The organism is Enterobacter sp. Ap-867, assembly GCF_011752855.1.
In the GTDB taxonomy this organism is placed as follows: domain Bacteria; phylum Pseudomonadota; class Gammaproteobacteria; order Enterobacterales; family Enterobacteriaceae; genus Cedecea.
The window spans coordinates 1-190,912 of sequence record NZ_VWWS01000009.1; the positions used below are offsets into that span (position 1 = coordinate 1).

The window sequence follows — 190,912 nt, forward strand, 5'->3', positions numbered from 1 at the left end:
CAACTTCGTCCTTGCTGAGCGTAAATTCATCCCTGTTTTTCGGCACGACGGGAATATAACGCACGCGATAATAAGACTCTTTATTCCGGGCGCCGGTATAGACCAGTCTGTTGGTTTGCATTCCGCCTGCAGGGATAATTAGCCGCGGCGGGGACGAAATAACCCCTGCGCCCTGCCCGTTAACAATGGCCTCATTATCAAGCGGAATTTCCTTTGCCGGGCTATGCTCGTTATAAACTATTTCACTAACCTCAACGCGTACAAATGCCGTGGCATCCCCGGAGTTATAAATGCGTTTGGCGAGGGTATTTTTACCGGAATAGATATACTCATTTAACGGACCCACATTGATCACCGGGCCAGCAAAAGCGTGCATGGGCAGAGCGATGAAAACAGCTAAGAGCAAGTTATGAGTTAGGCCACGAGCAGGCATAAAAGCCACCACTGCAAAGTTTTGATTGGGAGCGTATTTAAGCATGGCTTACAGGCTGCTCAGTGTTTTTTTCTCTTAATTAATGTTTTTTCTCTCTTAATTAAACTGCGCATGCTGCAATGATGTTTTAAATATAGTGCGATCGTTTGTTTTAATGCTTCTGAATAAAGAGATGTGCGGCGAGGTGCTGCGAGCTTGTTTTTATTATGATAATGCATATTTGATAAATAGTTGTAAGCATTGTAAATGATTGGTTTAGTACGAAAGACAACAACTCTATGAGACTTGATGTTTCTTGGGGGCGGCAGATGATGATTTTATATTATTGAAATGGGGGTTCTATTAGGCCATTGCCATTAATGTGAATGAGATTATATAGAGTAATATGTAAAACTAGAGCGTTATTTATTTAAAAGCACGATATAAATCAGGGGGAGAGCTTAAAAAATATATTGCAGAAGCATTTTAGACGCGGTTTTAAATGGTTATCTTCATTGTAAATAATGAACGTGGAAGAGGAAAAAGAAGGGCGACCGCTGGCCGCCCTGGAAGGTTAACGCACTATTTCGTAGCAGGGAATGTAGGCGCTGCCGGGCAGCTTCATGCGGTGCTGGGCGACAAAGCCCTGCAGCAGAACATCCATGCGTTTCATCATGTCCGGGTCCCCGTGCAGTTTGTACGGGCCGTATTTTTCGATGGCATGAATACCTGGCTCCTTCACGTTGCCGGCAACGATGCCTGAGAAGGCGCGCCGCAGCGAGGCGGCCAGCTTTTCCGCAGGCTGATCAGGGTAGAGCTGCAGGTTAGCCATGTTTTCGTGGGTCGGTTCAAACGGCATCTGCAGATCCGGCGAGATGCGAATGGACCAGTTGAAGCCGTAGGCATCACCGGTTTCACGGCGGTTCTCTTTCACCTGTGGCATCGCTTTTTTCATCAGGCGGGCGACTTCAGTTGCGTCGTCGATGATGATTTTATAATGCTGTCGTGCTTTCTCGCCCAGGGTGCTAACGATGAATTCATCCAGCACACGGAAGTAATCCGCGCTCTCTTTCGGCCCGGTGAGGATCAGCGGCAGTACCTGATCGTGGTTGTGCGGATTCATCAGAATGCCAAGCAGGTAGAGCAGCTCTTCTGCGGTACCGACCCCGCCAGGGAAGATAATAATGCCGTGGGCAATACGCACGAACGCCTCAAGGCGTTTTTCAATATCCGGCATGATGATCAGTTCGTTGACCAGCGGGTTAGGCGGCTCGGCGGCGATAATCGAAGGTTCCGTCAGGCCGATAAAACGCCCTTCTTTATAGCGCTGCTGGGCGTGGCCGACGGCAGCACCTTTCATCGGTGCTTCCATCGCCCCCGGCCCGCAGCCGGTGCAGATATTCAGCTCGCGTAGGCCGAGCTGAGTGCCCACACGGCGGGCATACAGGTATTCGTTTTCGTTAATGGAGTGCCCGCCCCAGCAAACCACCAGGTTCGGGGCTTCACCCACGTGCAGCGCGCGGGCATTTCGTAAAATAGAAAACACCACGTTGGTGATATGAATAGAGTTTTCTTTGTTCAAATGCTGAAAACGGCCTGCGTTGGTAATCTGGCCGTTAACAAACAGAATATCGCGCAGGACGGCAAACAGGTTAGCCTGCAGCGCGCGGATGATTCGGCCGTCAACAAAGGCGTCTTCCGGGGGGTTAATCAGTTCGAGTTTTACGCCACGTTCACGGCGTAACACATTGATGTCAAAGTTCTGGTAGCGAGAAAGCAGCTCTTTGCTGCTGTCGGTTTGACTGCCGGAATTAAGGACCGCCAGTGAGCAGTTACGAAACAGTTGATAAAGGTCGCTGCTGGCGGTGCGTTTAAGCATATCGACTTCCAGCTGCGACAACATATCCATTGAGCCAAGCGGGCTAATATGTGTAATCAAGTGAACTCCTTACGGAACGAAAAGTGCCGTTCTCACAGATTACAATAGCCCTGGCTTGTTCACTTTAACAACCCGTAAACCACATTCACTTTTGGCGCTGGGAGCTATTTCGCACTTATTGGCGGGTCAGGCGGCCAAAAGCAGGATGGAAATCGGTATTCGTCCGCCACGGGTTAATGTCCAACCCGCCCCGACGCGTGTAGCGTGCGTAGACGCTGAGCGAGTGCGGCTGGCAGAAGCGCTGCAGGTCATTAAAGATGCGCTCTACGCACTGCTCATGAAACTCGTTGTGATGGCGGAAGGAGACCAGATAGCGCAGCAGCTTTTCGCGATCGATTTTTGGACCACGATAGCGAATCTGTACGGAGCCCCAGTCTGGCTGGTGGGTGATCAGGCAGTTGGACTTCAGCAGGTGGCTAACCAGCGTCTCTTCCACGATCTCATCCCCCGCGGCCTGTTGCAGATAATCTGCATTGAAGTCGTAGCTGTCGATGGTGATGTCCTGCTCATCGATGCATTCTCCGCTGAACGCTGCGATTTCCTGGCCTTCCAGCTCATGCAGGCGGAACAGCACCACGCTGACGTCGCCTTCGGCGCAGGCGCTTAAATCACGCTTCAGCGTTGCCTGGACGGTTTCCCAGTCGGCGAAGCGGGTCTGGTTAAAGCTGTTCAGGTAGAGCTTAAAGCTTTTGGACTCCACAAGGTTGACGCTATTGGCGTCTAACTGCACATGGCCCACGGCGACCTGAGGCAGGCCATTACTGTTCAGCCATGAGAGTTCGTAGAGCGTCCAGATGTCGCCGCCGCTGAATGGCAGGCTGTCGACGTGGAGGCCAAGCGGGTCGCGATTCAGGCTGCGCGGTACGGCCTGCAGTAGCGAAGGCTGGTATTGATCCTGATAAGCCGTGGGCTTACCCAGCGTCAGGCCACTTAGAGCCTGGTGATTTTCGTAGGACATGTTTCACCGAGATAAAGGTACAATTGGCTTTTATTGTACCCCAGCCTACGCGAGTGAGAAATTAATGAACGAAGTCGCCTTTGCCCTTAAAGAGTTTACCCGCCGTTTTTGCGACCAGTGGCAGGAGGAAACGGGAGGCTGGCCTGCCAGTGAAGCACTGTACGGCATTCCTTCGCCGTGCATTGTAACGACCACCGGGGGAGACGTGCGCTGGCAGCCCCAGCCGTTTATACCCGAAGCGGATTTAAGCGCCGTAGAGCGAGCATTGGATATTTCCCTCCAACCTGCCGTTGAAGCGTTTTACACCACGCAATTTGCCGGCGATATGCCCGCCGTACATGGGAATACTGCGCTGACGCTGCTGCAGGCGTGGAGCGAGGACGACTTTGTTCGCGTGCAGGAAAACTTGATTGGTCATCTGGTGACGCAGAAGCGTTTGAAGTTATCTCCGACGCTATTTTTAGCGACGACTGACGATGAAATGGAAGTTGTCTCACTCTGCAACTTGACAGGTGAAGTGGTGCTTGAAAGAATCGGCACCCCGCAGCGGACCGTGCTTTCCGCCTCTCTTCCTGACTTTCTGAATGCCTTAACGCCACAGGTGATCTAGCTTTTTTGCCCAAGGCCTTGTGAGAGATCTCTTACAAGCCATGTGAGAGATCGCTACATTTGACGGCAGATGAAAGCGACTCTCATTTGTCGATACCCTTATAAAACAATGAGTTATTTTTTTTTAGGAAAGTTCCGAATGAAAGTTTTTGCCCGCAGCACCGCTGCATCCCTTGTCACATGCGGGCAAATAGGGGATTCTATACCCATCGACAGGATGTCGACGTAATGAAGGAGACATTAGGATGATGTCGCTTCTTACAAAAGGAACCCGCCGGGATGGCGAACAAGGAAGGCTTCACAGATGAAGCATGGATAACTCAGGCAGAGTTAAAGGACACCTCCAGGACGGAGAATGAGAGCCGTAACAGGAGTGCGGTGGGTCAGGAAGACTTAAGGATTTCGCGTCAGGATGATGTTGGACACCCATCAGGATGATGGCAGCAGGAAGCCCTGGCGATGGATTGCTGGTCAGGAGACCAGAGGACAAAGTTGTCATGGATGAGCAGGGAGCATAAAAAGTAGCTGGATTAGCTGCGAAACGAACCGGGAGCACTGTGTAAACAGTGCTCCCTTTTTTTATGCCTTTTTCACGGGCAGCGAAGAAGTGTTATTCTGTACCGCTCTTTTCCACTGACGAATGAGGTTTTCATGGAGCGCCAGACGCTGGTTCGCCATCATTTACTCACCATTGAGCAGATCCTGCGCGATCATTCCCTCTGGCAGGGCCTGCCTCCCGATCCCACAGCATTCGAGAGCACGCAGCCTTTCTGCATGGATACGCTGCAGCCCCACGAATGGTTACAATGGGTCCTGATCCCTCGTATGCACGCGCTGCTGGACAGCCAGCATCCTCTGCCTGACGCCTTTGCTATCGCCCCTTATTATGAGATGGCGCTGGATGCGACGCATGCCGTGCGTGAACCTCTCCTTGCCGTGCTGCTTGAGCTGGATGCACTGTTTGACGCGGAACAGGGTTGATGCTGGAGATTATTTACCAGGATGAATGGCTGGTTGCCGTGAACAAACCGTCCGGCTGGCTGGTTCACCGCAGCTGGCTGGACAGACACGAAAAAGTCGTGGTGATGCAAACCGTCCGCGACCAGATTGGCCAGCACGTTTTTACCGTTCATCGCCTCGACAGACCAACCTCTGGCGTGCTGCTGATGGGGCTGTCCAGCGAAGTAGGTCGTCTGCTGTCACAGCAATTTGAGCAGCATCAAATGCAGAAACGCTACCATGCCGTGGTGCGCGGCTGGCTGCAGGACGAAGCCGTGCTGGATTATCCGCTGGTTGAAGAGCTGGATAAAATCGCCGATAAATTTAGCGACCAGGACAAAGGGCCACAGCCCGCAGTGACGCATTATCGCGGGCTGGCAACGGTCGAAATGCCGGTGGCGGTGGGGCGCTATCCAAGCGCGCGCTACAGCCTGGTGGAGCTTGAGCCAAAGACTGGCCGTAAACACCAGCTTCGGCGGCATCTGGCGCATCTTCGGCATCCCATTATTGGCGATTCCAAACACGGCGATTTGCGTCAGAATCGCGGGGCGGCGGAGCATTTCGGTTGCCAGCGCCTGATGCTGCATGCCAGCCAGCTCTCTTTAAAGCATCCTGTTACCGGGGAACCGCTGACGCTAAAAGCGGGGCTGGATGAGACCTGGATGCAAATGCTGACACAATTTGGCTGGCGCGGTCTGTTGCCGGATGTTGAAAATAGTGAGTGTGATCCGGCGAGCTGCCAGGATAAGCCTTGTCCCTAATTCTTAAGGAGTTACCGATGGCCGAAGTGGGTATTTTTGTAGGCACGATGTACGGCAATGCGCTGTTAGTGGCGGAAGAAGCCGAAACCATTCTGAAAAAACACGGCCATCAGGCAAAGGTGTTTGAAGATCCCGACCTGACCGAGTGGCAATATTACCGCAACCATTATGCGCTGGTGGTCACGTCCACGACGGGGCAGGGCGATCTGCCGGACAGCATTGTTCCGCTTTTTCAGGCCATCAAAGATCAGCTGGGTTACCAGCCTGAACTGCATTACGGCTTGATTGCGCTGGGTGACAGCAACTACGACCACTTCTGCGGCGGCGGCAAGCAGTTTGACGCTTTATTGCAGGAGCAGGGCGCAACCCGCATTGCTGAGGTTTTAACGATTGACGCCAACGACCATCCGGAGCCTGAAGTGGTTTCCGGCCCGTGGGTTGAGCAGTGGGCGACTTTACTGAAGTAAGTGAAAACAGGGTGGGTAAGCGGCGCATACCCACCCAGAAAAGGTCTTAATTAAGCGGGGGTTCGTGCTCGCGACGGTAGGCGCCGGGAGAGGTATTGAACCGTTTCCCGAACGTGCGGGTAAAAGATTGCTGCGAATCAAAACCGTAGCGCACTGAGATATCGAGGATTTTGTCCTCGGTATTTTTCAGATCTTCTGCCGCTAACTGCAATTTACGTTCACGAATGTAGGCGCCGAGGCTTTTCCCCGCCCAGTCTGAGAACATCCGCTGCAGGTACCACTTCGAGTAGCCGGACTGCCTGGCGACTTCTTCAATACGCAGCGGGCGCTGCATGTTGCCATCGACCCACTCAAGCAGAGATTCCATAAAATCTTTAGGCATGGACATATCACCTCCTTCTACATCTTGCTCGTTCGATAATTGATAACGCTATTCCCACCAGGCATCGAAGGCCTGGCGCGGTTGACTGACTTCCAGTATTTGTCCCATTTCCGGCGTGAGCAGCTGATAGCTGCGGCCTTTGCTGGCGGTGGCTATGCGGCGGAAAGGCTCGTCCCAGCTGTGGTTCGCCAATGCAAACCGGCCTGCGTGCCCTGGCACCATGGTTTTCGCCCCCAGGTCTTCCGTCGCCTGAGCGGCTTCTTCCGGCATCATGTGGATGTATTTCCAGCCTTCGTCATACTGGCCGTTTTCCATGATCGCGAGATCGATATCGCTAAATTGCTCACCGATCTGTTTGAAATGCGGGCCGTAGCCGGAATCGCCGCTGTAATAAACTCTTCGCTGCGGCGTGACGAACATAAAACTTGCCCACAGCGTTTTGTTGCCGGTTAACCCGCGGCCAGAGAAGTGACGTGCCGGCAGGGCGTGAATCGTTAATTCATCGTCAATGGCGACTTTTTCCTGCCAGTCCAGTTCGTGGATAAGCGCGGGATCGAAGCCCCAGGCTTCAAAATGTGCGCCAACGCCAAGCGGGGTGACTACCTGCTTAATCTTTGGCTTAAGCGCCCGCAGCGTGGGGTAGTCCAGGTGATCCCAGTGATCGTGAGAGATGATCAAAGTGTCTATGTCCGGCATATCTTCCGCTCGCCACGGATAATCGCCCGCAAACGCTTTGTTCAGAAAGGCGAACGGGGCGGCATAGTGGCTGAACACCGGATCGATAAGAATGCGTTTGCCGCCGAGCTGAATAAACCAGGAGGAATGGCCCAGCCACACCACCAGATTCTGCTGTTTATCAAGCTTCGCCAGATCGGTTTTGATCAGCGGCAGGGGACGATCGGGTTTTACCGTATCTGGCCGGGCGAAAAAGAAATCCCACAGCGCCGCAATGCGACCGCGTTTGTCGGTCATCATTGGCGTGTCCTGCTGATTGTGGAACTTGCCGTCGCGGTACTGGGGGGATTGCTGGATGCGTTCAAGGCGGCTGCCCTGCGGCAGTTTGCCAAATTCAGTCATCGGGAACAGCGCAGCACTAGTGGCAGTAAGGCCTAATAACATAATCACGACCATGAATTTTAGGGTTAACGAACGCTTGCCAGATTGCGCGGCAGCCATAAAGAATTCTCGTAGAAACTGTGTGGGTTATATTGCTATTGAGTGAGTAAACACTCATTATAGGCAGGCAAGGTCAACCGTCAACAAAATTTACGGTATGATAAAGAACATGACATTCAGCGATCGCGGCGATCCCGATGGTTGAAATCCTATCCACTCAGATAACTGGCTTGTGAGGAACCGTGGCTCGTCCAAAAAGTGAAGATAAACGATTAGCATTACTCGATGCGGCAACCGATGCGATAGCGGAACTGGGATTAGGGGCGGCGACCTCTTTAATTGCCAGAAAGGCGGGCGTTGCCGAAGGGACATTGTTCCGTTATTTCCCGACTAAAGACGAGTTGCTGAACGCCGTTTATCTTCATCATAAGCAAGATCTTGGCAACGAGCTGATGAAGACCTACGATCGACATGCCTCAAGCAAAGAGCGCACCAGGACGGTGTGGGGGAATTACATCGACTGGGGGCTGGTAAATATGAATGCGCGTAAAGCGATGCGCCAGCTGGCGGTTTCCGGCAAGATCACGTCCGAAACGTTGGAAATGGTTTACCTTGCTTACCCGGATCTGCGTGAGCTGTCGAAGGAATGTATCACCAACGAGGCGCTGACCGGCATTGAGTCGGCATTTGCCGACGCTATTTTCTTTGGCCTGGCCGAAACCACGATGGAATTTGCCGGACGCGATCCTTCACGCAGGGATGAATACAAATCTGCCGGCTTCGACGTGATGTGGCGCGGCATGACTAAAGGCTAACTTTTTTGTAAAAGCGAAGAGGGCGTGCGGGATCCCTCTTCGCATCCGATTTAAGCTCAAATCTGATACTTCTTCGCTTCCCGCGCGACATTATCCATTTCGTCCAGTAGCTCCAGAATTTCAGGCTCCATCTCCTCTGGTGCTACGCCGTGACGCAGCTCGTGCTCGAGCGTCTGACAGAGTTTTTTCATCCGAGGGACACCGCTGTAGCTGCAGCTTCCGTGCAGTTTATGCACGATATCAATTAATCCTTCGGGCTTGTCGCCCACCAGCTGTTCTTCGAGAACATTTCTCACTTCCGGTAAAAACGCCAGCAGCATGTCAAGCATCTCCCGGGCGAGATCGGCTTTGTTGGCGGCCTGCCGCAGCGCCAGGTTCCAGTCCAGCGTCTTATTGATATTAATCGCCGGCGGGACGGGGTCTTCCTGCTGAACGGGAAGCTGGCCGATATTGCCCGGATGGTAGCGCATCAGCAGGCGATGCAGCTTTTCTTCTTCAATCGGCTTGGCGAGATAGTCGTTCATGCCGGCGCTCATGAGTTTCTCTTTTTGCCCCGCCAGCGCGTGGGCGGTAACAGCAATCACCGGGGTTTGCTGGTGATGCGGCAACTGGCGAATCAGCTCGCAGGCGCGGATGCCGTCCATTTCCGGCATCTGAATGTCCATCAGAATAATGTCGATGTTCATTTGTCGGGCGCGCTCCAGCGCCTGCGTGCCGCTTTCACACAGCACAACTTGCTGAACCCTGTCTTCCAGTAACGCGCCAATCAGCTTCAGGTTGGCCGGGTTATCGTCCACCGCCATGACAGCCATCGGCAGCTTATCGCTATGTTCAACGAACGGCAGAGCCAGATTAGCTTTCGGGCAGCTTTCAAGCAGCATCGGGAACAGGCGCGTAGAGGTGATCGGTTTTAACAGGCAGCCCGCCACGCCCTGGCGCTTAAGCTCTTCTGCACCGACCTGGGTATGGCAGGGCAAGGCCAGAATCAGGCAATCTGCCATGGTGACCGCTTTGGCGAGCTTAGGGTTTGCAAGCGTGAGCGTTTCTGTAAAGGTGACGGGAATGCCACACAGCAGAATATCGTAGTGCTCATCGGGCAGTCCGGTGAGCGACGGGCTGTGCACGACGTCCAGCGGCGTATTTTGCAGCAAATTCAGGGTGCTCTGCGCGGCGGTTGCGTTTGGCTCGACGTAGCCGAGGCGTTTACCTGCCAGTTTGTCCAGCACTTGCCTGTCGTTTACGGCGTTCGGGTTCAGATCCAGGCTGATGTGGAACCAGAACGTTGAGCCCCGATTCGGTTTACTGTGGAAGGAGATATCACCGCCCATTTCATTCACCAGCTTCTGGGTGATCACCAGCCCCAGCCCGGTGCCGCCGTGGCGGCGGGAAATACTGGCATCCGCCTGGCGGAAGGCCTGGAAGAGACGCGATTGTTCCTGTTCAGGAATGCCGATGCCGGTGTCGTGGATCTGCATTTCAATCTGAACTTTGTTGTTACCTTCCGCCCTTTTTTCCACCAGCAGGTCGATGTTGCCGGTTTCGGTGAATTTAATCGCGTTACCCACCAGATTGGTGACCACCTGCTGCAGGCGCAGAGGGTCGCCAATCACATTATCCGGCACGTCATTTTTGATGTTTAGCGTCAGCTCAAGGCCTTTGTCGTGGGCGGAATGTGCCAGCAGAGTTACCACCTCATCCAGCGTGTTGCGCAGCGGGAAGGGAATGGATTCCAGCAGAAGCTTGCCCGCTTCGAGCTTGGAGAAGTCCAGCACGTCATTAATGATGGTGAGCAAGTTATTGGCCGAGCGTTCAATCGTGTAGAGGTGATCGCGCTGGGTTGGCGTGAGGTCAGTTTTTAAGGCCAGACGAGTGAAGCCAATAACGCCGTTGAGCGGCGTTCGCAGCTCGTGGGACATATTTGCCAGAAACTCAGATTTTATACGGGCGGCTTCCTGAGCCCGCTTTTTGGCGAGATCGAGCTCCACGTTCTGAATTTCCATCTGCTCAAGGGTTTCACGCAGATCGGATGTGGCCTGGTCGACGTTGTGCTGCATCTCTTCGTGATACGCCGTCAGCGACATTGCCATCGAGTTAATGCCGTTTTTCAGCATATCCAGCTCGCCCAGCATAAACCCTTCCACGCGGCTGTCGAGCTGCCCGCGGCGAATGCGGTCCACGGTATTTACCATATTGCGGATCGGCCCGGTCACGTCGCGCATCAGGCGATAGGCAAACAGCATCGCAATGCCGATACAGAACAGCATCATCAAAGTGGAGATAAAGATTTCGCGGTATTGCTGCAGGCGAACGGATTTGAGATCCAGCTCCATGGCGACGTAGCCGAGGGTGCTGTTGCTTTGTTTGACGTTGGTTTCAGCGGACTCATCCGGTGAGTATCTTTCGGAAATAATCGGCATTCGCAGGATCATAATGTCGCCCGCGCGGGTGACGGTGAGATCTTTCGGGGGCTTTTCCCCGTCGGGCAGCTTCAGGCGAGCGGCGTTATGCTGAAAATTAGAGGTGACGAACAGCTTGTTACTGTCATCGTAAATTGAAATGCCCCGCACGATATCCGAATGGCGGCGGTGCAGCACGCTGACTAACTGGCGAATCGACTCCCGGCTGTGGAAGTTCATGCCGTATTCGCTGGAGACCGCCAGGGGCTCAATAATACTGGCGCCGGCATCTTCCAACTGACGCTGTAAGTCATTGTAACGATGGACAACGAAAAAGATGCTGAGCAGCAAACCGACCAACAGCGTCGGGGCCAGAATCAGGATCATCATGCGTGCGCGCAGGCTGTAGTTGGTCATGGGGTTCCGATATGGGACAATAAAAGCAACAGTGACATTTGAGAACACATCTACTTACATCATGGCGCAATTCTACTCTGCAAAGCGACGCGATACGAATCGTGAATTACTTACCGTGACCGTCACCGACCTCGATCCATTTGGTCAGGGCGTCGCGCGCCACAAAGGCAAAGCGCTCTTTATTCGTGGGGCACTGCCCGGCGAACAGGTTGAGGTTCGCATTACCGAAGATAAGCGTAGCTACGCTCAGGCTGAGGTAAAGCGCCGTTTAAACGACAGCCCGGAAAGGGTGAAGCCGCGCTGTCCGCATTTTGGGGTTTGCGGCGGCTGCCAGCAGCAGCACGCGAGCGTGGCGCTGCAGCAGGAGGCAAAATCTAAGGCGCTTGGGCGGATGATGGGCGAGCGCGAACAGCCTCGTCAGGTGGATGAAATTATTTCTGCCGGGGCATGGGGATACCGGCGTCGCGCGCGGCTGGGGTTGAATTATCTGCCCCGCACGCAAACCTTACAGATGGGTTTTCGTAAGGCGAGCGATAAAGCGCTGGTGGATATTCATCATTGCCCCGTCCTGGCGCCCCGGCTTGAAGCATTACTGAATCCTTTACGCCAGTGCTTGTCTGAATTAAGTATCGTGAACCGGTTAGGGCACGTGGAACTGGTTCTGGCCGACGGTGGGCCGCTGATGGTGCTGCGCCATTTGGCCCCGCTCAGCAAAGACGATCGGGAAAAACTGGAACAGTTTTCGCATTTCCATGAGGTGGCGTTATTCCTCGCCCCGGACAGCGACAGTCTGGAATCCCTGGCCGAGGAAGAGCCCTGGTATCATTCAGACGGGCTACGCTTAACCTTTAGTCCACGAGATTTCATCCAGGTTAACGACGCGGTGAATCAGCAAATGGTGGCGCGGGCGATCGAGTGGTTGGAGGTGCAGCCTGAGGATCGGGTGCTAGATTTGTTCTGCGGAATGGGGAATTTCACCCTGCCGTTGGCAAAACGAGCCGCCGCGGTCGTGGGGGTCGAGGGCGTTGCTGCGCTGGTGGCGAAAGGTGAATATAATGCTCAGCGTAATGCGCTGAAAAACGTGACATTCTTCCATGAAAACCTGGAAGATGACGTGACGCGTCAGCCCTGGGCGCAACAAGGATTTACTAAAATATTGCTCGACCCGGCGCGTGCCGGTGCGGCGGGTGTTATGCAGCACGTCATCAAACTGGCGCCGAGCCGCGTGGTGTACGTTTCCTGCAACCCCACCACGCTTGCGCGCGACAGCGAAACGTTGCTGGCCGCCGGGTACCACATTAAACGACTGGCCATGCTCGATATGTTCCCCCACACCGGGCATCTGGAGTCTATGGCGCTCTTTGAGCGTAATTGAAAGGGTTAATCAGGCTTATTGGCCTGAGCGTTAGCCCGACAGGAGAGGATAATGGTTGCGGTAAGAAGTGCACATCTCAACAAAGCTGGCGAATTTGCGCCCGAAAAATGGATTGCAAGCCTCGGGATTTCCAACCAGCAATCGTGTGAACGCTTAGCCGAAACCTGGGCGTATTGTGAACGCCAGACCAAAGGTCATCCTGACGCTGAATTATTGCTGTGGCGCGGCGTGGAAATGGTCGAAATCCTCTCGATGCTGAGCATGGACAACGATACGCTGCGTGCCGCGCTGCTGTTCCCGCTGGCGGATGCTGGCGTAGTCAGCGAAGAAGTGATGCTGGAAAGCGTCGGCAAGCAGGTGGTGACGTTGATTCACGGCGTGCGCGACATGGACGCGATCCGCCACCTGAAAGCGACCCATAACGACTCTGTTTCTTCCGACCAGGTGGATAACGTTCGCCGCATGCTGCTGGCGATGGTGGATGATTTCCGCTGCGTGGTCATCAAGCTTGCGGAACGTATCGCCCATCTGCGTGAAGTGAAAGATGCGCCGGAAGATGAGCGCGTACTGGCGGCCAAAGAATGTACCAACATTTACGCCCCGCTGGCGAACCGCCTCGGTATTGGCCAGCTCAAATGGGAGCTGGAAGATTACTGTTTCCGCTACCTGCACCCGGAAGAATATAAGCGTATCGCGAAGCTGCTGCACGAGCGCCGGATCGATCGCGAGCAGTACATCGACGACTTTGTCGGCACATTACGTTCTTCGATGAAAGAAGAGGGCGTAAAGGCTGAAGTTTATGGCCGACCAAAACACATCTACAGCATCTGGCGCAAAATGCAGAAAAAGCACCTCGCGTTTGACGAGCTGTTTGACGTGCGTGCGGTGCGTATCGTCGCCGAGCGCCTGCAGGATTGCTACGCGGCGCTGGGGATAGTGCATACTCACTTCCGCCATTTGCCGGATGAGTTTGACGACTATGTCGCAAACCCTAAACCGAACGGCTACCAGTCTATTCATACCGTGGTGCTTGGTCCGAACGGCAAAACCATAGAGATTCAGATCCGCACCAAGCAGATGCATGAAGAGTCTGAGCTGGGCGTGGCCGCGCACTGGAAGTACAAAGAAGGCAATGCGCGCAGCGGCAGTTCCGGCCATGAAGACCGCATTGCGTGGCTGCGTAAGCTTATCGCCTGGCAGGAAGAGATGTCCGACTCGGGCGAAATGCTTGACGAAGTCCGCAGCCAGGTCTTTGACGACCGCGTGTATGTGTTTACGCCTAAAGGGGACGTGGTTGACCTGCCTGCTGGCTCGACGCCGCTGGACTTTGCCTACCATATTCACAGTGATGTCGGGCACCGCTGCATCGGGGCAAAAATTGGCGGGCGCATCGTGCCGTTTACCTATCAGCTGCAAATGGGTGACCAGATCGAGGTCATCACCCAGAAGCAGCCGAACCCGAGCCGCGACTGGCTGAACCCTAACCTCGGGTACATCACTACCAGCCGCGGGCGCGCGAAGATCCACAACTGGTTCCGCAAGCAGGACCGGGACAAGAACATTCTTGCCGGACGCCAGATCCTGGACGATGAGATTGAGCATCTGGGCATCAGCCTGAAGGAAGCAGAGAAAACGCTGCTGCCGCGCTACAACTTCAACGAAATTGAAGAGCTGCTGGCGGCTATCGGCGGGGGCGACATCCGCCTCAACCAGATGAGCAACTACCTGCAGGCGCAGTTTAATAAGCCAAGCGCCGAGGAGCAGGATGCCGCCGCGCTACGTCAACTGACGCAAAAAAGCTATTCGCCGCCGCAGTCGCGCAGTAAAGACAATGGTCGTGTGGTCGTTGAGGGCGTCGGAAATCTGATGCACCATATCGCCCGCTGCTGCCAGCCGATTCCGGGGGATGAAATCGTCGGCTTTATTACCCAGGGGCGCGGGATCTCGATTCACCGTGCCGACTGTGACCAGTTGGCCGAGCTGCAATCCCACGCGCCGGAACGTATCGTCGATGCCGTTTGGGGGGAAAGCTACTCCAGCGGTTATTCGCTGGTGGTGCGCGTCACGGCGAACGACCGCAGCGGCCTGCTTCGCGACATCACCACGATTCTGGCGAACGAAAAAGTCAACGTGCTTGGCGTGGCCAGCCGCAGTGACACGAAACAGCAGCTTGCCACCATCGATATGACTATCGAGATCTATAACCTGCAGGTGCTTGGCCGCGTGCTGGGCAAACTCAACCAGGTGCCGGACATTATCGATGCCCGCAGGCTGCACGGCTAATTGATTGCCCCTCGCCCCTAAGAACAATTCTACTCGATCCAGCCCCCTTTCCCTTTTAGGGAGAGGAGGCTAGTGAGGGTAAAAAAAACAAGGAATTACAATGACTCAAATCGACCGCCTGCTCGGGATCATGCAGCGTCTGCGTGACCCTGAAAACGGCTGCCCGTGGGATCGCGAGCAAACCTTTGCCACCATCGCCCCTTACACGCTCGAAGAAACCTATGAAGTGCTTGACGCCATTAATCGTGAAGATTTTGACGACCTGCGCGGCGAGCTGGGTGACCTGCTGTTCCAGGTGGTGTTTTACGCCCAGATGGGGCAGGAAGAAGGGCGCTTTAATTTTGAAGATATCTGCCAGGAGATTGGCGACAAGCTTGAACGCCGCCACCCGCATATCTTTGCTGACGGCGACGCCGCGACCAGCGGTGAAGTGCTGGCGAAGTGGGAGCAAATCAAAATTGAAGAGCGCGCGCAGAAGGCACAACACTCGGCGCTGGACGACATCCCAGAGGCGCTGCCCGCGTTGATGCGAGCGCAAAAAATCCAGAAACGCTGCTCAAACGTCGGCTTTGACTGGAAGACGCTTGGCCCGGTGCTGGATAAAGTGCACGAAGAGATCGACGAAGTCATGTTTGAAGCCCAGCAGGCCGTGGTGGACGAGGCAAAGCTGGAAGAAGAAGTGGGTGATTTATTGTTCGCCACCGTCAATCTGGCTCGCCATTTGGGCACCAAGGCTGAGGTGGCGTTACAAAAAGCTAACCGAAAATTCGAGGCCCGTTTCCGAAAAGTGGAGGCGATTGTCGCCGCTCAGGGGTTAACCATGGAGCAGGCCGGGCTGGAAATTATGGAAAAAGCCTGGCAAGAAGTGAAACGCCAGGAAACTGAAATCTAAAGCGTTTTTGCTATCAGCTGCACTTTTTAGCGCTTTTTATTTAACAAGCGATTGATTTGCGTCAAAAACATTTCTCACGGAAGGGCTATTTTCTTAGCCTGACTGTGGGGCCGGATTGATTTCCGGGGAACAGAATGAATGTTTGTGGCGCCCATGCTGTTCGGGTATACTACTTTCCCGTCCTGGTTATTCCATCGTCTTTAAACCTAACTTCTCAGGTTCAGCATGACAACGAACTATATTTTTGTGACCGGCGGGGTCGTTTCCTCTCTGGGTAAAGGCATTGCCGCAGCCTCCCTCGCAGCTATTCTTGAAGCCCGTGGCCTCAACGTATCCATCATGAAACTCGATCCGTACATCAACGTCGATCCGGGTACCATGAGCCCTATTCAACATGGGGAAGTGTTCGTTACCGAAGACGGCGCTGAAACCGACCTGGATCTGGGTCACTACGAGCGTTTCATCCGTAACAAGATGAGCCGCCGCAACAACTTCACCACTGGCCGTATCTACTCTGACGTTCTGCGTAAAGAACGCCGTGGTGACTATCTTGGCGCTACCGTGCAGGTTATCCCGCACATCACCAACGCCATTAAAGAACGTATTCTGGAAGGCGGCGAAGGCCACGACGTGGTGCTGGTTGAAATCGGCGGCACCGTCGGTGACATCGAATCCCTGCCGTTCCTTGAAGCGATTCGCCAGATGGCGGTAGAAGTGGGCCGTGAGCACACGCTCTACATGCATCTGACGCTGGTGCCTTACATGGCCGCAGCCGGTGAAGTGAAAACCAAGCCGACTCAGCACTCCGTAAAAGAACTGCTTTCCATTGGTATCCAGCCAGACGTGCTGATCTGCCGTTCTGACCGCGTTGTACCGGCCAACGAACGTGCGAAGATTGCATTGTTCTGTAACGTTCCAGAGAAAGCGGTAATCTCTCTGAAAGACGTCGATTCTATCTATAAAATTCCAGGCCTGTTGAAATCCCAGGGGCTGGACGATTATATTTGTAAACGATTCAGCTTGAACGCGCCGGAAGCCAATCTGGCAGAATGGGAACAGGTTATCTATGAAGAAGCCAACCCAACGGGCGAAATCACTATCGGTATGGTCGGCAAGTACATTGAACTGCCGGATGCCTATAAGTCGGTGATTGAAGCGCTGAAACACGGCGGGCTGAAAAACCGTCTGACCGTGAACATCAAGCTGATTGATTCACAGGATGTTGAAACCCGTGGCGTTGAGCTGCTGAAAGGTCTGGATGCGATTCTGATCCCTGGCGGCTTCGGCTACCGCGGCGTTGAAGGCAAGATTGCCACCGCGCGCTATGCCCGTGAAAACAACATCCCGTATCTCGGCATTTGCCTGGGTATGCAGGTTGCGCTTATCGAGTTCGCCCGTAACGTGGCGGGCATGGATAACGCCAACTCCACTGAATTTGTGCCAGACTGTAAGTACCCTGTGGTGGCGTTGATCACCGAGTGGCGCGATGAAGAAGGCAATGTTGAAGTGCGCAGCGAGAAGAGCGATCTGGGCGGCACCATGCGCCTCGGCGGCCAGCAGTGCCAGCTGACCGACGGTAGCCTGGTTCGCCAGATGTACGGTGAGCCAACTATTGTTGAACGCCATCGCCATCGCTACGAAGTCAACAACATGCTGCTGAAACCGATTGAAGCAGCTGGTTTACGTGTTGCAGGTCGTTCCGGTGATGACCAACTGGTGGAAATCATCGAGGTGCCAAATCATCCATGGTTTGTTGCCTGCCAGTTCCACCCGGAATTCACTTCGACTCCGCGTGACGGGCACCCACTGTTTGCAGGCTTCGTGAAAGCCGCCGGTGAGTACCAGAAACGCCAGGCGAAGTAAGCAGAGTTAGAACGGCAACGCGCGACATTTTCGCGCGTTGTTTGTCTGGAGTTTTAGTTTAACGTTGTGACTTGAGGAAAACCTACTATGTCCAAAATTGTGAAAGTGATCGGTCGTGAAATCATCGACTCCCGCGGTAACCCGACTGTTGAAGCCGAAGTTCACCTGGAAGGCGGTTTCGTTGGTCTGGCAGCTGCACCATCAGGTGCTTCTACCGGTTCCCGTGAAGCTCTGGAACTGCGCGATGGCGACAAATCTCGTTTCATGGGTAAAGGCGTACTGAAAGCTGTTGCTGCGGTTAACGGCCCGATCGCTGAAGCTGTGCTTGGCAAAGATGCTAAAGACCAGGCTAACATCGATAAGATCATGATCGATCTGGATGGCACCGAGAACAAATCCAAGTTTGGCGCAAATGCCATTCTGGCTGTTTCCCTGGCTGCTGCTAAAGCTGCTGCTGCCTCTAAAGGCCTGCCGCTTTACGCTCACATCGCTGAACTGAATGGCACCCCAGGCAAATTCTCTATGCCTCTGCCAATGATGAACATCATCAACGGCGGCGAGCACGCTGACAACAACGTTGATATCCAGGAATTCATGATTCAGCCTGTTGGCGCGAAAACCCTGAAAGAAGCGGTACGTATCGGTTCTGAAGTGTTCCACAACCTGGCAAAAGTGCTGAAGTCCAAAGGCATGAACACTGCTGTGGGTGACGAAGGTGGCTACGCGCCTAACCTGGGTTCCAACGCAGAAGCGCTGGCTGTTATCGCTGAAGCGGTTAAAGCAGCAGGCTACGAGCTGGGCAAAGATGTTACCCTGGCAATGGACTGTGCAGCGTCTGAGTTCTACAAAGACGGCAAATACGTTCTGGCTGGCGAAGGCAACAAAGCGTTCACCTCTGAAGAGTTCACTCACTTCCTGGAAAACCTGACCAAAGATTACCCAATCGTTTCTATCGAAGACGGTCTGGACGAATCTGACTGGGCTGGTTTCGCATACCAGACCAAAGTGCTGGGCGACAAAATCCAGCTGGTTGGTGACGATCTGTTCGTAACCAACACCAAGATCCTGAAAGAAGGTATCGAAAAAGGCATCGTTAACTCCATCCTGATCAAATTCAACCAGATCGGTTCCCTGACCGAAACTCTGGCTGCGATCAAAATGGCGAAAGACGCTGGCTACACTGCGGTTATCTCTCACCGTTCTGGCGAAACCGAAGATGCGACCATCGCTGACCTGGCTGTGGGCACCGCTGCTGGCCAGATCAAAACCGGTTCTATGAGCCGTTCTGACCGTGTTGCTAAGTACAACCAGCTGATTCGTATCGAAGAAGCTCTGGCTGCACAGGGCACCCCAGCACCGTTCAATGGTCTGAAAGAAGTTAAAGGCCAGTAAGTTCTTACTGCTGCTTTAGACTTTGAAAAACCCGCTTCGGCGGGTTTTTTTTCGTCTTGTGAATATTCTTAATGGACCTGGCTAACGCGTTAATCAGCCGGTTCAACCCCAGAGCTGAACCGACTCTGATTGACTATTCCGCGCCTGAAATGGCGTTGACAAAACGACGGGTGATTTGCTGCGGGCGAGTAATTGCGCCCCCCACCACGACCGCATACGCCCCCAGCGTCAGGCAATACGCCGCCATTTCCGGCGTGTCTACATTTCCTTCAGCGATAACTGGCACGTCAACGGCGCTCACGACCTCACGTAAGAAACGGCAGTTATCGGCTGCGAGAATTTGACCTTCGCTTTCCGGCGTATATCCGTGCAGCGTTGTCCCCACGCAGTCAAAACCGAGCTTCGCCGCCTGTCGGGCTTCTTCTACTGTGGCAATGTCCGCCATCAGGAGTAAGTCCGGGTAACGCTGGCGAATTGCTGCCACCAGCGCTGGCAATGTCAACTCGCCCGGCCGCTGATGGGCAGTGGCGTCGAGAGCAATCATCGCCGGCTTCGCGGCCATAAGCTCATCAACTTCTTTCAACGTTGGCGTGATGTAAACATCACTGCCTGGGTAATCTCGTTTGATGATGGCAATTACCGGTAAATCTACGGTTTCCATAATCGTTTGTACGTCGACGAGACTGTTAGCACGAATAGCCGCCGCGCCACCCTGAAGGGCGGCTAGCGCCATACGAGACATAATAAACGGGCTGTGAAGCGGTTCATTTTCCAACGCCTGACAGGAGACGATAAGCTTCCCCTGAATCTGCGACAACATGGAGGGTTTCATAATGCGAGTAGCTCCTCTACTTCATTTTTGATGATGGTGACGTGGGGCCCGTAAATCACCTGGACGCCGTTGCCGCGAACAATAACGGCGCGTGCTCCCGTCTGTTTCAGCAGGGTTTCATCGACCCTATCTCCGTTGTTCAGGGTCACTCGAAGTCGGGTCGCGCAGCAATCCAGTTCGGCAATGTTCTCTTTGCCCCCCAAGGCGGTAATAATCTGCTGTGACCGCTCGCTGGCGTTGATCTCCTGGGTTTCCGTCGAAACATCTTCCCGGCCCGGCGTTTTGAAATTGAAGCGGGTGATAACAAAGCGGAAGGTGAAGTAGTACAGGAAGAACCAGGGAATACCGACCAGGGGCACATACAGCCAGTGCGTTTTCGCCTCGCCCTGAAGCACGCCGAACAGGATGAAATCGATAAAGCCGCCTGAGAACGTTTGGCCGATCGTGATGTGTAGAATATGCGCCATCATGAAGGCCAGGCCGTCAAACACCGCATGGATGACATACAACACAGGCGCAATAAACAGGAATGAAAACTCAATCGGCTCGGTGATGCCGGTGAGGAAGGATGTTAGCGCCGCGGAGAGCAGTAACCCCGCGACCCGCTTGCGGTTTTCTGGTTTAGCGGTGTGATACATCGCCAGGCAGGCGCCCAGCAGGCCAAACATCATGGTAATAAATCGGCCAGACATAAAACGCGCGGTACCGATGTAAAACTGCTGGGTATTCGGGTCGGCCAACTGAGCAAAGAAGATACGCTGCGTGCCTTCCACCAGATGACCATTAATCATTTCACTCCCGCCCAGCGCTGTGGTCCAGAACGGCAGGTAAAAAATATGGTGTAGGCCGAATGGGCCAAGCATCCGCAGCACAAACCCGTAGATGAAAGTACCCAAATAGCCCGTAGCGTCTACCAGGCCACCCATACCAAAGATAAGCTTTTGGAAATGCGGCCAGACAATTGTCATCCCCGCCCCCGCCAGAATTGCCGCCAGCGAACTGATAATGGGGATAAATCGCGAGCCACCGAAGAAGCCGAGGAACTGAGGCAGTGCAATTTTGTTATAGCGATTGTGCAGCCATGAGGTAATTAGCCCGATAACCACGCCACCGAACACGCCGGTCTCAAGCGTCTGAATGCCGAGAGCCATTCCCTGCCCGACAGCGCCAGGATTCGATGAGGCAAGGGCGCCTGTCAGGGTTAGCAGTGCATTAATAGTGGCATTCATCACCAGATAGGCCAGCAGCGCGGCCAGCCCGGCAGTGCCTTTGTCTCCTTTTGCCAGTCCCACGGCTATCCCCACGGCGAAAAGCACCGCAAGGTTAGCAAACACGATCGATCCTGCGCTGGCCATGATGGTAAAAATGCCCTGTAGCCAGGCAACATCAAGAAACGGGTAGGCCTTGACCGTATTAGGGTTAGACAGTGCGCCGCCTATCCCCAATAGCAAACCCGCCGCGGGCAACACCGCAATGGGCAGCATGAACGATTTACCGAACCGCTGCGCTTTTTCAAACCAGCCCCCCGAGGAGGTCCCGCTTAACACTGACATAAATTTTCCTCACGAAAGATTATTGTGATGAAAATTTTTATCATAATGTTTTTTGTGATCTGAAAATTTTTACCATAATACCGATCGTCATCACAATTAATCGAATATGCTGGCGCTGTTAGACCGCTTTCCGCCACACTATGCAGAGTTGATTCAGTAAGGCGGGACGAGTGTTGATGACGGACAATGAGAATATTTTGCTGCACCTGCGACAGGGGCTACCGGGCTATAGCCCGACGCTGCAAAAACTGGGGGATTTCATTCTGACCCAGCCGCAAAAAGTGCTGTACCTGACCATCACGGAGCTGGCAAAAGAGAGCGATACCAGTGAGGCGAGCGTGACGCGCCTTTGCCGTCATCTGGGCTGTAAGGGCTATACCGAATTTAAAATGGCGGTTGCGCTTGATGTCCAGCAGGAGCAACCTCAGGCCGTCTCGCAGGGGGACAGCATTGATGAGCTGGTGCAAGAGTCCGTTCAGGCCCTCATTGATACCGGGAAATTGATAAATCGCGAGGCGCTCAGGCAGGCGGGGTTGGCATTACATGAAGCATCATCCGTACAGATTTACGGCGTTGCCGCCAGCGCTATTATGGGTGATTACCTGCATTACAAGCTTCTACGTTTGGGTAAGTCTGCCCAGCTCTTTAGCGATATGCACCGGGCTGCGATGAACGCGGCAACGTTGGGGGAGAAGGATTTAGCGATTGTTATTTCCAGCTCAGGTTCCACGAAAGACCTGCTTAATGCGGTGAAAATTGCCAAAAAGCGCCACGCCAGGGTCATTCTTCTGAGCAACACGCTGCGTAGCCCGCTGGCAGATTTGGCCGACCTTTTGCTCGTTGCTGCCAAGCCTGAAGGGCCTCTGAGCGCCGGTTCGCTGAACGCAAAAGTGGGGGCGATGCTGCTGGTCGAAGCCCTGGTTAATGAACTGGTCACCCACGGTAGCCATTACGCGTTGGCCAGTCAGCAGACCGCCAGCGCCACCCTGCCGCTGCTGATCTAGGCTCTCACTGCAGAATGCTTTTTTTTGCCGTATGGGCGTCCGGCGACAGAGGCTTACCAATAAGAGAGAAGGCCGGGAATTCCCCGGCCTTTTTTTATAGCGAGCGGATCACTTCGCGCAGCAGTCGAACCCGTGGTTCGATACTGTTGAGCTCCAGATATTCGGAAGGGGAATGGAATCCTGCGCCGACAGGGCCAAACCCGTCCAGGGAAGGTACGCCCAGGGCCGCCGTGTGGTTGGCGTCTGAGCCGCCTCCCACCGCCTGCCAGCGAACTTCCACGTCGACAGCCTGACCGGCTTTTTCCACCAGCTTCATCAGCTTTTCCGTTTCAGCGGAAGGTGACATCGCGGGCGTTTGTGCCTGCTGTTCGACGATGGTTAACACATCAGGCTCGAACTGGCGGTGGCGGAACGACTGAACGGCCTCGTTAACCCGCAGATATTCGTCGTTATCATTGAAGCGGAGATCGACAATCATCTCCGCGCGATCCGCCACGATATTCGCCCCAACGCCGCCGGAAATCACGCCGGTGTTCAACGTGGTACCCTTCGTCATATCGGCCAGATCGCTGATTGCCAGTACCGCGTGGGCGAGCGCTTTCACCGCAGAACGGCCTTTTTCCGGATCGTTGCCCGCATGGGCGGCTACGCCTTTAAAAGTCAGGCGGTAACGGGCCATGCCTTTTCTGGCTTTCACCAGAGAGCCGTCGGCTCTTGCCGCCTCGCACACCAGCACGCAGCGGCTGCGTTTTGCTATGCCGCCTATCCATTCGTGTGAATGGGCTGAACCCGTTTCTTCGTCCGGGTTCATGGCCACGGCGATAGCTAGCCGATCAAGATCGGCTTTGTCCAGGCCGCGTAGAGCCCAAAGAATAGATAACAACCCGCTTTTCATGTCTGACACGCCTGGCCCATAGGCGCGGTCGCCTTCAATGCTGAAAGGGCGCTCTGAGACGGTTCCCGGCGGGAAGACGGTATCCATATGCCCCACCAGCAAAACGTCGTACTGTGTGGCGTCAGGCTTATTCGTGGCGAACAAGCCCGGCCCCACTTTGTTCCCCAGGTCGGCGCTGTCGCAGTGCCAGTTTTCTGACAGATACCATTGCTGAAAGATACGGCTGACTTCTTCCACACCCGCAACGGTGGCGGTGCCGCAGTCGATATTCACGACGCTTTTTAACTCTTGAAGATACTGTTTCAGATCCATGGGTTACTCCAGAATAAGCACGCGCATGATCAGCATGGCGCAAAATGCGTTGAGTACGGAAAGGGCTATCATCAGAGGAATGCGTTTCGCCGGAATACCGACCACGCCGAGGATACGCCCGGCGTATTGCACCTGAGAGCCCATCAAATAGATGGCCGGTGCGAGAATCGCCAGGTGTTCGCCGCTGAGAATGCCTCCTTCAAACAGGCTGATAGCGACGCCTACGCCGCCGCCCATCGACATCCAGCCGCCGATGAGCACTGCAGCGGCTTCACCGGGCAGTCCAAAGAGTTTCATTACCGGGCCAAACAGCCACGCCATGCCCTGCAGCGCGCCCGTCAGCTCAAGCGCATAGATAATAATGAATGCCATCAACACGTTAGGTAGCGTACTGGTTGTGGCGATGGTCCAGCCTTTGCGCGCGCCGGCAACAAAGACATCGGTGATCATCGGTTTTGCTGCATCAGCCATGTTGCGCCTCCGTTTTTGTTTTCCGTTCTGTGACGTTCAGGATCAGGCGCATCATGTTTGCCCCTACGATTTTCATCATGAACATCACGGCGACGCACATGCCGATAGAGCTTGGCACGGCCTGGCTGCCGTCAACGGCGATCAGCGTGAAGAGCACGGCCCCGGAAGAGAAAAAGTTGGTGATCATGGCGCCAGCGGAAAACTGGAACATAGTGAACACGGTTTTTTCTTTTTCGGTAATCTGGCCTTCATCGGCAAGCACGCGGGTGAGTGACGCGCCAACGTCGGTACTCTGCAGGCTGCCGATTAGCGCAAGGCCCGTGGCACCGGGCACGCCCATCAGGGGACGAAGGAGAGGGGTCAGCAGTTTTCTTGCGGCCCGCAGCGCGCCGTAGTGTTCCAGCACGTTAATCATGCCCAGCGCAAACATCACGGCGGGAATCAGGCCGAAAGCGAAGAGAAAACCGTCCATTGCGCCATACCCGCCGTTGCCGCGGAAGGCGCTTTTGGCAACATCCAGCGATTCTCCGGCCGGGTTAACGCCGCTGACCACTTTGCCAAAGGCGCCGTTTAGCGTGGTGAAGTCAAACACCCCGTACCAGTTTTTTCCGCCTAACAGGCCAGAAAAAAAGACCATCGCAAACAGCAGGCTAAACCAGGCGGCGGGCCCAACTCTTTGTTGTCCGGGAACAGAAGAATCATCCATTTATCATTTCCTTATGTAATTTCAGGGGGAAAGCCAGAGGGATGCTAGAAGTTAGCAATACGTGCTGTTATGACGACGATCAACATGAGGAACGAACGTTTAATCACCATAAGAAAGTTGAGAACTGGCACACAGTAACCGTGAGAATAGAGAATGTTTGCGCGACATGGGCATCAGGTATCGCCGTGGTGCAGCCGCTTTCGCATGATCTCCATCGCCAGTTCTGCGATAATTACTTTTTGTGACTATGACTGAGATGATTATGCAGTACCCGATTAACGAGATGTTCCAGACCCTGCAAGGGGAAGGCTATTTTACCGGCGTGCCCGCCATTTTTATTCGCCTGCAGGGTTGCCCGGTAGGCTGCGCCTGGTGCGATACCAAACATACCTGGGATAAGCTCGCGGATCGTGAAGTGTCGCTGTTCAGTATCCTGGCCAAAACTAAAGAAAGCGATAAATGGGGCGCGGCAAGCGCCGAAGATCTACTTACCGTGATTGGCCGCCAGGGCTATACCGCGAGGCATGTGGTGATCACCGGCGGTGAGCCGTGCATTCACGACCTCACGCCGCTGACAGATTTGCTCGAGAAAAACGGGTTTAGCTGCCAGATAGAAACCAGCGGCACGCATGAAGTGCGCTGCACGGCAAATACCTGGGTGACGGTTTCCCCGAAGGTGAACATGCGCGGCGGGTACGACATTCTCTCCCAGGCGCTGGAACGCGCGGATGAAATTAAGCACCCGGTTGGGCGTATGCGTGACGTCGAAGCGCTGGACGAACTGCTGGCTACGTTGACGGATGAGAAAAGCCGCATCATCGCGTTGCAGCCAATCAGCCAAAAAGAGGACGCGACGCGTCTGTGCATCGAAACCTGCATCGCGCGCAACTGGCGCCTGTCGATGCAGACGCACAAGTATTTGAATATTGCCTGATGAGCAAAGCCGGGTGTAGCCATCACACCCGGCGTAAACCGCTAGTTAAGCGTTGGACCAGCTTTGAATCGAGTCCGTGTTATCTAACTCGCCGTGCATCACCTGATACGATTTTTTCAGAATAACGTCAGTGTGCTGCGTTAACTCCCTGAAAATGCCTTTGTTTAGCGCCTCATAGCGTTTAGCGTTGCTTTCAACGGGCATAAACACGTCTTTGACCCGCACCATTTTTTCGACGGCGGTTTCATAGCTGGTATACAGCCCCAGCCCGACGGCGGTGTTGATTGCCGCACCCAGACTTGCGCAGCCGTTGATCGCGTTACGCCTGACCGGCAGGTTAAACACGTCGGCAAAGATCTGCATAAACAGGTCGCTGTTGGAGCCGCCGCCAGTGATAATCACATGTTTGGCAAAGTGGTCCATCTCATGGCACATATTGTCGTAGTTGTTTTTCAGCGTCAGGGCGATGCTTTCGAGGATCGAGCGGTAAATCCACGCGTAGTCCATGCTGGAATCAAAACCTATCATGATCCCACGCTTAAACGGTTCCCAGGGATTGGTCAGCCAGTCCAGCACGGTCATTAAGCCGTTACAGCCCGGCGGCACCAGCGCTGCTTTCTTGTTCAATAACCCTTCCGGGGAAAGATTCTGCGCTTTGGCATCCTGAATCAATGACTCGCCCAGCATGTCCCGCAGCCAGCTTACCGTCCACATCCCTTTGCGGATGCCGTAGCCCTCATACAACAGCGTTTCAGGCACAGACGACATAATGGGCCAGTAGGCCACAGGGGCTTTTGGCAGCGCTTTGCCGTTCATCATCAGCGCGATATAGGTGCCGAGAGAAATCACCGCCGTTTCATCATCCAGCAGCCCGGCCCCAAGCGCTTCAACCGGCTTATCGCTGGTGGTACAAACGACCGGTAATCTGGCCGGGAAGCCCGTAGCCTTCGCTGCATTTTCTGTGAGATGGCCAATGACCGTGCCCGGCATCTGAACATCAAACAGCATGGTGCGCGGAATATTAAATTTCTTCAGCACTTCGCCGTCGTCGCTCCATGACCACGTTTTGTAGTCCACCGGCCACTGGCCAAAATAGTTGGCGATATTGTCTTTGAACTCGCCGGTTAAGCGATGGGACAGGTAACCCGAGAATGAAGTCACCCAGGCCACATCAGGATTTGTGTGCTCGTAGGGGCGGGTGACGCGGGCATCCTGCCAGCTGATCAGCGGCGCAGCTGGGGTGCCGTCGGCCTTTAATAAGGCGCGACAGCAGCGTATGGAGCCGAGGCCAATCCCAACTATCGCACTTATGTCTCCTGTGAAGTGGCTCATTAAATCCTGCCCGGCGCGGCACAGCGAGTCCCACAGATCGTCGTCAGGGTGTTCGGCGGTATCCGCGTCCGGCGTGTACATCGGCTGCAGCAGCCCCTTGCCTTCGCAGACGATATTACCTGCCAGATCGTACATCACGACTTTTGTACTCTGGCTCCCACCATCAATCCCAATGATGTATTGCTTCGACATTGCCTTTCTCCTTCAATTTTCCCTCATCACTCGCCCGTTGCGGCCAGCGATGCCAATTTTTCCTGTGCGATGTCGGCGGCGCGAATTTTGCGAATCAGCAAAAAGGCAAACACGATGACCATGCACAGTGCGGCTAATCCCATCAGCCACATGTTGCGGTAGGCTTCTTCTGCGGGCAGGGTGTCCTGCCAGTGGCCGACAAGCGGGTATACGAATACGTCCGGCAAGAAGCCGATGACCGAACAGATACCCACGGTGGTTCCCATAATATAGGGCGGCGTTCTCGCTTCGCCGGGGCAGGCCCAGTACAACCCGCGTGAGGCGTAACAGGTGAACCCCAGCAGCAAAATAAGCCCAATGCCCATCGCAACGGACTGAGGATTGGCGTTGGTCGCCAGCAGCGCTACCAGTGCGACTGCGCCAACAATAGAGAGCAACTGCACCACGCGAGTGGGCGATTTAATTCTGCTGTAGGTCGTAATAATGCCGCCCAGCGGGCCGCAAAAGGCGCGGAAGATTTTATTGATCACGATGCCCATGTAGCTGGCGGCCACCAGCGACATGCCGTACATCTCGGTCAGATAGTTGGTGGAATAGCTCAGGATGGCATAAATGGTGTAAACCCCGAAGATCACCATACTGCAGTACCAGGTGGTACTTATCCGTAAAACGGACAGAATATCTTTGAGCTGGAAGGCCGGTTTTTTGGCTGCCTGAGCACCTTCTGTGCGGCCGGTAAAGCCGTCGCTGACAAAGAACCAACACAGCACGCCAAGCGCAATATAAACGCCGCTGTAGATAAGAATAACGGCTTTAAGGCTGTTGGCATCTTCCGGCGCAAAGCGCGAAAACACCCACATGGTGAATACCGCCAGCGCCATCACGCCGACGCCGCGCAGGCCTTCCATCCAGCCCATGATTTTTCCCTGCTCGCTATGATCCCCCAGTAGGGAAGCCGCCTTAATGGAGACCGACCACAGCATCAGAATGGTGGTCACGGCGAAGGCGACCTGAATGACGATCATTACCCACAGCGGCGGATAGAAAGCCATCACAATCCCCAACAGGCCGGTGGCAATCATCGCCAGCGTCATCATTACGCGGTGAGAGAATTTATCAGCAATAATTCCACTCGGCGCATAAAGGATAATTGCGGTTATTCCGAAAGTACTCATAATTAAGCCTATTTCGGTATTGCTAAATCCCATGAATTTTGCCATGGGGATTTGGTAAATATACCTTAAATAAGCAAGGTCAAAACTTACACCACCACTGATACTTATTATTGCCAGCGTTAGCCAGCGACGAAAATTTGAATCACGCATGGTGTGCTCTCAGTAATCAGGATTGTTAAAGACAAAAAAAAGAGAAAAGTAACCAATCCCCTTTTAAGGGCTGATTACTTTTCTCATGGGCTCTAGTAATTGCGGAGATTATTAACATGCAGCGTGTTTTTTTAGTGTGAGAAATATCACGATATTGGTTTTCACGGCGAATAATTTAGCGATAGAACCCTCTTGTTAATGAGTTGTGATGTTGATCACACAACATGCCCCCACCGCTGTGATACTTATTTTAGCCAGTTACTAGAGACGATGAGAAAAGTAACTTCCCTTTCGGGGGGAGCTTGCTTTTCTCATTTTTTTTGCGTTTAAAAAATTTAAGGAGTTCATCATGTCGCTCAGCGCACTCAACGAATTCTCACTGGACTTCTTCTCGCTCAAGGGGAAGACGGCGATTGTCACCGGCGGTAACAGCGGGCTGGGGCAGGCCTTCGCCATGGCGCTGGCTAAGGCTGGCGCGAATGTGTTTATTCCAACGGTGGTGGAAGAGAAAGGCGAAACGCGTCAACTAATTGAACAACAAGGCGTAAAAGTGGCGTTTATGACCGTGGATATCACGGAGAAAGGTGCCCCGGCTCAGGTCATCGCCCAGTGCCTGGAAACCTTTGGTTCGGTGGATATTCTGGTCAACAACGCCGGGATCTGTAAGCTCAACAAGGTGCTGGATTTCGGCCGCGCCGACTGGGACCCGATGATCAACATCAACCTGACCGCGGCGTTCGAATTAAGTCACGAGGCGGCCAAAGTGATGATTCCGCAAAAGCACGGAAAAATTATTAATATCTGTTCGCTATTTTCTTATCTTGGCGGCCAATGGTCTCCGGCTTATTCCGCCACAAAACACGCGCTGGCCGGTTTAACGAAAGCGTATTGCGATGAATTAGGCCAATATAATATTCAGGTGAACGGTATTGCGCCTGGTTATTATGCCACCGATATTACTACCGAAACGCGTAAAAATCCGGAAACCAACAAGCGCGTACTGGATCATATTCCAGCCAACCGCTGGGGTGAAACGCAGGATCTTATGGGGGCAATGGTTTATTTATCCAGCCGTGCTTCAGATTATGTTAATGGCCATTTGTTAGTCGTTGATGGTGGTTATTTAGTCAGGTAGTTTTCGCAGGGTGGTTCCTGCTTTCTATTATTTATATCCGTATTCCCTTATTTGTCAAGAAGGAGTTGTCATGTCTTTATCTCGCGAAGCAATTGTGGATCAATTAAAAGAAATCGTTGGTCCGCAGCAGGTTATTACCGATGAAAAAGTATTACAGAAAAACAGTATCGACCGGTTCAGAAAATATGCGGATATTCATGGCGTGTACACTCAGCCGCTGCCGGCCGCGGTAGTGAAACTGCAGAACACTGAGCAAGTCTCCAGCGTACTGGCGTTTCTGAACAGCAACCACATCACCTGTATCCCGCGAACCGGCGCTTCCGCAACGGAAGGCGGCCTGGAAGCGGTGGTGAAAAACTCCGTGGTGCTGGATGGCTCCGGGCTGAACAAGATTGTCGATATCGACATTGAAAACATGCAGGCCACCGCCCAGTGCGGCGTGCCGCTGGAAGTGCTGGAAGATGCCCTGCGTGAAAAAGGCTACACCACCGGCCACTCGCCGCAGTCCAAACCGCTGGCACAAATGGGCGGCCTTGTGGCAACCCGCAGCATCGGCCAGTTCTCAACCCTGTACGGGGCGATTGAGGACATGGTGGTTGGTCTGGAAGCCGTGTTCCCGGACGGCAGCATCACTCGCATTAAAAACGTGCCGCGCCGTGCCGCTGGCCCGGACATTCGCCACGTGATCATCGGCAACGAAGGGGCGCTCTGCTACATCACCGAAGTAACGGTAAAAATCTTCAAGTACATGCCGGAAAACAACCTGTTCTACGGCTACATCCTCGACAACATGAAGACCGGGTTCAACATCCTGCGTGAAGTGATGGTGGAAGGCTACCGTCCGTCGATTGCCCGCCTGTATGACGCCGAAGATGGCACCCAGCACTTCACCCATTTTGCCGACGGCAAATGCGTGCTGATCTTTATGGCAGAAGGCTCTAAGCGCCTGGCTGAAGCGACCGGCGCGGGCATCGAAGAAATTGTTGCCCGCCACCCGGAATGCAAGAAAGTGGACAGCAAGCTCATCGAAACCTGGTTCAACAACCTGAACTGGGGGCCAGACAAAGTGGCCGCCGAACGTGTGCAGATCCTGAAAACCGGCAACATGGGCTTTACCACGGAAGTTTCTGGCAGCTGGAGCTGCATTAATGAGATTTACCACAATGTGATCGAGCGCATTCGCAACGAGTTCCCACATGCGGGTGATATCACTATGCTGGGCGGCCACTCTTCCCACAGCTACATCAACGGCACCAACATGTACTTCGTGTACGACTACAACGTGGTGGGTTGCAAGCCGGAAGAGGAGATCGACAAGTACCACAATCCGCTGAACAAAATCATCGTGGAAGAGACGATTCGCCTCGGCGGCTCGATGGTGCACCACCACGGGATCGGCAAGCACCGCGTGCACTGGTCCAGGCTGGAGCACGGTACCGCCTGGCCAATCATGCAGGGCCTGAAAGATCAGTACGATCCGAACGGCATCATGAACACCGGCACGATTTGGCCGATTGAAAAATAATCGTACATAACCGCACGGGTCGGCTCTCAGGAGCCGACCTCTTCATTTACGGATCGACAAAGGAATCAGTATGCACGCCGAACCGGTTCGTATGGATGACCTGCCGCTTAATCGCTTTCATTTACGCATTGCCGGGCTGACCTTCGGCGCTCACTTGACGGACGGCTACGTGCTCGGCGTAATTGGCTTTGCGCTGGTGATGATTGCGCCGCAAATGAGCCTGACGCCGCTTCAGGAAGGATTAGTGGGCGGCTCGGCGCTGTTTGGGCTGTTTCTGGGCAGCCTGGTGCTGGGCTGGATCTCCGATCATATTGGTCGTCAGAAAATCTTTAACTTCAGCTTCGTGCTCATCACGCTGGCCTCCTTTTTACAATTTTTCGTTAGTAACGTAGAGCAGCTGATTCTGCTGCGGGTGCTGATTGGCATCGGGCTGGGCGGCGACTACTCCGTGGGCCACACCATGTTGGCCGAATTTGCCCCGCGCAAACATCGTGGCGTGTTGCTCGGCGCTTTTAGCGTGGTCTGGACGCTGGGTTATGTGCTGGCGAGCCTCATTGGGCATCAGCTAGTGGAGAGCGGGCCGGAAGCCTGGCGCTGGCTGCTGGCGTCGGCCGCGTTACCTGCGTTGTTAATCACTGTCTTGCGCTGGGGCACCCCGGAATCTCCTCGTTGGTTGCTTCGCCAGGGGCGGGTGTCCGAAGCGCATCAGATTGTGCGCCGCTGCTTCGGCGAACATGTTGTTATTAGCGATGAGATTGCGGTGCCAACTTCCCGCCATCTCCGCACGTTGTTTTCCGGGCAATACTGGCGGCGTACCGCGTTTAATAGCCTGTTCTTTGTCTGCCTGGTGATCCCGTGGTTTGCGATTTATACCTGGCTGCCGTCCATTACCGGGCTGCTGGGTATGCAGGATGGCCTGACCGCCAGCCTGTTGCTGAATGTGGTGCTGGTGGTGGGCGCGATCGCGGGCCTGGTGCTGACCCACCGCTGCTCAAGACGCGGCTTCCTGATCGGCGGTTTTCTGGTGCTGTTCTTCAGCCTTACCGCACTGGCGCTGGTGCCGGAACAACACGGCACCCTCATCCTGCTGCTGTTCTTTGTTTTTACGCTGACCATTTCGGCGGTCAGCAACCTGGTCGGTGTGCTGCCGGCGGAAAGCTTCCCGACGGATATTCGCTCGCTGGGCGTAGGGTTTGCGACGTCGATGAGCCGCCTGGGTTCGGCAATTAGCACCGGACTGCTGCCGGTGGCGCTGGTCTCCTTCGGGGTGCAAAACACTATGCTGTTGCTGAGCGCGGTTCTGATGCTGGGCCTGTTGGTTTCCGTCTTCTGGGCGCCGGAAACGCGAAACATGAGCCTTGTGGCCGCGTCCGGGAATAAAGAGCAGCCGCCGGGGGTGAATCATGAACATTCTGTTAGCCTTTAAGGCCGAGCCAGACCTCGCCATGCTGGCGGAAAAAGACTGGCTGACCGCCGGACAGGGCAGCCTGGACACCTCGATAACGCGCCCTTGTCTGGGAGAAGATGAGGCTGCTGCCGCGGAGATACTGCTGCGTCAGGCTGAAGGCTTAAACCTTACCGCCTTAAGCATTGGTCACGAGCGTGCGGACAGCTTTCTTCGCCAGTTCAAAGCGCTGGGGTTCCTGCGAGCCGTTCGGCTGCAGCCGGATGACGAGCTGACTTTTTCTCCCGCCTCAGTGGCTGCCTTGCTGGCCGCATGGCAGCAGCAACATTCTCAATCTCTGGTGGTCATGGGCTCACGCAGCGCCGAAGGTAACAGCGGCCAGATGGGGTTTTACCTCGCCGAACAGCTGGGCTGGCCGTGTTTCACTCAGGTCTATGATTTCACGCTCGATGCTGAACGGCAGCAGCTTTGCCTGAAACAGCGGCACGGCGCAGGAAAACGCAGCCTGACCGTGCGGCTGCCTGCGGTGCTGATGATTGAAAGCCGTGGAGATTACTGCCTTAGAACGCCTGGCCTGCGACAAAAGCTGGCGGTGAAAGCTTCGGACGTTGAGGTCTTGCCTGTGAAAATCCCTGGTCATGAGGAGGCATTCTCTCCTCTGGTCGGGCTGGATCACCCTCAGCGGCAGCGCGGCGGCTTAATCATTCAGGGCAGCGATGTGCGCGAAAAGGTCCGCAGCCTCTACCGCGACTGGCTACGTAAAAGGATGAAATCATGAAAATTGCCCTGGTTCTGCCTGAAGCGAGGCAAGCGTCGGCGCTCAGTGAGATAGGGCATTTCATTGCGTGCAGTGAAATGGCACCAGAACATGTCGAAGCCTGGCTGCTGCCGGAGAGTGAACTCAGCGAGCCGCTGCTGGAGGGGTTGTATACCCATTTCGTGCCTGCCCCAGTAGACATGCTGTTATTCCCTTCTGGCTGGCAGGGCGCGGAGCTTGCCACCCGGCTGGCTCACCGGCTGCAAGGGGAGGCGTGGAGCGCGATTAACGACGCGGATTTTGCCCGGCAGGTGGTGCGCAAAAACGCCTATGGCGGCGCGCTGGTGGCTGAGCTTCAACTGCACAATAAGCCCTGGTGCCTGAGCGTAGTCGCCGCGCCGGGAGCCAAAACCTGGCAGCCGGAGATCGAGTATGTACCGATTCCCGTGGCAGCACAGAAGCCCGCCTGGCTGCTTGAATCCGGGGCAATTGCCGATGAAGCCGAATCCGGCCTGGCCGATGCCAGGCTTGTGCTGGCGGTGGGGCGGGGAGTTGGCAGCCCTCTAGCCATGGCGCAGGTAGAGAAGATTGCCTGCGGGCTGGGCATGGAAACCGGCGCCAGCCGCGAAGCGGTGATGCACGCCTGGTGCAGCATTGACAAACTGCTGGGGATGTCCGGTACCCAGGTTGCCGCAGACGTTTGTATTGCGGCAGGTGTCTCCGGCGCTCCGGCCTTTATCAGCGGTATTGCCCACAGCCGGTTCATTGTTGCCATCAACAACGATCCGCAGGCGGCGATTTTCCGCCACGCCGATGTGGGGATCGTCGATGACCTGCTGCCGGTACTAACCGAGCTGCAAACCTGTGTCAGGGAAGATATTTAGCCAACTGCCAGACGCCGGTATTGGTGGTGGAGATAGCCAACGCCCCGGCGCTGAGTGCGTTGTTGGCATCCTCCGCGTCGCACACCAGGCCACCGGCAATCACCGGCAGGTCGATTTTTTCTGTGACCCATTTCATCACTTTCGGCATACATCCCGGCAGGATCTCGATGCAGTCCGGGTTCGACTGGGCCACCTGTTTATCGATGTTGTGGTAAGAGATGGAATCGACGATAAACAGCCGGTGAATGGCAAAGAACCCCTGCGCCCTGGCCGCTTTCACCATTGGCGCTTTGGTGCTGATCACGCCATCGGCCTGGGTCACCAGTTTCAGAAAGTTAATCACAATCTCTTTATTCGATGTCCCTTCCAGTAAATCGACGTGCACCAGCGCGTATTTATTCGCCTTCTTAATTTGCTGCACGATGCCGGTAATGGTGCAGATATTGCCGTACAGCACGGAAATCACCTGGCAGTCGGATTCCAGCGCCAGCTGCAGGCTCTGGTTATCTTTTACCGCTGCAATCAGCGGGTGTTGCTTGAGTAGGGACATCAGGGACACAGCTTGGACTCCATTAACCAAAGCGTAATTGGATGCCGCAGCCTGCGGGCGGGTAGCGCCAGCGGCTGAGGGTTTGTTCGTCGCACAGCAGGCGGCAGGTGCCGCACTCCAGGCAGCCGGGGGTATCAATGTGCAGGCTGCCGTCTTCTTTCTGTCGGTATAGCCCGGCGGGGCAGGCTCGTACCAGCAGAGTAAGCTGTTCGATATCGGGATTATCTGCGGGGACAATGTGTGGTTTCTCCGCAGGTTGCCAGGCGTTTCTGGCCAGTTTCTCATGCAGGTTCACAGGCTGCGCCCTCCGCGAAAAATGTCTTTAACCAGTCTGGAAATACCCGTTTTGCGGGCATGTTTCCACAGCAGGCTGCTGAGTCGTGGTGGCGGTGAATACTGGGGATCAAAGATATCACGCTGCAGCTCAGCCAGCAGGTGCGGATAGTCCTGAAACAGCCCCGGCGTTTGTAAAAAATCAGGCATTTTGCGATAGCGCTCCAGCACCGCCCACAGCGAAGTGCACGCCAACTGGTGGCGGTACGCCTGATGAAGATCGACACTGATATTTTCTTGTAGCGCTTGAATCAGCGTTTGCGCCGCCGCTTTTGCCGAAAGCGCCGCCAAATCCATGCCGCGCACGGTGAAACCGGTATTGATACAGAAACGGGCGCTGTCGCCCACCAGCAAATAGCCGGGGCCGGCCAGGCGCTCGGGAAGCCCGTTCAGGCCACATTCAGGAATCAGATGTGCGCCGTATTCCACCAGCTGGGCACGTCGCAGAAGCGGGCGCAGCGTCGGGTGCTGCTTGAAGTTTTCCAGCAGATCGGGAAGCGAAGCAGAGGCAGCCCGAATTGAAGAGAGCGGGCAGACAATGCCGACAGACAGCGTATCGAGATTGGTATAGAGGAACCCGCCCGCAGGCTGTTCACCGCAGATGCCGCCGGTGAAGAGCCAGGCGGCACCGGCGTTACCTTCAAGCGAGAAGCGGTTCTCGAGATCTTCTTTCGGCAGCGCCAGCACTTCTTTCACGCCCACGGCAACGCTGTGCTCGGGTAACTTGTGCAACAGCTTGTGCTGTTCCGCCAGCAGAGTATTGGCCCCTTCGGCGATAACCACGGCTTTGGCGCTCAGCACTTCGCCTTCGATCACCACGCCGCTCACCGCGCCGCTTTCAACATGCAGGCTATCGACCTGAGTCGCCGTCAGGCACTGCGCGCCCGATTGTTCAGCCTGCTGGAACAGCCACGGATCCAGCCGGGCACGCAGCACGCTGTATGACGCTGCCGAAGGGTGCTGGAAACTCAACGTCGTGGACGTTTCTGCCGTCAGCGCGGAGAGTTTTTCATGGGTGATACAGCGTTCGAGTGGGGCGGCGCGAGAAAAATCAGGAAAGAGGGCATCAAACGCGGCGGTGTAAAGCCTGCCGCCCGACAGGTTTTTGCCTCCCGGCTGAGCTGCCTGCTCAACAAGCAGAACATTTAGCCCGGCGCGCGCGCACTCTACCGCGCAGCAGGAGCCTGCGATCCCCGCGCCAACGACGATAATATCGAAATCTGTAGTGGCCATCCCGTGCACCTTTTAGTTGCGACGTCGCAGCTTACCAAAGTGGGATGAAAATTAGCTTGATGGGGGACGCAGAGAGGAAAAGTCCGGAGTGATTTCCGGACTTTTTTTAGCTTATTCGCCGCGGTAGACGCAGCCTGCGGTGCAGGTTTCTTTGATCATCACCGCGCTTAGCAGTGGCACAACAGGTTTCATCTGATCCCAAATCCATTTCGCCAGCACTTCGCTGGTGGGGTTTTCAAGCCCTGGGATATCGTTCAGATAATAGTGATCGAGGCGATCGTAGGTTGGCTTAAACGCGGCTTTCAGCTCGGAGAAGTCCATGATCCAACCGGTATAAGGATCTACCTCGCCGGTGATTTCCAGGCGCACCATAAAGGAGTGGCCATGCAGGCGACCGCATTTGTGACCTTCCGGGACGTGCGGCAGGCGGTGGGCGGCTTCGAAGGTAAAATCTTTAAACAGGGTGGTGGACATCATTCGACTCTCTGGAATTCAAAAAACCGCCGCATGATAGCGGAATGGACTATTTTTCGCATTAACTAAACGGCGCATTGCCCTGCAGCATGGTGTAAATAGCGGTGAATGCGCTGAAATCTTATATTCATCAGATAGTTAGGTAATCACTTTTAACACTATGATTTACCTGAAAAAACGATTAGTCGTTTTAGTTATTTATTATTTCCATCCCTTCTTTAATTGTTGATAACCTGCTGGTTAACCTTGACTCATTACAGTCTGTAAGCCCTTTTTTGCCCTTTGCTACTGGAAGCTAAATACGTATGACTTCTCAGGTTCCACCGAGCGCTTTGCTGCCGTTAACGCCGGACCAGCTGGCACGCCTTCAGGCGGCGACCACTGATTTTTCAACCACTCAGCTGGCCTGGTTATCCGGTTATTTCTGGGGAATGATTAACCAGCAGCCTGGTGCTGTCGCGGCGGCTCTGGCCCCTGCGGCAGAAGTCCCAGTGATTACGCTAATTTCCGCGTCGCAGACCGGCAACGCACGCCGCGTGAGTGAGCAGCTGCGGGACGACCTGCTGGCGGCGAAGCTGAACGTCAATCTGGTGAACGCGGGCGACTACAAATTCAAACAAATTGCCCAGGAAAAACTGCTGATTGTCGTCAGTTCCACGCAAGGGGAAGGGGAGCCGCCTGAAGAGGCCGTGGCCCTGCACAAATTCCTGTTCTCGAAAAAAGCACCGAAGTTGAACGGCACCGCGTTTGCCGTCTTTGGCCTCGGTGACAGCTCGTATGAATTCTTCTGCCAGTCAGGCAAAGACTTCGACAGTAAACTGTCTGAATTAGGCGGCGAGCGCCTGTTGGATCGCGTTGATACCGACGTAGAGTACCAGCCTGCGGCCCAGGCATGGCGCAGCCAAATCGTTGAACTGCTGAAATCCCGCGTCCCGGCCGAAACACCGGCTCAGGCTGCCGCGACGGCCACGGGCGTGAGCAACGAAATCTTCACCAGCCCTTACAGCAAAGAATCACCGTTGACCGCCACGCTTGCGGTGAACCAGAAAATTACCGGCCGTGACTCCGATAAAGACGTGCGCCATATCGAAATCGATCTTGGCAACTCCGGCCTGCGCTATCAGCCGGGCGATGCGCTTGGTGTCTGGTATCAGAACGATCCGGCGCTGGTGAAAGAGCTGACGGATCTGCTATGGCTGAAAGGCGATGAAAGCGTCACCGTCGATGGCAAAACGCTGCCGTTAAGCGAAGCGCTGCAGTGGCACTTCGAGCTGACGGTCAACACCGGCAATATCGTTGAAAACTACGCCCAGCTGACCCGCAATACGGCGCTGCTGGAGCTGGTGGGCGATAAAGCCAAATTACAGCATTACGCACAGACCACGCCGATTGTGGACATGGCGCGCTACGCCCCGGCAGAACTGACGGCTGAACAGCTGACTGGCCTGCTGCGTCCGCTCACGCCGCGCCTTTATTCTATTGCCTCTTCGCAGGCGGAAGCTGAAACCGAAGTCCACATTACCGTGGGCGCGGTGCGCTATGACATCGAAGGCCGTGCCCGCAGCGGTGGCGCTTCAGGTTTCCTGGCCGACCGCCTTGAGGAAGATGGCGAAGTGCGCGTGTTCATTGAACATAACGATAACTTCCGCTTACCGGCCAACCCTGAAACTCCGGTCATTATGATTGGCCCTGGCACCGGCATCGCCCCGTTCCGTGCCTTTATTCAGCAGCGCGACAGCGACGGCGCTGGCGGCAAGAACTGGCTGTTCTTTGGCAACCCGCACTTTACCGAAGATTTCCTTTATCAGGTGGAATGGCAGCGCTACGTCAAAGACGGCCTGCTGACGAACATCGATTTAGCCTGGTCCCGTGACCAGCAGCATAAAATATACGTACAAGACAAACTGCGCGAGAAAGGCGCGGAACTGTGGCGCTGGATTCAGGAAGGTGCCCACATTTACGTCTGCGGCGACGCCAACCGTATGGCGAAGGACGTTGAGCAGGCGTTACTGGAAGTGGTTGCCGTCCACGGTGGCATGGACACCGAAGCGGCAGATGAATTTTTAAGTGAGCTGCGCGTTGAGCGCCGTTATCAGCGAGATGTCTACTAATGAGTGAAAAACACCCTGGCCCTCTGGTGGTCGAAGGCAAACTGGTCGACGCCGAACGCCTGAAGCGCGACAGCGATTTTCTGCGCGGCACCATTAAAGAAGATCTGCAGGATGGCCTGACCGGCGGTTTCAACGGCGACAACTTCTTGCTGATCCGCTTCCACGGCATGTATCAGCAGGATGACCGTGATATTCGAGCCGAACGCGCTGAGCAGAAGCTGGAGCCGCGTCACGCGATGATGCTCCGCTGTCGCCTGCCGGGGGGGGTTATCACCACCCAGCAGTGGCAGGCTATTGATAAGTTTGCCGAAGATAAGACTATCTACGGCAGCATTCGTCTGACCAACCGCCAGACGTTCCAGTTCCACGGCATTCTGAAGAAGAATGTCAAGCCCGCGCATGAAATGCTGCACGAGGTGGGCCTGGACGCGCTGGCGACGGCCAACGACGTGAACCGTAACGTGCTGTGTACCTCTAACCCGGTGGAGTCTGAGCTGCATCAGGAAGCCTACGAATGGGCGAAAAAGCTCTCTGAGCACCTGCTGCCGCGCACCCGCGCCTACGCCGAAATTTGGTGGGACAAAGAAAAAGTCGCCACCACCGACGAAGAGCCGATTCTGGGGCCGACCTATCTGCCGCGTAAGTTTAAAACTACGGTAGTAATCCCGCCGCAGAACGACGTGGATCTGCACGCCAACGACATGAACTTCATTGCGATTGCGGAAAACGGCAAGCTGGTTGGCTTCAACCTGCTGGTCGGCGGTGGCTTGTCCATCGAGCACGGGAATAAAAATACCTATGCCCGCACGGCAAGCGAATTCGGCTACATTCCGCTGGAGCATACTCTGGCGGTAGCGGAAGCGGTGGTGACAACCCAGCGCGACTGGGGAAACCGTACCGACCGTAAAAATGCTAAAACCAAATATACCCTTGAGCGCGTTGGCGTTGACGTGTTTAAGGCGGAGGTTGAGCGCCGCGCTGGCATCAAGTTTGAGCCAACCCGCGCATACGAATTTACCGGCCGCGGCGATCGTATTGGCTGGGTGAAGGGCATTGACGACAAATGGCACCTGACGCTGTTTATCGAAAATGGCCGCATCCTGGATTACCCTGGGCGACCGCTGAAAACCGGTCTGCTGGAGATAGCCAGGATCCACAAAGGTGATTTCCGCCTGACGGCAAACCAGAACCTGATCGTCGCCGGTGTGCCGGAAAGCGAAAAGGCTAAAATTGAGAAGCTGGCAACCGAGTCTGGCTTGATGAATGCGGTTACGCCGCAGCGTGAGAACTCAATGGCCTGCGTGGCGTTCCCGACCTGCCCGCTGGCGATGGCGGAAGCCGAACGCTTCCTGCCGGAGTTTGTCACCAAAGTTGAGCAGGTGATGGATAAACACAAAGTGCCGGATGAGCACATTGTGATGCGTGTTACCGGCTGCCCGAACGGCTGTGGCCGCGCGATGCTGGCCGAAATTGGCCTCGTGGGGAAAGCGCCAGGGCGCTACAACCTGCACATTGGCGGCAACCGTATCGGGACGCGTATTCCGCGCATGTACCGCGAAAACATCACCGAGCCGGAGATCCTCAGCTCGATTGATGAGCTGGTGGGCCGCTGGGCGAAAGAACGTGAGACCGACGAAGGCTTTGGTGATTTTACCGTACGCGCTGGGATTATTCGCCCGGTGCTCGATCCGGCCAGGGATTTGTGGGACTAGTTTTTTCCCCTCACCCTAACCCTCTCCCCAAAGGGGAGAGGGGATTAGCATAACGATTGCCTGGCTTCGCTTCCCCCTCTCCCTTCCAGGGAGAGGGCCGGGGTAAGGGTCATTGATTACTAAGTGAGGCACGTATGTCCGTACTTGATTTAAACGAACTGAACGCCCTTCCTAAAGTCGAACGCGTCATGGCGCTCGCCGAAGTCAACGCTCAGTTGGAAAAACTTAGCGCGCAGCAGCGCGTGACCTGGGCGCTGGAAAATTTGCCTGGGGAATTTGTGCTCTCGTCCAGCTTCGGCATTCAGGCCGCCGTGTGTCTGCATCTGGTCACGCAGCAGCGCCCCGATATCCCGGTGATCCTGACCGATACCGGCTATCTGTTCCCGGAAACCTACCAGTTTATCGACGAGCTTACCGACAAGCTGAAGCTGAATTTGCAGGTGTTCCGCGCGACCGAAAGCCCGGCCTGGCAGGAAGCGCGTTACGGCAAACTGTGGGAGCAGGGCGTGGAGGGCATTGAGCGCTACAACGACATCAACAAAGTTGAGCCGATGAACCGCGCGCTGAAAACGCTGGAGGCGCAAACCTGGTTTGCTGGCCTGCGTCGTGAACAGTCCGGCAGCCGCGCCAATTTGCCGGTGCTGGCCGTACAGCGTGAAGTCTTTAAAATTCTGCCGATCATCGACTGGGATAACCGCACGGTTTACCAGTACCTGACCGAGCACGGGCTGAAGTACCATCCGCTCTGGGATCAGGGCTATTTGTCCGTCGGCGATACCCACACCACCCGTAAATGGGAACCTGGCATGGCAGAAGAAGAGACGCGCTTCTTTGGCCTGAAACGCGAGTGCGGTTTGCACGAATAAATACCCCCTCGCCATTGCGGCGAGGGGAAAATCACTTCCCGGCCTTCGCCAACTCTTTCACCAGCGGGAGCAGAATACGCACCGTGTCATGGCTGCGGCGCTTAATTCTGCCCGGCAGCGCTTTATCCAGATACTCGAGGTTGTCGAGCGTGGCGTTATGCCAGCTGGTACCGTCTGGAAATGCCTTGTTTTTACTGCGCTGCTGATAACCGTCTTTCGCCCCAAGCGTCCAGTTGGTGGCTTCCACGGACAGCACCGGGATCCCGGCCTTGTCGAATGGTTCAGCATCGCCACAGCAGCCGGTGCCTTTCGGGTATTTCGTATTCAGTCCCGGATTGCTGGTGGCCTGAATCCCGGCGCGATGAGCCAGCGTCAGCGCGCGATCGCGGGTCAGTTTACGCACGGCCGCAGGCGTTGATGCCCCGCTATTGAAGTAGAGCTTATCGCCAACGATCAGGCTGTCCAGGTTGATCACCAGCAGCGTGTTGGCCTGCTCCGCTTTGCTCATGCGCTCCAGAATATTTTTCGCACCCAGGGAGCCAATTTCTTCTCCACTGGTGGCAATAAAGCGGATGCCGTAGCGGGTAGGAATATCTTTCAGGCGCTCGGCCAGCTCCAGCATGACGCCAAGGCCGGAAGCATTATCGTCCACGCCCTGCAGCGTGAGGCCGCCGAGATTATTGTCCACGTCTTTATCATTGAGCGGCGTATAGGTGTCCAGATGCGCCATGATAATAATTTGCTGCGGCAGTTTACCTTCACGGGCGGCAATCACGCTGCTGCTAGCGACGTTATGCCAGGTCTGATGTCCCGCTTTCGTGGTGTAGATATAGCGGGTATTAAACTGGCGAATATCGCTCTGGTATCCCCAGCTTTTAAACTGCTGCTGAATATAGTCTGCGGCCAGCATTTCGGCAGGGCTGCCGGTCATTCGGCCCGGAAAATAAGTCGCGATATGGCGGGTTTGCTGGTCGGCAAGGTCGCCTTGCTGCGTGACCTTCGCCACTGCGGGAAAGCTAAAGCACGCGCCCAGCGCCAGGCAAATCACCGAGCGGCGCAATGCGGAAAACATAGTACGTCCTTATTCATCTTTATTAGTCGGAAATTTTAAGCGCCGTTAGTATGAAACTGTGAGCCAGGTTAAACAATTTCATTTGCTCTTAAACCCGCGAAAAAACGACTGGTTAAGCACATTTTGTCGTTAGCTTTGCCGTGGCGTTATTCTTTTCGGGAACTAGTCATTCCAATTCGTAATTTCATAACAAATAAGCCCAAGACTTATAGTCCCCTTAGATTAAATCTCAAGCGGCTGCGATGAACGGCCGTGGCGCATCTGCTTAAGGGAAGGTTATGGACCAAAAACGACTCACTCACTTGCGGCAACTGGAAGCTGAAAGCATCCATATTATCCGTGAGGTCGCTGCCGAATTTTCTAATCCGGTGATGATGTATTCCATTGGGAAAGACTCTTCGGTCATGCTCCATTTGGCCCGTAAAGCTTTCTACCCAGGTACGCTGCCGTTCCCGCTGCTGCACGTTGATACCGGCTGGAAATTCCGCGAAATGTACGAATTCCGTGACCGCACGGCGAAAGCCTACGGCTGCGATCTTATCGTACACCGCAATCCTGAAGGTGTAGCGATGGGTATTAACCCGTTCGTTCACGGCAGCGCCAAGCATACCGATATCATGAAAACCGAAGGGCTTAAGCAGGCGCTGAATAAATACGGTTTTGATGCTGCCTTTGGCGGCGCGCGCCGCGATGAAGAGAAATCCCGTGCGAAAGAGCGTATTTACTCTTTCCGCGATCGCTTCCACCGCTGGGACCCAAAAAACCAGCGGCCTGAGCTGTGGCATAACTACAACGGCCAGATAAATAAAGGCGAAAGTATTCGCGTGTTCCCACTCTCTAACTGGACCGAACTGGATATCTGGCAGTACATCTACCTGGAAAATATCGACATCGTTCCGCTGTATCTGGCGGCACCGCGTCCCGTGCTGGAGCGCGACGGTATGCTGATGATGATTGACGACGATCGCATCGATTTGCAGCCGGGTGAAGTGATTGAACAACGTATGGTGCGCTTCCGTACCCTGGGCTGCTGGCCGCTGACCGGCGCGGTGGAGTCAACCGCGCAGACGCTGCCGGAGATCATCGAAGAGATGCTGGTTTCCACTACCAGTGAACGCCAGGGACGCATGATTGACCGCGACCAGGCCGGCTCGATGGAGCTGAAAAAACGCCAGGGTTATTTCTAAGGAGCCGCCAGATGAACACCACTATTGCACAACAAATCGCTGATGAAGGCGGCGTCGAAGCCTACCTGCACGCCCAGCAGCACAAAAGCCTGCTGCGCTTTTTGACCTGCGGCAGCGTCGATGACGGAAAAAGCACCCTGATTGGCCGCCTGCTGCACGACACACGCCAGATTTATGAAGATCAGCTCTCGTCGTTGCATACCGACAGCAAACGTCACGGCACGCAGGGCGAGAAGCTCGACTTAGCGTTGCTGGTGGATGGCCTGCAGGCCGAGCGCGAGCAGGGCATTACCATCGACGTGGCCTACCGCTATTTCTCCACCGAGAAACGCAAATTCATTATTGCCGACACGCCGGGGCACGAACAGTACACCCGCAATATGGCTACCGGGGCATCAACCTGCGACCTGGCGATCCTGCTGATCGACGCCCGCAAAGGTGTGCTGGATCAAACCCGTCGGCACAGCTTTATCTCCACGCTGCTGGGGATCAAGCATCTGGTGGTGGCGATCAACAAGATGGATCTGGTGGCGTTCAGCGAGCAGAGCTTCGAGCAGATCAAGCAGGATTACCTGACCTTTGCTCAACAGCTGCCGGCGGACCTGGATATCCGTTTTGTGCCGCTTTCCGCGCTGGAAGGGGATAACGTCGCCAGCGCCAGCGCTCAAATGCCGTGGTACAGCGGCCCGACGCTGCTCGAAGTGCTGGAAACGGTAGAGATTATTCGCGGCGTGGAGCAGCAGCCAATGCGCTTTCCGGTACAGTACGTGAACCGTCCTAATCTCGACTTCCGCGGCTATGCGGGGACGCTCGCTTCCGGCACCGTTAGCGTAGGCCAGCGCGTCAAAGTGCTGCCGTCTGGCGTCGAATCCAGCATCGCCCGAATCGTGACTTTTGATGGAGATTTGCAACAAGCCGGCGCGGGGGAAGCGATTACCCTGGTGCTGAAAGACGAAATCGACATCAGCCGGGGCGATCTGCTGGTGGAAGCGACGGAATCGCTGGCCGCGGTGCAGAGCGCGAAAGTGGATGTCGTCTGGATGGCGGAACAGCCGCTGGTACCGGGCCAGAGCTTTGATATCAAAATCGCCGGGAAGAAAACCCGTGCGCGCGTCGACAATATTCAGTACCAGGTTGAAATTAACTCGCTGACTCAGCGCGTGGTAGAAAGTTTGCCGCTGAACGGAATTGGGCTGGTGGATCTCACCTTCGATGAGCCGCTGGTGCTCGATAAATATCAGTCCAACCCGGTGACCGGCGGGCTGATTTTCATTGACCGACTGAGCAACGTGACCGTCGGCGCTGGCATGGTGCGCGAGCCGCAGACAGAGGTTTATCAGGAACCTTCGGCCTACAGCGCGTTTGAGCTTGAGCTTAATGCCCTGGTGCGTCGCCACTTCCCACACTGGGGCGCGCGCGATCTGCTGGGAGGCAAATAATGGCCGACCATGATGAAAACGTGGTCTGGCATGCTCATCCGGTGACGCGTGAGCAGCGTGAAGCCTTGCACAAGCACCGCGGCGCGGTGCTGTGGTTTACCGGCTTGTCCGGCTCCGGGAAATCGACCGTAGCCGGTGCCCTTGAGCAAGAGCTGCATAAACTTGGTGTAAGCACGTACTTGCTTGATGGCGACAACGTTCGCCACGGCTTGTGCAGCGACCTGGGCTTTAGCGATGAGGACCGCAAGGAGAACATCCGGCGGGTTGGCGAAGTGGCTGGCCTGATGGTGGATGCGGGCCTGGTCGTGCTTAGCGCGTTTATCTCGCCTCACCGGGCTGAAAGGCAAATGGTGCGCGAGCGGGCCGGGGAAGGGCGTTTCTACGAAGTGTTTGTGGACACGCCGTTAGCCATTTGCGAAACGCGCGATCCTAAAGGGCTTTACAAGAAGGCCAGGGCTGGGGAACTGAAGAATTTTACCGGGATTGATTCGGCGTATGAGGCGCCGTTGCGGGCCGAAATTCACTTAGACGGCGAACAATTAGTAACAAATTTAGTGGCCCAAATATTAGACCTGCTGCGTCGCGACGATATCATCAATTGCTGAAGACGCCCGGAAGCACAACGCTTCCGGCCATCAGGGTTATGAAATCAGTTATGCGCAACAGCACGAATATCGTTATCTCTCAGGCTGAACCCAGCCCGACGGTCGAGGAAACAACCTGGTCACTGCCCGGGGCGTTTATCGGCTTTTTGTCGTGGCTGCTGGCGCTAGGTATTCCCTTTTTGGTCTATGGCCCCAACACGCTCTTTTTCTTCCTCTACACCTGGCCATTCTTCCTGGCGCTGATGCCGGTCGCGGTGGTGGTGGGGATTGCCCTGCACTCCATCTTGCGTGGCAAGCTGCTGTTCAGCTGTGTGGCTACGCTGCTCTCCGTGGCGCTGATGTTCGGCGTGCTCTTCATGTGGCTTATGGGTTAGCCGTGCCGAACTGCGTCAAACCGTAACAGACTATTTATGGGCAACGTTAAGCTAAACTTGCTCCAATCGCGCATGAATTCGCGTTATGTGGTAAATTCTGGCGCGATTTGGCGCGCAGGGTGGCTTGCCGCAGTGGAGTCGACGAAAAAGTTGTGGGATGATTGTGCCGTTTTTCAGGGGGCAGGATGGGTAAACTAACGCTGCTGTTGCTGGCCTTGCTGGTCTGGCTTCAGTATTCGCTGTGGTTCGGAAAAAACGGCGTACACGATTACACGCGCGTCAGCGAAGATGTCGCTGCGCAGCAGGCAACCAATGCCAAACTAAAATCTCGCAACGATCAGCTTTTTGCCGAAATTGACGACCTCAACGGCGGCCAGGAAGCGATCGAAGAGCGCGCTCGCAACGAACTCAGCATGACCAAGCCGGGAGAGACTTTCTACCGCCTGGTACCGGATGCCTCCAAACGCGCAGCCAACGGTAATACCTCCAACGCCGGGCAAAATAATCGATAACTCAGCATAAGTGAAAGGCATGGCAGACTCCTCCCCGGACGTAATTGCCGTGGTACCGGCCGCCGGTATCGGCAGCCGTATGCAAACGGAATGTCCTAAGCAGTACCTACACATCGGCGACAAAACGATTCTCGAACACGCGGTGGCTAGCCTGATGGCGCATCCGCGCGTGGGCCAGGTGATCGTGGCTCTCAGCCCCAACGACACCTATTTTTCCTCTTTACCGCTGGCAACCCATCCTCGCGTCACCGTGGTGACTGGCGGCAAGCAACGTGCAGATTCCGTGCTGGCTGGCCTGCAGGCCGCAGGTAATGCTGAATGGGTGCTGGTGCACGATGCCGCACGCCCCTGCCTGCACCGGGACGACCTGAATAACCTGCTGGCGATTACCACCGGCGGCAAAGTCGGCGGTATTCTGGCGGCCCCGGTTCGCGACACCATGAAGCGGGGCGAGCCAGGCAAAGGGCTGATTGCCCATACGGTTGATCGTGAAGATCTTTGGCATGCCCTGACGCCGCAGCTTTTCCCTCTCGAACTTTTGCGCAGCTGCCTGCTGCGCGCGCTGGATGAAGGTGCCACTATTACCGATGAAGCGTCGGCCCTCGAATATTGCGGCTTTCATCCAGAACTGATTAGCGCCCGGGCGGATAATATCAAGGTGACTCGCCCTGAAGATCTCGCCCTGGCGGCTTTCTATCTTACGCGGTTAACCCAAACGGAGAATGTATAATGCGTATTGGACATGGTTTTGATGTTCATGCTTTTGGCGGCGAAGGCCCGATTATTATTGGCGGCGTTCGTGTCCCGTTCGAGAAAGGGCTGCTGGCTCATTCCGACGGCGACGTTGCTCTGCATGCCCTGACCGATGCGCTGCTGGGTGCCGCCGCACTGGGGGATATTGGCAAGCTGTTCCCGGACACCGATCCTGCTTTTAAAGGAGCGGACAGCCGTGAGCTGCTGCGTGAAGCCTGGCGCCGGATTCAGGCCAAAGGTTTTACCCTCGGGAACGTAGATGTGACGATTATCGCCCAGGCGCCGAAAATGGCCCCGCACATCCCGCAGATGCGCGTGTTTATTGCCGAAGACCTCGGCTGCCATATGGATGACGTCAACGTCAAAGCAACCACCACCGAGAAACTCGGCTTTACCGGCCGCGGCGAAGGTATTGCCTGCGAAGCCGTGGCGCTGCTGCACAAGGCCGGCAAGTAATGGACATGCAGAACCTGACGTGGCTGCACGGCAAGCCGCAGGGCAGCGGCGTCATCAAGGCCAGCCCAGAAGATTTCGTGGTGATCGAAGATTTGGGCTTTGGCCCGGACGGTGACGGTGAACATCTGCTGCTGCGCATTCTGAAAAGCGGCTGCAATACACGTTTCGTGGCCGATGCTCTGGCGAAATTCCTTAAAGTTCATGCGCGCGAAGTCAGCTTTGCCGGGCAAAAAGACAAACATGCGGTGACCGAACAGTGGTTCTGCGTACGCCTGCCGGGCAAAGAGATGCCGGACATGAGCGCTTTTACGCTCGAAGGCTGTCAGGTGCTGGAGTTTGCTCGCCACCGCCGCAAGCTGCGCTTAGGCGCTCTGAAGGGAAACCGCTTTACCCTCGTGCTGCGCGAGGTAAGCGATCGCCACGAGATGGAGCAGCGCCTGCAGGCCGTAGCGGAGCAGGGCGTGCCTAACTATTTCGGAAGCCAGCGTTTTGGCATCGGCGGCAATAACCTGCATCAGGCGAAACGCTGGGCAGAAAGCAATGCGCCGTTGCGCGACAGAAATAAACGCAGTTTTTGGTTGTCGGCAGCCCGCAGCGCGTTGTTTAATCAGATTGTTAGCCAGCGCCTGAAAAAAACAGACTTTAATCAAGTTGTTGATGGCGATGCGCTACAATTGGCAGGGCGCGGCAGCTGGTTTGTGGCGACCCCGGAAGAACTTCCTGGCCTGCAACAGCGAGTGAATGACGGCGAACTGCTGATCACCGCTTCGCTGCCGGGCGATGGCGAGTGGGGAACGCAAAATGCAGCGCTGGCTTTTGAGCAGCAATCCGTGGCGGATGAAGAGATTCTGCTGGGGCTGCTGAAGCGTGAGCGAGTGGAAGCGGCGCGCCGTGCGATGCTGGTTCAGCCGAAAGAGCTGAGCTGGAACTGGTGGGATGATGTCACCGTCGAGCTGAACTTCTGGTTACCGGCGGGAAGTTTTGCCACCAGCGTTGTCAGGGAACTCATGAACACAGCGGGTGATTATGCGAATATTGCTGAGTAACGATGACGGAGTCCATGCGCCTGGTATTCAGGTGCTGGCGAAGGCGTTGCGTGAATTTGCCGAGGTGCAGGTGGTGGCGCCGGACAGAAACCGCAGCGGCGCATCAAACTCGCTGACGCTGGAGTCATCGCTTAGAACCTTTACCCTCGCCAACGGGGATATCTCCGTTCAAATGGGAACGCCGACGGACTGTGTCTATCTCGGCGTCAATGCTTTGATGCATCCGCGCCCGGATATTGTGGTGTCGGGCATCAACGCCGGGCCAAATCTCGGCGACGACGTTATCTATTCCGGCACCGTTGCGGCGGCGACGGAAGGGCGTCATTTGGGGCTCCCGGCGCTGGCCGTCTCGCTGGATGGCCATCAGCATTATGAGACCGCTGCGGCGGTCACCTGCTCTATTCTCCGGGCGCTGGCTCGGGAGCCACTGCGCACCGGGCGCATTCTGAATATCAACGTTCCAGATTTACCGCTGGACCAAATCAAAGGCATTCGCGTCACGCGCTGCGGCAGCCGTCATCCGGCAGACCAGGTGATTCGCCAGGAAGATCCGCGTGGCAACACGGTGTACTGGATTGGTCCACCGGGGGAAAAACTGGATGTTGCACCGGACACCGACTTTGCCGCCGTCGACGAAGGCTATGTGTCTGTGACGCCGCTGCATGTCGATTTAACCGCACATAGCGCCCATGAAGTCGTTGGCCACTGGCTTGAAAAAGCCGGAGTTGAGGCGCAATGGTAAGCAAACGCGTACAGGCTCTTCTCGATCAATTACGTGCCCAGGGCATCAAGAATGAACAGGTTCTTGAGGCTATTGCACAGGTGCCGCGTGAGAAGTTTGTCGACGAAGCGTTTGAACACAAAGCCTGGGAAAATACCGCGTTACCTATTGGGTCTGGTCAGACTATCTCTCAGCCGTATATGGTAGCGAGGATGACGGAGCTGCTGGAGCTGACGCCGCAGTCAAAAGTGCTGGAAATTGGCACCGGGTCTGGCTACCAGACCGCGATTCTGGCGCATCTGGTAGGGCATGTTTGCTCCGTGGAGCGTATCAAAGGGCTGCAATGGCACGCCAGGCGTCGCCTGAAGCAGCTGGATTTACACAATATTTCGACCCGTCACGGCGATGGCTGGCAGGGCTGGCAGGCAAAAGCGCCGTTCGACGCTATCATTGTGACAGCGGCACCGCCGGAAATTCCCACTGCGCTGCTGTCGCAGCTGGATGACGGCGGCATTCTTGTTTTACCCGTGGGGGACGACCGGCAGTTTTTGAAGCGCGTGCGGCGCCACGGGGATGAATTTTTAATCGACACGGTAGAAGCTGTTCGCTTTGTGCCCTTAGTACGCGGCGAATTAGCATAACCCGGAAATATCCGGTTTTTTTGCTGCCAATTCGGCGTAACGTAGCCGAATTCAGCAAAAGCTGGCGTGGATTACGCCGCTTTTCTACAGTGTTTTATGCATATCTGGTTGTTATCATTTTGGGGGATAAATGAGCGCGGGAAGCCCAACTTTTACTTTACGCCGGGCGGCGATGTTGACGCTAACCAGCCTTTGGCTGGCAGGCTGTACAAGCAACAATAATACCCAGGCGCCGATCAGTTCCGTTGGCGGCAATGGCAGTTCTTCAGGCTCTTCAACCGGCAGCCTGCTGGTGACGAAGCCACCGACAATGTCCGCTCCGATCCAGCAACCTCAGATTCAACCCGTGCAGCAGCCACAAATTCAACCGGTTCGCCAGCCTCAGGCCCAGCCCGTAGCGTCAGAGCCTGTACAGACTGAAAATGGCCGCATTGTCTACAACCGTCAGTACGGCAACATCCCTAAAGGAAGCTACGCGGGCGGCAGCACCTACACCGTTAAACGCGGCGATACTCTGTTCTACATTGCGTGGATTACCGGGAACGACTTCCGTGACCTGGCGCAGCGCAACAACGTACCGGCGCCATACGGTCTGGAAGTAGGGCAAACCCTCCAGGTCGGCAACGCCTCCGGCACGCCAATCACCGGTGGGAACGCGGTGACCGCCGCCGATGCCCGTGCGCAGGGCGTCGCGACGCCGGTTGAACAAAACTCAACCAGGGTAGTTGCTTCTAAACCGACAATTACGTATTCTGAGGATTCAGGTGAACAGAGTGCTACTAAAATGTTACCGGGCAATAAGCCAGCTGAGACTGTTGTCACAGCACCGGTGACGGCACCTGTGGTTAGCTCTACCGAACCTACCGTCAGCAGTACGTCTAACAGCTCGCCAATTTCAACCTGGCGCTGGCCGACCGACGGTAAGATCATCGAAAACTTTGCGGCAACCGAAGGGGGCAACAAAGGGATCGATATCGCTGGCAGTAAAGGACAGGCCATTATCGCGACCGCCGCAGGGCGCGTGGTATATGCCGGTAACGCGCTGCGCGGTTACGGTAATCTAATCATCATCAAACACAACGATGATTATCTGAGTGCCTACGCCCATAACGATACAATGCTGGTCCGGGAACAAGAAGAAGTTAAGGCGGGGCAAAAAATAGCTACCATGGGTAGCACCGGAACCAGTTCTACACGATTGCATTTTGAAATTCGTTACAAGGGGAAATCCGTAAACCCGCTGCGTTATTTGCCGCAGCGATAAACCGGCAAAACATTCATTGAGTGTATTGCCCAGGGATCACGGGTAGGAGCCACCTTATGAGTCAGAATACGCTGAAAGTTAACGAGTTAAACGAAGACGCGGAATATGATGAGAACGGAGTTGAGGCTTTTGACGAAAAAGCCCTTGTAGAAGAGGAACCCAGTGATAACGACCTTGCAGAAGAAGAGCTGCTGTCACAGGGGGCAACACAGCGTGTACTAGATGCGACTCAGCTTTATCTTGGAGAGATCGGTTACTCTCCATTATTAACAGCCGAAGAAGAAGTTTACTTTGCTCGCCGCGCGTTGCGCGGTGATGTAGCCTCCCGCCGACGCATGATCGAAAGTAACCTGCGTCTGGTGGTAAAAATTGCCCGTCGCTACAGTAATCGTGGTCTGGCGCTGCTGGATCTGATTGAAGAGGGTAATCTGGGGCTGATTCGTGCGGTTGAGAAATTCGATCCGGAACGTGGGTTCCGTTTCTCAACGTACGCCACATGGTGGATTCGTCAGACCATCGAACGGGCAATCATGAACCAAACCCGTACGATTCGCCTGCCCATTCACATTGTGAAAGAGCTGAACGTTTACCTGCGTACCGCTCGTGAACTCTCCCACAAGCTCGACCATGAGCCGAGTGCCGAAGAGATTGCCGAGCAGCTGGATAAACCGGTTGATGACGTTAGCCGTATGCTGCGTCTGAACGAGCGCATTACCTCGGTAGACACCCCATTAGGTGGTGACTCTGAGAAAGCGCTGCTGGATATCCTCGCGGACGAGAAAGACAACGGCCCGGAAGACACCACGCAAGACGATGACATGAAACAAAGCATCGTGAAGTGGCTGTTCGAACTGAACGCTAAGCAGCGTGAAGTACTGGCCCGTCGTTTTGGTCTGCTGGGTTATGAAGCTGCAACGCTGGAAGATGTGGGTCGTGAAATCGGCCTGACTCGTGAACGCGTTCGTCAGATTCAGGTTGAAGGCCTTCGCCGTCTGCGTGAAATCCTGCAGGCTCAGGGGCTGAACCTCGAAGCGCTGTTCCGCGAATAATCGACTCTTCAAATAAAAAAGCGGTGATGCAAATCACCGCTTTTTTTATGCCTGCCGTTTGGTAACGGCTACACCAAACTCTTCAGCCGATAGATCCACTCCAGCGCCTGACGCGGAGAAAGAGAATCTGGATCCAGGTTCTCCAGCGCCTCGACGGCAGGGGATGTCTCTTCCGCCGTGGCCAGCAGCGACATTTGCGTCCCATCCACCTGGCTTGCGGCCGCATTGCCGGAAATGCTTTCCAGCTCGCGCAGCTTCTGGCGCGCACGTTTGATCACGTCTTTTGGCACACCCGCCAGCGCGGCTACGGCCAGGCCGTAACTCTTGCTCGCCGCGCCGTCCTGCACGCTGTGCATAAAGGCGATAGTATCCCCATGCTCCACGGCATCCAGATGGACGTTAGCCACGCCTTCCATTTTCTCCGGCAGCGTGGTCAGCTCGAAATAGTGGGTAGCGAACAGCGTCAGCGACTTAATACGGTTGGCCAGGCTTTCGGCGCAGGCCCAGGCCAGCGACAGGCCATCATAGGTCGATGTGCCGCGGCCAATCTCATCCATCAGGACCAGGCTGTGTTCGGTCGCATTGTGCAGAATGTTGGCGGTCTCTGTCATCTCCACCATGAAGGTTGAGCGACCGGAAGCCAGGTCATCGGCAGCGCCTACGCGGGTAAAGATGCGATCAACCGGGCCAATTTCTGCCTGCTGAGCTGGCACAAAACTGCCGATATAGGCCAGCAAAGCAATTAACGCGGTCTGGCGCATATAGGTACTTTTACCGCCCATGTTCGGGCCGGTAATGATCAGCATTCTACGCTGAGGGGAAAGGTTTAGCGGGTTAGCGATAAACGGTTCGCTGAGCACTTGTTCCACTACCGGATGGCGGCCCCCGACCAGCTTAATGCCGGGCTTGTCCGTCAGCGTCGGGCAGGTGTAGTTCAGGGTATAAGCGCGCTCGGCCAGGTTCACCAGCACGTCCAGCTCCGCCAGCGCGGTAGCGCTTTTTTGCAGCGCTTCCAGGTGCGGCAGCAGCAAATCAAACAGCTGATCGTAAAGTTGTTTCTCCAGCGCCAGCGCTTTGCCTTTGGAAGTCAGGACCTTGTCTTCGTACTCTTTCAGCTCAGGAATAATGTAGCGCTCGGCGTTTTTCAGCGTCTGGCGGCGAACATAGTTGATCGGCACCAGATGGCTTTGGCCGCGGCTGACCTGGATGTAGTAGCCGTGCACGGCGTTAAATCCCACTTTCAGCGTATCAAGGCCCAGGCGTTCGCGTTCGCGAATTTCCAGGCGATCCAGGTAGTCAGTTGCGCCATCGGCCAGGGCTCGCCATTCGTCCAGCTCTTCGTTATAGCCGGGAGCGATAACGCCGCCGTCGCGCACCAGCACCGGTGGCGATTCGATAACCGCCTGCTCAAGTAATTCGCGCAGCGCTACAAATTCACCCATCTGCTCGCGCAGGGTTTGCACGTAGTCGGTGCTTACGTCAGACAGGGTCCCGCGCAAGGCGGGCAGTTGCTGGAAGGCATAACGCATACGAGCCAGATCGCGTGGGCGAGCGGTGCGCAGCGCCAGACGGGCAAGGATACGTTCCAGGTCGCCGACCTGACGCAGCGTAGGCTGAATATCTGCGGTGCGCTCCTGCAGGGCCGCAATAGTTTGCTGCCGCCGGGTGAGCACATCGACGTTACGCACCGGCATATGCAGCCAGCGTTTGAGCATACGGCTGCCCATCGGCGTCACGGTGCAGTCCAGCACCGAGGCCAGCGTGTTCTCCACGCCGCCGGACAGATTCTGGGTGATCTCAAGGTTACGGCGGGTGGCTGCATCCATAATGATGCTGTCCTGCTGCCGGTCCATGGTCACGGAACGGATATGCGGCAGGGAAGTGCGCTGGGTATCTTTGACGTATTGCAGCAGACAGCCGGCGGCGCAAAGCCCATGGTGGGCGTTCTCGACGCCAAAGCCGGTCAGGTCCCGAGTGCCAAACTGCAGATTTAGCTGCTGGCGCGCGGTTTCAATCTCGAACTCCCAAAGCGGGCGGCGGCGCAGGCCACGGCGGCCATCAATCAGGCTCATCTCAGCGAAGTCTTCCGCATACAGCAGCTCCGCCGGATTGGTGCGCTGAAGTTCGGCGGCCATGGTTTCACGGTCTTCCGGTTCGGTCAGGCGGAAGCGCCCGGAACTGATGTCGAGCGTCGCATAGCCAAAACCTTTGCTGTCCTGCCAGATTGCCGCCAGCAGGTTATCCTGGCGCTCCTGCAGCAGCGCTTCGTCGCTGATGGTGCCCGGCGTGACGATGCGAACGACTTTACGCTCAACCGGCCCTTTGGTGGTTGCCGGATCGCCAACTTGTTCGCAGATGGCCACGGACTCACCAAGGTTCACCAGTTTAGCCAGGTAATTTTCCACCGCGTGATGAGGCACGCCCGCCATTGGAATAGGTTCGCCCGCAGAAGCCCCGCGCTTGGTCAGGGAGATATCCAGCAGTTGAGAAGCGCGTTTGGCATCGTCATAGAACAGCTCGTAGAAGTCACCCATACGGTAAAACAGCAGGATGTCACGGTGCTCGGATTTAAGACGCAGATACTGCTGCATCATCGGGGTATGGGCGTCGAAGGTTTCGCTAGTACTCATGGAGTGATGATATCCATTTCGTTGAATTTTAAGTGGTTAGTGATGTTTCTGGTTCTCATTATTGCTCACTAATACGGCGTAAACTGCACGCGGGAATCGCCCCGCAGATGGCCCATGATAACGGAGTATCAAAGGCAGGAAAACAGCGGTTAAACGACATTGCTGAAAGCCTCGCAACGCGTTGCTGTTCTGATATGTTCTAGCGGCGGCTGGTTGTAATACCGCAGCTTGGCGAACGTTTTCGCCTTCATTCTGTTTAAACGGTTAAATTCCAGGGTGTCTATGAGAAAGTGGGTACTGGCGGGCGTGCTGGCAGTGACGGGGTGCGTTTCTTTTCAACAGCTTGATGAGGGTTTGCGTGGCCTCGTGGGCCAGGATAAAACCGTCGCATTTAAAATATTAGGCTACCCCGATAATCAGCAAACGTTTGACGACACGAAAGTTTATACGTGGATAACGAACAGTACGGGAGCCGAGCCTTATATTTCGCCGCAAACGACCACCGGTACGGTCAACGGTAAACCGTTTGAGGCCACGACAACACAAACCACGTTTGTGCCGGTTAACTACAGCTGCAAAATTCAGATCTCTACCGACAGCAAAGGCATTATCAAAGACTATAAATACAACAGCACCGATCCCAGCGTGATGGGCTGCATGAACTACATTAAAAGCCTTAATAATTACTATAAAAGATAGATCCCGCCCGATCCGGCAACGTATTTGAGTTGCCGGATGTTGCGTTTAGACACATCTTTTTGACCCTGTTTTCAGGAACTCAATTTTCAGTGACCCACTTATCAGAAAACATCCCAACATCGGAGATAACCATGTTTTCTGCAGTCGGTCAGTCAAATCGCGTTCAGCCCGCCGCTCTTAACACCAGCGGAAGGATCCACCCTGATATTAAAATTAAGCCGCCGGTAAACGATCCCGTTCAGGCCCTGGCTAACCTGTTCCGGGATAACAAGCTTGCTTACCTGGGCGACGTGCATGGTCAGCTTGCGATCCCTGAATTTGTCGGCCATGCCATTCCCGAGTTGAAAAAGGCTGGTGTGGATCTGCTGGCGGTAGAGTTTGTGAAATACAGCGATAACGCCTTGTTTCACGAAGCGCTGGCTCATGGCAAAGAGGCGACAAAAAACTTCATCATGAACGCCTGGTCAAAACACGGCGAGGCCTGGGTAGATAAGGTTGCCGGGGCACTTTATGAAGCGCACAAAGCGGGTATTTCCGTCGCCGGCATTGACCGCCATATTCCCGGCGCTGCGCCGAAAACGCCGATGGAAGCCATCAAATACATGAACAAACGGCTGGCGCTCAATATTGCCTGGAACGCTGCGGCAGAAAAAGAAGAGCATGCCATTGGCGCACGTAAAACGCTGGTTTGGGGCGGCGGCGGTCATTTTCACCATAGCCGTGAACAAGGCCCTAAAGATATGCGTCCCGGCCCTGTGGTTTCTTTCGACTCGAGTGGTAAAGCCCCAGGCTGTTCGCTGAACGAGAAAGACGACAATAGTCACCTGGTGATTAATTTCCCGAAATAAAAAAACGGGGAATGGCGATTCCCCGTACTTTGTAGGCTCAGGAAGCAACCTGGAAAACGCTGACGGTTTCACGCAGAACGCGAGATTGCCTATCGAGAGAGGTTGCCGTGGAGGACGTCACCTCAACCAGCGCGACGTTCTGCTGCAGGTTTTTATCCATCTGCGCAACGGCCTGGGCAACCTCATTCACGCCGGTCGCCTGTTCTGCTGAGTTATGCGCAATTTCGTTCACAATGCTGTTCACCTGGCTGACGGTGGTTAAAATCTTGCTCATGGTTTCCGCCGCCTGATCGATCTCCTGGGCCCCGCTGTTTACCCGCTGCACTGAGCCGGTAATCAGGCCTTTTATTTCTTTCGCGGCGCTGGAAGAGCGTTGAGCAAGGGCTCGAACTTCAGTGGCGACAACGGCAAAACCCCGGCCTTGTTCACCCGCTCTGGCGGCTTCAACGGCGGCGTTCAGTGCCAGAATGTTGGTCTGGAAAGCGATCCCCTCGATCACGGAGGTAATGTCCGCAATACGTACGGATTCCTGAGTGATCTCCTCCATAGTACTGACGATCCCCTGCACCATTTCACTTCCCTGGGTGACTTCGCTTGCGGCAGAGCTGGCAAGTTTGCTGGCGTACTGCGCGCTTTCCGCATTGTTCCGCACCGTGCTCGCCACCTGATCCATCGCCGCTGATGTTTGCTGTAGCGCCGCAGCCTGGTTCTCCGTCCTTGCAGAAAGCGAGCTACTTCCTTTGGCAATTTCCGCGCTGGCGCTCGCCACACCCTCTGCGTTCTGGCGAACTTCCAGCACCAGCTGGCGCAGCGAATTCTGCATATGGCTGAGCGAGGCCAGAATACTGCTGGAGTCTTTTTTACGCAGCTCGGGCGTTTGCGTCAGATCTCCGGCGGCGATAGCGTTGGTCATACGCAGTAAATCAACCGGTTCACCGCCGAGGGAAAGCGTGATTTTGCGTGTGGTTGACCAGGTGATCAGCAGTCCAATCGCCACGGCAACCAGCGCCAGGGTAAGCATCAGAAGGTGAAATGTTCGCGCAATACCGCGCGCCGTATTAGCCAAAGCGTCGTTAAGCTGAGTCTCCATGTCGATAAAACCGTTAATGGTGGCCAACCAGTTAACAAAAGCAGGACGAGCCTGATTGAGGATGACCTGGCGCGCGCCCTCCACATCGCCTTTTTGCTGAAGAGCGATAATTTCATTCACCAGCGGGAGCGTTTGCTGCTCGGCCTCTTTTATCTTTTCGTACTGAGTACGCTCTTCGGGCGTTACGTCACTGCCCTGGGCAAAGATGCCTTCCATCGGCTGAACGGAGGCCTGGTAATCCTGCTCCAGCTTGCGGATGTGTTCCACAACGCCCTGCAGTTCGCCTGCCGGCACCAACGTCACGTCGCGGATGGCAATTGAACGGTCATGTACGCTGCCCCTGAAATTAACGGCGTAGCGCTGTTTAACGTTATTGACATCGTTGATGGCGATCAACGCGTTGTTTATTTTATTTACCTGCATAATCGCCACCAGCGTCAGCATAATCAGCGTTAATAAAATAATGATAAAGCTGCCGCTTATTCGCGAACCTACGGAAAGGTTTTTAAACATAATAACTCTCTTTTAATTAATATTGAGCGTGATGTTAATGGTGTTGTCGGAGTATTTTCCTGCAGTGGATACAGGAGGGTAAGTTGTCTTGCTGGCTTACAGGGTGGAAAGGAAATTAATCTGCAGGCAAAAAGTTGTCAATAGGGCGGATTTTTAACGATGCGCGCAGTGTTGGTAGCGATGAAATACTTTATTCCATAACTAACAATGGCTTTTATTTTTTCTCTCCCTAAGTTAAATGATGTTGTTTTTAGTTTGTGGTTTCACTTTATTTCTATGTTTTAAACTTGGCGTCGATGACTTGTAATCATTCACTCGGTACGTTCGTTACGTCTGCTAACAAAAGTTTATTGTTTTTTTAATATTTAACTTTTTTACCTATTGATGAAAAAGGCCGAACCGGTTTTTTTAATGTCCACACTCCCGAAATATATAAAAAGTAATAACAATCATTCCCCTGCTTTTGATAGTGGAATACGGACGATAAAAATTTTTAATTACCTGGGAATAAATGCTCATTTCGTTCGTCCTATGTGCTCCAAAACCCAATACCGTTTCATTATTGTGAGCCGATCCTATGCGAGAACCTCGTCCGCCTTTCTGCGCGATGTTTAAAAATTTACGCTACCCGCAGCAATTTTTACTGCGTGGCACCGTGATAATCGCCATTCCGTTAGCCCTCTGCCTGCTGTTTGCCTGGGCGTGGGGGGCCCTGACGCCGGGGCGTTTATCCCCCGACAAGCTGGTTAATGCGCTGGAAAAAACGGGAGGAGAGCACCCCGGCTACCGCCGCAATCATGCCAAAGGGGTCTGTGTAGTGGGATATTTTGACTCCAACGGTAGCGCCAGCGCGCTGTCGAAAGCAACGGTGTTCCTGCCGGGCAATACGCCGGTCATTGGCCGCCTGGCAATTGCTGGCGGTAACCCCAACGCGCCCGATGGTGCGGTGCCAGTGCGCAGTATGGCGCTGCAGTTTATCACCCGTGATGGCCAGGAGTGGCGTACCGGGATGAACGCGCTGCCGTTCTTTAGCGTCGCAACGCCGCAGGGCTTCTACGATCAGCAAATGGCGGGTATTCCCGATCCTAAAACGGGCAAACCCGATCCAGCCAAAATGAAAGCATTTATCAGCACTCACCCGGAGGCAAAGCCGTTTTTTGCCTGGGTGAAGGGCTATGTGCCGACGTCGAGCTGGGCTAGCGACAGCTACAACAGCCTGAACGCCTTCTTATTTACCAATAAAACTGGGGACGTTCATGGCGTGCGCTGGAGTATGCAGTCGCAAACCCCCGGCGTGCCGGTGACGGCGGAGGACAAAGCGAATCCTTTGTTCCTGCAGCAGGACATCAAGCAGCGCCTGCAGCAGGGGCCGCTGAAATGGGATTTGATTATCAGCGTGGCTGAAAAGGGCGATGTGATTAACGATGCGACAAAAGCCTGGCCCGATAGCCACCAAAAACTTAACGCAGGCACGCTGGTGCTCACTACCGAACAAGATCAAGCTGACGGCAACTGCCGGGACATCAACTACGATCCTCTGATCTTGCCGGAAGGTATTTCTGGCTCAGACGATCCGCTGCTTAGCGCGCGCTCTGCGGCTTATTCATCATCCTTCAATCGCCGCACGCATGAAGAAGCTCAGGTAAATAAAGGGGGCCGGTTATGAGCAAAGTGACGTATTTTCACCCTCTGCTGCGCGTCGTTCACTGGGCGATGGCGCTGATGATCGTGGCAATGCTGTTTATCGGCGTGGGGATGGTGTCCACGGTGTCGGCATTACACGCTTTTTTATACTCATTGCATAAACCGCTTGGCGTTGCCATTCTGCTGTTGGTTATCTTGAGGGTTTATCTCCGCCTTCGTTATAAAACGCCGTCGCTCCCGGCGAATCTGCCGGGTTTTCAGGTAGCGCTGGCACATTTATCCCACTGGCTGCTCTATCTTCTGATGGTAGCCCAGCCGCTGGTAGGCTGGGCCATGCTCTCTGCCGCGGGCTATCCTGTGACGCTGGGGCCTGGCATCACGCTACCGGCGCTGGTGGCGAAAAATATTGAGCTTTATGCCGTGCTTCGGCCGCTGCATACCTGGCTTGCTCTGCTGCTGTTCGTCATCGTAATTCTGCATCTGACCGCCGCATTATTTCATGCGCTGCTATTGCGTGATGGCGTGTTCAGCAGTATGACGGGCTACAAAGGCCGGGGCTAACATCGCCAGTGGAGTAAATCATGTCAAAACTGAGCGAACAGGAAGTACGGGAAATGCTGCCGCATCTGCAGCGTTTCGCCCTATGGCTCACGCGCAATCCTCATGCCGCGGAGGATTTGGTGCAGTCCTGCCTTGAGAAAGCATTTACCCGCGAGAGGAATCTGGCGGCAAGGGAAAGCCTTCGCACCTGGCTGTTCTCTATTCTCTACCGGCAATTCATTGACGGCGAGCGGCGAAAAAGACGCTATCAGCGTATTTTGTCGCTGTTTACCGGCGATGAACACCCGGTGGCCGCGTCAACGGAGGAGATGCTGATCAACGACGATATGCTGGCGATGTTCAGCCAGCTTCCCGTGGAGCAGCGCGCATTACTGCTGCTCATCAGCGTAGAAGGTTTGAGCTATAAAGAGGCGGCTGAGTCGCTGGATATTCCGTTGGGAACCGTGATGTCGCGTTTGTCCCGAGCCAGAAAACAGCTGCAAAAATGGGATGAAGGCACGCCATCCACCCCGGCGTTAAGGAGATTAAAATGAAATCGCGCATACCTGACGAGCAGGATCTCCATGCCTGGGTTGACGGGCAGCTGGATGACGAGCGCAAAAAGTGGGTTGAGCACTATTTGCAGCAGCACCCCGAGCAGGCCGCACAGGTCAAAAAATGGCAGGCCGATGCCCGGCGTTTACGTCTTTCGCTGGATGAATTTGTGCCACAGGTTTCTGCCCCTGCTTCGGAAGTACAGCGGGCGCGGCAGCAAATCCAGCGCACTCGCCGGTGGCGGTTAGCCGTTGCTTTTAGCCTGCTGTTCTCCGTCGGCATGGGCGGCGTGGCCGGGTGGCAGCTGCATGCCAGCGAAGTTCTGCGGCAAATTCTGCCGATGGAAGATGCCGTGCAGGCCTATCGTCTGGTGAACAGTGGCAGCGTGAAAGCGCTGGACGTTGTGGCCAGCGATCGCGCGGAGGTGAATAACTGGATGAGTCGCTACTTTATTAACGGGGCGCTGGCACCAGACCTCGATAATTACGGTTTTACGCTGGTGGGCGGGCGTTTAATGGTAACCGAGCAGGGGCCGGCGGCGCTGGTGGTCTACCGGGACGCTCAGGGCACGCGCGTGGCGTATTATATCCGGCCCTCCGGCATGTTTACGCTGGGGAAAGGGGAGCGACAGGACGATAACCTGACCGCGCAGTACTGGAGCGATCGCCGCTATAACTACGCGATGATAAGCCCGGCCAATGACAGCCAGACGGCGAGGTTACAACAGGCGGTAGCGCAGTACGCGGGGGATGCGCAAGCAATTTAATGCAGGCGTCGGTTTATTCGCCAATGTCAGAAAAAATATACCATTTTTGCCTGAAGGTCTTATCCTGAATGGAGTGAGGCGGCACTCGGATCCCCCGAAGCTGCCTCCGTCATTCCTGAAGGATAAAACATGATATCTACACATATTGGCTTCCCGACCGAAACGGTAGCGGTATTTCTTGCGCTTTCGGTGGGTGCCATTTTTATCGACCTCTTTATGCACCGCAAAGACGAGCCCATCTCGCTGAAAAGTGCCGCATTGTGGTCGGTGTTCTGGGTTGCAGTGGCAATGCTTTTTGCCGGTTTTTTATATCTTCATCACGGCGCAGAAGTCGCCAGCCTGTTTGTCACCGGCTACGCGCTTGAGAAGGTGCTTTCCGTCGATAACCTGTTTGTGATGATGGCGATTTTTGCCTGGTTCGGCATTCCGGATCGCTACCGGCACCGCGTGTTGTACTGGGGCGTTATCGGCGCGATTGTTTTCAGAGGCATTTTTGTGGCCATCGGCACCGGGCTGTTGTCGCTGGGGCCTTATGTTGAAATCGTGTTTGCGCTGATTGTGGCGTGGACGGCGGTGATGATGCTCAAAGGCAACGATGGAGAGGACGAAGTTGAGGACTACTCTCAGCATCTGGCTTATCGGCTGGTAAAACGCTTTTTCCCTCTTTGGCCAAAGCTTGCCGGGCGCAAATTCCTGCTTAACCAGGCTGAGGTTGACCACGAGCTGGCGAAGCCAGAAAACCAGGCCATCACCGTTGGGCGAGTAAAAAAAGCCACGCTGTATGCTACGCCGCTGATACTTTGCGTGGCGGTGGTTGAACTGTCTGACGTGATGTTCGCTTTTGATTCTGTCCCGGCCATTATTGCCGTCAGCCGTGAACCGCTGATCGTCTACAGCGCAATGATGTTTGCGATACTTGGCTTGCGTACCCTGTATTTTGTGCTGGAAGCGTTAAAACAGTATCTCGTTCACCTGGAAAAAGCGGTGGTGGTGCTGCTGTTCTTTATCGCCGTTAAGCTCGGGCTTAACGCCAGCGAACATATCTGGCATCACGGGTACAGCATCTCGGCCACCGCCAGCCTGTACGTTGTGTTGGGCGTGCTGGCCGTGGGCATCATCCTCAGCGTCATGTTCCCGGCAAAAGCGGAATCAAGCGACAGTAAGAACTGAACAGGATGAAGGACGCCTTCGGGCGAGGGCGTCCTGATGACGAGATTCAGAGATGTTTGTCGAGGCGTAATCTTTCGATAGGTGAGCGACGACGAGATTTGGCGCGGTGGAAGTGGCGCCAGTGGTAATCCCTGGCTGCGGTCAGCAGCTCATAATCCCCTCTTGAATCCCCCCAGGCGCGCAAATGCAGCTGGTTAAGCGGGCCATAAATCTGTTCCAGACGCTGAATCTTTTGATCGCAGCGGCAGTTATGGCCGTTAATGCGGCCGGTTAACACGCCGTCCACCACTTCAAGCTGAGTGCCGATGAGCTTCACGCCCAGACGTTCGGCGAACGGCAGCAGCACGATGGCCGGAGACGCAGAGCACAGCGTAACTTCAGCGCCAGAACGTAGCTCAGCGGCAACCGCCATCAGCCCACGCGGGCGCATCATTTTTTCGAAGTTTTTCGCGCAATACACTTCGGCTTTATCCTTAACCCACTGCTCATTCACGCCGGTTAAGAAGGTTGAAATCAGGATTTCTTTTAATTCATCGCGGGTCAGTTTCCGGCGCAGGCATTTGAGCGTCGGAATGACCATACGCATCATCTTGCGCGCGAAGGTTTTGCGCCCAAAGGCAAACCGCAGGAACGGGACAAAGCTATCGCTATGGGTCAGCGTGCCGTCAAAATCAAAAACCGACAGGACGCCTGGCGAAGGATCATTCATAACAACCATAGATTCCCAACTTTCCTTTTTATCTGTTCGTCGCGAGGGCATCTTGCGAACGATGGGGAAATTATAAACTTTTAAATCCCGCTACGGAAACCATCGCGAAATGTGATAGGGTAGCCGAATGAACATAAATCACACCGCACTTATCGTTATCCGCTGGTGGCTGTCTCTTTAGAGGCGGCAGGAATTCGTTCACCCTTTTCTAATAGCCGCCGGAAGGCGGCTATTTCGTTTAACTGTTCGCCCTCCGGCAAGATTTATCATCTTCAGGAGGCAGTTATGAGCAGTTCACACGCTTTACAGCAAACCATTCTTACCGGCGACCGTCCAACCGGCCAGCTTCACCTTGGGCACTACGTCGGCTCACTGCGTAAACGCGTTCAGCTTCAGGATGAGCACCAGCAGCACATTTTGGTCGCCGACCTTCAGGGGCTAACCGACAACGGCAGCCGCCCGGAGAAAGTCGCCGAAAACATTCTGCAGGTGATGGCGGACTACCTGGCGGTTGGCATTGATCCGCAGAAAACCACAATCTGCCTGCAATCCTCTCTGCCAGCGCTGACCGAACTCACCATGTTGTATATGAACATCGTGACCGTCGCCCGGTTGGAAAGAAACCCGACGGTAAAAAGCGAGATAGCCCAGAAGGGGTTTGTTCGCTCTTTGCCTTCTGGTTTTCTTGTCTATCCGATAAGCCAGGCCGCGGATATTACCGCATTTAAAGCCAGCCTGGTGCCGGTGGGGGACGATCAACTGCCGATGATCGAACAGGCCAATGAAATTGTGCACAAGATGAATAGCCTGACGCCGACGCCGATATTAACCCCCTGCAAAGCGTTGCTCAGCCCGGTCAGCCGTCTGCCGGGCATTGACGGTAACGCTAAGATGTCAAAATCCCTGGGCAATACGCTCACCCTTTCCGCCAGCGAACAGCAGATTCATCAGGCCGTGAGCGCCATGTTTACCGACCCGGATCATCTGCGCGTCAACGATCCGGGAAAAATTGAAGGCAATGTGGTGTTTACCTATCTGGATGCTTTCCATGAAGACAAAGAGAACGTTGAGGCGATGAAAGAGCACTACCAGCGCGGTGGGCTGGGGGATCGGCAGTGTAAAAACGAGCTGGAAACCTGTCTGCAAAACCTGCTGGCGCCGATCAGAGAGCGGCGAAATCGCTTTATCGAAGATAAGCCTTATTTGCAAGAGGTGTTGAAAGCCGGGAGTGAGAAAGCGCGAGCGCTGACGCAGCAAACGGCGGACGAAGTGAAACGTGCGCTGGGGCTGCCGGTGCTATTTTAACGGCAGAAGGGCGCGAGACGGCGAACATCGACGCTTTAGTCAGCCAGCCGGTGAAGCCTGACAGAGCAAGGGCTGGTGGAATACAACCGCCCGCGCTCTCATAATTTTTGAAGAATCTGGCAGTGAAGCGTACCTGTCGGGGCTGAAAAACCACAAAGCTTAAATAGCACGTGGCACCCAGGCAGGTATGCTTACGGCAACATGATGACAAGCCCTAAAACTCGACAAACACGGTGCCGAAGTATCTGCCCTCCGCAATAGCCTGAATGGCCTCTGGGGCCCGCTCTATCCCATTGACGATGACATGTGGAAACACGATATCCCCTGTTTGAAGCCATTCTGCAAATCTCGTATCCCATTCCGCGTGAGCATCCGGGTCGTCGTCAGCGCTGTATCCGCGTATCGTGATCTTTTTCAGGAGGATCTGGACTGAATCTAGCTCGACGGGGGCTTCCCGTCCCGTTCCTGCATCAGCGAGCTGGCCCGACAGAGCCCCGACGATCGCAATTCGGGCACCTGGGCGTGCTGCCACGATGGCTGACTGCAGTTGTTCCCCGCCTACGCAATCGAGCACGACATCAACACCTTCCGGAGCGACTTCACGCAGCTGTGCCACATCGCTGCCGCAGCCCCGAATCACCGCCGCGTCGTAACCTAATTCCTTAACAAGCCGTTCGGCTTTTTGCCTGGAGCTTGTGCTGCCAATCACTCGTCCAGCGCCAAGCTGTCGGGCGATCTGCCCGGCCATAGAGCCTATTGCGCCGGCCGCGCTGGTGATAAGGACGGTATCACTGGGCCTGATTTCAACGCCTCGCGTCAATGCCGCATAAGCCGTCGAGCCATGCGAAAGGCTCGCGACGTCCGGATAAACTCGGCTATCAACACGGACGCACTCCGCGAGCGGGACGGCGGCATACTCGCGCCAGCCCATGAAATGCCGAACCCGATCGCCCGGCCTGAGTTCACTCCCAGGTGGAGAAGAAAGGACCTCGCCGAGCGTTTCCTCCGCCAGAGTGTCGCCCGGCTTCAGCGCCGGAAACGGTACGCCAGGGATGGTTTCGGCGCCCTCGCTGATCATCATGCGCAGCGAGGCGGAGACTCGCGAATAACGGTTCCTGACCAGAACCTCATCGTTTTGTGCAACGGGTAAAGCCACTTCGACTATCTCAAAGTCAGAAACCTTTGGGCGGCTGGTGGGTCTGACCTTGAGTCGGAGTTCACGGCTTGTGGCTGGCAGAGGATGCACCTGACCAATCCTTGTATAATGTGAGCCTGGAGTTCACATTTTGAGTTGGAGGCACAGTGATGTCTACTCGCATTCAGCCGTGCGATAACGGGATGCGGAAGCTCCCAAAGCAGAAGCGTTCTCAGGCGACAGTGAGCGCGATCGTCGAGGCTGCGACTCAGGTTTTAGGTGAAAAAGGCTGGCGATACTTCACCACCAATGAAGTGGCCGAGTTTGCGGGTGTCAGCATCGGGTCGCTTTACCAATACTTTCCCAACAAGCTCGTACTCGTAGAGGCCATTAGAAAGAAGCATTTCAGCGATGTTATCAACGTCCTGCAGGCTGCCAGTGAAAATACCGAGGATGTGAACCAGAGCTTCAACCTGCTGATCGAAGGTATGCTGTCGGTACATGGGGCACATCCCGCTCTACATCGGGCCCTGGTGGAAGAAGCCCCCCGGAGCGACGAGGCTATTTCGGCTCACGCCGAATTTGAAAAAAAGTATAACGAGTACTACCTCGCCCTTGTTTCCCGGTATGGGGCGCGACGGAATGCCGATGATATTCAGACAGCGGCGTGGACATTATCCGCTGCTATTGAAGGGATTGTGCATCAGGCGGCCTTACGTGGATTGACCGGTTCATCGGCGCTGAAGCGGGAATTGGTTCAGTTGCTTTTTGGGTACTTAAGAGGGCAGACAGCATAAACACACGCTTTTACTTTCCGCCTGTGTGTCTTTGAATCTTCCCTCCCAGGAAACTTCAACCGGCTGGCATTGGGCAACGAGTGGCGGTTTTTAATAACCGGCTTATGCATCTGTTACGCCACTTTTGGACGTAACAGAGCTTTAGCTATCTCGTTTAGCCTGTTATATCGACGTGAGCTAAAAATTTCCGAAACCATTCACAGATTTTTTAGCTCCCGGAAAGCGTCTTTCATACGGCGTAGTTTGGCAAAGACTTCCCAGTTGGCGCTCTCCATGCAACCCAATCGGGAGCGTATGGAAGCCCGATCGACGCGTAGAAACGGATTGGCCGCGAGCTCCGTTGCCAGTGTCGATGGAACGGTCGGCATGCCCGCTTGCCTCTTGTTCTCTATCAGCGCGATCTGCTTCAGCAGATCGGCGTTGTCTGGTTCGATTGTGAGCGCGAAGCGGGCATTGTCGGCGGCGTATTCGTGCGAGGAATAGATGAGCGTTTCCGGCGGCATCGATCTTATTTTATCGATCGAAGTCCACATCTGGGCCGGCACAGCTTCCTGGACACGCCCGCAGCCAAGATGAAAGATGGTGTCGCCGGAAAAGAGAAGCCCGGCCTCCTTGAACCAAAAGGCGATGTGCCCGCTCGTATTCCCCGGCACGTCGATAACCAGGGCAATATGCTCCCCCAATGCTACCGTATCGCCTCCGATCACGCCCCGATCGATACCCGGGATATCATCCACTTCGGCCGCCGGGCCAATGACGCGTGCCCCTGTTTTTCGCTTGATCTCCGTGTTGCCTGAAACGTGGTCCCAATGATGGTGCGTATTAAGGATCAGATCTACGCGCCTCCCTTCAAGCACATCCAGTACCGGACTGGCCTCGGTTGGATCAACGACGGCCAGGGCACCTGTCCGTAAATCCTCTATAAGGAAAATATAATTATCTTCGAGAACGGGCAGGATCTGCACCGATAACCCATTGCACTTTTCAACGATCATCCTGGACTCCTGGAAACAATAAAGCGCGGCGCTGTTTGATGGGAAATTAGAGCGCCGCTGAGGCATTGAACCCCGAATGAATAACCGCTGCCGCCGGCGCCGGGTATTGGCCGGCGGCTTGCGATCTACTTACTGCTCAGCGCGGGGGCAGACCTTCTGCCGCGCGTGCGGCCTGAACGCTGGGGCGCTGTTCCATGCGCCGCATGAATCGTTCAATGGCCGGGTAAACGGACATGTCGATCCCAACGCGGGGCGGCCAGTTCAGTACGTTATAGAGATAGGCATCAGGTGCCGAAAATTCGTTGCCGAGCACATAGTCGTTGTTCGACAGATGCTCTTCAACAAAGGCGAACCGACCTTTGAGGAATCCTTCGGCGTAGCGGTTTTTCGCCGCATCGTCGAAAAAGGGCTGGAACATCGTCGACATCCCTTTGGCAAGGTCGGTCGCGATGACATTGAGCCATTCCAGCGCGCGATAGCGCTCCTGCGTGCCGAAGGGTGGCAGCAGGTTAAGGCCGGGGTTCTGGTCGGCGATCCACTGCAGAATGACTGCACCTTCGGTAATCAAGTCACCGTTATCGAGCACCAGAATCGGAATGAAGCCTTTCGGGTTCACATCGAGATAATTGCCCTCGACAGTCGTCTTCGTGGCGAAGTCTACTTTGACCAGCTCGAAGGCAAGGCACGCCTCTCGCAGCGCGATGGCCGGGGAAAGCCCGCAAGAGCCAGGGGAGTAATAGAGTTTCATGAGTCCTCAGATTTAATGTTGAGCTTGTTGGCGGTTATGGTTCGAGGATTTCCAGCGTTTCGACCATGCGGATCGCCCGGGAGAAGTTCGCCAGGTTGACCGACGTTCTTGTCGCCTTGGCGTGTAATTCCTCAACCCGCTCGCGGGTGGCATCAGTGCGCAGTCGCACCACATACCGGATTTCGTCATAGCCGGGATTCACGCTGTCATCCAGGCCCAGGAAACCTCGCAGGTCCAGTTCACCGTCAGTTTCGATTTCAAGGCTGTGGAGGGTGATGCCCATGGCGGCCGCATTCGCCGCATAGCCGACTGACATGCAGGCGTTTAGCGCTGCCATCAGCAGTTCCTGTGGGTTAGGCGCGGTATTCTGTCCCAGCAGCTGGGCCGGTTCGTCGGCGGCAATCTCGAAATGGCGTGCGTGTTTCTCGCCCCCCAGTTCGTAATGATCGACGCTCGCTACCGTCCGCGTCTGGCCCTGCCATTTCGTTTTAACGTTGAAGCGGATTGCGCCCCTGGCCGGGTTGTCGCGCACGTCCTGGGCGAATTGTTGTAGGTCGGCGACGTTGATACCGTTTACGGTTTTGCCCATCATATGATCCTCCAGAAGCCGCTCTGCGGCTGGTTGTCAAAGTCAGATTGCCTTGCCGTTTTGGCGGCTTTCTTGCGGCCATCTTAAACATGGCCTGTAGTCGGAAAAAGCCATGTAAATGGATATGACTGTTCGAAATAGCGAACAATGACAGGCAGCCAATTCGGGGCTCGAGCTTCAAGATATGTCCAGCCGGCAGGAGAGTTTCCCGGTCGGGTTACCCTCCCGGGTAGGGCTATGGCTCCGGCTTCAAGCTAGCTGGGATGTGCGGGGCGGGGTCAAGGCAGGTGGGATCGTTTTCGAAGAAGTGGGGGCCAGCGGCAACTCAACGCCATGACATGAGAAGTTAAGTGCGACGGGCACGACGGGCTGTCGCCGGGGCCATACCTGGATGCTTCGCAAAAAGCTCGACAATCCACTCCACAAAAACGCGGACCTTGGTCGATAGATGGCGATTCTGCGGATACACCACATGAATAGGCATCGGATCATTGCTCCAGTCGTCGAGTATCAACTCGAAACGGCCATCTTTCAGCATGGGTTCCATCAGGAATGCCGCCATTTGCACGATGCCCAGGCCGGATAAGCCAGCCGCGGTATATGCATAACTGTCATTCAGTGCGATGGGGCCGGTGAGAGTACGCTTGATACGTTCCCCCTCACGGGAAAAATGCCAATCAAAAATCTGGCCAGTGCGGGGCGAAAAATAATTCAGGCATTGATGATGCACCAGATCGTCCGGGTGCAGGGGGCGGCCATGACACTTCAGGTAGGACGGGGCCGCGCAGGTCATGTAGTGCATAACGCCCACGCGACGTGCAATCAAGCTAGAGTTGCGTAGCTCGCCGACCCGCACGGCACAATCTACGCCCTCCTCGATCAGATCGACTGAGCGATCGCTGCAGCCCAGTTCTAGCCTGATGTCAGGGAAACGGGCAAAGAAATCAGGCAGGGCGGGCACCAGAACTTCGCTGGCAAGACCGGTGGGGGCATCGACCCGCAGCCGTCCTTTTGGACTGAGCCTGGTGCTTGAGAGCGATTCTTCCGCTACGCGAATCTCCGTCAAAATGCGTAAACTATGTTCGTAGTAGGCGGCACCGTCCGCGGTGACGCTGCAGTGACGTGTGGTACGGTTCAGCAGCCTGACCCCCAGCGTTGTCTCCAGCGTCTTAATCAGCGTCGACACCGTCACTTTGGGCAGCTTCATGGCTTCCGCCGCACGACTGAATCCGCCGGCGTCAACCACCTGCACAAAGACTTCCATCGCTTGAAATTTATTGTTCATCTCAGGGCTTATTGTTCGCTATTTTGAACGGTTATATCAATTTAGATCACTTTTTTAAATGATATGCCCTTCCGACGCTTCCGGTAACGCATTGCGGCGGTTTGGCAGAGGGAAGATTCATCTCCGGGCTGCCAATAAGTCGCGGCCAGAGACCCGTCGAGTATGACGTGAGGGGCCAGAGAGACATATTCAGATGAGTAATTATGGATTACCATTGTTGCGAAACTTTCGCGAACATTCACAGGGACAGCCCATCAGATGCGTTATTCAGCCGCAGCACTTCTTCCTATGCTGGTTTTACTCTCTGCCTGTAGCAGTAAGCCGAAAACCGCCGAACAGCAGACGACCAGCGGCACGCCGTCTGGCGGTTTCCTGCTCCAGCCACAGCACGATGTCTTTATGCAAACCGGTGATTTTGCCTACAACCCGGAAGCAGAAAAATTCATCGACAAAATGGTGAATGAGCATGGCTTTGACCGTCGCCAGCTGCATGAAGTGTTGTCCCAGGCCAAACGTCTGGATTACGTGCTGCGCCTGATGGATCAGCAGGCACCGACGACCGCGCCGCCTGCCGGGCCGAACGGGGCATGGCTACGCTATCGCGCTAAATTCATCACGCCGGATAACGTACAGAACGGCGTTAAGTTCTGGAACCAGTATGAATCGGCCCTGAACCGCGCCTATCAGGTTTATGGCGTGCCGCCGGAAATCATCGTCGGGATCATCGGGGTTGAAACCCGCTGGGGCCGCGTGATGGGTAAAACGCGCATTGTGGATGCTCTCGCGACGCTTGCCTTTGCCTATCCGCGCCGCGCGCAATACTTTGCGGGCGAACTGGAAACCTTCCTGCTGATGGCGCGTAATGAAGGGGACGATCCGCTGGCGCTCAAAGGCTCCTTCGCCGGAGCAATGGGTTACGGGCAGTTCATGCCTTCCTCATTCAAAGAGTACGCGGTGGACTTCAATGGCGACGGGCACGTGAACCTGTGGGATCCGGAAGATGCCATCGGCAGCGTGGCGAACTATTTCAAAGCACACGGCTGGGAGAAGGGCGACATGGTTGCCGTGCCGGCCAATGGGCAGGTACCGGGGCTGGCTAACGGCTTCAACACCAAATACTCAGTGGCGGCGCTGGGCCAGTCCGGCCTGAGCCCGCAGGGCGCTTTGGGCAACCATCAGGAAGTGAGCCTGCTGCGCCTGGATATGGGCGATCGTTACCAGTACTGGTACGGGCTGCCAAACTTCTACGCCATTACCCGCTACAACCACAGCACCCATTATGCGATGGCGGTATGGCAATTAGGGCAGGCCGTCGCGCTGGCTCGCGTTCAGTAATACGTTTTATCGCCCCCGTTTGGGGGCGATAAAGGCGGTTCTCAAATACCTGCCTGGTGAAAATCATGCAGGTTAATTGCCCCCAGCAGCCTGCCGTTTTCATCCACGACCGGCGCCGCGCTAATGCGTTTTTTCATCAGCATCTCTTTGGCATCTATCGCCCGGGTTTCGGCATTCAGCACTGTGCCATTCTTCGTCATGGCATCTTTGATCCCGGCTTCCAGCTTACCACCGCCCACCAGCCAGCGGCGCAGGTCGCCATCGGTAAAGACGCCGGCAACTTGCTGCGCTTTGTCGCAGACGGCAACCAGCCCCAGGCCTGTGCGGCTTAGCTCCAGCATGGCATCCATGACGGAGGCGCTGTCCGCTACCTGTGGGAGCTGCTCGTGGGTGCGCATCAGATGATGAACCCGATTTAACAAACGAGCACCTAGCGCACCGGCAGGGTGTGAACGCGCAAAGTCCTCTTCGTTAAAGCCGCGCTCCTGCATGACGGCCATGGCCAGTGCATCGCCCATCATTAATGTATTAACCGCGCTGGAGGTCGGCGCCAGGCGCATCGGGCAGGCTTCACGCTCTACCGAAATATCTACGGTGGCAAAGGCTGCTTTCGCCAGCGGTGACTCAGCTTTGCCGGTAATCGCAATCAGCTTAACGGCCTTTTCCTGCAGGCGAGGAATAATTAAATCCAGCTCTTTCGCGTGGCCGGAATAGGAGATAAACAGCAGGATGTCGCGGCTTTCGATCATCCCCAGGTCGCCGTGTAACGCTTCGGCGGGGTGAACGAAGAAGGCGGGCGTGCCGGTGCTGGCAAAGGTGGCGGCAATTTTCTTCCCGATATGCCCGGACTTGCCCATGCCGGAAACAATCACTTTCCCCTGACAGGTGAGTACGGCGTTGGCGGCGGCGACAAAATCTTCGCCAAGTCTGTCCGGCAGGCGGCTCGCTTCCTGTAATTCCAGCAGCAGGGTTTCTCGTGCGGCGTCAATCATTCGCTGATACATCTTCTTCTCCGGTAACAATCACTTTCACGCCTTTTTCACGCAGCGCGGTGAGGAATTCGTGGCTAATGCCGCTGTCGGTGATGATCGTATCGACTCTCTCCAGCCCGCAGACAATGTTCGGGCTTTTACGGCCAAACTTTGAGGAGTCGGCCATCAGGATCACTTCGCGCGCCGCGTTGCACATCGCTTTGCTGACGGTATAAACCTCGTTGTAGGTTGTGACTCCGGCGGTGAGATCGATGCCATCGGTGCCCATAAAGAGCCTGTCAAAGCTGAAGTGTTCGAAGGCGTTTTCCGCCAGTTGGCCATGAAACGAGGCTGATTTCTTACGGAAGGTGCCGCCTGGCATCAGGATAGTTTGTTCGTTGTCCAGCTCAGACAGCGCGTTGACGATATGCAGGCTGTTGGTCATCACCGTAATGTTATTGAAGTGCTGGAGCAGCGGGACCAGCTGCAAAACGGTGCTGCCCGCATCCAGAATAATGGAATCGCCATCGTGGATGTACTTGACCGCCGCCTCGGCAATTTGCTGTTTTTGCTGGGTATTGATCAGCGTTTTGTGGTCAATGGGCGGATCGGGTTCGTCTTTACTGAGCACTACGCCGCCATAGGTGCGAATCACGGTGCCAGCCGTTTCAAGCAGCACCAAATCTTTACGGATCGTGGTGCCGGTGGTTTGAAAGTGCTGGGCGAGATCTTCCACCGAGCATTTTCCCTGCTTTTGCAGATGTTCCAGGATCGCCGCCTGCCGCTGACGTGGTTTCATAGGCTCTTATTACCTTGCAATAAATTTCGATTCGGTAATTTCGCAAGCAATAGGCATTCGAAACGAAATTAACCCTGTTTCAGTTTAAGCGCTAATGATAGAGCATTCTGACAATCACGATCATGGGGAAAGATCACATCGGGCTGCAATTCCTGCCGATTCATGCCGTGTAACTGCATTACTGGCTGTGGGAGGGCAAAAACCGTCAGGCCTTTCATTATCAGGCTGTCGCGGACGTTTTGCCGCTCATCAAAGGCGAGGGCAATGACCACTCTGGGCCGAAAACGCCCGGATGAACGGCCTACGCCAACGGCACCCTGCTGGCAGAGCCGGTCAAAGGCCCGATTAAAACGGCGAATTTGCCAGCCGCCGAGCAGTAGCTGGCTTAGCCAGGCGATCGCCGCCAGGGCGATCAGTGCATTCATCATGCATCCTCCTTTGGGCAGCCTCTGGCTGAGGGCCAGAGGCAACCGGTGACCCGAGAGTTAAAACATAACCTGCCCGCCGGTGACGTTGATCGACTGTCCGGTACAGTAAGAGGCTTTATCGCTGGCGTAAAACAGGAGCGTGTTAAGCACATCCTGGTAGTCACAGCCGCGTTTTAAGGGGACTTTGTCGATGTAGTATTGCTCTACTTCGTCAGCAGGAATGCCGAGTTTTTCCGCGTACTGCGGCAGCAGAGACTGGAACATTGGCGACTTGAGCAGGTTACCCAACATGAGCGCATGCACCGTGATGCCGTATTCCGCCAGATCGAGGGCGAGAGACTGCGTCAGCCCCACGCCACCGAATTTCGCCGCGCTGTAGCCGGAGTTGTGCTTGCTGCCGACCTTGCCGGACTTTGAGTTAATCTGGATGATGCGGCCTTTAATCCCGTCGCGAATCATCAGGCGGGAGAACTCCCTGGCGCACAGGAAGTACCCCACAAGGTTTACCTGCAGCGAACGGTCAAAATCCCCCAGAGCGAAATCACCAATAAACGCCGCTTTGGCGATGCCCGCACTGTAAACCAGCAGATCGACCTGGCCGAAAATCTCGTCCACGCCGTGAGCCAGCGCGGTAACGCTTTGCTCGCTGGTGGCGTCCGAGCCAAATCCCCAGGCAGAACCCGGCCCGTACTGGTCGGTAATTTCCTGCGCGACGCGGGCCGCTTTCTCACTTTGAATATCCACCACGGCAACTTTGTAGCCTTCCTGGGCCAGCCCATGGCAGAGAAACGCCCCGAGCGTTTGGCCTCCACCGATGACAACGGCAACCTGATTCATGTTTTACTCCTTTGATTAAATGACAATGTTTATGCAACGAACTTCAGCTGACAGCCGGGTTCAATGCCCTGAGGCAGCGGGCCAGCGACGTGTACGGTGCCAGGGTATTCCGCCCGTGCTTCACCATCGAAGCGCAGGGTGATGTGCCCGAGCTCCTGCAAGTTTTGCTGGGCCACGTCGCCGACGGCGGTAACGGCGTAATGCTGGCCATTGAGTTCAAAGTGGATACCTGGCTTTAGCTGGCCGGTCAGCTCGCCGTGGCAGTGGATAAAGCAGTAATCCTGAATATCCGCCGGGGCGCCTTCCCGAAAGGTAATAAGCATGTTGTCTGCCAGCGCCTCGCGAGCGCACTCTCCAATCTGGACGATGGTGGTCTGGTAAATGGTTTGCATGGGGCTTTCCTTTATTGGTAGATGAAGCCGGACACCAGCCAGGCAATTAGCACGGTAGGGGCGCCCGTTAAAAAGCGCCCGACCAGCACAGAAGGCACGCCGACGCGCACCGTTTCCTGGCGCGCTTCCGCCAGAGACAAGCCAACAGGAATAAAATCGCAGGCGGCCTGGGCGTTAATGGCGAACAGCGCGGGCAGCGCCAGGTGAGGAGGGATATGTCCGAGGCCAATCTGCACCCCAATCAGCACCCCGATGACCTGCGCAATCACCGCCCCAGGGCCAAGGAAAGGTGAGAGCAGGGGGAAGGAACAAATCAGCGCGAGCGTAATCAGACCGAGAGGGTTATTGGCCAGCGGGGCCAGGCCGTGGGCAATCCAGTCGCCCAGCCCGGAGGCCATAATGATGCCAATCAGCGCCGACACGAAGGCCATAAAAGGCAGAATCGTTTTCAGAACCGTGTCGATAGTGTCGCGCCCCGCCTGAAACAGCACGGCGACGGCTGAACCCATTCCCATACCGACTTTGGCCAGCAGGCCGTCGCTTTGTTCGGTGATTTTTTTGCTGGCGTCGTAGTCCCGCGCTGGCGCAGGTTTGCGTTCGGCCTGCGGTTCGCCATCGGCCCAGCTAATGTTTTCTTCCCGGACGCCTGAGACGTAAATATCTTCAACAATGTACTGCGCCAGGGGACCTGATTTGCCGGTGGCGTGGATATTGATCGTCGGGATGCGGCGTTTGGGGTAGAGCCCGCAGCGCAGCGTGCCGCCGCAGTCTATGATTGCCAGCGCAATTTCTGCCTCCGGCGGCTCGCCGTCTTTAAAACCGTCTACCGCCTGGCAGCCGGTCATTTCATTCAGCTTATCGACGATTGCCGGGCGCGTACCCGCCGTGATGTAAACGATCTTTTTGCTCGGATCGACCGGGACGATCAGCGGCCCACCCCATCCACCCTGGCCTTTTTCAATACGAATGCTTTGAGTCATGATTTTTCCTTAGAGGCGGACCTGGCGTTCCAGCTCAATGCCCATTTTTTTCTCGAAAATCGAGGTGGTGAGATCGGTTATCCAGCCGCGGAAGAAGTTGGTAACCAGCCCAACCAGCAAATAGCTCACTGCAAGCGGGGCCAGCGGCAGGCCCAGCGTCGTTAACCCGCTGGCAATACCCAGATAAACAAACAGTTCGCCAGGATTGATGTGGGGAAACAAACCGTTCATCGAATGGCAGCTATACGATGCGGCGGCGTAATAGCTCGGTTTGTACTTCTCAGGCATAAAGCGCCCCAGACTTAGCGTCATCGGATTGCAGAACACGAAGGTGCCGATGCAGGGCAGCAAGAGGTAACGCGAAACGGGGTTGCCGGCACAGCGCTGCGCCATGCGTTCAATGCGGTGCTGGCCGATAAAGTTAATCAGCGCGTTCATTATCACCAGCAGGCTGATCAGCAGAGGGAGAATGCCGGTCACCATACCGGTAAAGACCTCTCCGCCTTTCTGAAACAGGCCAATAAACCACTCCGCCCCGTGGGTAATCATGTCGATCATTTCTGTCTCCTGTAGGGTTATCTGCTCACCGTTGTTCCCGGTGGTGGCTCATATTAATCATTTTGAAATGCGTAAATATGTTATTTAGATCTCATTGTGAAATATAAATCTGTCAATTTGAAAGATTATTGGATGGTGGAAGAGGTGAAAAAATGACGTTCTGATTAACGGAAGGGAAAAGGGGGCTTGATTGAGGGTTCGTTTATGCCGAGGTGTAAAACAGGAATTTACAAGGACTACTGGGTAGATTATGTTATGTTATAACGAAACAATATTGGTGCCGGTATGTCTGTTGCAGCTCCCTCTTCACTGTTTAGCCTTTCCGGGCTATTTCGCGCGGCCCTTGTCGCGCTGCTGATCCTCGGCCTGTGGGGCGCCATTCATTGGGCGGTTATCCTGCCATGATCGAACTGCAGAATCTCGAGCTGGGTTATTACGGCAACGTGGTTGTGTCGGCCCTCAGCGGCCAGTTTCAGCGCGGCAGCATGACGGCGGTGATTGGGGCGAACGGCTGCGGTAAATCGACGTTGTTAAAAACCCTGGCTGGGCTACTGCCTCCCATTTCTGGCAGCGTAAAGTTTCAGGACAATATGCGCCCGCGCATTGCCTGGCTGCCGCAGTTAGGGGAGATGGATCGGCAATTTCCCGCCACGGTTTATGACGTGGTTTGTATGGGGAGCTGGCCGGGACGCGGGCTGTTTTCCGGCCTTCGTCGCCAGCACCGTGAACGCGTGACGGAAGCGATTGAGCGCGTGGGATTAAGTGAGCATTACCTGCGGCCGATTGATGTGCTCTCAGGGGGACAGTTTCAACGCATGCTGTTTGCTCGCCTGCTGGTTCAGGACGCACCGCTGGTCCTGCTCGATGAGCCGTTCACCGGCGTGGATGCGCAAACCAGTGAATTTTTAATGGAACTGATGTGCCAGATGCACCGGGATGGCAAGACGCTTATCAGCGTGCTGCATAACAACGAGCTGGTACGCCGGCATTTTCCTGAAGTCTTGCTGCTCACCCCGGAGGGTTACCAGTGGGGTAACGCCGACGAAGCCTTAGCGCAATATGCTTCCTTTCGCCCACGCCTGGTACAAACTGCATGATTTATCACCTTTTTATTGAGCCGTTTGTGGCTTACGGCTTTATGCGCCGCGCGCTGGTGGCCTGCCTGTCGCTTTCTCTGAGTACCGTTCCGCTCGGCATTTTTCTTCTGCTTCGTCGTATGAGTCTGGTGGGTGACGCGCTTTCTCATGCCATTTTACCCGGCGTTGCCGTGGGTTATCTGGTTGCCGGTATGTCTCTGGTGGCAATGGGCATTGGTGGGTTTGTCGCTGGCGTGCTGGTGGCTTTACTTTCCGGCTGGGTTAGCGCCCGGACGCCGTTAAAAGAAGATGCCAGCTTTGCCGGATTCTACCTTGGGTCGCTGGCACTCGGCGTGACGTTGATATCATTGCGCGGTTCAAGCGTTGACCTGCTGCACCTGCTATTTGGCTCAATTCTCGCCGTGGATGGTGAGGCTATTAAGTTTGTGGGGCTCATTGCAAGCGTGACGCTGATTGCACTGGCGCTGCTTTATCGCGGCCTGGTGCTGGAGTCGTTTGACCGCAGCTTTTTACAGGTGAACAACCGGCTGCTGCCGTCGCTGATACACGGCACGTTTTTGGCGCTGCTGGTGCTTAACCTGGTGGCCGGTTTCCAAATCCTCGGCACATTAATGTCCGTTGGCCTGATGATGCTCCCCGCCATTGCCGCGCGCTGCTGGGCTAAGACATTGCCGGGCTCGATCGCTCTTGCCGTGGTGTGTGGCCTGATTTGTGCCTGGTTAGGGCTGGTGTGGTCTTTCTACGCCTCGTTACCCGCCGGGCCGGCCATTGTGCTTACCGCGAGCGTCGCATTCTTTATCTCAATACTTTTCGGACCGCGCAGCGTGCTTGCAGGGAGCCTGCTGCGTAGGAAATTGGCAATCATAAAGGGGGTTAAATGAAACGTTTAGGGATTGGTATTGCGCTGGCTCTGGCGCTCTCCAGCCAGATGGCTGCAGCGAAAACGCTGAATGTAGTGGCAAGTTTTACCGTGCTGGCCGACATGGCTAAGCAGGTTGGCGGCGATCACGTCAAAGTCACCAGCCTGGTGGGGCCGGATGGCGACCCGCATAGCTTTGAACCTTCGCCGAAAGACAGCGTCGCGTTGCGTAATGCGGATGTGGTGATTGTGAGCGGGCTCGGCATGGAAGGGTGGATGGATCGCCTGGTGACGGCGTCCGGCTACAAGGGCAAAGTTATCGTGGCTTCCCAGGGAATTAACACCCGCAGCATGGAAGAAGACGGTAAATCAATCACTGACCCACATGCGTGGAACAGCGCGGCAAACGGGGCAATCTACGCGGAAAATATTGCTGCAGCGCTGGTTGCTGCCGACCCACAGGATGCAGCGGCTATCCGTAAAAGCGGCGATAGCTATGCAGCTCGCCTGAAGCAGCTAGACGGCTGGGCGAAAAAACGCTTTGCGGATGTGCCGCAGGCTAAACGCAAGGTACTGACCAGCCATGATGCATTTGGCTACTTTGGTGAGGCTTACGGCGTCACGTTCCTGGCACCAGTGGGCTTTTCCACTGAAGCTCAGGCCAGCGCCAGCGACGTTGCATCTCTGATTAAACAGTTGAAAGATGAACATATCGCCACCTACTTCATCGAAAATCAGACCGACCCACGTTTGGTGAAGCAAATTGCCAGCGCGACCGGCGCTAAGCCCGGCGGTGAGCTTTATCCTGAGGCGCTTTCAGGCCCTGGCGGCCCGGCAAGTACCTACGAAAAGGCGTTCAAGCACAACGTGGACACCATCGCCAACAGCATGAAGTAGTTTTTCTCCCGGCCAGCTTTCGCTGGCCGTTCCATTTCTGGAATCCTTCCCGAGTATCCCGATGTAATCCCCTGCAATGCCCGTAAAGTGCTATCGTGTTGGCTAATGATATGTCTACAATCGGAGCCAGCATGACAGACAGCGCATTGTTTGAGCTAAGCCAGCGGGTAGGGAATGGCCTTGGGCAGCTTGGGGCCACCGTGACTACTGCTGAATCTTGTACCGGCGGCTGGATCGCGAAAGTGATTACTGACGTTGCCGGCAGCTCAGCCTGGTTTGAGCGGGGCTTTGTGACCTACAGCAATGAAGCCAAACATCAGCTGATCGGCGTGAACGAAACCACGCTGGAAGCCTATGGCGCCGTCAGTAAAGGCGTGGTGCTTGAGATGGCTCAGGGAGCGCTTGCCGCCGCGAAAGCGGATTATGCGGTTTCTGTCAGCGGTATCGCCGGGCCAGATGGCGGCATGCCAGAAAAACCGGTCGGTACGGTGTGGTTTGGGTTTGCGGATAAGCACGGCAGAACGCTGGCAAAAGTGCAGCGCTTTGACGGCGACCGCGATGCCGTTCGCCGCCAGGCCACGGAATTCGCCCTGCAGAGCCTGTGGGACGATTTTCTAAAAAATAAACTTGATACTGTATGACTGTACAGTATAATTGCCTCAACGAAACAGTATTGAGAACGCGGGGTTGCGAATTATCGCATCACTCAGCATGACAGGAGTAGAAATGGCTATCGACGAAAACAAACAGAAGGCGTTAGCGGCAGCACTGGGCCAGATTGAAAAACAATTTGGTAAAGGCTCCATCATGCGCTTGGGTGAAGACCGCTCCATGGACGTGGAAACGATCTCTACCGGTTCACTTTCTCTGGATATCGCGCTGGGCGCCGGCGGCCTGCCAATGGGCCGTATCGTAGAAATTTACGGGCCTGAATCTTCCGGTAAAACAACGCTGACCCTGCAGGTTATTGCGGCCGCACAGCGAAGCGGTAAAACCTGTGCGTTCATCGATGCCGAGCACGCGCTGGACCCGGTTTATGCCAAAAAGCTGGGTGTTGATATCGACAACCTGCTGTGTTCCCAGCCGGATACCGGTGAGCAGGCGCTGGAAATCTGTGATGCACTGGCACGTTCAGGTGCGGTTGACGTCATCATCGTTGACTCCGTTGCGGCGCTGACGCCGAAAGCGGAAATCGAAGGTGAAATCGGCGACTCTCACATGGGCCTTGCGGCACGTATGATGAGCCAGGCAATGCGTAAGCTGGCGGGTAACCTGAAGCAGTCCAACACGCTGCTGATCTTCATCAACCAAATCCGTATGAAAATTGGCGTGATGTTCGGTAACCCGGAAACCACGACCGGCGGTAACGCGCTGAAATTCTACGCGTCTGTCCGTCTCGACATTCGTCGTATCGGTGCAGTGAAGGATGGCGAAAACGTCGTCGGTAGCGAAACCCGCGTGAAGGTCGTGAAAAACAAAATTGCCGCGCCATTTAAACAGGCTGAATTCCAAATTCTCTACGGCGAAGGCATCAACTTCTACGGTGAGCTGGTTGACCTGGGCGTGAAGCACAAGCTGATTGAAAAAGCGGGTGCATGGTACAGCTACAACGGTGAAAAAATCGGTCAGGGCAAGGCAAACGCCAGCAACTTCCTGAAAGAGAACAAGCCGATGGCGGAAGAAATTGAGAAGAAACTGCGCGAAATGCTGCTGAATAACCAGGACAGCACGCCGGACTTCACGGTTGATGACCACGACGAAGACGCGGTCGAAACTAACGAAGACTTCTAAAACAAGACAAAGGGCTGCTAACGCGGCCCTTTGTGCTTTCTCTCTCCTGATATCGATCTTTGCCACCCGACCCTATGTCCGACAACACCACTTTTCCCCGCCGCAGCCCTTTTGCCCGCCTTCTGGATAAGGCGACCCGTATTCTTGCCATGCGTGACCACAGCGAATATGAGCTGCGCCGTAAGCTGGCAACGCCTTCTGTCTTTGCGGCAAAATTTGCTAAAGAGGACGAACCTGAGGTCACTCAGGAAGACATTGATAAGGTTATTGCCTGGTGTTACGAACACCGCTGGCTGGACGACGTGCAGTTTGCGTCACGTTTTATTGCCAGCCGCAGTCGGAAAGGGTATGGACCGCAGCGTATTCGGCAAGAACTGAAGCAAAAGGGCATCGAACGGGCCATTGGGGAGTCCGCGATGATGGCCTGTGAAATTGACTGGCAGCCGCTGGCACGCGAACTGGCCGAACGCAAGTTTGGCTCGCCGCTGCCAACAGAGTGGCAGATGAAGGCGAAAGTGCAGCGTTTTCTTCTCTATCGTGGTTTCTTTATGGAAGACATTCAGGAGATCTGGCGAAATTTTGCTGATTAGGGCCACACTGGATTTTACTTCCCTCGCCAGAAAACTTATCTTATTCCCACTTTTTTCCAGGTAAGCTGGCCTGAGCCGTCTGCGTTACGGCCGTCATGGCAGCTTTACAACTCTTCGTTAGCTTGATTCCAGGATAATTATGAGCAAGAGCACCGCTGAGATCCGTCAGGCGTTTCTCGATTTTTTCCATAGTAAAGGCCACCAGGTTGTAGCGAGCAGCTCCCTGGTCCCGAACAACGATCCGACTTTGCTGTTTACCAATGCCGGGATGAACCAGTTCAAGGATGTCTTCCTGGGCCTCGACAAACGTAACTATTCCCGCGCTACAACGTCTCAGCGTTGCGTCCGCGCAGGCGGCAAGCACAACGATCTGGAAAACGTCGGTTACACCGCGCGTCACCATACCTTCTTCGAGATGCTGGGTAACTTCAGCTTTGGCGACTATTTCAAACACGATGCGATTAACTTTGCCTGGGAACTGCTGACTGGCGAAAACTGGTTTGCGCTGCCGAAAGAACGCCTGTGGGTGACCGTCTACGAAACCGATGACGAAGCCTATGAGATCTGGGAAAAGGAAGTGGGTGTGCCGCGGGAGCGCATTATTCGCATTGGCGATAATAAAGGCGCAGCCTTCGCATCCGATAACTTCTGGCAGATGGGTGACACTGGCCCTTGCGGTCCTTGCACCGAGATTTTCTACGATCATGGCGATCACATCTGGGGCGGCCCTCCGGGAAGTCCTGAAGAAGATGGCGATCGCTACATTGAGATCTGGAACATCGTGTTCATGCAGTTCAACCGTCAGATCGACGGCACGATGCTGCCTCTGCCAAAACCTTCTGTAGATACCGGTATGGGTCTGGAGCGTATTGCAGCTGTTCTGCAGCACGTTAATTCCAACTACGATATCGACCTGTTCAAAAAGCTGATTCAGTCCGTTGCCGAAGTGACCGGCGCGACCGATCTGTCGAACAAATCCCTGCGCGTTATTGCGGACCACATTCGTTCATGTGCATTCCTGATCGCGGATGGCGTAACGCCTTCTAACGAAAACCGCGGTTACGTTCTGCGTCGCATCATTCGTCGCGCTATTCGCCACGGCAACATGCTGGGTGCGAAAGACACCTTCTTCTATAAGCTGGTTGGCCCGCTAGTCGAAGTCATGGGTTCCGCAGGCGAAGAGCTGGCCAAACAGCAGGCGCTGGTTGAGCAGGTTCTGAAAACCGAAGAAGAGCAGTTTGCCCGCACGCTGGAGCGTGGTCTCGCACTGCTGGATGACGAACTGGCGAAGCTGAAGGGCGACACGCTGGATGGCGAAACCGCTTTCCGCCTGTATGACACCTACGGCTTCCCTGTGGACCTGACGGCTGACGTGTGCCGCGAGCGCAACATCAAAGTTGACGAAGCCGGCTTTGAAGCCGCAATGGAAGAGCAGCGTCGTCGCGCGCGCGAGTCCAGCGGTTTTGGCGCAGACTACAACAGCATGATCCGCGTGGATTCTGCGTCTGAATTTAAAGGCTATGACAGCCTCGACCTGAACGCGAAAGTGACCGCGCTGTTCGTTGACGGCAAATCCGTTGACCAGATTACTGCTGGTCAGGATGCTGTCGTGGTGCTGAACGAGACGCCATTCTATGGTGAGTCCGGCGGCCAGGTTGGCGACAAAGGTACCGTCAAAGGTAACAGCGTTGATTTCGCGGTTGGCGATACTCAGAAATACGGCCAGGCCATCGGCCACTTGGGCAAGCTGGTTTCCGGCGTGCTGAAAGTCGGTGACAGCGTGGAAGCGAAAGTTGATGAAGCTCGTCGCGCTCGTATTCGTCTGAACCACTCCGCAACGCACCTTCTGCATGCCGCGCTGCGTCAGGTACTTGGTACCCATGTTGCTCAGAAAGGCTCCTTGGTAAACGACAAAGGCCTGCGCTTCGACTTCTCGCATTTTGAAGCGATGAAGCCGGCTGAAATCCGCGCCGTAGAAGATATCGTTAACGCGCAGATTCGCCGTAACCTGCCTGTTGAGACCAACGTCATGGATCTCGAAGCAGCGAAAGCGAAGGGCGCAATGGCGCTGTTTGGCGAGAAGTATGACGACCATGTGCGCGTTCTGAGCATGGGGGACTTCTCCACCGAGCTGTGTGGCGGTACTCACGCATCCCGTACGGGCGACATCGGTCTGTTCCGCATTGTTGCGGAGTCCGGTACGGCGGCTGGGGTGCGTCGTATTGAAGCCGTGACTGGCGAAGGCGCACTGGCCAATCTCCATGCGCAAAGCGACCAGCTGCACGACATCGCTCAACTGCTGAAAGGCGACAGCCAGAACCTGAACGAGAAAGTCCGTTCGGTGCTGGAACGTACCCGCCAGCTGGAAAAAGAGCTGCAGCAGTTGAAAGAACAGCAGGCTTCGCAGGAGAGCGCAAACCTCTCCAGCAAAGCGGTTGAAGTAAAAGGCGTTAAATTACTGGTAAGCGAGCTGAGCAACGTCGAGCCTAAGATGTTGCGTACCATGGTCGATGACCTGAAAAATCAGCTCGGCTCCGCCGTAATTGTTCTGGCCACCGTGGCAGAAGGGAAAGTGTCTCTGATTGCTGGTGTCTCCAAAGAGGTGACCGACCGCGTGAAAGCGGGGGAACTGGTGGGGATGGTTGCACAGCAGGTAGGCGGCAAAGGGGGCGGTCGTCCTGATATGGCTCAGGCGGGTGGTACAGACGCAGCGGCATTGCCGGGCGCACTGGCCGGCGTTGAGGCCTGGGTTACGGCAAAACTCTGAAAATAACTAAAAGTGTAATTGCGCCATAACTGTTCTCAGTTATGGCGTACTACCATTTACACACTATCAATAATGATAAAGTCAGGTTGAAGTTGTGTATATCGGCTAAACTTAGATATAACAGAGTGTAATGCTATGACAGAGTGCGTGTTATCTATTTGTCATTCGTTACGATTTCGCGTTATATGATGGATAATGCCGGGATACAGAGACCCGACTCTTTTAATCTTTCAAGGAGCAAAGAATGTTAATTCTGACTCGTCGAGTTGGTGAGACCCTTATGATTGGGGATGAGGTGACCGTGACTGTGCTTGGGGTAAAAGGCAACCAGGTCCGTATCGGTGTTAACGCCCCGAAGGAAGTCTCTGTACACCGCGAAGAAATCTACCAACGTATCCAGGCTGAAAAATCCCAGCAAACGAATTTCTAAAAATATCGCGCCTCGCTGAAATCTACAGCGAGGCGCACCTCTTCTGCCTGCTGTTTCCTTTCTCTCCCGTTAACGTCATTTTTGCTTCGCTTATCAGCGTGCCGTTTCTGCGCGCGTATTGCCGTTTGCCTGTTGATAAAACACTCTTTTTGCCTCCAAATTACGCTAATCGAGCGTGATTTGTGCAATCGATAGCGAGTAGGGAAAAATTGTTTGACTTATAAGTCCCAGAAAGTAATATGTGCGCCACGCAGCGACGAGAAGCTCTTACGAGTAACTCGAAGCACTCGAAAGAGGCGTGTGGTGAGGTGGCCGAGAGGCTGAAGGCGCTCCCCTGCTAAGGGAGTATGCGGTCAAAAGCTGCATCCGGGGTTCGAATCCCCGCCTCACCGCCATTTTGCATCCGTAGCTCAGCTGGATAGAGTACTCGGCTACGAACCGAGCGGTCGGAGGTTCGAATCCTCCCGGATGCACCATATTCTTCCTCATCATTAGCGATGACGGTGTGAAAGAGAAAGTCAATTTCTCCGCCAACACCAGGGAGGATAACGTTGCTTCAGCAACGGCCCTTTAGGGCGAGCCTTCGGTGAGTCATCCTCCCGGATGCACCATTCTTCTCCGGTATTGCCTGAGAGTGTAGGTAGTACTGAGTCAGCAGTAAAAGCAGTAATCCCGATGCATCCGTAGCTCAGCTGGATAGAGTACTCGGCTACGAACCGAGCGGTCGGAGGTTCGAATCCTCCCGGATGCACCATATTCTTCCTCATCATTAGCGATGACGGTGTGAAAGAGAAAGTTACTTTCTCCGCCAACACCAGGGAGGATAACGTTGCTTCAGCAACGGCCCTTTAGGGCGAGCCTTCGGTGAGTCATCCTCCCGGATGCACCATTTTCTCCGGTATTGCCTTAGAGTGTAGGTAGTACTGAGTCAGCAGTAAAAGCAGTAATCCCGATGCATCCGTAGCTCAGCTGGATAGAGTACTCGGCTACGAACCGAGCGGTCGGAGGTTCGAATCCTCCCGGATGCACCATTTTCTTCCTCATCATTAGCGATGACGGTGTGACAGAGAAAGTCAATTTCTCCGCCAGCACCAGGGAAGATAACGTTGCTTCAGCAACGGCCCTTTAGGGCGAGCCTTCGGTGAGTCATCCTCCCGGATGCACCATCTTCATCAGTGTTGCGGCATGATGAGCGACATTGAGTCAGCAGTAAAAGCAGCAATCCCGATGCATCCGTAGCTCAGCTGGATAGAGTACTCGGCTACGAACCGAGCGGTCGGAGGTTCGAATCCTCCCGGATGCACCATTTTCTTCCTCATCATTAGCGATGACGGTGTGACAGAGAAAGTCAATTTCTCCGCCAACACCAGGGAGGATAACGTTGCTTCAGCAACGGCCCTTTAGGGCGAGCCTTCGGTGAGTCATCCTCCCGGATGCACCATTTTCTTCCTCATCATTAGCGATGATGGTGTGACAGAGAACGTTACTTTCTCACCAGCACGATTCATCCCTTCAAACTTCATTTAAATTCCCCTGTTACAAACATACCGTTCAGCTTTTCATACTCCTTATTCGCAATATCGCCTCTACCCGCAGACAGCGACAATTTCAGCCATTTACGCTAAAGTACCGCCTCGACATTCAGTGAAGTGAGGGTGAGATGTACGATCGCTATGACGGTTTAATCTTTGATATGGACGGCACGATCCTTGATACGGAGCCGACTCACCGTAAAGCCTGGCACGAAACCCTTGGCCGCTATGGCATGAGCTTCGACGAGCAGGCGATGGTTGCCCTGAATGGCGCGCCAAGCTGGAAAATTGCTGCTGCAATTATCGAAAGCCACAATGCCGATCTCGATCCCCACAGTCTGGCGGCTGAAAAAACTGTTGCCGTTCGAGCCATGCTGCTTGATACCGTGCGTCCGCTGCCGCTGATTGAAGTGGTGAAAGCCTGGCATGGCCGCCGTCCGATGTCGGTCGGCACAGGTAGCGAAAGCGATATTGCAGAAGCGCTGCTTAAGCATCTTGGTTTACGTCAGTATTTTGCGGCGGTCGTTGCAGCAGATCATGTTAAACACCATAAGCCAGCACCTGATACCTTCTTACGCTGCGCCGAACTGATGGGCGTGGCGCCGGAAAAATGTGTGGTATTTGAAGATGCTGATTTTGGTCTTCAGGCGGCGCGTAGCGCGGGAATGGATGTTGTGGACGTGCGCCTACTGTGAGCGACACGCTATCGCTCCTTTCATTGTTCACCAGCAGTTTCCTGAGCGCGACGCTGCTGCCGGGGAGCTCAGAAGCGGTACTTGTGGCGCTTCTGGTTGCCGGTAGCGGCCCGGTATCGGTTCTTGTGATAATAGCAACAATCGGTAATAGCCTTGGCGGTATGACTAACGTTATTCTGGGGCGCTTTTTCCCGCAGCGTATACAATCGCGCTGGCAGGGAAAAGCGACCGACTGGTTGACTCGTTTTGGCCCAGCGACGTTGTTACTGAGCTGGATGCCGCTGATAGGCGATCTGTTATGCCTGCTGGCCGGGTGGTTACGCCTGAGCTGGGGGCCGGTGATATTCTTTTTATGCCTTGGCAAAGCGCTACGCTACATCGTTGTCGCGGCTGCAACGGTACAAGGCATGGCGTGGTGGCACTAATTGCGTGGGATGAGTCTTCATCACCGGCGAAAACAATTATGCTTATTAAAATAAATTCGACAGGCGGGAGGTCAATTTGATCCCGGACGTATCACAGGCTTTGGCCTGGCTGGAAAAACACCCTGAAGCAGTAAAAGGCATTTGCCGTGGTCTTGAGCGTGAAACGCTGCGCGTGACGCCAGAAGGCGATTTAGCCACCACCGGGCATCCTGAAAGCCTTGGCTCAGCGTTTACACATAAATGGATTACCACGGACTTCGCCGAAGCCCTCCTGGAATTTATTACCCCGGTTGATGGTGACATTGACCATATGCTGACCTTCCTGCGTGACATTCATCGCCACACGGCGCGTGAACTGGGCGAGGAACGTATGTGGCCGCTAAGCATGCCGTGTTACATCGACGACGGTCAGAACATCGAGCTGGCCCAGTACGGTTCTTCTAATGCGGGGCGCTTTAAAACGCTGTACCGCGAAGGGCTGAAAAATCGCTATGGCGCGCTGATGCAGACCATCTCCGGCGTGCATTACAATTTCTCCCTGCCGATGGCTTTCTGGCAGGCAAAATGCGGCGTACAGGACGCTGAAAGTGGCAAAGAGGCCATTTCTGCCGGTTATTTCCGCCTGATCCGCAACTATTACCGCTTTGGTTGGGTTATCCCTTATTTGTTCGGTGCCTCTCCGGCTATTTGCTCTTCATTCCTGCAGGGCAAAGAGAGCGCGTTGCCGTTTGAGAAAACCGAATGCGGCATGTATTACCTGCCGTATGCCACGTCATTACGCCTGAGCGATCTGGGTTACACCAACAAGTCGCAGAGCAATCTGGGCATTACCTTCAACGATCTGAACACCTATGTCGATGCGCTGAAGCGGGCGATTAAAACCCCGTCGGAAGAGTACGCTCAGATTGGTTTGATGAAGGACGGCAAGCACCTGCAGCTCAACACCAACGTGCTGCAAATTGAAAACGAACTCTATGCGCCGATTCGTCCAAAGCGCGTGACGCGTGACGGAGAATCGCCGTCGGATGCGCTGCTGCGCGGCGGCATCGAGTATATCGAAGTGCGTTCGCTGGATATCAACCCGTTCTCGCCAATCGGCGTGGATGAGCAGCAGGTTCGCTTCCTCGACCTGTTTATGATTTGGTGCGTACTGGCGGATGCGCCGGAGATGAGCAGCGACGAGCTGCTGTGCACCCGCACCAACTGGAACCGAGTGATTCTGGAAGGGCGCAAACCTGGGCTTACCCTTGGTATTGGCTGTGAAACGGCTCAGCACCCGCTGTCAAAAGTAGGCAAAGATCTGTTCACCGATTTACGCCGCGTGGCGGAAACGCTGGACGGCATGACCGACAGCCAGGAATACCAGCAAGTTTGTGACCAACTGGTTGCCAGCTTTGACGATCCAGAATTAACGTATTCAGCACGTATTTTACGTTCTATGATTGATAACGGGATTGGTGGCACCGGCCTTGCGCTGGCTGAACAATACCGTCAGATGCTGATTCAGGAGCCGTTGGAGATTTTAACCGCGGATGCCCTGCAGAAAGAGCATGATGCTTCATGGCAGCGTCAGCGGGATATTGAGGCGGCGGATACGGAGTCGTTCGATAGCTGGCTGGAAAAGAATGCCTGACAGAAAAGAAAATGGCCACATACTTGTGGCCAAATATTCATCTCTGAATAACAGGGATGATGATAACAAATGCGCGTCTTTCATATACTCAGACTCGCGTGCGTAAAAATAGTTTCAATTATTTTTAAAAAAAATCATTTTATCGGAGGTGACCAGATGCCGTTGTTGGATAGCTTCACAGTCGACCATACTCGTATGGGTGCGCCTGCAGTCCGTGTAGCCAAAACTATGCACACGCCACACGGTGACACCATTACGGTGTTTGACCTGCGCTTTTGTGTCCCAAACAAGGAAGTGATGCCGGAAAAAGGGATCCATACTCTGGAGCACCTGTTCGCCGGTTTTATGCGTGACCACCTGAACGGGAACGGGGTAGAGATCATCGACATCTCCCCAATGGGCTGCCGCACAGGGTTCTACATGAGCCTGATCGGTGTCCCGGCAGAGCAGCGCGTGGCGGATGCCTGGAAAGCGGCGATGCAGGACGTGCTGAAAGTGAAAGAGCAAAACCAGATCCCAGAACTGAACGTTTACCAGTGCGGGACTTATCAGATGCACTCTCTGCAGGAAGCGCAGGATATCGCGCGCCACATCATTGAGCATGGCGTCAGCGTCAACAGCAATGATGAGCTGGCTCTGCCGAAAGAGAAGCTGCAGGAACTGCACATCTAGTTTTGTGCACACAGTAAAAAGGAGCCATATGGCTCCTTTTTTTACGCCTGCGGTATGCTATCGTCATCTTTTTGCTCACGAAACGAACTATGTCCACCAGCCTGAAATTCAGTTTTGCCACGCGGCCGCTGGTTCCTTTTGCCCATGATTACAGCCATGGTGCCTCGGAGCCCTGGCACAGTCACGACTGCGCTCAGCTGCTGCATACGCTGAGCGGCGTTGTGCGCGTCGAAACCGGGCAGGGGATTTGGGTGGTTCCGCCGGGGCGCGGCGTCTGGTTACCCGCTGGCACTCAGCACCGCCTGCAAATCATCGGCCACGTAGCGGCGCGCACATTGTTTATTGATCCGTTTGCCCGGGCTGACTTACCGTCGGTTTGCCAGGTCGTGCAGATATCCGCTTTACTGCGCGAGCTGATTATCTGCTCGCTCCAGTTACCGGAAGCTTACCCGGCGGGAAGTCGGGCAGAGCGAATTTACGAGCTTATCCTGGATGAGATTCGGGGCACCGCCGCGCTGCCGTTTAATCTTCCCGAGCCGCAGTCACCGGGGCTACTGGCGCTGTGTCGCCAGATTCAGGCGGAACCCGGTCAGCCCTGGACAAACGCGCTGGCCGCTGAACGGCTTAACGTCAGTGAGAGAACCTTGCTGCGCCATTTTCGTCAGCAAACGGGTCTGGCGTTTAGCGAATGGCTGCGCAGGGCAAGGCTGATGGCGGCGCTTGAGCGCCTTGCCCAGGGGCAGTCCGTGCTGCGCGTTGCGCTGGATCTGGGATATGAAAGCCACAGCGCCTTCAGCGCTATGTTTCGGCGAACGCTCGGCGTTTCACCGAGCGAATATTTCTTCTCTGATTAACCCTCGGGCAGCGCGTTTAACAGCGCCTGGAGCGACGCACGCGATACATCGTTATCAATGCCGGTTCCCCAGCGGCTCACGCCTTCCCTGAAGGTGCAGCGGAGATAAGCCGCCGAGCGGCTTTCGCTGTGCCTGCCGAGCGTATGCTCATGATAATCCTCAATAGAAAATACCAGGTTAAAACGAGATTTGAGGGCATCGGCTGCGGCGGAAAGTAAACCGTTGCCTTTGCCCTGCAGAGCGATAACGCCGCCGTGCGTCTGAACGTGGGCCCACAGCCGGAGTGAACCATCGGCCTGGCTCTCCGTCCGGTAATCCAGCAACTGACGCGGGGCGGTTTGATGCGGGCCATACAGTGTGCGGAACAGCTGCCACAGGGCGCTCAGCGTCATCTCGTTCCCCTCCCTGTCGGTTTGCGCCTGGACGTGGCGACTAAAGTCCTGCTGTAAACCGCGCGGCAGCACCAGGCCGTGGTTTTGCTCCAGCATCCACGCGGCACCGCTTTTCCCGGACTGGCTGTTGACGCGGATCACGGCTTCGTAGCTGCAGCCAATATCGTTCGGATCAACGGGCAGATAGGGCATTTCCCACCGCGCTGAGCTGGACTCGCCCCGCGCGGTAAACCCTTTCTTAATGGCATCCTGATGCGACCCGGAAAAAGCGGTAAAAGCGAGCTTCCCGGCGTAAGGATGGCGAGGGTGCACCGGTAACTGATTGCATTGTTCAACCAGTTCCACCACCTGCTTCATATCGCTGAAATCCAGCTGCGGCGAAATCCCCTGGCTATAAAGATTCATCGCCAGCGTGACCAGGCAGACGTTCCCGGTACGCTCGCCGTTGCCAAACAGGCAGCCTTCCACCCGATCCGCACCGGCGAGGATCGCGAGTTCGGCGCTGGCCACGCCGCTGCCGCGATCGTTATGTGGATGTACGCTGATGCACACCGCATCCCGGCGGGAGAAATGGCGGCAGAAATACTCAATCTGGTCGGCATAGACGTTGGGCGTGTTCACCTCCACGGTGGCGGGCAAATTGATAATCATTGGTCGATCGGGAGATGGTTCCCAGACATCCGCCACCGCTTCACAAATTTGCAGGGCAAAATCCGGTTCGGTGAAGCAAAAGGTTTCCGGGGAATATTCATAGCGCCAGCGCGTCTGCGGGTTAGCCTCACACAGCGCTCGCACCTGGCGCGTGGCGGTGACCGCCAACTGAACGATCTCTTCTTTGCTCTGGCGGAAGACCAGCCTGCGGAACAGTGGGGCGGTGGCGTTGTACAGATGTACCGTGGCGCTGTGTACGCCTGCCAGGGATGCAAAGGTGCGTTCAATCAGGTCGCTGCGCGCCTGGGTCAGCACCTGAATGGTGACATCTTCAGGAATACGATTTTCTTCAATCAGCTGACGCACAAACTGGAAGTCGGTTTCTGAGGCGGCAGGGAAGGCGACCTCGATCTCTTTGAAGCCGCACTTCAGCAGTAAATCCCAGAAGCGCAGCTTGCGGGCCGCGTCCATCGGCTCGGCCAGCGCCTGATTGCCGTCGCGCAGGTCAGTGGAAAGCCAGCGAGGAGCGTGCGTCAGGGTTCTATCCGGCCACTGTCGGTCGGGTAACTGAATCGGCGCATGGGCGAGGTATTTTTGCGATGGGTTGGTCAGCATCAGGATTCTCCAGGTCATGTGGTCTGTTTATCCTGACGAATAATCTGGGCAGGGGCTGGCGCAAAGCTGACAACCTGTGTGGCGAAACCGCCAGGTTGAGGCAAAGAAAAAGGAGCCCGAAGGCTCCTTTAGGGAGGAATGTCAGTGTGCGCCACCGCCGCCACCGCCCGCCCCGAAAGGCGGTTTGGCAAACCACACCAGCCCAAGCAGCAGAATAAACACCCCTGCCGAGAACCAGAAAATCTCGTTGGCGGAGATGATCAGCCCCTGGTTGGTGATCTGCTGGGCGATGTAGCCGGAAGCCTGTTGGTGCGACATGCCCAAGCCCTGAAGCTGGTTGTAGGTTTCAACCGAGTTCGGGTTATACGGCGTCACAGACTCCGTGAGCTGTGCATGGTGCAGCGACTCGCGGTTCGTCCACAGCGTGGTGGTTATCGACGTCCCAATCGAACCCGCCAGCGTACGGGTAAAGTTCGACAGGCTCGACGCCGCGGCAAGGCGCTCCGGCGGCAGGCCAGACAGGGTAATCGTGGTCAGCGGCATGAAGAAACACGCCACCGCAAAGCCCTGAATAAACTGCGGCCAGGCCGACGCGGCGAAGTCCATCCCCGGCTCAAAGGTATAGGCGCGCCAGTAGAAGCACACCGCATACATAATGAAGCTGAAGGTCACCAGACGGCGCATATCGAGCTTGTGCGCGAAGCGGCCGATAATCGGCGACAGCAGCACCGGGATGACCCCCACCGGCGCGGACGCAAGCCCGGCCCAGGTTGCGGTATAGCCATACACTTCCTGCAACAGCTGCGGCAGCAGGACAATCGCGCCGAAGTAGAGCATGTAGGCGAGACTGATACACAGGCAGCCGATGGTAAAGTTTCGCGACTTAAACAGCGACAGGTCGACTATCGGATTATCGTCGGTCAGCTCCCAGACAATCAGGAAGCTGATGGTGACCACCGCAATCACCGTCAACACGATGATTTCGGTCGAGTTAAACCAGTCCAGTTCTTTACCCCGGTCGAGCATGATCTGCAGGCTACCGATCCCCAGCACCAGCAAGGCCAGCCCTACGCCATCAATGCGGCGCTGCTCTGTGCGGGTTTCGCGGCCTCGCAGGGCCTGCAGGCCCATCAGCACCACGACGATACCAATCGGCACGTTGATGAAGAAGATCCAGCCCCAGTGATAGTTGTCGCTGATGTAGCCGCCCAGTATCGGGCCGCAAATCGGCGCCACGATCACCGTCATCGACCACAGCGCTAGCGCAATGCTGCGCTTGGCGGGCGGGTAGTTGCTCAGCAACAGGCTCTGGGACAGCGGAATCAGCGGCCCGGCAACGATCCCCTGGATAACGCGGAAGAAGATCAGCATCGTCAGGCTGTTGGACATGCCGCACGCCCAGGAGGCGATAGCAAACAGCACGGTCGACCACAGGAAAAGCCTCACTTCCCCGAAGCGTTTTGCCAGCCAGCCGGTGATCGGGATTGAGATGGCGTTTGCCACCCCAAACGAGGTGATAACCCACGTCCCCTGGCTCAGGGATGAGCCCAGGTTACCGGCAATCGTCGGGATAGCCACGTTAGCGATGGTGGAGTCCAGCACCTGCATAAAGGTCGCCAGCGACAGGGCGATGGTCATAATGACCAGCTGGGCGCCTTCTAGCGGTTTTTGTTGTGCCATACACCCTCCGCTTTATTAACCCGCATTGGCCTGAATAATCTGGTCAATAAGCTGGTTAGCCGGCGTCAGATTCAGCTCACGCGCGTTACTTTCGTAAACCGGCGTGGTGCGGGTCTGAGAGGACAGTACGCTCCCGTCGCGGTTGCTGGTATCCACATTCACCAGCGTGGACAGGCCGATACGCAGCGGATGCTGTTCAACCTGTTTGGCGTCCAGTTCAATACGTACCGGCAGACGCTGAACCACTTTGATCCAGTTCCCGGTGGCGTTCTGCGCTGGCAGCAGCGAGAAGGCGCTGCCGGTGCCCATATCCAGGCCGACAACTTTCCCGGTGTACTTCACGTCATCGCCGTAGATATCGCTGACGATGGTGGCCGACTGGCCAATGCGCATATGCGCCAGCTGGGTTTCTTTAAAGTTAGCGTCAACCCACATACCGCTGGCCGGCACGATGGCCATCAGCGCGGTGGACGGGCTAATTTGGGCGCCAACCTGCACGGCACGGCGGGAAACATAGCCGGTCATCGGGCTGACGATGGTGGTACGCTGCAGCGCCATCCAGCTGTTACGCACTTCGGTCGCCGCCTGTTGAACCGCAGGCTGCTCTTCCAGTTTGGTGCCGAGAATCATGGCCTGGTTAGCATTGTATTGCTGCACGGCCACATCCAACTGAGCCTGAGCGCTGGTGACGGCATCACGGGCGTGCTGCAGTTCTTCGCGGCCAATCAGGTTGGCGCTGCCCAGCGGAATACGGCGGTTCAGGTCGCTTTGCGCCTGCGCCAGAGCCGTTTTCTGCAGTTCGATATTGGCCTGATATTGCTTGCTGTTGATCATCAGCTGGCGAGTCTGCCGCACGCTGGAGGCCAGTTGGGTTTTGGCCTTTTCAAACGCCTGTTCGGCGTCGGCGCGGTCGAGGCTGACCAGCACATCACCCTGTTTCACAAAATCGGTATTGTCTGCCCAGACTTTGGTGACGCTACCGGAGACCTGGGCCATGATCTGCACCTGGTTGCCTGCCACATAAGCATCATCGGTCTCTTCAAAGTGACGCAGCACCAAAAACCAATAGATTCCATATGCCACAGCAATAATGACAAAGAGCAAGGTCAACAAGATCAGGGCGCTTTTACGTTTCCCCTTCTTGTTAGCCGGTTGCTGCGGGGCTTGAGTCTCCGCATTTGCGCTCATGCTAATCTCCACCTGGTTATTATTATTTCCGGTCAGCTGAGCCGACCTGTTAGACCTGACAGGCCAGCAAGGAGATTGCTGGCCTGAGAGTTGTTTTGAAATCGGATTGTGGTCAGACGTACAGACGGTAAAAGCTTAGCTCAGAGCTTCAAGGATCACTTTGTCCTCTTCCATCTGGTCGAGGCGGTTGAGCAGCTTACGGGTGATTGTTTCCAGCTGTGTTTTTTCGTCAGCATCCAGAGCGGACCACAGTTGATGCAGGCAGTTATGCTGCGGTGGCAGGACCTGTCTCAGGAATTCGTGACCTTTTTCGGTCAAATGCAGATGCAGGCAGCGGCGGTCATTGTCGCTTTCACGGCGCTCAATCCAGCCGCGTTTTTCCAGCTCATCGGCAATACGCGTGGCGTTGGTGCGGGATGAACCCAGCGCGCAGCTCAGCTCAGAAGGCTGGATGCTGTGATTTTCCTGGGACTCAAGGGTAATGAGTGCCATGAATAAGGTCTCGTTGATCCCCTGCGCCTTCAGCATCTTATTGCGGTTTTCCAGCAGTTTACCCTGCATGTGCATACAAAGACGCGTCAACAGAACTTCCTGGTACGGGAACTCCTGATAACGTTTGGCGCGGAACTTCAGCATTTGTTCTATGGGCGTGAACGAACTATCCATTTTGGCATAACCTCATTAGTTGCAGCCGATATAGTAACGATGGTGACAAATAAAGTAAATGTATTATTTATACGTTTGTATACGTTTATATACGTTTGGTTGTTGCCACCATCGGCGTAAACCACGCTAAGCCGTAGCCCAGAGTGCTAAGCAGCGTGGGGAGAGAAAATGGGTTTCGAGTGGTATAACGGCGTTTAACGGCAGCGAAGCCGGAGGCTTTGTGCCTTGAGGACAGGAGAAATGGCAATGGAAACGCTGCTTTCAGACTGAAGAACAATTCCGCCCCGTGGCGGTTGTCAGCTGAAACAGTTGCGGGTCTATCCATATAGGGTGTTAATAAATAACCTACGTTAATGTCACTCGAATTAGTAAACGGGGACAACCTTAACAGACTGTCCCCGCCATTACATCTTCAATTTCCCTTACGGGAAGCGACAATATTGCGCTAATCGGCCTGCCGCTGGTATCCGCGCCACCACACTACCAAATTTAGTAGGGCGACGCTGGCGCCGGCAATGCACACCCCGTTCCAGCCGGCATGTTGGTAAGCGCTCGCTGAAATCAAAGAACCCGCCGCGCCGCCGATGAAGTAGCTGGTCATGTACCCGGCGGTCAGTCGGTTACGGGCTTCCGGCATCATGCGGTATATCAGGCTCTGGTTGGTGATGTGGACGCCCTGGACGGTGAGATCCAGCACCAGGATACCCACAATCAGGGCGAGGGCAGAGAACTGACCAAAAGCGATTGCGGCCCAGGAAAGTAACAGCAGCAGCAGACCAATGGTGGTGGTGTGATGCCCTTTGCCCTTATCAACCAGCCCGCCTGCGGGACGAGCGCCGAGCGCGCCAGCGGCTCCCGCAAGGCCGAACAGGCCGATAACCCCTTCGGAATAGTTAAACGGCGGCGAGGCCAGCAGGAACGCCATCGACGTCCAGAGAATGCTGAAGTTGGCGAAGGTCAGGCAGCCCAGCAAGGCGCGGGTGCGCAGCAGGCTGTTTTTAATAAACAGGCTGAAGATTGAGGTCAGCAGTTGCGGGTAGTTGAGGTGGCTGTCCTGCTTCACCTGCGGCAGCCCGCGCCACAGGGCCAGCGCCATCAGCGCCATCAGCACGCTGGCAACCCAATAAACGGTGCGCCAGCCGCCAAGGCTTGCCAATAAACCCGCGACGGTTCGCGCCAGCAGAATCCCGAGCAGCAGCCCGCTCATGATAGTCCCGACAACCTTCCCGCGCTTTTCCGGTGCCGCGAGCGTCGCGGCAAACGGCACAAGAATCTGCGCGACCACGGAGAAGAGCCCGGTCAGCGCGGTGCCCAGAATCATCATCCACAGGGACTGGCTGGTGGCGGTAATCAGCATCCCACCGGCTGCCAGCAGCGTCATAAAGACGATCAGCCCCCGGCGCTCGAACATATCCCCAAGCGGCACCAGCAGCAACAGTCCTGCGGCATAGCCGAGCTGTGCAGTGGTAACGATAAATCCGGCCTGATTCACCGAGAGCGAAAAGGCGTTTGCGATGGTGTCGAGCAGCGGCTGCGCGTAGTAGTTGCTGGCAACCGCGAGGCCGGTCGCGACGGACATCAGGACGATCAGCGCCGGGCTGAGTCCGTGAGTATTGTTTTTCATTATTATCTTCAACTTGCCAAAGAGAGGTCTGAATAATAGCGAAAAATGATGACAGCAGAAGCGAAGGTGGGTGTCGGATCGTGCGGTTATTGACCCTCACCCCGGCCCTCTCCCTGGAAGGGAGAGGGAGAAAAGAAGGAGAAGAGAAAAGGTGTTTGTCTGTTTATCCCCTCTCCCTTTTGGGGAGAGGGTCAGGGTGAGGGGCGGTTTATTTCGCCGCCAGTGCCTCTTTCACCCAGCCGTCAAACTGCGCCTGGTGCGCCTTAATCCAGCCGTCGACGTGGCCGTTAATGTCGGCCTCAGAAGACTTACCGTTATGCATCATCGCATTCTGGGCATTGATATCCGCCAGCGGCAATTTCATGACGGCAAACAGCTTCGCCGCCTGTGGGTTTTTCTCGGCCCAGGCCTTGTTGGCAACAATGTGCATGGTGTTCACCGGGAAGCCGTAGTTCGCCCCGTTAGGCAGTTTAGTATCAATATCTTTCTGCTCGCCCGGCAGGGAAGAGAACGGCACCTGCAGCCACACCACGTCTTTGCCCGGCTTCAGCACATCGCTCACCCAGTACGGTGTCCAGGTGTAATACAGCACCGGCTTACCTTCTTTGAAGCGCGCGATAGTGTCGGCCATCATCGCCGAGTAGTTGCCGTGGTTCACGGTCACGGTATTCGCCAGCTTATAGGCTTCATTCTGGTGATTAATCACCGCCTCGCAGCCCCAGCCTGGCGTACAGCCCATCATGTCAGCTTTGCCGTCGCCGTTGCTGTCGAACAGTTTGGCGATTTTCGGATCTTTAAGCTGCTCGATATTGGTGATGTGGTACTGGTCAGCGGTTTTCTTATCAATAAGGTAGCCCTGAGCCGCGCCGGTCACGAAGGTGCCTTCCCGGTAGAATTTCTTGCTCCCGCCCGCAGCGGCGTACATATCATCATGCAGCGGCTGCCAGTTAACGGCGGTGAAGGTGGCGTCGCCGGAAGCGATAGAGGTGTAGCCTACGTTATAGTCCACCTCGCTTGGCTTGTTCACGGTGTAGCCCATTTTCTCCAGCGCGCGGCTGACCAGCAGGGTCTGGAAGCTTTCTTCGGCGATGGTGCTCTGTACCGGCTGAACGGTAATGCCTTTGCCCGGCAGGTCTGCGGCAAAAGCGCTGGTGGTAACGAGTGTCGCAAGAGCTGTGGCTAAAATAGCGTTGTGTCGCATCGTTATTCCTTTTTAATGGTGATGGGGCGAGGGGCGGCCGAAGCCGCCGCCAGGCTTATTTCATGAAGGGACGGGTCACAAGACCCAGCGGGCCGGTGGTATACCAGCGGCGGTTGCCACGGGAGCGGGAATCGCGCCCAATGGACTGAGTCAGGCGGTCGAGAATAATGGCCAGGATCACGATCCCCACGCCACCGACCGTAGCCAGACCCATATCAAGACGGCCAATGCCGCGCAGAACCATCTGGCCGAGCCCTCCCACGGCAATCATCGACGCGATAACCACCATCGACAGCGCCAGCATCAGCGTCTGGTTAACGCCGGCCATAATGGTTGGCATCGCCAGCGGAAGCTGCACTTTGAACAACATCTGGCGCGGGCTGGCACCGAATGAGCGCGCCGCTTCGACCAAATCTTCCGGCACATGCTTAATGCCCAGGATAGTCAGGCGCACGATAGGCGGCAGGGCAAAGATAATCGTCACCACCACGCCAGGCACGTTGCCGATGCCGAACAGCATCACGATAGGCACCAGGTAAACAAACGCCGGGGTGGTCTGCATGGCATCCAGCAAGGGGCGAACGATTTTCGCCGCACGTTCGCTGCGCGCCAGCCAAATCCCGAGAGGCAGGCCTAGCACCATACAAAACAGCAGGGCCGTCAGCACCAGCGCGAGAGTGACCATCGCCTGCGACCAGGCCCCAATCGCGCCAATGGCGACCAGCGAGATCAGCGTGGCGACGCCCATGCCGAGACTGGACATTTGCCAGGCAATCAGCGCAAAGACGATAATCGCGACCGGCGCGGGCATCCCCAAAAGCAGCTGCTGGAAGCCGCTGAGAATATAATCCACCGGTACGCGAATGCCCTGGAACACCGGGCGGAAATGGGTCACCACCCAGTCGATCCCCTCCGTCACCCAGCTGTCGAGAGGGATCAGCGTTTTGTGGAACGGATCCAGAATATTGAAATGTTCAGGCGCGGCTGCCGGGGCCGAATTCAGCCAGTCAGCGCCTCCGCTGGTGGCCGCATCCGACGCCGGAGCGCCCCATGCGTCTGCAGAACCTGTTGCCTGACTGGTTGCGGCGTCTGTTGCCGCGCTGCCGGTATCCCATGGATTAGTTGCGTCACTCATTGACTTGCCCCCTCACGATCTAATGCCTGCAGTAGCACCCCTTTTGAGATGATGCCCACGTACTGCCCCTCTTCGCTGACCACCGGCACCGCGCACGGAGCCTGGCCGACATGAGAGAGCAGATCGCTCAGCGAGGTTTCGGCGGAAACCGCCTCCGGGGAAGCCAGAAACGCATGGTCCAGACCTTCGCCCGCCGCCAGTGCCGCTTTTAGTGAATCGGTAGAGACGATGCCAAGGAATTTTTGTCCGCGCTCAATGACATAGCCATATTCGCGGTCGTCATCCTGCAGCAGTTTCAGCGCCGAACGAGGGCCAAAGCCGCTGGTTTTACGCAGTAGCCCAGCCGGGCTGCGGCGGGCAATATCTTTGGCGCTAAAGACCTGGCTGATGTCCACGCCGCGGAAGAAGGTGCGCACGTAATCGTTGGCCGGATTATTTAAGATTTCATCCGGCGTACCGACCTGCACCACTTCGCCGCCCTGCATAATGGCAATGCGATCGCCAATACGCATGGCTTCGTCGAGATCGTGGGAAATAAACACGATGGTGCGCTGATGTTTTGCCTGTAGCTTAATTAATTCGTCCTGCATTTCGGTCCGAATTAAGGGGTCAAGCGCGGAGAAGGCTTCATCCATAAGTAATATGTCTGGATTTATGGCCAGCGCACGGGCTAGACCTACGCGCTGACGCATCCCGCCGGACAATTCATCGGGGTAAGCATGGGCATAATTCTCAAGTCCGACCTGACGTAGCGCATCCAGCGCTTTTTCATGCCGTTCATTGACCGGAATTCCCGCAAGCTCCATACCGAAAGCGGCATTATTTAACACCGTCATATGCGGCATTAAAGCAAAGGACTGGAAGACCATTGCGATCTTTTTTTTGCGCACCTCGCGGAGTTCTGAGTCTGATATTTTGGCAATATCAATGCCGTCAATCAGTACCTGTCCACGGGTGGGTTCAATCAGGCGATTGAGAAGGCGAACCATGGTGGATTTTCCTGAGCCGGACAACCCCATGATGACAAAAATCTCGCCTTCTTCAATGGCCAGACTGGCGTCTTTTACGCCAAGCGACAGACCCGTTTTTTCCAGTAATTCACTCTTGGAAATGCCCTTCTCAATGTATTTGAACGCGCGCTGTGGATGTTCGCCAAATACTTTATATAAATTCTTCACTTCTAATTTAATTGCCATGCAATAAACGGCTTCCTGTATTTAATTTATTTATAGATGATTCCTGATGGAAATAATGACCGGTATATACCCTAACATACTAAGAATCTGAGGCAACCCTCGATTCTGTGATGTCAAAATATCCGCGCGATGAATGTGGGAGAAATTTCCCATGAGCACTGGCCTGAGAGGGAATAAGTGCGGTGGAATATTTTTTGTCAATGAGGTGAATATTCAGCCTGAATTTGGGTGATTCAGGCTGAAATGACAGGCGTATTACGGCTGAGCAATTAAATTAATGACGGCAGTTTTATTCCGGTTAAGCAGCCATTGGGCTTTGTCTTTAAATGTATTATTTTCCCGCCAGGCATGTGCCGCGGTCACCATATTTTCCAGCGCCTCATCGGGCTTGAACGGCTCGATATTGGGGTACGGCCACGGGGTTTGGCTATCGACAAACTGGGCGATGTAAAGGTAGCCATTTTGCAGGCTGTGTTCACCGCTTTTGGCCTGCCAGACGTTGACCCCAACTTTTTCACCCAACAGCCCTAACGGGTTCCAGGCATCGAGAATAAAGTTGCTGTAGTGCCAGGAACGCGTGCGCTCAATTTCCGTCACCGGCACGCCTTTGGCGTCAAATTGCACCGGAATGCGCTGGGTGGCAGAAATCAAACGCTGTTTGGCCGCGTCCTTATCCCCCAGCCACAGGGCAATCGCGGCGGCCTGAACGTCGTACCAGGTGCCATGATTATTTTCAGCCGCAGCCTCTTTTTGGCCGTTTTCGCTGGTGGTCAGCCACTGGTAATAATCCCGGTACCACTGCCTGAGCGAGCGCCAGGTTTTATCATCCAGCTTTCCGCCGTCGTGCAGCAGCTCAATGGCATCAATAAGCCGCACAAAGCCGCGTCCGTCGAGAATACCAGTGCCGCGCACGCCTTTTCTCCCGGGAATGGTTTGGGCGTGAGCGAGATTCGGCGTCATCCGGGTTTCCGGCGTGATAAACCAATTCACCAGCTGCTGGCGGGCTTTTTCCGCGTAGGTATCTTTACCGGATAGCTGCCAGGCCAGCGCCAGATTCCATACGTCATCGGTCATGCTGTTCAGGCGGGCTTTATCGCTTTGCTTGCCGACGGCGACGGGATTGATCTGGCCATCTTTTCGCACCCACGGCAGGCCGTCGGGGCTTTTAGGATCGGGCCACCAGTAGTCAGAAAAGCTGTAATAGTCGTGAGGATCGCCTGCCGGTGCGCCGGGGCTTTTTTGGGTGATGCTGTAGAGCGGATGAATTAGCGCCTGGTCGGCTTTATGCTTAAGGGCTTGCCAGGCGGGCATCAGGGCCGGGTTTTGCTGGCTAATCTCTTGCTTACTGTGCGCCAGCTGTGCCGTGTCCAGCAGCAGCGGGGCGCCAAAGGCTAACGGTGCGCTGCCGCAAAGCAGCGCCAAAACAGAACAACGAAATAACGACATAGGCCACCTCGCAAAATGCTCAACGGCCAGATTACTAGAAATCCCAGTCCTCGTCCTCGGTTTCCACCGCCTTGCCCATTACGTAGGAGGAGCCTGAGCCGGAGAAAAAATCGTGGTTCTCATCGGCATTGGGGGACAACGCCGCGAGAATGGCCGGGTTAACTTCCGCCATCTCCGCCGGGAACAGCGCCTGGTAGCCCAGGTTCATTAGCGCTTTATTGGCGTTGTAGCTCAGAAACGCCTTCACTTCGTCTTCCCAGCCCAGTTCACGGTAAAGCGTTTCGCTGTACGCCAGCTCGTTATCGTAGAGATCCATCAGCAGATCGAGGGCAAAGTTTTGCAGCTCGGTCTGGCGCTCGGGGCTCTGCTGCGCCAGCGCTTTCTGGTACTTGTAGCCGATGTAGTAGCCGTGCACCGCCTCGTCGCGGATGATCAGCCGAATGAGATCGGCGGTGTTGGTCAGCTTGCCGCGGCTGGAGTAATACATCGGCAGCCAGAAGCCGGAGTAAAACAGGAAGGACTCGAGAAATACGCTGGCAATTTTCTTCTTCAGCGGGTCGTTGTCCCGGTAATGGCCCAGAATAATCGAGGCTTTACGCTGCAGGGCTTCATTCTGCTCGCTCCAGTCGTAGGCGGCGTCCACATCTTTGGTCTGGCAGAGCGTAGAAAATATCGAGCTGTAGGAACGGGCATGCACCGCTTCCATAAAGCTGATATTCGACATCACCGCCTCTTCGTGTGGCGTCAGCGAATCGGCCATCAGCGCGGGGGCACCCACGGTATTCTGAATAGTGTCCAGCAGCGTCAGGCCGGTAAACACGCGGATAACGAGCTGCTGCTCCTGCTCGCTGAGCGATTGCCAGGCCGGAATATCATTAGAGAGCGGCACCTTCTCCGGCAGCCAGAAGTTACTGGTCAGGCGGTTCCAGACCTCGAGGTCTTTATCGTCCTCGATTTTGTTCCAGTTGATGGCGCTTACGCGCGTCAGTTGCGTCATTTTCTTTCCTTGTCCTTTAGCCTGGTACTTTGCGTTATAGCGCGCAGGACACACAGCCCTGCACCTCTGTGCCTTCCAGCGCCAGCTGCCGCAGACGAATGTAGTAGAGCGTTTTAATGCCTTTCTTCCAGGCATAAATCTGCGCTTTATTGATGTCGCGGGTGGTGGCGGTATCGCGGAAGAACAGCGTCAGCGAAAGCCCCTGGTCAACGTGTCGGGTGGCCTCGGCGTAGGTGTCGATGATCTTTTCCGGGCCGATATCGTAGGCGTCCTGGTAAAACTCAAGATTGTCGTTGGTCATAAACGGGGCGGGGTAGTACACACGCCCGGTTTTACCTTCTTTACGGATCTCAATCCGGGAGACAATCGGGTGGATGCTCGAAGTCGCGTGATTGATGTAAGAGATTGATCCCGTCGGCGGGATAGCCTGCAAATTCTGGTTATACAGGCCGTGCTCGCGTACGTCGTCGCATAGCTGCTGCCACTGTTCGCGCCCTGGAATCGCAATCCCTGCTTTGGCAAACAGCGCCCGGACTTTCTCCGTTTTTGGCTCCCACGTTTGTTCGAGGTACTGTCGGAAATATTCGCCGCTGGCATAGCGCGACTGTTCGAAACCGGCAAAACGCTGCTGTCGCTCCCGGGCTAAAGCGTTGGAAGCGCGAAGCGCGTGCCAGGTGATGGTGTAGAAGTAGATATTGGTGAAATCCAGTCCTTCGGCTGAGCCGTAGGCAATGCCCTCGCGCGCCAGGTAGCCGTGCAGGTTCATTTGCCCGAGGCCAATAGCGTGGGAGGCGGCATTCCCGGCTTCAACCGACGGCACCGAGCGAATATGGCTCATATCAGACACCGCCGTCAGGCCGCGAATGGCGGTCTCCACGGTGCGGCCAAAATCCTCAGAGTCCATGGCATGGGCGATGTTCAGCGAACCAAGGTTGCAGGATATGTCTTTGCCCGTTTGCGCGTAATCCAGGTTTTCATCGTAGGTCGAGGCGCTGTTTACCTGCAAAATTTCCGAGCAGAGGTTACTCATGTTAATACGCCCGGCAATCGGGTTGGCCCGGTTAACCGTGTCCTCAAACATGATGTACGGGTAGCCGGACTCAAACTGGATCTCCGCCAGCGTCTGGAAGAAGTCGCGAGCGTTGATCCAGCTCTTACGAATCCGATCGTCCTCCACCATTTGCTGATAAAGATCGTTGACGCTGATGTCGCCAAACGGCTTGCCGTAGATTCTTTCCACGTCGTAAGGCGAAAACAGCGCCATCTGCTGATTGGTTTTGGCTAGCTGGAAGGTGATATCCGGAATAGTCACCCCGAGCGACAGCGTTTTAATGCGGATCTTCTCATCGGCATTTTCCCGCTTGGTATCGAGGAAGCGCAGGATATCCGGGTGGTGCGCGTTGAGGTAAACCGCGCCCGCGCCCTGGCGTGCGCCAAGCTGGTTGGCGTAGGAAAACGCGTCTTCCAGCATCTTCATTACCGGGATCACGCCCGATGACTGGTTTTCAATGCGTTTGATGGGCGCCCCGGCTTCACGCAGGTTGGAAAGCAGGAAGGCAACGCCGCCGCCACGTTTGGACAGCTGGAGCGCCGAGTTAACCGCGCGGCCAATCGACTCCATATTGTCTTCAATCCGCAGCAGGAAGCAGGAAACCAGCTCGCCCCGCTGCTTCTTACCGCAGTTGAGGAACGTTGGCGTGGCAGGCTGGAAACGGCCGCTGAGCATCTCTTCCATCAGGCGTGTGGCAAGCGGCTCATCTCCCTGCGCCAGGGTCAATGCCACCATGCAAACGCGATCCGGGAAATGTTCCAGATAGTGCTTCCCGTCCCAGGTTTTCAGGGTGTAGCTGGTGTAGTACTTCCACGCGCCTAAAAAGGTCTGGAACTGAAAGCCGCTGCCGTGCGCTCTGTCGAACAGTTCAAGGATAAACGGGCGCGAATAGCGGGTTAGCACGGCATCGTCGTAATAGTGCTCGGCCACCAGATAGTCCAGCTTCGCCTGCCGGCTAGGGAAGCTGACGGTGTTCGGTAAGACGTGCTGTGCAAAGAAGCTTTCCACGGCCCGTTTGTCTTTATCAAACTGGATGTTTCCCTCTTTGTCATAGAGGTTGAGCATGGCGTTCAGGGCGTGGTAGTCCACGCTTTCCGTTGCTAAACGGACTGCTTCTGTCGTTGCCAAAATTCGCTTACTCCCTTACGCACGTTGTCGATGTCTTGCGGGGTGCCCAGTAGCTCAAAACGGTAGAGGTAAGGCACCTGGCATTTTTGTGAAATGACGTCCCCGGCCCGGCAAAACCCTTCGCCAAAACTGCGGTTACCGCTGGCGATCACGCCGCGGATCAGCGCGCGATTGTTCGGGTTGTTCAGGAAGCGGATCACCTGCGGCGGTACCGCCCCGGCAATGCCGCCGCCGCCATAGCTGGGCACGATTAAAATGTAGGGTTCCGTCACTTCCAGGCGCGCTTTTACCTCCAGGGGAATGCGTAAGGCGGGCAGTCCCAGGCGTTCGATAAAACGCAGGGTGTTTTCCGACTCGCTGGAGAAGTAGACGAGGGTGCTCATGCGCTGGCAGCAACGCACAGGCGATTGATCATATCCGGGCGAAAACCACTCCAGCTTTCGGCTTCGGTCACCACCACCGGCAGCTGACGAAAGCCTTTGGCCCGCAGGTCGTCAGCCGCTTCCGGATACTGATCAAGGTTGATCATGTCGAAGGCAAAACCCCGGCTCTCCATCGCCCGTTTTGTAGCATGACACTGAACACAGTCATCTTTAGTGTAAATAGTAATGCGCATGATTCGTATTTCCCTTTAGAATAATGGAACGCCGCATAAAGTGGACAGCGGGTGGTGTGTTCATACTGAAAGAAATACTAGATGTTGATTTTAAAATTTGCAACCACGCAAGATATAGTGTTTCTGTGATTTTTTGTAGGGGGTTGAAAAGTGTAGGGGAAGGGGGATCTTTTTCAGTAGAAAGAGCTTTATCTATGAAAGAACGGTTGAGATTCCGGTCACTTGTAATCCTGTTTCCTCTGCACGTTGAAAGCACGTGAACGTGTCAGGGGGCATTACGCCATGCCTCCTGACAACCCCCGGCGCCCGGCGAGCTCATCGCCGCTGAAGCGGTAAACCCACCGGTTATCACCCAAACATTCGGGGTCGTTCGCGATTCGTTCCCGACAGCTCAACCCCGTCTGAGTTGGGTCATAACCGGGGGCGCTGAGAGCCGGGAACAAGGGCGTGGCTGTAAGACTTGCAGCAACGTTAACGTCCCGTGTGGCTGCAGGTTAAAAGCGAGGCTCGGCTCCGGCTTAAATCGCCTCTGTTTTATCTCCGACCCAGGACTGGGAGATAAAACAGAGGCGATTTATTTCGCCGGGAGTCCGGGTTCTTAGGGGAGTGACGGTGACTCCCCTAAGACGCTCACCGTTACAGTGGCTGCATATCAAACAGGCCTGGAAGTGAACGTAATATTCTCCAGGCTACATAGAACGTGTTTGTGTCTCAAAGACAAAAAAATCTCTTACTGCCGCATCCCAATCGCAACGCGGTTAAACGCATTCATCATGCTGGCCGCCAGGGTCAAATCTACAATCTCCTCGGCGCTGAAAAACTGCAGCAGCGGCTGGTACACATCATCTCCGGCATTGCTGTCGGCAATCAGGGTGAGCGCTTCTGCCCATGCCAGCGCCGCACGTTCTTTCTCCGTAAACTGGTGGCTGACTTTCCAGCCCGCCAGTGAATCCAGCTTCACCTGGTCAACGCCGGATTTACGCAGCGCTTTGGCATGCATCTCCAGGCAATAGGCGCAGCCGTTAATCTGCGACACACGCAGGAAAACCAGCTCGATCAGCTCGTTGCTCAAGGGGCCATTTTCCAGCCCCTGCAGCGCCTGCCGCATCGGTTTGATCACGTTGGGGGAGAGTTCATAGTAAGGCTGACGTAATTCGATCATGGTGTGGCTCCTCAGGTTGGTGTGAGGACAATTTACCACTATGATGGACTATCAAAGAGAGCCATAAATTAACTAAAAAACCAGACCATGAAACAAAAATTTGCGCCGCTTACCGTGACCTCTCATCCCGCTCAGCCGCGCTACCAGCAAATTGCCCGTCAGCTAAAGCAGGCGATAAACAGCGGTGAACTGGCGGCAGGGAGTCGCCTGCCGTCCAGCCGGACGCTGGCGCTAGAGCTGGGGGTTGCCAGAGCCACGGTTGAGAACGCTTATGGCGACCTGGTGGCTCAGGGCTGGCTGGAGCGACGTGGGCAGGCGGGCACTTTTGTGAGTCCATCGGTGAAGCACGATCCCGGTGGTCAAAACATTTCGGCCGCTCATCCGCAGGGCGCGCCCAGGCCTTTTCAGATGGGGCTGCCCGCGCTGGATCTCTTCCCCCGGGCTATTTGGGCGAGGCTTATGGGGCGGCGTTTGCGGCAGCAAACTCGTTTTGACCTGATGCTGCCGGAACCCAGCGGGGAAGCCTCATTGAAGCAGGCGATTGTGGATTACCTGCGCTTCTCCCGCAGCATTGACTGCCAGCCGGAGCAAATCTTTATTACCCCCGGCTTCCAGGCTGGTATTGCCCTGATCCTCGCCACGCTTGCGCGGCCCGGGGATGGCATCTGGCTGGAAGATCCGGGCTACCGCTTTGTTCGGCCTGATTTTGTAAAAGCGGGGATGGCGATCCGGGCGATCCCCGTGGACGATGAGGGCATGCAGGTTGATTACGGCGTGAACCATTTTCCCAATGCCCGTTTTGCACTTTTGACGCCTGCGCACCAAAGTCCGTCAGGCGTGGCGCTCTCTCTTTCACGGCGACACGCGCTGCTGGAATGGGCCAGTCGGGAACAAAGCTGGATCATTGAAGATGATTACGACAGCGAGTTTCGCTACCACGGCAAGCCCTTGCCGCCGTTAAAAAGTCTGGACAGCCCGCAGAGGGTTATTTACGCGGGGACTTTCAGTAAGTCGATGTTTCCGGCCCTGCGTGTTGCATGGCTGGTGGTGCCTTCCCACGCGGTAGAAGATTTTCAGCGTCAGGCTCGCAGGCAACCCTGTACCGCTCCAATACTTATTCAGCAGGCTATCGCCGACTTCTTGCGGGAAGGGCATTTCTGGCGGCACTTAAAAAAAATGCGTCATTGCTACGCCGAACGCCGGTTATGGCTCGAGGAGGCGCTACGTGAGCAAGGGTTTACGGTTGTGCCTCAGGAAGGCGGCATTCAGATGGTGATGCAAGTCGAAGGTGACGAGTTGATTATCGAGGGCAAAGCCAGAGCCGCAGGACTTGCCGTCCAGGCACTCAGCCACTGGCGAATTGAACATCATGGGGCCGGTGGTTTGCTGCTGAGTTTTACCAATATCAGTTCGTATGAAATGGCCCAGCGCTATGCGCTTCAACTGCGGTTGGCCATAAAGTAAAAACCCCGGCGAATGGGGCCGGGGTTACAACGCGCATTTAGTCTCATTTATCGACTGTTAAACGCCTGGGGTTAGCGGCGTGACACCAGTAATGCCCCAAGGACAATACCTACCGCCGCGCCAATCCCCACGCTCTGCCAGGGTTTGTCGCGAACATAGGAATCTGCGCAGCCAACAGCATCTCGCGCGGCTTGCGTCACTCGGCCCTGATTACCGTTAATCCTTGCACGGGTCTCTTTCAGAAGCGCTTCGGCTTTTTTACGTGCGGCATCAACTTCATCTTTCGCATCACTGCCGAAGGATTTCAGTACATCTTCCAGCGTATCTGCCAGCTGACTGACATCGTTATTGATTTCGTCTACCTGATCGTCAACGTTATTTTTGTTTGCTCGGCTAGCCATTATTGTCTCCCTTTTTAAGATGTAACGCTAAGTGTAGACCATGGATTTTAGTTATGGGGCGGCGCAAAGCCTTTGCCGGCCTTTCTGGACAATTCCGAAAGCGTTGCCAATGCTGCTTATTGTATGGTTGCGATGCAGTAAATGATGACGAGGAAAATCTATGTATTTACGACCGGATGAGGTGGCCCGAGTGCTTGAGAAATCGGGTTTTACCATGGATGTGGTAACGGCAAAAACCTACGGCTACCGTCGTGGTGAGAATTACGTTTATGTTAACCGCGAAGCGCGCATGGGGCGCACCGCTCTGATTATTCACCCTACCCTGAGAGAGCGCAGCCAGTCGCTGGCCGAACCGGCTTCAGAGATGAAAACCTGCGATCACTACCAGCAGTTCCCGCTCTATCTTGCCGGCGAAACGCACGAGCACTACGGTATTCCGCATGGTTTCAGTTCCCGTATTGCGCTGGAAAGATATCTGACAGGGTTATTTGGCGAATCTGAATAAGTGAACGACTGGCTTCAGGCCAGTCGCCTTTGCATGCCGGGACTCAGGCGCCCGCTTTCACGCCCATCTGGCCGCTGACGCGAAACAGTCGGCGGCAGAAATCCAGGAAGTAGCCGTAAGCGGCACCCATCATCATCGACACCAACAGGTTCGAGGTCACGGCAGCCACAATCTGGTGCCAGTCAGCGCCCACGCTCCATAAAATCAGCACGTAAACCGGGGACTGGAAAGTCACATAAGCCAGCACGTCAGCCAGGTTTTTCGCCCAGCTCGCCGGGGTCATGCGGCGCGCGGTACGCATAAAGGCATCGCGGTAGAAGCCATAGGGCCAGGCGATAATAATGTTGACCGGCACGGCGACCAGGCGGGAAGAGAGCGACTGCTCGAAGGTCATGCCTGAGAGGAAGATCTCAATCATCATGTTCACTACCGAGCAATACACTACCATTGCAAAAATATCTGCGGCGGCATGGCGTAAGCGTGACTCAGGGGAAAACATAATGTTGACTCCGGTTTAAAAGTAGTCGCTTGCGCTACTTTTATGGCTAATTATTGGTGTTATAAAACATGTAAATCACTGGGCGTAGAGTATGTCACTGCAATGTTTTCATCAATTAGCTATAAATTTTTATTTATAGGTTTTTTGTCGATAAAGTGCGTTGAAACACACTTTGCCGCTGGCATTTCCTGATTTTGTGGTTCCGTTTTTAATTTCTTATTGATTATCAACGAGATGATTTAATTACCTCTTAATGCACAACATCCCCCAAAAACTCCGGGTTTTAGGGATATCCATCGCGCTTAAAATCGTTATATAATTATTTATATAGCGAGTGATGAGGAGTCGCTGATGGATAACCATTTTGGTAAGGGCCTGATGGCCGGAATGAAAGCCCGACAGGCCGACAGCGCAGTTAACGTGGAGCGTTTCTGCGCGGATTACAAACGCGGCTTTGTGCTGGGCTTTACTCACCATATGGCCGAGCAGACCGGCGATCGCCAGCGTGCAGCCTGGGAAGCCGGGGTGTTAACTCGCCGCTATCAGCTGGATAAAGAGTCTGTGGCTGACTTTCTGAAAGAGGTCAACGCGGACGTTGTGGTTCGATGTTTCTTTGCGGGTTATGAGAAGGGCTATTGATTGCTGGCCTGGATTGCCGCCGTGCCCGGTTGTTTATGAATGGCGACGACAAGGACAGGGGCACTTTTATTGAGAAGAACGGCGTGATTAACCTCACGCCGTTTTTTGTTGCTTAGCAAACGCCGAAATCGCCTTCTTCCTGGTACAGCGAAACCGAATCTGCTTTCAGCGTCAGTTGATCCGCACCTAAGGTCGCGGCCGGGACGCAAATCAAATCTTCTCCCTGAACCTCAACCACCTGTAGCTTAGGGCCGCCCTGTTTGGGCTGCACCACATCACCTGGTTTGAACATAGAAAAACCTCTGAATGCTAAGGGAATTTAATGCGGTTTTGCCGCCTGATAACCATAGATCAGAAATCGAGGCGGATAAAGCAAGATACGCTAGCGCCGGTTCCACGGCAGCCAGGCCAGTAGACGTGCCATACCGCAAAATCCGCTGATACCTGCGAACAACAAACCTGCTCCAACAAAGCCGGAAAGCAGGAAAAATCCGCTATTAACGCTGTACCCGAGCACGACCCCAAGCAGGATTAACGTCCCCGCCACAATTTGTACCTGCCGCATGATTGGCAGAGGCTGGCTTTTATCCGCCAGAATCTCCTGCCCGCCTTTTTTCCATGCTTCGAGGCCCCCGGCCAGCAGCATGACCTGGGCCGGTTCGGCAAGCGCCGCCAGCTTTTGGGCATGCTGAGAAGAACGCATTCCGGACTGACAGTGGAAAATCACCACGTCGTGAGGATCTAGCGGCCCCAGCCTGGCGCCGTTTTCAATGGCGGAAAGCGGCATCAGATGCGCCTCTGGAATGTTCTCACGGGCATGTTCATCCGGTTCGCGGATGTCGATCAGCGCGGCACCGCCGGCAATGAGCTTTTTCGCTTCTTCTGGCAAGATGGATGAAATAGTCATGATGTTCCTCAGGGGCAGTAAATGGTTTTCAGCGTCGCGATCACTTCGCGTACCGCGCTATTTTTGATGAAATAGAGCACACGCTGAGCATTACGCTGGTGCGCTATGAGCCCTTCATCCTTCATTTTCGTCAGATGCTGGGAGGTCGCTGAGGGGCTCAATCCTGCGGCGGCGGCAAGTTCTCCGGCCCCGGTGCCTGGGGAGTCGAGCAGCAGGCAGAGGATCAGCAAACGCCGGGGATTACTCATGGCTTTTAGCAATTTGGCGGCTTCGTCCGCACTGGACTGAAGCTGGGAAAGTTCAGGTGTCATGATTTTTACTTTAGATAACGCTAAATTTAGTAAATGCTAAATTAAATTTTCAACAAAGGAAAGAGCGTGCGGGCAATTCTGGTAAGGCATGGAGAAAGTGAGGGGAATCAACAGGGGATTATTCAGGGGAGGCTGGAAAGCCAGCTCACGGCGCGGGGGCTCCGGCAGAGCTTTGCGCTGGCTGCCGAGTTGGCCGATTTATCCGCCCCCCATATTTATACGTCACCGGCGCTGCGTGCACAGGGCACGGCTAATGTGCTGGCCAGTGAATTGCGCAGCCAGACAACCGTGGATGAACGTCTACAGGAACGTGATTTTGGCCCACTCCAGGGGCTAAATGTTATCGAGGCGCAAAAAACACATCCCGGGCTGTTTAATACCCTGCTATCGGGCGAGCCGCACCGGGTGACTCCTGAAGGGGAGTGCCTGGATAACGTTAGTCGCCGCCTGTTTTCCTGCCTGAACGATTTGAATGAACGCCACCGGAACGACACGGTGATTATTGTGACTCACGGCCATGCTTTGGAAATTGTCCTCTGGCAATTGAAAGGCGCTTTAATTACCGACGATCTCAGACAATATGGACATCAAAACTGCAGTTATAGCATCATGAATATTGAAGGTGAATGTATCAAATTGGTTAAGTGGGGGATTGCGACGCATTTACGTGATATTAAATAGACTTTGCTGGGGCTTTTTAAACTTGTTAATGGTTTATTTGTTGCACTGAAGTCAGGGTTTTTATTCATGTTTTTTTGATAGCTAAATTGATTTTTTGCTTTCAAAAACAAAATTAATGCTCACTTGCTAATAGGATTAATCTGTAAGTTGTCGTTTTTGAGTATTTCACGCCTATGGGTGTTTAATGGTTTTAAGGTAAATAAAAACAATTAGTTACTCTGTGTTTTTTGTCTTAGAACATCAGTTTTTATCCTCGCTCAAATTCTCCTTATTATTCATTCCATGCGTCAAATCAAATTGTAATACAATTTAGTTTTGCTTAAGTCTATTTTTGCGGTGTTAAAATTAGTCGTCGAAATAAATTTTTTTCATGAAATATATGGCCGTGAAATGTTAATTTCGTCATCGCTCTGGTGTTTTTGTAATTACATTAAATTAACACCAGAAACATTTTTTAGTGATTTTATCTTTCATCTGAAAGTTGTTTTCGTTCGTCTTTTAAAACCCGAAGGCAATTTTAAATAAATTGTTGCACGCCTGTTTCTGATATTTCGAATCAACAGACTCCGCAGAGTTAAAGAGGATGCAAATGCCCCGTATATTACCGAACCCCGGCAAGCGACGCTTGATTGCCACCGCTATCAGTGCCGCCTTATTAAGCGCCATTCCACAGCTAACGTTTGCCGCAGATGGCCAGACCGGTGGCCCGGCGACCTCTTCTGACAGCGCTCAGGGCGGCGGTGGCGGCACAATGGATACCACAACGGGCATCGGCGGCAACGGCGGTGACGGTGGTTCCGGTGAGCGTGGGCAGGGGAGCAGCCAGGGGGAAAATGGCGGCGCAGGAAGCGTGAATGGCGTGGATAATTCACTCCCTCCAGGCACCGCTACCGGAGGCACAGGCCAGCAGCCAGACGGGACAGCCACCAACGGCAGCGGTTCTGCCGGCGGCGGCGGCGGTGGCGGCTCAGCCGGGTCGGTGCTGAACAGCAGCAGCGGTAGCAATAGCGGCGATATCACAGGCGGAAATGGTGGTCGGGGAGGCAACGGCGGCAGCAATACCACGGACGTGGCCGATGCAGGCAACGGGGGTAACGGCGGTGACGGTGGTGACGGTGGCGCTGGCGTGCTGATCACCGGCACGGGCAGCTATACCAACGGCGGTTCCATCACCGGCGGCGACGGTGGTACCGGGGGTAACACCGGAAGCGCAGCGGCAAACGACCAAACGACGGCGGGAGAAACGCTCCACGGCGGCAGCGGTGGAGCAGGCGGCGCGGGCGGGGATGGCGTCATGTTGACCCAGGGCGGGAATGTCACTAACACCGGGGAAATTACCGGTGGGCGGGGGGCCACGGGCGGCCTTGCGGCTAATGCCGACACCAAAAGCAACGCCAATGTGATCGGCGTTGGCGGAAGCGGCGGTGAGGCGGCCGAAGGCGGGAGCGGGGTCTGGCTGAGCGACACCAGTACGATAACCAACAGCGGCAGAATCCTGGGCGGCGGCGGCGGCGACGGTGGTAACGGCGGGGCGGTTGAGTCTGGCCAGGGAACAGGCGTTGTAGGGTATGGTTCTGCAGGCGGCAACGGCGGCAGCGGGATTACGGTTAAAGGCAGCGGCAACGTCATTAATAACAATGGCGGCCATATTATCGGTGGCAACGCCGGGACCGGTGGCGGCGGTAACTCTAACAGTACCGGGGATAATCTCAGCGGCGGTGACGGCGGTGACGGCGGGAAAGGCGGCAGCGGGATCGAGCTTGAAGGCGGCGGCAGCGTCAGTAACTTCGGCGAAGTGACCGGCGGGCTCGGCAACCGCGGCGGCGGTAGCGGGAACTTAAGTACCTCACAGGGCGGTGACTCCGGTGCCGGGGGCATTGGAATTAAAATCAACGGTGGCGGCGATGTTATCAATGAATCCAGCGGCGTCGTCACCGGCGGTAAAGGTGGGGATGATTCTGCGGGCGGCGGCGGCGTAGGTGGCGCAGGCGGTGATGCAGTCTCCATTGTCGGAGCCGGGAGCGTGACCAACCACAGCGCGTTTGTGGGCGGAGACGGTGGCGCGGGGGCGAACGGCAACAGCCCGACCTCCGGCGGCGGGATCGGCGCAAAAGGCGGGAACGGCTTGTCCATTGACGGCAACGGTACGCTGACTAACGACAATGGCGCGAGTATCACCGGTGGCCTGGGGGGAACCGGGGGCGGCAGCGGCGGTGATACCAGCCGCGGCGGTACCGGCGGTCAAGGCGGGAGTGGCGTCCTGATTGGCGCTGGCGGTCAGGTCATAAATAACGGCGATATCCTTGGCGGCACGGGTAACCGCGGGGGAGGCGGGGGCGGTAATGCCGGTGGCGCTGGTGGCGCTGGGATCAGCATGACCTCCGGCGGCGGGAGCGTCGTTAATACCGGCAGGATTTCGGGCGGTAACGGCGGTGAACCCGGTACAGCAGGCGGAATAAACGGCGTCGGGGATATTGGCATCGGTGGAGTCGGGATCAGCGGCAGCGATATGACTATCGTCAACAGCGGAACCATCAGCGGTGGGCTGGATTTCAACGGGCAAAACCACTCGCAGGCCATTCTGTTTAACGGCGGAACCAACTCCCTGGAGCTGCGTGACGGCTATAACGTGCAGGGCACCGTGCAGGCTATCGGCGGTGATGACACGCTTATTTTGGGCGGTGATGCCAATAGCCAGTTCGATGCCGTCAGTATTGGCGACAATGCCCAGTACCAGGGCTTCGAGCACTTCCATAAAACGGGGGCGAGCACTTGGGTATTGAACAATACCACGGCAGCGGCCACGCCCTGGACTTTGTACGCCGGCATTTTACAGATTGCGCAGAACGGTGCGTTGGGGGCCGACACCAGTTTGTTGACCTTCGACGGTGGTACGCTGCAGGTAACTAATAGCTTTGATTTAGAGCGCCCCATCACGCTGGAAAACGCGGGTGGGACGCTGGACACTCAGGGGTTCAATACAACCATCAATCAGGGCGTGACCGGCAGCGGGGCATTGACCAAGCTTGGCAGCGGGGCGTTGACCATGACCGGGGACAGCACCTACACCGGCGCGACCACGCTGGCGGAAGGGAGCCTGGACGTGACGGGATCTTTGGTCAGCGATGTTAGGGCTAAGAGCGCGACTCTGCTTTCTGGTACGGGCAGTATCGGCGCAGCCACGCTGGAAACCGGCAGTACCTTAACCATCGGCAGCCCGCAGCAGACAAACGACGACGCAGCCAGTTTCACTGTGAGCGGCGATCTGAATAACAGCGGACTTGTGAATCTTTCTCGCAGTGCTGATATCGTCGGTAACACACTGAATGTCGGCGGCGATTATACAGGCGGTACCGACAGCCAACTGAACGTGAATACCGTGTTGGGGGATGATGCATCTGTCACTGACAAGCTAGTGATTCAGGGGGCGACGTCTGGTTCAACCGTGCTGGCGGTCAACAACGTTGGCGGCCAGGGGGCTGAAACACAGCAGGGGATAGAAGTGGTGGCCGTGGGCGGCAACTCTGCGTCAGGCGTATTCACTCAATCCGGGCGTATTGTTGCCGGGGCATGGGACTACAGCCTGGTGCAGAAGGGGCAGAATTGGTATCTGACCTCTATGAGCAATCTACCTCCGGAACCGCCTGTTGATCCTGTGACACCACCAGTCGATCCTGTCAGGCCTACGGTACCACCGATCCAGCCCGATCCGGTGCCGGTTTATCGGCCTGAGGCGGGCAGCTATCTGGTGAACCTGACGGCGGCGAATACGCTTTTCAACCTGACGCTGGACGATCGCGAAGGTGCCACAGAATACCATGCCCCGCTGGATGAACGCGGCATGGCCCGCAGCACTTTCTGGCTGCGTCAGGAGGGCGGGCAGAACCGCTTCCGCACCGGGGAAGGCCAGGTAAGCTCCAGCGCCAACCGCTACGTTGCGCAACTGGGGAATGAATTCCTGCACGGCACCAGCAATCAGACCGACCGCTGGGGCGCTGGGCTGATGGCAGGCTATGGCAACGTGCAGGGCAACTCACGTTCAAATTTGACCGGCTATCGCTCTGAGTCCGAGCTGGACGGTTACAGCGTCGGGGCTTACGGCACCTGGTACCAGAACGCCGTTTCCCGCGAAGGCGTCTATGTTGACGGCTGGGTGATGTACAACTGGTTTAACAACCGCGTCAGCGGTGATGATTTGCCGAACGAGGATTACAAGAGCCGCGGCTTCACCGCGTCGCTTGAAAGCGGCTATAACATGCTGCTTAGCGAAAGCGAGCGTCAGGCCGTCTACCTTGAACCTCAGGCGCAGCTGACCTGGATGGGCGTTCACAGCGCTGAACATACGGAAGCTAACGGCACTCGCGTGCAGGACAGCGGCCAGGGTAACCTACAGTCTCGCCTTGGCGTACGGTTATATCTGCGCGGCCACCGTACAGAGGACGACGGCAAAGGGCGTGAATTCAAGCCTTATGTAGAAGCAGACTGGCTGCATAACACCAAAAACTTTGGCGTGAGAATGGGGGATAAGCTGCTCAATGAAGAGGGCGTCCGCAACATCGGCCAGCTCAAACTTGGCGTGCAGGGGCAGATTTCCCATGATCTCAATATGTGGGGCGGTGTTGCCCAGCAAATCGGCGACAAAGGCTACCACGACACCTCCGCGATGATCGGCGTGAAATACGGGTTCTGATAAACCAACAAAGCGGCCGGAATAACCCGGCCGTTTTTTCATAAAAAGACCTTTTTCCCCTTCTCGCCACTGTGCGGCGTTTTTTTATTCTCAACTTACCGTGTTGCGAGCGGCGTTACGCCAGGCTCTGGGTGACAGCCCGGTTTCGCGCTTAAAGGCGTTGCTAAAAGCGCTTTCGGAGGTGTAGCCGAGGGACTGGGCCACCATGGCAATTTGGTCTGCCTGCTCGCGCAGTGCTTTCTCCGCCAGCCGCATACGCCACTGGGTAAGATAAGCCACAGGCGTAATGCCCGATACGTTACGGAAATACTCCGCAAATGTGGTGCGCGACATCGCACAGGCTTGGGCGAGATCTTCCAGGCGCCAGTTCCGAGCCGGGTTGGTGTGGATAAGCTGCAGCGCCGGGGCTAGGCGGGCATCTCCCAATGCGCGTAGCAAACCTGCCGGAAGCGAACTGCTGGTTTGCAAATGGGCACGAAGGATCTGAATAAACAGCAACTGCGAAAGCTGCGCGGAGGCGAGCTGGGTGCCGGGCTGGGCCGTTTCTCTTTCGGCAATCAGCTGATCGAGCAGCCAGCGGAAAGACGCCGCCTGCGGGGATGCGGCCGGGATGTGAATCCACTGCGGCAACACCTGAGCAAGCATCTGCCCGCGATGGGGATCCAGCAGGACGTGGCCGCCCATATACTCAAACTCTTTCCCTTCTCCCAGAGCGGCGTAGTTCCGCTCTCCGGCCTTAAAAACGCTCATCGCATCGACCGGTTTGATCTCTGGTGAGCTGGCGACAATAAACGCCCGCCTGGCATTCAGCAGGCCGACATCGCCGGTGCAAAAATAAATCGGTTCCGCATGGCCTTCGAGCATCACCCAGCAACTGCCTTTGACGATGGCGAAGAACTTAATTTTGTCCGGAGGTGGGAAGTGAAGCGCCCAGTCGCCGCCCGCGGTAAAGCCGCCGGTGACCAGCGACTCGGCGTCGGCAAATTTGAGGATTTCAGAAAAAGGATCGGTGTGCATTTCCGTACTATCGCGCAAGTAGAACGGACTATCAAGCATTCAAAATCCACCTGACCGGCGTTATTCTGCGCAGCAAGTGAACGTATGCTGCCTGCTTGCCAGGCCACAGATGACCAAAGCATGACACAAGATATTGTATTAGTTACCGGTGGAACCGGATTTATTGCCCAGCACTGCATCATTACCCTGCTGGCAAAAGGCTATGAAGTTCGCACCACCGTACGTTCCGCGGACCGCAAAGCAGAAGTGCTCCAAAACCTGAAAGAGGGCGGCTGCGAGCCCGGAGAGCGCCTCTCCTTTTTCATCGCTGATTTAATGGCGGATGAAGGCTGGGCTGAAGCGATGGCCGGGTGCCGCTACGTGATGCATGGCGCATCGCCGACGCCTTCAGGCAACCACGCCACCGACGAAGACTGGATCAAACCTGCGGTAGACGGCAACCTGCGAGTGCTCCGCGCCGCAAGCTTTGCCGGGGTTAAGCGCGTCGTCCTCACCTCAGCCTTTGGGGCCGTTGGCGTCGGGCATCCGGCAAGCCATCGCCGCCCGTTTGATGAAACGGACTGGAGCGACGTGTCCGGCAAAGTGTGGCCCTATCAGAAATCGAAAACGCTGGCGGAAAAAGCCGCCTGGGACTTTGTGGAGAAAGAAGGGCGTGGCCTGGAGTTATCGGCGGTGAACCCGGTGGCGGTAATGGGGCCGGTATTGGGGCCTGATTTTTCCCATTCCACGCGGCTGGTGAAAAACATGCTGGATGGGCAAAAAGGCAACCCGAACATCAACTCTTGCTTTGTGGATGTGCGCGACGTGGCCGATTTGCACTGGCTGGCGATGACGCATCCTGCCGCCAACGGCGAGCGTTTCCTTGCCAGCTCTGGCCACAGCCTGCTGATGGTTGAGGTGGCGAAAATCCTGCGTAAACACCTCGGCGAAGCCGCCGGCAAAGTCTCCACCCTCGCGCTGCCCGACTGGATGGTGCGCCTGGCGGCGCACAAAAATCCGGGCATGAAAGGATCGCTGACTCTGCTGGGCGTCAACATGGACGTGACCAATGCGAAAGCGGTGAACCTGCTCGGCTGGGCACCGCGTTCCCCGGAAGAAGCTATTGTGGCCACCGCCGAAAGTTTTATTCGCCTGGGCTTACTGGAAAAATAAAGGCTACCGCTTCGCGCTTAGCAGCAGCGCTGACAGCAAGGCGATAAGCCCGAAAAGCGACATCAGCAGCCACGCGGTGTGGTACTGCTCGCTGGCAACGGCGCTGCCGGACACGGCCACAAACACCGCCACGCCTATGGCGGCCCCAATTTGCCGCGAGGTGTTAATGATCCCGGTGCCGGTGGCATATTGCTGCGCCGGGAGCGCCGCCGTACCGCCTGCGATAAACCCCGTCTGGCCGATACCCGCTCCGGCTCCGGTCAGCATCAGCGCAGGCAGATAGGCCAGCAGATAGTCCGGTTCGGCGCTAAGGGCGCTGTACCACCAGAGGCCGGCTATTACATATAAAATACCGGCGGCGATGGTGAGTTTTTTAGGGGAGAACCCCGTTCTGCCCGCGATCAGCGAGGCAACCACGGCGGTGCCAGGGCCGAGGCCAAAAGCGGCGCCTGCCTCGACGGTCGGCCAGTGCCAGACCTGGGTCAGATACAGGCTACCGCCCAGCAGCATGATGGCAAATCCCATGTAGAAAAAGGCCATGCCCAGCGTGGCCAGGGTAAACGCAGGCACGCGGAATACCCGCAGGTCGAGCGCCGGGGAAGGCTGCGTCAGGCAGCGACGAACGAACAGTGTCAGGAAGACGAACGCTCCGCCCAACACCGTCCAGAGCCTGGCGCTGGCGAGGCCCCAGTCGCTGGCCCAGGAGATCCCGGCCACCAGCAGCGCAAGCCCCGCAACCAGCATTAGCGAGCCGAGAATATCCGGGAAACGGCTCTTTACGACCTCCGTTTCCGTCAGGTGCTTGCTCAGCCACAGCGCCGGGATTGCCACCGGCAGGTTGATCAGGAAGATCAATCGCCAGTCGATATTCACCAGCGCTCCGCCGAGCATTGGGCCAAGTGCGGCGGCAACTGAGCCGGTAGCGGCCCAAATCCCTACCATTTGCTTATGGCGCTCTTTTGGATACGCCGCCAGCAACAGCCCCAGGCTGGTGGGGATCATCAGCGCGGCGCCAATGCCTTTCAGGCCCCGCGCGCAAATCAGCGAGATAACATCCGGGGCAAAAGCACAGGCTATGCTCGCCACTGAAAACACCGCCAGACCTGCCTTGAAGATACGCTTGCGGCCGTAAATATCCGCTATTCGGCCTGCGGGCACCAGAAACGCAGCGAAGGCAATGGAATACGCGCTGATCACCCAGGACAGCGCCTGGTTAGTGGCTCCGGCAAAGCTATCGCGAATAGCCGGGAAAGCGAGGTTGACGACAAACAGATCGAGCGACGACAGCACGCTTCCCGCGCCAATCACAATCATGACCCAGGCGGACACTCGCGCGCTGGCCTGGCTGACGGATGGTGAATCCGTGGAATGAGACATACTCTGCTCCGAAGAAAGTAAGAACCTTAAAACGCAGGAGTATGAAAACGTCAGCGGCGGCCGTATTGGATATCTGAAAAATGAGCGCTAACAAATTGTGCGGGCGTGATGCCGAAGCAGCCTTTGAAGCGGCGAATCAAATGGCTTTGATCGAACAGGCCAACGGCGGTGGCGACGTCCGAAGCAGGCTGGCCCGCGCGGAGCATTTGCCTGGCGGAGTCCATGCGGACTCTGTTGAGGTAGGCGTGCAGCGACAGGCCATAAGCGGCGCGAAACAGTTGGTTCAGCCGAACCCGGCTCAGGCCGGATGCCTGCGCCATATCTTCCGTGGTCAGCGGGGAGGCAAAGCTGGCATGAATCAGGTCGCGGACTTTGGCAATTCGCGGCTCGCGGCGTTCTTCCTGCGGCGTAAACCGGCGGGTGGAATAGCGGCTTAGCAGCGGCTTCAACGCGTCAATCAGCAGCACTTCCAGCGCTAAGTTATCCTGCGATTGAAACAGCGTGCGGTGTAGCGTTTGCAGCCTGGCGACGATATCAGGATCGCTCAGGACCGGGCTGGTGAAGCACAGTCCGTGGCCGGGATCCAGTTCCAGCTCGTGGGCAATGCCGTCCACAACCCAGGGCTGGACGTAGAGCATGCTGTAGGTGTAGCCCTGCTCGGAATAAACGCTGCCGTCGTGGGCATCCCCCGGATTCACGATCATCGCACTGCCGGCAGGCGCGATAATCGAGCCGCGGCCCAGCCCCACTTTAGAGGCCCCGACGTCCATAGTGCCGATCACAAAGTAATCGTGGGAGTGGCGCTCGTAGCGGTGCTTATTAAAATGGGCGTGCAGGCCCTGGAGCCCCTGCGACGGCGCCGCGACGAACTGTGTCCACTCGTTGGCGAGAAGCTCCATATGACCTCGTTATTTGAACGGCTGCTGGGCCGCCGCGCCTGGCGTGTGCTGGTGGGCGTAAACCTGGAGATGGCAGTACGCAGCCCGATAAAGGGGGACGTTCAGGCCGTGTCGAGTGGCGCGGGTAATCATATCGCCGACAATCGCATCACCTTCCAGGCGTGGCGCGTTGCTGGCAATGTCGCGCCTCATCGAGGCGGCCCAGGCGGATTGTGGATCCAGCAGGCGTTCTTCGATGCTGGTGATTTCCGTCTGCGGTAGCGCATAGCCTTCCGCTGTGGCGACGCTCAGGCTCTCCGAAATCGCCTGTTTCATCAGCGCCTCTCCGTCCCGTGTCGCCATGATATCTCCCACCGTGCCACGCATCAGGCAGTTCATTAACGCGCCGGAAGCCAGCATCACCCATTTGTTCCAGAGCGCCTGCATAATGTTATCTGACAGGGCGCGTGCGCCTGCGGAAGAGGCTAAAAGCGCGTAAACCGCTTTTGCTGCATCAAGCGTTGCGGGCGATCTCGCGCCGACAACAACTTGATCCGCCGCACCCATCTGTTTGATGTCGCCGTTGGCGTTAAGCGTGGTGGCAATATAAGCCACGCCGCCGAGCACCCGGTCGCGGCCAAAACGAGCGTCAAGCTCGTCGTAAACCGAGAGGCCATTGAGGAAAGGCAAAATGGCGGTAGAAGGGCCAACTGCGGGCGTAATGTCCTCGATAGCCGCCTGCAGATCGTACGTTTTGCAACTGAGCAAAATCAGATCGTATTCCGACCGGAGGCTCTCCCGGGTGACTGCGTTAACCGGGGCGTTAAAATCGCCCAAACTGCTTTCCAGCCGCAGCCCTTGCTTTGCCAGCAGCTCAGCCCGTTTTGGCCGAACGAGAAAAGTCACGTCAGCGCCGGCCTGAATCAGCCTTGCGCCGTAATAACCCCCGATTGCACCTGCCCCAACCACCAGTATTTTCATTACTTTTCTCGCTGAGTTTACGTTGATCTTACCCGACTTAGCTTTCGCTGGGTTCGGGGTTTCTGATTCGACCCGCCGAACGCCAGCGGGTGAGGTCGTCGGCGCCTGGCCCCAACTCCACCATGACGTCCTGCGGCGAAACTTGCTGCCCGGTTTCGGTATCCACGAGGGCAACTTTTACTTTATGGCCGCTGCTGCCGTCCACCATGAAAAGCGACGGCCCCACAAGGCCCGGGATATTCCATTTGCTGCCTATCTGCATCATGCTCAGCAGCACCAGCCCGATATCCCGCCCTTTTTCGGTGAGCAAATATTCGTAGCGATCCGGTCTCGTCTGGTAGCGCTGCCGGGTAATCAACCCTTGCTCTTCAAGCACTTTTAGCCTGTCGGACAGCGTAGCATTGGTGATGCCGCTGGAGCGGCGAAAATCGTCGTAGCGGCGGAGGCCTAAAAACAGGTCCCGCATAATAAGCATTCCCCAGCGGTCGCCTAAGGCTCCCATCACGCAGGCGATGGAGCAGGTCATACCTTCAAAACCTTTCGAGCGCATAGCGTTCCTTATTTTTCATCAACGTGGACCCGGTAACAGTCTATAGCCGGATCTCTGCCTCCGGCCAATGGTTACGCTGCAGTTGATCTTTTTATTGTTACTCTTATTATAAGAGTTAATGGTGAAAGGGCAAGTTTTAAACAGCCCGATGCCAGAGAACCGTCGCTCATTTACCCAGGTGAATCTTGATGAAATCTACGCGTACCCTTACGAAAATCAGTCTGTTGTTAAGCCTTTTGCTGGCCGGTACCGGGCTCTCCAGCCCCGTATTTGCCGCCCCCGCGGCGCCCTGGGATACTCAGCTCAACCCGGCGGCACATCAGGCCAATGCCGTATTCAATGACTACAAGTTTCGGGATGGCGAAACGCTGGCTCAGGTGAAACTGCACTACGCCACGCTCGGGAAAGCTCACCGAAATGCGCAGGGAGAGATTGATAATGCGATCCTCGTGCTGCACTGGACGGGGGCGGACAGCCGGGCGCTGCTGAGCCCTGTCTGGACTAAATCCCTCTACTGGCCAGGCCGCCCGTTGGACTCGAGCCGCTACTACCTGATTTTTGCCGACAGCATTGGTCACGGCCAGTCGAGCAAGCCGAGTGACGGCTTAAAGGCAAAATTCCCCAACTACGATTACGGCGATATGGTTGATTTGCAGCACAAGCTGGTGACCGAACGTTGGGCATTAAACATCTGCATGCCGTGATAGGGATGTCGATGGGGGGCATGAATGCCTGGCAGTGGGCGGTGGCATATCCGAACATGATGGACGGCGTCATGCCGGTGGTGTCGCTGCCGATCAAAGTTTCCGGGCGTAATCTGCTGTGGCGCAGAATGATCGTGGACTCGGTACGAGCCGATCCGGCCTGGCACAACGGCAATTATACTCAGGCACTCGAGAGCTGGCTTCAGGGCTACAACATCCTGCGAATGATGATCGACAGCGCGCCGGATCTGCAAAGAACGATCCCGGACGAGGCCGCGGCGGACAAGTTCCTGGCGAACAACCGTTTCACCGCCAACCATATCGACACCAACGATGTGATTTATTCGCTCAAATCCTCCTTCAGCTATAACCCGCAGCTTGACCTGAACAAAATCACCACCAAACTGTATGCGCTGAACTTTTCGGATGACGAGTTCAATCCTGACAGCCTGCGCGTGCTGGAAACCGAAGTGCCGAAGCTAAAACAGGGCCGCTACGTGGTGCAGGCAGGCACGCCAACATCGCCGGGGCATTTCACCATGACGCGCCCGGATCTGTGGGCGAATCACGTCGGCGAGTTTATGCAATGGATTGGCGATAAACGAGTTAAGCGTCCTGCCAGTAGGGCGGAGAGCCAAACTTCGCCATAAAAAAGTCTATTGCGGTGCGGGTGTTGAGCGACGGAAAACGCCCGCCGGGGTAGAGCATATAGAGTGAATGGTCGGTGGCGCTGTAGGACGCGGTGTAATCCGTCATCATCGGGATAAGCCGCCTGGCCCGCAGCGCATCGCTGATTTGCCAGTCCGGGAACAGCACGATCCCCGCGCCATCTTCTGCCGCTTTCACCAGCATTTCAGCGTTGCCGGAGATGATTTTAGGCTCCGGCGTGAGCTGTACTTTTTCTTCGCCCTGCGTGAAATACCAGCGCTGTAGCCCCATCAGGCCGCGGTAGGCCAGCAGTTTATGGCTGTGCAACTCTTCGGGCTTTTGCGGCGTGCCGTAGCGTGCGAGATAGGCCGGGCTGGCGACCAGATAAGCGCGCTGGCGGGTAATAAAACGCCCGTGCAGCGAGCTGTCCTGCATCGGCGAGATACGCAGCAGCAGATCGGTGCCGTCCGCCAGCGGGTTGATGTAGTTATCGGTCAGGTTTAGCTCCAGCCGCAGCGCCGGATAACGTTCGCTGAATTCAGCAATCCACGGGGCGATGTGACGCAGGCCGAAAGACACCGGCGCGTTGAAGCGAAGCACGCCGCCGGGCTGCTGGCGGCGCTCGCTAATTTGGTTTTGCACCTGCTCAAGCTGGCTCAGCATTTCCCTGAACGCTGCGGCGTAAATATTCCCCGCCTCGGTGGCGACCACGGCTCGCGTGTTGCGGTAAAGCAGCTGTGTCTCCAGCGATTGCTCAAGCTGAATTACGGTGCGGGAAACGGAAGAGGGGGAAAGGTTCTCCTGGCGGGCCACTTCTGAAAAGCTGCCTTCGCTGATAACGGCAAGGAAGAGGCGCATTGAGCGCGCATTTATCTGGCTCAGATCTTTCATTTGTGCAATTTCCGCAAAAGTCCTTAATGGATTATACGGTTTTTCGCTACGTCCGGCAGCGTTATCCTCCCCGGCAAGTAACGATGTCCGGTTTCGCCGGGCAAGCACAGAGAGGATGGTATGAGCAATACAGTTTTGGCTTTTGACGAAGCCATACGTCAGCGTTTTTCATCCAGAGCGTTTCTGCCTACGCCGCTGACTGAGGCACAAATTCGGGATGTTTTGCAGGATGCCCAGCATTCGCCGTCCAACTGCAACACGCAGCCGTGGAACGTCCATATTGCCTCCGGCGCAACCAAAGATGCGCTGCAAAAGATGATGATTGAGAACGATATGGCGGGTAACGTCACGCCAGATTTCAGCTTCAGCTATGACGATTTTCACGGAGATTATTACGAGCGCAGCCAGCGCCAGGCGAAGGTTTATTACGATGCGCTTGGCATCGCCCGTGACGATAAAGAGAAGCGCCGCGAAGCGTATCTGCGTAACTTCAACTTCTTCGGTGCCCCACATGTAGCGTTCCTGTTTATGCCGTCGTTTGGCGACAACGTGCGCGTGGCGTCCGACATCGGTATGTACGGGCAGAGCTTCCTTCTGTCATTGGCAGCGCGCGGTTTTGCCGGTATTCCGCAAACGCTGCTCGGCTTCCATGCCGATGCGACGCGTAAAATTCTTGGCGTGCCGGACGAGTATCGCCTGCTGTTCGGGATCTCCTTCGGCTATGCCGATCCGGACGCGCCTTCTGCTCAGGTTCGCATGTGGCGCCAGAGCGTGGACGACAGCGTGACGCTGCATAACTAGCGGCTGAGCGGGCGCTCTTTTTTCATGCCGATGGCCAGGGCCAGCAGGATCGCCGCCAGAGAAAGCGCGCTGGTGAGATCGGGAACCTGGCCAAGAATCAGCGCCGAGCTGAGCATGGCGAAGACCGGGATCAGCAGAGAAAGCGGTGCCACGCGGGAAGCCGGGTATGTGTGAAGCAGGGTATTCCAGCCCCAGTAGCAGAAGTGCGTCGCGGCATAAACCTGGAACAGCAGCGAAAACACGGCCTGTTTATCGATATTCTGCGCCAGCGAAGTGAAGGGCGCGGAACCGTGCCAGGCCCAGGTCAGCAGCACCAGCGGCACAGGGGGAAACAGGCTGGCCCACACCACAAAAGCAAAGATCTCTTTCACGCCGGAAAGTTTGATGATGATGTTCCCGGCGCTCCAGGCCAGCGCGCTGATCACAATCAGTATCAACCCGGTTAGCGTTGCGCTGCCGGCGCTATCCAGCACCACGCCAAGCAGCCCCGCCGCCGCCAGAACAATACCGCAGCGCTGCGGGCGAGTAAGGCGTTCGCCAAACAGCAGAACACCCCAGCCCAGGGTAAAAAAGGCGCTGAGCTGGATAAGCAAGGCGGCGCTGCCGGGCGGCACGCCAAACGCGATGCCCAGATTGATCAGCGCCCACATCGCCACGCCAAAAATCAGGCCATAGGTTGCTACCCAATGCAAGGCTACTGCCGGGCGTTGGATAAAGAAAACCCACGGCAGGGCGGCAAACGTAAACCGCAGGGCGGTTAATAGAAGGGGATCTATCTGGGCCAGCCCGAGCCGGGTAAGAGGAAAGTTAATCCCCCAGGCGGCGGTGACGGCCAGGGCGAGAAAAAGGTGTTTGCGCTGCATGTCTGTGTCCGGTGAAAAGTGTCGCCGTGACTGTAGCGCTTCCCGAATTGGCCTGCTTTTATTAACGGGTCAATTTTTGTTAAAATTGGGCCATGCAAAATAACATCACAGCAGTTTATCAGGATTCGCCTCAGGCAATCATCGTCACGGAAAAGCACTTCGCCGATGGGGATTGCTTCCCGGTGCACAGCCACGATCGCGGGCAGTTTGCCTACGCCGCAAGCGGCGTCATCTCCGTGGAGACGCCAGATGGAAACTGGGCAGTGCCGCCGCAATGCGCCATTTGGGTGCCGGGCGGCCTGGTTCACGCCATGCAAATGCGCGGGCCGGTCATCATGCTTAACGGCTATATCAGTGACGCCGCAGCGCACAGACTTAGGCTGCCGCAGACGAGCCAGGTTTTTGGCGTGTCAATACTGCTACGTGAGCTGCTGGCGCAGGCCGTGGCCCTGGCTGAGGTCTCCCAACCTGAAGGGCGAGGCCGGAGCCTGCTTGATTTTCTGCTCTATGAAATTGCCTCGATGCCCGCGCTTTCTCTCAATGCCCCGCTGCCCGACGAACCTCGTTTGCAGGCGGCCTGTCGGGCGTTCTTACTGGCACCTTCGCTGGAAACGTCAGTTGATGATATGGCTGCGCGCGTGGGCATGAGCCGCCGAACCTTTACCCGCCAGTTCAGGCAGCAGACTGGCATCAGCTTTGTAGCATGGCGGCAACAGGCCTGCCTGCTGACGGCGATAGGTCGGTTAGGTGAAGGGGAGGCGATCACGCGCATTGCGCTGGATTTAGGCTACAGCAGCCCTGGGGCTTTTTCTGGCGTGTTTAAAAAAGCGCTGGGGAAAACGCCGGGACGATATTTTGCTGAAAAACGGACAGATTGAGGCAATAAAAAAGCCGCTTTCGCGGCTTATTGTTTAAAGAAAGCTAATTATTCAGTGACCTTTTTCTTCAGGTCAGCAGCGCCTTCTTTGGTCTTATTCCAGCCTTTTTCAGCACCTTCTTTGGTTGCGTCCCAACCTTTCTCGGTGCCTTCTTTGGTTTTATGCCACGCCTTCTGGGAGCCTTCACTTATCTTGCTGCCCGTGCTGTCGCTCTTCCCTTCGGCGGCGTGTTTCGACTTAAGCTTCAGCTCTTCGCCTTTGTTCTCTGCCTCGTGCAGTTTCTCTTTGGCGGTGTTCGCGCCTTCGTGTGCTGCAGCGACGGTCTCATCGGTTGCATGTGTGGTGGTCGCGGCAAAAACAGGGGCAGCCAGCAGAATTGCAGATAAAGCGATGATCGTTTTTTTCATAATATCCTCAACAAACGTTATCAGTCCTTATGACCGTGAATAAGCCTGGCACAGCGAAGCGGATGTTGCCTTAGGTAATATTCCTAAATGAGTCAGGATGTTTACGGCTGGTGGATATATTCTGCTGAATAATCCACCAGAAGATAGGCTTATGGGTGGCGAATAAAACGCCCTATACGCTGCCGGAGCAGGCGATTCTCCTGGCGTAGGCGTTCGTTCTCCTCCAGCAGGGTGAGCGCCACGGCGATGCCCGGCCAGTCGAGTTCTAATTCTCGTCGTAGCCGCAATGCCCGCTGCGCTATGTTGATCGCGTGGTCGTCAAACTGCCACGGCCTGACTTCAAAATCGTAAGGCTCGACGACGCCAAGACCGACGATCTCATTGAGTTCCTCCTCCTGAATGCCGGTGTGCAGACAGAACTCGGTGATGGTAAAAGTGACGGTGACGTTAGCCATTATTTTTTCCCCCAATCTTTGCGCGGATTGAACGCCGACTGGGCGTCTGCCAACTGTTGCCAAAGCGCCGCAGCGTTTTCATCCGGCTTAGGCGGCATCACGATTTTGATCACCGCGAACAGGTCGCCGGTGTGCTGTTTGCTGACCAGCCCTTTGCCCTTGATACGCAGCTTCTGCCCGGCCTGGCTGCCGGCAGGAATGGTCATCAGAATGCTGTCTTTGAGCGTAGGAACCTCGACTTTTGCCCCTAGCGCGGCTTCCCACGGGGCAAGCGGTACCACGACTTCAAGGTTGTGGCCGACGATGTCGAACAGCGGATGCGGCGCGATATGAATCACCAGCCACAGGTCACCGTTTGGCCCACCGTTTTCACCCGGTGTGCCCTGGCCTTTGAGCCGGATGCGCTGCCCGTCTCCGACGCCTGCCGGGATTTTTACATTCAGCGTTTTCGGGATTTCCTGCTCGACGATACCAAACACGTTATAGACCGGCAGCTTGTAGCTGATGGTGCGGCTGTGTTCGGCCAGCGTCTCTTCGAGGAATACGGCAACTTCGATTTCTAAATCGTGGCCGCGCGCGGCGTGCGGCTGGCGAGAATGCCTGGCCTGCTGGCCAAACATAGACGAGAAGATATCTTCGAAGTCCTGGGCGTTGTAGCTTTGCTCGCCGCCCTGGTGGAACTGCTGATTAAACTGCGGGTCGTTGCGGTGCTGCCACATCTGGTCATACTCGGCGCGGCGCTGCTCGTCGCTCAGTACTTCCCAGGCTTCCGCCACTTCTTTAAAGCGTGCTTCTGCGTCTGGCTCTTTGCTGACGTCGGGGTGATATTTGCGCGCCAGGCGGCGGTAGGCGGTTTTGATGGTTTTGAGTTCGTCCGTCGGTTTCACGCCCATGATGGCGTAATAATCCTTTAATTCCATAGCGTTATCTCGCATAAATCGGTGCATGCAGAACAGAACGTGCGGAAAAGTGTCGCCGATAAGTATAGGCCCGTTGCGGGAAGGTGGGGGCGGTGATGGCGGGTTTTTTCAGGCCAGGGGTCTGGCCAGAATTTATGACACCTTAAGCCTCGGACGCTGTTGAAAATTTATCCCGACAGGCGTATTGTTTATGTACGGTTTTTTTCCGTACATCTTAAGGTGTTCATTGATTTCATCCTCCTGCTGACACCTGCGGCAGGTCGGGGAGTAAATACAGGATGTCAGCTTTAAAAAAACAGCGCATCGACCTCAGATTGAGTGACGACGACAAAAGCATGATCGAAGAGGCGGCAGCCATGTCCAATCAGACGATCACCCAGTTTATGATTGCCTGTGCGTCGGCTCGCGCTGCGGAAGTGATCGAACAGCATCGCCGCCTGGTGCTAAATGAAGCATCGTGGAACCGAGTGATGGATGCCATTAGTAACCCGCCTGAACCGGATGACAGGCTAAAACGTGCAGCAAGGCGTCTGAAAGACATGGAGTAAGCCGTGGCCGACCTGACTATTGAATTGTTTTCAGCAGACACCGCCTATGATTTTCACGGCTTTGACTGCGGAGAAACGTCTCTGAATGCTTTTCTCGCCGAACACTTTATTCGCCAGCACAATGGCCGCTTTTTACGTGGCTATCTTCTCGTGACCAAAGACGCCAACCCCAAAGTCCTGGGCTACTACACCTTATCCGGCAGTTGTTTTGAAAAAGAGGCGCTTCCGTCGAATAGCCAGAAACGAAAAATTCCTTATGCCAATGTGCCCAGCGTGACGCTGGGGCGACTGGCTATTCATAAAGATCTGCAGGGCCAGGAATGGGGTTCAACGCTTGTGGCTCACGCGATGAGAGTGGTTTATTTAGCGTCACAGGCGGTGGGCGTTCATGGGATTTTTGTCGATGCCATTAACGACAATGCGAAGCACTTTTATCAAAAATTAGGCTTTATTGCGCTGGTGGGGAAAAACGCTAATTCGCTTTTTTATCCAACCAGGTCGATTGAAAAATTATTTGAAGATGAATAAACGATCTATTTGATCGCCCGCCAGTTTCAGACTTACTGAATTGAAATCTAGTGCACTTCCTTCTATGGTCTGAGATCGGAGAATGATCGAGTATTTTCCGGGCACCTGCCTCTGGAATATTTTAATAAAGACTAAAAGGAATCTCGTTTTGAACACTTATCATATCGCTACCCTGGCATCTGTTTTTCTGCTGGCCGCCTGTGCTGGCCCGCAGTCGGCAAAAACATCGCAAATTAAAGACCTGGCGGCTCCGCAAACCATCGCTTTTGCCGGCAAAACTTACGGGCAATCCTTCACTCGCTCAACGCCGCAGCAGGCGGTGTGGGAATACACCACCGACGGTGAAAAAGCCGAAAACTGGCAGTGGACCCGGCTGATTACGGTTAACCAGATCAAACTCAATGCCCCGCTTGACCGCTGGATGCAGGCGACGGCGGTGGAGTTAAACCGCACGGTGCCGAAGCCACATTTCGATATAGCGAAAAATGGCGACGTGGCCGAGGTTCGGATTATCTATCTGCCGAAGCCGGGGGACGCAAAGCAAAGCGGCTACGAGTCTGACGTGTGGCTCGCCCGTGAGGCCTGCGGCGGCATCGTCAACCTGCAGTTTGCCCGCCAGTATCCCGCCGACGCGAAAGTAACCGAAAACGACATGGTGAAGCGTATTAAGGCGGATAACGACAAAGATATGGCGGCATTGCAGGCGTTAAACTGGAAAGCGGAGTGCCGCTGACCCGGGTCCCCGGTCAAATCAGGCCGGGGCATTTTATTAAACCTCAGCGGCATGACTTATTATTCAGCATGGCAAAGACTTGTATTAATTTACCGGCCTGCCAGAATTCATTTATTGAATAGTTTACTCCCGTAACTTATTGAAAATGAGCTTTCGATTATTTTGAGCTGGGTCCCAGGGAAAGCTCAGATTGCTTCAAAAAAAACCTGACATTTGTTATATTGTGCTGATTGCTTATTCACCTAAGCGGTGCCAAAAAGAACAAGATCCACCGCGACCCAGGAAAATGAAATGTTAGATTACCGCTTCCCGACAGCTTTGCAGATGGTTCTCAGCGTAGCGATGGCGGAGCAAATGGGTGAACGTTCGACCAGCGCAATCCTCGCCTACGGCCTGGAAGCCAACCCGAGCTTTATCCGTAAACTGATGGTTCCCCTCACGCGCGACGGCATTATTGTCTCGACGCTGGGGCGCAACGGTTCCATTCATCTTGGCCGCCCGGCCGAAGAGATAACCCTGCGAGATATTTACCTGTCGGTGATTGAAGACAAAAAGATTTGGGCTTCCCGCCCGGACGTGCCTGCCCGCTGCGTGGTGAGCGCCAACGCCTGCTGGTACTTTAAAACGATTGCGGAAGAAGCCGAAGAGGCGTCGCTGGCGGTGCTGGCTCGCCATACCGTGGCCAGCGCGCTGGAGAAAGTGAAAAAGAGCGATACCAGCGGCTGCCAGCCGGTGCCTGAGCTAGAGGCGCTGTACAAAAAAGGCCATTAACCGCCGCAGCCACTTCCCGCAGAAATAAAAAAAACCGCCTCTTTGAAAGGCGGTTTTTTATTGGGCTAATCAGGCAGTTTTTACACCGCCTGATTTAGGGCATTCACGCCTCGACAGTTTTTGCCTGGGTTTTGCCGCGCGTAACGAGCTTACGCAGCGTGACGTAGAACACCGGCGTCAGGAACAGACCAAACAGCGTCACCCCTAACATGCCCGAGAACACCGTCACCCCGGTCACGCCGCGCACTTCCGCCCCCGCACCGTGGCCCAGAATCAGCGGGATAGTCCCGGCGATAAAGGCAATCGAGGTCATCACGATAGGGCGCAGACGCAGGCGGCAGGCTTCCAGCGCGGACTCCATAATGCCTTTGCCCTGCATCTCCAGCTCGCGAGCGAACTCGACGATCAGGATGGCGTTCTTACAGGCCAGGCCCATCAGCACCACCAGCCCGACCTGGACGAACACGTTGTTATCGCCCCCGGTCAGCCAGACGCCAAACAGCGCGGACAGCATGGTCATCGGCACGATCAGGATCACCGCCAGCGGCAGCGTCCAGCTTTCGTACAGCGCGGCGAGCACCAGGAACGCCAGCAGCACCGCCACCGGGAAGACGATCATCGCCGTGTTGCCCTGGGTTGCCTGCTGGTAGCTCAGATCCGTCCATTCGATGTTCATCCCGTTCGGCAATACCTGGCCGGACATGGCGGCCAGTTTGCTCATTGCCTGAGCGGAAGAGAGCACGCGTGGATCGGCATCCCCGATGAGATCCGCCGCCGGGTAGCCGTTATAGCGGATCACCGGATCCGGTCCGTAGGTGGTGGTGATTTTCACCATGCTGCCGATCGGCACCATTTCACCCTGGCTGTTGCGGGTGCGCAGGTTGCCGATGTCTTCCACGCTGTCGCGGAACTGCCCGTCGGCCTGGGCCATCACGCGCCAGGTACGACCAAACTCATTGAAGTCGTTCACGTAGGACGAGCCCAAATAAGTCTGCAGCGTGCCGAACAGGTCGGTCAGCGACACGCCCTGGGCTTTGGCTTTGTCACGGTCTACCTGCACATCCAATTGCGGCACGTTCGCCTGGTAGGTGGAGATCGGGAAGTGCATCCCCGGCGTTTGCATGATCGCGCCGGACATGGTGTTCACCGCGGTTTGCAGCGCCCCGTAGCCTAAGCCCGCCCGATCCTGGATATACAGCGAGTAGCCGGAACCCTGGCCCAGGCCCAGAATTGGCGGCGGCAGAATTGAGAAGCCGAAGCCTTCCTGAATTTGCGAGATTTTGGCGTTGATCTCGGCGTTAATTTCCGCCGCGGTATGTTTGCGCTCACCGAACGGCTTCAGGCCGAAGAACACCGTGCCGGTATTCGGCGTGTTGGTGAACTGCAGCGCGTTGAGGCCAGGGAATGCCACCGCGTAATCCACGCCTTCGGTGTTCATCCCGATTTCGCTCATCTTGCGGATCACCGCGTCGGTGCGCTCCAGCGAAGAGCCTTCTGGCATCTTCACGCCGCCGATCAGGTAGAGCTTATCCTGGGTCGGAATAAACCCGCCCGGCACGGTTTTGAACATCACTCCGGCAGCACACAGCAGCAGCACGTACACCGCAAACACCGCGCCACGGCGGCCAAGGGTTTTACTCACCAGGCCCTGGTAGCCGTCCGAACTGCGGTGGAAGAAGCGGTTGAACGGGCGGAACAGCCAGCCGAACAGGCGGTCGATCAGCCGGGTAGGCATGTCCTTCGGCGCGCCGTGCGGCTTCAGCAGCAGGGCCGCCAGCGCCGGGGAGAGCGTCAGGGAGTTAATCGCCGAGATCACCGTCGAAATGGCGATGGTCACCGCGAACTGCTTGTAGAACTGCCCGGTTACGCCGGAGAGGAACGCCATCGGCACGAACACCGCGCACAGCACCAGGGCGATAGCGATAATCGGCCCGGAAACCTCGCGCATGGCCTGATGCGCCGCCTGCAGCGGGGCAAGCCCTTCTTCGATGTTACGCTCGACGTTCTCCACCACCACGATGGCGTCATCCACCACGATGCCGATGGCGAGCACCAGCCCGAACAGACTCAACGTGTTCAACGAGAAGCCAAGCAGATAAAGAATACTGAACGTCCCCACGACTGAAACCGGGACGGCAATCAACGGAATGATCGACGCGCGCCAGGTTTGCAGGAACAGGATCACCACCAGCACAACCAGCACCACGGCTTCCAGCAGGGTTTGCACCACCGCCCGAATGGAGTCGCGCACGAACACGGTCGGGTCATAAGGTGCCGCCCACTTCATGTCTTCCGGGAAGCGAGTGGACAGCTCGGCCATCTTGGCGCGCACGGCGTTAGACAGATCGATGGCGTTGGCGCCGGGGGCCTGGAAGATACCGATCCCGACCGCATCTTTGTTGTTCAACTGGGAGCGCAGGGCATAACTGCCTGAACCCAGCTCGATACGCGCCACGTCACGCAGGCGAACCAGCGACCCGTCCGGGGCGGTTTTCAGGATGATGTTGCCGAACTCTTCTTCGCTGTGCAGGCGGCCCTGGGCGTTAATCGAGATCAGGAAGTCGCTCGCTTTTGGCAGCGGCTCTGCGCCGAGCTGACCGGCAGAGACCTGCACGTTCTGCTCCTGCATCGCCGTGACCACGTCAGAGGCCGTCAGGCCACGCGCCGCCACTTTGTTCGGATCCAACCATACGCGCATAGCGTATTCGCCGGAGCCGAAAATCTGGATCTGCCCTACGCCCGGCAGGCGCGCGAGTTCGTCCTTCACTTTCAGCGTGGCGTAGTTACGCATGTACAGCGAGTCGTACTTGCCGTTCGGCGAGAACAGATGCACCACCAGGGTCAGCGTCGGCGACTGTTTCTGGGTGGTGATGCCGAGGCGGCGAACGTCTTCCGGCAGGCGAGCTTCGGCCTGGGAAACGCGGTTCTGCACCTGAACCTGCGCCTGATCCGGATCGGTACCCGGACGGAAGGTCACGGTTGTCACCAGCACGCCGTCAGAGCCAGCAACGGATTTCATGTACATCATGTTTTCGACGCCGTTAATCGCTTCTTCCAGCGGCGTCGCCACGGTTTCAGCGATCACTTTCGGGTTGGCGCCAGGGTATTCCGCCCGGACCTGCACGCTTGGCGGCACGACGTCCGGGTATTCACTTATCGGCAGCAGCGGGATCGCGATAAGCCCCGTAATAAAAATCAGAATCGACAGCACCGCGGCAAAAATCGGCCTGTCGATAAAAAAGCGGGAAAAGTCCATGCGTCGGATTCTCTGGTAAGGGATCAGTTAACGGCAGCGCTGGTGGCGGCCATGGCGACAGGTTTCGCGTTCACCGGCATGCCCGGCATAAACACTTTCTGTAGCCCGTCGACGATGACTTTATCGCCAGGGTTCAGCCCCTGCTGCACGATGCGCAGTCCGGCAGCGAGGCGCCCCGGCGTAATGTCGCGGCGCTGGGCCTTGCCGTCTTTATCCACGATGTAGACGTATTTTCTGTCCTGGTCGGTCAGCACCGCTCTGTCGTTGATCAGCAGCGCCTGGAACTCCGCGCTGCCCGGCAGACGAACGCGGGCGAACAGCCCCGGCGTGAACTGACGCTGAGCGTTATCCAGCAGGGCGCGCATGCGGATGGTGCCGGTGCTGGCGGTGAGCTGGTTGTCGAGGAAATCCACGGTGCCCTGATGTGGGTAACCCTCTTCGCCGGACAGGCCAATTTCAACCGGCAGGGCTTTATGGTCGCTGGACGCGCCCTGGCCGCTGCGGGCGAGGTTCTGGTAGTGGAGATAGGTGGATTCATCCACGTCGAAGTAGGCGTAAACCGTCTTCTGAGACACCACGGTGGTGAGCACGCTGGCGCTGTCGCCCGCCGTGACCAGGTTGCCGCTGGTGATCAGCGCGCGGCTGGCACGGCCGTCGATTGGGGCGGTGACTTTGGTGAAGTCGAGGTTTAGCTGCGCCGCGTCAACCGCCGCCTGTGCCGCGCGAATATCGGCGTCGGCCTGGGTGGCGGCGGAGCGGCGCTGTTCCCACTCTTCGCGGGAGATCACGTTGGTGCCGATCAGCTTGTCGGTGCGGCTGGCTTCGCTGCGGGCGAGGCTGGCCTGGGTTTTGGCTCTCATCAACGCCGCCTGCGCCTGTTCCAGTGCGGCGCGGTAGGTTCTGTCGTCGATGGTGAACAGGACTTCACCTTTCTTCACTTCCTGGCCGTCGGTGTAGTTCACTTTGTCGATATAGCCGGAGACGCGGGGGCGGAGTTGAACGCTCTCCACCGCTTCGATGCGGCCGTTAAAACTATCCCACTGGCTGACGGGTTTCACCACCACGTCGGCGACGCTGACGGCTGGTGCCTGCGGCACGGCGTTTTGTGCGACTCCCCGGTCGCATCCGGCGAGCAGCGCGGCAAGCAGTACCGGCCCCAACACGCGCAGATGAAGGCTAACCCAATGTTTTTGCAGGCTCATTATTCTTATTCCGATAGTTGAAGTCGGCCGGGCAAGACGCAGCGGAGGGTGCCGCGCCACTTCCTTTGTCCGGGCTGACCTGAGGCCATTTGTGTCGCTCATCGGCACAAAATGTGTATCAATTACGAATACAGTATCGCGGCGATTGTAGGAACGCGTAGAACTAAGTGCAAGAATAATTGTTGCACTTTCTGTGCTATTTGTGCCATTCGAAAAGGCCCATTTGTAACGAGGATTTAATGTAACAATAAAACTTGCAATTATTGTCAAAGCAGGTCAGATTTAAATGCAACTGATAAAGATGCTTTTAACAAACCCGCAGGGGAGAGAGACAATGAGCACCGATGCCTTCATGCATGATTTACTCGGCTGGATTGATACCCACCTCGACAGCCGCCTCGACATCAACACCGTTTCCGAGCGGGCAGGGTACTCGAAGTGGCACCTGCAGCGGATCTTCAAGCAGCACACAGGCTACAATCTGGGCGAGTACATCCGCGCGCAAAAGCTGAAGAAATCCGCCGAGCGCCTGAGCCGCACCGCAGAGCCGATCCTGAACGTGGCGATCTCCCTGGGCTTTGACTCCCAGCAGTCTTTCAACCGCAGCTTTAAGCGCCAGTACGGTATCGCGCCGGGCGTATGGCGTCGGCAGTTGGCTCACTCCGGGAACCGCTATGGGGCCTGAGAGACATCAACTTCCAGCCTGCTCTTTGATCAGAGCGGGTTGGGGGATGCCTGTTTCTCTTTACGTCATATTAAAATGGCGTTCAGCCTGTTGAATCAGAATGAATATATAGTCGATGAAATAAACCTGCCTATATACAATATATAACATAGTTAACCCGCCTTTTCGCTATATTCCATTTTGTACAAATGCTTATTCAAATAATCACCGTGATAGTAATGTGACATTTATAAGCCTGTTAAAATCAGGCCTATTAAAAATAAAAAAATAATGTTTTATGGCGGTTTGATCTTTTTCCTGGCCTGTATTAGAAATTATATCAGGGTAGGGAATGCATTGTTTTACCGCCTCACTATCCGCGAGAGCTTTTAACCTTTCTTTCCGTTTATTTTATTATGGTGAAAATCATGAAAGAATTATCCACTCAGGAAGTTAAGTCAGTTAGCGGTGCGGGTTTACTGGATGGCGTGATCGGCGGCGCGGGCGATCCGCTGGGCACCGTGGGCGGCATTGTTAGCGGCCTGCCGGTTGTGGGCGGCGTTCTCAATGGCGTGACCCAGCTCGTGGGTGGCGTGGTAAATAGCGTGGTTAGCGGCGTGAGTTCTATTCTGGGCGGCCTGCTTGGCGGCACCGGTCTGTTCGGCAGCACCAAGCGTTAATATCACGGACGCGATGCTTTTCCCAATGGAATAACGGAACGGCATTTTAAAGGATTAAAACACTCCCCATAATATATGGCAGCCGCCGGAAGGGTGCTGCTGTATATTTTATTTGCGTTTATTTATTTTCCTTTTCTGTTTAGTCACTATTGCTCTGGCAAAAATAAGAGGAATATTCCCCTCTTATTTAAGCCTCTGGCCACTATCCTAAATCTATCACCCGGTTAGCGCTGGCGATTGTCGACGGGCGATGGGCAATAAAGATGCGGGTTATTTTCAGCGAAGCGATAGCGGCATTGATATGCGCCTCATTGGCCAGATCCAGGTGGCTGGTGGCCTCGTCAAGAAACAGCAGATTGGGCTGCCGGTAAAGCGCCCTGGCGATCAGCAGCCGCTGTTTCTGCCCCCCGGAAAGGTTGCCCCCCAGTTCGCCAATCAGCGTTTCATAGCCCATCGGCAGGCTCATGATTTCGTCATGGATGTTGCAGTTCCGGGCGCAGCTTATAATGCGCTCGGCATCCTTGCTGATGTCGAAGCTGCCGATGTTGTCGGCTATCGACCCGGCAAAAAGTTTGTCGTCCTGCAGCACACAGGCGATGCTATCGCGGTAGTTATTCAGCCCGACTTTGCTGATGTCCAGGCCGTCGATCAGGATTTGCCCGCGCGTGGGGTCGAGCAGCCCGGCCATCACCTTCATTAAGGTTGTTTTCCCGATCCCGGAAGGGCCGACGATGGCCACGCTTTCCCCGGCGGCGACGGTGATGTTCAGATCGGCAAAAATTGGCCGCGAGAGCGCGTCGTACTGGAAGACCAGGTCGCGGGCTTCAAAGCTGGCGGGCTGGTTTTTAGGCAGCAGCTTGCGCGGCGGCTGGCTGGTTTCGGTGTCGGTAAACACCACGTCGGCGATACGGTCGCTGTGCAGGCCGAGCATACGCAGCTGCAGGATCATATCGATCAGGCTGGCCGCCCGCTCAGAGAACTGCCCGCGATAGGCGTTGAAGGCGACGAACATCCCGAGCGTCATCTGGCCATTGATCACCATCAGCGCGCCCAGCCACAAAATCACTATCTGGTCGACGGCACCGATAAAGGTGTTGATGCCCCCAAACAGCATATCCAGCTTGGTGATGCGGATGTTGGCGTTGGCGGTATCTATATTGAGGTTGAGCCAGTACTGCGAGCGCGTGGTGGACAGCCCCAGCGCTTTCAGCGTGCCGATGCCGTAGAGGGTTTCCATAAAGTGGGAATTGGCCCGCGCGCCTTTAACGATCTTCTCTTCCGAGGCCTGGCGGTACTGGTTGTAGGTGGCCAGGCGCAGCACCATATAAAAGGCGGTAAAGCCCAGCACCACCCACACCAGCCAGCCGCCGTAAAGCACCATCATAATCAGCACGCCGACCGACATCAGGGTGTCGATAATGCCGTTGACCAGGTTGGTGGTCAGCGTGGTGCGAATGGTGTCCAGGGAGCCAAAGCGGGACTGGATATCGCCGAGTTTGCGCTTCTCGAAATAGGCCAGCGGGAGTTTGAGCAGGTGATCGAACATGCCCGCTTTCCACTGCACTTCAATCAGGGAATTCATCACCAGCGACGTCCAGGCCCGGAGCATGCTGACGAAGGTGCGAAACAGGGTAAAGAACAGCAGCCCGATACAGATTAGCGCCAGTAAATCATGATCCTCCGCGATGATGACGTGGTCCATCACCAGCTGGGTGCCGATGGGGATCAGCAGGTTGATCGCCTCCACCACCAGAGACAGGCAGAAGATTTTCGTCAAAAAGCCTTTCAGGCCGCCGATGTTGCCGAGCAGGGTGCGGAAGCTGAGGCGGCTGCGCTGGGTGACGCGGGCAAACTCGCTGTCCGGCCACAGCTCCAGCGCGACGCCGGTAAAATGCTGGGACATTTCCGCCATGCCCACGACGCGGCGGCCAAAGCCCGGATCGTGGATCACAAAGCCCGAGCGTTTGACGGCGACCAGCACCACAAAGTGGCTCATGTCCCAGTGGAGAATACAGGGCGTTTTCAGCTCGCGCAGCTCGTTCAGATCCAGCGAAAGCGGGCGGCTTTTCAGGCGCAGCTGGGTGGCGATGTCGATCAGCACCGCCAGCGTTGCGCCGTGGGAAGAGATGCCAAACCGCTGGCGCAGGTTGAAGAGGTCGATGTTCATGCCGTGGTAGCGACAGACCATCACCAGGCAAGCCAGGCCGCACTCTGCCGCTTCCGTTTGCAGGACCTGGGGCACTCTGCGGCGCAGGCTAAAGTTCAGCTGATGCATCATGTCTTTAAAAGCGGATTCATTCATGCACGGGTCCGGTTAGGCTTTTTTTAAGGTCGTAGTAAGGGGCGAGCATCCACTGGTAGACGGGGCGTTTTTCCAGGAATAGCGTGGACTCCGCCTTCATGCCGCTGGAGAGCCGAAGGGGGTTGTCTCTGGCGGTGAGACGGTTCAGGTCGAGCGTGACCAGCACTTTGTAAAAGGGCTGACTGGTGGTGCCGGACGGCTGGCGAGGCACATTATTGTACATCGCCATTTCCTGCGCCGAGGCGGGCACGCTGGAAATCGACAGTATTTTGCCGGGGAACTGGCCAAACTTCTCAAAGGGAAAAGCCTCGTAGCGGATGTTAATGCTGTCCCCCAGCGTGACGTAGGGCAGGCTGCTGTTGGGGAGCCACAGCACCAACGCGTAGCCGTCGCCCCCGTTGGGCACCAGCTGGGCGAGGCTGTCGCCGGCGTTGACCATCTGCCCCTGGGTGACGCTCAGGGAGTCGATTTTGCCGTCGCTGGGGGCGTCGATAAACACGGTCCCGCCGCCGTCCACTTCCGCCAGCTGGCGGTTGAGCCCGCTCAGCTGGAACTGATACTGGGAGATTTGGTTGTCAAAATCCGTCGCCCGCGTGGAGAGCTCGCTTTGCAGGTTAGTGATCTGCAGGCTTTCCTGGATGCTCTGGGTGTTCAGACTTTGGTAGGCGGTTTGCTGCTGGTAATAGAGGTAGCGCTGGTTGTTGAGCTGGTCTTTGGTGATCATGCCCTTGCGCTGGTAGCCGTCGTAGTTGTCCATGCTCTGGCGCATCTCTTCCATGCCTTTGGCGGCGTTCGCCACCAGGGCAAGGGACTTCTCGTGCGCGGTCTGGTACTGATTCAGCTGTTGCCTGAGGTTTTGCTCGGTTTTCTGCTTGTTCTGCTGCAGCTTGAGGATTATTTCCTCTATAAGCTGGATCTGTTTCTGGATGGCGGCGATAGAGTTCTGGCTGACGTTGCCCGACTGCGTCGAGCGGCTGGTATCTATCTGATAAAGATGGTCGCCTTTTGCCACGCTGTCGCCGGTTTTAACCCAGGTGTGGGTGATAAATCCCTGCTGCGGAGAGAAGATATTGATGGCGTGCGGCTGGGTGATGACTTCCCCGCTGACGTTAATCCGGCGGGTATAGCTGGAGAAGGCCATCAGGCTTATCAAAATAATTAAAAACGTGGCGGAGAGTAATACCACCACCCAGGCGGGATACCCGGAGATCAGTAACGCTTTACCCAGCCATTTGCTGCGGGTGTGCTCTATGGCTTCCTTGCGGAATATATTTCTGTTCATTGGGGGAGAGCAGGCCATCATCGTTTTTTATACTCATTAGAGTAGTTTAAGCGTTTGAGCGCGCCAGCAATGTGGTGAGATTTTTTATTCTTATGGCGAGAGGGAATAATATATTTGAAACAGATAAGCCCGAACCCGGAATAGGGTTTTTATTTTCAGGGTTATTTAAAGTGAAATTAACCTGGCGGTAAAACTTAGCTCATTAACCCCGGAAATTCACCGGGGCCAAGGTTAGCCGTTAACGCACCGGCGGTTTAGGGGCGATCACGTCCTCGATAAACACTTTGACCTGCTTCTGCCTGCGGGCGGAAAACTTACACACCTTGCGCAGCGTCTGCATGATCTCCGGCTCTTCCACCGGCGGCAGCGGCTCTTTGGCCGTTAATATCAGGCAGCCCGGCAGAACCCGCACCTCCACGCTCGTGCCCGTATCAAAACCCGCTTCCGCAAGCCAGAACCCATTCAACGTTATGGCGGGTGAAGGCTGGAATTTTTTCGAATCTCGAATGTAGCCCACAGTATAAGTCCTTGTTGTTGTGGGGATGTGCTTCTCTGGCTTATTATGCTGGTCAGTCATGGTCAACTCCGTTGGTAGTTGGTTGTGATTAGCGGTTAGGGCAGGTTGCCGCCTGCCTTAATCGCGCTTCTTTTGGTTTCTCTCTTTACTGCAATTCTTACTGCTGAAAACTGCTTACTTTATGCGGGGATTATACCTTGGCACCCTGTTTGACTGGGAAATAGGGGAGGGAAATGGAATGCGGCTCGCAGAAAAAATATGGATGGATTTACAGGGTAAAGTTCTTTCATTTGTTTACTATCGCTCATCTGTAGCTGTTGTCAGTTATGGATAAAAACAGGCCAATATTTTGATGAAAGCAGGTGTTTTACTGGCGATGTTGTTCGTTACATCTATGTCCTGGGCCGCAGAACCTGGGCCAAAAGAGCAGGCGAGAGAAATGGCGGAAGCAGCTTGTCAGGCTCAGTATCAATTACTCCATACGCGCTTTGAGCTGGGGCGTTCTGAAACGGAGGCAGTAGCCGCCTCAAATAAAATATTGGACGCTTACCTGAGAAAGAATAAAGAAAGCTTAGGTGAGCATGTCGCTGCCTTAATGGGAAACAATTTGCTGTCGCAGTTGCATGAGTTAGAGGCTAATCCTGAGACCGTAACGCATCTAAAATCACCCCCAGCAGGTTTTAAAGAGAAGTTCCTCTCATTTTGTATTTCCGATAAGACAGAAAAGATTGAGTCTCTTCATGTTTTTGGGTGAGTGATTTTTTTTTCGAGAGCCTAATGGGTTTTTATTTAATGAGTTGATTTAATGCTACGTATAACTAATTATATGATTTTTTGTATTCACGATGATGATAAAACTAATTTAGCTTTTAGTGTTTATAACCTCAATGTTAGATAAATTTGGTTGATTATCTTAAGTGTTTTTGTAAAATAAACATGCCAGTTGACAAGGGATTACGAACATTAAATATAGTCATGAATAAATTATCTAATTATATTTGCGAAAATGAATGTAAGTTAAAGAATATCGGTTTGTATTTTCTGGTGTGAGACCCACATTATATTAGAGCGAAAAGTTTATGTGGGCCTTGTGTTTTTTTTTTGCTTGTTTTAATTTTATGATTTTTTTAACAACTCAGAAAGTTTGTCAGCCACTTCATCAGGGTTATTCTTGTAGACCATGTAAAGTTTATCTTCTAAGAGAGGTAATTCACTGAAAACCTTTTCTTCATCACCATCTTTCATTAAGGTTAATAATTTTATTTTTGAATCTTTAATTTCTCTTGAAAGAACGCTGTTCAATTCTTTAATAGGCCATGCTTTCGCCACTGAGTTTGCAGATAATATAGCGATTACGTATTTTGATTTTGCGAGTGCAGAGTTGATCTTTGTTAAAAGTGAATCCCCCCAAAAAATAGCAACATGATCAATGAAGGTATTTATTCCTTTTTCTTCTAGAGAGTTAAAAATTGGTATGGCAATATCATCTTTATCCTCGCTAGCATGACATATAAAGACATCATAAGTTTCTGTTTCTTTCATGGCTCGTATACCTTCTTTTGTTTTCATTGGATCATTATGACTCATTAAAGCCATAAGTTTTAGATAAGTTGGGAAATCTTTTCCGCGGACTGATTTGATGAAGCTTAATCGTCCGTAAATATGATTTCTGAAAATTAACGTCGCTCTTCTAATATCAATGCAATCTATGTTGTTGAGTTTTAAGAAATTTAAAGACGCAATGGACTTGTTTTTTCGCCAACCAAAAATCATCGCTCTTGTATTTCTAATGTATTCTCTCTCTAGATTAACTTTTTCATTCACAACAAGACCTGTAACTGATTGTCTTTCGTTCTTTAACTGTACTCTGAATTTATTTTTATTAATTATAAACCCATTGCTTTCTATAATGCTTTTTAGATGGGTTCCGATTTCAATATTTCCAAATTCATCCACTTTGTGTATAATATCTTCCATAGTGTTATGGTTAAAAGAAAATGTTAGATCATCGGCATATCTTGTATAAGTTATCCCTTTCTTTTTAGCTAGCTGAGTTAATTGCTTGTCAAGTGAAGCTGAAGCGATATTGGCTAATACTGGTGACGTACATGCACCTTGTGGAAGTTTACCGTCACTTGTGCAGAGTTGAGCTAAAACGCTAGACGCGGAATGAGAAAAGTTAAATGGTTTGTTCTTGAATATACCATAAACTCTTGGGAAGGTTATTGTGCCAAAATAATCCTCTAAATCAATATTGACCACATATTTTTTTTTCTTGTGTCTATCTGCATTTCCGACAATCCCTTTTCCGCTAATAAAGCCAAACGCACATCTTTTAGGCCTGTAAAAATAGTCAAGTATGATTTTTAACCTTTCCTGCAGTATTGAAATGCTATTGTTAGGGGCTTTTATTTTTCTGATGCCACCATTTTTTTCTTTATTTCAAAGTGAGAGTAATTTTTTCTTTTATAAAGTATGTGCAAGAGTTGCCCAGTTGGAATTTGAAGAAGGTTTGCTACATCTGTAGGAGACGTTATCGTCAATTTCCCTTCATTGATATGTTTGCAAAGAGAATGAATTTCCTCTAACTTTAATGAATATTTATTTTTTAATTTATTATTTTTCCACGCTATGGTTTTTCCTATTGAAAATGGCTTAGGTTCGACATCAACAATATCTGGAATAGGTTGGGAGTCTGCATTATCTGCAGCATTTAAAAGTTCAAGCAAAAGAATTTTTTCATGAAGAGACAAAAAATGCACCTTTCCGTGTAGTAATAATTACGGCTCTGCCATATCACTTTACGCAACGTTAAGCGCGTGTAGCCACTTAGCGATTACATCGGCCACCCTGACTGGTGGCGTGATGTGCTAACATTCTCTAAAGCGTGGCGAATCGACCACGGTTATTTAAGGCAGAGCCGTAATGTTTTTTATCATGTTTAAGAAATAATTAAAAGTAAAAATTATGAATATATAGAATTTAGCAGAAAACATTAGAAGTGAAATGTATCATCTATCATGTATTTTATTCAGTAATAGATTTTAAAACTAGCAAGAGGCAGTTTTAAAGAGAATAATTATGGCAGTTTACATTTAGGTAATTAATTTTTATCGTTATTTTAAATATCGAGACCAAGTAGGCCTTGCGCATATAGATATCTCATATGTCTTGCCATTGCCGGGTTTCCATAGTTTTAGGCACCTCAAAACAGTAAAGCTTTATGAGGTGCCTAACAAGGTGCCTAAAAGGTTCGGATTTAATTAGTTCTCTTCGGACTTCGCGGGACAAATTCAAGGCACAAAAAAGCCCGCAGTGCTTGTGCCATGCGGGCTTTCTGTACTTCACCGGACGTATCCGGATCATGATTTGGTGGAGCTGGCGGGAGTTGAACCCGCGTCCGAAATTTCTACATCCTCGGTACTACATGCTTAGTCAGTCTTTACATTCGCCGGGCAACTGCGGACAGACACGCCATTACCAGACTATCCTGATTAGTTTTAATGCTTCAACCCCAGGCAAGGCATCCACACGATCTCTTTTGGGTTTGACCTCTCTTTGATCCCCGTCTTAAGAGCGGAAGCTAGGGAGAGAGGGCTCAGAGCAGGTTATTAAGCTGCTAAAGCGTAGTTTTCGTCGTTTGCGACTATTTTTTTGCGGCTTTTTACGAGGCCAACCGCCCCTCGGCATGCACCTTGGGTTTCGCAAATCCCGTCGAATCCAGAATCAGCCCCAATGTGTACCGGCGAGTATAACAGATTTATTACGCGCGTGACCAGCCGTCTAAAGAGAAATCCCGCTGAGTGCCATTCGTACAAAATTCCTTCAGCACCAGCGGGATAGGCGGTCAATTAACGTTCGCGTAGCGCCTCGCGGGCGCGGTTGAACGGCTTAATCAGGTACTCAACGATGGTTTTCTGCCCGGTTTTAATATCCACGGTCGCCACCATCCCCGGTGAGATAGAGAAATGGTGGCCGACTTTGTTCACCAGGTAGTCCTGGTTGGTGCGGATAAACACCCGGTAGTAGACGATTTCCGGCTTCACCTTGTCCTGAATGGTGTCCGGGGAGATGGTTTCCACGGTGCCTTCCAGCCCGCCGTAAATGGCGTAATCGTAGGCGGTGATTTTCACCAGTGCGCGCTGGCCGGGATGGATAAAGGCGATGTCGCGCGGGGAGAGCCGGGCCTCAATCAGCAGGTGATCGTCCACCGGTACAATCTCCATCATCTCGCCGTTCGGCGGAATAACGCCGCCGATGGTGGTGACCTGAATGTTCTTCACGATGCCGCGCACCGGCGAGCGCACGGTCATGCGGTTCACCGAATCCTCACGGCCTTTGATAATGGCGTCCAGCATGTCCACTTCGGCATTGGCCTTCGACAGCGCCTCGCGCGCCTGCACGTAATACTGCGAGCGCAGGTCGGTGATCCTTAAGCCCAGGTCGCTTTTCTGCCGCTGCAGGCGCAGCACTTCCACATGGCTCGCCGCGCCACTTTTCACCAGTCGCTGGGTGATATCCAGCTCTTTGTTGACCGACGTCAGCGCGTCCCGCAGCTCGGCTTCGGAGTCGTTCAGCTGTGCCCGGCGGGTTTTATACAGCCGGGTTTCGGAGGCGATCAGGTCCGGGAAGGCTTTGAGCGAGTCCGGGAATTTCAGCGGCTGATCGTTCACTTCGGCGTAAAGCCTTGCGCTGGAGGCCAGAGAGGCGCGGTAACGAGCCGTGCTTTCGCCGACGTTAGACTCGGAGCGGGTCGGGTCGAGGCGGGCGACGATTTGCCCGGCCTGCACTTTATCGCCCTCGTGCACCAGCAGCTCGGTGACTATCCCGCCGTCCAGCGACTGCAAAATCTGCTCGCGGGAACTCGGCACTACTTTCCCGGTGCCGGTGGAGACTTCGTCCAGCGTGCCGAACCACGCCCAGACGCCGAACAGAGCAAACAGCAGCGTGATGAGCAGGATAATGCGGCTCGCCCCGGAAAACTCGCTTTCGCGCTGGATGTCCGGGTCATCCATGGTGACGTCATGCTGACTGGTTTTCATTGTTCCACTCCCGCGGTGGTGTCTGGGCGGCGGCCGGGGCCTGAGCCTGTGCCGGTCTTGCGGCGCCGAGCGCCTGCGCCTTCGGTGCATCCATTACCAGCTGGCCGTCTTTCAGCACCAGCACGCGTTCGACCAGTTCGAGCACCGGCACGCGGTGGGTGGCGACGACCAGCGTGCGGTGGCCGAGCCACTGATTCAGCCGCTGAATAAATTCCCGTTCGGTATGGTCGTCCAGTGAGGCGGTGGGCTCATCGAGCAGCACGATGTTGGGCGAGCGCAACAGCATCCGCGCCAGCAGGATCGACTGACGCTGCCCGCCGGAAAGCCCGCTGCCGCCTTCCATGATCGGGTGATCCAGGCCTTTGGGCAGGTGCTTCACAAAGTTGCTCGCGCCGCTCACGTCCAGCGCCTCGAAGATAGCCTCGTCGCTGGCGTGCGGCGCACCGAGGGTAAGGTTTTCCCGCAGCGTGCCGTAGAACAGCCGTGCGTTCTGGCTCAGGAAGCCGATGTTGCGGCGCAGATCCGCCATGTCGATTTGCGACATCGCGAGATCGTCGAGCCGGGCTTCGCCGCTGGCGAGATCGACCCCACCGGCAAGCGCCTGCAGCAGCGTGGATTTCCCCGCGCCGTTGCGCCCGAGCACGGCAATGCGCTCGCCGCGCTGGATCTCAAGGCGGGCAATGCGCAGCGGAATGCGCGGATCTTCGCTGTGGTATTTGAACTGGGCGCTTTCAAACAGGTAGTGGCCGTGGAGGATGTCCTTGTGGATGAGGTTTTCATCGCGCTGGGTTTCCACCGGCAGCTGCATGATGCTGTCCAGCCCCTGTTTGGCGGCTTTGACCTGCTGCCAGCGGGCGAGCACGCCGCACAGGTTGGCCATCGGGGCAATCATCCTTGAGGCCAGCATGGAGGCGGCGACCATGGCCCCGGTGGTCATTTCACCTTCAATCACCAGCGGGGCACCGAACAGCACCACCACCACAAACACCAGGCTCTGGATGGTGATCCCCCAGCTGATTAAGCCCTGGGTCAGTTCGCGGGTTTTCAGGCCAGACTCGGCGGTAATGCGGATGTAGCTGTTCCACTGCTGGAGGAAGCGGTTTTCCGCCTGCATCAGCTTGATGTCCTCCAGCCCCTGCACGCTTTCCACCAGCACGGCGTTGCGCAGGGTGGATTCGTGGGCGGCCTGGTTGGCCAGCGTGGCGAGCTTTTTCTGCAGCAGCAGGCCAGGCAGCACCATCACGATGGCGGCGACCGGAGCGATCCACGCCAGCTGCGGGGCGATGATCGCCAGCACCCCAACAAACAAGATAAAGAACGGCAGATCGACGATCGTCGAGATGGTCGAGGAAGTGATCATCTCGCGGATTTGCTCCAGCTCGCGCAGCTGAGAAATAAAGCTGCCGGTGGAGCGGGGCACGGCGCTGTTGCGCAGCCTCAGGGCGTGGCTAAAGACGCGATCCGAAATACGCATATCGGCCCGCTTGCCCAGCACGTCCATGATGTTGCTGCGCGTGACCTTCAGGATGAAGCCGAACACCACGGCGATCAGCACCCCGGTCGCCAGCACGTACAGCGTCGGGTATGACTGGGCGGGGATCACCCGGTCGTACACCTGCATCGAGAACAGGATCCCGGCCAGCGACAGCACGTTCACCCAAAAAGCTGCCAGCATCACCGGGCCGTAAGGGCGAATATCCAGCATGATCAGCTCTTTCATCCAGTCAGGGCTGAAGCGAGAGATATAGGCGTCGACGCGGCTGTCTTTCAGCGCCGAGAGCGGGCGGAGGGCGGCCACAAAGCGGATCTCCGGCAGCAGCTTGCTGAGCGACTGGCGGTTGGTGTGGCGTTCGTCGTCGAAGTAGCAGATATCCACGGTGTCTTCGCCGTCAAACTGCTCGATCACCGCGATCTGGCCGTTGGCTAAGTCCACCACCACCGGCAGCCGCCACTGGGATATCGCTTTTTCGGTGTTGCCGAGCATATGGAAGGACAGCCCGGCCTGGCGCGAAAGCTGGGTCAGCGCGGCGACTTTAGTTTTGTCCTTGAACCACGGGGCGTTGGCCTGAATGGTGCCGGGGGAGCAAACCACGCGGTAGTGCCCGGCGACGTGACTGATGGCGTGGGCCCATTGGGTCAGGGCCTGTTCGCTTAAAAACTCCTCATTGGGAGAGGCTGTCTGGCTCATGGCTGAATCTCCAGGGACTGGATGTTGCGGTGTTCCAGACCAAATGCGGTGCGTAATTTGCCGGTGTTATACAGGCAGTTAAGCTGCAGTTGATGGAGCTGGCTCAGCGTTTGTTGTTGGGCGAAGCGCGCCTGGAAGACTTCCTGCTCGGCGTTGAGCACGTCCAGCAGCGGGCGGGAGCCCAGGTCGAGATACTGCTGTTGGTACAACTCGCGGGTGCGGGCGCTCAGCTGTTCCTGACGCTGCAGCACCTGGAGCGCGCTGGCGAGGCTAATGGCCTGGCTGCGGGATTCCAGCAGCTTCTGGCGCACGTCCAGGCGAACCCGGTCGATACCGGACTGCGCCGCTTCCAGCGCATGGCTGGCGGCGTTGCGGCGTGCCGTCAGGCCACCGCCCTGGTAAATCGGCATTTCGACGCGGATATACGCCGAGTATTGCGTGCGGTTCAGTACTTCGCTGCCGGAATAGTTGTTGTTCAGGTAGTGCTGCACGGACGGCTCCAGCGAGATGGTCGGCGTCATCTGCGAGTTGGCGTAGTCGAGGTTAGCCTGCGCCACGTTGGCCTGCGCCCAGGCGGCAAGGACAGCGGGCACCAGGCGGTCGTCCGGCTTCGCCACGTTACAGCTGTTATTCAGCTTCTGCGGAAAATCAGGGCTGACTTTGTTGAGGCTGGTCCAGCCAAGCTGACTCATCAGCGTCGCCTGGGTGCTGTCGAGGTTGGATTCGTACTGGATCAGCTGCGAGCGGGCGGATTCGATACGCGCGTCGGTTTGCACCACGTCGGACATCGAGGTTGCGCCCTGGTCGTTCCGCTCCTGAGTCAGGCGGCCAATGGCGGTCAGCGCGTCCAGCTGTTCTTTGGCGATGTCGACCATTTGCTGCCAGAGCTGCACCTGCACCATCGCCGAGGCGGTGTCGTGCCCGACGGTGTCAATGCTCACCAGCACGTTGGCCTGGGCCTGGGCTTCCCCTGCGGTTTCCGCACGGACCTGGCTTGCGACTTTGCCGAAGTCATAGAGCATCTGGGACAGAGAAAGCACCAGCGACGGGCTGTAGCCGCTGTTGGTGTAAGTATTGGTGTAGCCGTTGTTCATCCCGGCGCTGATCTGCGGGTAGTACTTAGATTTGGCGACGTTGATCTGTTCGGACTGGCCGTAAAGTTTGCCGATAGCTTCACGAATACTGGGGTGCCAGGTCACAGAGCGGTTGACCGCGTCGTTAAGCGTTAAGATTCCGGGCGCAGGGGCATTGAGCGGGAGGGCGGTTGGGCCGTCGAGTGAGGGCAGCTCTTGTTGTTGAGCCAGACCCTGAGTCGTAATAGAAACAGGCGTGTCGTCGGCCGAGGCCTGGAGTGAAAACAGACCGCAAGCCAGCCATAACGCAACAGGCTGTAATTTTCCCATATTTTTTCCCTAATAAATGGCACTGCGTTTTTGTCTTATTCCCCGGGCGTCTGTGCGCCCGGGGATTTTTCGCTACAACTATCAGGCAACAATGTGGTTATTCTGGATCAGCTCATCGAGTGTGGTGTGCACGTTCTCCAAAGTGACAAGAGTGGTTGAGTGGAATGCGCCGGCGGTGCCGTCACGGTCGATGGAGATGACCGTGTTGTTGCCGACGGTAGCCACGCTCAGGTAGTTACCCAACGTTGAGGTCTGCCCGTTCCAGCCGACCAGCAGGTCGTGAATGTTGATCTGGTCCCCCTGCGCGAGCGAGAAGTTGTTCCAGACGTCCGATCCATTGCCGCCGGTACCGTCGTTCGCCCCACCGGCAAGGACGTGGTACACCAGCGTATCGGCGTAGGCCGAAGAACCGTTGATGATGTCCCCGTAGGCAGTACTGACGAACTGCGGGTTCATGTTGATGGTCAACGTGGCGGAGTCTGAATGCCCGTTCTGATCGTTCAGGATGTAGGTAAAGACCTCTTTATTGGTGATGGAGCCCGGTGCCACACCCGCGTTCAGGGTGTAGGTGTAGTTCCCACCGACATCGATAGTCAGGGTGCCGTACTGGCCCTGAATCGTTGCCACCGCGTCGCTGTTGGTCATCGGGTTCAGCGTGGCCGAGCTGCCGTTGGCGCCGGTAATTGTCATCAGCGTATGCACGCTGCCGAGCTGGTCAGCCGCGCCGGCGGAGTCGGTGCCGTCATACAGGTTGCCGTGTACGACGGTACTTTGCGCCGTGAAGCTATCCAGCAGGTTCGAGGTCCCGGTGATGTTCGGCGTGATGGTGATGGTACCCAGTCCCAGTGGCCCCATGTTCCCGACGTAGCTCAGCGTCCAGGTGCCTGAATGCAGATCGGTGACTGGAATGGTTGCCGTGCCGCCCAGCAGGGCGCTGCCGCTAAAGGTGCCGGTATAGGTGTGACCCAGCCCGTCGCTCAGCGTCCAGCTGACTGACAGTCCACCCAATACCAGACCGGAAGCCACTTTGAACACAATATTGGCCCCGCTAAGCACGGTGTTATCCGCAATGGTGAAGGTACCGCTGCCGTTGCCGTGGGTAGAGGCCAGCAGCGCCGTGTTCCAGGAGGTTTGACCGACCGTAGCGCTCGCGTAAGCCGCGGTGTTCTGCGTCGACGTGATGGCCATAATCGAGCTGACGTCGTTCACGGCATCCACGATATGCGGCGTGGAGGTGATGTTCAGCGACGCGGTACCGGTATCACCGTTTGGCGCGGTGACGGTGTACACGAAGCTGTCTGGCGTATTGATGCTGTCGGCACCCTGGCCGCTGTTCAGCGTATAGGTGTAGTTGCCGTGGGCATCAATAGTCAACGTCCCGAACTTGCCGACGATAGTGGTGGTGCCGGTCGCCGAGACAGACACGCCGTTCACCGCCGTCAGCAGACTGCCTGCCGGGGCGATATCATCCTGCATCACGTTCCCGGTGGTTGATGCCGCCAGACTGTCGACCGCGTAGGTGTGATCCTGCAGGATATTCAGCGTGTAGCTGGTCAGCAGCGATACGCCACTCGCGTTCATCAGCAGGAACAGGTAGTCCCCGCCGCCCAACGTCACGGTCAACTGGCCCGAGGTGCCGCCCAACAGCGGAGCCGTCAGCCAGGTTTTCTGCACCTGGAACTGCTCGTACTGCTGAGTCGCCGCGTTGAACTTGTAGATGTACAGGTCAAAGGTGGAGAGCAGCGCTACCCCGCCGACGCTCGCCTGCAGCGTCATGGTGCGGGTCGATCCGTCCGCGACATCAAACAGGATCGGGTTACTCATGTTAGCCAGCAGGTTGAGGTTGACCACATTCCCCAGACCGACGCTCAGCACCGACAGACCCGTTTGCTGTGAAGCCCCGTGGTCAACGGCGACAACATCGGTGCCGAAGGTCAGCGAACCGGTGTTATCCGTGGCGGTGACCGTGCTGGCCGGTGCGCCGTTGCCCAGGGTGACAATCAGCTGTGCAGAGTCGCTGATGCCGTTTTGAGTAATGGTGTAGGTGAAGTTTTCCGTGCTGCCCAGTACTGAAGCCGCGGTGTTGGTTAAGGTGTAGGTATAGCTGCCGTCCTGGTTGATATGCAGGGTGCCGTATTTGCCCTGAACATCCAGTCCGCCTGCGCCCACGGTGTGCGTCACGCCCTGGCCGTCGGTGATCGCCGTGACCACCGTGCCGGTAGGGGCGTTATCGACTGCCCCGCCAGGACCTGGATCGGTAATAACGTTCCCGCTAGAGCTGGTGGTACCGCTGACCACGCCTGCGCTGGTTTGCTCGACGGTGACCGCGAGGTTAGTAGCCGCCCCCGTTGCCAGCAGGCTGGTGTTATAGCCCAGGACGCGGTATTGCCCTTCACCCAGACCTTCGAGGTTCAGCGTCACGCCCGTGGCTCCCAACGTCAGCAGGTTCAGGAACTGCGGCAAGGATGAGTCGACAACCGTCGTCCACGAGTTGGTGCCTGGGTTATATTTCTGGATCGCGATTTCCAGCGTGTTCAGCAGGGACAGTACTACCCCGGTGGCGGCGGCGTTAATGGTGATATTCCCTGTCGCCCCGCTGCCAATGGTGAAGCCGACCTGGGCGGTATTGCTGCCCAACACCGAAGCCACGTTGCCCAAGGCGCCAATCAGCAGGTTACCGTAGCCGCTGTAGTGCTCGGTGGTGATAGTGGCATCGGTGGTGAGTGCCAAATCGACCACGTTGCTGCTGGCCGAAAGTGGCAGAATCGGCGCGGTGATCGAGAGCGACGGTGAGACGTTCCCGGCCGCATCGGCGGCTGATATCGACAGCGACTGCCCTTCAATCTGGCGAGTTGGCAGGGTGATGCTGAACGCGCCGGAAGCATTCGCCGTGCCGGTGACGGTGATCCCGCCCGGCAGCGTCACTGTCACGGTGCTGTTCGCTTCCGCCACGCCGGTGATCGTTGACCCGTCGGCGCTGATAACCCCGGTAGGGATCAATGGCGGGATGGTATCGACAATCACCGAGGTTGGCAGAGAGGCCCCGCCTGTCCCGTTGGCGTTGGTTGCCGTGGCGGTAAAGGCATGTACGCCATCCCCCAACGCACCGGTTGGGGTGAACGTCCAGATGCCGCTTGCGTTGGCAGTAACCGTCCCCAGCAGCGCCCCGTTGTCGTATATCTTGACGGTGGCGTTGGCTTCGGCGGTGCCGTTGATCGTCGGCTGGGTGTCATTGGTGCTCTGCCCGTTGCCCACCACGCCGGTTTTCGGCAGAACATCGTCCACGATGCTGGTGATCACCGGCAGCCCTGGCACACCGGTAAACGGTGCGGTGAAGCTGGCGGAAACGCCGATGTTCCCGGCGGCATCCTGAGCGAAGGCCAGCAGCGGCTGGGCGCTGGTTTGCGCAGGGGAGAGCGTAATGCTGAAGTTCCCGTTGCCGTCAGCCTGAGCCGTACCCAGAACGGTGCCCGTCGCCGAGGTAACGGTTACTTTGCTGTTGGCTTCCGCAACGCCGGTAACAACTGTACCAGTGGCGTTGACCGTCAGACCTGTTGGCGCCAGCGGCGGGACGGTATCGACAATAATACCGGCTGGTACGGACGGAACGCTGACGTTACCCGCCGCATCCGTTGCGGTGACGGTGAACGAGTGGTTGCCCTGAAGCAGAGGCAGCGTTGGCGTGAACGTCCAGACGCCGCTGCCGTTTGCCGTTGTGGTACCCAGCAGCACGCCGTTATCAAAGATATTGACCGTGGCGTTGGCTTCGGCGGTCCCGTTCAGGGTTGGGCGCGTATCGTCCGTTGGCTGGTTGTTGCCTACCGGGCCAGTGATCGGGCCGACATCATCTACCACAGAGGTTATCGCAGGCTGGTTAGGCGCCACGGTATCCACCACGATGGTGAAGCCTGCCGTTGGGCTACTGACTACGCCCGCACCGTTGGTCGCGGTGATAGTAAAGGTATGCGAGCCGTTTGCCAGTGCGGTCGGCGGGGTAAAGACCCAAACGCCCAGGGCGTTAGCCGACACGGTGCCAATCAGGTTGCCGCCATCGTAAATCTTGATGGTGCTGTTGGCATCTGCCGTTCCGTTCAGGGTTGGGCGTGCATCGTTAGTGGCCTGGCCGCTGGTTAATGGCCCGACCGTGCCACCGGCGACGTCGTCCACCACAGAGGTCAGCACCGGCGTATTCGACACGCCGCTGGCGATGGTCAGGGTAAAGCCAGCCGAAGGTACGCTGGTGTTGCCTGCCGCATCGGTCGCGGTGACGGTGAATACGTGCTGGCCGAGAGGCAGCGCGGTCCCAGGCGTGAAGGTCCATGCTCCCAGGGCACTGGTCGTTACGGTGCCAATCAGGTTGCCATTATCGTAAATATTAATGGTGGAGTTAGCTTCCGCTGTCCCGCTGAGGGCTGGCTGAGTGTCGTCCGTTGTCTGTCCGCTCACCAATGGCCCCTGAACCGGACCAACGTCATCGAAGGCCTGAACCACAATCGGCTGAGTCGGCGCAATGGTATCCACCACCACGTTAAACGGTGTTGACGGCAGGCTGACGTTGCCCGCAGCGTCTGTCGCGGTCACGGTCAGCGCATGGCCACCGTTAATCAACGGCGTGGATGGCCTGAAGGTCCAGGCTCCGCCCGCATCAGCCTGGACGGTGCCAAGCAGAACGCCGTTGTCGTACACGCTGACGGTAGCATTGCCCTCAGCGGTACCGGTCAGCACCGGACGGGTGTCGTCGGTGACCTGGCCGTTAGACAAGTTGCCGACGATTGGGCCGACGGCATCCGCCACGGTGCTGATGACCGGCGCGTTCGGCGCAATGGTGTCGACGGTCAACGAGAAGCCGTTCGACGGATTACTGACGTTGCCAGCCGCATCGGTCGCGGTCACGGTTAAGGTATGCGCCCCGTTGCCGAGCGCGGCCACAGGGGTCAGCGTCCACGCGCCAGAGCCGTTGGCAAGGGTGGTGCCGATCAGGTTGCCATCGCTGTAAACTTTAATAATGGCACCGGCTTCCGCCGTCCCGCTCAGAGAAGGGCGGGTTTCGTTGGTGGCCTGGCCGTTGGTGATTGGCCCCAGCACCGGCGCGGTATTGTCCAGCACGGTGACGATCACCGGTGGGTTCGGGGCGACAGAGTCAATATTCACGCCAAACGAAGCCGCGTTACTCACGTTACCAGCGGCATCCGTCGCCGTGACGTTCAGGGTGTGTGTCCCCTGGCCCAGCGGTGCAGACGGGGTGAATGTCCAGGCGCCCAGCGCATCCGCCTGGGTGGTTCCCAGCACGTTATTGCCATCTTTCACCGTGATGGTGGCGTTGGCTTCCGCCGTGCCGCTCAGGGTTGGCTGAGTGTCCTTCGTCAACTGGCCGTTGATCAGCGGCAGGTTAGTGCCCGGCTGAGTCTGGTCGTCGATGACCGAAAGGATGACAGGCACTACAGGCGGCACGGTATCGACCACCACGTTGAACCCTGTGCTTGGGCCGCTGACGTTGCCTGCCGCATCCGTGGCGGTCACGGTGATGTTATGGCTGCCATCCAGTAGCGGAACCGTTGGGGTAAAGCTCCAGTTCCCACCCACCGGTACCGTTACGGTGCCGATCACCACGTTTCCGTCCTTGAAGGTCAGCGTGGTCCCGGCCTCGGCTGTACCGCTGAAGGTTGGCGTATTGTCGTTAGTCGGCTGGCCGGACGTTATCGGCTGGGAAGTGATGTCGTTGGTGACGGAGACGACCAGCGGGGCGGCCGGGGCCAGCGTATCGACGTTCACCACAAAGCCGGTAGACGGCAGGCTGACGTTCCCGGCGGCGTCTGTCGCCGTGACGGTCAGGGTGTGAGAACCCTCGCCAAGGTTAGTGCCTGGCGTAAAGGTCCAGATGCCGAGGGCATTCGCGGTGACGGTACCGATGATGGTGCCGTTATCGAGAATGTTCACCGTGCTGCCAGCTTCCGCCGTGCCGCTCAGGGTTGGCGTTGGGTCGTTCGTGGCCTGGCCATTGGTCAACGGCCCGACTACGCCGCCTACTACATCGTCTACCACGGAGACAATCACCGGCTGGGCTGGTGGCGTGGTGTCGACAATGATGGTGTAGAGCGGAGACAGGCCGCTCGTCTCAAGACCGACGGTCTGGCTGACGGCAAAGGTATGCGGGCCTTGAGTCAGCGGGGTGGTGAGCTGATACGTCCATGTGCCGCCGGCGCCGACGGGCACAGAAGTGAACAGCACGCCATCAATGTAAACATGCACGACCCCGCCCGTGGAGGCACCAGAACCACTCAGGGTAGGTAAAGTATCATCGGTCGATTTCCCGTTGCCGACGTTACCGGTTATGGCGCCCACGTTATCGTCTACCAGATCGATGGTTGGCGGATGCGGCAGGATGGAGTTGGTTGCGGTGAAGTTAATGCCCGCGCTTTGGTTACCCGCTGGATCCTGAGCAATAGCCGTCAGGGTTGCGCCGGTGGTTTGAGCCGGGGACATCGTAACGGTCCAGGTACCCAAAATCGGGTCAGCCACGCCGGTGCCCAGCACGTTGCCGCTGGAGTCTTTGATGATAACCGTTGCCCCCGGTTCAGCGGTACCGGCTACAAGCGTACCGGTAGGGTCGGTGATCGGCAGCACCACAGGGTTTGGTGGCGGAGTGGTATCGACGTTAATCACAATCGGCGCAGAAGGCCCCACGCTGTTGCCTACGTCATCCACCGCTTTGATGGTAATGCTGTGTGCACCTTCCGGCAGCACGGAAGTGGTGATACTCCATGTGCCATTGGCGGCCACGACACCGGTACCCAGAATCGTGGTGCCATTGGTGTCGTACAGCGTAATTGTACTGCCGACTTTGCCGGTACCGGTAAAGGTTGGCGTGGTGTCATCGGTGAAGCTGCCGTTGACCAGCGGGGTCTGGATCGGGCCAACGTTATCAATGATTTCCACGACGACCGGCGCGGTAAGCGGCACGGTATCGACGGTCAGTACATAATCGGTGGATGGCCCGCTGACGTTCCCGGCTTTATCGGTTTGTTCGGCGGTGATGGTATTCACGCCGTTGTTGAGCGCGGTATTCGGCGTAATGGTCCAGTTACCCGAGCCATCCACTACCGCAGAGCCTATCGCCGTGCTGCCGTTGTAAAGCGTGACGGTCGCGCCGATTTCACCCGTGCCGTGGAACACCGGCTTCGTGTCATCGGTAATGCCGTTGGTAATTGGCCCGGTCACCGGACCCACGCCGTCATCTACGGTACCGATAGTCGGTGCCGCCGGCGGCGTTGTGTCTACGGTGATCGCGATCGGGGCTGACGGCAGGCTGATGTTGCCCGCCGGATCGGTCACCTGGACGGTAATGTTATAGGTCGTTTCGGTAAACGGCGTTGACGGGGTCACGCTCCAGGTCCCGTCGGAGCGCACGGTGGCGGTGCCAATCAGGTCGTTCCCGTTGTTGTAGACGTTGATGGTTGAGCCCGCGATGCCGGTCCCGCTAAAGGTTGGCGTGGTGTCATTGGTACTGCCGCCAGGAGCGACGGGACCGACCACCGGAGGCACATTATCGGTCACGACTGGTGCCGCTGGCTGAGCCGGAGGCGTCGCGTAAACCGAGAGCGTGAAGCCAGAAGAAGGCATCCCCGTGTTGCCCGCCGGATCCGTTGCCACGGTAGTGAACACGTGCGTCCCGATGCCCAGCGGTGAGGTTGGGGTGATTGTCCAGCTCCCGGTCGCGTCTACGGTGGCCGTGCCAATTGGCGTTGTCCCCCCGTCGACGTACAGGGTAATAGTGGCCCCAATTTCGCCTTTGCCTGAGAACACGGGTTCCGTACTTTGGGTACTGCCGCCGTTAATCAGCGGAGTCTGCGTGTTTGCGACGTTACCCAGCGCCCCGTCGATGGAAGGCGCTCCCGGCGGAGTCGTGTCGATAATAACAATCTGGGTTGCGGCATTACTGGTATTCCCGGCGGCATCGGTCACGTACACATTGATGGTGTGCGAACCTTCGCTTAGCGGCTGGGTTGGCGTAAACGTCCATGCGCCGCTGCCGTTTGCCGTCACGGTGCCGATCAGCGTGTTGCCATCGTAAATATTCACGACTGCGTTAGCCCCGGCGGTGCCGCTGATAACCGGTTTGGTATCGTCGGTAGAGGTGCCCGGCAGGACTGGCCCGGTGACGCTCCCGACGGTATCCAGAATTTCGCCAATCACCGGCGTGGCCGGCAGCGTAGTAATCAGATTGATGTCCCACGCCGGGGAATGTGCGGTGACGTTACCTGCGGCATCCGAAGCCGTGACCGTAAAGGAATGTGGCCCGTCCAGCAGCGGCGTGGTTGGCGTAAATGTCCAGGTGCCGTTGCCGTTAACGGTGGTGGTGCCCAGGACGTCCAGTCCGTCGTAAACCGTGATGGTAGATCCCGGTTCGCCGCTGCCGCTCAGGGTTGGCGTCGGATCGTTGGTGGCGCCGTTATTGCTGACCGGCCCGGTCACGGTGCCCACATCGTCATACACCTGGGTAATCGTTGGGGCAGTAGGGGCGATGGAGTCTACGTTGATGTTAAAGGCGGCGCTCGGCTGGCTGACGTTGCCTGCGGCATCGGTGGCGGTCACCGTCAGGCTATGCAGGCCCTGGCCAATAGAGGTGGTCGGCGTAAAGGTCCAGGCTCCGCTGCCGTTGGCGTTGACCGTGCCGATCAGCGTCCCGTTGTCGTAGATCTTCACGGTTGAGTTAGCTTCAGCCGTACCGGAGATCGTCGGTTTATCATCGTTAGTCAGGTCGCCGTTATTCAGGTTACCGGTATGCTCAGGCACATTGTCGACCACGGAACCGATGATCGGCATATTCGGTGGGGTGATATCCGGGGCGGTGACCGGGGCGTTCGGGCCGATATTCCCTGCGGCATCCGTGGCGTTCACTTCCACCAGCTGGCCGTTCGCCTGCGGGGTTGTCAGGGTGATGCTAAAGCTGCCATCCGGTCCGGCAACGGCCTGGCCCAACGGATTGCCCAGCGCGTCGGTCACTTTCACCGTGCTGCCAGCCTCGGCTTTACCGGTCAGTATCGAGCCGTCTTCATTGAAGGTGAGGTTGGTCGGCAGCGCAGGCGGCGTATGATCCTGGGCAATGACGGCGGCAGGCGTACTGACGTTGTTCGCGGCGTCCGTCGCAGTGACCATCAGCGTCTGGCCGTTTAGCTGCGGTGGCGTGAGCGGGGAAATATCAAATGTGCCCGTGCCGCTGGCGATACCAACGCCAATCACATTGCCGTTACCGTCCCAGACGGTGACGGTACTGTTCGGTTCGGCGGTACCGGTCACATGCAGGCCATCAGCGCTCACGGCCAGCCCGGTTGGGGCATTCGGTGGCGTGTGATCCGGGGCAGGAATAGCGGCTCCTGGTCCGGTATTACCCGCCGCGTCGGTCGCTTTGGCGGTTAAGATCTCTCCGTTAAGCTGAGGTGGGTTCAGCGTCACGCTGAAGTGGCCGGTACCGTCCGCCGTGGCCGTACCGAGCACGGTGCCGCTGGCGTTTGTGATGGTGACCTTGCTGTTGGCTTCTGCTGTCCCGGTGAGCGTTGTCCCGTCGTTAGAGACGGCCAGCCCGGTGGGCAGTATCGGAGGCGTGGTATCCACGACGACGCTAAAGCCTGAGGATGTTCCGCTGGTGCCGCTGCCGTTGGTGGCAGTAAAGGTGAAGTTGTGCGGGCCATCAATCAGCGGGAGCAGCGGTGTAAACGTCCACGTGCCGCTGGCGTCAGTTGTTGCGATGCCGATAGGCAGGCCGTTATCAAAGACAGTAACGGTGGAGCCCACCTCTGCGGTACCGCTCAGCGTTGGGCGGTTGTCATCCGTTGGTTGACCGTTCGTCAGCGGCCCCTGGATCGGGCCGACATCGTCAGTGACCGAAACCAGAACCGGAATGGTCGGGAAGCCGGAGTTTGACGCCGGGAAGGTGGTATCCGGCCCCATGTTACCCGCCGCATCCTGCACCTGGGCAGTCAGCGTGCCGCCATGCGTTTGGGCCGGGGTGAGGGTCAGGGTGAAGTGCCCGGTTTGGTCAATTTGTGCCGTACCCAGTACCACGCCGTTTGGACCGACAACTTTCACGGTATCACCGGCCTCACCTGTCCCGGTCACGGTTGTGCCGTCCTGGCTCACGGTGTCAATGGTGACCGCCACCGGTGGAAGGGTGTCCACGGTGAAGGTTGGGCCGACGGTCACGCTACTGATGTTGCCCGCGAGGTCGGTCTGCTGCAGCGTAATCGCGTGCGGGCCATCAAGCAGGGCGATAGAAGGCGTAAAGCTCCAGTTACCGTCATTGCCCACGGTGACCTGACCAATTGGAATACCATTATCAAAGATGGTTAACGTACTGCCCGCTTCACCGGTGCCGCTGAAAATAGGTTTACTGTCATCAGTGATGCCGTTGTTACCGATAGGCCCAGTGATAGAGCCGACCGTGTCGAGGATCTGATCGAGTACCGGCGGATTCACGACGGTATCGACAATGACGGTGTAGGACGTGGAGCTTCCGCTATCGCCGCGAATATTCGAGGCCGTGGCGGTGAAGCTATGCGGGCCGTCGGGCAGACTGGCGACGGGGGTAAAGGTCCAGATCCCCCCCACGAGCACGATGGTGGTGCCGATCTCTACGCCATTATCAAAGATATGAATCGTCTCGCCGACGACGCCTGTTCCCTGCAGGGTTGGGGTCTGATCGTTGGTTGGCTGATTGTTGGGTACGGTGCCAACGATCGGCGGGACGTCATCAATGATGGTGGTAATCACAGGGATGGTCGGCAGCGGGAAGAACGGCGCGGTGGCTTCTCCCGGCGGGCTGACGTTGCCTGCTGCATCGGTAGCCGTGACCTGGAGGTGACTGCCGTCAAGCTGCGGCGTGGTCAGGGTGATGCTGAATACGCCAGTAATAGGCGCAGCGGTGCCGGCACCAATCACGTTCCCGTTCGCATCTTTGATGGTGACGGTGCTGCCTGCCTCGGCAATCCCCGTCACTATGTCGCCATTAGCGCTGACAAGCAGGCCGGTCGGTTCGGCAGGCGCGGCGGTATCTACAGTCACGGTATAGCTGACTGACGTGCCGCTGTCTCCCCGAACGTTAGATGCCATAGCGGTGAAAATGTAGGCGTTATCCACCAGCGGTGTGGTTGGCGTAAAGCTCCAGGTGCCGTCCAGGCCGACCTTAGTGGTACCGATCTCACTCCCGTTGGCATAGATATGAATGGTGTCCCCGGCTTGTCCACTCCCCTGCAGGGTTGGCGTGTTGTCGTTGGTTGACTGCCCATTCCCTACGTTACCGGTGACTGGCGCGACGTCGTCAAGAACGCCGGTAATCACCGGCAATACCGGCGGGAGTACGTCCGGCGCGGTCACGTTGGCCGGAGGACTGTTGTTGCCCGCCAGATCGGTGACAACCACGGTCAGTGTCTCACCGTCTACCTGCGGCGTGGTCAGGGTGATGCTGATGTTGCCATTGTTATCGGCAGTACCTGACCCGACGACTACGCCGTTCGGGTCTTTGATGGTTATGGTGCTGCCCGCTTCTGCATGACCAGTAACGATTTCCCCATCCGGGCTAACGGCGAGACCGGTTGCCGGCCCCGGAGGAGCGGTGTCAATGGTGACGGTATACGCCGGGGATGGGGCGGTTTCGCCCCTTTCGTTACTCGCCGTGGCAGTAAACACATGGGAGCCGTCGGCCAGCGCGCTACCCGGGGTAAAGCTCCAGGTTCCGCCGGCGCCTACCACGACCGTCCCAATCTGTACCCCGTTATCGTAGATGTGAATGGTCGTGCCAGCCTGGCCGGTGCCGTTCAGCGTGGGAGTATTGTCGTTGGTTGGGGAGTTATTGCCTACGTTGCCGCCGTTAGGCGCCCCCGGGTTATCGTTAATTACGCCGGTGATAGCTGGCTCATCCGGCAGCGGGATATTCGGTGCGGTAATGGTGGCACCAGGACTGCTATTACCTGAGGGATCGGTCGCCGTGACGGTCAGTATTTCGCCGGTTATCTGCGGGGTGGTCAAAGTAATAGTGAAGCTGCCATCGGTGCCAGCCGTGCCAGTGCCTATCACGTTGCCATTGGCATCTTTTACCGTAACTGTGGATCCTGCTTCAGCATGGCCGGTCAGGGTATCACCGTCTGGGCTAACGGCCAGATCGGTTGCAGCCGCAGGTGGCACGGTGTCAATGGTGATGGTATAGGCCGGAGAGGTTGCGCTTTCGCCCCTTTCATTTGTCGCCGTGACGGTGAAAGAGTGGGTGCCGTCAGCCAAAGCAGTGCCTGGCGTGAAGCTCCAGGTCCCATTGGCGCCGACCACAACGGTGCCAATCTGCACGCCGTTGTCGTAAATATGCACCGTGGTACCGGCCTGACCGGTGCCGTTCAGCGTTGGCGTGTTGTCATTGGTTGGTGAGTTATTGCCTACGTTGCCGCCGTTAGGCGCATTCGGATGATCGTTCGTGATACCTGTAATGCCAGGTTCGTCAGGCAGCGGAATAGTCGGTGAGGTAATAGTGGCGCCGGGACCAGTGTTGCCAGAAGGATCTGTTGCCGTGACGGTCAGCGTTTCGCCTGTTATCTGTGGCGAGGTGAGGGTGATGGTGAAACTGCCGTCGGTACCAGCAGTACCGGTGCCAATAACGTTGCCACTGGCATCTTTTACCGTGACCGTGGAGCCCGCTTCGGCATTACCTGTAACGGTTCTGCCGTCTGCGGAGACGGCAAGGCCGGTAGGTGCCGGCGGTGGAGTAACGTCTGGTCTGCCAGGATTGCCTGGGTTGGTTCCGCTGTCAGAGTGCCCGCCGCCGCCGCTTGAGGCTGCAGCAATGGCACCACCCGCGGCAACGGCCAGCCCGCCCAGCACCCACGGCCAGAGGGCGCCGCCTTCGGCATGTGCGCCGGTGGCGGTCATGATCGCGTCAATATTGGCAATTTGCTCATAGTGAGCTGCGGTTTCTGGATCCTGAACCCACCAAAGCACGCCGTCATGGCCTTCCAATACTAGCTGGTTGCCACCCTGATCGGCAAAGGCGTAATAGTTTTTGATGGTAATGGTTTCGCCGGAATGGAGTTTGATCACCAGATCCTGGCCTGAACGCGTGTAGCTGGCGACCTCTTCACGCTCAATTTTTAGCTCGACAATTGAAGGGCCTTTTAAGGTGATTTCAGAGGCTTCGACGTTGTTTTTAACGCCGGTTAATTTAGAGATAATTAAAATTGAACGCATTGTTATCACTCCATTCGCGATGAACGTGGTGGTAGTCAGTTGCCCGGCGTAATGTGTTGATTACCGAAAGCAAAATTTTTAGGTGTAAAAGGCCCTTCGCGATGTATTGGCGAAAAAAGGCCTGTATCAAAAAATTGATGACAGTGATTGTTAATAAACAGGGCGTTTCCGGTGCGGAATCGAAATTAGTTAATTCTCAGGGTCATAGGCTCGTCGTTTATTAAATAGAGACTATTGATGATATAGACAGGAAAAAATGAAAGCGCAAATTAAGCCATATTTAACACTATGTAAGTCACTCTAAAGTACCAATGAACGTAGCGGGAACACTCAAATGGCTGAAGCTAGTTCCCATGGTGTATCTCAGGTGCCGTTGTGCTTATTGCATTGAAAGATTTAAGATAAGTTTTAGCCGCGCTTTTGTATTATCCCGGATGAATTGAGACTTCAGGCATAAAAATCCCTGAGTCTGAAAGGGATATAGTGCCTTTTTTGGTGGGGTATTTTGTTTTGTAAAGAAGAAAAATATGGAAGAAGTTATCTATTTTGTGAAGCGTATAAAGATGGTCGCCGAGGCAGGAAATATTATATATCTATGAATTTGTAGTTTTCAGTGGGGAAGATAATTTTGAAGGAAAATAGTATATATTATTTAGTGTCGCTTAACTCATTCAGATGCTCCAATATTTGACTGCGCAATAATAGCTGATAACTAAAAGTGCGTGTGTTTTTTTATACTGGCTCTTCAGAAGAAGAGCCAGTGGAGTGCGGAGCTGAAAGAATTGCCTTAACGGCCGGCGTTTTTCATGATGCGGGCTTTATCTACAGCCCATTCGCGATCTTTCGCATCGGAACGCTTATCATGCTGCTTCTTACCTTTCGCTACGCCTATTTTCACTTTGCACCAGGCGTTCTTCCAGTAGAGGGACAGGGCGACGATGGTATAACCGTCGCGGCTGACGCTACCGAACAGGTTGTCCAGCTCGCGCTGGTTAAGCAGCAGTTTGCGGGTACGGGTAGGATCGCAGACGACGTGGCTGGAGGCGACGGTCAGCGGCGTGAAGTTGGCGCCAAACAGATAAGCCTCGCCATCTTTAAAGATAACGTAGCTGTCGCCGATGTTTGCCTTCCCGGCACGTAATGATTTTACTTCCCAGCCTTGCAGCGCGAGACCCGCTTCAATCTCATCTTCGATAAAGTATTCGTGGCGGGCACGCTTGTTTAGCGCAATGGTGGCTGAGCCTGGTTTGTGTGCTTTTTTCTTAGTCATAGTGCTGCTCAGTATATGTAATCCAGGAGTTCAAAGACACCCCGCGGCCTGCGCGAGGAGGAAGCGCTTATCTTAGCATGAGCGGCAGAGAGTTTTTGTTTGCGCGGTGATAAATGTTATTATTTGTCCGATTTATGACTCCCAGGAATTGTTATGCCGCAGATTAGCCGTACTGCTTTGGTGCCCTACAGCGCCGAGCAGATGTACCAGTTAGTGAACGACGTGAATTCGTACCCGGAATTTTTACCTGGCTGCACCGGTAGCCGGGTGATTGACGCATCGGCTAATCAGATGACGGCGGCGGTCGACGTTTCAAAAGCCGGGATCAGCAAAACCTTTACTACCCGAAATACCCTGACCGACAATCAGAGTATCCTGATGCATCTGGTGGATGGCCCCTTCAAAAAGCTGATGGGTGGCTGGAAGTTCACGCCGCTCAGTGAAGATGCCTGCCGGATTGAGTTCCAGCTTGATTTCGAATTTACCAATAAGCTGATTGAGCTGGCCTTTGGCCGTATCTTTAAAGAGCTTGCCGGCAGCATGGTTCAGGCATTCACTACCCGCGCCAAAGAGGTTTACCGTGCCGCGTGAGATTCAGGTTGAGGTGGTGTACGCTCTGCCGCAAAAACAGTACCTGCGCCAGGTGAAGCTTGAGGAAGGCAGCACGGTTGAGCAGGCGATTGTCGCCTCTGGCCTCCTTGAACTTCGTGACGATATCGATCTGACGAAAAACAAAGTCGGTGTGTACAGCCGCCCGGTAAAGCTGGGGGATAAAGTGAATGACGGCGATCGGGTTGAGATTTACCGGCCGCTGATTGCCGACCCGAAAGAATTACGTCGCCAGCGTGCTGAACGTTCTGCCCAGAAATAACTCTGTATGACAGTGACAAAAAAAAGGTGCCTCAGGCACCTTTTTTTATGCATCGATCCAGCCTTATTCCGCTTTGGTCAGGGCTGGTTTGTTGTCGATGTTAGTCAGTACGCCGCTGCTGTTAAAGGTCAGGGTCAGCGTCTGCTGAGTCACGTTCTCGTGGCCCGGCTGCTGGCGGAAGACATAGAACCAGGTATTGGTGCCGAACGGGTCGGACATCATTGGCGTCCCTAGGGTATAGGCCACCTGTTGTTGGGTCATGCCCACGCGGAGTTTGGACACATCATTAGGTGCCAGATAGTTACCCTGGTTGATGTCTGGGCGGTAAACCACTCGCTCCAGAGTGGAACAGCCTGCGGTCAACATCAGAAGAACCGCTGCGGCAGCAGTCAGCATTTTACAACGCATAGTGATTTGATTCCTTTTCGGGCCGGAGTAGTGCGTGGCTCATTCGTATTATGCCGATGATAATAGACCTTTAAGCAGTTTAAAACCTCAAGGCGCTCAACTCTGACAGTGGGAGCATAAAAAAGTTGGTTGAAAAGGTGGCAGAAAGTCGGATTAGCGAGTGGGGCGGGTGTTTTTTGCACAATGCACGGCGCTGGATACACCGTGCATTGTAAAGCCTCAGGCGGCCAGCAGCTCTTTGGCATTGGCCAGCGTGTTGCGTGTCACTTCACTGCCGCCGAGAAGACGAGCAAGCTCCTGTAGGCGAGAACGTTTGTCCAGCGGCTGCATATGCGTTTCGGTCATTTCTCCGTCGGTTTCTTTGCTGACGAAGAAATGGTGGTGACCGCAGCCGGCAACCTGCGGCAGGTGAGTGACGCACATCACCTGAGTAGACTCGCCTAGCTGACGCAACAGTTTACCCACCACCGCGGCGGTCGGGCCGCTGATCCCCACGTCGACTTCATCGAAGATCAGCGCCGGTGTTTCCATTTTTCGGGCGGTGATCACCTGAATCGCCAGCGCGATGCGAGAAAGTTCGCCGCCCGAGGCCACTTTTGCCAGCGGCTGCAGCGGCTGCCCTGGGTTGGTGCTGACGCGGAAATCAATGCGGTCAGCGCCTTCGGCGGTGAGGTGGTTTTCGTTAAATTCGACGTCAATGGCGAGCTTTCCGTGCGGCATGGAGAGCGAATGCATGCTTTCCGTAATCAACTGGCACAGTTCATTGGCATGTTTGGCCCGGCTTTGGTGCAGCGCCTGCGCCACGGCAAGCGCCTGCTGATGATGTTGGGCAACGGCCTGCAGCAACGCTTCCAGCGACCCGGTTTGCTCATCCAGTAACTGCTGTTCATCCAGCAACTTCTGGTGGAAATCGGGTAGCTCTTCAGGCGTGATGTGGTGCTTACGTGCCAGAGAGATCTGACGAGAAATACGCTGTTCCAGTTCATAAAGACGGTTTGGATCCAAATCCAGACGATCGCAGTAATGGCGTAGTTCGTCGCTGGCTTCGGAAATCTGAATGGCGGCTTCTTCCAGCATATCCAGTACGCCAGAGAGCTTGTTATCCATGCCCACCAGTTCACCCATGAGGTGGCGCACGGTATACAGCTGACTTTGTAGATTGCTTTCTTCCCCGTCGGCCAGCACGTCCAGCGCCTGCTGGCTGGTGGAGAGCAGCTGGCCGCTGTTGGCGAGGCGCTTGTACTCTTCATCAATCAGTTCGAATTCACCGGCAACGGGAGAAAACTCATTCAGCTCTTTGAGCTGGTAGTGAAGCAGTTCGGCTTTGGCTGAACGCTCCTGAGCCAGTTGCTGATGCTGCGCCAGAGTACGGCAGCTTTGGTGCCATTCGCGGTAGCGTTCTGCCATTTGTTGAATCAGCGCCTGCTCGCCGGCATAGCCGTCCAGAAGCGTTTTTTGATGCTCGGGCTTGAGCAACAGCTGGTGGGCGTGCTGGCCATGAATCTGGATAAGCAACTGACCGAGATCGCGCAGTTGGGAAAGGGGCACGGCGGTACCGTTGATAAAGCCCCGGGAGCGGCCATCGCTGCTGATCACGCGGCGAAGCAGGCATTCGCTGCCGTCTTCCAGCTGGTTTTCTTCCAGCCAGCGTAGCGCAGCCGGGGTGTCTTTCAGGGAAAAGCGGGCGCAGAGATCCGCGCGATTTGCACCTGAACGCACCATGTCCGCTTCCGCGCGACCGCCCAGGCACAGGCCCAGCGCATCTATGGCAATAGATTTACCGGCACCGGTTTCCCCGGTAATGGCCGTCATCCCGTGATGAAAGTCTATTTCAAGTTCACGAACGATAGCGAAATTGCTGATGGTGAGTTGAGCGAGCATGACCACTCTCCTGTATGAAAAATCATAACTGTGTTTTCATACAGTATAAACTGGTTTTATATACAGTAAAGTGGCCAGGTGGTTTTTTAGAACAATTTTTTTGACCAGCCGAGTTTCGAACTTAATGTGTTGAAATAGCTGTAGTCTTTCGGGTGAATCAGATTGAGGTGGTAGTCGCAGCGGCGAATGAGTACATCTTCACCTTCCTGAATAGGCAAAGCAATCTGGCTGTCGCAGCTGATTTCAAGGTCACTTCGCATATGGGAAAAACGCAGGCGAATGGTGCTGCTGCTGTTGATCACCAGCGGGCGCGCAGACAGCGTATGCGGGAACATCGGCACCAGCGTAATAGCATCCAGCGAAGGCGTAAGAATCGGGCCACCAGCGGAAAGCGAGTAGGCGGTCGAGCCGGTCGGCGTGGAGATAATCAGCCCGTCAGAGCGCTGTGAAAACGCAAAGATTTCGTCGATATAGACTTCGAACTCAATCATATGCGCGACTTTACCGGGGTGAAGCACCACTTCGTTTATCGCGGTACTGAGGCGCGTAGGCGTATCATGCTGACAGACCTGGGCTTCGAGCAGGAAGCGGCTTTCGGTGATGTAATGCCCTTCAAGAACGTCCGCCAACTGCTGCTGGGCATTGTCCGGGTCAAGGTCGGTCAGGAAACCCAGGTTGCCACGGTTGATGCCAATGACTTTTATGTCATAGCGAGCAAGCACCCGAGCGGCGCCCAGCATATTGCCATCCCCGCCGACGACCACGGCCAAATCAGCCTGCTGGCCTATCTCCGCCAGCGTGCCGGTTTTCACCTGCTTGAGGTTTAGCTCCTGGGCGATTTGCTGTTCCACCATCACTTCATAGCCTTTGGCGCACAGCCAGCGATAGAGCATTTCATGCGTGGTCAGAGCGGTGGGGTGACGCGGATGCCCGACAATACCGATGCAGTTGAAATGTTTGTTCATTATCCTGGTGGTCCTTATTCGCAGACGTTCCTGCGACAATATGACAGGTTCCCTTGAAACCCTGAAACTGATCCCCATAATAAGCGAAGCAGCGAGATGAATGCTAAAAACGCGGAGAATTTCATGAGTAGTAAAGAACAGAAAACACCTAACGAGCAAGCCCCGGAAGATATCGTCATGGATCAGCACGAAGAAGTCGAGGCCGTAGAAGGTGCCGATGTCGTGGATCCGCGCGACGAAGAGATTGCAAATCTGCAGGCTCAACTGGCAGAAATGAAGCAGCGCGAGCGTGAAATTGAGCCGCGCCACCAGGCTGATTTAGCTAACCTGCGTCGCCGTACCGAACAGGATATCGAGAAAGCGCACAAGTTCGCCCTGGAAAAGTTCGTGAACGAACTGCTGCCGGTTATCGACAGCCTGGATCGCGCGCTGGAAGTGGCCGACAAGTCCAACCCGGATTTAGCCCCAATGATCGAAGGCATTGAGCTGACCCAGAAGTCGATGCTGGATGTGGTTCGCAAGTTCGGCGTGGAAGTGGTGGGCGAAACTAACGTGCCGTTTAACCCGGACGTGCACCAGGCGATTGCGATGGTTGAATCTGCCGACGTTGCACCAAATAACGTGCTGATGGTGATGCAGAAAGGTTACACCCTGAACGGCCGTACTATTCGTGCCGCGATGGTTTCCGTAGCCAAAGCCTGATTTATTGCCGAAAGTAAAAAGCCAGCCCGGAGGCTGGCTTTTTTACGTCTATTGCTCAACGCTTTGCCGCAAAGGCTTCACCGGCGTGACGCGCACCTGCTTAATCATGTTGTCCTGTACGTCTAGAATATCGATGTCGTACTGACTGAGCCGGATGCGGGTTCCAGCTGCCGGGATTTCCTGAATCTCTTCCAGAATCATCCCGTTTACCGTGCGGGCGTCGTCTTCCGGCAGCGTCCAGTTAAAGGCTTTATTGAGTTCTCGCACGTTGGCGCTGCCTTCGATAATGACCGAGCCGTCGTTTTGCGGCGTCACTTCTTCCGCAAGCGTAGGGGACATGGACGTGGTGAAGTCACCGACGATCTCTTCCAGAATATCCTCTACGGTCACCAGGCCCTGGATATCGCCGTATTCATCTACCACCAGGCCGACTTTCTTTTTATTGCGCTGAAATTTCACCAGCTGCACGCTGAGCGGGGTGCCTTCAGGCACAAAGTAAATCTCATCGGCCGAGCGCAGCATCACCTCTTTGGTAAACTCTTTTTTCTCGGTCATCAGGCGGTAGGCTTCGCGGACGCGCAGCATGCCGATGGCATCATCCAGACTGTCGCGGTACAGCACTATGCGGCCGTGCGGGGAGTGTGTTAACTGGCGGACGATGGACTTCCAGTCGTCATTAATATTGATACCGACGATTTCGTTCCGCGGCACCATGATGTCGTCGACGCTGACCTTTTCCAGATCCAGGACCGACAGCAGCATATCCTGGTTGCGCCGCGAAATTTGCGAGCGGGATTCATGCACGATGGTTCGCAGCTCGTCTTTGCTGAGGGCGGTGCTAATAATGTTGTCAACCTTGATGCCAACCATGCGCATCAGCAGACGGGTAATAGTATTCAACAGCCAGACCAGCGGCATCATCAGGAACTGCAGCGGGCCGAGCAGCCAGCTGCTTGGATAGGCGACTTTTTCGGGATACAGCGCGGCGATGGTTTTAGGCAGTACTTCGGCAAACACCAGCACAACAAAGGTTAAAACACCGGTTGCTATTGCCACGCCTGCGTTACCGTAAAGGCGGATGCCGACGATAGTCGCTAATGCAGAAGCCAGAATATTGACCAGGTTGTTCCCGATTAACACCAGGCTGATCAGGCGGTCTGGCTTGCGCAGGAGTTTTTCAACGCGCTTCGCTGCCCGGTTGCCCTGTTTGGCGCGGTGGCGCAGGCGGTAGCGGTTTAGCGTCATCATGCCGGTTTCTGACCCGGAGAAGTACGCGGACACCACCACCATGATGATCAGGGTGACGATCAGCGTGGTGGTTGAGATGTGTTCCAAAAGTGATTTCCTTTAAGAGATTAGCTAACGAACTGCTGCAGGACACGGCTGCCAAAATAAGCGAGGGTTAAAATGCCCGCGCCGGCAACGTTGAACCAGACTACGCGGCGGCCGCGCCATCCTTCATGATAGTGCCCCCACAGCAGAACGACGTAGACAAACCAGGCGAGAATCGACAGCACGGCTTTATCGACGTTTTCCATGCTGAACAGGTTCTTCATGTAAAACAGGCCGGTGCACAGCGTCAACGTCAGCAGGACAACGCCCACCTGGGTGATATGAAACATTTTACGTTCGATCACCATCAGCGGCGGCATTTCCGCGCTGAAGGCCAGCTTTTTGTTCTTTAACTGGTAGTCAATCCACGCCAGCTGCAAAGCGTACAGCGCGGCAATGATCAGCGTCGCATAGGCAAAGAGCGACAGGCCGATATGCACCATCATTCCCGGAGTGGCTTCGAGATGGGTGATAAACTCGTTGGGCATAAAGGTCGCCAGCGCCAGATTTATCAGCGCAAAGGCGTAAACAATCGGTAACAGCAGCCAGCCCCGATTACGAGAGGCGACAATGGTCATTACCGTACAAATCATCAGGCTGACGAGGGACCCTACGTTCAGCAGGCTCAGGTTTTGCCCGCCATCGACGGTAAAGAAGCGCGCTTCCAGCGCCAGCGCATGGCTGACCAGGGCAATAGCGGCGGACAAAATGGCAAAGCGTCGCCATCCGCTGTTCTTCCGCAGAAGACCGGGAATGATCAGCGCCAGGCTGACGGAGTAGGCTACAAGCGCAAGAATGGCGAAAACGGGCATATTAATGTGTCGGTCAAATTGGCCAGAGAACAAAAAAGCCAGTATAACGTTACCTGTCGCCTGCTCCAACCGTTGGATCACACCCGAGGCGGCTTCATGATATAATCCGCCAAATTCAGTTTTGTGTCGCGAGCAGCGGCCCCAGTTACCACGTTAGGCAAAATACCATGTTTGATAATTTAACAGACCGTCTGTCGCGTACCCTGCGCAATATTAGCGGCCGTGGGCGGCTAACCGAAGAAAACGTTAAAGAGACACTGCGCGAAGTGCGCATGGCGCTGCTGGAGGCGGACGTTGCGCTGCCGGTAGTGCGTGATTTTATCAGCCGCGTTAAAGAAAAAGCGGTGGGGCATGAAGTCAATAAAAGCCTGACCCCGGGCCAGGAGTTCGTCAAAATCGTTCGCGCTGAACTGGTTTCCGCGATGGGCGAAGAGAACAGCAGCCTGAACCTCGCGGCTCAGCCACCGGCAGTTGTGCTGATGGCTGGCCTGCAGGGCGCCGGTAAAACCACCAGCGTCGGTAAGTTAGGTAAATTCCTGCGCGAGAAGCAGAAGAAAAAAGTGTTGGTGGTTTCAGCGGACGTTTATCGCCCTGCGGCGATTAAACAGCTGGAAACTCTGGCCCAACAGGTTGAGGTGGACTTCTTCCCGTCTGATGTGCAGCAAAAGCCTGTCGATATCGTTAACGCCGCGCTGAAAGAAGCGAAGCTGAAGTTCTACGACGTGCTGCTGGTGGATACCGCCGGTCGTCTGCACGTCGACGAAGCAATGATGGACGAAATCAAACAGGTTCATGCCGCGATTAAGCCGGTAGAAACGCTGTTTGTGGTCGATGCCATGACCGGTCAGGATGCGGCGAATACCGCGAAGGCCTTCAACGAAGCGCTGCCGCTGACCGGCGTGGTGCTGACTAAAGTGGACGGTGACGCCCGCGGCGGTGCGGCACTGTCTATTCGCCATATCACCGGCAAACCAATCAAGTTCCTCGGCGTGGGGGAGAAAACCGAAGCGCTGGAGCCGTTCCACCCGGACCGTATTGCCTCCCGTATCCTCGGCATGGGCGACGTGCTGTCGCTGATTGAAGATATCGAAAGCAAGGTTGACCGCGCGCAGGCTGAGAAGCTCGCCAGCAAGCTGAAAAAAGGCGATGGCTTTGACCTGACCGACTTCCTTGAACAACTCAAGCAGATGAAGAACATGGGCGGCATGGCGAGCATGATGAGCAAGCTGCCGGGCATGGGCCAGTTGCCTGATAACGTCAAATCCCAGATGGACGACAAAGTGCTGGTGCGTATGGAGGCGATTATCAGCTCGATGACGCTGAAAGAACGCGCACAGCCGGACATCATCAAAGGCTCCCGCAAGCGCCGTATCGCGCAGGGTTCCGGCATGCAGGTGCAGGACGTTAACCGCTTACTGAAGCAGTTTGACGACATGCAGCGCATGATGAAGAAAATGAAGAAAGGCGGCATGGCCAAAATGATGCGCGGTATGAAAGGGATGATGCCACCAGGTTTCCCTGGCCGCTAAGCTCTTTTCGATTGCTTTTTACGCCGAAATGAGTAAAATTTTCGGGCTTTTAATATGACACCGGGCTCCATCCCTCGATGGGGCCCGGCGTTTTATTCACTAAAGAGGATGTTATGGTAACTATTCGTTTAGCACGTCACGGCGCTAAAAAGCGTCCGTTCTACCAGGTTGTCGTTACTGATAGCCGTAATGCACGTAACGGTCGCTTCATTGAGCGCGTTGGTTTCTTCAACCCTATCGCTAACGAGAAAGAAGAAGGCGTTCGCCTGGATCTGGATCGCGTAGCACATTGGGTTGGCCAGGGCGCAACCGTTTCTGATCGCGTTGCTGCGCTGATCAAAGAAGCTAAGAAAGCAGCTTAATCTGTCACGGTGGTCATGATGAGCAAGCAACTCGCCGCACAGGTTCCTGTTAACCCAATTGTGTTGGGCAAGATGGGCTCCTCCTACGGTATTCGTGGTTGGCTCAGAGTGTTTTCCTCCACCGAAGACGCCGAAAGCATTTTTGACTACCAGCCTTGGTTTATCCAGCGCGGCGGTCAGTGGCAGCAAGTACAGCTGGAAAGCTGGAAGCACCACAATCAGGATCTGATCATCAAGCTGCAAGGCGTTGACGATCGGGATGCCGCGAATCTTCTGACCAATTGCGAAATTGTCGTGGATTCAACACAGCTGCCGGCTCTTGAAGCGGGTGACTACTACTGGAAAGACCTTATGGGCTGCCAGGTAGTGACCACTCAGGGCTACCAGCTCGGTAAAGTCATCGACATGATGGAAACCGGCTCGAATGACGTTCTCGTCATCAAGGCAAACCTGAAGGATGCATTTGGCATCAAGGAGCGGCTGGTTCCGTTCCTCGATGGGCAGGTTATCAAGAAAGTCGATCTCGCTACTCAAACCATTGAAGTAGACTGGGATCCTGGTTTTTAAAACTCCGAAATCATACGGTAGTCGCTAGCATAGTGGGGATTGGCTTGTGTTTATTGGTGTCGTTAGCCTGTTTCCTGAGATGTTCCGCGCAATTACCGATTACGGGGTAACTGGCCGGGCAGTAAAAAATGGCCTGCTGAGCATTCAAAGCTGGAGTCCACGCGACTTCACCTATGACCGGCACCGTACCGTGGACGATCGTCCTTACGGTGGCGGACCGGGAATGTTGATGATGGTTAACCCTTTGCGGGAAGCTATCCACGCAGCGAAAGCAGCGGCAGGGGAAGGTGCTAAGGTTATCTATCTTTCACCTCAGGGGCGCAAGCTTGATCAAGCGGGCGTCAGTGAACTGGCAGCAAATGAGAAGTTAATTCTGGTTTGTGGCCGTTACGAAGGGATCGATGAGCGCGTGATCCAAACCGAAATTGACGAAGAATGGTCAATCGGCGATTACGTTCTCAGCGGCGGTGAGCTACCAGCGATGACGCTGATTGACTCAGTCTCCCGGTTTATTCCGGGCGTTCTGGGGCATGAAGCATCGGCAACCGAAGATTCGTTTGCTGAAGGGTTGCTGGATTGCCCTCACTACACCCGTCCTGAAGTGTTGGATGGCATGGAAGTACCGGCAGTGTTATTGTCGGGGAACCATGCGGAAATTCGCCGTTGGCGCCTGAAACAGTCGCTGGGCCGCACCTGGCTTAGAAGACCTGAACTTTTGGAAAACCTGGCTCTGACTGAAGAGCAAGCAAGGTTGCTGGCGGAGTTCAAAAAAGAGCATACGCAACAGCAACATAAACATGATGGGCAGGCGTAAGCCCCCTTAACCCCAAAATAGTTGGAGTTGCAGCAAGACGGCAAGCGAGTGAATCCCGATGAGCTTACTTCAGTAAGTGATTTGGGTGAAGGAGAGCAGCCAGCGCAGATGCAGCTTCAAATATGACGGGGAAATATCAGTTTACCCAGGATAAGAGATAAATTATGAGCAATATTATTAAGCAACTTGAACAAGAACAGATGAAACAGGATGTACCTTCCTTCCGTCCGGGCGACTCCGTGGAAGTGAAAGTATGGGTCGTTGAAGGTTCTAAAAAACGTCTGCAGGCATTTGAGGGCGTGGTTATCGCTATCCGTAACCGCGGTCTGCACTCTGCATTCACTGTTCGTAAAATTTCCAACGGCGAAGGTGTTGAGCGTGTATTCCAGACTCACTCCCCAGTAATCGACAGCATTACTGTTAAGCGTCGTGGTGCCGTTCGTAAAGCTAAACTGTACTACCTGCGTGAGCGTACTGGTAAGTCTGCTCGTATCAAAGAGCGTCTTAACTAAGATTCGCTTAGGCGACATCCAAATAAAAGGGCTGCCATCTGGCAGCCCTTTTTTATGGGAAAAAGAAAGCATCGTGCGCTTGTAAAGGTCATCACTCTGGCTGAAAAACATGTGAATTGTGTTTTGTTGTTTGCCCCAAACAGTCGGAAACCACGTTTTTCGGCTGTTTGTCACCGGACGGAAAGGGCTGCCATCTGGCAGCCCTTTTTTATGCTCTAAATCGGCCTTGATTATGGGGCGGTGATGACGACCGCGACGCGGCGGTTTTCCGCTCGGCCTTCGCCGGTGTTGTTGCTGGCCACCGGGTATTTCTTACCCAAACCTTGGGTTGTGAGGTTGCTGCGTGGGATGTGAGCACCTTCGGCCCAGGCATCTGCCACGATATTAGCGCGCTTGAGGGAGAGCTGTTCGTTGTAGCCGTCTTCACCGTAGTTATCCGTGTGACCATCCATGCGGGCGTGTTTCAGGCCGGTCGCAGAGAGTTTAGCGGCCATACTCTGGATGGTCTGGTAGCTTTCAGGCTGCAGCTTGTACTGGTTTTTACCAAACAGGATCTTGTCTGACAGTCCAAGTGACCAGCCGTCGTTTGACTCAGAGAATCCGTACGAGCGCATCGCGGCAACCTGTTCAGGAGAGAACGCCGATGGCGGTGCCTGACAGCCAGTTAACAGAAACGAGAAGAGGATTGCCGGTGCAAATAAGCGTGAAGCTTTCATAATGTATCCCTTTGGGGCGGTTTTATTAGCAACTCACGTTGCTTGTGTTTTTCTATGTACATATTGCGATCAGCAGTTTCCATCAGGCTTTCCGCTGAGGTGATATCTTTCGCGAGCGCAACGCCGATGCTTAGGGTCATGGTGACCCAGTGCTCGCCTGGTAAAAGGATCGGCTGCTCGACCATTTCTTTTAACTGTTCCAGCACGGAAGCGGCTTGTTCTTCGCTGTTCACAGAATGAAGCAGCATGGCAAATTCGTCCCCGCCGAGACGGAAGGCGAGGTGGCGCGTATTGGCATACACCTGTAACCGTTTTGCGACTTCAATAAGCACAGCATCCCCGGCCGCATGTCCCCAGGTATCGTTAACAAATTTGAAGTTGTCGCCGTCCATAAACAGCAAGGCGCTGTTCTGGAGTATTTCGGGATCTGCAATCAGTTTATCCAGCGCGGTTCGGAAGGCTGCTCGGTTTGCCAGGCCCGTCAATGAGTCCTGCAGGGCCGTTTTCTGCAGCGAAGCATTTTTCAGCTGAAGCTGTTTTTGCCATTCTTCCATCTCATCCAGCAGGCTGTTGAAGTCCTGGGCAAAGAGGTGAAACTCCTCAATTTTTTCCGGTGATACGCGGCGAGAAAAGTTACGGTTGCTGCGAACGTCGTGGACAACGTCAGTAATATTCTGCAGCGCGGCATCAATATCGCGATGTAAATGGCGTGAAATGCCTAAGGCGATAACTGACGCGAGTAAAATACAGGCCGTCAGCACGCCTAATGAGAGCCAGACAAACAAAGTCACGGTAGCATCCGTGCCTATCAGCCGCATTTCCCCGATGATTTTCCCGTTATGCCAGATAGGCTGCCTGATCGGATGAGGATATAGCCATCGGGTCACCAGGCCACTCACCATGTCATGCTGAGACGGCTTATCTGCCTGCCAGTGCGTGAGCTCCTGACCATTAACATCTACCACCTTTGCGGCGGTGAATTGCCCTTGCTTGCCCAGCACGGCCAGGGTTTCATTGGCCGCGGTGCCATCACGGAAAACAACGGCGGCTTCCAGGCTATGACTTACAGTCACCGCCAGCAATTCGAGGTTTTTTTGCGCATACTGTTTTAGCGTCAGCATCGAAGCGACGGAAAGCAGCAGCCAGACAGCCAGCATGGCAATAACCACGCTGATTATGCTGATTCTACGTAACGTTCCTTTAAACGTTGGACGTGACGGCGTAGTCAAATCCTTATTCATGACTATTATTCCCTGGCCGAGCCAGCAGTAATACATCCGGACTAACCCTGACGCCGCTGCGGCTGAGGGCATCAAGGTTTACCGAAAAAGAAACTGCGTCATTATGAATATTCAGGCAGAAAGCACTGCCAATTATGCATTGTGGGTTCTGCTCGGCAATTAACAATAAGGGCCGGGATTGATAACGTTCTATTAATTGCAACTGCTGTTGTGGTGACTCGTTACCAAAATATATCCCGTCGCAGTTCGCTCGCAATGCCTCGTCTGATGACTGAACGAGGAGGGGTTGATATGAAATATCGCTATTTTTTGTGCTTAGCGTCGTGGCATAGGCTGCCGTTGAAAATATGCAGAGCTTTGGAAGCCCCTGTAGCTGAGGCCAGCGGGTGTAGCTGACAATCCCGGCCACTGTAGTGCGGACTTTGTCGGGCAGCACGGGGCTTGTTGCCTGTGCAGCCTGCATCCTGAATATCGTTAGCGCGAGGACGATAAATGTTAAAAATAACGTCAGCCCGCGGAGTTGAGACGTGGTTTTCACGTGCCACCAGCCCAAAAGCATCCTGGCCGGTGAAGCCAGTCTTTATTATTTATGATGTTGCCTTTGAGCATATCACTCCCACGTATTTCCGTCATTCATTCCCAGGTGTGATGATATTCCTGATTATCCAAAATAATAACGAGAATAACCCTGGAATGATGCTGTAAATCGTTATCGGTTTCCCCACGAAAAACGCACACGTGGGGGATAATATCAGCATAGAAGGTGGAATGAATTTTTACGCGCGCTTTTGTTTAGTCATGCAGGTTTGACCGTAAAATGTGCATTTTTATGTTTTGTGTAATCTTTTATTTACGAACTTGGCGATTTAATGCGGCGTTTAATTGGTTGTGTAACGATTAATTTACGTATAATGGATTGCAATCTTTACTGTCGGCGGTTACAGTAAGGCCTCCTCTACGAGGAAACGACTATCGCAAACGAGCTAAATACAGGGCAGACATCATGCAAAAAGACGCGCTTAACAACGTTCATATCTCTGACGAACAGATACTCATCACGCCGGATCAGCTTAAAGCGGAATTTCCACTCACTGCGGCTCAGGAAGCGCAAATTGAGCAGTCCCGCCAGACGATCTCCAATATTATTGCTGGCCGCGATCCGCGCCTGCTGGTTGTTTGTGGACCTTGCTCGATCCACGATCCGAAAGCTGCGATTGAATACGCTCGTCGTTTTAAAGCTCTGTCTGAACAAGTTAGCGATAGTCTGTACCTCGTGATGCGCGTCTATTTTGAAAAGCCTCGTACGACCGTGGGTTGGAAAGGGCTTATCAACGACCCGCACATGGATGGCTCGTTTGATGTGGAAGCAGGGCTGAAAATTGCGCGTCGCCTGCTGGTTGAGTTGGTAAGCCTGGGGCTGCCGCTGGCAACCGAGGCGCTGGATCCCAATAGCCCGCAATACCTGGGTGACCTGTTTAGCTGGTCTGCAATTGGTGCCCGTACCACTGAATCCCAGACTCACCGCGAAATGGCTTCCGGTCTTTCTATGCCGGTTGGTTTTAAAAATGGGACTGATGGCAGTCTGGGCACGGCGATTAACGCGATGCGCGCCGCGGCAATGCCGCACCGCTTCGTGGGCATTAACCAGGCAGGGCAGGTTTGCCTGCTGCAGACTCAGGGTAACCCGGATGGGCACGTGATTCTGCGCGGCGGTAAAGCACCTAACTACAGCCCGGCGGATGTTGCCCAGTGTGAAGTCGAAATGCAGATAGCAGGCCTGCGTCCGTCCTTGATGATCGATTGCAGCCACGGCAACTCAAATAAAGACTTCCGTCGCCAGCCGGGCGTGGCCGAATCCGCCATTGCCCAGATTAAAGATGGTAACCGCTCTATTATTGGCCTGATGATTGAAAGTAATATCCATGAAGGGAATCAATCATCAGAGCAGCCGCGTAGCGAAATGAAATACGGCGTGTCCGTTACCGATGCATGCATCGACTGGGAAACTACGGACAGCCTGCTGCGTGAGATCCACAAAGATCTGAGCGGCGTGCTGGCGGCTCGTCAGGCATAAGAGGTTTACTATGGTGGCTGAATTGACCGCACTGCGCGATCAAATCGACGAAGTAGATAAAGCACTACTGGATTTGCTGGCTAAGCGGCTGGAACTGGTAGCGGAAGTGGGGGAAGTAAAAAGCCGCTTCGGCTTGCCGATTTATGTGCCGGAGCGAGAAACCTCCATGCTGGCGTCTCGCCGCAAAGAGGCTGAAGCTCTGGGCGTTCCGCCGGATTTAATTGAGGACGTGCTGCGCCGCGTGATGCGCGAGTCGTACTCCAGCGAGAACGACAAGGGCTTTAAAACCCTGCATCCTGCTTTGCGTCCGGTGGTGATTGTTGGCGGCGGTGGCCAGATGGGCCGTCTGTTTGAAAAAATGCTGACGCTTTCCGGCTACCAGGTTCGTATTCTTGAAAAAGAAGACTGGGACAAAGCACCGGCGCTGCTGGCCGATGCGGGCATGGTGATTGTCAGCGTACCGATTCATATCACCGAGCAGGTTATCGCTAAGCTGCCTCCGCTGCCGGCGGACTGCATCCTGGTGGATTTAGCGTCGGTGAAGAATGGCCCGCTGCAGGCGATGCTTGCCGTACATTCGGGCCCGGTTCTTGGCCTGCACCCGATGTTTGGCCCGGATAGCGGCAGTCTGGCAAAACAGGTTGTGGTCTACTGTGATGGTCGTCAGCCTGAAGCCTATCAGTGGCTGTTGGAACAGATTCAGGTCTGGGGTGCGCGCTTGCACCGCTCCAGCGCGGTTGAGCATGACCAGAACATGGCGTTTATTCAGGCGTTGCGCCACTTCGCGACCTTCGCCTATGGCCTGCATCTGGCGGAAGAAAATGTGCAGCTTGAACAGCTGCTGGCGCTGTCTTCGCCGATTTACCGCCTGGAGCTGGCGATGGTGGGCCGACTGTTTGCCCAGGATCCACAGCTTTATGCCGACATCATCATGTCGTCGGAAAGTAACCTGGCGCTGATCAAACGTTATTATAAACGGTTCGGCGAGGCGATCGGCCTGCTGGAACATGGCGACAAGCAGGCGTTTATCGACAGCTTCCGGAAAGTGGAGCACTGGTTCGGGGATTACGCGCAGCGTTTCCAGAATGAGAGCCGCGTTCTGTTACGGCAGGCAAATGATAACCGTCAGTAAGTGCCAAAAGGTCTTATAATCAAAAGCCAGTGGGAGTTTGCCCGCTGGCTTTTTTGTTTGTCAAAAGGATCCCTGAAATGGCTGAGCCGCAGTTGCTGTTCGACTATACCGGTCACTTACCCGAATGCCCTACGTGGAGTGCAGAAGAAGGCAGCCTCTACTGGACGGATATTCTGGAGAATGAAATCCACCGCTACCATCTGGCCAGCGGCAAACATGACGTTATTCAGTTTTCTGAAGAAGTAGGCTGTTTTGCCTTGCGTGAGTCCGGCGGATTTATCGTGGCGATGAGAAGCGGTATCTGGCTAACCAATAATACTGGGCTGATCGTGGGCAAAGTCTGTGATAACCCGAGCAACCCGGATTTGGCGCGTTTCAACGATGGCGGCACCGACAGGCAGGGGCGTTTTTATGCCGGCACGTTCTGGGGGCCAGGGGATTACAACGGCGCGCTACTTTGCCGGGTGGATAACGATCTGACGCCGCATGTAGTTCAGCATGATATTCATGGCGCAAACGGGCTTGCATTTAGCCCGGACGGCAAATGGATGTATACCTCTGACACGCCCAATGCCGTGATTTACCGCACGCCGCTGGATGAGCAAGGCGAGCCAGGCCGACGTGAAGCCTTCAGGCGGTTTGCCGAAGGTGAGGGCATTCCTGATGGCGCGGCGATGGATTGCGAAGGCTATTACTGGACGGCGTTGTTTGATGGCTACCGCATTGTGCGCATTTCTCCTCAGGGTGAGATTGTGGAAGAGCATCGCTTGCCCGTGCGTTGCCCGACAATGGTCTGTTTTGGCGGCGAGGATATGAAAACGCTGTTTATTACCACCACCAGAGAAAACATGGATGAAGATGAAGTGGCCCGATTACCGCTTTCCGGGGCGCTTTTCACCCTCCGCGTTGCGGTGGCCGGAATGGAAAAACTGAAGTTTCGGGAAGTGTGATTTGTGCAGCCCGGTTTTAGCCGGGCTGGCATTGTGATCAGGCCGGGTCGACCGGTACCACGTTTTCGCTTGGGTAGCTGCCGAGCACTTTCAGAGAGCGAGTAATTTCCCCCAACTCGCGCAGCGCCTTACGCATACTCTCATCTTTCAGGTTTGCCTGAATATCCAGATAGAACATCTCTTCCCACGGGTTGCCGTTGATTGGGCGCGATTCCAGCTTAGTCATGATCAGACTGTGGTTGCGTAATACCAGAAGTGCTTCTACAAGGGCACCGGCCTGCTGGCCAGTCGCCATAAGCAATGTAGTTTTCGCTGGTACCTGATCGGACACTTCGACGGCCTTACGGGCCAGAACGATGAAGCGAGTGATGTTCTGGGTCTGGTTCGCGAGGTTACGCTCCAGCACCTGCAGGCCATAAAGTGCGCCGCCGGCTTCGCTGCCCAAAGCGGCAACGCGAGGAGAGTTGGCCTGAGCGACTTTTTCCATCGCGGCAGAGGTACTTTCGGTGTATTCAATTTTCCAGTGTGGATAACGATTAATGAACTGGCTGCACTGCTGGAAAGGTTGAGGATGACTATAAACCGTTTGGATTTCCTCGAGATCGGTGGAACCGGAAACCAGTACGCAGTGGTCAATCGGCACGGTCATTTCGGCAACAATCGACAGGCTGGTGTGCTGCAGTAGATCGTAGACGTCATTAATGGCCCCCGAACTTGTGTTCTCGATTGGCACGACAGCGTAATCGGCCTGGCCGGTTTCCACCTGATTGAAGATGTCGTGGAATTTGGCACAGCCGCTTTCGATGAACTGCTCAAAGTGGCGCGCGGCATACTGGCGCGCAGCAAGATGAGAATAAGAACCTTTGGGGCCGAGGAAAGCGACGCGGGCAGAGTGAGGGTTCGTTTTGTTCAGGTGCTGCTGCAGCAGAGTTTGCTGGGTCAGAACAGAATCTTCAATAATGAGCTGGAACAGGCGCGTGATGTAGTGGGCATCGAGATGGTGATCTTTACCGAGAGTAATCAGGCGTTCCAGTAAATCTCTTTCACGATCGATATCGCGTACCGGGCGGTGAGAAGCGAGTTTGGCTTTGCCAACTTCAACCGCTAGCAGGCGGCGCTCTGCCAGCAGGGCTAACAGCTTTTCATCCAGCGCGCTGATTTTATCGCGCAGGGCCAGCAACGGATTAATTTCGGTCATAACGCTACCTTTTCGGTGTCCATAAAAAAAGCCTCCCGGTTGGGAGGCTTGTTTGTTCGTCTTCGCATTCTTTATCACACGACGAATTGCCTCCCAGTCAGGGGAAGGTAAAAAAGAATGCGAAGAAGAACGGGAAAAGTTTCATGTCAGGTTTCCTGAGGAATCTGAGAGGTAAAGTACCTGCTCTGTTTTCGTTCTGTCAATAAAAAACGCGCCCGGAGGCGCGTTGCGGTGAGTGGAAGGAGAGTGATGTATTACTCTTCGTCAGCTTCTGCTTCTGCGAAGGACACGTCTTTCACTGAACCTGCTGCGCGACGTGCTTCACCTTTGTGTTGCACTTTATTTAACTGCCGCTCCAGTTTGTTGATCAAATCGTTGATAGCCGTATACATATCTTCATGTCTGGCACTGGCTACGAGGTGCCCATTCGGTGTGTTAATCGTGGCATCAGCCACAAAACCTTGAGGCTCTTTGGACAAGATAATATGTGGATTAATGAGATGAGTTTGCCACTTGTCCAGTTTGCTGAGACGGTCGGCGACATGCTGGCGAATAGCTGGGGTGATTTCCATTTGCTTGCTGGTAATGTTCATTGTCATAAATTTACCTCTTGTCTTTGCCGTCTTGGTAACTCCAGCATACCGTTCTTAATGTCAAAATGTGTGATGTAAATCACGTTATTTTGTCACTTTTTGTCAAGGAGACCTTTTTGTGAGGCAGGACAGGATATGTGCTTTTAAGGCTTGTGGTTATCAGAAATCACGTCCATATTGGATGGGATGACCTGACGCTAAACCGTTTCAGTTTTCGCGTCGGCAGATAAAAAAACGGCAGCCGAGGCTGCCGTTTTTCTTGTTATATTGTCGATCAGGTGTTGCTGCTGTTGGCGGCAATGATCTTCGCGACTTTCTCTGCCTGACCCGGCATCTGCAGCTCGCGGTAGGCATTTTCCATCAGCTTCAGGCCATCGCGGGTGGCCTGAGTGTCAGGATAATCACGCAGCATACCTTCTACGCGATTAACTACTGCCACCCACGCGCCGCGTTTCGTGTAATATTGCGCCACGGAAAGCTCATACTTCGCCAGGCGATCTTTCAGGAACACGAGACGTTTAGTCGCATCGGTAACGTACTGGCTGTTCGGGTAGCCGCGCACCAGCTTCGAGAAGTCGTTAAAGGCATCGCGTGCGTGCTGTGGATCCCGGTCGGAACGGTCAACGCCGAAGAAACCCTGCAGCGCACTGTCATCCAACGCCATGTCCGTCAGGCCACGCATGTAAAGTACGTAGTCGATGTTTGGATGCGTAGGATTGAGGCGCATAAAGCGATCGATCGCCGCCTGAGCCAGCGGTAAGTCCGCATTTTTGTAGTAGGCGTAGATCAGGTCGAGCTGCACTTGCTGAGAGTACGGGCCGAATGGATAGCGGTTATCCAGCGCTTCCAGTTGCGTTATCGCCGCTTTAAAGTTACCGTCCTGCAGCTTTTGCTGGGCAGTCGCGTAGATCTCAGAAGGCGGATTATCAGGAACCTCATCCTTGGAACTGGAGCAACCAGCCAAAGCCAGGCTCAACGTGGCCGCTGCCACCAGATATTTCATGCGCGTCATGACGTTTGACTTTCCTAAGTAATGTTATTTCCGGGAGAGTTCGTGTTCCGGCTCCCGATAAAGACCAGCTACAATAGCACATTATATTAAACGGCATTGCCGTAAAACCCAACGTTAACGAAAGAAGCTGTCTATGGCACAACTAGTACAACTCACCGAAACGGTGTCCGATTCACAACTGGGTCAACGCTTAGATCAGGCATTGGCCGAATTGTTCCCGGATTATTCGCGTTCGCGCATAAAAGAATGGATTCTTGACCAGCGAGTTACGGTCAACGGCGTTGTCTGGGACAAGCCGAAAGAGAAAGTGTTGGGTGGCGAAAGCGTAACCATCAATGCTGAAATTGAAGAAGAGGTCCGCTGGGAGGCTCAGGATATCCCGCTGAATATCGTCTACGAAGATGAAGATATTCTGGTGATCAACAAGCCACGCGACCTCGTTGTGCACCCCGGTGCAGGCAATCCGGACGGTACTGTGCTCAATGCGTTGCTGCACTATTACCCGCCAATTGCGGATGTGCCTCGCGCGGGCATTGTTCATCGTCTGGATAAAGACACCACCGGCCTGATGGTTGTGGCAAAAACTGTCCCGGCGCAAACTCGTCTGGTTGAAGCCCTTCAACTGCGAGAAATTACCCGTGAGTACGAAGCCGTTGCAATTGGTCATATGACAGGCGGTGGTACGGTTGAAGAACCAATCAGCCGCCATCCAACTAAACGTACCCACATGTCAGTGCATCCAATGGGCAAACCGGCGGTCACTCACTATCGCATTATGGAGCACTTCCGCGTGCATACGCGCCTGCGTTTGCGTCTGGAAACCGGCCGTACTCACCAGATCCGCGTGCACATGGCGCATATCAGCCATCCGCTGGTGGGCGATCAGCTTTACGGTGGGCGTCCTCGTCCGCCGAAAGGCGCATCGGAAGAGTTCGTCAGCGTACTGCGCAAGTTTGATCGCCAGGCCTTACACGCAACCATGCTGCGCCTGTACCATCCTATCAGTGGTATTCTGATGGAGTGGAGCGCGCCAATCCCACAGGATATGGTTGAACTGATCGAAGCTTTACGCGCTGATACCGAAACCCATAAAGACCAACTGGACTGGCTATGACCAAAACGATCGTCCCGCACTGGCCTCTTCCTGAAGGCGTTGCTGCCTGTAGCTCAACCCGCGTGGGTGGCGTTAGCGTCGCACCGTATGACTCGATGAATCTGGGTGCCCATTGCGGCGACGATCTGGCTGATGTTGAAGAGAATCGTCGGCTATTTTATGCAGCCGCAGGCTTGCCTTCGAAGCCGGTCTGGCTTGAGCAGGTTCACGGGAAAACTGTGTTGAAGCTAACGGGCGAGCCATATGCCTCAAAGCGAGCGGATGCTTCTTATAGCAATACGCCGGGGACGGTTTGCGCGGTGATGACGGCGGATTGTCTGCCGGTGCTGTTTTGTAATGAGGCCGGAACTGAAGTTGCGGCAGCGCATGCTGGCTGGCGCGGTTTATGTGAAGGCGTGCTCGAAGAGACGGTAGCCTGTTTCCAGGATCGCCCACAGAATATTCGCGCCTGGCTAGGGCCGGCTATTGGTCCGCAGGCGTTCGAAGTGGGGCCGGAAGTTCGCGAAGCCTTTATGGCGAAGGACGAAAAAGCGGCAAACGCTTTTAGCGCAGCGGGCGAAAAGTACTATGCTGATATCTACCAGCTTGCAAGGCAGCGGCTGGCGAACGTGGGTGTTACGCAGGTGTACGGCGGTGACCGCTGTACCTGGACCGAAAGTGGCGATTTCTTCTCATACCGTCGCGACAGAACAACGGGTCGTATGGCAAGTTTCATCTGGCTGATATAACCTATCGAATCAAGACGATCCAGTGCGTGTCGCTCGCGCTTCATATATTTCAGGTCATTAACCTTGAATAATTGAGGGATGACCTCATTTAATCTCCAGTAGCAAATTTGACCTGTTTATGGGAGGAGTTATGCGTCTGGATCGTCTTACCAATAAATTCCAGCTTGCTCTCGCCGATGCCCAATCTCTTGCTCTTGGGCACGACAATCAATTCATCGAACCTCTGCATCTGATGAGCGCTCTGCTCAATCAGGAAGGGGGCTCTGTGCGTCCGTTACTGACCTCTGCGGGAGTCAACGCGGGCAAATTACGTACCGACATCGAGCAGGCATTAAGCCGCCTGCCACAGGTAGAAGGCACCGGCGGCGACGTTCAGCCTTCTCAGGATTTGGTGCGTGTACTGAACCTGTGCGACAAACTTGCACAAAAAAGAAACGACAACTTTATTTCGTCAGAACTGTTTGTTCTGGCGGTACTTGACTCACGCGGCACTCTGACCGACCTGCTGAAAGCGGCAGGCGCAACGCCAGCCAACGTAACCGCCGCGATTGAGCAAATGCGTGGAGGGGAGAACGTGAACGATCAAGGTGCCGAGGATCAACGTCAGGCATTGAAGAAATACACCGTTGATTTAACTGAGCGAGCTGAACAAGGCAAGCTGGACCCGGTAATCGGCCGTGATGAAGAAATTCGGCGTACTATCCAGGTATTGCAGCGCCGTACCAAAAATAACCCGGTACTGATTGGTGAGCCGGGCGTGGGTAAAACAGCCATCGTCGAAGGGCTTGCACAACGGATCATTAATGGCGAAGTACCTGAAGGTTTGAAAGGCCGACGCGTGCTTGCGCTGGATATGGGCGCGCTGGTGGCCGGTGCCAAATACAGGGGTGAGTTTGAAGAGCGTCTCAAAGGTGTGCTGAACGATCTTGCTAAGCAGGAAGGCAACGTCATTCTGTTTATTGATGAGCTACATACCATGGTTGGCGCAGGTAAAGCCGACGGCGCAATGGATGCCGGGAACATGCTTAAGCCAGCCCTGGCTCGAGGTGAATTGCACTGCGTTGGCGCAACCACGCTCGACGAATACCGTCAATATATAGAGAAAGATGCCGCGCTTGAGCGTCGTTTCCAAAAAGTGTTTGTAGCAGAGCCTTCTGTAGAAGACACCATTGCGATTCTGCGTGGGCTGAAAGAACGCTATGAGCTGCATCACCATGTACAAATTACCGACCCGGCGATTGTCGCGGCAGCTACGCTGTCCCACCGCTATATTGCCGATCGTCAGCTGCCGGATAAAGCCATCGACCTCATCGACGAGGCCGCATCCAGCATTCGTATGCAGATAGACTCCAAGCCGGAAGAGCTTGATCGTCTTGACCGCCGTATTATTCAGCTCAAGCTGGAACAACAGGCGTTGAAGAAAGAATCTGATGAAGCCAGTCAGAAACGCCTCAGCATGTTGAATGAAGAGCTGGAAGATAAAGAGCGTCAGTATTCGGAGCTCGAAGAAGAGTGGAAGGCGGAGAAAGCCTCGCTGTCAGGTACGCAGACCATTAAGGCTGAGCTTGAACAGGCGAAAATAGCAATCGAGCAGGCTCGCCGCGTGGGTGACCTTGGGCGGATGTCTGAATTGCAGTACGGCAAAATTCCAGAGCTGGAAAAACAGCTGGCCGCGGCAACCCAAAGCGAAGGGAAAACCATGCGTCTGCTGCGTAATAAAGTGACGGATGCAGAAATCGCCGAAGTCCTGGCTCGCTGGACCGGGATCCCGGTAGCCAGAATGCTGGAAGGTGAGCGCGACAAGCTATTACGTATGGAAAAAGAGCTTCATCAGCGTGTGATTGGCCAGGATGAAGCCGTCGAAGCTGTCTCTAACGCGATTCGTCGTAGCCGTGCTGGATTGTCCGATCCTAATCGCCCAATAGGTTCGTTCCTGTTCCTAGGGCCAACCGGGGTAGGTAAGACTGAGTTGTGCAAAGCGTTAGCGAACTTTATGTTCGACAGTGACGATGCGATGGTGCGTATCGACATGTCCGAGTTTATGGAGAAACACTCCGTATCGCGGCTAGTGGGGGCGCCTCCGGGTTATGTCGGTTATGAAGAAGGTGGCTATTTGACGGAAGCCGTTCGTCGCCGTCCTTATTCCGTTATTCTGCTGGATGAGGTAGAGAAAGCGCATCCGGATGTGTTTAACATTCTGTTGCAGGTTCTGGACGACGGCCGTCTTACCGATGGGCAGGGCCGTACTGTTGATTTCCGTAATACGGTTGTCATTATGACCTCTAACCTTGGTTCAGACTTAATTCAGGAGCGTTTCGGTGAACTGGATTACGGCCATATGAAGGATCTGGTGCTGGGCGTTGTTAGTCAAAGCTTCCGTCCGGAGTTCATTAACCGTATTGATGAGGTTGTTGTCTTCCATCCTCTTGGGGAGCGCCACATTGCTTCTATTGCTCAGATTCAGCTGCAGCGTCTGTACAACCGGCTGGAAGAGCGTGGCTATGGCGTAAGTATCTCTGACGACGCATTGAAGCTCATCAGCGAGAACGGTTACGACCCGGTCTACGGTGCTCGTCCGTTGAAACGGGCTATTCAGCAGCAAATTGAAAACCCATTGGCTCAGCAAATCCTTTCCGGTGAGCTGATTCCTGGAAAAACAATCAAGCTGGAAGTCAAAGACGACCGCATTGTGGCTGTGCAGTAAGTCACTCAACGTAAAAAACGAGCCCATTTGGGCTCGTTTTTGTTTGTAAAACAGCCATTGCTGGCTGGGTTTTATCCTTTTTGCCTGGAAAGTGAGCGGTCAGAAAGTTTTTTCAAATTAGGGGTTGTCAGGCTCTGAGAACTCCCTATAATGCGCCTCCACTGACACGGCGAAGCGGCTTCGAAAGCGGCTTCACAACCCGGTAGTCAGTCAGACGAAAGCAAAAATAAACGCTTGACTCTGAAAGAGGAAAGCGTAATATACGCCACCTCGAGTTAGCAAGCGAAAGCGCCTAACTCACTGCTCTTTAACAATTTATCAGACAATCTGTGTGGGCACTCGCAGGATTGATATCTCAGCATCTTCGGATGCAAACAAATATCAAGTCTTGAAGAGTGACTACTGATTTTATAAACAGTTTT

At 55.3% G+C, this 190,912-nt stretch carries 171 protein-coding genes, 5 tRNA genes, 1 other RNA gene, 1 pseudogene and 1 other annotated feature; of the genes and pseudogenes, 91 read left to right on the plus strand and 87 right to left on the minus strand.

Annotated features, from left to right (window positions below; all coding sequences use genetic code 11):
• From F3J26_RS19745 to queF, 3 genes and pseudogenes are all read right to left on the minus strand, one after another.
• Positions 1-478 (minus strand): annotated as a pseudogene (locus F3J26_RS19745) (hypothetical protein); the annotation flags it as partial.
• Positions 479-986: 508 nt separating this feature from the next.
• Positions 987-2,351: a nucleotide 5'-monophosphate nucleosidase PpnN gene (gene ppnN, locus F3J26_RS19750; RefSeq protein ID WP_008458407.1), complete on the minus strand. Its 1,365-nt coding sequence runs from the start codon at positions 2,349-2,351 to the stop codon at positions 987-989.
• 115 nt (positions 2,352-2,466) lie between these two features.
• Entirely contained in the window at positions 2,467-3,309 is an 843-nt protein-coding gene (gene queF, locus F3J26_RS19755; RefSeq protein ID WP_166995570.1) for an NADPH-dependent 7-cyano-7-deazaguanine reductase QueF, read from the minus strand.
• A gap of 64 nt (positions 3,310-3,373) precedes the next feature.
• On the opposite strand from queF, the gene syd reads away from it, so the two are divergent.
• The 4 genes from syd (at position 3,374) to F3J26_RS19775 (ending at position 6,145) form a co-directional block, all read left to right on the plus strand.
• Positions 3,374-3,919 (plus strand): SecY-interacting protein, encoded by a 546-nt coding sequence (gene syd, locus F3J26_RS19760; RefSeq protein WP_166995572.1) that lies wholly within the window; start codon positions 3,374-3,376, stop codon positions 3,917-3,919.
• A gap of 650 nt (positions 3,920-4,569) precedes the next feature.
• The gene (locus F3J26_RS19765) at positions 4,570-4,899 is read left to right on the plus strand and encodes a YqcC family protein (RefSeq protein WP_008458400.1); all 330 of its coding nucleotides are present in this window, start codon (positions 4,570-4,572) and stop codon (positions 4,897-4,899) included.
• Positions 4,899-5,678 carry a tRNA pseudouridine(65) synthase TruC gene (truC, locus tag F3J26_RS19770; protein ID WP_166995574.1) on the plus strand — a complete coding sequence of 260 codons (780 nt, stop codon included), beginning with the start codon at positions 4,899-4,901 and terminating at the stop codon, positions 5,676-5,678. Before F3J26_RS19765 ends, truC begins: the two co-directional genes overlap by 1 nt.
• 17 nt (positions 5,679-5,695) lie before the next feature.
• Positions 5,696-6,145 carry a flavodoxin gene (locus F3J26_RS19775; protein WP_039297682.1) on the plus strand — a complete coding sequence of 150 codons (450 nt, stop codon included), beginning with the start codon at positions 5,696-5,698 and terminating at the stop codon, positions 6,143-6,145.
• Positions 6,146-6,191: 46 nt separating this feature from the next.
• Here F3J26_RS19775 and F3J26_RS19780 read toward each other — a convergent pair whose 3' ends face one another.
• Together F3J26_RS19780 and F3J26_RS19785 are read right to left on the minus strand one after the other, a co-directional pair.
• The gene (locus F3J26_RS19780) at positions 6,192-6,533 is read right to left on the minus strand and encodes a helix-turn-helix domain-containing protein (RefSeq protein WP_008458396.1); all 342 of its coding nucleotides are present in this window, start codon (positions 6,531-6,533) and stop codon (positions 6,192-6,194) included.
• Between the two features lie 42 nt (positions 6,534-6,575).
• Positions 6,576-7,703, minus strand: a complete 1,128-nt coding sequence (locus F3J26_RS19785) for an MBL fold metallo-hydrolase (protein ID WP_166995575.1) — start codon at positions 7,701-7,703, stop codon at positions 6,576-6,578.
• 182 nt (positions 7,704-7,885) lie between these two features.
• On the opposite strand from F3J26_RS19785, the gene F3J26_RS19790 reads away from it, so the two are divergent.
• Positions 7,886-8,458: a TetR/AcrR family transcriptional regulator gene (locus tag F3J26_RS19790; protein WP_166995577.1), complete on the plus strand. Its 573-nt coding sequence runs from the start codon at positions 7,886-7,888 to the stop codon at positions 8,456-8,458.
• A gap of 56 nt (positions 8,459-8,514) precedes the next feature.
• Here F3J26_RS19790 and barA read toward each other — a convergent pair whose 3' ends face one another.
• The gene (gene barA / locus F3J26_RS19795; protein WP_008458390.1) at positions 8,515-11,271 is read right to left on the minus strand and encodes a two-component sensor histidine kinase BarA; all 2,757 of its coding nucleotides are present in this window, start codon (positions 11,269-11,271) and stop codon (positions 8,515-8,517) included.
• Between the two features lie 61 nt (positions 11,272-11,332).
• Between barA and rlmD the strand changes: the two genes are divergently transcribed.
• The 5 genes from rlmD to eno all read left to right on the plus strand — a co-directional run bounded on the left by rlmD (position 11,333) and on the right by eno (position 19,076).
• Entirely contained in the window at positions 11,333-12,646 is a 1,314-nt protein-coding gene (rlmD, locus tag F3J26_RS19800) for a 23S rRNA (uracil(1939)-C(5))-methyltransferase RlmD (RefSeq protein ID WP_166995736.1), read from the plus strand.
• Between the two features lie 51 nt (positions 12,647-12,697).
• Positions 12,698-14,929, plus strand: coding sequence for a GTP diphosphokinase (relA, locus tag F3J26_RS19805; protein ID WP_008458386.1), 2,232 nt, complete (start codon positions 12,698-12,700; stop codon positions 14,927-14,929).
• 100 nt (positions 14,930-15,029) lie between these two features.
• Entirely contained in the window at positions 15,030-15,821 is a 792-nt protein-coding gene (gene mazG, locus F3J26_RS19810) for a nucleoside triphosphate pyrophosphohydrolase (protein ID WP_008458385.1), read from the plus strand.
• Positions 15,822-16,046: 225 nt separating this feature from the next.
• The gene (pyrG, locus tag F3J26_RS19815) at positions 16,047-17,684 is read left to right on the plus strand and encodes a glutamine hydrolyzing CTP synthase (protein ID WP_008458383.1); all 1,638 of its coding nucleotides are present in this window, start codon (positions 16,047-16,049) and stop codon (positions 17,682-17,684) included.
• An 87-nt stretch (positions 17,685-17,771) separates the two neighbouring features.
• On the plus strand, positions 17,772-19,076 hold the full coding sequence (eno, locus tag F3J26_RS19820) for a phosphopyruvate hydratase (RefSeq protein ID WP_008458382.1): 1,305 nt from the start codon (positions 17,772-17,774) through the stop codon (positions 19,074-19,076).
• Between the two features lie 133 nt (positions 19,077-19,209).
• Here eno and F3J26_RS19825 read toward each other — a convergent pair whose 3' ends face one another.
• Both F3J26_RS19825 and F3J26_RS19830 read right to left on the minus strand, forming a co-directional pair.
• Positions 19,210-19,908, minus strand: coding sequence for an N-acetylmannosamine-6-phosphate 2-epimerase (locus F3J26_RS19825; protein WP_166995579.1), 699 nt, complete (start codon positions 19,906-19,908; stop codon positions 19,210-19,212).
• Entirely contained in the window at positions 19,905-21,461 is a 1,557-nt protein-coding gene (locus F3J26_RS19830) for a PTS transporter subunit EIIC (RefSeq protein WP_166995581.1), read from the minus strand. The genes F3J26_RS19825 and F3J26_RS19830 overlap by 4 nt, the downstream gene beginning before the upstream one ends.
• A gap of 176 nt (positions 21,462-21,637) precedes the next feature.
• Here F3J26_RS19830 and F3J26_RS19835 point away from each other — a divergent pair, with 176 nt between their 5' ends.
• The gene (locus F3J26_RS19835; RefSeq protein WP_166995583.1) at positions 21,638-22,465 is read left to right on the plus strand and encodes a MurR/RpiR family transcriptional regulator; all 828 of its coding nucleotides are present in this window, start codon (positions 21,638-21,640) and stop codon (positions 22,463-22,465) included.
• A 94-nt stretch (positions 22,466-22,559) separates the two neighbouring features.
• On the opposite strand, the gene F3J26_RS19840 is transcribed toward F3J26_RS19835, so the two are convergent.
• From F3J26_RS19840 to F3J26_RS19850, 3 genes are read right to left on the minus strand one after another with little or no spacing between them, the layout of a single operon-like run.
• Complete coding sequence (locus tag F3J26_RS19840) at positions 22,560-23,672, minus strand: M20 family metallopeptidase (protein WP_166995585.1); 1,113 nt, start codon at positions 23,670-23,672, stop codon at positions 22,560-22,562.
• A 3-nt stretch (positions 23,673-23,675) separates the two neighbouring features.
• A complete protein-coding gene (locus tag F3J26_RS19845) occupies positions 23,676-24,143 on the minus strand; it encodes a YjiG family protein (protein ID WP_166995587.1) in 468 nt (155 codons plus the stop codon).
• A complete protein-coding gene (locus tag F3J26_RS19850) occupies positions 24,136-24,849 on the minus strand; it encodes a nucleoside recognition domain-containing protein (protein WP_008458376.1) in 714 nt (237 codons plus the stop codon). Before F3J26_RS19850 ends, F3J26_RS19845 begins: the two co-directional genes overlap by 8 nt.
• A 262-nt stretch (positions 24,850-25,111) precedes the next feature.
• Here F3J26_RS19850 and queE point away from each other — a divergent pair, with 262 nt between their 5' ends.
• Positions 25,112-25,783, plus strand: coding sequence for a 7-carboxy-7-deazaguanine synthase QueE (queE, locus tag F3J26_RS19855; RefSeq protein ID WP_008458374.1), 672 nt, complete (start codon positions 25,112-25,114; stop codon positions 25,781-25,783).
• Positions 25,784-25,828: 45 nt separating this feature from the next.
• Here queE and F3J26_RS19860 read toward each other — a convergent pair whose 3' ends face one another.
• Both F3J26_RS19860 and F3J26_RS19865 read right to left on the minus strand, forming a co-directional pair.
• Positions 25,829-27,307, minus strand: coding sequence for an FGGY-family carbohydrate kinase (locus F3J26_RS19860; protein ID WP_166995589.1), 1,479 nt, complete (start codon positions 27,305-27,307; stop codon positions 25,829-25,831).
• A 26-nt stretch (positions 27,308-27,333) separates the two neighbouring features.
• Entirely contained in the window at positions 27,334-28,632 is a 1,299-nt protein-coding gene (locus F3J26_RS19865) for an MFS transporter (RefSeq protein ID WP_166995592.1), read from the minus strand.
• A 349-nt stretch (positions 28,633-28,981) separates the two neighbouring features.
• Here F3J26_RS19865 and F3J26_RS19870 point away from each other — a divergent pair, with 349 nt between their 5' ends.
• The 5 genes from F3J26_RS19870 (at position 28,982) to F3J26_RS19890 (ending at position 34,338) form a co-directional block, all read left to right on the plus strand.
• On the plus strand, positions 28,982-29,767 hold the full coding sequence (locus F3J26_RS19870) for an SDR family oxidoreductase (protein WP_008458368.1): 786 nt from the start codon (positions 28,982-28,984) through the stop codon (positions 29,765-29,767).
• 70 nt (positions 29,768-29,837) lie between these two features.
• Entirely contained in the window at positions 29,838-31,292 is a 1,455-nt protein-coding gene (locus F3J26_RS19875; protein WP_008458367.1) for an FAD-binding oxidoreductase, read from the plus strand.
• A gap of 70 nt (positions 31,293-31,362) precedes the next feature.
• Entirely contained in the window at positions 31,363-32,718 is a 1,356-nt protein-coding gene (locus F3J26_RS19880) for an MFS transporter (protein WP_205246576.1), read from the plus strand.
• Positions 32,696-33,475, plus strand: coding sequence for an electron transfer flavoprotein subunit beta/FixA family protein (locus tag F3J26_RS19885; RefSeq protein ID WP_166995593.1), 780 nt, complete (start codon positions 32,696-32,698; stop codon positions 33,473-33,475). The genes F3J26_RS19880 and F3J26_RS19885 overlap by 23 nt, the downstream gene beginning before the upstream one ends.
• The gene (locus F3J26_RS19890; RefSeq protein ID WP_166995595.1) at positions 33,472-34,338 is read left to right on the plus strand and encodes an electron transfer flavoprotein subunit alpha/FixB family protein; all 867 of its coding nucleotides are present in this window, start codon (positions 33,472-33,474) and stop codon (positions 34,336-34,338) included. Before F3J26_RS19885 ends, F3J26_RS19890 begins: the two co-directional genes overlap by 4 nt.
• Here F3J26_RS19890 and F3J26_RS19895 read toward each other — a convergent pair.
• The 4 genes from F3J26_RS19895 to queD all read right to left on the minus strand — a co-directional run bounded on the left by F3J26_RS19895 (position 34,322) and on the right by queD (position 36,931).
• The gene (locus tag F3J26_RS19895) at positions 34,322-34,897 is read right to left on the minus strand and encodes a glycerol-3-phosphate responsive antiterminator (protein WP_008458359.1); all 576 of its coding nucleotides are present in this window, start codon (positions 34,895-34,897) and stop codon (positions 34,322-34,324) included. The genes F3J26_RS19890 and F3J26_RS19895 overlap by 17 nt on opposite strands.
• 13 nt (positions 34,898-34,910) lie before the next feature.
• Positions 34,911-35,183 carry a ferredoxin family protein gene (locus F3J26_RS19900; protein WP_166995597.1) on the minus strand — a complete coding sequence of 91 codons (273 nt, stop codon included), beginning with the start codon at positions 35,181-35,183 and terminating at the stop codon, positions 34,911-34,913.
• Positions 35,180-36,454 (minus strand): FAD-dependent oxidoreductase, encoded by a 1,275-nt coding sequence (locus F3J26_RS19905; RefSeq protein ID WP_166995599.1) that lies wholly within the window; start codon positions 36,452-36,454, stop codon positions 35,180-35,182. Before F3J26_RS19905 ends, F3J26_RS19900 begins: the two co-directional genes overlap by 4 nt.
• A gap of 111 nt (positions 36,455-36,565) precedes the next feature.
• On the minus strand, positions 36,566-36,931 hold the full coding sequence (queD, locus tag F3J26_RS19910; protein ID WP_162473299.1) for a 6-carboxytetrahydropterin synthase QueD: 366 nt from the start codon (positions 36,929-36,931) through the stop codon (positions 36,566-36,568).
• 302 nt (positions 36,932-37,233) lie between these two features.
• On the opposite strand from queD, the gene cysJ reads away from it, so the two are divergent.
• From cysJ to cysH, 3 genes are all read left to right on the plus strand, one after another.
• Positions 37,234-39,039, plus strand: a complete 1,806-nt coding sequence (gene cysJ, locus F3J26_RS19915; RefSeq protein ID WP_166995601.1) for an NADPH-dependent assimilatory sulfite reductase flavoprotein subunit — start codon at positions 37,234-37,236, stop codon at positions 39,037-39,039.
• The gene (gene cysI / locus F3J26_RS19920; RefSeq protein ID WP_166995602.1) at positions 39,039-40,751 is read left to right on the plus strand and encodes an assimilatory sulfite reductase (NADPH) hemoprotein subunit; all 1,713 of its coding nucleotides are present in this window, start codon (positions 39,039-39,041) and stop codon (positions 40,749-40,751) included. The genes cysJ and cysI overlap by 1 nt, the downstream gene beginning before the upstream one ends.
• A gap of 134 nt (positions 40,752-40,885) precedes the next feature.
• A complete protein-coding gene (cysH, locus tag F3J26_RS19925) occupies positions 40,886-41,617 on the plus strand; it encodes a phosphoadenosine phosphosulfate reductase (RefSeq protein WP_166995604.1) in 732 nt (243 codons plus the stop codon).
• Positions 41,618-41,648: 31 nt separating this feature from the next.
• Here the strand turns inward: cysH and F3J26_RS19930 are convergent, their stop codons facing one another.
• The gene (locus F3J26_RS19930) at positions 41,649-42,689 is read right to left on the minus strand and encodes an aminopeptidase (RefSeq protein ID WP_166995606.1); all 1,041 of its coding nucleotides are present in this window, start codon (positions 42,687-42,689) and stop codon (positions 41,649-41,651) included.
• A 278-nt stretch (positions 42,690-42,967) separates the two neighbouring features.
• Between F3J26_RS19930 and cysD the strand changes: the two genes are divergently transcribed.
• The 12 genes from cysD to rpoS all read left to right on the plus strand — a co-directional run bounded on the left by cysD (position 42,968) and on the right by rpoS (position 52,736).
• On the plus strand, positions 42,968-43,876 hold the full coding sequence (gene cysD / locus F3J26_RS19935) for a sulfate adenylyltransferase subunit CysD (protein ID WP_008458345.1): 909 nt from the start codon (positions 42,968-42,970) through the stop codon (positions 43,874-43,876).
• Between the two features lie 11 nt (positions 43,877-43,887).
• Complete coding sequence (gene cysN / locus F3J26_RS19940; protein WP_166995608.1) at positions 43,888-45,315, plus strand: sulfate adenylyltransferase subunit CysN; 1,428 nt, start codon at positions 43,888-43,890, stop codon at positions 45,313-45,315.
• Complete coding sequence (gene cysC / locus F3J26_RS19945; RefSeq protein WP_039287155.1) at positions 45,315-45,920, plus strand: adenylyl-sulfate kinase; 606 nt, start codon at positions 45,315-45,317, stop codon at positions 45,918-45,920. Before cysN ends, cysC begins: the two co-directional genes overlap by 1 nt.
• Positions 45,921-45,970: 50 nt before the next feature.
• Positions 45,971-46,294, plus strand: a complete 324-nt coding sequence (locus F3J26_RS19950; RefSeq protein WP_008458338.1) for a DUF3561 family protein — start codon at positions 45,971-45,973, stop codon at positions 46,292-46,294.
• A gap of 185 nt (positions 46,295-46,479) precedes the next feature.
• Positions 46,480-46,806 carry a cell division protein FtsB gene (gene ftsB, locus F3J26_RS19955; RefSeq protein WP_008458337.1) on the plus strand — a complete coding sequence of 109 codons (327 nt, stop codon included), beginning with the start codon at positions 46,480-46,482 and terminating at the stop codon, positions 46,804-46,806.
• Between the two features lie 19 nt (positions 46,807-46,825).
• Positions 46,826-47,536: a 2-C-methyl-D-erythritol 4-phosphate cytidylyltransferase gene (gene ispD / locus F3J26_RS19960; RefSeq protein WP_166995610.1), complete on the plus strand. Its 711-nt coding sequence runs from the start codon at positions 46,826-46,828 to the stop codon at positions 47,534-47,536.
• Positions 47,536-48,015, plus strand: a complete 480-nt coding sequence (gene ispF / locus F3J26_RS19965; RefSeq protein ID WP_008458332.1) for a 2-C-methyl-D-erythritol 2,4-cyclodiphosphate synthase — start codon at positions 47,536-47,538, stop codon at positions 48,013-48,015. Before ispD ends, ispF begins: the two co-directional genes overlap by 1 nt.
• Entirely contained in the window at positions 48,015-49,061 is a 1,047-nt protein-coding gene (truD, locus tag F3J26_RS19970; protein WP_008458331.1) for a tRNA pseudouridine(13) synthase TruD, read from the plus strand. Before ispF ends, truD begins: the two co-directional genes overlap by 1 nt.
• Positions 49,042-49,803: a 5'/3'-nucleotidase SurE gene (gene surE / locus F3J26_RS19975; RefSeq protein WP_039287134.1), complete on the plus strand. Its 762-nt coding sequence runs from the start codon at positions 49,042-49,044 to the stop codon at positions 49,801-49,803. The genes truD and surE overlap by 20 nt, the downstream gene beginning before the upstream one ends.
• A complete protein-coding gene (locus F3J26_RS19980; protein ID WP_008458329.1) occupies positions 49,797-50,423 on the plus strand; it encodes a protein-L-isoaspartate(D-aspartate) O-methyltransferase in 627 nt (208 codons plus the stop codon). Before surE ends, F3J26_RS19980 begins: the two co-directional genes overlap by 7 nt.
• 130 nt (positions 50,424-50,553) lie before the next feature.
• Positions 50,554-51,687, plus strand: coding sequence for a murein hydrolase activator NlpD (gene nlpD, locus F3J26_RS19985; RefSeq protein ID WP_034809052.1), 1,134 nt, complete (start codon positions 50,554-50,556; stop codon positions 51,685-51,687).
• A 56-nt stretch (positions 51,688-51,743) separates the two neighbouring features.
• Positions 51,744-52,736 carry an RNA polymerase sigma factor RpoS gene (gene rpoS, locus F3J26_RS19990; protein ID WP_008458325.1) on the plus strand — a complete coding sequence of 331 codons (993 nt, stop codon included), beginning with the start codon at positions 51,744-51,746 and terminating at the stop codon, positions 52,734-52,736.
• 68 nt (positions 52,737-52,804) lie between these two features.
• Here the strand turns inward: rpoS and mutS are convergent, their stop codons facing one another.
• Positions 52,805-55,366, minus strand: a complete 2,562-nt coding sequence (mutS, locus tag F3J26_RS19995; protein WP_166995612.1) for a DNA mismatch repair protein MutS — start codon at positions 55,364-55,366, stop codon at positions 52,805-52,807.
• 282 nt (positions 55,367-55,648) lie between these two features.
• On the opposite strand from mutS, the gene F3J26_RS20000 reads away from it, so the two are divergent.
• Both F3J26_RS20000 and F3J26_RS20005 read left to right on the plus strand, forming a co-directional pair.
• Positions 55,649-56,065, plus strand: a complete 417-nt coding sequence (locus F3J26_RS20000; RefSeq protein WP_008458321.1) for a hypothetical protein — start codon at positions 55,649-55,651, stop codon at positions 56,063-56,065.
• A gap of 131 nt (positions 56,066-56,196) precedes the next feature.
• Positions 56,197-56,913 (plus strand): Type III secretion system effector HopBA1, encoded by a 717-nt coding sequence (locus tag F3J26_RS20005; protein ID WP_166995614.1) that lies wholly within the window; start codon positions 56,197-56,199, stop codon positions 56,911-56,913.
• Positions 56,914-56,950: 37 nt separating this feature from the next.
• Here F3J26_RS20005 and F3J26_RS20010 read toward each other — a convergent pair whose 3' ends face one another.
• A complete protein-coding gene (locus tag F3J26_RS20010) occupies positions 56,951-58,516 on the minus strand; it encodes a methyl-accepting chemotaxis protein (protein WP_166995616.1) in 1,566 nt (521 codons plus the stop codon).
• 577 nt (positions 58,517-59,093) lie between these two features.
• Here F3J26_RS20010 and F3J26_RS20015 point away from each other — a divergent pair.
• The 5 genes from F3J26_RS20015 (at position 59,094) to F3J26_RS20035 (ending at position 63,191) form a co-directional block, all read left to right on the plus strand.
• A complete protein-coding gene (locus F3J26_RS20015) occupies positions 59,094-60,182 on the plus strand; it encodes a catalase family peroxidase (protein WP_502706589.1) in 1,089 nt (362 codons plus the stop codon).
• Positions 60,179-60,721 (plus strand): cytochrome b/b6 domain-containing protein, encoded by a 543-nt coding sequence (locus F3J26_RS20020; RefSeq protein ID WP_166995618.1) that lies wholly within the window; start codon positions 60,179-60,181, stop codon positions 60,719-60,721. The genes F3J26_RS20015 and F3J26_RS20020 overlap by 4 nt, the downstream gene beginning before the upstream one ends.
• A gap of 20 nt (positions 60,722-60,741) precedes the next feature.
• Positions 60,742-61,254 carry an RNA polymerase sigma factor gene (locus F3J26_RS20025; RefSeq protein WP_166995620.1) on the plus strand — a complete coding sequence of 171 codons (513 nt, stop codon included), beginning with the start codon at positions 60,742-60,744 and terminating at the stop codon, positions 61,252-61,254.
• Positions 61,251-62,021: an anti-sigma factor family protein gene (locus F3J26_RS20030; protein ID WP_166995622.1), complete on the plus strand. Its 771-nt coding sequence runs from the start codon at positions 61,251-61,253 to the stop codon at positions 62,019-62,021. Before F3J26_RS20025 ends, F3J26_RS20030 begins: the two co-directional genes overlap by 4 nt.
• Positions 62,022-62,150: 129 nt before the next feature.
• A complete protein-coding gene (locus tag F3J26_RS20035; RefSeq protein ID WP_166995624.1) occupies positions 62,151-63,191 on the plus strand; it encodes a TerC/Alx family metal homeostasis membrane protein in 1,041 nt (346 codons plus the stop codon).
• 46 nt (positions 63,192-63,237) lie between these two features.
• On the opposite strand, the gene F3J26_RS20040 is transcribed toward F3J26_RS20035, so the two are convergent.
• A complete protein-coding gene (locus tag F3J26_RS20040) occupies positions 63,238-63,909 on the minus strand; it encodes an HAD-IB family hydrolase (protein WP_008458304.1) in 672 nt (223 codons plus the stop codon).
• A gap of 276 nt (positions 63,910-64,185) precedes the next feature.
• Between F3J26_RS20040 and trpS the strand changes: the two genes are divergently transcribed.
• Positions 64,186-65,205, plus strand: a complete 1,020-nt coding sequence (trpS, locus tag F3J26_RS20045) for a tryptophan--tRNA ligase (protein ID WP_166995626.1) — start codon at positions 64,186-64,188, stop codon at positions 65,203-65,205.
• Between the two features lie 214 nt (positions 65,206-65,419).
• On the opposite strand, the gene F3J26_RS20050 is transcribed toward trpS, so the two are convergent.
• Entirely contained in the window at positions 65,420-66,451 is a 1,032-nt protein-coding gene (locus F3J26_RS20050) for an MDR family NADP-dependent oxidoreductase (protein ID WP_166995628.1), read from the minus strand.
• Between the two features lie 59 nt (positions 66,452-66,510).
• Between F3J26_RS20050 and F3J26_RS20055 the strand changes: the two genes are divergently transcribed.
• Positions 66,511-67,137: a TetR family transcriptional regulator gene (locus F3J26_RS20055; RefSeq protein ID WP_166995630.1), complete on the plus strand. Its 627-nt coding sequence runs from the start codon at positions 66,511-66,513 to the stop codon at positions 67,135-67,137.
• Between the two features lie 197 nt (positions 67,138-67,334).
• Here F3J26_RS20055 and gloB read toward each other — a convergent pair whose 3' ends face one another.
• The 4 genes from gloB to F3J26_RS20075 form a co-directional block, all read right to left on the minus strand.
• Positions 67,335-68,132, minus strand: a complete 798-nt coding sequence (gene gloB, locus F3J26_RS20060; protein WP_166995632.1) for a hydroxyacylglutathione hydrolase — start codon at positions 68,130-68,132, stop codon at positions 67,335-67,337.
• Between the two features lie 136 nt (positions 68,133-68,268).
• Entirely contained in the window at positions 68,269-68,880 is a 612-nt protein-coding gene (gstA, locus tag F3J26_RS20065; protein WP_166995634.1) for a glutathione transferase GstA, read from the minus strand.
• A gap of 34 nt (positions 68,881-68,914) precedes the next feature.
• Positions 68,915-69,472, minus strand: a complete 558-nt coding sequence (locus tag F3J26_RS20070) for an OsmC family protein (RefSeq protein WP_286180340.1) — start codon at positions 69,470-69,472, stop codon at positions 68,915-68,917.
• A gap of 343 nt (positions 69,473-69,815) precedes the next feature.
• Complete coding sequence (locus F3J26_RS20075; RefSeq protein ID WP_166995636.1) at positions 69,816-70,754, minus strand: LysR family transcriptional regulator; 939 nt, start codon at positions 70,752-70,754, stop codon at positions 69,816-69,818.
• A gap of 258 nt (positions 70,755-71,012) precedes the next feature.
• On the opposite strand from F3J26_RS20075, the gene mltB reads away from it, so the two are divergent.
• Positions 71,013-72,089: a lytic murein transglycosylase B gene (gene mltB, locus F3J26_RS20080; protein ID WP_034809051.1), complete on the plus strand. Its 1,077-nt coding sequence runs from the start codon at positions 71,013-71,015 to the stop codon at positions 72,087-72,089.
• A gap of 41 nt (positions 72,090-72,130) precedes the next feature.
• Here mltB and gutQ read toward each other — a convergent pair whose 3' ends face one another.
• The 7 genes from gutQ to srlA form a co-directional block, all read right to left on the minus strand.
• Positions 72,131-73,093 carry an arabinose-5-phosphate isomerase GutQ gene (gutQ, locus tag F3J26_RS20085; protein WP_166995637.1) on the minus strand — a complete coding sequence of 321 codons (963 nt, stop codon included), beginning with the start codon at positions 73,091-73,093 and terminating at the stop codon, positions 72,131-72,133.
• A complete protein-coding gene (gene srlR, locus F3J26_RS20090; protein WP_166995638.1) occupies positions 73,074-73,859 on the minus strand; it encodes a glucitol operon DNA-binding transcriptional repressor SrlR in 786 nt (261 codons plus the stop codon). The genes gutQ and srlR overlap by 20 nt, the downstream gene beginning before the upstream one ends.
• A 68-nt stretch (positions 73,860-73,927) precedes the next feature.
• Positions 73,928-74,287 (minus strand): transcriptional regulator GutM, encoded by a 360-nt coding sequence (gene gutM / locus F3J26_RS20095; RefSeq protein ID WP_008458281.1) that lies wholly within the window; start codon positions 74,285-74,287, stop codon positions 73,928-73,930.
• Between the two features lie 57 nt (positions 74,288-74,344).
• Positions 74,345-75,124, minus strand: a complete 780-nt coding sequence (gene srlD / locus F3J26_RS20100) for a sorbitol-6-phosphate dehydrogenase (RefSeq protein WP_166995639.1) — start codon at positions 75,122-75,124, stop codon at positions 74,345-74,347.
• Between the two features lie 29 nt (positions 75,125-75,153).
• A complete protein-coding gene (gene srlB / locus F3J26_RS20105; protein ID WP_008458277.1) occupies positions 75,154-75,516 on the minus strand; it encodes a PTS glucitol/sorbitol transporter subunit IIA in 363 nt (120 codons plus the stop codon).
• Between the two features lie 11 nt (positions 75,517-75,527).
• Positions 75,528-76,496 carry a PTS glucitol/sorbitol transporter subunit IIB gene (srlE, locus tag F3J26_RS20110; RefSeq protein WP_166995640.1) on the minus strand — a complete coding sequence of 323 codons (969 nt, stop codon included), beginning with the start codon at positions 76,494-76,496 and terminating at the stop codon, positions 75,528-75,530.
• Positions 76,497-76,505: 9 nt separating this feature from the next.
• Positions 76,506-77,054, minus strand: coding sequence for a PTS glucitol/sorbitol transporter subunit IIC (gene srlA / locus F3J26_RS20115; protein WP_008458272.1), 549 nt, complete (start codon positions 77,052-77,054; stop codon positions 76,506-76,508).
• 401 nt (positions 77,055-77,455) lie between these two features.
• Between srlA and F3J26_RS20120 the strand changes: the two genes are divergently transcribed.
• The 18 genes from F3J26_RS20120 (at position 77,456) to F3J26_RS20205 (ending at position 91,296) form a co-directional block, all read left to right on the plus strand.
• Positions 77,456-78,151, plus strand: coding sequence for a metal ABC transporter ATP-binding protein (locus tag F3J26_RS20120; RefSeq protein WP_034809049.1), 696 nt, complete (start codon positions 77,456-77,458; stop codon positions 78,149-78,151).
• Positions 78,148-79,032 carry a metal ABC transporter permease gene (locus F3J26_RS20125; protein WP_008458268.1) on the plus strand — a complete coding sequence of 295 codons (885 nt, stop codon included), beginning with the start codon at positions 78,148-78,150 and terminating at the stop codon, positions 79,030-79,032. Before F3J26_RS20120 ends, F3J26_RS20125 begins: the two co-directional genes overlap by 4 nt.
• A complete protein-coding gene (locus F3J26_RS20130; protein WP_166995642.1) occupies positions 79,029-79,907 on the plus strand; it encodes a metal ABC transporter solute-binding protein, Zn/Mn family in 879 nt (292 codons plus the stop codon). Before F3J26_RS20125 ends, F3J26_RS20130 begins: the two co-directional genes overlap by 4 nt.
• A 131-nt stretch (positions 79,908-80,038) precedes the next feature.
• Positions 80,039-80,548: a nicotinamide-nucleotide amidase gene (gene pncC, locus F3J26_RS20135; protein ID WP_166995644.1), complete on the plus strand. Its 510-nt coding sequence runs from the start codon at positions 80,039-80,041 to the stop codon at positions 80,546-80,548.
• A gap of 85 nt (positions 80,549-80,633) precedes the next feature.
• Entirely contained in the window at positions 80,634-81,698 is a 1,065-nt protein-coding gene (recA, locus tag F3J26_RS20140; RefSeq protein ID WP_008458263.1) for a recombinase RecA, read from the plus strand.
• 74 nt (positions 81,699-81,772) lie between these two features.
• Positions 81,773-82,288, plus strand: a complete 516-nt coding sequence (locus F3J26_RS20145; RefSeq protein WP_166995646.1) for a RecX family transcriptional regulator — start codon at positions 81,773-81,775, stop codon at positions 82,286-82,288.
• A gap of 139 nt (positions 82,289-82,427) precedes the next feature.
• A complete protein-coding gene (alaS, locus tag F3J26_RS20150) occupies positions 82,428-85,055 on the plus strand; it encodes an alanine--tRNA ligase (protein WP_166995648.1) in 2,628 nt (875 codons plus the stop codon).
• Positions 85,056-85,299: 244 nt separating this feature from the next.
• Positions 85,300-85,485, plus strand: a complete 186-nt coding sequence (gene csrA, locus F3J26_RS20155) for a carbon storage regulator CsrA (protein WP_008458257.1) — start codon at positions 85,300-85,302, stop codon at positions 85,483-85,485.
• A 302-nt stretch (positions 85,486-85,787) separates the two neighbouring features.
• Positions 85,788-85,880, plus strand: a tRNA-Ser gene (locus F3J26_RS20160).
• A gap of 4 nt (positions 85,881-85,884) precedes the next feature.
• Positions 85,885-85,961: transfer RNA gene (locus tag F3J26_RS20165), tRNA-Arg, on the plus strand.
• A gap of 201 nt (positions 85,962-86,162) precedes the next feature.
• A tRNA-Arg gene (locus F3J26_RS20170) sits at positions 86,163-86,239 on the plus strand.
• Positions 86,240-86,439: 200 nt separating this feature from the next.
• Positions 86,440-86,516, plus strand: a tRNA-Arg gene (locus tag F3J26_RS20175).
• A 198-nt stretch (positions 86,517-86,714) separates the two neighbouring features.
• Positions 86,715-86,791 (plus strand) — tRNA-Arg (locus tag F3J26_RS20180).
• A gap of 354 nt (positions 86,792-87,145) precedes the next feature.
• Positions 87,146-87,712 (plus strand): fructose-1-phosphate/6-phosphogluconate phosphatase, encoded by a 567-nt coding sequence (yqaB, locus tag F3J26_RS20185; RefSeq protein WP_039297558.1) that lies wholly within the window; start codon positions 87,146-87,148, stop codon positions 87,710-87,712.
• Entirely contained in the window at positions 87,709-88,137 is a 429-nt protein-coding gene (locus tag F3J26_RS20190; RefSeq protein WP_008458252.1) for a YqaA family protein, read from the plus strand. The genes yqaB and F3J26_RS20190 overlap by 4 nt, the downstream gene beginning before the upstream one ends.
• A gap of 76 nt (positions 88,138-88,213) precedes the next feature.
• The gene (gene gshA / locus F3J26_RS20195; protein WP_008458250.1) at positions 88,214-89,770 is read left to right on the plus strand and encodes a glutamate--cysteine ligase; all 1,557 of its coding nucleotides are present in this window, start codon (positions 88,214-88,216) and stop codon (positions 89,768-89,770) included.
• A 156-nt stretch (positions 89,771-89,926) separates the two neighbouring features.
• Positions 89,927-90,442, plus strand: a complete 516-nt coding sequence (gene luxS / locus F3J26_RS20200) for an S-ribosylhomocysteine lyase (protein ID WP_008458247.1) — start codon at positions 89,927-89,929, stop codon at positions 90,440-90,442.
• Between the two features lie 89 nt (positions 90,443-90,531).
• Positions 90,532-91,296, plus strand: a complete 765-nt coding sequence (locus F3J26_RS20205; RefSeq protein ID WP_166995650.1) for a helix-turn-helix domain-containing protein — start codon at positions 90,532-90,534, stop codon at positions 91,294-91,296.
• Here F3J26_RS20205 and leuA read toward each other — a convergent pair.
• The 14 genes from leuA to F3J26_RS20275 all read right to left on the minus strand — a co-directional run bounded on the left by leuA (position 91,293) and on the right by F3J26_RS20275 (position 108,044).
• Positions 91,293-92,954: a 2-isopropylmalate synthase gene (gene leuA, locus F3J26_RS20210; protein WP_166995744.1), complete on the minus strand. Its 1,662-nt coding sequence runs from the start codon at positions 92,952-92,954 to the stop codon at positions 91,293-91,295. The genes F3J26_RS20205 and leuA overlap by 4 nt on opposite strands.
• Before the next feature lie 141 nt (positions 92,955-93,095).
• On the minus strand, positions 93,096-94,634 hold the full coding sequence (gene emrB / locus F3J26_RS20215; protein ID WP_008458243.1) for a multidrug efflux MFS transporter permease subunit EmrB: 1,539 nt from the start codon (positions 94,632-94,634) through the stop codon (positions 93,096-93,098).
• Positions 94,635-94,649: 15 nt separating this feature from the next.
• Positions 94,650-95,822 carry a multidrug efflux MFS transporter periplasmic adaptor subunit EmrA gene (gene emrA / locus F3J26_RS20220; RefSeq protein ID WP_008458242.1) on the minus strand — a complete coding sequence of 391 codons (1,173 nt, stop codon included), beginning with the start codon at positions 95,820-95,822 and terminating at the stop codon, positions 94,650-94,652.
• A gap of 135 nt (positions 95,823-95,957) precedes the next feature.
• Complete coding sequence (gene mprA / locus F3J26_RS20225; RefSeq protein ID WP_008458241.1) at positions 95,958-96,488, minus strand: transcriptional repressor MprA; 531 nt, start codon at positions 96,486-96,488, stop codon at positions 95,958-95,960.
• Between the two features lie 445 nt (positions 96,489-96,933).
• The gene (locus tag F3J26_RS20230) at positions 96,934-98,112 is read right to left on the minus strand and encodes an MFS transporter (protein ID WP_008458239.1); all 1,179 of its coding nucleotides are present in this window, start codon (positions 98,110-98,112) and stop codon (positions 96,934-96,936) included.
• 208 nt (positions 98,113-98,320) lie between these two features.
• Complete coding sequence (gene proX, locus F3J26_RS20235; protein ID WP_166995652.1) at positions 98,321-99,313, minus strand: glycine betaine/L-proline ABC transporter substrate-binding protein ProX; 993 nt, start codon at positions 99,311-99,313, stop codon at positions 98,321-98,323.
• 55 nt (positions 99,314-99,368) lie between these two features.
• Positions 99,369-100,448 carry a glycine betaine/L-proline ABC transporter permease ProW gene (gene proW, locus F3J26_RS20240; protein ID WP_166995654.1) on the minus strand — a complete coding sequence of 360 codons (1,080 nt, stop codon included), beginning with the start codon at positions 100,446-100,448 and terminating at the stop codon, positions 99,369-99,371.
• A complete protein-coding gene (gene proV / locus F3J26_RS20245) occupies positions 100,445-101,644 on the minus strand; it encodes a glycine betaine/L-proline ABC transporter ATP-binding protein ProV (RefSeq protein ID WP_166995656.1) in 1,200 nt (399 codons plus the stop codon). Before proV ends, proW begins: the two co-directional genes overlap by 4 nt.
• Positions 101,645-101,899: 255 nt before the next feature.
• Positions 101,900-103,090 (minus strand): alginate lyase family protein, encoded by a 1,191-nt coding sequence (locus F3J26_RS20250; protein ID WP_166995658.1) that lies wholly within the window; start codon positions 103,088-103,090, stop codon positions 101,900-101,902.
• Between the two features lie 34 nt (positions 103,091-103,124).
• Entirely contained in the window at positions 103,125-104,087 is a 963-nt protein-coding gene (gene nrdF, locus F3J26_RS20255) for a class 1b ribonucleoside-diphosphate reductase subunit beta (protein ID WP_166879019.1), read from the minus strand.
• A 34-nt stretch (positions 104,088-104,121) separates the two neighbouring features.
• Positions 104,122-106,266 carry a class 1b ribonucleoside-diphosphate reductase subunit alpha gene (nrdE, locus tag F3J26_RS20260; protein WP_166995661.1) on the minus strand — a complete coding sequence of 715 codons (2,145 nt, stop codon included), beginning with the start codon at positions 106,264-106,266 and terminating at the stop codon, positions 104,122-104,124.
• Positions 106,239-106,649 carry a class Ib ribonucleoside-diphosphate reductase assembly flavoprotein NrdI gene (gene nrdI / locus F3J26_RS20265; protein WP_008458227.1) on the minus strand — a complete coding sequence of 137 codons (411 nt, stop codon included), beginning with the start codon at positions 106,647-106,649 and terminating at the stop codon, positions 106,239-106,241. The genes nrdE and nrdI overlap by 28 nt, the downstream gene beginning before the upstream one ends.
• Positions 106,646-106,882, minus strand: coding sequence for a glutaredoxin-like protein NrdH (gene nrdH / locus F3J26_RS20270; protein WP_008458226.1), 237 nt, complete (start codon positions 106,880-106,882; stop codon positions 106,646-106,648). Before nrdH ends, nrdI begins: the two co-directional genes overlap by 4 nt.
• 730 nt (positions 106,883-107,612) lie before the next feature.
• A complete protein-coding gene (locus F3J26_RS20275) occupies positions 107,613-108,044 on the minus strand; it encodes a carboxymuconolactone decarboxylase family protein (protein WP_166995663.1) in 432 nt (143 codons plus the stop codon).
• Positions 108,045-108,131: 87 nt separating this feature from the next.
• Here F3J26_RS20275 and pdxR point away from each other — a divergent pair, with 87 nt between their 5' ends.
• On the plus strand, positions 108,132-109,508 hold the full coding sequence (gene pdxR, locus F3J26_RS20280) for a MocR-like pyridoxine biosynthesis transcription factor PdxR (protein ID WP_166995665.1): 1,377 nt from the start codon (positions 108,132-108,134) through the stop codon (positions 109,506-109,508).
• 71 nt (positions 109,509-109,579) lie between these two features.
• On the opposite strand, the gene F3J26_RS20285 is transcribed toward pdxR, so the two are convergent.
• Complete coding sequence (locus F3J26_RS20285) at positions 109,580-109,909, minus strand: DUF883 family protein (RefSeq protein ID WP_008458223.1); 330 nt, start codon at positions 109,907-109,909, stop codon at positions 109,580-109,582.
• A 160-nt stretch (positions 109,910-110,069) separates the two neighbouring features.
• On the opposite strand from F3J26_RS20285, the gene F3J26_RS20290 reads away from it, so the two are divergent.
• Positions 110,070-110,414 carry a DUF2002 family protein gene (locus tag F3J26_RS20290; protein WP_008458222.1) on the plus strand — a complete coding sequence of 115 codons (345 nt, stop codon included), beginning with the start codon at positions 110,070-110,072 and terminating at the stop codon, positions 110,412-110,414.
• 43 nt (positions 110,415-110,457) lie between these two features.
• Here the strand turns inward: F3J26_RS20290 and F3J26_RS20295 are convergent, their stop codons facing one another.
• Positions 110,458-110,913 carry an L-alanine exporter AlaE gene (locus tag F3J26_RS20295; protein WP_008458221.1) on the minus strand — a complete coding sequence of 152 codons (456 nt, stop codon included), beginning with the start codon at positions 110,911-110,913 and terminating at the stop codon, positions 110,458-110,460.
• Positions 110,914-111,264: 351 nt separating this feature from the next.
• On the opposite strand from F3J26_RS20295, the gene F3J26_RS20300 reads away from it, so the two are divergent.
• Positions 111,265-111,552: a DUF2623 family protein gene (locus tag F3J26_RS20300; RefSeq protein ID WP_008458220.1), complete on the plus strand. Its 288-nt coding sequence runs from the start codon at positions 111,265-111,267 to the stop codon at positions 111,550-111,552.
• Positions 111,553-111,664: 112 nt separating this feature from the next.
• On the opposite strand, the gene F3J26_RS20305 is transcribed toward F3J26_RS20300, so the two are convergent.
• From F3J26_RS20305 to F3J26_RS20315, 3 genes are all read right to left on the minus strand, one after another.
• Positions 111,665-111,844: a GDFGVC terminal motif YodC-like protein gene (locus tag F3J26_RS20305; protein ID WP_008458219.1), complete on the minus strand. Its 180-nt coding sequence runs from the start codon at positions 111,842-111,844 to the stop codon at positions 111,665-111,667.
• 90 nt (positions 111,845-111,934) lie between these two features.
• Entirely contained in the window at positions 111,935-112,459 is a 525-nt protein-coding gene (locus F3J26_RS20310) for a rhodanese family protein (protein ID WP_008458218.1), read from the minus strand.
• An 8-nt stretch (positions 112,460-112,467) separates the two neighbouring features.
• Entirely contained in the window at positions 112,468-112,770 is a 303-nt protein-coding gene (locus F3J26_RS20315; protein WP_166995667.1) for a metalloregulator ArsR/SmtB family transcription factor, read from the minus strand.
• 66 nt (positions 112,771-112,836) lie between these two features.
• Here F3J26_RS20315 and F3J26_RS20320 point away from each other — a divergent pair, with 66 nt between their 5' ends.
• Together F3J26_RS20320 and F3J26_RS20325 are read left to right on the plus strand one after the other, a co-directional pair.
• On the plus strand, positions 112,837-113,451 hold the full coding sequence (locus F3J26_RS20320; RefSeq protein WP_166995669.1) for a histidine phosphatase family protein: 615 nt from the start codon (positions 112,837-112,839) through the stop codon (positions 113,449-113,451).
• Positions 113,452-114,040: 589 nt separating this feature from the next.
• Positions 114,041-118,141 carry an autotransporter outer membrane beta-barrel domain-containing protein gene (locus tag F3J26_RS20325; protein ID WP_166995671.1) on the plus strand — a complete coding sequence of 1,367 codons (4,101 nt, stop codon included), beginning with the start codon at positions 114,041-114,043 and terminating at the stop codon, positions 118,139-118,141.
• Positions 118,142-118,231: 90 nt separating this feature from the next.
• On the opposite strand, the gene F3J26_RS20330 is transcribed toward F3J26_RS20325, so the two are convergent.
• The gene (locus F3J26_RS20330) at positions 118,232-119,197 is read right to left on the minus strand and encodes an AraC family transcriptional regulator (RefSeq protein ID WP_166995673.1); all 966 of its coding nucleotides are present in this window, start codon (positions 119,195-119,197) and stop codon (positions 118,232-118,234) included.
• A gap of 81 nt (positions 119,198-119,278) precedes the next feature.
• On the opposite strand from F3J26_RS20330, the gene F3J26_RS20335 reads away from it, so the two are divergent.
• Complete coding sequence (locus tag F3J26_RS20335; protein ID WP_166995675.1) at positions 119,279-120,310, plus strand: SDR family oxidoreductase; 1,032 nt, start codon at positions 119,279-119,281, stop codon at positions 120,308-120,310.
• Between the two features lie 3 nt (positions 120,311-120,313).
• Here the strand turns inward: F3J26_RS20335 and F3J26_RS20340 are convergent, their stop codons facing one another.
• From F3J26_RS20340 to F3J26_RS20355, 4 genes are read right to left on the minus strand one after another with little or no spacing between them, the layout of a single operon-like run.
• Positions 120,314-121,687, minus strand: a complete 1,374-nt coding sequence (locus F3J26_RS20340) for an MFS transporter (RefSeq protein ID WP_286180342.1) — start codon at positions 121,685-121,687, stop codon at positions 120,314-120,316.
• 50 nt (positions 121,688-121,737) lie between these two features.
• On the minus strand, positions 121,738-122,586 hold the full coding sequence (locus F3J26_RS20345; protein WP_166995677.1) for a helix-turn-helix transcriptional regulator: 849 nt from the start codon (positions 122,584-122,586) through the stop codon (positions 121,738-121,740).
• Positions 122,587-122,595: 9 nt separating this feature from the next.
• The gene (locus tag F3J26_RS20350) at positions 122,596-123,546 is read right to left on the minus strand and encodes a 2-dehydropantoate 2-reductase (RefSeq protein WP_166995679.1); all 951 of its coding nucleotides are present in this window, start codon (positions 123,544-123,546) and stop codon (positions 122,596-122,598) included.
• A 37-nt stretch (positions 123,547-123,583) separates the two neighbouring features.
• Entirely contained in the window at positions 123,584-124,096 is a 513-nt protein-coding gene (locus F3J26_RS20355) for a winged helix-turn-helix transcriptional regulator (RefSeq protein WP_166995682.1), read from the minus strand.
• Positions 124,097-124,284: 188 nt separating this feature from the next.
• Between F3J26_RS20355 and F3J26_RS22600 the strand changes: the two genes are divergently transcribed.
• Entirely contained in the window at positions 124,285-124,800 is a 516-nt protein-coding gene (locus tag F3J26_RS22600; RefSeq protein ID WP_205246577.1) for an alpha/beta hydrolase family protein, read from the plus strand.
• Positions 124,773-125,450: an alpha/beta hydrolase family protein gene (locus F3J26_RS22605; RefSeq protein WP_205246578.1), complete on the plus strand. Its 678-nt coding sequence runs from the start codon at positions 124,773-124,775 to the stop codon at positions 125,448-125,450. The genes F3J26_RS22600 and F3J26_RS22605 overlap by 28 nt, the downstream gene beginning before the upstream one ends.
• On the opposite strand, the gene F3J26_RS20365 is transcribed toward F3J26_RS22605, so the two are convergent.
• Positions 125,407-126,339 carry a LysR substrate-binding domain-containing protein gene (locus F3J26_RS20365; protein ID WP_166995684.1) on the minus strand — a complete coding sequence of 311 codons (933 nt, stop codon included), beginning with the start codon at positions 126,337-126,339 and terminating at the stop codon, positions 125,407-125,409. The genes F3J26_RS22605 and F3J26_RS20365 overlap by 44 nt on opposite strands.
• Before the next feature lie 120 nt (positions 126,340-126,459).
• On the opposite strand from F3J26_RS20365, the gene F3J26_RS20370 reads away from it, so the two are divergent.
• Positions 126,460-127,140 (plus strand): nitroreductase family protein, encoded by a 681-nt coding sequence (locus F3J26_RS20370; protein ID WP_166995686.1) that lies wholly within the window; start codon positions 126,460-126,462, stop codon positions 127,138-127,140.
• Here F3J26_RS20370 and F3J26_RS20375 read toward each other — a convergent pair.
• Entirely contained in the window at positions 127,137-128,003 is an 867-nt protein-coding gene (locus F3J26_RS20375) for an EamA family transporter (RefSeq protein WP_166995688.1), read from the minus strand. The two genes, F3J26_RS20370 and F3J26_RS20375, sit on opposite strands and share 4 nt — an antisense overlap.
• Before the next feature lie 92 nt (positions 128,004-128,095).
• Between F3J26_RS20375 and F3J26_RS20380 the strand changes: the two genes are divergently transcribed.
• The gene (locus tag F3J26_RS20380; protein WP_166995690.1) at positions 128,096-128,881 is read left to right on the plus strand and encodes an AraC family transcriptional regulator; all 786 of its coding nucleotides are present in this window, start codon (positions 128,096-128,098) and stop codon (positions 128,879-128,881) included.
• A gap of 47 nt (positions 128,882-128,928) precedes the next feature.
• On the opposite strand, the gene F3J26_RS20385 is transcribed toward F3J26_RS20380, so the two are convergent.
• The 3 genes from F3J26_RS20385 to cbpA form a co-directional block, all read right to left on the minus strand.
• Positions 128,929-129,288, minus strand: coding sequence for a KPN_00521 family repetitive protein (locus tag F3J26_RS20385; RefSeq protein ID WP_166869063.1), 360 nt, complete (start codon positions 129,286-129,288; stop codon positions 128,929-128,931).
• A 149-nt stretch (positions 129,289-129,437) separates the two neighbouring features.
• Positions 129,438-129,743: a chaperone modulator CbpM gene (cbpM, locus tag F3J26_RS20390; RefSeq protein WP_008458201.1), complete on the minus strand. Its 306-nt coding sequence runs from the start codon at positions 129,741-129,743 to the stop codon at positions 129,438-129,440.
• Positions 129,743-130,663: a curved DNA-binding protein gene (gene cbpA / locus F3J26_RS20395; RefSeq protein ID WP_166879086.1), complete on the minus strand. Its 921-nt coding sequence runs from the start codon at positions 130,661-130,663 to the stop codon at positions 129,743-129,745. The genes cbpM and cbpA overlap by 1 nt, the downstream gene beginning before the upstream one ends.
• 278 nt (positions 130,664-130,941) lie before the next feature.
• Here cbpA and F3J26_RS20400 point away from each other — a divergent pair, with 278 nt between their 5' ends.
• From F3J26_RS20400 to oqxR, 4 genes are all read left to right on the plus strand, one after another.
• Positions 130,942-131,211 carry a type II toxin-antitoxin system TacA family antitoxin gene (locus F3J26_RS20400; protein WP_039297448.1) on the plus strand — a complete coding sequence of 90 codons (270 nt, stop codon included), beginning with the start codon at positions 130,942-130,944 and terminating at the stop codon, positions 131,209-131,211.
• A gap of 3 nt (positions 131,212-131,214) precedes the next feature.
• Positions 131,215-131,739 (plus strand): GNAT family N-acetyltransferase, encoded by a 525-nt coding sequence (locus tag F3J26_RS20405; protein WP_166879091.1) that lies wholly within the window; start codon positions 131,215-131,217, stop codon positions 131,737-131,739.
• Between the two features lie 148 nt (positions 131,740-131,887).
• The gene (locus tag F3J26_RS20410; RefSeq protein ID WP_166995692.1) at positions 131,888-132,472 is read left to right on the plus strand and encodes an HI_0983 family protein; all 585 of its coding nucleotides are present in this window, start codon (positions 131,888-131,890) and stop codon (positions 132,470-132,472) included.
• Between the two features lie 291 nt (positions 132,473-132,763).
• Positions 132,764-133,243 (plus strand): efflux pump transcriptional repressor OqxR, encoded by a 480-nt coding sequence (gene oqxR, locus F3J26_RS20415; protein WP_008458195.1) that lies wholly within the window; start codon positions 132,764-132,766, stop codon positions 133,241-133,243.
• A 103-nt stretch (positions 133,244-133,346) separates the two neighbouring features.
• Here the strand turns inward: oqxR and oqxB are convergent, their stop codons facing one another.
• Both oqxB and oqxA read right to left on the minus strand, forming a co-directional pair.
• Positions 133,347-136,499: a multidrug efflux RND transporter permease subunit OqxB gene (gene oqxB / locus F3J26_RS20420; protein WP_166995694.1), complete on the minus strand. Its 3,153-nt coding sequence runs from the start codon at positions 136,497-136,499 to the stop codon at positions 133,347-133,349.
• A gap of 23 nt (positions 136,500-136,522) precedes the next feature.
• Positions 136,523-137,701: a multidrug efflux RND transporter periplasmic adaptor subunit OqxA gene (gene oqxA / locus F3J26_RS20425; RefSeq protein ID WP_166995696.1), complete on the minus strand. Its 1,179-nt coding sequence runs from the start codon at positions 137,699-137,701 to the stop codon at positions 136,523-136,525.
• Between the two features lie 334 nt (positions 137,702-138,035).
• On the opposite strand from oqxA, the gene F3J26_RS20430 reads away from it, so the two are divergent.
• Together F3J26_RS20430 and F3J26_RS20435 are read left to right on the plus strand one after the other, a co-directional pair.
• The gene (locus F3J26_RS20430) at positions 138,036-138,386 is read left to right on the plus strand and encodes a helix-turn-helix domain-containing protein (RefSeq protein ID WP_166995698.1); all 351 of its coding nucleotides are present in this window, start codon (positions 138,036-138,038) and stop codon (positions 138,384-138,386) included.
• Between the two features lie 407 nt (positions 138,387-138,793).
• A complete protein-coding gene (locus tag F3J26_RS20435; RefSeq protein WP_039286933.1) occupies positions 138,794-139,045 on the plus strand; it encodes a hypothetical protein in 252 nt (83 codons plus the stop codon).
• 202 nt (positions 139,046-139,247) lie between these two features.
• Here F3J26_RS20435 and F3J26_RS20440 read toward each other — a convergent pair whose 3' ends face one another.
• From F3J26_RS20440 to F3J26_RS20450, 3 genes are all read right to left on the minus strand, one after another.
• Complete coding sequence (locus F3J26_RS20440) at positions 139,248-141,347, minus strand: peptidase domain-containing ABC transporter (RefSeq protein WP_166995700.1); 2,100 nt, start codon at positions 141,345-141,347, stop codon at positions 139,248-139,250.
• Complete coding sequence (locus F3J26_RS20445; RefSeq protein WP_166995702.1) at positions 141,340-142,629, minus strand: HlyD family secretion protein; 1,290 nt, start codon at positions 142,627-142,629, stop codon at positions 141,340-141,342. The genes F3J26_RS20440 and F3J26_RS20445 overlap by 8 nt, the downstream gene beginning before the upstream one ends.
• Before the next feature lie 238 nt (positions 142,630-142,867).
• Positions 142,868-143,206 (minus strand): SymE family type I addiction module toxin, encoded by a 339-nt coding sequence (locus F3J26_RS20450; protein WP_166995704.1) that lies wholly within the window; start codon positions 143,204-143,206, stop codon positions 142,868-142,870.
• 292 nt (positions 143,207-143,498) lie between these two features.
• Between F3J26_RS20450 and F3J26_RS20455 the strand changes: the two genes are divergently transcribed.
• On the plus strand, positions 143,499-143,900 hold the full coding sequence (locus F3J26_RS20455) for a hypothetical protein (protein ID WP_166995707.1): 402 nt from the start codon (positions 143,499-143,501) through the stop codon (positions 143,898-143,900).
• Positions 143,901-144,262: 362 nt separating this feature from the next.
• On the opposite strand, the gene F3J26_RS20460 is transcribed toward F3J26_RS20455, so the two are convergent.
• The 8 genes from F3J26_RS20460 to smpB all read right to left on the minus strand — a co-directional run bounded on the left by F3J26_RS20460 (position 144,263) and on the right by smpB (position 166,273).
• Complete coding sequence (locus tag F3J26_RS20460) at positions 144,263-145,567, minus strand: TIR domain-containing protein (protein WP_353621177.1); 1,305 nt, start codon at positions 145,565-145,567, stop codon at positions 144,263-144,265.
• Positions 145,555-145,899, minus strand: coding sequence for a hypothetical protein (locus F3J26_RS22730; RefSeq protein WP_286180344.1), 345 nt, complete (start codon positions 145,897-145,899; stop codon positions 145,555-145,557). Before F3J26_RS22730 ends, F3J26_RS20460 begins: the two co-directional genes overlap by 13 nt.
• A 617-nt stretch (positions 145,900-146,516) precedes the next feature.
• Positions 146,517-146,880: a transfer-messenger RNA gene (gene ssrA, locus F3J26_RS20465) on the minus strand.
• A gap of 117 nt (positions 146,881-146,997) precedes the next feature.
• Positions 146,998-148,161 carry an HlyD family type I secretion periplasmic adaptor subunit gene (locus F3J26_RS20470; protein ID WP_166879252.1) on the minus strand — a complete coding sequence of 388 codons (1,164 nt, stop codon included), beginning with the start codon at positions 148,159-148,161 and terminating at the stop codon, positions 146,998-147,000.
• Between the two features lie 7 nt (positions 148,162-148,168).
• Positions 148,169-150,376 carry a type I secretion system permease/ATPase gene (locus F3J26_RS20475; RefSeq protein WP_166995709.1) on the minus strand — a complete coding sequence of 736 codons (2,208 nt, stop codon included), beginning with the start codon at positions 150,374-150,376 and terminating at the stop codon, positions 148,169-148,171.
• Complete coding sequence (locus F3J26_RS20480; protein ID WP_166995710.1) at positions 150,373-151,779, minus strand: TolC family outer membrane protein; 1,407 nt, start codon at positions 151,777-151,779, stop codon at positions 150,373-150,375. Before F3J26_RS20480 ends, F3J26_RS20475 begins: the two co-directional genes overlap by 4 nt.
• An 81-nt stretch (positions 151,780-151,860) precedes the next feature.
• Positions 151,861-165,003 (minus strand): BapA/Bap/LapF family large adhesin, encoded by a 13,143-nt coding sequence (locus F3J26_RS20485; RefSeq protein WP_166995712.1) that lies wholly within the window; start codon positions 165,001-165,003, stop codon positions 151,861-151,863.
• 787 nt (positions 165,004-165,790) lie between these two features.
• Positions 165,791-166,273, minus strand: coding sequence for an SsrA-binding protein SmpB (smpB, locus tag F3J26_RS20490; RefSeq protein WP_008458185.1), 483 nt, complete (start codon positions 166,271-166,273; stop codon positions 165,791-165,793).
• A gap of 153 nt (positions 166,274-166,426) precedes the next feature.
• Between smpB and F3J26_RS20495 the strand changes: the two genes are divergently transcribed.
• Together F3J26_RS20495 and F3J26_RS20500 are read left to right on the plus strand one after the other, a co-directional pair.
• Positions 166,427-166,864 (plus strand): type II toxin-antitoxin system RatA family toxin, encoded by a 438-nt coding sequence (locus tag F3J26_RS20495; RefSeq protein WP_008458184.1) that lies wholly within the window; start codon positions 166,427-166,429, stop codon positions 166,862-166,864.
• Positions 166,854-167,144: an RnfH family protein gene (locus tag F3J26_RS20500; RefSeq protein ID WP_166995714.1), complete on the plus strand. Its 291-nt coding sequence runs from the start codon at positions 166,854-166,856 to the stop codon at positions 167,142-167,144. The genes F3J26_RS20495 and F3J26_RS20500 overlap by 11 nt, the downstream gene beginning before the upstream one ends.
• 63 nt (positions 167,145-167,207) lie before the next feature.
• Here F3J26_RS20500 and bamE read toward each other — a convergent pair whose 3' ends face one another.
• The 3 genes from bamE to nadK form a co-directional block, all read right to left on the minus strand.
• Positions 167,208-167,552, minus strand: a complete 345-nt coding sequence (gene bamE, locus F3J26_RS20505; protein WP_166995716.1) for an outer membrane protein assembly factor BamE — start codon at positions 167,550-167,552, stop codon at positions 167,208-167,210.
• 219 nt (positions 167,553-167,771) lie between these two features.
• Positions 167,772-169,433 (minus strand): DNA repair protein RecN, encoded by a 1,662-nt coding sequence (recN, locus tag F3J26_RS20510; RefSeq protein ID WP_166995718.1) that lies wholly within the window; start codon positions 169,431-169,433, stop codon positions 167,772-167,774.
• 86 nt (positions 169,434-169,519) lie between these two features.
• Entirely contained in the window at positions 169,520-170,398 is an 879-nt protein-coding gene (nadK, locus tag F3J26_RS20515) for an NAD(+) kinase (protein WP_166995720.1), read from the minus strand.
• Positions 170,399-170,521: 123 nt separating this feature from the next.
• Between nadK and grpE the strand changes: the two genes are divergently transcribed.
• Positions 170,522-171,100, plus strand: coding sequence for a nucleotide exchange factor GrpE (gene grpE / locus F3J26_RS20520; protein WP_008458175.1), 579 nt, complete (start codon positions 170,522-170,524; stop codon positions 171,098-171,100).
• A 48-nt stretch (positions 171,101-171,148) separates the two neighbouring features.
• On the opposite strand, the gene F3J26_RS20525 is transcribed toward grpE, so the two are convergent.
• Positions 171,149-172,435 carry an HlyC/CorC family transporter gene (locus tag F3J26_RS20525; protein WP_039286882.1) on the minus strand — a complete coding sequence of 429 codons (1,287 nt, stop codon included), beginning with the start codon at positions 172,433-172,435 and terminating at the stop codon, positions 171,149-171,151.
• A 20-nt stretch (positions 172,436-172,455) separates the two neighbouring features.
• A complete protein-coding gene (locus F3J26_RS20530; RefSeq protein ID WP_008458173.1) occupies positions 172,456-173,244 on the minus strand; it encodes a cytochrome C assembly family protein in 789 nt (262 codons plus the stop codon).
• Between the two features lie 167 nt (positions 173,245-173,411).
• On the opposite strand from F3J26_RS20530, the gene ffh reads away from it, so the two are divergent.
• The 5 genes from ffh (at position 173,412) to rplS (ending at position 177,028) form a co-directional block, all read left to right on the plus strand.
• Positions 173,412-174,773, plus strand: a complete 1,362-nt coding sequence (ffh, locus tag F3J26_RS20535; protein WP_166995722.1) for a signal recognition particle protein — start codon at positions 173,412-173,414, stop codon at positions 174,771-174,773.
• A 113-nt stretch (positions 174,774-174,886) separates the two neighbouring features.
• Positions 174,887-175,135: a 30S ribosomal protein S16 gene (gene rpsP / locus F3J26_RS20540; RefSeq protein WP_038479704.1), complete on the plus strand. Its 249-nt coding sequence runs from the start codon at positions 174,887-174,889 to the stop codon at positions 175,133-175,135.
• An 18-nt stretch (positions 175,136-175,153) separates the two neighbouring features.
• Positions 175,154-175,702, plus strand: a complete 549-nt coding sequence (rimM, locus tag F3J26_RS20545; protein ID WP_008458170.1) for a ribosome maturation factor RimM — start codon at positions 175,154-175,156, stop codon at positions 175,700-175,702.
• A 46-nt stretch (positions 175,703-175,748) separates the two neighbouring features.
• A complete protein-coding gene (trmD, locus tag F3J26_RS20550; RefSeq protein WP_008458169.1) occupies positions 175,749-176,516 on the plus strand; it encodes a tRNA (guanosine(37)-N1)-methyltransferase TrmD in 768 nt (255 codons plus the stop codon).
• A gap of 164 nt (positions 176,517-176,680) precedes the next feature.
• The gene (gene rplS, locus F3J26_RS20555) at positions 176,681-177,028 is read left to right on the plus strand and encodes a 50S ribosomal protein L19 (RefSeq protein WP_008458168.1); all 348 of its coding nucleotides are present in this window, start codon (positions 176,681-176,683) and stop codon (positions 177,026-177,028) included.
• Between the two features lie 230 nt (positions 177,029-177,258).
• Here rplS and F3J26_RS20560 read toward each other — a convergent pair whose 3' ends face one another.
• From F3J26_RS20560 to yfiR, 3 genes are read right to left on the minus strand one after another with little or no spacing between them, the layout of a single operon-like run.
• Entirely contained in the window at positions 177,259-177,744 is a 486-nt protein-coding gene (locus F3J26_RS20560) for an OmpA family protein (protein WP_166995724.1), read from the minus strand.
• On the minus strand, positions 177,741-178,985 hold the full coding sequence (dgcN, locus tag F3J26_RS20565) for a diguanylate cyclase DgcN/YfiN (RefSeq protein ID WP_008458165.1): 1,245 nt from the start codon (positions 178,983-178,985) through the stop codon (positions 177,741-177,743). The genes F3J26_RS20560 and dgcN overlap by 4 nt, the downstream gene beginning before the upstream one ends.
• Positions 178,978-179,448 (minus strand): regulatory sequestration protein YfiR, encoded by a 471-nt coding sequence (gene yfiR, locus F3J26_RS20570; RefSeq protein ID WP_157141415.1) that lies wholly within the window; start codon positions 179,446-179,448, stop codon positions 178,978-178,980. The genes dgcN and yfiR overlap by 8 nt, the downstream gene beginning before the upstream one ends.
• 540 nt (positions 179,449-179,988) lie before the next feature.
• On the opposite strand from yfiR, the gene aroF reads away from it, so the two are divergent.
• The 3 genes from aroF to F3J26_RS20585 all read left to right on the plus strand — a co-directional run bounded on the left by aroF (position 179,989) and on the right by F3J26_RS20585 (position 183,141).
• Positions 179,989-181,059: a 3-deoxy-7-phosphoheptulonate synthase AroF gene (gene aroF / locus F3J26_RS20575; RefSeq protein WP_166995726.1), complete on the plus strand. Its 1,071-nt coding sequence runs from the start codon at positions 179,989-179,991 to the stop codon at positions 181,057-181,059.
• A 10-nt stretch (positions 181,060-181,069) separates the two neighbouring features.
• Positions 181,070-182,191, plus strand: a complete 1,122-nt coding sequence (tyrA, locus tag F3J26_RS20580) for a bifunctional chorismate mutase/prephenate dehydrogenase (protein WP_008458161.1) — start codon at positions 181,070-181,072, stop codon at positions 182,189-182,191.
• A gap of 77 nt (positions 182,192-182,268) precedes the next feature.
• The gene (locus F3J26_RS20585) at positions 182,269-183,141 is read left to right on the plus strand and encodes an SMP-30/gluconolactonase/LRE family protein (protein WP_166995728.1); all 873 of its coding nucleotides are present in this window, start codon (positions 182,269-182,271) and stop codon (positions 183,139-183,141) included.
• A 37-nt stretch (positions 183,142-183,178) separates the two neighbouring features.
• Here the strand turns inward: F3J26_RS20585 and pheA are convergent, their stop codons facing one another.
• The 4 genes from pheA to bamD all read right to left on the minus strand — a co-directional run bounded on the left by pheA (position 183,179) and on the right by bamD (position 185,944).
• Complete coding sequence (gene pheA, locus F3J26_RS20590; protein ID WP_166995730.1) at positions 183,179-184,339, minus strand: bifunctional chorismate mutase/prephenate dehydratase; 1,161 nt, start codon at positions 184,337-184,339, stop codon at positions 183,179-183,181.
• 21 nt (positions 184,340-184,360) lie between these two features.
• Positions 184,361-184,485, minus strand: a sequence feature (Phe leader region).
• On the minus strand, positions 184,437-184,484 hold the full coding sequence (pheL, locus tag F3J26_RS22610; RefSeq protein WP_193216298.1) for a pheA operon leader peptide PheL: 48 nt from the start codon (positions 184,482-184,484) through the stop codon (positions 184,437-184,439). (Overlaps the previous feature by 48 nt.)
• Before the next feature lie 108 nt (positions 184,486-184,593).
• Positions 184,594-184,938: a ribosome-associated translation inhibitor RaiA gene (gene raiA / locus F3J26_RS20595; RefSeq protein WP_008458158.1), complete on the minus strand. Its 345-nt coding sequence runs from the start codon at positions 184,936-184,938 to the stop codon at positions 184,594-184,596.
• Positions 184,939-185,206: 268 nt separating this feature from the next.
• Positions 185,207-185,944 (minus strand): outer membrane protein assembly factor BamD, encoded by a 738-nt coding sequence (gene bamD / locus F3J26_RS20600; protein WP_008458157.1) that lies wholly within the window; start codon positions 185,942-185,944, stop codon positions 185,207-185,209.
• Between the two features lie 133 nt (positions 185,945-186,077).
• On the opposite strand from bamD, the gene rluD reads away from it, so the two are divergent.
• The 3 genes from rluD (at position 186,078) to clpB (ending at position 190,490) form a co-directional block, all read left to right on the plus strand.
• Complete coding sequence (gene rluD / locus F3J26_RS20605) at positions 186,078-187,058, plus strand: 23S rRNA pseudouridine(1911/1915/1917) synthase RluD (protein ID WP_008458156.1); 981 nt, start codon at positions 186,078-186,080, stop codon at positions 187,056-187,058.
• The gene (gene yfiH, locus F3J26_RS20610) at positions 187,055-187,786 is read left to right on the plus strand and encodes a purine nucleoside phosphorylase YfiH (RefSeq protein WP_166995732.1); all 732 of its coding nucleotides are present in this window, start codon (positions 187,055-187,057) and stop codon (positions 187,784-187,786) included. The genes rluD and yfiH overlap by 4 nt, the downstream gene beginning before the upstream one ends.
• 130 nt (positions 187,787-187,916) lie before the next feature.
• Entirely contained in the window at positions 187,917-190,490 is a 2,574-nt protein-coding gene (gene clpB, locus F3J26_RS20615) for an ATP-dependent chaperone ClpB (protein ID WP_166995734.1), read from the plus strand.
• Positions 190,491-190,912 lie beyond the last annotated feature (422 nt).

Excerpts from the sequence above, each read along its gene's own strand:
- queF (WP_166995570.1), bottom strand. The coding sequence starts at position 3,309 with ATGTCCTACGAAAATCACCAGGCTCTAAGTGGCCTGACGCTGGGTAAG.
- syd (WP_166995572.1), top strand. The coding sequence starts at position 3,374 with ATGAACGAAGTCGCCTTTGCCCTTAAAGAGTTTACCCGCCGTTTTTGC.
- F3J26_RS19765 (WP_008458400.1), top strand. The coding sequence starts at position 4,570 with ATGGAGCGCCAGACGCTGGTTCGCCATCATTTACTCACCATTGAGCAG.
- truC (WP_166995574.1), top strand. The coding sequence starts at position 4,899 with ATGCTGGAGATTATTTACCAGGATGAATGGCTGGTTGCCGTGAACAAA.
- F3J26_RS19775 (WP_039297682.1), top strand. The coding sequence starts at position 5,696 with ATGGCCGAAGTGGGTATTTTTGTAGGCACGATGTACGGCAATGCGCTG.
- F3J26_RS19780 (WP_008458396.1), bottom strand. The coding sequence starts at position 6,533 with ATGTCCATGCCTAAAGATTTTATGGAATCTCTGCTTGAGTGGGTCGAT.
- F3J26_RS19785 (WP_166995575.1), bottom strand. The coding sequence starts at position 7,703 with ATGGCTGCCGCGCAATCTGGCAAGCGTTCGTTAACCCTAAAATTCATG.
- barA (WP_008458390.1), bottom strand. The coding sequence starts at position 11,271 with ATGACCAACTACAGCCTGCGCGCACGCATGATGATCCTGATTCTGGCC.
- rlmD (WP_166995736.1), top strand. The coding sequence starts at position 11,333 with ATGGCGCAATTCTACTCTGCAAAGCGACGCGATACGAATCGTGAATTA.
- relA (WP_008458386.1), top strand. The coding sequence starts at position 12,698 with ATGGTTGCGGTAAGAAGTGCACATCTCAACAAAGCTGGCGAATTTGCG.
- mazG (WP_008458385.1), top strand. The coding sequence starts at position 15,030 with ATGACTCAAATCGACCGCCTGCTCGGGATCATGCAGCGTCTGCGTGAC.
- pyrG (WP_008458383.1), top strand. The coding sequence starts at position 16,047 with ATGACAACGAACTATATTTTTGTGACCGGCGGGGTCGTTTCCTCTCTG.
- eno (WP_008458382.1), top strand. The coding sequence starts at position 17,772 with ATGTCCAAAATTGTGAAAGTGATCGGTCGTGAAATCATCGACTCCCGC.
- F3J26_RS19825 (WP_166995579.1), bottom strand. The coding sequence starts at position 19,908 with ATGAAACCCTCCATGTTGTCGCAGATTCAGGGGAAGCTTATCGTCTCC.
- F3J26_RS19830 (WP_166995581.1), bottom strand. The coding sequence starts at position 21,461 with ATGTCAGTGTTAAGCGGGACCTCCTCGGGGGGCTGGTTTGAAAAAGCG.
- F3J26_RS19835 (WP_166995583.1), top strand. The coding sequence starts at position 21,638 with ATGACGGACAATGAGAATATTTTGCTGCACCTGCGACAGGGGCTACCG.
- F3J26_RS19840 (WP_166995585.1), bottom strand. The coding sequence starts at position 23,672 with ATGGATCTGAAACAGTATCTTCAAGAGTTAAAAAGCGTCGTGAATATC.
- F3J26_RS19845 (WP_166995587.1), bottom strand. The coding sequence starts at position 24,143 with ATGGCTGATGCAGCAAAACCGATGATCACCGATGTCTTTGTTGCCGGC.
- F3J26_RS19850 (WP_008458376.1), bottom strand. The coding sequence starts at position 24,849 with ATGGATGATTCTTCTGTTCCCGGACAACAAAGAGTTGGGCCCGCCGCC.
- queE (WP_008458374.1), top strand. The coding sequence starts at position 25,112 with ATGCAGTACCCGATTAACGAGATGTTCCAGACCCTGCAAGGGGAAGGC.
- F3J26_RS19860 (WP_166995589.1), bottom strand. The coding sequence starts at position 27,307 with ATGTCGAAGCAATACATCATTGGGATTGATGGTGGGAGCCAGAGTACA.
- F3J26_RS19865 (WP_166995592.1), bottom strand. The coding sequence starts at position 28,632 with ATGCGTGATTCAAATTTTCGTCGCTGGCTAACGCTGGCAATAATAAGT.
- F3J26_RS19870 (WP_008458368.1), top strand. The coding sequence starts at position 28,982 with ATGTCGCTCAGCGCACTCAACGAATTCTCACTGGACTTCTTCTCGCTC.
- F3J26_RS19875 (WP_008458367.1), top strand. The coding sequence starts at position 29,838 with ATGTCTTTATCTCGCGAAGCAATTGTGGATCAATTAAAAGAAATCGTT.
- F3J26_RS19880 (WP_205246576.1), top strand. The coding sequence starts at position 31,363 with ATGCACGCCGAACCGGTTCGTATGGATGACCTGCCGCTTAATCGCTTT.
- F3J26_RS19885 (WP_166995593.1), top strand. The coding sequence starts at position 32,696 with ATGAACATTCTGTTAGCCTTTAAGGCCGAGCCAGACCTCGCCATGCTG.
- F3J26_RS19890 (WP_166995595.1), top strand. The coding sequence starts at position 33,472 with ATGAAAATTGCCCTGGTTCTGCCTGAAGCGAGGCAAGCGTCGGCGCTC.
- F3J26_RS19905 (WP_166995599.1), bottom strand. The coding sequence starts at position 36,454 with ATGGCCACTACAGATTTCGATATTATCGTCGTTGGCGCGGGGATCGCA.
- queD (WP_162473299.1), bottom strand. The coding sequence starts at position 36,931 with ATGATGTCCACCACCCTGTTTAAAGATTTTACCTTCGAAGCCGCCCAC.
- cysJ (WP_166995601.1), top strand. The coding sequence starts at position 37,234 with ATGACTTCTCAGGTTCCACCGAGCGCTTTGCTGCCGTTAACGCCGGAC.
- cysI (WP_166995602.1), top strand. The coding sequence starts at position 39,039 with ATGAGTGAAAAACACCCTGGCCCTCTGGTGGTCGAAGGCAAACTGGTC.
- cysH (WP_166995604.1), top strand. The coding sequence starts at position 40,886 with ATGTCCGTACTTGATTTAAACGAACTGAACGCCCTTCCTAAAGTCGAA.
- F3J26_RS19930 (WP_166995606.1), bottom strand. The coding sequence starts at position 42,689 with ATGTTTTCCGCATTGCGCCGCTCGGTGATTTGCCTGGCGCTGGGCGCG.
- cysD (WP_008458345.1), top strand. The coding sequence starts at position 42,968 with ATGGACCAAAAACGACTCACTCACTTGCGGCAACTGGAAGCTGAAAGC.
- cysN (WP_166995608.1), top strand. The coding sequence starts at position 43,888 with ATGAACACCACTATTGCACAACAAATCGCTGATGAAGGCGGCGTCGAA.
- cysC (WP_039287155.1), top strand. The coding sequence starts at position 45,315 with ATGGCCGACCATGATGAAAACGTGGTCTGGCATGCTCATCCGGTGACG.
- F3J26_RS19950 (WP_008458338.1), top strand. The coding sequence starts at position 45,971 with ATGCGCAACAGCACGAATATCGTTATCTCTCAGGCTGAACCCAGCCCG.
- ftsB (WP_008458337.1), top strand. The coding sequence starts at position 46,480 with ATGGGTAAACTAACGCTGCTGTTGCTGGCCTTGCTGGTCTGGCTTCAG.
- ispD (WP_166995610.1), top strand. The coding sequence starts at position 46,826 with ATGGCAGACTCCTCCCCGGACGTAATTGCCGTGGTACCGGCCGCCGGT.
- ispF (WP_008458332.1), top strand. The coding sequence starts at position 47,536 with ATGCGTATTGGACATGGTTTTGATGTTCATGCTTTTGGCGGCGAAGGC.
- truD (WP_008458331.1), top strand. The coding sequence starts at position 48,015 with ATGGACATGCAGAACCTGACGTGGCTGCACGGCAAGCCGCAGGGCAGC.
- surE (WP_039287134.1), top strand. The coding sequence starts at position 49,042 with ATGCGAATATTGCTGAGTAACGATGACGGAGTCCATGCGCCTGGTATT.
- F3J26_RS19980 (WP_008458329.1), top strand. The coding sequence starts at position 49,797 with ATGGTAAGCAAACGCGTACAGGCTCTTCTCGATCAATTACGTGCCCAG.
- nlpD (WP_034809052.1), top strand. The coding sequence starts at position 50,554 with ATGAGCGCGGGAAGCCCAACTTTTACTTTACGCCGGGCGGCGATGTTG.
- rpoS (WP_008458325.1), top strand. The coding sequence starts at position 51,744 with ATGAGTCAGAATACGCTGAAAGTTAACGAGTTAAACGAAGACGCGGAA.
- mutS (WP_166995612.1), bottom strand. The coding sequence starts at position 55,366 with ATGAGTACTAGCGAAACCTTCGACGCCCATACCCCGATGATGCAGCAG.
- F3J26_RS20000 (WP_008458321.1), top strand. The coding sequence starts at position 55,649 with ATGAGAAAGTGGGTACTGGCGGGCGTGCTGGCAGTGACGGGGTGCGTT.
- F3J26_RS20005 (WP_166995614.1), top strand. The coding sequence starts at position 56,197 with ATGTTTTCTGCAGTCGGTCAGTCAAATCGCGTTCAGCCCGCCGCTCTT.
- F3J26_RS20010 (WP_166995616.1), bottom strand. The coding sequence starts at position 58,516 with ATGTTTAAAAACCTTTCCGTAGGTTCGCGAATAAGCGGCAGCTTTATC.
- F3J26_RS20015 (WP_502706589.1), top strand. The coding sequence starts at position 59,094 with ATGCGAGAACCTCGTCCGCCTTTCTGCGCGATGTTTAAAAATTTACGC.
- F3J26_RS20020 (WP_166995618.1), top strand. The coding sequence starts at position 60,179 with ATGAGCAAAGTGACGTATTTTCACCCTCTGCTGCGCGTCGTTCACTGG.
- F3J26_RS20025 (WP_166995620.1), top strand. The coding sequence starts at position 60,742 with ATGTCAAAACTGAGCGAACAGGAAGTACGGGAAATGCTGCCGCATCTG.
- F3J26_RS20030 (WP_166995622.1), top strand. The coding sequence starts at position 61,251 with ATGAAATCGCGCATACCTGACGAGCAGGATCTCCATGCCTGGGTTGAC.
- F3J26_RS20035 (WP_166995624.1), top strand. The coding sequence starts at position 62,151 with ATGATATCTACACATATTGGCTTCCCGACCGAAACGGTAGCGGTATTT.
- F3J26_RS20040 (WP_008458304.1), bottom strand. The coding sequence starts at position 63,909 with ATGGTTGTTATGAATGATCCTTCGCCAGGCGTCCTGTCGGTTTTTGAT.
- trpS (WP_166995626.1), top strand. The coding sequence starts at position 64,186 with ATGAGCAGTTCACACGCTTTACAGCAAACCATTCTTACCGGCGACCGT.
- F3J26_RS20055 (WP_166995630.1), top strand. The coding sequence starts at position 66,511 with ATGTCTACTCGCATTCAGCCGTGCGATAACGGGATGCGGAAGCTCCCA.
- gloB (WP_166995632.1), bottom strand. The coding sequence starts at position 68,132 with ATGATCGTTGAAAAGTGCAATGGGTTATCGGTGCAGATCCTGCCCGTT.
- gstA (WP_166995634.1), bottom strand. The coding sequence starts at position 68,880 with ATGAAACTCTATTACTCCCCTGGCTCTTGCGGGCTTTCCCCGGCCATC.
- F3J26_RS20070 (WP_286180340.1), bottom strand. The coding sequence starts at position 69,472 with ATGATGGGCAAAACCGTAAACGGTATCAACGTCGCCGACCTACAACAA.
- F3J26_RS20075 (WP_166995636.1), bottom strand. The coding sequence starts at position 70,754 with ATGAACAATAAATTTCAAGCGATGGAAGTCTTTGTGCAGGTGGTTGAC.
- mltB (WP_034809051.1), top strand. The coding sequence starts at position 71,013 with ATGCGTTATTCAGCCGCAGCACTTCTTCCTATGCTGGTTTTACTCTCT.
- gutQ (WP_166995637.1), bottom strand. The coding sequence starts at position 73,093 with ATGTATCAGCGAATGATTGACGCCGCACGAGAAACCCTGCTGCTGGAA.
- srlR (WP_166995638.1), bottom strand. The coding sequence starts at position 73,859 with ATGAAACCACGTCAGCGGCAGGCGGCGATCCTGGAACATCTGCAAAAG.
- gutM (WP_008458281.1), bottom strand. The coding sequence starts at position 74,287 with ATGATGAATGCACTGATCGCCCTGGCGGCGATCGCCTGGCTAAGCCAG.
- srlD (WP_166995639.1), bottom strand. The coding sequence starts at position 75,124 with ATGAATCAGGTTGCCGTTGTCATCGGTGGAGGCCAAACGCTCGGGGCG.
- srlB (WP_008458277.1), bottom strand. The coding sequence starts at position 75,516 with ATGCAAACCATTTACCAGACCACCATCGTCCAGATTGGAGAGTGCGCT.
- srlE (WP_166995640.1), bottom strand. The coding sequence starts at position 76,496 with ATGACTCAAAGCATTCGTATTGAAAAAGGCCAGGGTGGATGGGGTGGG.
- srlA (WP_008458272.1), bottom strand. The coding sequence starts at position 77,054 with ATGATCGACATGATTACCCACGGGGCGGAGTGGTTTATTGGCCTGTTT.
- F3J26_RS20120 (WP_034809049.1), top strand. The coding sequence starts at position 77,456 with ATGATCGAACTGCAGAATCTCGAGCTGGGTTATTACGGCAACGTGGTT.
- F3J26_RS20125 (WP_008458268.1), top strand. The coding sequence starts at position 78,148 with ATGATTTATCACCTTTTTATTGAGCCGTTTGTGGCTTACGGCTTTATG.
- F3J26_RS20130 (WP_166995642.1), top strand. The coding sequence starts at position 79,029 with ATGAAACGTTTAGGGATTGGTATTGCGCTGGCTCTGGCGCTCTCCAGC.
- pncC (WP_166995644.1), top strand. The coding sequence starts at position 80,039 with ATGACAGACAGCGCATTGTTTGAGCTAAGCCAGCGGGTAGGGAATGGC.
- recA (WP_008458263.1), top strand. The coding sequence starts at position 80,634 with ATGGCTATCGACGAAAACAAACAGAAGGCGTTAGCGGCAGCACTGGGC.
- F3J26_RS20145 (WP_166995646.1), top strand. The coding sequence starts at position 81,773 with ATGTCCGACAACACCACTTTTCCCCGCCGCAGCCCTTTTGCCCGCCTT.
- alaS (WP_166995648.1), top strand. The coding sequence starts at position 82,428 with ATGAGCAAGAGCACCGCTGAGATCCGTCAGGCGTTTCTCGATTTTTTC.
- csrA (WP_008458257.1), top strand. The coding sequence starts at position 85,300 with ATGTTAATTCTGACTCGTCGAGTTGGTGAGACCCTTATGATTGGGGAT.
- yqaB (WP_039297558.1), top strand. The coding sequence starts at position 87,146 with ATGTACGATCGCTATGACGGTTTAATCTTTGATATGGACGGCACGATC.
- luxS (WP_008458247.1), top strand. The coding sequence starts at position 89,927 with ATGCCGTTGTTGGATAGCTTCACAGTCGACCATACTCGTATGGGTGCG.
- F3J26_RS20205 (WP_166995650.1), top strand. The coding sequence starts at position 90,532 with ATGTCCACCAGCCTGAAATTCAGTTTTGCCACGCGGCCGCTGGTTCCT.
- leuA (WP_166995744.1), bottom strand. The coding sequence starts at position 92,954 with ATGCTGACCAACCCATCGCAAAAATACCTCGCCCATGCGCCGATTCAG.
- emrB (WP_008458243.1), bottom strand. The coding sequence starts at position 94,634 with ATGGCACAACAAAAACCGCTAGAAGGCGCCCAGCTGGTCATTATGACC.
- emrA (WP_008458242.1), bottom strand. The coding sequence starts at position 95,822 with ATGAGCGCAAATGCGGAGACTCAAGCCCCGCAGCAACCGGCTAACAAG.
- mprA (WP_008458241.1), bottom strand. The coding sequence starts at position 96,488 with ATGGATAGTTCGTTCACGCCCATAGAACAAATGCTGAAGTTCCGCGCC.
- F3J26_RS20230 (WP_008458239.1), bottom strand. The coding sequence starts at position 98,112 with ATGAAAAACAATACTCACGGACTCAGCCCGGCGCTGATCGTCCTGATG.
- proX (WP_166995652.1), bottom strand. The coding sequence starts at position 99,313 with ATGCGACACAACGCTATTTTAGCCACAGCTCTTGCGACACTCGTTACC.
- proW (WP_166995654.1), bottom strand. The coding sequence starts at position 100,448 with ATGAGTGACGCAACTAATCCATGGGATACCGGCAGCGCGGCAACAGAC.
- proV (WP_166995656.1), bottom strand. The coding sequence starts at position 101,644 with ATGGCAATTAAATTAGAAGTGAAGAATTTATATAAAGTATTTGGCGAA.
- F3J26_RS20250 (WP_166995658.1), bottom strand. The coding sequence starts at position 103,090 with ATGTCGTTATTTCGTTGTTCTGTTTTGGCGCTGCTTTGCGGCAGCGCA.
- nrdF (WP_166879019.1), bottom strand. The coding sequence starts at position 104,087 with ATGACGCAACTGACGCGCGTAAGCGCCATCAACTGGAACAAAATCGAG.
- nrdI (WP_008458227.1), bottom strand. The coding sequence starts at position 106,649 with ATGAGCACCCTCGTCTACTTCTCCAGCGAGTCGGAAAACACCCTGCGT.
- nrdH (WP_008458226.1), bottom strand. The coding sequence starts at position 106,882 with ATGCGCATTACTATTTACACTAAAGATGACTGTGTTCAGTGTCATGCT.
- F3J26_RS20275 (WP_166995663.1), bottom strand. The coding sequence starts at position 108,044 with ATGATCGAATTACGTCAGCCTTACTATGAACTCTCCCCCAACGTGATC.
- pdxR (WP_166995665.1), top strand. The coding sequence starts at position 108,132 with ATGAAACAAAAATTTGCGCCGCTTACCGTGACCTCTCATCCCGCTCAG.
- F3J26_RS20285 (WP_008458223.1), bottom strand. The coding sequence starts at position 109,909 with ATGGCTAGCCGAGCAAACAAAAATAACGTTGACGATCAGGTAGACGAA.
- F3J26_RS20290 (WP_008458222.1), top strand. The coding sequence starts at position 110,070 with ATGTATTTACGACCGGATGAGGTGGCCCGAGTGCTTGAGAAATCGGGT.
- F3J26_RS20295 (WP_008458221.1), bottom strand. The coding sequence starts at position 110,913 with ATGTTTTCCCCTGAGTCACGCTTACGCCATGCCGCCGCAGATATTTTT.
- F3J26_RS20300 (WP_008458220.1), top strand. The coding sequence starts at position 111,265 with ATGGATAACCATTTTGGTAAGGGCCTGATGGCCGGAATGAAAGCCCGA.
- F3J26_RS20305 (WP_008458219.1), bottom strand. The coding sequence starts at position 111,844 with ATGTTCAAACCAGGTGATGTGGTGCAGCCCAAACAGGGCGGCCCTAAG.
- F3J26_RS20310 (WP_008458218.1), bottom strand. The coding sequence starts at position 112,459 with ATGACTATTTCATCCATCTTGCCAGAAGAAGCGAAAAAGCTCATTGCC.
- F3J26_RS20315 (WP_166995667.1), bottom strand. The coding sequence starts at position 112,770 with ATGACACCTGAACTTTCCCAGCTTCAGTCCAGTGCGGACGAAGCCGCC.
- F3J26_RS20325 (WP_166995671.1), top strand. The coding sequence starts at position 114,041 with ATGCCCCGTATATTACCGAACCCCGGCAAGCGACGCTTGATTGCCACC.
- F3J26_RS20330 (WP_166995673.1), bottom strand. The coding sequence starts at position 119,197 with ATGCTTGATAGTCCGTTCTACTTGCGCGATAGTACGGAAATGCACACC.
- F3J26_RS20335 (WP_166995675.1), top strand. The coding sequence starts at position 119,279 with ATGACACAAGATATTGTATTAGTTACCGGTGGAACCGGATTTATTGCC.
- F3J26_RS20340 (WP_286180342.1), bottom strand. The coding sequence starts at position 121,687 with ATGTCTCATTCCACGGATTCACCATCCGTCAGCCAGGCCAGCGCGCGA.
- F3J26_RS20345 (WP_166995677.1), bottom strand. The coding sequence starts at position 122,586 with ATGGAGCTTCTCGCCAACGAGTGGACACAGTTCGTCGCGGCGCCGTCG.
- F3J26_RS20350 (WP_166995679.1), bottom strand. The coding sequence starts at position 123,546 with ATGAAAATACTGGTGGTTGGGGCAGGTGCAATCGGGGGTTATTACGGC.
- F3J26_RS20355 (WP_166995682.1), bottom strand. The coding sequence starts at position 124,096 with ATGCGCTCGAAAGGTTTTGAAGGTATGACCTGCTCCATCGCCTGCGTG.
- F3J26_RS22600 (WP_205246577.1), top strand. The coding sequence starts at position 124,285 with ATGAAATCTACGCGTACCCTTACGAAAATCAGTCTGTTGTTAAGCCTT.
- F3J26_RS20365 (WP_166995684.1), bottom strand. The coding sequence starts at position 126,339 with ATGAAAGATCTGAGCCAGATAAATGCGCGCTCAATGCGCCTCTTCCTT.
- F3J26_RS20370 (WP_166995686.1), top strand. The coding sequence starts at position 126,460 with ATGAGCAATACAGTTTTGGCTTTTGACGAAGCCATACGTCAGCGTTTT.
- F3J26_RS20375 (WP_166995688.1), bottom strand. The coding sequence starts at position 128,003 with ATGCAGCGCAAACACCTTTTTCTCGCCCTGGCCGTCACCGCCGCCTGG.
- F3J26_RS20380 (WP_166995690.1), top strand. The coding sequence starts at position 128,096 with ATGCAAAATAACATCACAGCAGTTTATCAGGATTCGCCTCAGGCAATC.
- F3J26_RS20385 (WP_166869063.1), bottom strand. The coding sequence starts at position 129,288 with ATGAAAAAAACGATCATCGCTTTATCTGCAATTCTGCTGGCTGCCCCT.
- cbpM (WP_008458201.1), bottom strand. The coding sequence starts at position 129,743 with ATGGCTAACGTCACCGTCACTTTTACCATCACCGAGTTCTGTCTGCAC.
- cbpA (WP_166879086.1), bottom strand. The coding sequence starts at position 130,663 with ATGGAATTAAAGGATTATTACGCCATCATGGGCGTGAAACCGACGGAC.
- F3J26_RS20400 (WP_039297448.1), top strand. The coding sequence starts at position 130,942 with ATGTCAGCTTTAAAAAAACAGCGCATCGACCTCAGATTGAGTGACGAC.
- oqxR (WP_008458195.1), top strand. The coding sequence starts at position 132,764 with ATGTTAGATTACCGCTTCCCGACAGCTTTGCAGATGGTTCTCAGCGTA.
- oqxB (WP_166995694.1), bottom strand. The coding sequence starts at position 136,499 with ATGGACTTTTCCCGCTTTTTTATCGACAGGCCGATTTTTGCCGCGGTG.
- oqxA (WP_166995696.1), bottom strand. The coding sequence starts at position 137,701 with ATGAGCCTGCAAAAACATTGGGTTAGCCTTCATCTGCGCGTGTTGGGG.
- F3J26_RS20430 (WP_166995698.1), top strand. The coding sequence starts at position 138,036 with ATGAGCACCGATGCCTTCATGCATGATTTACTCGGCTGGATTGATACC.
- F3J26_RS20435 (WP_039286933.1), top strand. The coding sequence starts at position 138,794 with ATGAAAGAATTATCCACTCAGGAAGTTAAGTCAGTTAGCGGTGCGGGT.
- F3J26_RS20440 (WP_166995700.1), bottom strand. The coding sequence starts at position 141,347 with ATGAATGAATCCGCTTTTAAAGACATGATGCATCAGCTGAACTTTAGC.
- F3J26_RS20445 (WP_166995702.1), bottom strand. The coding sequence starts at position 142,629 with ATGAACAGAAATATATTCCGCAAGGAAGCCATAGAGCACACCCGCAGC.
- F3J26_RS20450 (WP_166995704.1), bottom strand. The coding sequence starts at position 143,206 with ATGACTGACCAGCATAATAAGCCAGAGAAGCACATCCCCACAACAACA.
- F3J26_RS20455 (WP_166995707.1), top strand. The coding sequence starts at position 143,499 with ATGAAAGCAGGTGTTTTACTGGCGATGTTGTTCGTTACATCTATGTCC.
- F3J26_RS20470 (WP_166879252.1), bottom strand. The coding sequence starts at position 148,161 with ATGGATGACCCGGACATCCAGCGCGAAAGCGAGTTTTCCGGGGCGAGC.
- F3J26_RS20475 (WP_166995709.1), bottom strand. The coding sequence starts at position 150,376 with ATGAGCCAGACAGCCTCTCCCAATGAGGAGTTTTTAAGCGAACAGGCC.
- F3J26_RS20480 (WP_166995710.1), bottom strand. The coding sequence starts at position 151,779 with ATGGGAAAATTACAGCCTGTTGCGTTATGGCTGGCTTGCGGTCTGTTT.
- F3J26_RS20485 (WP_166995712.1), bottom strand. The coding sequence starts at position 165,003 with ATGCGTTCAATTTTAATTATCTCTAAATTAACCGGCGTTAAAAACAAC.
- smpB (WP_008458185.1), bottom strand. The coding sequence starts at position 166,273 with ATGACTAAGAAAAAAGCACACAAACCAGGCTCAGCCACCATTGCGCTA.
- F3J26_RS20495 (WP_008458184.1), top strand. The coding sequence starts at position 166,427 with ATGCCGCAGATTAGCCGTACTGCTTTGGTGCCCTACAGCGCCGAGCAG.
- bamE (WP_166995716.1), bottom strand. The coding sequence starts at position 167,552 with ATGCGTTGTAAAATGCTGACTGCTGCCGCAGCGGTTCTTCTGATGTTG.
- recN (WP_166995718.1), bottom strand. The coding sequence starts at position 169,433 with ATGCTCGCTCAACTCACCATCAGCAATTTCGCTATCGTTCGTGAACTT.
- nadK (WP_166995720.1), bottom strand. The coding sequence starts at position 170,398 with ATGAACAAACATTTCAACTGCATCGGTATTGTCGGGCATCCGCGTCAC.
- grpE (WP_008458175.1), top strand. The coding sequence starts at position 170,522 with ATGAGTAGTAAAGAACAGAAAACACCTAACGAGCAAGCCCCGGAAGAT.
- F3J26_RS20530 (WP_008458173.1), bottom strand. The coding sequence starts at position 173,244 with ATGCCCGTTTTCGCCATTCTTGCGCTTGTAGCCTACTCCGTCAGCCTG.
- ffh (WP_166995722.1), top strand. The coding sequence starts at position 173,412 with ATGTTTGATAATTTAACAGACCGTCTGTCGCGTACCCTGCGCAATATT.
- rpsP (WP_038479704.1), top strand. The coding sequence starts at position 174,887 with ATGGTAACTATTCGTTTAGCACGTCACGGCGCTAAAAAGCGTCCGTTC.
- rimM (WP_008458170.1), top strand. The coding sequence starts at position 175,154 with ATGAGCAAGCAACTCGCCGCACAGGTTCCTGTTAACCCAATTGTGTTG.
- rplS (WP_008458168.1), top strand. The coding sequence starts at position 176,681 with ATGAGCAATATTATTAAGCAACTTGAACAAGAACAGATGAAACAGGAT.
- F3J26_RS20560 (WP_166995724.1), bottom strand. The coding sequence starts at position 177,744 with ATGAAAGCTTCACGCTTATTTGCACCGGCAATCCTCTTCTCGTTTCTG.
- dgcN (WP_008458165.1), bottom strand. The coding sequence starts at position 178,985 with ATGAATAAGGATTTGACTACGCCGTCACGTCCAACGTTTAAAGGAACG.
- yfiR (WP_157141415.1), bottom strand. The coding sequence starts at position 179,448 with ATGCAGGCTGCACAGGCAACAAGCCCCGTGCTGCCCGACAAAGTCCGC.
- aroF (WP_166995726.1), top strand. The coding sequence starts at position 179,989 with ATGCAAAAAGACGCGCTTAACAACGTTCATATCTCTGACGAACAGATA.
- tyrA (WP_008458161.1), top strand. The coding sequence starts at position 181,070 with ATGGTGGCTGAATTGACCGCACTGCGCGATCAAATCGACGAAGTAGAT.
- F3J26_RS20585 (WP_166995728.1), top strand. The coding sequence starts at position 182,269 with ATGGCTGAGCCGCAGTTGCTGTTCGACTATACCGGTCACTTACCCGAA.
- pheA (WP_166995730.1), bottom strand. The coding sequence starts at position 184,339 with ATGACCGAAATTAATCCGTTGCTGGCCCTGCGCGATAAAATCAGCGCG.
- raiA (WP_008458158.1), bottom strand. The coding sequence starts at position 184,938 with ATGACAATGAACATTACCAGCAAGCAAATGGAAATCACCCCAGCTATT.
- bamD (WP_008458157.1), bottom strand. The coding sequence starts at position 185,944 with ATGACGCGCATGAAATATCTGGTGGCAGCGGCCACGTTGAGCCTGGCT.
- rluD (WP_008458156.1), top strand. The coding sequence starts at position 186,078 with ATGGCACAACTAGTACAACTCACCGAAACGGTGTCCGATTCACAACTG.
- yfiH (WP_166995732.1), top strand. The coding sequence starts at position 187,055 with ATGACCAAAACGATCGTCCCGCACTGGCCTCTTCCTGAAGGCGTTGCT.
- clpB (WP_166995734.1), top strand. The coding sequence starts at position 187,917 with ATGCGTCTGGATCGTCTTACCAATAAATTCCAGCTTGCTCTCGCCGAT.